We start from the raw sequence: 215,720 nt of genomic DNA, 5'->3' as shown, positions 1-215,720 counted from the left end.
CAATCAGTTCCTCAAACTTGCTTGCCTGCATTACCTGCAGCCAAGAGGCCCGAACCAGTGCGCTGGCGCCGGCTCAATCCACAGGGTTATGCACAGTCCGTGGATAATTGGCTACTGGGACACTCTAGGGGATGAAAAACCTAGAAGATAGCTAGGGTCTGTCCTGTGGATAATCACATGGCTGTAGTTCGAAATCGGGGGCCGTGACGCACTTCATCCACAGGCAGCAGCGGCAGTTAGCCACAGCTGGGGAAAGGTTGCGACGCATCCCTCAGTTTGACTCTGGAGGGCACTAACACCTAACGTTGTGAAGTCCCATGTGTACGCTTTTCGCCTCATCTGAATCTCTCCCGACGCCCCGCGTCTTGCGAGACCGAGGGAAGCGGAACATACAAAACTTAGCGTCGACCAGTTCTTCCCCCTTGATCGGGTGGGCGCACCTTTGATCCACTGGAGTAACTAACGTGAGCAAGCGGACTTTTCAGCCGAATAACCGCCGTCGAGCCAAGAAGCACGGCTTCCGCCTTCGTATGCGTACCCGTGCCGGCCGCGCCATCCTGGCAGCCCGTCGTGGCAAGGGTCGCACCGAACTGTCGGCCTAAATACTGACTCGTCGGTCCACCTCCCTGTGCGAGTTCAACGGTGCTAGCCACCCGAAACCGTCTAAGGACATCAACCGATTTTTCAACAACTGTACGTTCCGGTGTCCGCAATGGACGCCGGAACGTAGTGTTATATGCGGCAGCCCTGGCTGCCGACGAACCAAGCCGGATCGGATTCATCGTTTCCAAGAGTGTCGGGAACGCTGTCGTCAGGAACCTCGTTAAGAGGAGACTGAGAGAAGCCGGCGCCTTGTCGTTGCAGAAATACGGTAGCGGGTTCGCGATCGTGGTTCGGGCCCTGCCCGCCGCGGCCGGTGCCAGCTGGGACCAACTGCGCAACGACTATGACGCCGCTCTGGAGACAACCATGAAACGGCTGGGCAGCCGCCTTCCACAGGCTGCTTCTTCAGTTTCTAACGAGACAACACAGGAAGGGACACCGCGTGCGTAACTCAACTGCCGCCGTCGTCCCCGCTCCTATTTCGGGGATTAAGCCCGCGGCAGCCTGGCTTGGCCGCGCCGTGTGGAATTTGCCCCGCAATATCCTCATTCTGCTCCTGCTGGCGTACCGCAAGGTGGTCTCACCGCTGTACGGCCAGGTCTGCCGGTTCTTTCCCAGCTGTTCGGCCTACGCCCTTGAGGCGATCACGGTCCACGGCGCGGTTAAGGGCAGTTGGCTGGCGGCGCGGCGCCTGATGCGCTGTCATCCTTGGAATGCCGGTGGTGTGGACCACGTCCCCGCCGGCGATCGTGTTTGGCCCGAAGGCCGCACCCCCACAATTGTTGTACTGAACAATCCGGACAAGTACCTGGCTGCTCAGTCTGATGGAGAAGGCCGCCTTGCGGCCTAACGAATAGGGATATCGTATGGACTTCTTTGAAACACTCATGTTTCCGTTCAAGTGGCTGGTCTCGTTCATCATGGTCGCTTTCCATGATGGGCTGAGCACTATCGGCCTGCCGGCGGCCAACGGCTGGACCTGGACGCTGTCCATCATCGGGCTGGTGCTGGTGATCCGCGCCGCCCTGATCCCCGTGTTCGTGAAGCAGATCAAGGCCCAGCGCGGGATGCAGCTGCTGCAGCCCGACCTGAAGAAGCTGCAGGACAAGTACAAGGGCAAGACCGACCAGCTGTCCCGCCAGGCCATGGCGCAGGAACAGATGGCCATGTACAAGAAGCACGGCACCAACCCGTTCTCGGCCTGCCTGCCCATGCTGATCCAGATGCCGTTCTTCTTCGCCCTCTTCACGGTGCTCTCCGGCATTACGACGGCGGCTGCCAGCGGCAAGGGCATCGGCGCCATGAGCCACGACCAGGTGGTGCAGTTCGACGAATCGAGCATCTTCGGCGCACCGCTGTCCGCAACGCTGCTTCACGGCACGCCTGAGGGCGGCAATGTGGTGGCGGTATGGATCCTCTCGATCGTGATGATCCTTGCCATGACGGCATCGCAGTTCATCACGCAGAAGCAGATCATGGCCAAGAACATGTCCGAAGAGGCCATGGCCAGCCCGTTCATGCGCCAGCAGAAGATGATGCTCTACATCCTGCCGATCGTCTTCGGTGTGGGCGGCATTAACTTCCCCATCGGCGTCCTCATCTACTGGACCACCACCAACCTGTGGACCATGGCGCAGCAGTTCTTCGTGATCCGCCGCATGCCGACGCCGGGGTCCCCCGCCGCCAAGGCCCTCGCCGAGCGCCGCGCCGCCAAGGGTCTGCCGGCACTGCCGCTGACCGGCGCCAGGAAGGCCGACGCCGAAGCAGCCGAAGCCGCTGCGGTCGCCGCGATGCAGGCCAAGGCCCAGCGCGTTCAGCCACAACGTAAGAACAGGAAGAGGAAGTAATGTCCGCCGAGAGCACCGAACACGCTATTTCCGCCGAGGTCATGGAGGACCAGGACGAATCCCAACAGGATGTCTTGGATTCCGAGGGCAACCCGGAGAAGGGTGCGTCCGCCAGCCGTCTGGAAGAAGAAGGCGACGTCGCGGCGGACTACCTCGAGGAACTGCTGGACATTGCCGACATCGACGGCGACATCGACATTGAGGTCCGCAACGGCCGCACCTACATCTCCATCGTCACCGAAGAAGAATCGGCCGGTCTGGACAACCTGGTGGGCGCTGACGGCGAGGTCCTCGAAGCACTTCAGGAACTGACCCGGCTGGCCGTCCTTTCGGCCACGGAGAACCGGTCACGTCTCGTGCTCGACATCAATGGCTACCGTTCGGAGCGTGCCGGCGAGCTGCAAAAGATCGCGGAGGACGCCGTCACGTCCGTCAAGGAGTCCGGCGAGACCGTCGCACTGGCCCCGATGAGTGCCTATGAGCGCAAGATTGTGCATGACGCCGTGGCCGACTTGGGCCTCGTGAGCGAGTCCGAGGGCGAAGGTGCCGACCGGCACATTGTCGTCTCCGCAGACTGAATGCGCCGGATAGCTTGATGGTTGAAATTACCCCGGCCGAGCTTAAAGCCGCCGAGTCCATCTTTGGTGAGCGCCTGGAGCTGGCGAAGCGTTACGTTGAACACCTGGCTACTTCCGGTACCGAGCGCGGGCTGATTGGGCCACGGGAGGTGCCGCGGCTGTGGAGCCGGCATGTGCTGAACTGTGCAGTCATCGAAAGCCAGATCGCCCACGGCAGCCATGTGGCGGACGTTGGAAGCGGGGCCGGACTGCCGGGCCTCTGCCTTGCGATCGCCCGCCCGGACCTAGAACTTACTCTGATCGAGCCCCTCGAGCGGCGCGTTATCTGGCTCCAGGAAGTGGTGGATGATCTGGGGCTCGAAAATGTCACGATCATGCGTACCCGCGCGGAGCTCGCTGTCGGCATGGTCGACGCCGATGTAGTCACCGCACGTGCTGTTTCGGCGTTGACCAACCTTGCGGGACTGACCATTCCGCTGCTGGCCGGCAAGGGCGAGGTTGTTGCCATCAAGGGGCGCAGCGCTGGCGAGGAAATTGAGAAGGCTGCCAAGGTGATCCGCAAACTTGGCGGCACTCAGACGTCGGTTGTGCTGGTCGGTGAGGACGTCCTCGAGGAACCCACAACCGTAGTCCGGATCGTTGTGAATAAGCCTCAAAAGATTGCCTAGCATCCGCCCCGTCTCCAAGGAGTTCAAGGGGAAGAGGTTAGGCTAGTAACCGGCAGCAGACGCCGAATGAGAGTGAGTGTGTCACAGTGACAAGCAGCGAAACCTCCACACAGCGGATCCCCCCGTTCGTGTCCCTGGGGTCAGCACGGTCCTTTGTTGCGCCCGCTATCACCCACGGCTTGTCCGGGAATCACACGGCATCGGTTGCTAAGAGCGCCGGCAAGGCCAGCGTTTCACGTGAAACGGCCGTGTCCTCCGCTGGCAACGTGCTGGACTCGATCGATGACTCCAGCCCCATCGCTCGGGAGCTGGCGCACGAGAACAAGCGGCGCGAACGCCTTCTCGGCCGTGAACTGCCGAAGCCAGAGAAGACCCGGATCTTCACCGTGTCCAACCAGAAGGGCGGCGTCGGCAAAACGACCACTACGGTCAACATTGCTGCCGCCCTGGCCGCTGCAGGACTCAATGTCCTGGTGATTGACATCGACCCGCAGGGAAACGCTTCCACTGCCCTCGGCATCGAACACCACGCCGACATCGACAGCATCTATGACGTGCTGATCAACGACCTCCCCCTGCAGGACGTCGTGGCCCCTTGCCCGGACATCGCAAAGCTGATTTGCGCACCGGCCACCATCCACCTGGCCGGTGCAGAAATCGAACTGGTCAGCCTCGTGGCCCGCGAACAGCGGCTTCGACGGGCCATCGATGTGTATGCCAAGGAGCGAGCCAAGAACGGTGAGGAGCGCCTTGACTACATCTTCATTGACTGCCCGCCGAGTCTGGGGCTGCTGACGGTCAACGCATTCTGCGCCGCCAACGAAGTTCTGATCCCAATCCAGTGTGAGTACTACGCGCTCGAGGGCTTGAGCCAGCTGCTGAAAAACATTGAAATGATCCAGAAGCACTTGAATGCGGACTTGGTTGTTTCCACAATTCTGCTGACCATGTACGATGGCCGCACCAACCTTGCCGCCCAGGTGGCCGCTGAAGTGCGCGAGCACTTCCCGGACCAGGTCCTCGGGGCCGTCGTTCCCCGATCCGTCCGCATCTCCGAAGCGCCTAGCTACCAGCAGACCGTGATGACGTACGACCCGTCATCGACCGGTGCGCTGTCCTACCTGGAAGCCGCAGCGGAAATCGCTGAACGTTAGAATCACTTTCAAGAATTGCAATAATGAGAGCCCGGCGACGCCCGGCTCTTCCAATGGAGGGATGTAGCCATGAGCGATAAGCGACGCGGCCTTGGCCGTGGACTTGGGGCACTCATTCCCAGTTCCGCCTCGATGAGCGGTTCCGGAAACGGATCGGCCCCGTCCCGTCCCGTGGATCTATTCTTCCCCGAGCCCCGGAAGCGGAACGCTTCGGCCGAGATTCTTCTGGCAGACGAGCTTGAGGCCGAGCTGGCAGAGACCAGCGCAGAGTCGTCGATCCCTCCGGCCGGCAATGACGCCGCAGCCGAGAACGAGTCGGCGACCACTGCCTCGACCCGCAAAGCACCTGCACGTCAGGGCGCCGGAGGCAAGAGCGAGCCCGCCGCGGCCGGGACTGATGCACAGGCCGACGAGCCGGAGCCGAGTGAAAAGCCGGCAAGGCCGGACACGGCCCGCGAACGTGAGGCCGACTCCGGCGTCGAGCTGGTTGAGGTTCCGGGCGTGCGTTTTGCGGAAATCCCCGTTACCGACATCCATCCCAACCGCAAGCAGCCACGGTCCGTCTTCGATGAGGACGACATGGCGGAGCTCGTCCACTCCGTGCGGGAAATCGGTGTGCTCCAGCCAATTGTCGTCCGAACCTCAACCGAAAACGGTGGCGAACCGTACGAACTGGTCATGGGTGAGCGCCGCTGGCGGGCAGTGCAGGCCGCAGGGCTGGAAACCATCCCGGCGATCGTTCGCGATACCACCGACGACGACTTGCTTCGCGATGCTTTGCTGGAGAACCTGCACCGCAGCCAGCTGAACCCCCTCGAAGAGGCTGCCGCGTACCAGCAGCTCTTGGAGGACTTCGGCACCACTCATGAGCAGCTGGCGGACCGTATCGGACGTTCACGCCCCCAGGTCTCCAACACGCTGCGTCTGCTGAAGCTGCCCCCGCTTGTCCAGCGCCGCGTCGCAGCCGGTGTCATCTCTGCCGGCCACGCGCGTGCGCTCCTGGCGCTCCCGGACGCGGCGGCGATGGAGCGCATGGCGCAGAAGATCGTGTCCGAGGGGATGTCGGTGCGAGCCACCGAGGAGGCCGTCACCCTGTACCAGAGTCCGTCGACGAATTCCAAGAACAATATTCCCCGTCCCGGAGCCCGGCATGAGCGTCTGGACTACCTGGCGTCATCCTTGTCCGATCGCCTGGACACCAACGTCAAAATTTCCCTCGGTGCCCGGAAGGGACGCGTAAGCATTGAGTTTGCGAGCGTTGAGGATCTCAACCGCATCATGGATGTCCTTGCCCCTGGTCCGTCCAGCTAGGTTTCTCACTGTCGTACGCCAGGGACCCTGTTTCACGTGAAACAGGGTCCCTTCGTCTATACGCTTCTCCGCATTGAAGCGTTCAATGTCTGATCTCCGGGATTGTGTACCGTCTGACTACCGGCATATCGTGGGAGCGTTGCACGCAGGACATGGTGGCCGGCCCCCTACACACGGTGCGTCCATACGACGGTCGCTCAGCCTTCTCCTCTTAGACGTACTCCTCCCGTGCGTTCTCCTCCCCGGTCCCCTCGACAGACGCTCCTTTGGGCGCACGCTTTCGAGCAAAGGTGTTTGGCGGGCCTGCTAATGATCGATCTGACGAATACTGCTCGGCCGCGCGGCGCGGTCAGCGGCTTTCGCTTTCGGGCACGGCGTCCGGCAAGCTTAGGGGTGTGTGGGGTTTCACGTGAAACGCGAGAAGTCGAGGTGTGCGTCTGGATGGCGATGCGGGAACTGAAGTGGGTCCAAGCCAACTGAGTCATTTCGGCGGCCCCCTCCTTGTAAGGCCATGCGCGATGCTTCTGTTGCCCTTCTTTCAGCGAAAGATCACACAATGTTTCACGTGAAACGACTGGGTCCGGCGGACTGGCTGTGATCCCTGGGCTTCCTCGGATGGCGAACAGCGAGCCGCGCATCGCCTAAAGATTCGGTTCGGCCGCAGGATAGTCCATGGTCCCCGCAGCCGGCCCAAATGCGAAGCACGGGGCATGGTTTCACGTGGCACCAAACTGTCCTAAGAAACAGGCTCTCACTGTGCGCGCTGGCCTGCCGAGGAGCGGGACCGATGCAGCCGGGTCACCGGCCAACAGCATCTCCCACCTAGCGCGTTTCCGCGCCGGCGGCTGAGCGACGGGCATCGCGGGCGATCTTCGGGGTCACTGGGCTATCGTGAGACGGCGCTCGGCCCGCGCGATGCAGAAGCGCCCCGATCTCGCGCCGGTTTCGCTCTGGGACTATTGCCGTGTTCTAGGACTATGCCCACACGACGCCCTTAGGTTGATTTACGGTGACCGGGCGCAGCGCACATGGTCGGGCAAGCGCTTCACAAGCGTAAGGCCAGGATCGTGGTCAGCACTTTCAGAACCACGCCAGGTCGAGATCCTGTAGCTCCCCGGCACTCCGAGGCATCGAATGCGATGCCGGTCCGCTGCTCCGCGACCTCGTGTCAGGAGCTTCTCCCGGCACCGTCGGAACGTCGGGGGAACCCGCCGCTGCGCAACACGAGTGGTTTCGCTTAAGGGGCGGGCAGCGTATCGCGAATGTGGGAGGTCGGCCGGTGGCAGGCCCGTCCGACGGTATATACGAGCCGGAGACCGCCGCGGGGCATCGTCGCTCGCCCTGGCGGCACGCTCGGCCGGTTGTCCGGCCGCGCCACTCCCCTGCTGGCTCACGGATGATTTGCGCACTGTGTTGCTGCTTGTCCGGCCCTCCGTGGTCTTGGGTGGGGACTGTCTCTGTTCGCCGGCTTGCCGTTCCGCTGCGTGCCCTCCTTCGCGTCCTAGGGGTGTTAGAGACACCCTGGATCTTTCGCCCGGGGCCGCCAGTTGCAGTTTGGAGATCCGTCGGCAGAGGCTGTGGCTGAGTTCATTGGCCCTCCCGCCCGCTGCATGGCGAATCAGCGGGCGAATGCGCCGCCGGTGCGTGGCCAGTAAATTGGAGCCATACGGTGCCCGGTGGAAGCTACGTGACCGCTCCGGCCATACCTTCGAGCCGCCAATTCCTCTAAAGGGTGACGAGATGTTCGGAACAGAGGAATTCACCTGCCGGTCGCGAGGAGGCGCCGCAGGCGCGGAGCGATCTCCACGCTAGCGGAAATGGTCCCACCCCTCCGGGCGCGGGTGTCATCGTCAGAGTCGGACATCCAGTCGCTTGGAGGCCGCACGGATCCATTCACAGTCCTCAAGTAGACGGAAGCGAGCTCGCCAACCTCCTCCCGGGGCCGCCGTCATCTGTCCTTGCCTTCGGCTCCCGCTGCACGGCCGGATGCCGGAATGCCGGACGCCGTAATGCCGGACGGCGGAATGATGCAGTGCCATTCCTAGCGAGCTGACCGCGGCGGGCACATCGTTCAGCCCAATGGGCGACGCCGCAGTCCGCGCTGGGGCGGAGGGCTCCCACGTGGCCCGGGGGCCCGTTGCCATCAGGAATTCCGGTCTCCAATAGATGGCTTAGCACTTTCCAGCCTGTGTGGAACGCGGTGGATATCGCTGTGGATAACTTTGTGGACTAAGTGCCCCGCAACTCGCCGGATTGCTCCGGTCGTCCTAGGCTGCGGGCGTCGGGGGTCCTGAACCAGCCGACGGAACGACTCCCTGATTTCACCCGTTTCACGTGAAACATAGGGAGCGCTTGCGGGGTCTTACGTGGCGCATCCGCGGCAACCGAAGATATCGCCATATTCCGGTTAATTTACAGGGTATCAGCGGGCTTGTGCGGAGTCTTGAACGCTCTGTGAGCTGCAGCATTGCAGCGCAGAGCGAGGCTGGTCGGCTCCCTTTTGGCTTCCAGTCGAAACGTAACAGGCCTCACGTCGGGCTGTCCTTGTTTCCTTCAGCTCAGGTGGGGCTGTGAGAAATCACTCACCGGCTGTGGATAACAGTGTGCACAACTTCTGTGGAGAACTGGGGAGAACTGGCGATAGACCGACTCTGTACGGGGAAGGAGCCGTTCCGAGCGCCGGCTCGCCTCACCAGCTTGCCCGCCGCAGCCACGCAATTTGATCCCCTACGTGTGTCCTGGGAGCGTGGCCGCGTGAGCTGGAGCAGCGGGCCGTACTGAACAGTTCGCTCCTCGAATACCGCAGGCACGTCCGCATAGGGGCCAAGCGCTGCCGAAGGGTGTGGTCTCGCGCAACTCGGCCACTGGGAGGCTGGTAGTTGATCAGGCTGCCAATCCCCGAACGGTTCAGCTGCCGGTGCACCTGTCAGGCAGAAATGCTGCGGCTCATACAGAATGCTTCGGCCGACGATCGCGGTGGCCGGACAAGGGCCGATACCGGGAGGCGATAGGGAGTCGTCGCAGTAAAGAAAGCAAGACCGTTCCCGCATATCCGCAGCATCGAAGAACCGACACGGCGGGATCATAGCCATGCTGGATGCGAGCCCAAGTAGGCAGCGGCGGTGTTTCCGGGTGCTGACGCCGCCTACCCTAGGACTCCCCTGCGGGACGTAGTCGGCGCCGGCCGGGCCGGTCTAATCATGCCGCCCCGGCCGCCGGCCGGACCGGTCTAATCATGCCGCCCCGGGGCACTGCTGCAGTAGCTGCATCATGCGGTGATCATCGCTCTGCGGGGACCCTGCTCATGAACCTGGGCGATCCTGGTCGGCGACAGCATGGGAGGACGCGTGATGGCGGGTGGAATGGTCTCATGCTGCCGGGCCTCGGCGGCGCCGCCCTCGGGACATCCACGCCGCTCGGACTACTGCTGCATGGTTCCGACACCGGACGCTGTGGGTGACGTCTCGAGGAGGTTCGGTGGCCGAGCACCTGCCTGCAAAGATTTCCCGAAGAGATGTTCAACGACATTGGATGAGGCGGAATGGACCGCATTGTCAGCCGGATCGGGCCGCGAGGTCTAAAGAAGGATGGTCGATACGTTTCACGTGAAACCGCTGAGGGCACTTCTCGCACAGCCAAACAGCGCGCCCGGTCGGCACGTAGCCGTCGGGGATCTTCGCGTCGTCTCCAGCGGGGGTACCCATATCGAATCCGCCATTCCTCGGCGTCCCACCAATTTTGATCGCAAGCCTTGGACAGGTTGCGCACTTTCTGCGTAGCGGCTGGCATGCCAGGCAGGCAGGAGACAATTCACCCACGCCGGCGTGCTTCACTTCCGGATGCATGGGCGCGCCGTCCGGGCCCGATCGCTGCACTCGGCCCGCATAAATCTCCTCTGACACACGTCAATCCACATCGCCCAGAGGCTATGTGATAGCAGCGTATTAGTTCACTGCATGCCGCACTCTCATCGTCTTCGAAGTGATCTTCGATCTCGCTCACTTCGCGGGAAGCAGAGTCCCCCCGGGAGAGTCATGATGCGTAGGTTCTCTGACACTACTCGGTGGCAAGGGTTTCACGTGAAACAGCAGGGGTCGGACCAGACTAGTCGACACGTGGGTACCGCCGCCGATCCCTTGGTGGTTCTTTTTCTAGGGGGCTAGTGCAACTCCGTGTTTCACGTGAAACGCACTGACTTCCAAGAGCTTCGTCGTGTCGTAGCAGCTGCTTTGGTGAGGCTTCGGCCAGTTCCGTGCACCGGGACTTAGCTTGCGCCCGCCCGCGTTTTCGCTGTCTTGCCAGCAGAGCTCCGACGAACCAGTGAAATGGCATCGCACATTGCTCGCACAAATAGGGTTGGGGCACACCTTCGCGTAGCGTCCGTTTTCCGGAGGTCCGTCGAAAAACGCGTCGCCGCCGATCGGCGTCGTCACCCTGTTTCGCCTGCTCGTTTCACGTGAAACGTTGCTGGGGCCAAGCCATGGGAAGGGTCAAACGGGCAAAGCGCCAGAAACCAAGAGCTCAGAGGGTCGGGCTGCTTGTCGGTATCACCACCGGATACCGCCCTGCGAAAGCGGGCACGCCACGTTTCACGTGAAACACCCCGGTCTTGGTCCCCCAGAACTACGGCCCAACCCTTCTTTGGTGCGCCGCTCCACCGTCCACGGCGAGAGGAGCCGTTCTCGCAAAAGTCAGTCCGGATTCAACGCGTCCGGGTGCATATCTGATCAAGATTAGGTCGCACCCTTGCCCGATGAACCCTCATGAGCCGCGACCTGACCGTCGCCAACTCAGATCTCCAACCGAAACCCTCGGCCGGGAGCACGGAGACCAAAAAGGCCCCGCTTCCAGGAAGCGGGGCCTCAATGTTCAGCCGCAACATATCGCGGCCAACTCAGTGAACTAGGACAGTACGTCCGCAAATTCTTTCTCGAAGAACTGCTTGGGCCTGGCGCCGATTACCGTGCTCTTAACCTCGCCGTCCTTGAACAGGTACACGGCCGGGATAGACGTGATGCCGTATTCGGCAGCGATGGCCGGGTTGTCGTCAACGTTGACCTTGACGACGTTCACCTTCTCGCTGTACTCCACGGAGATCTCGTCGAGGATCGGTCCCAGCTTGCGGCAGGGGCCGCACCATTCCGCCCAAAAATCCACGATTACGGGCTTGTCTGCTGCCAGAACATCCGTGCTGAAACTGGCGTCGGTTACATCTTTAGCGTTGCTCATAACCTGTCTCTCTCTTCGGGTGGTTGCTGCGCGCCCTTAGGCGTGGAAGTCGGCCAAGTAATGTTCGACGTCGAGGGCGGCTACACAGCCGGACCCTGAAGCCGTGATGGCCTGGCGGTAGGTGGGGTCGATGACGTCGCCGGCGGCGAAAACACCCTTGAGGCTGGTCTTCGAGGTACGCCCCTCGACCGCAATGGTTCCCTCTGGGGTGAGATCCAACTTGCCTTTCACGAGGTCCGTGCGTGGGTCGTTGCCGATTGCCACGAAGACGCCGGTGACCGCCAATTCAGTTTCAGTACCGTCGACGAGGTTCTTCAACCGCAGTCCGGTGACTTTATCCTGGCCGATGACATCTTCAACGCCCGAGTTCCAGATGAACTTGATCTTGTCGTGGGCCAGGGCACGGTCCGCCATGATTTTGGAGGCCCGAAGTGTGTCACGGCGGTGCACAACTGTGACGGACTTTGCGAATTTGGTGAGGAACAGGGCTTCTTCCATGGCCGAATCACCGCCGCCGATGACCGCAATGTCCTGGTCCTTGAAAAAGAAACCGTCACAGGTTGCACACCAGCTGACACCGTGGCCTGAGAGGCGCTTCTCATTCGGCAAACCGAGCTCGCGGTAGGCCGAGCCGGTGGAAAGAATGATGGAGCGTGCCCGGAAGGTCTCCCCCGTGCCGATGGTTACCGTCTTGATGTCACCGTCGAGGTCGAGCTCGGTTACGTCCTCGAACTGAATTTCAGTGCCGAAGCGGGCGGCCTGCTTCTCGAAGTTCTCCATCAGGTCCGGGCCCATGATGCCATCGGGGAACCCGGGGTAGTTTTCGACGTCGGTGGTGTTCATCAGCTCGCCGCCAGCGGTCACTGATCCGGCCAGGAGCAGCGGCTTCAGGTTGGCACGTGCCGTGTACACCGCGGCGGTGTAGCCCGCGGGGCCGGAGCCGACGATGATGACATCACGTACTTCGGACGCGGTGTTTTCTGCGTTGCTCACTAAACGGTGAACCTCTTCCTTTGTCGATGCGCCCGCCTGGGGTGGCCGGCCACATGGCACAACTACTTCTCGGTGCTGAATATTCCGGTCGAACCGGGCATCACAACGGACGCCACGGTTCAGGGTACCGCCCCCGTCATGAAGTCGCGGTGACGCGGGAACGGTATGACGGGGCTGGCTACTGGACTTTGATCTCGGCGAGACGCAGGCCAAAACCGTAGCGCGTCTTGGGGGCTGCGAGCTTGGGAAGGGTCTTAATGGACACAATCACGTACTGCGCGGTAACCGGTTCCTGCAAGGAGATGGTGAGATCCGGAGACGTGAAACTGTTGCTTCCGACCTGCTTTGCTCCATCCAGGGACGGACGGTCGTTGGTGAGGACGCTGATGTTTCCGCCGGAGGCACCCAGCTGGCTCAAGGTCACCGACGAGACCTGTGAGGGGTCCTCGAGTTTGACCACCAACGGCACCTCGGTGGCCAACCCGCCCCAATTGTCGGTGGCGAATTCCATGTCGGACCAGTAGCTGGCGCCGTTTCCGTCGAACGTCTTGGCCAGATCGGCGTCATACGTTCCAGCGAAGTCGAAGTCGCCGGTACGGGTGACTGCCTCGATAGCTGGAGGTCCGGCGGCGGGCGCGGAACTGGCGGACGATGAAGGTGACCCCGAGCCGGCGGCCGGGGAGCTGGCGGGGGAAGTCCCGGCGGCGGGGGGCGGGCTGCTCTTGAACAGGCTTCCGAGGTTGGTCACGGCAAAAATCAGGCCTACGACCAGGACGGCTGCCAGCAATCCCCCGACGAGCCAGCGCATGGAGCGCGGTTCCCGGCCGGGCTCGTCGTTCTCCTTGTAGTCATCTTCATCCGCCTCGGCGTTCCGGGCGGCAACGGGAAAATTACGCGGCTTGCGGTCTTGCTCCGCAGGAAGCACGACTCCACCGGCAGCGTTCACGGCTGCAGGCTGGGCCCGCGGGGAGGAGTGCTCCTGTTCAGCGGATCCGTCATAGTTGTAGTCGTCCTCGGACCACAAGGAAACCTTCGGCTTGTCCGGCGTTGCTTCCGGGGCGGACGGTACACCCGGCTGCATCGTGGTCGGCTGGGAAGCGCCAACATTCTGAACCGGCTGGGGAGCCGTCGTCTGCGGCGTCGGCTTCTGGGGTGCGGCCTTCGGGGACTTCTTCGGCCCGCTCGCAGCGGCCATCCCGGCTGCTGCGGCTGCCGCCGCTCCGGCGGGAGGTGACAGGGGTGAAGTCGGTCGCGAGGGTTCGCGGGAAGGCTGGACCGGCGGCGACTTGGGCTCGGCGGCCGCCCGCTGCTGCTGTCCGTAGTCGATGTAACCGGCGTCGACTTCCTCATCGTCGTAGAGGCCGTCGTAGGTTTCGGGTTCTTTGGAGCGTGCTTGGCCGAAGATCTCGCTGCCCAGCGTGTCCGTGAAGAACGGTTCGACGTACGGCGGGTTAGAGGAGACCACCAGATCCAGCAGGTCGGCCGCGGAGGTGTGGTTGGTGATCAGATACGTGGTGAGGTCGCTGACGCCCAGATCGAGGATCTGCACGTGCCCGGGCCGCTCGCCTGTGGCCACTTCGCGGGCGCTTCTGGCCACCTGGTCGGCGTTGTCCGGGCCGGCCACCAGGATGCTCACGGCACGGTTGAGAACCTGATCGACGCCGTCCAGCACCAGATCCTGGTCATGCGAAGTCAGTACGGTGGCAGTGACCTTATAGCGGCCACCTAGTACTGATCCGACATCGATCGGGTGGGACACGGGCTCCTCCTAGACTGTCCGGGAACTGCCGGCCTGACCACTTCATCAGTGACCGCAAGCCCCCGGTAAAGCCGGTTGACCCCTGGTCTGCAACTCCCCTTGTTAGTTTTCGATCCTAGCCGATTCAGTGTCCCCGCCGCGGAAGCACGGCGTTGGAACACCGCCCGGTCCTTATTTTTTCTTCTTACGGCCGAATGGGAAATACGGATTGTGGCCCGCCGGCCCCTGGTAGGTCCGACGGCCGGGCAGTGGGACGTCGCCCCGACCCAGACCGCCCTCGGCCGAGCTGGGCAGGTCTTCGGCTGGCAGGTAGCCGCCCTCGGGCCCGGCGGGCCAGGTCGCGCGTTCCTCGGGTTCCCGGATGTCCGGGCCGGCGCGGAAGGACGAGGCGTCGAACTCACCGGAAATTCTGGGAATCAGGCCAGTGTCTACCGAGACCGTGGCCCGTTCAGGCCGGGTCGGGATGGCTCCGGCGCCCTCTGCGGGCCCGCCACCGCCACCGGCACCGTCGCCGACGCCAACGCCGGCCGGGCCGGGTGCCGCCTTTGAGCCGCGCCGGAGCCGGCCCAGCAGCGGCTGCAGCAGGTCCCGCAGTTCGGTAACGCGGAAGAGCTTCAACAAGACAAGATAGGCGGCCAGCATGATGGGACCGACGACGACGATCGTCACCAGGGCCGCAAGAGGGCTACTCCAGGCGAACCCGTCCGGGCTGTAACTGCCCAGCAGCCACAGGGCGAGGGCTCCGGCGAGAGCGGAGCCAAGGGCCGCATAGCCCATCCGGATGTAGGAGTTCGCGATCCGAGGACCGTCAAGATGGCCCAGGAACCGGCGCAGGAAGATGGCGCTGACTATTACGGACAGGATGTTCCCGCCGGTATAGAGGATGGCGATGGCGAAGATGATCTGATCAAACGGCAGGAACTGGATCAGGAAGGCTGCCACCACGTTGACGAGCGCCAGCACCAGCTGGATAAAGAACGGCGTCCGTGCGTCCTCGTTGGCGTAGAACACCCGGGACATCATGAAATTGGCGCTCATAAAGGGGGTGCTGAGGGCAAGGATCGTCAACGTTTGGGCCAGCATGACACCGTCCTGGCGTTCCCCTCCGGAGAAGAACATGCCGAGCGGTCCGGCGAGGGCGAACAGCGCCAGCGCGCCGAAGACCGTCGCGACTGCCATGGTCCGCAGCCCGTGGGACAGCGCATTGCGCAGTTCGTTGTGGTTTCCGTCCTGGGACGCCCGGGTCATGCGGTTGAAGAGCACGGTGGCAAGGGACAACGCGATGATCGAGTGTGGCAGCAGGTAAAGCTGGCTGGCCACTTCCAGCACGGCGTTGCCCGGCAGGGTGTCCGCCGCGGGGTCTCCGGCTTGTTCCAGCCGGAGGCGTTCGGCACCCGGGATGGTGGCGATGCGCATGACATAGAGGAAGGCCAACTGCCCGACGGCGGCCGTCGCCAGGGTCCAGACACTGAGCTTGGCGGCCTGCCCCAGTCCCACGCCCCGCCAGCCAAAGCGCGGCCGCAGCCCGAGCCGGAGCCGGAACACCGGGACCAGCAGAATGGCGGTCTGGGCGACCACCCCGATTGTGGAGAACCCGGCCACCAGGAAGGTCTGGAACGGGTCCCAGTTGTCAATCGTGTGGGGGTTGGCCGCGTTGGCACCCATGATTCCGATGAACATGCCCAGTCCGGCGATCGCCACGATATTGTTCAGGATCGGAGCCCACATTGCGGGCCCGAAGGCACCGTTGGCATTGAGTATCTGGGTGAGCAGGGCGTACAAGCCATAGAAGAAGATCTGCGGGAGACACCAGAACGCGAAGGTGACGGCAAGCGCCTTTTGTTCCGGCGAATAGTCCTGGGTGGTCAGTTCGATGACCCAGGGTGCCAACAGAGTGACAAGCAGCGTGAGGGTGAGCAGGACCAGCACGGCCAGGGTCAGGAGCCGGCTGACGTAGTCCGCACCCCGGTCCGGAGCCCTGCTGGCCTTGATGATCTGGGGTACCAGGACGGCGTTGAAGACGCCGCCAGCCACCAGCAGGAAGATTAGGTTCGGCAGGTTGTTCGCGTTGATGAAGGTGTCATTGACCGTGGAGCCAAGACCCAGGGCGGCCGCCAGCATCCAGGTCTTGCCGAAGCCCAGGAAACGCGAGACGAGGGTACCCGCGGCCATGATGGCGCTGGAGCGGGCTTCTCCGGTGTGGACAGCATTGGAATCGGCGGGACCGGAGGGCGAGGGAGTGGGTTTGGCTGATGACATCGTCTTCATCGTCTCACCCGGTCGTGGCTTTGTGCGCTATCCGCGGCCTGTCCCGGCCGCTCCCGCGCCCCTAGCGTTGTTCCGGGAGGACTTCCTTGGCGAGATCCGCGATGCGGCGCTCGTTCGGAAAGGATAGTTTTCGTGCCAGTTCCTGGATGGGAACCCAGGCGACGTCCACAGCTTCCTTGTCCGGATCGTTTTCGATCGTGAGCTCCCCGCCGGTGGCCTGCAGCAGGTAATGGTGGACGGTCTTGTGCACGCGGTGCCCGCTGACGGTAAACCAGTAATCGATACTTCCCAGCGGCGCGAGGATCTTGCCCTCGATCCCGGTTTCCTCGGCGATCTCACGCACGGCGGCTTCCTCGTTGCTTTCCCGGCCTTCCGGATGGCCTTTCGGCAGGCACCATTCCAGCCGGCCGCCCCGGTTGAGGCGGGCGATGATGGCAACGCGCAAAGCGGCGTCAGACGTGTCCACAACCACGCCGCCGGCGGAGATCTCCTCCACAGTCGGCAGGGAGGCCTGTCCCGAGTGCTGGACAGGCGCGACATGGGCACCGATTGCCGATGGCAACGGTGCGTTTGTCCTCCTGCCGGGAGCGCTGGGTACGGGATGAGCCATGAAGTCCACTCTAACGACTCTTGTCCGGAGTTGATGACCTCAACATGACAGGAAAGTGGACGGCAGGAAAAGTGGCTTCCGGCCCCACCGCGTCACCACGGGCCCGCAGGCAAGCCGGCTACGGTGCCGGGATAGGCCCGGATCGGTTTTCCACAGGGTCCGAGAAACTATGCTTAAGAAACTATGGCGCACGCACATCACAAGACTGACTCGCACACCGTTGACTTCCAGGTGGACCCCGTGGTCCTGGAGCTCGGGCAGCGGTTCGTGGACGCCGGCCACGAGCTCTCCCTCGTCGGCGGCCCCGTGCGTGACCTGTTCCTGGGCCGCGTCTCCCCCGACCTGGACTTCACCACGGATGCCACCCCGGACCAGACGGTGGCCCTGATCAAGAAGTGGGCGGATAACTACTGGGAGATCGGGCGGGCCTTCGGCACGATCGGGATGCGCAAAGCCGGATTCCAGATCGAAATCACAACGTATCGCGCCGAGGCCTACGATCCCGACTCCCGCAAACCGGTAGTGGCCTTCGGACATTCCCTGACCGATGACCTGCTCCGCCGGGATTTCACAATCAACGCGATGGCACTGCGCCTGCCTGAGCTGGAACTCGTGGACCCGTTCGGCGGCGTCCGTGACCTGCACGGCTCCGTCCTCGCCACGCCGGGTACGCCGGAGACCTCCTTCTCCGACGACCCGCTGCGGATGATGCGCGCGGCCCGGTTTGCCGCCCAGTTGGGCGTGGCGGTCCATGAAGACGTCCGCGCAGCCATGTCCCGGATGGCGGAACGGATCACCATGATCTCCGCCGAACGCGTGCGGGAGGAACTGGTCAAACTCATTTGCGCCGACCATCCCCGGGCCGGTGTGGACCTGCTGGTCGATACCGGGCTGGCCGAGTTCGTGCTGCCCGAGGTCGCCGCGCTCCGCCTGGAGGCGGATGAGCACCACCGCCACAAGGACGTGTACCAGCACTCGCTCCAGGTCCTGGAGCAGGCAGCCACCCTGGAGACCAATGCCGACGGCGCCGTTCCCGGGCCCGACTTCGTGCTGCGGTTCGCTGCCCTGATGCACGACGTCGGAAAGCCGGCCACACGCCGCTTCGAACCGGGCGGAGCGGTGAGTTTCCGGCATCACGACATGGTGGGCTCCAAGCTGACGGCAAAACGCATGAAGGCGCTCCGCTTCGACAATGACACGATCAAGGCGGTGGCCCGTCTTGTCGAGTTGCACATGCGGTTCTACGGCTATGGCGACGCCGGCTGGACCGACTCGGCCGTCCGCCGTTACGTCACCGACGCCGGACCCCTCCTGGAGCGGCTGCACCGGCTCACCCGCTCGGACGTGACCACCCGCAACCAGCGCAAGGCGGAGCGGCTGTCATTCGCCTATGACGACCTGGAATCCCGGATCGCGAGCCTGCGGGAGCAGGAATCCCTCGAGGCCGTCCGTCCCGATCTGGACGGCGGACAGATCATGGCGCTGCTTGGCCTAAAGCCCGGTCCCGTCGTCGGCCGGGCGTACAAGTTCCTGCTGGAGGAGCGGATGGAACACGGCCCGCTGGACCCGGACGTCGCTCTGGCCAAACTGCGCGAGTGGTGGGCCGCCCAGCCGGAGTCTGCCCCCGATGAAGTAGCCGGCACCAACCCCGCCGTCGAGCCGTCCACAACTGAGGAGTCCTAAGTGATTGCACCGACGAACGCCCCGCGCCCGCAGTTGTGGATCCTGCGGCACGGCGAAACCGAGTGGTCAAAGAGTGGGCAGTACACCGGTCTCACCGACCTTCCCCTGACGGTGGAAGGAGAGCAGCAGGCCGTCGAGGCCCGCAAGGCGCTCGACGCCGTCGACTTTGACCTCGTGCTGACCTCGCCCCTCCGGCGCGCGCGCCGGACGGCGGAACTGGCCGGCTACCCGGGTGCCCAGCTGGAGCCGCTGGCCGTCGAGTGGGATTACGGCGACTACGAGGGCATCAGCTCGGACCTCATCCGCAAGGACAACCCGGAATACCTGATCTGGACGCATGGCGTGCCGAACGGTGAATCGCTGGACGACGTCGCCGCGCGGGCGGACAAGATTGTGGCCCGCGTGCTCGAATCCGGCCTGGACAACGTCCTGATTGTGGCCCACGGCCACTTTTCCCGGATCCTCACCGCTCGTTGGCTGGGCCTGGATCCGCAAGAGGGCCGCCACTTCATCCTGGGAACCGCAAAGGTCTGCACTCTGGGTTGGGACAAAAAGACTCCTGCCGTCGTCCGCTGGGGCCTATAAACACCGTTTTAAAAAAGAAGTTCAAAAAAGTTTATGAATTCAGTGGTCAACTGCTGCATTCATCGTGTATTTTTGTTTTGAACCCAGGGCGATTTGCCGGGATCACGGCGCGCGTCGCCCGGCCCGTCAGCCGGAGCCGCGGCAGGACAGAAAAGGAGGTTGGGAAAATGATTACTTTGACTAGCGGATGGATGTCTATTCGTACCGCCACCCCGGCCTCTGTCGCTGTACCGCGCCCAAATTTCGGCCTGACTGTCTCCTGACCCCTCCGCCGCCGGCCTAGTGTCTTCGACCTAGGGCCCGGGGCCGAGACGTTACCGGACCTCCGTTCGCTGGAGGTCCGGTGACAGCCGGCTGAGCAGGTGGAACCACGCGGTTGCGCAGCCTCCCCATAGTTCGGAACCCAGCTTCTTGTTGGGGTTGCGGCGCCCACGCGTCAAGGGGCCATTCTTCGCTTCTGCGAATCCAATGAATTGCTTCGGGCATTTCCCTGCCTAATGAGGCCTTTTCTTCCTCCATTTACAGAGGCCTTATTTGGCGTGCCCAATTCCTTTCCATTTCCACACTAATACCCACGAAAGATTCATCATGACCATTGCCGGCACCACCCCAGCCCGTCCCCACGGCGCGAAGCCCCAGACCAGCAGCCAGCGCAGCACCAGGAACCGAAGGGAGGTGACCACCATGAGGCAAAAGCTCCGGGCACTCCTGTCCCTCGGCCAGAAGCGGGCTCCGCGGCAGACGACACTGTTCAACGGCGCACTCCTTGACCAGAAGCGCGAAGACGTATTCGTCGCTTTGCACCGGATGGGCAACCTCCGCTGACGGCAGGCACTTCCGATTCGCCGCCCGCAAGGATGCCGGACCACGGGCACGAAGGACCAGACCAGTCGAAGGAGGAACCGATGTGTGACATCGGAACTGATCCCGGGGAGCCCACGCTGCGCCGCGTGGGCTCCCCCTCATTAACGGCAGGTATGACAGCGAGGGGCCGCGTGTTCTCCCGGTACACGGCGGTAACGAGGCTCGGCGTCATCAAGTTGCGGTCCCGGTAAGCTCGAGGGCATGCAGGAGACAAAGCCGCCGGAGCACCGCAAGCGCGTCCGACTGGTCATTCCGAGCCGCAGCGACCTGTTCCTGCGGAACTTCACGGAACTCATCGGGGGTCCCATGGGCCACCGATCGGCGCCCGGCGTCGTCTCCCCAGGATTCTTCACCGTCGAACGCGTCCTGATTCTGCTTACTGTGCTGGCCGCCCTGCTCGGAATCCTCCTCAAGTCCTACTGCCGGACCAAGGGTTGGGAAACGCCGGGGCAGTTCTACTCGACCTGCTACTCGGACTTCCCCCAACTGTTCCGGAACCGCGGACTCGGTGACGGCGCCTTCCCGTTCGTGACTAAGGAAACATTCTTCGAGTATCCGGTGCTGATGGGCCTCATCGCCGGTGCCACGGCCCTCCTGGTGCCGGGTGATGGGCCGACAAGCGACCGCGTTCTGGCGTACTTCGATGTCAACGCCGCCCTGATCACCGCCGTCTGGATCGTCACCGTGCTGGCCACCGCGCGCATGGCCCGCCGGCGGCCGTGGGACGCGGCCATGGTGGCAGTCGCGCCCGGCATTGTGCTGGCGGGAACCATCAACTGGGACATGTGGGCAGTCGGGCTGCTGGCCCTGGGCATGTTTTTCTTTTCGCGGAACAAACTCGTGCTGGCGGGGATCTTCATCGGCCTCGGCACGGCCACCAAGCTCTACCCCATGCTGATCCTGGGTGCTGTTCTGCTGCTGGCCCTCCGGACGGGCCGGCTCCGGCCGTTGCTGGTGACGGCGGCGTCCGCCGCCGCGGCCTGGCTCGCCGTCAACCTGCCAGTGGCCGCCCTCAATCCGGAGGGCTGGAAGTACTTCTACGAATTCACCCAGGACCGGCCGGCCGGGTACAGCTCGCCCTGGTTTGCCTACAACCTCGTCGCCGGACGCCTTGGCTGGCTGCCCCTGGAGGCTGAAGCCATCAACACCCTGGCCCTGAACCTCTTCGTCCTGGCGTGCGCCCTGATCGCCGTACTGGCCCTGACCTCACCGCGGCGGCCCCGGCTTGCCCAGTTGGTCTTCCTGATCGTGGCTGCGTTCATCCTGACCAACAAGGTCTACTCACCGCAGTTCGTGCTCTGGCTCATTCCGCTGCTGGCCCTCGCCCGGCCGCGCTGGCGTGACTTCCTGATCTGGCAAACAATCGAGGGTCTGCATTGGGCCGCCATCTGGATGTATCTTGGGCAGGTGACGAGCGGTGGAGTGTCCCAGCACAATATCGACATGCCGTACTACGTCCTGGCTGTGGTGTTCCACATGCTGGCCACAGGGTACCTGATGGCACGCGTGGCGTGGGACATCTGGGATCCGGGCTACGACATCATCCGGCGCCACGACATGGATGACCCCCAGGGCGGACCCTTCGACCGGGCCCAGGACTGGCTGCGCATTGACCCCGCCCGGCCGTCGGCGTCGCTGTTGCCGTGGCGGAAAGCGACAGTCGATGCCTGACGTCGCCGTCGTCGGCTCCGGCCCCAATGGACTCGCCGCAGCGGTGACCCTCGCCCGTGCCGGGCTCAAAGTGCATGTCTATGAGGCGGCGGCGTCGCCCGGCGGCGGCGTGCGCACCACGGAGCTGATGGAACCCGGCCACGTTCACGACATCTGCTCGGCGGTGCACCCCATGGTCCTGGCCTCCCCGTTCTTCCGGGAGTTCGGGTTGTCCCGGCGGATCCGGCTGGAAGTGCCGGAGGTTTCCTACGGTTCACCGCTCGACGGCGGCCGGGCAGCCTTGGCCTACCGGTCGCTGGACAAGACCGCCGCCGGGCTGGGCCGGGACGGCGCCGCGTTCCGCAACCTCATGGGCCCACTCGTGGACCGCGTGGACGGGATCACGGACCTGACCCTCAACCAATTGCTCCGCGTGCCGCGGGACCCCGTGGCGGCCGGACTGTTCGGTCTCCGCACTTTGGAACAGGGATCCCGGCTCTGGGGGCTCAGATTTAGGGAAGACCTGGCGCCGGCCCTGCTGACCGGGGTCGCGGCGCACGCCGTCTCCCCGCTGCCCGCGCTGGCCGCCGCGGGAGCAGGACTCATGCTGGGGGCACTGGCACATGCCGACGGCTGGCCGGTGCCGCTGGGCGGCTCCGTCGCCATCGCCGAGGCCATGATCGCGGACCTCGAAGCCCACGGAGGCGTCGTGGAAACCGGGGCGCGGATCGGCTCGTTGGCGGAACTGCCCCCGGTCCGGGCCACCCTGCTGGACGTCGCTCCCCCCGGACTGCTCCGGATGGCGGATGGAAAGTTCCCCGACAGGTACCGCCGCACCCTCGAGTCGTTCCGCTTTGGAAACGGCGCCTGCAAGGTCGACTTCATCCTCTCCGGCCCGGTCCCCTGGGCTGCCCCGGGGCTTGCCGACGCCGGCACCGTGCACGTGGGCGGCACACGGGAGGAAATGGCCGAGGCGGAAAACCTGGTCGCCGCAGGCCGCCATCCGGAGCGGCCCTATGTGCTGGTTTCCCAGCCGTCACGCTTCGACGCCTCGCGCGCGCCGGCGGGACGGCATATCCTCTGGAGCTACTGCCACGTTCCCGCGGGTTCCACCGTGGACATGGGCGAGGCAGTGATTACCCAACTGGAGCGTTTCGCGCCGGGCTTCCGTGACGTCGTCGTGCGGTACAAGGTGACCACCGCCGCGGCGCTGGCGGACTACAACGAGAACTATGTCGGCGGGGATTTCAGTGCGGGCCTGATGGACCTGCGGGGCCTGGTCCAGCGCCCGGTCCTCGGCCCCGTCCCCTGGCGGACGCCGATCCCCGGGGTGTACCTCTGTTCCTCGTCGACGCCGCCGGGTCCCGGCGTGACCGGAATGCCGGGATTCCATGCCGCGAAATATGCCCTGAAAGACATATTCGGGCTCAGGGTCCCCACCCTCTCAGCTTAGGCTGCGGCCTTCGGAGGCTGCGCCCCGGCCGTGGGACCGAGGCTCCGACGGCCGCGCGTTCCGCGGGGGCACTGCTGCCAGGGCGCCGCTGCACTGCGTATCGCGGCGCCCGACGTTTTTGTGACTCGAGCATTGTCGGCGGCCCGGGGCATAATGGCGCGGTGGGGAACTCATCAAAATTTTCACTTGTCCTTGTCGGTCTGGTTCTCGGAGCCTCGCTGGTGGGCTGCGACGACGGCCGTGCCGGCGCGCAGGATGCCGCGAAACAGCTTGCCTCGGCCCTTGCCGCGCAAGACGTAAGTTCCGTCGCGTTCGACGGCACGGACTCTGGGGCCGCGAACGAGCAGCTCAATGACGTGTTCCAGGCCCTCAATCCGGATAAACCGTCGGTGGACGCGGGCGAGCTGAAGCTGGAGTCGGGCACGGCCACGGTTCCGCTGACTTACAGCTGGAACATCGGTCCCAAGGAATGGAAGTACACGGTCTCCGCCGAGTTGAAAAAGTCCGGTGACAAGTGGCTGACCGTCTGGAAGCCCGCCATGCTGGTGCCGGAGCTGGCTAACGGAGAAATCCTAAGCGTTGCTGCGGAGTCGCCGGAACGCGCGGCCATCCTCGGCGCAGGTGACGTCCCGCTGGTCACCTACCGCCCCGTGGTGAACGTCGGCATCGACAAACCACTGCTGGCCGGCGCCGATCCCACGGATTCCGCCTCCAAGCTCGCCCAGCTGGTGGGCGTGGACCCGGCGGCCTACGTGCAGCAGGTGGAGGCGACCGGAGCGGAGGCCTTCGTCGCCGCCATCACTCTTCGCGAGGACGGCCGCAGCATCACCGACGAGCAGATTGCCGCGATTCCCGGCGCCCGGGCCATCCCGGGCTCGCTCCCGCTGGCCCCGACACGGACTTTCGCCCGGGCCCTGCTCGGCACCGCCGCCCTGGCCAGCGCCGAGCAGATCGAAGCCTCCAACGGGACGCTGAAGCCCGGCGACACCACCGGCACCGGAGGTCTCCAGCAGCAATATGACGCCCAGCTCCGCGGCACTGATTCGACCGTGGTCCGGGCCCAGAAAGCCGGCCTCACCGCCGAGGAACTTCAGTCTTCTCCCGATCCGCGCAGGATCCTTTTCCAGGTGGAAGGGGCGCCTGGAACCCCGCTGAAGACCACCCTGGATCTGAACCTCCAGCAGCTCGCCGAGGGTGTGCTCGACAAGGTGGGTCCGGCGTCGGCGATCGTGGCCCTCCGCCCGTCCACCGGCGCCGTGCTCGCGGCCGCATCGGGTCCCGGCAGCAACGGCTATGACACGGCCCTGCTGGGGCAGTACGCCCCCGGCTCGATCTTCAAGATCGTGGATTCGCTGGCCATGATCCGTAACGGCATGACCCCCGATTCGAAGGTCGACTGCCCGGCGAGCCTCACCGTGGACGGCCGGACCTTCAAGAACGCCGAGGGCTATCCTGCTGCGTCGCTCGGTGCTGTCACGCTCCGTGACGCCTTCGCCCACTCCTGCAACACCGCCTTCATCAATGCCAGGGACGGCGTCAGCCAGGCCCAACTGGAAAGCGCCGCCACGTCACTGGGCGTCGCCGTCGAAGCCCCTGCCCTCGGCGCTGCGGCGTTCCTGGGTTCCGTCCCGGGCGAGGCCGAGGGCACCGAGCATGCGGCCTCGATGATCGGCCAGGGCAAAGTGCTCCTGTCCCCGCTGGCCGCCGCGGTAATGGCCGGCTCGGTCGGCAAAGGCGCGCCGGTGTCACCGCAGCTGGTACTGAACCCCGGTGCATCCTCCGCCGACCCGTCGGCTGCCGCGACGGCGTCCACGCCCGCACCGGTAGAGACACCGTCCGTGTCGGCCCCGGCCCCGGCGGAAACCTCGGGCACGCCGGTGACGGCAGCAGAGGCGGCCTCCCTGGCGGACATGATGCGCGCGGTGGTGACCTCCGGACACGCGGGCTTCCTGGCCACAGTGCCGGGTGCCCCGGTAGGCGCCAAGACCGGCACGGCAGAATTCGGCAGTGAGGATCCGCCCAAGACCCATGCCTGGATCGTGGCGGTACACGGCGACCTCGCCGTTGCCGTGTTTGTCGAGGACGGCGGCCTGGGTGCCACCACGTCAGGACCCCTGCTGAAGGAGTTCCTCACGGCCGCCGGCTGAGAACGCCGCGGCCGTTCCACCAACCCGTGCAGCGGTCCATGGGAAGATTGACTGCGTGGCTCATATTGACGTTTCCAACATCGATTACTTCCTTTCCGACGGCACGCAACTGCTCAACGGCGTGACCTTCAAGGTTCCGGACGGCACCAAGACGGCGCTGATCGGGCCCAACGGAACGGGAAAGACGACGCTGTTCCGGATTATCTCCGGCGACCTCGTCCCGGATGAAGGCGTGATTGGCCGTTCCGGAAATATGGGCATCATGCGCCAGTTCGTCGGCCAGGTCCGGGACGATTCCACGGTGCGCGACCTCCTGGTCTCCGCTGCGCCGCCGGCGCTGGCCGCTGCTGCCCGCACGGTTGATGAGGCCGAGTTGGCGATGCTGGAGCACGACGACGAACCCACGCAGATGGCGTACGCCCAGGCGATCGTGGACTGGGGCGACGCCGGCGGCTACGACGTCGAGACGGTCTGGGACGAGGTCTGCATGGCCGCACTGGGCTTGCCGTTCGACCGCGCTCAGCACCGACCGGCGTCGAGCCTCTCCGGCGGGGAGCAAAAGCGACTGGTCCTCGAGGCGCTTTTCGCGGGCCCGGACGAACTGCTGCTGCTCGATGAGCCCGACAACTACCTCGACGTGCCGGGCAAGCGCTGGCTGGAGGCCAAGCTGAACGAGTCGAAGAAGACAGTGTTCTTCATCAGCCACGACCGCGAGCTCCTCAACAACGCGGCCGGCCGCATCGTCACCCTCGAACCGGGCATCAACGGCGCAGGCGCCTGGGTGCACGGCGGCGGCTTCGGCTCCTATGTGGAGGCCCGGGCAGACCGGAATGCCCGCTTCGAGGAGTTGCGCAAACGCTGGGACGAGGAGCACGTCAAGCTCAAGGAACTCGTCAACATGTACAAGAACAAGGCCGCGTTCCGTTCCGACATGGCCAACCGCTACCACGCCGCACAGACCCGGCTGGCGAAGTTCCTCGAAGTGGGACCGCCCGAGGCGCTGCCGATCGAGCAGAACGTGCAGATGCGCCTCAAGGGCGGCCGCACCGCGAAGCGCGCCATCGTGGCCGAGAAGCTGGAACTGACCGGGCTCATGAAGGCGTTCTCCACTGAGGTGTGGTTCGGCGACCGGGTTGGTGTCCTCGGTTCCAACGGATCCGGGAAGAGCCACTTCCTGCGCCTGCTCGCCACCGGCGGCACCGACCCCGAACGCGAGCACCTGCCCGTGTCCGACGTCGAGATCGCCGAGGTCCCGCACGAAGGCACCGTCAAGCTCGGAGCCCGGATCCGCCCCGGATTCTTTGCGCAGACCCACGTCCGTCCGGACCTCTTGGGTAAGACCCTGCTGGAAATCCTGCACCGGGGCGACGAACACCGTTCCGGGCTGGGCCGCGAAGCCGCAGCCGGGGCGCTGGACGGGTACGGCCTGGCGGCGCAGTCGGAGCAGAAGTACGAATCGCTCTCCGGCGGCCAGCAGGCCCGGTTCCAGATCCTGCTGCTGCAGCTCTCCGGTGCCACGCTGCTGCTCCTCGATGAGCCGACGGACAACCTGGACCTGCACTCGGCCGAGGCACTCGAGCGGGCGATCGACCACTTCGAGGGCACCGTCCTCGCCGTCACCCACGACCGCTGGTTCGCCCGGACCTTCGACCGTTTCCTGGTCTTCGGCTCCGACGGCAAGGTCTATGAGTCGGCCGAGCCGGTCTGGGACGAAAAGCGCGTCGAACGGGTCCGCTAGGGCAAACCCAATCGCCGGTCTCACGGCCGACGTCGTATCTCCTCTGATTCATCAGCCCCACCCGTGCTGTGCCAGCAGTACCCCAGCCATGCCAAGAGACCACAAGTGCGCAAGAAATGATTACATGATCATAAAGCGCTAGTATTTGGGCATGAGCACTGCTGAACGTCACCGCCTGATCGGCGAACTGCTGCGCAGCCGCGAGCACGCGTCAGTGGAGGAACTGATGGCCGCGTGCGGGGCCTCCGGCGCCACCATCCGGCGCGATCTCGACGTCCTGGCTATGCATGGTGTGCTGCGGCGGGTCCACGGCGGAGCCAGGAGCCTGCTCTTCGGCGGCGAGAACCCGGAATATGGGCAACGCCAGCTGGAAGACCACGCCGTCAAGGTGCGGATCGCCGCAGGTGCGGCGGCACTCCTCAAGGACCGCGGGCACGTCTGGCTGGACAGCGGCACCACTGCCACGGAGATCGCCCGCCAGCTGCAACAGCGCGAGATGACGATCATGCCGATGTCCTTGCGGGCGGTCACGGCGCTGACCGCGGAGTCCCCCGCCGGCCGCCGCCCCGAGCTGTTGCTCCCGGGCGGCAGCCTGGTCCCCGGTGAGTTGTCGTTCCGCGGACCCATGGCGGAAGCCAACATCCGCTCGCTGCGCTTCGACACCGCCGTGGTTACGCCCTGCGCGGTAAACCTCCAGGACGGACTCCTGGCCCACGACATCGACGACGCCGCCGTGAAACGTGCAGGACTTGAATCCGCGGGGCGCGTGATCGTCGCGTGCTCCGCGGCAAAATGGAACGCCAGCGCCGTGGCACTCGTCGCGCCCCTCGGCGCCGTGGACACCATTGTCACGGACAAGGCCCTCACTCCCGAAGAACTTGCCCAACTCGCCCAACACTCGGTGGAAGCAGTGATCGTATGACCAAAACCGCAACCGGCCCTCAGCTCAAAGCCGCGGCGGCCGCCACATTCCTGATATTCGGCATCAACGGGCTCGTCTTCGCCAGCTGGGCCGCCCGCATCCCGGCGGTGACCGACACCCTGCAGATCACCTCGGGACAAATGGGAACACTGCTGCTGTGCGTCGCGGTCGGTTCACTCATCGCGCTGCCGACGGCAGGTCACGTCGTGGGCCGGATCGGTACGGCCAACACCATTCGCGCCGCAGGTCTCCTGGCCGCGGCCGCCGGCGTGGGGATCGCGCTGTCGCTGGCGGCCGAATCCATTCCGGGGACCGCAATCTCGCTGTTCTTCTTCGGCATCGGCATCGGGTTGTGGGACGTGTCCCAGAACATTGAAGGAGCCGACGTGGAGCACAAGCTCGGCCGCACCATCATGCCGCAGTTCCACGCGGCGTTCAGTGGCGGAGCCTTCGTCGGTGCGCTGATCGGCGCCGGCCTGTCCAGGCTCGGCGTCGGGCTTCCGGCCCACCTCCTCGTGATCGCCGCGGTGGTTGCGGCGGCTGCCCTGTGGGCTCCCCGGTACTTCCTTACGCACGTGCCGGCGGCTGCCCCGCTCGCCGGGGAGGCAACACCGCCCCGGGCCGGACGGGCCTGGCGGGATGGCCGGACCCTGCTGATCGGCGTCGTGGTTCTCGGCGCCACGCTCACCGAAGGAGCCGGCAACGACTGGATCGCCAAAGCAGCTGTGGACGGACTTGGCGCCACGGAGTCCACCGGCGCGTTGCTGTTTGCCGCCTTTGTCCTGGCCATGACCGCCATGCGGTTCTTCGGCGGCCGCGCGATCGATGCCTACGGCCGGGTGGCGGTGCTGCGGGCCAGCATGGCCGCGGCCGCACTCGGGCTGGGGCTTTTCGTTCTCGCCGGCGACATCTGGCTCGCAACCGCGGGCGCCGCACTGTGGGGTGTCGGGGCTGCCCTCGCATTCCCGGTGGGCATGTCCGCGGCGGCGGATGATCCCAAACACGCCGCCGCCCGGGTTTCGGTCGTGTCAACGGTGGGCTACATCGCCTTCCTCGCCGGCCCGCCGCTGCTGGGATACCTGGGCGACGTGACCGGGATCAGGATGGCCCTGCTGGCGATCGCGGTTCCGATTCTGGGGGCCCTGCTGCTGGCCGGCGCCGCGAAAACCCTGCGCACCAGCTAGCAGCCGGCCCCGGAGTCAAGTACGCCTGCCGCCCGCCTGCCGGGCACCGCCGCAGTATGGTGGTCCAATGCGAAGCGTGCTGAGGAAAGCGCCGGGACGGCTGGCGGGACTCGACCGGAAACTGGTGCGGGCCGTCTCGGCCTTCCCGGGCGGGGGCCATGACGACTTTTTCCGGCGGCTGTCGGCCGCGGCAACCAAGGGAAAGCTCTGGTTCGGCTTCGCCGCTCTGATGGCGCTGGTGCCCGGAAGGACCCGCCGGGCAGCGCTCCACGGGCTGATTGCGCAAGGGCTTGCGTCCGCCATCACCAACCTCGGCTTTAAGACGCTCCTGCCGCGGGCACGCCCTCTGCCGGAACACCTCCCGGCATTCCGCTTCGTCCATCCCCAGCCCACGAGCTCCTCCATGCCCTCGGGCCACTCCGCGTCGGCCGTCGCCTTTGCGCTTGGCGCGGGACTGGTCCGTCCGGCCGTCGGCGCCGCACTGGCCCCGATCGCGGCGGGCGTGGCCTACTCCCGCGTCCACACGGGAGCCCACTGGCCCTCGGATGTCCTCTTCGGCTCCGCGATCGGGGCCGGCGCCGCCCTCGTCACCCGCAAGTGGTGGCCCGTCCGGCCGCCCTTCCCCGACGTCCGGCGCAGTGCCGTCAAGGCCGCCGAGCTTCCCGACGGCGAGGGGCTTGGCATCGCCGTGAACACCCTTGGGGGATCGTACGCCGCAGAGACGGCCGCGGCGCTGCAAAAAGTATTCCCCAATGCGTATATTAAGGAGATCGCGCCCGCGGAGAGCGTGGCGGAGGCGATCTCCGGCGTCGCCGGGCGTCCAGGGATCCGCGCCCTGGGCATCTGGGGCGGGGACGGGACCGTGGGCACCGCCGCCGCGACCGCCGTCGAGCATGCCCTCCCACTCCTGGTCCTGCCCGGGGGGACCCTCAACCACTTCGCGCGCGACGCCGGCATCCCCAACCTGACCGCCGCCGTCGAGGCGGCGTCAAGCGGCCAAGCGGCCCGCGCGGACCTTGGCCTTGTGGCCGTGGAGCGCGGGCTTCCCGACAGCCCCGAACTGCTCCATCTGACCATGCTCAACACCGCGAGCATCGGCCTTTACCCGGACCTTGTCAGGCGCCGGGAACTGCTCCAGCCGGCCCTGGGAAAACCACTTGCCGGTGTGGTTGCAATGTTCCGGACCTTCGCCGTCGGAAAGCCGTCCACCTTGATCGTCGATGGCGTGCGGCACAAGTTGTGGATTCTGTACATCGGCCGCGGACGGTACTACCCCCGCGACCATGCCCCGCTGGTCCGCCCTGTCCTGGATGACGGCGTCTTCGACCTCAGGATGATTACGGCGGACGAGTCCTTTGCCCGGCTCCGGCTGCTGTGGTCCGTGGTGACCGGAACGGTTGCAACCTCCCGGATCACCCATCTGAGCGAAAGCAGGAGCATCCGGGTGGAGCCGGGGGACGCCACCATGGTCCTGGCGGTGGACGGAGAAGTGATGCCGGGCGTCCGCAGCGTCGACTTCTCCGTGCTGCCCGGTGCCCTTGCCTACTACTCGCCGTCTTGAGCAGTGCCGCCGTCATCCTCCCGGACTACCCTGATTCGACCCTGAATCATCCCTGAGACCGGCGAAATCGGCGCGCGGCCTCGGTAGCGTGGTGTCTGCACCAAGCCACCGCTATCAAAGGAACGCTTCCATGATCGAAGCACGAGGCCTGACAAAGGTTTATGGCGACAAGACTGCCGTCGCCGGCGTCAATTTCACTGTCGAAGCCGGCCGGGTCACCGGCTTCCTGGGACCGAACGGCGCCGGCAAATCCACCACCATGCGGATGATCATGGGACTGGACCGGCCGACGTCGGGCACCGTGACCGTCAACGGTGCCCCCTTCGCGCGGCATGCCGCACCGCTGCGCGACGTCGGCGCGCTCCTGGACGCCAAAGCCGTCCACACGAGCCGCTCCGCCTACAACCACCTCCTGGCGATGGCCGCCACGCACAGCATCGCCAAGAAACGCGTGCACGAGGTCATCGAAATGACCGGACTGGCCGACGTGGCCAGGAAGAAGGTCAAGGGCTTCTCGCTGGGCATGGGCCAGCGGCTGGGCATCGCCGCGGCGCTCCTCGGCGATCCCCAGACGATCATCCTGGACGAGCCGGTCAACGGCCTCGACCCGGAAGGTGTCCTCTGGGTCCGCAACCTGGTGAAGTACCTTGCCTCCGAGGGCCGCACCGTGTTCCTTTCCAGCCACCTGATGAGTGAGATGGCAGTAACAGCCGACCACCTGATCGTGATCGGGCGGGGCCGGATCATTGCCGACGCTCCGATCCAGGACATCATCAACGGCAAAGGCCAGAGCCGCACGCGCGTCCGCAGCGACCAGCCGGACCAGCTCATGAACCTGCTTGCCGGAGCCGGCGTCTCCGTGGAGCTGCAGGAGAACGAACTGCTCGAGGTCCAGGGCCTCGACCCGCGGCAGATTGCCCGGACCGCGCTAGATGGCCGCGTCCTGATCTACGAACTCACCCCGCTGCAGGCAAGCCTCGAGGAGGCTTACATGGAGCTGACCAAGGATGAGGTCGAATACCACTCGCTGATCACCACGGGCGCCGCCGCCCCCGTCCAATCCGGAGGCAACTAGCCATGAGCTCAACCACCCTCGACTCCAACCCCTCACCCCGCGGCGCCCACGCCGGACCCGGCGCCGGTGGCGCTTCTGCCGGCAGGTTGTCCGGCGACGGCACCAGTCCCGGGCCGGGACCGTCCTTCCTCCGGGTCCTGAACTCCGAATTCATCAAGTTCCGCACGCTCCTGTCCACCCTGGTCCTGCTGGGCTCCACGGTCCTGGTGGTGGTGGGCTTCGGCGCCCTCTCCGCGTGGGGCACCGGACAGTTCGCGGCGGCCGCCACGTCAGACCCCGAGGCGGCCGCCGCGTTTGCCGCCCAGGGCGGGGATCTCACCGTCGGCGTCCCCACGTCCGGCATCGCCTTCGCCCAGCTGATCCTTGGTTCGCTGGGCGTGCTGCTGATGAGCTCGGAATTCACCACCGGCATGGCCCGCTCCACCTTCGCCGCCGTGCCAAGGCGGCTTCCCGCGTTCGCCGCCAAGCTCCTTGTCGTCACGGTGACAGCCTTCGTGCTGACCGCCGCCTCCGTGCTCCTGGCGGGCCTGGTATCGCTGCCGATCCTGGACAACTACGACCTCAAACTCGACCTTGCCAGCTCCCAGTCGGTCAAACTGCTGCTGGTCAGCAGCCTCTACGTGGCAGCCGTGGCCGCGATCGGCATGTCCCTCGGTGCTCTGATCCGCAATTCCGCAGGCGGCATCATGAGCTTGGTGGGTCTGTTCTTCGTGGCACCGATCGCGTTCCAGCTGATCCCCGGGGACTTCTTCGTTGAGGCCCGGAAGTACCTCCCCGGCAACACCGTGGAACCACTGACCGCCGTCGAACACGTCCCTGACACGCTGGAAGCCTGGCAGGCGGCCCTGGTTTTGGGCGCCTGGGTGCTCATCCCTGTGCTCCTCGCCGCGTTCCTGCTGAAAAAGCGGGATGTCTAGGCCAGCGGGCCGGGCCACCGTCTAGGCTCGGGGAATGATCGATGCAGTTTCCGTGAAGGACGCACCGGCCAGCCAGGCCGAGGCGTCCTTTGCTGAAATCACCGCCCGACGGCGCGGGGGGCTCCGGCGCTACCTGTTCCAGCACCCGCGCGTCATGGACGCCGTCGTGGTGCTGTGCTATCTGATCCTCGTCACACCCACCGCGGTGGAGTCGGTGCTCGACGGCGCGTGGCCGGCCGCCGTGCTGCTCGCGGCGGCCGCCGGGGCCTTGGCCCTCCGGCGGTCCTACCCGGTGCCCGTGGTGGCCATAGTGGCGACGGTCGAAGTGGCGGTGACCCTGCTGCACCCCTGGGGATCCAACGTCTCTGCCGGACTATGGTTTTCGCTCTACGCCGTCGCCGTCGTGCGCACCCGGCGCTTCGCCATCATCACGCTCGCGGCCGCCACGGCTCCGCTGGCGTTCCTGTACTTCCTGCTGGCGGTCGGGCCGCTGGACGGCCGGCTGCCGGACACCGCGGTGCGCACGCCGGAGAACTTCCAGCTCATCACCAGCATCGCGGCGGGCATCAGCATCACGCTGTCCAACGTCATTGCCACCGGCATCGGCATCTCGGTCCGGCAGCGGCGGGAGCACGAGCACGAGATCGCGGCCTGGGCCGAGCGGTCCGCGCAGCTGGGCTCGGCCCGGGAGCGCAACAGGATCGCCCGGGAAATGCACGACGTCGTGGCGCACTCGCTCACCGTGATGATCAGCCTCTCGGACGGGGCCGCCGTCGTGGTCAAGAGGGACCCGGGACGGGCAGCCGAAGTGCTCGGCGAACTATCCCGTACCGGACGCACCGCGCTGGCGGACATGCGGCGCGTGCTGGGAGTGCTGCGGGACGACTCCGCCGGGTCTGCCCCGCGCGAACCGCTGGTGGCAGGGGACAACCTGGCCAAGCTGCTCGAGGGATTCCGCACGGCGGGCCTGCCGCTGCACTACACTCACACCGGCCCTTCCCTTCCCGAAGACGCGGCGTTCCAGCTCACCGTGTACCGGATCGTGCAGGAATCGCTGACGAACGTGCTGCGCTACGGCCGCGCTCTGGGGCGTGTGGAGGTGGACATTGTGCGCGACGGCAGCACCGTTGTGATTGACGTGTTCGACGACGGCAAAGGCACCATGGAGGCCGGCACCTTCGTTGGCACAGGCCAGGGCCTGGCCGGAATGCGCGAACGGGCCCGGTTTTACGCAGGCAGCGTGGAGGCCGGGCGCACCACCGACGGCGGATGGCGGGTGCATGCGGTGCTGAACTGCAGCGGGGGACACGGGAAATGACACAGGGGGAACTGATGAGCGAATCCGAACGGATCCGCGTGCTGCTGGTCGATGACCAGCCGCTGCTCCGGATGGGCTTCCGCCTGATCCTGGAGGGCGAGGACGACCTCGGCATTGTGGGCGAAGCGTCCGACGGCGCCGAAGCGGTACGCCAAGCCGGGGAGCTGAGCCCCGACGTCGTGCTCATGGACGTGCGGATGCCGGTCCTGGACGGGATCGAGGCGACACGCGCCATCACCGCCTCCGGATCCTGCGCGAAGGTCATCATCCTGACGACCTTCGACCTGGACGAGTACGCTTTCGCCGGGCTCCAGGCGGGCGCTTCTGCCTTCCTGCTCAAGGACGTGGCGCCAGCCGAACTCATCAGCGCGGTCCGGGTGGTGGCCAGCGGTGATGCCGTCGTGGCCCCGCGGATCACCCAGCGGCTCCTCGAGACCTACGTCCGGGGCGCGGGCCTCAACAGCAGAGCGGGCACGACCGCCCCGGCCGCTGGGGTCCTGAATGGCGATCCCGGCGGGGCTGAAACTGCCGGCGGGGCTGAAACTGCCGGCGGGGCTGGCAGTGCTGGCGCGGCTGGCAGGGCGGCCGAAGGTGCCGGCGGCCTTGCCGGCCCGGGAACAGGAGCGCGCGCGGCGAAAGACCCGCTCCTGGAAGACCTGACCCCGCGCGAGACGGAAATGCTCGGGGCCCTGGCCGAGGGCCTCTCGAATGCGGAGATTGCACATCGGTACTTCCTCTCGGAAGCTACCGTCAAGACGCATGTGCGGCGTATCCTGACCAAGCTGCACCTTCGCGACCGCGTGCAGGCCGTGGTCTACGCCTACGAAACCGGCCTTGTGGTGCCGAGCAACCCCGATTATTGAGGAGATGTGCCTGAAACAGTGGTTTCAGGCACATTACCAAATTGCCCGCAAGGCAACTTTGGTTGTCTGACGGTGCCTCCTCTTGGAGTTCCGCCCGGCTGGACGCCACGTCATTTGTGGCCCTGCACAGAACGGCAGGCAGACGCCCGGGTCTAGGGTGAAACGACACTGTGGTCCGCCGCACTTTCCGCCCGGCATCAGTACGTACCAAACATCCCCCACGAAGGACGGCGCTTAATGCAGGCTGACCAGCAACTTTCCAAATCGCTCAAACCCAGGCATCTCTCCATGATCGCGATCGCCGGGGTGATCGGCGCCGGTCTCTTTGTCGGCTCCGGCGCCGCAATCCAGCAGGCCGGTCCCGGCATCCTCCTGGCCTACATGGCGGCGGGCCTCGTGGTCATCCTGGTCATGCGAATGCTTGGCGAAATGGCCGCAGCCAACCCGGAAACCGGCTCCTTCTCAACCTACGCGGACAAGGCACTCGGCCGCTGGGCCGGCTTCAGCATCGGCTGGCTTTACGCCTGGTTCTGGATCATCGTGCTCGGCATCGAGGCCACGGCGGGAGCGGCGATCATGCACCGCTGGGTGCCCGGCATTGACCAGTGGGTCTGGGCTTTGATTCTCATGGTCCTGCTGACCCTGACCAACCTGGGCTCGGTGAAGTCCTTTGGTGAGTTCGAATTCTGGTTCGCCTCCATCAAGGTGACGGCGATCGTGCTGTTCCTGCTCTTCGGTGTGGCCGCCATCCTCGGCCTGGTTCCCGGTGTCCCCGCCCCGGGACTCAGCAACCTGGTCGAAAACGGCGGCTTCCTGCCCAACGGCCCAGGTGCGGTGCTGGCGGGCATCCTGGTGGTTGTCTTCTCCTTCTTCGGCGCCGAAATCGCCACCATCGCCGCCGGTGAATCGGAGAACCCGGTCGACGCCGTGAAGAAGGCCGTGAAGTCCACGGTCTGGCGCATCCTCGTCTTCTACATCGGCTCCATCGCGGTCGTGGTGACCTTGCTCCCGTGGAACTCCGCATCGGTGGCCAAGAGCCCCTACGTTGCCGTGATCGAACTCTTCGGCATCCCCGGCGCCGGCACCATCATGGACATCGTCGTGCTCACATCCGTGCTGTCCTGCCTGAACTCCGGCCTCTACACGGCCAGCCGGATGCTCTTCTCGCTCTCCCGCCGGGGCGACGCCCCCAAGTCCTGGATGAAAATCTCCAACCGCGGCGTCCCGGCCGCGGCAGTCCTGGCCTCCACGGTGGTCGGCTTCGTCACCGTGGGCCTGAACTACATCGCCCCGGACACGGTGTTCCTGTTCCTCGTCAACACCTCCGGTGCCATCGCGCTGTTTGTCTGGCTCGTCATCGCCTCATCCCAGTTAATCCTGCGCCGCCGGATGGGCGCGGCCGCCAAGGACCTGCAGCTGAAGATGTGGCTCTTCCCGTATCTGACGTGGCTGTCGATCGTCAGCATTGTGGCCCTGCTGATCGGCATGGTGATCCTGGATTCCACCCGGGAATCGCTCCTGCTATCACTCGCCCTCGCGGCCGTCGTCGTGGGCATCGGCCTGTGGCGCTACCGGAAGCAGGGCGGGACGTCCACGGGCGCGCCCACGGAGGCTCCGGCCGAAGAAGCCACCCTCGGAGCGGGAACGGCCTCCTAAGCTCGGCGCTGGCCCGGCCCTGGGCACCACCCTGGGCCCGGGCCCCGCGTGCCGCACCTTCCCGGACTCCGCACCGGACCTCCCCGGACTCCGCACCGCACCGGGCCCCGCAACGGACCGGCCTCCGGACATGTCCCACTCTCGTGCTGAACTGGTCCCCGAAAGTTGGACTGGTTGGTAGAGCCTAGGCTGCGAGGGCTTGAGAACGGTATTGCGCCGGGCTCAGGCCCTTGAGCTTTGTTGAGATTCTTTCGGTGTTGTACCAGTGGATGTACGTGTGCAACGCCGCTGCCAAGGCGTCGGTGCTGATGAACCGGACGTGGTGGAAGAGCTCTTCCTTGAGGTGGCCGAAGAAGTTCTCCATCACCGCGTTGTCGTAGCAGTTGCCCTTGCGGGACATCGATTGGACCGCGCCGGCACCCTCCAGAAGAACGCGCCAGGACACGTGCTGGTATTGGAAACCCTGGTCCGAATGCACGAGCGGTTTCTGCCCATCCTCGAGCGTGTTCAGGGCCCGGCGCAGCGAGGTGTTGGTCAGTTCCAGGGTCGGGGACGAGCTGATCGAATGGGAGATGATCTGCCGGTCGAAGAGGTCCATGACCGGTGAGAGGTAGAGCTTCCGGTCCCCGACGCTGAACTCGGTCACATCCGTCACCCACTTCTGGTTGGGTTCATCGGCCTCGAACCGGCGGTTCAGGACGTTCGGGGCAATCCTGCCCTGCTCGCCCTGGTAGGAGTTGTAGCGTTTCTTCCTTCGGACCTTGCAGACCAGCCGGAGCACACGCATGAGTTTCAGCACGGTCTTCTTCGCGACCGTCCACCCTTGCCTGGCCAGTTCAGTGTGGATGCGGCGATGCCCGTAGCGGCCATGGTTCTTCTCGAAGATCTCTGTGACCGCGGCTTTGATCGCCGCTTGCGGATCGGGGGCCTGGAGGCGGGCCTGGTGGTAGAAGAACGTGGACCGGGCCAGGCCGGCGGCCTGCAGCAGCACCGCAAGGGGGAAGTCCGCCTTGAGGGCGATGAGGGTCTGAACCTTCACCGTCGTTCCTGCGCCCTCAAGGCCCGCAATTTTCCCAGGTAGGCCACCTCCGCCCGGAGCCGTTCGTTCTCCCGGCGCAGCCGTTCCAGCTCGGGCAGCTCCGCCGACGGCGGGGAATCGGGTTCCCTGGGCCTGCTTTTAGGCTTCGGCCGCAAGGCGTCCGGGCCCTCGCGACGATAGGCAGCCGCCCAGTTTTTGAGTAACCCGGACGAGGACAGGCCAGCCTCCGCCGCGAGATCCTGGGCGGTCTCGCCCGCGATGAACCGTTCGACTAATGCGAGCTTGAGTTCGAACGAATACACCTGTTTCGTCGGCTTGGCCACCAGCGCTCCTCGACCATGGATCCTCCACCGCAGATAGAGAAGCTGGACCGGCGAGTGCGACACACCCAACAGCCGCGCAGCCGCTTTATCCGCGATGCCCTTCTCAAACCACGCTACAGCGGCCTCGCGCTGAACTTCGGATAACGGACTACGTACATGCATAAAACTGCTCCCCGGGAGTCGGAACTGAATTTCTCAGTCCAACTTCCGGGGAGCAGTTCATGCCCAGCGATGGACATAATGCCACTATGTCCATCCGCGGGCTCCAGGGGAGGGCATGTCCGGGGCAGGCCGGAGGACATGTCCAGTCGCGAGTGCGGGAGGAGAGCATGTCCCCAGCCCGGGCCGCCGTGTGCGGACGCCGCGCGATGGGACACAGGATTCTAACAGGAAAGGCCTAGTGCTGGCATAGCGGTCTGAGGTTCCATGGAGGCATGACCACGCCAGTCCAGCCCCCGCACGAGCCGCACCCCGACCACGACCGCGGCCTGGAATTCGACCTCTCGACCCTGCTGAGCCGCCGCCGCTCGCTGGGCATGTTCCTCGGGGCCGGCGCGGCTGCCGCGCTGGCGGCGTGCACGCCCGGCGGACCGACGGGCACCGCGGCAGCAACCGCGACGGCAACCTCGACGCCGACCGGCTCTGCAAGCGCCGCCACCAGCGCGGCCGCCGCGACGCCGTCGGCATCCGCATCGCCCACGCTGACCCGTGCGATCGCCGAATGTGGCGTCGAAATTCCCGAGGAAACCGCCGGACCGTTCCCGGGGGACGGGTCGAACGGACCCGACGCGCTGTCCGCTTCCGGCGTCGTCCGGCAGGACATCACCGCCAGCTTCGGAACGTCGACCTCCACAGCGGAGGGCGTGCCCCTCACCGTCACGCTGACCCTGCTCGACAACGCCAACGGCTGCACGCCGCTGGCCGGCGCCGCGGTCTACGCCTGGCACTGCGACCGCGAAGGCAGGTACTCCATGTACGATTCCGGCCTCAAGAACGAGAACTACCTCCGTGGCGTCCAGGAGGCCGACGCGAACGGCCAGGTCACCTTCACGACCATCTACCCCGGCGCGTACAGTGGACGCTGGCCGCACATCCACTTTGAGGTGTTTGAGTCCATGACCAACGCCACGACGGCGGGTCAGGTCCTCGCCGTGTCGCAGATCGCGCTGACGGACGCGGCCTGCAGGGAGGTCTACGCCTCGGCCGGGTACGAGGCCAGTGCGCGGAACTTCCCGCGCACCACGCTCAAATCCGACAATGTCTTCGGCGACGACGGCGGCATCTACCAGCTCGCCACGATGGCAGGCTCGGTGTCCGCCGGCTACACGGCCGCGCTCAACGTCACGGTGTAGCTCCCTGCAGCTTTACCGGGTGTCGGGCGGCCCGACCGGAAGGTGGACCCGGCCGCGGCGTTAGACTCGGTGCCATGTCCTCCCACGCCAGTGCCGCCGCCCACATCCAGGACCTCGGCGCGTACGTCTCTGCTTCGCCGTCCAGCTTCCATGCCGTCCACGAGGCAGCCCGGCGGCTGGACATCGCCGGTTTCACCCGACTGGAGGAGCTCGAGCCCTGGGATAGCGCGGCCGATCAAGCCGACAAGCACTACGTGATCCGCGACGGTGCCCTGATCGCCTGGGTGACGCCCGAAGGAGCCGGTCCCACCACTGGCTTCAACATCCTGGGCGCGCACACCGATTCGCCGTCATTCAAACTCAAGCCCAAAGCCACCACCGGAAAGTTCGGCTGGCTGCAGGCCGGCGTCGAGGTCTACGGCGGACCGCTGCTCAACTCCTGGCTGGACCGTGAACTGCAGCTCGCCGGGCGTCTCGTGATGCTCGATGGCACGCAGCACCTGACCGCCACGGGACCGCTGCTCCGCTTCCCCCAGCTGGCCATCCACCTTGACCGCACGGTCAATGACGGGCTGGCCCTGGACAAGCAGCAACACATGAACCCGGTCTTCGGGCTCGGGGATCCTGCCGGTGAAGACCTGCTGGCGCTGCTCGCAGGACGCGTGCGGGACGAAAACGTCGACCCGGCGAAGATCGGCGGCTACGACGTCGTGATCGCGGATACCCAAGCGCCCGCAGTCTTCGGAGCGAAGAATGAGTTCTTCGCCTCCGGCCGGCTGGATAACCTCTCCGCCACGCACGCCGGGATCGAGGCGCTGATCGCCCACGCAGACTCGCCTCTTCCGGCAGGCGCGCCGATCGCCGTCCTGGCGGCCTTCGACCATGAGGAGATCGGCTCCGCGTCGCGCTCCGGCGCGTGCGGACCCGTCCTCGAGGACGTTCTGGTGCGCATCTCGGACGGGCTCGGCGCCTCGGCGAGCCAGCGGCGGCAGGCGTTTGCGGCGTCGTTCTGTGTCTCCGCAGACGCCGGACACGCCGTGCACCCCAACTACCCCGAGCGGCACGACCCGGCCAACCGCCCGGCGCTCAACGGCGGCCCGCTGCTGAAGATCAACGCCAACCAGCGCTACGCCACGGACGCCCCGGGCGCCGCCCTCTGGGCGAGGCTGTGCACCGAAGCGGGTGTCCCGTACCAGGAGTTCGTCTCCAACAATGTGATGCCGTGCGGGTCCACGATCGGCCCGCTGACGGCCACGCGGCTCGGCATCCGGACGGTCGACGTCGGCGTGCCCCTGCTCTCGATGCACTCCGCCCGCGAACTCTGCGGCGTCGAGGACCCGTACCGGCTGGCCCGGGTGACGGAGCAGTTCTTCCGAACGGCGGCCTGAGCCCGCGGCCGCCGCCGGCGGGGCTAGGCGGCGAGCCCGATCACCAGGTTGATGGTGGCCGCCAGGATCACAGTGCCGAAGATGTAGGACAGCAGGCTGTGCTTGAGCGCCTCGGCACGGATGCCATGGTTCTGCAGGGCAGTGTCCGACACCTGATAGGTCATGCCGAGGCTCGTGGCCAGGTAGGCGAAGTCCGTGTACTGCGGGGGCCGCTTCTGGTTGAAGTCCACTCCGCCCACCTCTGAGCCGGCCTTCCGGCCGGTGCTGTAGTACAGCTGCGCGTAGCGCAGGGTGAAGAGCGTCTGGACCAGCAGCCACGACAACGCCACGGAGGCCAGGGCCAGCAGGCCCCCGCCCAGCCGGGCGGCGGCCTCGGAATTGTTGTGGGAGTCAGCGACGACGGCTGCCACCGCGGCCAGGCTGGCGACATTCGCGGCCAGGATCAGGAGGTCGGTGGTGCCCCGCGACGGATCCTCGGCCGTGGCATGGGAGCGTGTCTCCCCCGGATCCATGCGTCCGATCACCACCCAGACCCAGATCAGGTAGGTCAGCGCAGCGACGTCCCAGAAGATCGTGGGAGCCTGCACCCAGCGGCCGGCCAGGCCGGCGGCGATCGCTCCGGACAACCCGGCCAGCAGCATAACGGCGAAGCGGAGGCGGCTTCTGCGGACGGGCACGCTGCGTCGGGACGCGGATCCGGTGTTCATTCCCTGATCATGGCACGCCACCCGGCTCCCGCCGCCGTCCGTCCGCATCGCCGCCCGCCGCCCGCCGCCCGCCGCCCGCCCACCGCCCGCCCGCGGCACGTCCGGACCGGTTGTCCACATGGCGGCCAGCGCTCTTCCGGACCGGCCGGGCGGCCCGTACGGTGGGGGCACGGAATCGCCGAAACCGGCACGGATGCACTAAGCTATTGAAGTCTGTGCTGCGCCCTGCCTCCGTTCCGGGGGTGTTGCGAGGCGCATGGCACCGCAAATGAACCTCCTGTTACGGAAATGCCGTAACCGCTTAGCCCAAAGGAGGTGGGTTCACATATGCGTCCTTATGAATTGATGGTAATCATCGACCCCGAGGTCGAAGAGCGTACCGTTGAGCCAACGCTTCAGAAGTTCCTGAGTGTCATCACCAACGATGGTGGAACCATCGAAAAGGTTGACATCTGGGGCCGTCGTCGCCTGGCCTACGAAATCCAGAAGAAGTCTGAAGGTATCTACGCCGTGGTGAACTTCACCGCTGAGCCGGCTACCGCCAAGGAACTTGACCGCCAGCTGAGTCTCAATGAGACCATCATGCGCACCAAGATCACCCGCCCCGAAGTACAGAAGGTCGTTGCTGAGTAATTCAGCTCCCGATTTTCACTCTTCATCCCCGCAGGAACGCACAAGGAGGCAGTAGATGGCAGGCGAAACCACTATTACGGTCATCGGTAATCTCACCAATGACCCCGAACTGAGGTTCACACCGTCAGGTTCGGCAGTAGCGAATTTCACCATCGCTTCTACTCCCCGCACCTTCGATCGCCAGTCCAATGAGTGGAAGGACGGGGAAACCCTGTTCCTCCGCGCGTCGGTGTGGCGTGAAGCAGCCGAGAACGTCGCCGAATCCCTGACCAAGGGCATGCGCGTGATCGTTTCCGGTCGCCTGAAGAGCCGTTCCTACGAAACCAAGGAAGGCGAGAAGCGCACCGTTATCGAGCTGGAGGTCGACGAGATCGGCCCCAGCCTGCGCTACGCCAACGCCAAGGTCAACCGCACCCAGCGCTCCGGCGGTGGGGGTGCCGGAAACGGCGCCCAGGGCGGCTTCGGCGGCGGCAACAGCGGCGGTGGCTTCGGTGGCGGCTCTGGTGGAAACCAGGGCGGCAACTCCGGCGGAACCTGGGGCGGCAACCAGCCCGCACAGCAGGATGACCCCTGGGCCACGCCCGGTGTCAGCAATGCAGGCGGCGGCTGGGGCAACGGCCCGGATTCCGAACCTCCCTTCTAAACAACATTTAAGGTTCGACGCCGAACCTGACGGGCCGCCGCGAGGCGGACCCCTGCAGGCCGACGTCGGATCACCACCATCCCGTGGATCAATATCCACGGGCTCCATCGAATAGGAGCTCCACGATGGCTAAGGCTGAACTCCGTAAGCCCAAACCAAAGTCCAACCCCTTGAAGGCCGCTGACATCACTGTCATCGACTACAAGGACGTAGCATTGCTGCGCAAGTTCATCTCCGACCGCGGAAAGATCCGCGCCCGTCGCGTCACTGGCGTCACGGTGCAGGAACAGCGCAAGATCGCCCAGGCAATCAAGAACGCCCGCGAAGTTGCTCTGCTGCCTTACTCCGGCGCTGGCCGCGGCTAAGGAAGGGATTAACTAACATGGCAAAGCTCATTCTGACCCACGAAGTAACCGGTCTCGGTGCTGCTGGCGATGTTGTCGAGGTCAAGGACGGTTACGCACGTAACTTCCTGCTGCCCCGCGGCTTCGCTCTGACCTGGTCCAAGGGCGGCGAGAAGCAGGTTGAGTCCATCAAGGCTGCCCGCGTTGCTCGCGAGCACGCTTCCCTGGAAGACGCTCAGAAGCAGGCAGCTGCACTCTCCTCCAAGCCGGTCAAACTCGTCGTCAAGGCTGGCGAGACCGGACGCCTGTTCGGCACCGTCAAGCAGGCCGACGTAGCCGACGCGGTTGAGGCCGCTGGCCTTGGCAGCATCGACAAGCGCAAGGTTGAACTGCCGGCACACATCAAGTCGGTCGGTTCCTACCAGGCCAACGTCCGGCTGCACGCCGACGTTGCCGCTGTGATCGAACTCGACGTAGTCGCGGGCAAGTAGCCCCAACGGCTAGGCAGCCCTGAACTGCCGGAAGGCCCCCGCCTTCGATTCCCCAGAGGAACCGGACGCGGGGGCCTTCTGTCGTTAAGTCCTTAAGGCTCTGGCGTGGTGCAGGACCGTGGTCACGTGCCGGTAGCCGATGCGGATCAGCTCGGTGAGCACCGCCTCGTCGACGTCGTCTAGCTTGTTGATGTACAGGCAGCCTGCGCCGGTCTTATGCTTCCCCAGCCGCGCCAGCAGTCCGGCCGCCTCCGGACCGTACGTCAGTCCGTAGAGCGAGAGGCTCCCTTTCCGGGGTGAGAAGCCGATCGCCGCGGCATCGCCCTCGCGGCCGGTGTCGTACTTGTAGTGGTACCGGCCGAAGCCCACAATCGTCGGGCCCCACATCTGAGCCTGCTCCCCGCTGATGCCGGACATCAGGTCGAGCAGGCGGTACCCGTCGGCGCGGCGAACCGGATGCTCGACGTGGGCCAGGAACTCCTGCACGGACGCCGCCGTGGCCTGGGTCTTGTTCTGTGTGCTCTTTTCCGCCATGGGGGCAGTCTGGCAGAGCGCGGACGCCTTGTCAGCCATGGGGGCCGCTGGTGATAGCCTGCAGCCGTGAACCCGATTACCGCCCAGACCCAGCGACTCCGTCCCTTCGCCCAGGTGGACGTTTTCTCCGCCGAACCGTACCGGGGCAACCCGCTCGCCGTCGTGCTCGACGCAGAGGGCCTCACGACGGAGCGGATGCAGCGGTTCGCCAACTGGACCAACCTGTCGGAGACAACATTCCTGCTGCCGCCCACCTGCCCTGAGGCAGACTACCGCGTGCGGATTTTCACCGGCAGTGAAGAGTTCCCCTTTGCCGGTCACCCGACCCTGGGCTCGGCGCACGCCTGGCTTGAAGCTGGCGGCCTCCCCCGGCACGACGGGTTGCTGGTGCAGGAGTGCGCGGCCGGCCTGATCCGGGTGAAGCGCGACGGCGCCCGCCTGGCCTTCGCGGCTCCGCCACTGACCCGCTCGGGACCCGTTGCGGAGGAGGACCTGGGACGCATCGCGGCGGGCCTGGGACTGCCCCGGGAGGCGCTGCTGGACTCCTCCTGGCTGGTCAACGGGCCGGACTGGATCGGCGTGCTGCTCGAGTCGGCGGCGCAGGTACTTGCGGTCAGGCCTGACTACACGGCCATGAAGGGGCTCAAGGTCGGCGTGATCGGCCCCCACGCCCCGGGTGCAGGGGTTGACTTCGAGGTGCGCACCTTCATCCCTGGCGATGCCGCCGCGGAAGACCCCGTCACCGGAAGCTTCAACGCCGGAGCTGCCCAGTGGCTGACCCGCAGCGGGCGGGCGGCGGACTCCTACCTCGCGGCGCAGGGAACGGTGCTGGGCCGCGCCGGTCGCGTCCACATCGAGGCCAGCGGGGACGACATCTGGGTGGGCGGACAGTCGGTGAGCTGCATTGAAGGGTCTGTGCTGCTCTGAGGGACACCCCGGACCCGTTGCCCTTTCAGTTGCGGCTGCCATTTCCGTCCGTTTGGGCCCGAAAGTGATAGAGCAAACGGAGGGCGGGAATAAACGGCGTGGGCCGCCGCTTCTACAGGTAGATGCAAACGCATATAGTATGGCCGGACCGGCCAACGTCACCCAAGGAGCACCTGTGGAAACCCGCCGAATCACCGTTCTTTCCGCCGGACTCGGCGTTCCGTCGTCGAGCCGCCTCCTGGCGGACCAGCTGGCAGCCTCGGCGGAACGGCAGCTGGCGGCATCGGGCTATGCTGTCACTGTCGACGTCGTAGAACTCCGGGACCTCGCGGTCGACATCGCCAACAATTTCGTGACCGGATATGCGGCTCCCCGACTGGCCGAAGTGATCGCCGGCGTCGACGCCTCCGACGGGATCATCGCCGTCAGCCCGGTCTTCAGCGCCTCCTACAGCGGCCTGTTCAAGTCCTTCATTGACGTGCTGGATCCCAAGTCGCTGGAGGGCAAGGCCGTCCTGCTGGGCGCCACCGCCGGCACGGACCGGCACCAAATGGTCCTGGACTACGCCATGCGGCCGCTCTTCACGTATCTGCGGACCCGGGTCGCCCCCACCGCGGTCTTCGCGGGCCCGCAGGACTGGGGGAACAACGACGACGGCGGGTCGCCACTCTCGGCGCGGATCGAGCGTGCGGCGGGCGAGTTTGCCGCCCTGCTGCAGGGTGCCCAGCCCCAGCAGAAGCCTTCTCCGATGGCGTCGATGCCCTTCGAGCAACTGCTCGCCGGTATTTCCCGCGGACGGTAACGCCAGCGCCCCGGCGGGCGCGGCTGCGAACGATTCCGGCGGCCCGCTCGTTGTCCGGGACATGAAGTGTCCTGTGGATTCAATAGACCTGATCATGAGTGAACGAAGCGGCGTCGAAATCGACTACTGCCCGCAATGCCGGGGCGTGTGGCTGGACCGCGGTGAGCTCGACAAGATCATCGACCGCGCGGCGGACCTGATGGGCGCCTCGCCGGCCCCGGCAGCCTCACCCCAGTCGCCCCCGGCCGGGCATCTCCCGCCCCCGCTCTACAGCGTCGAACCGCGCCGGGATGACCGCCACTATGACGAGCGCCGGGACCGGCCCCGGTACGACCAGCCACGCTACGATGACCGCCGCCGGCCCAAGAAGAAGGAAGGCTGGCTGGGCGAGATGTTCGACTTCTAGCCTGCGAAAGCCGGCCGCGGAGCTCCTGCCGCCGAGGGCTCAATCGTCCAGCAGGGCGATGAACTCGAGGGCCTGCTTCATGGAAATGTCCGAGTGGCGGGTCAGCGCGGTGGCCGCCGCCTCCGTGTCGCCGCTCTTGGCGAGGGTGCGGATCCTGCCATAGATCTCGTCGTTGAGCATGTTGCTGCTGACCTCGCGAGTAACGTCGCCCTTGCTGGCGATTGCGCGGTAGCGGTACGGGAAGCGCTGTGGGGTATCGTCCTCGTCCTCACTGGGGGCCTGCTCTGCAGTGGGCGGCCGGAAGGGCTGGGGGTGGGCGGCCAGGGCCCCGACGGCGTCGCGGGAAGCGCGCAGCCCTTCTCCCGTGCTCTCGAAGTAGAGCTTGATGGCGGCCATTGCCTGACCTTGTGCGATGAGCGCGTAGAGACGCCGGTGCTGTTCCTGGTCCAGTTTGGCCGCTGCGGCGCGGGCCAGCTCAACGGAATCTCGACTGGGCGGCGGCGTAGAACCAGGCAGAACCTTGTTCCCTCGCCGGCCGATTGCCTTGGCTGCCAGCACTACGCCGGCCCCGACGAGTGCCAGAATCAGGACGGGGATGATCAGGGATTCCATGTACTACAGCCGATCTACGTATTTCTTGGCGGTCAAAAGATCTGAATGGGTCGCCTGCCGCAGCAGCTTGATGGCTTGGATCTTCTTGCCGTCGCGAGCCAGGGACTGCAGCTGGAGGGCGAACTGGGGGTTCAGCTGCCCGCCCGGCAAAACCGGGCCCTGATAGCCGTGCTGGCCCACGGCCGGCGCGGAGCCGACCTGGGCGCGCAGGGCCGCGCGGGCGTGATCGGCCTGCTGGGACTGCTGTTGCTCATTCTGGCTGGGACGGGTCACGGCGTCCACCCGGGCCCGCGCCGCAGTGGCAGCCTGGACCTGCGCCGCATAGTGCGCCTGCGAGCGGGCGGCCAGCTCGAGCTGATAGCGCTCCGCGTCCGACATGCCGAAATCGCGGGGTTTGAGGGCCGTGGCGAACGCCCAGAGGACTGCCGCCAGGATAAGGGCAGGGAGGATGACCAGCAAGACTTCGCCCATGCTTAGAGCTTATGCCAGATTGCGGTTGTCCACAGCATATTCTGGCGCTTGCATACAGGGCGCTAAAGGTGGCGTCAATTCCCGGTAAAGGCGTGACACCCCTCACCAAATGTGAATATTTCAGCCCTGATGTGCCACCCGAGACCCGGGCATATCCCCAGCCCGGGGCCTGGGCTGTGGATGAAAAATTCCGAAAATATTTTTGTGTCCACAAGGTAAAGACAGTGTTTCCGCAGGTCAGCGCGGTATTTCGGGGAGAACAATTTTTCTATCCACAGCTGTTCCCACAGGCTGTGCACAAGCATGGAGCGGTAGTGCACAGCTTATCCACAGGGGTGGTGTCCGGTCGTCTTGGTGCCTGCCCGGCTGGGGGATACCGTTGCTGGAGATCGGGCGGCGGATGCGGAAATCCGGTTCGCCTGGGTCCCTGCCCACGGAAGCCGCGGGGCCTCACGCCGGATCTGCGCCTTGGATCCCGGCATCGGGCGGCAGAACTGTCGGTGCCGACTGATAGGACTGGTCCCATCGGTACGCGCCGGGCTGGACGTCACTGGCACCAAGGCAGATGGCTTACGCGCCGCCGGCGAAGATTATCCGCCGCGGCACACAATGGAGGACGGCAGTTTTGTCAGTAACGCATCTGGACACGGTCGAGGGTACGCGAGGATCCGAAGGCAGCCGCAAGCCCCCGCAGGACATCCCGGCGGAGCAATCGGTGCTGGGCGGCATGATGCTGTCCAAGGACGCCATCGCCGACGTCGTCGAAATCCTGCGCGGCCAGGACTTCTACCGGCCGGCGCACGAGACGGTCTACGAGGCCATCATCGACCTTTACGGCCGCGGTGAACCTGCCGACGCCGTTACGGTCTCGGATGAACTGACAAAGCGCGGCGAGATCAACCGGATTGGCGGCCCTGCGTACCTGCACGAGCTGATCCAGACCGTCCCGACGGCAGCCAACGCCGGCTACTACGCCGAGATCGTCGCGGAGCGCGCAGTGCTGCGCCGGCTCGTGAACGCCGGGACGAAAATCGTGCAGCTCGGTTATGGCCAGGACGGTGAGGTTGAGGACCTGGTCAACCAGGCCCAGGCCGAGGTGTACGCCGTGGCGGAGCGCCGCACGGCCGAAGACTATGTGGTCCTGAAGGACGTGATGGAATCCACCGTCGACGAGATCGAGGCCTCGGGCCATCGCGGGGAGGGAATGACCGGCGTCCCCACTGGGTTCTATGAACTGGACGAACTTACCCACGGACTGCACCCCGGCCAGATGATCGTCATTGCCGCCCGTCCGGCCGTCGGTAAGTCCACCTTCGCCCTCGACTTCGCCCGCTCGGCCGCCATCAAGAACAACCTCGCCACCGTGATGTTCTCGCTGGAAATGGGCCGGAACGAGATCGCCATGCGCCTGCTGTCCGCCGAGGCGACCATCGGTCTCCAGGATCTCCGCAAGGGCACCATCAAGGACGAGCAATGGTCGAAGATCGCGACCACCATGGGCCGGATGAATGATGCGCCGCTGTTCATTGACGACAGCCCCAACATGTCGCTGATGGAAATCCGCGCCAAGTGCCGGCGCCTCAAGCAGCAGCACGACCTGAAACTCGTGATCCTGGACTACCTGCAGCTCATGAGCTCGGGCAAGAAAGTCGAGTCGCGCCAGCAGGAAGTGTCCGAATTTTCGCGTGCGCTGAAACTGCTCGCCAAGGAGCTGCAGGTCCCCGTGATCGCCCTCTCGCAGCTGAACCGCGGGTCCGAGCAGCGCCAGGACAAGCGGCCCATGGTCTCGGACCTGCGCGAGTCCGGCTCCATCGAGCAGGACGCCGACATGGTTATCCTCCTGCACCGCGAGGATGTCTATGACAAGGAATCCCCGCGCGCCGGTGAGGCGGACATCCTCATCGCCAAGCACCGTAACGGCCCGACCAAGGACATTGTGGTGGCCTTCCAGGGGCACTACTCGCGCTTTGCCAACATGGCGGCCGATGCGGGCGGCGGGGGCGGCTTCTAGGCTTCTAGGCGTCCGCTCCGGCCGGCCCGGCCGCTGAGCCGGGCCCGGCGGATGGCTGCGGACCGGCCGCCGGGAGCAGGTGGTTGGGCAGCCGGTTCCCCGGCGCGCGTCCGCGGATTTCGAGCAGCTCGCGGGCGTGGGCGTGCAGCCGCTTGTCCTCTTCGGACTGCGGACTCCATTGCGGGATGGGGACCGACGTGCCGGTTCTATCGCGGGCAACCATCACGGTCAGGCAGTACGTGGTGAGATTCAGCTCGCGTCCCTTGGGGTCGCCTGAGCGGACATGGACGGCAACATGCATGCCCTTGGTGCCCGTGTAGACCAGCCGGGCCTCGACTTCCACGACGTGGCCGATCAGCAGCGGCCGGTAGAAGCGCACGCCGCCGGAAAATACCGCCACGGTGTCCAGCCCGCAGTAGCGGGACGCGCACACGTAGGCCGCCTCGTCGATCCATTTCATCACGATGCCACCGTGGACTTTGCCGCCCCAGTTAACGTCCGTGGGGGCCGCCATGAACCGCAGGACCACGCGTTCGGCCGTACCGGCGTCGGTATATGCCTGTGCATTCATGGCCCGGACGATGTCCTCGCGGACCTTGATCCTGGCCACGGCGTGGTCGCGCTGTTCTATCTCCTCCGGCGTTGCAGGCTCGAAATGCGGTACGGAAACGGGCTTGCCGTCCTCGCCGACGGCCACGAAGATCACCATGCACTGGCTGCGCATCGTGGCAGGGCCGCCTTTGGGGTCGCCCGAGGACACCACGGTGCGGATGTGCATCGAGGACCGTCCCGTGTAGACGATGGTGGCCTCGACTTCCACCATGTCGCCGCTATTGACGGGGTCCGCGAAATGGATGTTCCCCACGTAGGCCGTCACGCAGTAGGACTTCGACCAGCCGACGGCGGCGGCGTAGGCGGCCTTGTCTACCCACTCCAGCACCGTGCCGGCGTCGACGGACCCGCTGTGGCCCAAGTCGGTGGGGGCTGCAAGGAAACGCAGGGTGACGGAATTGGCGGCTGTCTCACTCATGCTGGCAGTTTACTGATGCTCGTCTGAACCGGCCCGGGCCAGCGACACAAAGGCCACGCCGGCCGCCATAAGCAATCAGCAGCGACGCCATGACCACGTCCGGAGACGACGCCGGGCGGCCACCCATGGTGACCGCCCGACGTCGCGTGCTTGCGTTTGGAGCCGGAGCCTAGGCCAGGACGCTGAGCTTCGATCCGCTCCGGCCGAACAGCACCTTATCGACGGACACCTTGCCTGCTCCGACGAGGGCGACGGCCAGGGCTGCAGTAGCCAGCAGCAGTACCAGCTCATAGCCGCCGGTTGCGGCGAAGACTCCGGCCGGGGCGTGGACCAGGACCAGGGCGCCCAGCATGTTGAGGGTGAGGAGGACTGCGAACACCCGGGTGAGTACACCGAGTATCAGCGCAATGCCCCCGACCAGTTCCAGGGTGGCCACTACGGGGGCGGCCACTTCCGCAGCCGGCACGCCCATCTTCGCGAACGAGGCCTGGGTGCCGGCGACGGTGAATTCGTTGAATTTCTGCCAGCCGTGGGCGGCGAAGAGAAAGCCGGTGACGAGGCGCAGGATTGTGCGGGCCGAGGTGGTCAAGGTGGACTGGTTCATGGAATATACCGTTTCGTGAGGGGGAGCCGCGCGGGTCTTGTGGTGCCGCTCAGCGGTTGCGTTCACATTAAGTCTTCCTCCTGATTGGTTGAAATGTCAACTAATTACGATTTATGGACTGCCACAGGTGCGCCGCCCGCCCCGCGGTTAGGGTTGTTCCGTGCCCGCATCGTCCCTGCCCTCCGCCACGCTGCCGTCCCCGGGCAGCCGCCGCCACGAGATCTTCCGTCTTGCCGTCCCGGCCTTCGGCGCCTTGATCGCCGAACCGCTGTTCCTGCTTGCCGATTCTGCGATTGTCGGCCATCTGGGCGTGGCCCAGTTGGCGGGCGTCGGACTGGCTTCCGCGGTGCTGCATACGGCAGTCGGGCTGATGGTTTTTCTCGCATACTCCACGACGCCGGCGGTGGCCCGGGCGGTGGGCAGCGGGCAGTTGCCCAAGGCCCTTGCGGCCGGGCGCGACGGCGTCTGGCTGGCCTTGCTGCTCGGGACCCTTCTTGCCGCGGTGGGTTTCGTAGCCGCCGACCCGCTCCTGGAGCTCATGGGAGCCCGGGGTGAGGTGCGGATGTTCGCTGTGGACTACCTGCGCTGGTCGATGCCCGGACTCGTTGCGATGCTGCTGATCTTTGCGGGCACCGGTGTGCTGCGCGGCCTGCAGGACACCCGCACTCCGCTCATAGTCGCTGCTGCCGGGTTCACGCTGAACATCGTGCTGAACCTTTTCCTGGTCTACGGGCTGCACTGGTCCGTCACGGGCTCCGCGGTCGGCACCAGCATCGCGCAGTGGGCCATGGCCCTTGTTTATGTCGGAATGGTGCGACGCAACGCCCGCAGTTCCGGCGTGCCCCTGCTGCCGGACTGGCGGGGCATCCGGTCCATGACCAAGGTGGGCTCGTGGCTGATGCTGCGGACGCTGAGCCTGCGGATCGCCATCCTGGCCACGGTCGTCGTGGTCACCGCCCAGGGCCCGGTGAACCTCGCAGCGCACCAGCTTGCCATGACCGTGTTCACCTTCCTGGCCTTCGCGCTGGACGCTCTGGCCATTGCGGCGCAGGCCCTGATCGGCAAGGAGCTCGGCGCGGGCCATGCGGCGGCGGTGCGGGAGCTTACCGGGACGATGGTCCGGTGGGGCCTCGGCTTTGGCGTGCTGACCGGGATCCTGCTGGCTGCCGCCGCACCCTGGGCCGGCCTCCTGTTCACCTCCGATGCGGAGGTCCGCTCCGCACTCACGCTCGCCCTGTGGGTGCTCGCGGCGGGCCAGCCCGTTGCCGGGTACGTTTTCGTCCTGGACGGCGTGCTCATCGGGGCGGGGGACGCGAAGTACCTGGCGGTCGCAGGCGTCGTCAACCTGGCCCTCTACCTGCCGCTGTTGCTGGCGGTCCGCGTTTCCGGGGCCGACGGCGGCGCGGGGCTGCTTTGGTTATGGGCGGCCTTCTCGCTGGGCTACATGCTGGCCCGGGCCCTCACGCTGGGCCTCCGGGCGCGGACCGACCGGTGGATGGTGCTCGGCGTGCGGTAAGCGGTTGCCCCGACATGCGCCGCAGCTGCTTCGCACTAAACTGGACGGGTGACTCACCCCGCAAACCCTGACGCGTCCACCGCCCTGCCCGCCGACGCGGACCTCTGGAGGCCCGTGCTCGTCCGGGCCGCCGTCGCACTGGGCTTCGGTGCTCTGACCGTGTTCTGGGCCACCCCCTCCGAAGCCGGGATGGGCTGGGCGGGCGGACTCTACCTGCTGGCCACCGGAGCGGTGCTGGTCTGGAGCGTCAACAAATCGGGATTCCCCGGCGGCTCCCGATCCGGCAAGATCCTCTCCGCGGCAGGGTCGCTGCTCGCCGGAACCGGTGCCGCCGTCGGGCTGCTCTCCAGCAACCTCGTGTTCGGAGTCCTCGGGGCACTCGGGCTGGGCCTGGCTGCCGCCGCAGAACTGTACCTCGGTATCATCGGCCGCGGCCGGAGCGTGCTGGCGCGGGACTGGATCGCTTCGGGCGTGATCGGGCTCGGCACGGCGGCGGCGCTGCCGTTCTTCATCAACCTCGGACCGCACGCGCTCCTCGGGGTCGCCGGTGGCGGCGCCATCATCACCGGCGTGCTGTGGATGCTGGGGGGACTGACGCTGCGGCACGATGCGCGGCGCGATTCCATCGAGGCCGTAAACTAGTAGGGACAGGTTCTACCCTGCGTAGAACAATTGCGGTATCAAAACTGCCACGCCCCCGGGCGTCGGCTGCAGGAGGAAAGCACCTTGGCTCAGCAGAAACCCGGAGAACCGCGCAGCCTGCGGACCTCGGTCAAGGGACCACTCCTGTTCTCCGCATTCTGGGCTGTGCTCGCCTTCTTCGCCGTCCTGATCTTCGCCTCCGGCGGCAGCGCCAAGACGCCCCGGTTCGACCTTGCCTTCACCGGAGCCGGCATCGCGTTCATCGTGACCCTGGTCCTGGCCGCCATGCTTGCAATGAGCTACAAGGGCAACGACGAGCACCTGGGCAAGGGATCCGGCGTGAATCTCAGCTCCAGGAAGTCACCTTCCGGTTCCGGCGGCTACCCACCACGGCCCGATCCCGATGGCCCCGGCACCAACCCCGACGGCACGCCCCGGGACGAGCTCCGCTAGTTCGCTGGGGCGCAGCTTAACGGCGGGCCCGCCGTCCCGATCCCGCCGCGGTCAGGACGCCGCCTTGCGCGCCCGGTAGGCCGCCACATGCGCCCGGTTCGCGCAGTTTCCGGTGTCGCAGTAGCGCTTGGAGCGGTTGCGGCTGAGGTCCAGCACCACCGCGTCGCAGTCCTCCGCGGTGCAGACCAGCAGCCGGTCCATCTCCTTGCTGCGGATCACATCGACCAGGGCCATGGCGGCCTCCGTGCTCATCCGGTCGGCCAGCGGAGCCTCCGGGGTGGTGGCGTGCAGGTGCCAGTCCCAGCCATCGTGCTTGACGAGCTGGGGGAGCGCCCTGGCGTCCCGCAGCAGCCGGTTCAGGGTGTCCACGGCCGCAGCTTCTTCAGCGAGCCACAGTTCCGCCAACTCGCTCCGAAGGCGGTGCACACTGGCGAGTTCGGCCGCGTCCCCGGTCCGGGAGCCGGTGAAGCCTTCTGCCGCCAGGAAGCGGTCCAGGTCCGCCGTTGTGGCCAGCTCCTCATCGCCATTGGCCGCGGTGTTGATGAGGTTGACCACGGAGCGCAGGGCAACTTCCGTGTCAGGGGCAAAAACCATCTTGACTCCTTACCTGGGTCGGGCGTATTGTCAGGACCATAACCCCATCTTACTCCTGACAGGAGGCAGCCCGTGTCTGCCGCACGCCGCTCCGCCGATGCAACGGCCCGGAATCCCGCAACCCCGCTGGACGCCGCAATACCCGCCCCGGGGAAACGGGGGCCCCGCGCACAAGGCGCCGCCTCGGGTTTCCTGGCTTCGGGACTGGGAGTGGCCCTGCTGTCCTCCGCGGTGTTCGGTCTCTCCGGATCGTTCGCGAAGGCATTGCTGGAAACCGGCTGGACGCCGGGGGCGGCGGTCACGGCACGACTTACGGGAGCGGCGCTGATCCTGGCCGTCCCCGCCGTTCCGGCCCTGCGCGGGCGCTGGCATCAGCTCCGGAACAACTGGGTCACTGTTTTGCTCTTTGGGCTCATCGGCGTCGCGGCCTGCCAGCTCTTCTACTTCAACGCAGTGGAACGGCTCTCGGTGGGCGTTGCGCTGCTGCTGGAGTACCTCGCCCCCGTGCTCATTGTCCTCTGGCTCTGGGCTGCCAGCCGGAAGCGGCCGAACCCGCTGACCATCGCGGGCACCCTGCTGTCCCTGGGTGGCCTCGTCCTGGTCCTGGATCTCACGGGAGCCGTCAAGATCGATCTCATCGGCGTGCTGTGGGGGATCGCGGCCGCCGTGTGCCTCGCGATTTACTTCTTCATCACAGCCAGGGAGAACGACACGCTCCCACCGATCGTGCTGGCGTCCGGGGGACTCCTGGTGGGCGCGGTGGTCATGTGGCTGGCAGCAGCCACCGGCCTGCTGCCGATGGCGTTCAGCACCGCCGACACCCGTCTGGGTCCCTGGATCACCCCCTGGTGGGCGGCGCTGGGCGGCCTGGTGGTGCTCGCCACGGTGTTGGCCTACCTCACCGGCATTGTCGCCGCGCGGGCGCTCGGATCCAAAGTCGCCTCGTTCATTTCGCTCACCGAGGTGCTGTTCGCCGTGATCTGGGCGTGGCTCTTGCTCGGTGAACTGCCCGGCCCCATCCAGCTTCTGGGCGGTGTCCTGATTGTCGGCGGAGTGGTCCTGGTCCGGCTGGACGAGCTTCGCGGCGGAGCGGCGGCGGTACCCCTGCCGGCGTCGTCATCATCCCCGGCCGCGGGCCTCGATCGCACGGGATCCGGCGCTTAGCATAGAGCTATGTGCCGAAACATCCATACCCTGCATAACTTTGAGCCCCGCGCCACCACGGCCGAGGTGGAGGCCGCCGCGCTGCAGTATGTGCGCAAGATCAGCGGCAGCACCAAGCCGTCCAAGGCCAACGAGGAAGCCTTCAACCGGGCCGTCCACGAGATCGCGCACGCCACGCAGCACCTGCTCGATTCGCTGGTGACGCACGCTCCGGCTAAGGACCGGGACGAGGAGGCCGCCAAGTTGCGCGCCAAGGCGCAAGTCCGGTTCGGCGCAGCCTGAGGTCCGCCGCTGCCCTCGGCGCAGCCTGAGGTGGCGCTGCGTGATCAGGTGGCGCAGGGGCGGACTACTTCGCGAAGCTGCGCAGCCGCAGCGAGTTCGCCACCACCAGGACGGAGCTCGCGGCCATGGCCGCGCCCGCGATCATCGGATTGAGCAGTCCCAGGGCAGCCACCGGTATGCCGACGGCATTGTAGAAGAACGCCCAGAAGAGGTTGGTCCTGATGGTGGCCAGGGTCCGGCGGGACAGCTCGATGGCCAGTGCCACCTGCCCAAGATCATTTCCCATGACGGTCAGGTCCGCGGCCTCGATGGCGACGTCCGTGCCGGAGCCCATTGCAATGCCGAGATCGGCCTGTGCCAGCGCGGCGGCGTCGTTGACCCCGTCTCCGGCCATGGCCACGGTGGCTCCTCCGGCCTGCAGTTCGCGCACCGCCTCGACCTTGCCGGCCGGCAGGACGCCCGCAAAGACGTCGTCGGGGCCGATCCCGACGGCGGCGGCCACCTGCGCAGCCACTGCGGCGTTGTCGCCTGTCAGCAGGATCGGCCGGAGTCCGAGCCGCCGGAACCTGGCGATTGCCGCCGCGGAGCCTGGCTTGAGCGTGTCACGCAGGCTGATGATTCCGGCGGCCTTCCCGTCGACGGCCAGCCAGATGGCCGTGCCGCCGTTCTCCTCCGCCTCGCTGAGGAGAACCTGCTGCCCGGCAGTGATCGAGACCCCGTTTTCGTGCAGCCAGCCCGTCCGGCCGGCGGTGACCAGGCGGCCCTGGACGGTGCCCTGAACACCGCCGCCAGGGGCGGAACGGAAGCCGGCGACGGCGGGTAGCCGGCCGCCCTCGCCGCTCTGCCGCCCAGCCGCCAGGGCAGCTGCGGCGATGGCATGGGCGATGGGGTGCTCGGACGCGGCCTCGACGGCCCCTGCCAGCCGCAGGACTTCGGCGCCGCTGAACGGGGCGAACGCCTGCGTACCGTCGACGGCGAGGCGGCCCGTGGTCACGGTGCCGGTCTTGTCCAGGACGATGGTGTCCACCGTCCGGGTGTCCTCCAGCACCTGGGGCCCCTTGATGAGGATCCCCAGCTGGGCCCCGCGGCCGGTCCCGGCGAGGAGTCCAACCGGCGTCGCCAGCCCAAGCGCGCAAGGGCAGGCGATGACCAGTACGGCCACAGCAGCCGTGAAGGCGGCGCGGAGCTCGGCATCGCTGATGGCGGGTCCGGCGGCGAGCAGCCAGCCGGCAAACGTGAGCGCGCTGATGACCAGCACCACCGGGACGAAGACCGAACTGATCCGGTCCGCGAGGCGCGCGATCGGCGCCTTTCCGGTCTGCGCCAGGGAGACCAGGCGGCCCATCTGGGCGAGAGTGGTTTCCGATCCCACCCGGGTGGCGCGCACCAGGAGCCTGCCGGAGGTGTTGATGGTGGCACCCGTGACCGCGCTGTCCGGCCCGACTTCCACAGGCACCGACTCGCCGGTTACGAGGGAGGCGTCCACGGCGGACGAGCCGTCGATTACGATGCCGTCGGTAGCGATCTTCTCGCCGGGGCGGACCACGATCACCTCGCCCACCGCCAGCCGGTCCGCCGGAACCTTGTATTCCATACCCCCGCGGAGGACGGTGGCATCCTTGGCGCCCAGCTCCAGCAGGGCCCGCAGCGCGTTCCCGGCTTTCTGCTTGGCGTTGGCCTCCAAGTAGCGCCCGAGCAGCAGGAATGTGGTGACGACGGAGGCGACCTCGAAGTAGAGCCCGCCCGGACGCGTCTCCATGGCGTCCATGCCCTGCGCGTCCCCGGTCAGCCCGGGATTGGCCAGCAGCTGCCAGACGGAAAACAGGTAGGCAGCGACGACGCCGAGGGACACGAGGGTGTCCATCGTGGACGCGAAATGCCGGGCGTTGACTGCGGCCGCCCGGTGGAAGGGCCATGCCGCCCAGCTCACGACCGGCAGGGCCAGGACGCCGGCCGCCCAGCCCCAATTCGCGAACTGGAACGCCGGGAACATCGACATCAGGAGCACCGGGACCGTCAGGGCGGCTGCCGCCAGGAGCCGCGGGCGCAGCGTTGCCGCGGAGCCCCCGTGGGCCAGGTGGTCCTCGCCGGCGCCGTGCCGTTCCGCCTGCCCGTCGCCGGCGTAAGGGCCGACCGGCTCCTTGCCAGCGGTGGGGCGGATGGTGGCCTTGTAGCCCGCTGCCGCTACCGTGGCGGTGATTTGCTCGTCGGTGACGTCGATCGGGACGGTCACGTGCGCGGACTCGAGGGGAAGGTTGACCGAGGCTTCGACGCCGTCGAGTTTTGCGAGCTTGCGTTCGACCCGGCTGACGCAGGAAGCGCAGGTCATGCCCTCGATATCGAGCTCGATGGCCCGGCTTCCCGGCTGGTTCAGCAGATGCTCGTTAGTCACGGTTGCTTCCTTGTTCGGGTGGCGTGCTGTTGCGGCTGCGCCGGGTGTTCAGGCTTCGTTGGCCACCACAAGGTAGCCTGCCTCGGCAACCGCCTCGCCGATTTCGGCAGCGGACAGTGCCCCGGTGGAGGTGATAGTCACGCTGGAGACGCCGCCGGCGTTGAGGTCGACGTCGACCTGCTCGACGCCGGCCAGCGCCTCAATCTCTTCGCTGACAGAGGACACGCAGTGGCCGCAGGTCATCCCGGAAACGCTGACGGTGGTGGAAACGGTGCTCATGGCTTGCTCCTTGTTGGCGGACGGCTGGAGTTCAGCAGCCCGATTGTGTGCCAGGTGGTGGTGTTGCCGCTACCGCAGCAGGCGCCCGATGGCGTCGGTGGCTTCCTTGACCTTGACGTCGATGGCTTCGGCGCGGAGACCTGGATCAGGCTCGGACGCCGCCCCGACGACACAGTGGCCGATGTGTTCCTCCACCAGCCCCAGGCTTAATGCGTGCAACGCCTTGGTGGCGGCGGCGACCTGCGTGAGGATGTCGATGCAGTATTTGTCCTCGTCGACCATCCGGGCGATGCCACGGACCTGGCCTTCGATCCGCTTGAGCCGCCGCAGGTAGGCCTCCTTGTTGGAGGTATAGCCGTGTGGGGGCTGTTCGGCGTCGGTGGGGGCCATAATCGGGAGTTCGGACTCATCCATGGCCTCAACATATACCCCCTGGGGGTATCGCGCAAGTACCCCCTGCGGGTATCCCGAAGACCGGGCCTGCCGAAAAACGGTCCGGACATTAAAAAGGCTCCGGAGCGCGTTATTGGGGGATACGCACTCCGGAGCAGTTTTTGGGGTAGTCCCTTCAATGGGCTACGAAAACAAGCTTACTTGGGGAGATCCGGGGAAAGCCAGCACCGCGAATAACTACTTTCGCTTTACTTTCCTGCGGTAGATTTCCGCTGTTTACGGACCCGTCAGGAACCGCGGGACTTGCGGCCAGGACGCGGCGCGGGCACGATCAGGATCGGATGGTCCTGGTGATGGCTGAGCCACGCGGCTACAGATCCGTTGAGCGCTTCGGAAAGCCGGTGCCCCAAGCCCCGTTCCGGCGTACCGACGACAATCATGGCTGCCCCGGCTTCGGCGGCGAGCCTGCCGAGCGCCCGGGCCGGGTCGCCCGCGAGCGTCCGGAGGCTCCAGGCAACCCCGGGGCCGTCGCAGGCCGCCGCCACGACGGAACGCAGCTCCCGGGTCACCGCCCGTATTTCGGCGTCGTCCGCGTCGGGGTGGAGCGACAGCCGGTGCGCCGTGCGTGCCGGGTCCCACTCCACCAGATAGCTGGCCTCGTCCACGTAGGCGCAGATCAGGGGAGCGGACAGACCTGCGGCGAGCGATGCCGCCGTCCGCAGTACTTCCGGATACTGTCCCGGCACGACGCCGACCACCACGGGCAATGGGCGGGTGGAGGCGTCGTCGGACATACTCAATTGTTGCCCCACGGCGCAAGCCTGAACAGGGGCTTACTTCCCCGGATGTTGCTGCGGCAATTACCGTAGCGGCCGGCATGCGGGTACACTTCGACGTCGACGGCGACGACTTCTCCATCGGCTCGGGAATACCATACCCATGGTGGATGTTGCACTCCCGTCAGACACGAACGACAGAAAAGAGAACCACCTAAGTGGCAACCGATTACGACGAAGTACGCTCCGACGTCAAGGAGTCCCAGGACAGTTCCCTGGAAGCGCTGCAATCCGCAAATGCACCTGATGCCCGCAGCGTGGTCCGTGAACTGGATGAATCCGATGCGCTCGACGACACGATGACCCCGGGCGGTGAGTTCGTTGCCGAGGAGTTGGTCGTACAGGTCATCCCGCAGGCTGAAGACGAGTTCACCTGCTATTCCTGTTTCCTGGTCCGGCACCGCTCCCAGATCGCCCGCGAAAAGAACGGCCACAAGTTCTGCGTCGAATGTGAAGGCTAGGCCGCTGCAGGGCTAAGGGCCTGGAGGCCAGCACGTCTTCGGCCCGGGATTGCTGCCAGAGTCCACCGGCCCTTGAACACCCCCGGTCCGGGGCCTAACGTGGAAGAACGGAAGGAAGGGTGACCGCCGTGGAAATCTTCATGTGGTGGCTGGATCTGGATCTGGCGAGCAAGGAGTGGCTGCGGGAAAACCTGCGCGCCGATGAACTTCCCCTGCCGGTGCTGCAGGGGATTGCCGAGGCCGGCGGTCCCCGCCCGGAGGAGGTCTCCGCGGTCCTGACGACTGCGGACTGGGACTTCATCGAGACCCAGTCCGAATTCGTCGACTGACGGCCCCGCGCGCCAAATCAGGGGCGTAAAGCCATTGCGGCCTCCCGGTCTGGGTGGTTGCATGGGGGGCATGGCTACCGCAGAGAGTTATGTCCTGGCGATCGGCACTAAAAAGGGGCTCTGGCTGGCAAGCAGCCCGGACCGCAAGGATTGGTCCCTTTCGGGACCGCACTTCCTGATGAGCGAAGTTCCCAGCATCGCCATCGACACGCGCGACGGCCGGAGCCGGATCCTGGTCGGTGTTCGATCCGAGCACTGGGGCCCCACCGTCTTCCACTCCGATGACCTGGGCGCCACCTGGAACGAGCCCGAGCACGGCGCCATCCGCTTTCCGGAGGGTACCGACGCCGCCCTCGAACGCGTCTGGCAGATCCACCCGGATGCCGAGTCCCGCCCGGGAGTGGTCTGGGCCGGTTGCGAACCGATTTCCGTCTGGAAGTCCACCGACGGCGGCGAGCACTTCGAACTGAACCGGGGACTCTGGGACCATCCGCACCGCACCGAATGGGGAGCCGGCTACGGCGGCGCCGCCGCGCACTCGATCGTCCTCGACCACACGGGCGAGAAGGTCCATGTCGCCATGAGCACCGGCGGCGTCTACCGCTCGCTCGACGGCGGCACGTCCTGGGAGCCCCGCAACAGCGGGATATCGGCGTACTTCATGCCGGATCCTAACCCCGAGTTCGGCCAGTGCGTCCACAAGATTGCCGCCGATGCCGCCGTCGACGGCCGGCTCTACGCGCAGAACCATCACGGTGTCTACCGCACTGACGATGACGCCGAGCACTGGGAATCAATTGCGGAAGGGCTCCCCGCCGACTTCGGTTTTGTGATGCTCACCCATCCGCGCCGGGCCGGGACCGCGTGGGTGATCCCGCTGAAGGCCGATGGGGAAAGAATCCCGCCGGACGGCAAACTCGCCGTCCATCGGACCGGCGACGCCGGCTCCAGTTGGACACGGCTGGATGCTGGACTTCCGCAGGCCGAGTTCAATGCGGTGCTCCGGGACGCCGCGTGCGTCGATGCCGCGGAGCCGGCCGGCGTGTACTTCGGAACCCGCGGCGGCAGCGTGTATGCCAGTTCCGATGAGGGCGAAAGCTTCACGGAGGTGGCCTCCCACCTGCCCGACGTGCTGTGCGTGCGGGCCGCTGCCGTGTCCGTTGCAGGGGACCCTGGCGCCGTGCCGGACGTCGCCCTGAACGCGTAGGTACCGATGGCTGACATCAGCGTACTGCTCCCCAGTGTGCTCCAGCCGCTCGCCGGCGGACAGTCCATCCTGACTGCGCCCGCCGACGGGACGGTGACGGTAGCGGGGGTGCTGGATATGGTGACCGGGGCCTATCCGGCGCTCTCAAGGCGGCTGCGGGATGAAACCGGGAAAGTCCGACGCTACGTGAATATCTACGTCAACGGGAACGAGATCCGCCGGTTGCAGGGCCTGGCCACCGAGATTTCACCCGGCCAGGAACTGCTGATCATCCAGTCCGTCGCAGGAGGCTAGCGGCCTCAAGCGACCCGCCAGAGGCTGCACTCGTCCGTGTTGATGGCTCTGCGGGTACCTGACGCGCGGTCAAGGATCCAGACGACGCCGATTCCCGGCGCGGTCTCCTGGACGCTGCCGCGGCGGATCACGACGTCGTCGTAGCTCGGGCCGACCCTCAGGCGGGCCTCGATTTCATCGCCGCGATGCAGCTGATCCACGGCGCGGATACGGGTCACATGGGCGTTGGCTTCCTTCAACATGGCGGGGCCTCCCGGACTGGAGCTGGTGCCTGCTATTGCCGGCACCTCCAGTGTCCTTCGTCAATGTTGCCGCTGCATTTCTACCCGGTAAGCGCTTGGTTAGATCTGGACACGCTCTGATGGCTGTTAGATTTCCATTGCGTGCCATGCGTGCCATGCGTGCCACGTGGGTGTAGTACGCCGACGGACCTGGAATCAGCGCAGGTTGAGCCGCATCAACACCCGAGGAAATCCGTTGATCACGGAGTCGGTGTCCGCGGCCTTGGCGAACCCGGCTTGTTCGAAGAGCCCGCGGGTGCCTACATAGGCCATGGTCAGATCCACATGGCTGCCGCGGTTATCGACAGGGTAGCCCTCGATGGCCGGCGCACCGTAGCCGCGGGCAAAGTCGACGGCGCCCTGCAGCAGGTGATGCGAGATGCCCTCGCCGCGGCGGCCGGGCCGCACGCGAATGCACCACACCGACCACACGTCGAGGTCGTCGAGGTGGGGGATCTTGCGGTTGCGGGCAAAACTGGTGTCGGCGCGCGGATGGATGGCCGCCCAGCCCACCACCTCGTCGCCGTCGTACGCGATCACCCCCGGCGGCGGATCCTGCCCCACGAGCTGCTCCACCAACGCCCCGCGCTCTGTGCCGCGCAACTCCAGGTTCTGTTTGGAAGGGATGCGGTAGCTCAGGCACCAGCAAACGTTCGCGTCGGGACGCTTGGAGCCAACCATCGTTTTCACGTCGTCGAACTGCGTCGCCGGACGAATCTCGATCGCCATGCCGCAGGTCCTCTCGTAGCCGGCTTTGATCCTGAACTTCCACGCTAGGGGCTGTGGCGGTCCTCGGGGCGCCGGATCCGGAACCACCGGTAGCCGTAGCGGTCCAGCTGCAGCTCAAAGCTGCCGTCCTCCGCCAGCGGGACATCCTGTCCGTCCAGCAGGTCGCGCAGCACCGCGCCGGCGAAGTCCGGCTCCTGGTCCTCCCTGGACGTGACATTTGCGGTCACCGCTATCGGCTCCGCGCCGAAATTGTGGGCCAGGATGAGGGTTGATCCGGCGGAGCTGCAGCGGTGCAGCAGAACCTTCTCCGCTCTGTGCCTGATCAGCTCGAACTCGCCCCAGCCCAGTTCGGGGCTTTCCCGGTAGCGCTGGATGAGCGTGGCAACGAAGTTCCAAAGTGACTCCGGGTCCCGTTTTGCGGCGCCGGCGTTGATGTTTTTCGGGCCGAAGTAGCCCTCCACCACCGGGGCGACCAGATCCTTTGCCGGAGCCGTGGAGAAGCCGCCGTTCTCGGCGTCGTCCCACTGCATCGGGGAACGGACTGCGGAGCGGCCCTTGGCCCGCAGGTCCTCGCCCATCCCGATCTCTTCACCGTAGAACAGCACCGGCGTGCCGGGCAGCGAGAACATCAGCGAATACACCATCCGGATCCGGGCCGGGTCCCCTTTAAGCATGGTGGGCAGCCGGCGTCGCAGGCCGCGGCCGTACATCTGCATGTCCTCGTCCGGTCCGAAGGCGGCGAAGACCTCCTGGCGCTCGGCGTCGCTGAGTTTGTCCAGGGTCAGTTCGTCATGGTTCCGGACAAACATCGCCCACTGGTTGTCCGGGTGGATTTCCGGGCGGCTGCTAAGGCTCTTGGCCAGCGGCCGGGCGTCCTCCCGGGCCAGCGAAAGATACATGTTCTGCATAGACAGGAAGTCGAACTGCATGTTCAGCTCGTTGCCCGCGGGTCCGCCGAAGTATTTCAGTTGCTCCTTGTAGGGCAGGTTGACCTCGCCGAGCAGGACGGCGCTGCCGTTGCGGCGGTTCAGGAAGCTGCGCAGGGCGCTCAGGTACTCGTGCGGGTTGGTCCTGGCGGCCTCGTCCTTGGGCTCACCGCGCAGTTCCAGGAAGAACGGGACGGCGTCGAGGCGGAAACCGTCGAGGCCGAGCTGCAGCCAGAAGCCCATGGACTTGGCGATCTCGTCCCGGACTTTCGGGTTCGCCACGTTCAGGTCCGGCTGGTGCTTGGCGAACATGTGCAGGTACCACTCACCCGTGGCACTGTCCTGGGTCCAGATGGAGGTCTCCTCGCCGGGGAACACCACCTCGTCGGAGGTATCCGGGGGAGTGTCGTTACGCCAGACGTAGTAGTCGCGGAACGGGTTGTCGATGGACTTCCGGGACTCGACAAACCAGGGGTGCTTGTCCGAGGTGTGGTTGATGACAAAATCCGCGATCACCCGCATGCCCCGGTCCCTTGCCGTCCGGATGAACTCCACCACGTCACCCAGAGTGCCAAGCCGCGGATCGACGCCGTACATGTCGGTGACGTCATAACCGTCGTCCCGGTCCGGAGAGGGGTAGAACGGCATGAGCCAGATGCACGTCACGCCCAGTGCGGCCAGATAGTCCACGCGCTGGATCAGTCCGCCGAAATCCCCGGTGCCGTCGCCGTTGTCATCGAAGAACGTCTCCGGGTCCAGGCAGTAGATCACGGCGTTCTTCCACCACAGGTCGGAGGTTTCAGCGATTCTCACAGCAGCACCTCCCGGGTCCGGGCCGGGCGGTCCGATCCGCGCAGCTGGGGGAGCACATGCTCCGCAAAGGCGTCGATAAACGGCTCCTGCTCCTGGCCGACGAAATGCAGGTAAAGCTCCTCGAAGCCGAGTTCGAGGTACCCGGCGAGCCACTCGGCGTGCTGCGCGGTGTCAGCCGAGATGTTGACGGCGGTCCGGACCTGCTTCTCGCCCACCTCGGCGCTGACGTTGTCGAAGTGGGCCGCAGTGGGGAGGTCCCACGGGATCGGAGGGGCAAACACGTTGCTGCGCCACTGGTCAACGGCGATCGCGACGGCGTCCTCCTCCACGGGCGCCCAGGACAGGTGGACCTGCAGCGCAGCCGGGCCCCGGCCACCGGCATCGCGGTAGGCGGCGAGCATGTCCTTGAGCTTCGCCGGGGGCTGGTTTACTGTGACCAGCCCGTCCGCCCAGGCGGCTGAGCGCCGGGCGGTCTCCACGCTGACGGCCGGCGCGATCAGGGGCGGCTTGATTTCCGGAATGTCCCAGATTCGGGCCTGCTGGACTTTGAGCAGGCCGCTGCGGGTGACCTCCTGACCGTCGTGCAGTTCACGGATGATCTGCACGGCCTCCTCCAGGCGGCGCTGCCGGGTTTCCTTGTCCGGCCAGGCCTCTCCGGTGACGTGCTCGTTCATGTACTCACCGCTGCCGGTCGCCATCCAGAAGCGTCCCGGGAACATGTCCGCGAGCGTGGCCGAGGCGTGGGCGATTATAGCCGGGTGGTACCGCTGGCCCGGGGCCGTCACCACACCGAAGCGCAGCTTGGTGGTGGCCAGGGCGGCCCCCAGCCAGGACCAGGCGAAGCCGGAGTGGCCCTGCCGCGCGGACCAGGGCTCGATGTGGTCCGAACACATCGCGGCATCGAAGCCCGCCTGCTCCGCCAGCTGGACGTCCTTGAGGAGCTGGCCGGGACTGATTTGTTCATGGGATGCGTGGAAGCCGAGGGTCGCCATCGTTAATGTCTACCGTCGCCGTGGGCCTGTGTCGAGGAAAGCTCCGGACGGCGGGGCTGGCGGCTGGCGGAGCGCCGGGTAAGAATGGGCCGTATGCGACTGCCCCTGATGCCTCCCATCGCGCCCATGCTGGCCAAAGCTGTGCCTTCCCTTCCGGGAGGTCCCGGAAAAGCCGGGGACCCAGGGCCTGGATGGAGCTATGAGCCCAAGTGGGACGGCTTCCGGTCCATTATCTTTCGCGACGGCGAGGAGGTGGAGATCGGCAGCCGCAACGGCAAGCCGCTGACCCGCTATTTCCCCGAGCTGGTCGAGGCGCTGAAGGCGAACCTGCCGCCGCGCTGCGTGGTCGACGGCGAGATCATCCTGGTGGGCGCTTCCGGGGACCGGCTCGACTTTGACGCGCTCCAGCAGCGCATCCATCCGGCCGCGAGCAGGGTGAAGCTGCTGGCCGGGGAGACCCCGGCCAGCTTTGTCGCGTTTGATCTGCTGGTGCTCGACGACGAGGACCTCACCGGGCGGCCCCTTACGGAGCGGCGCGCTGCCTTGGAACAGGCCCTCGCCGGCAGTGCCGCGCCCATCCATCTGACGGCTGCGACCGACGACCGGGAGACCGCCGCTCAGTGGTTCACCCGGTTCGAAGGGGCCGGGCTGGACGGGATCGTGGCCAAGGCCCTGGACGGCACGTATCAGCCGGACAAACGCGTGATGTTCAAGATCAAGCACGAGCGCACCGCGGACTGCGTCGTCGCCGGTTACCGGGTGCACACCTCCGGCCCCGACCGCGTCGGGTCCCTGCTGCTGGGCCTGTACGACGACGACGGTGTCCTCGCGAACGTCGGCGTGGTCGGTGCCTTTCCGATGCAGCGCCGCAAGGAGCTCTTCGAGGAGCTCCAGCCGCTGGTGACCGACGCCGCCGACCACCCGTGGGCGCCCCCCCGGCAGGAGGAAGGCACCCGAACGCCGCGCAACGCCGAGGGCAGCCGGTGGAGCGGGGGCAAGGACCTGTCGTTCACGCCGCTCCGCCCGGAACGCGTCATCGAAGTGAAGTACGACCACATGGAAGGCGTCCGGTTCCGCCACACCGCGCAGTTCGTCCGCTGGCGCGAGGACCGTGACCCGCGCTCGTGCACCTACGAACAGCTCGAGGAGCCCGTCTCCTATGACCTGTCCGAGGTGCTGGAGACCGGCAGGCGGTAACGGGCGGTCCCACGCCGGGAAAACGCCGACGGCGGCCCGCCCCGGGAAGGGGCGGACCGCCGTCGGGCAGGTTGCCGGAGCTTAGCGCAGGCCGAGCTCCTTGGTGGGGACCTTGAAGGTCTCCTTGGCCGTCAGGGCCGAGACGGCCGAGATGACGCAGATGATGCCGGTGAAAATGCTGATCTGGACCCAGCCGCCGGGCTTGATGCCGCCCATGGCCGCCACGATCGCCGGGGCGAAGCCGGCCATCAGGAAGCCCAGCTGGGTGCCGATCGCCAGACCGGAGAAGCGGACCTTGGTGCTGAACATCTCGGCATAGAAGGAGGGCCAGACGGCGTTGGAGGCAGCGTACCCGAAGGAGAAGAAGCCGATCGCGGCGAGGAACATCAGCGGGATACTGCCGGACTCGAGGCTCAGCAGGAACACCGGCGTCAGGATGGCACTGGCCAGGGCGCCGTAGATGAAGACCGGCTTCCGGCCGATCCTGTCAGCGAGCATGCCGAAGAGCGGCTGCGTGCCCAGGGCCACCAGGTTGGCTCCGACAACGAGCCAGAGGGTGGTGGTGCCGTCCACGCCGGCGACGTTCTTGGCGTAGCTGATGGCCAGGGTGCCGAACACGGTGGAGACTGCGGCGATGAAGGCGCAGGCGACGACGCGGAGGACATCGCGCCAGTGGTGCTTGAGCAGGTCGGCGACGGGGAGCTTGGAGATCTGGGCGCTCTTCTGGGCTTCCTCGAAAGCCGGCGGTTCGTGCAGGGTCCGGCGGATGAAGAACGCGACCACTACGACGACGGCGCTGAGCCAGAACGGGATGCGCCAGCCGATGCCGTACTTGATCTCGTCGGGCAGGGCGAGGACCGGGATGAAGACGAGGGCGGCGAGGATCTGGCCGCCCTGGGTGCCGGTCAGCGTCCAGGAGGTGAAGAAGGAGCGGCGGTTGTCCGGGGCATGCTCCAGCGTCATGGAGGAGGCACCGGCCTGCTCACCCGCTGCGGAAAGGCCCTGGCAGAGGCGCGCCAGCACCAGCAGGGCCGGAGCCCACCAGCCCACGGTGTTGAAGTCGGGCAGGCAGCCGATCAGGAACGTGGAGGCCCCCATCAGCAGCAGCGTAAACATCAGGACCTTGCGTCGTCCCACCCGGTCACCGAAGTGGCCCAGGATGACGGCGCCGACGGGCCGGGCCACGTAGGCGAAGCCGAACGTCGCGAAGGACATGATCGCGGCATTGGCGTCAGCGTCCGGGAAGAAAACCTTGGGGAAGATCAGCGCGGCAGCGGAGCCGAAGATAAAGAAGTCATAGTACTCGACGGCGCTGCCCAGGAAGCTGGCAAGGGCTGCCTTTTTCGGGGTCCCGGCCGGTGCGTCAGTGCCCGGCGTCGTGGACGGGAGTGTCTGGCTCATGGTGTTCCTTTTGTGTGACGACATTGTCGCGGATGGATCAGGAAGGTCTCAGTCGCCGATGGCCTCTTAAGTGTGCGGCAGCCGGAGATTCGGAGAAAGACCCGGACTAGTAGCCACATGGTGGGAGCTACTTGTGCGATACAGCAAGCATGACTGTGAGGACAGTCACTTGTCAACAAAAATAATCACCATCTAGAAACAGCTCTCACGATGTGAGAGTATTGATCCATGAGTGTGAACCAAGACACAGAACTGGCCGACCCCTTTCCCGCCCCCGAAGCCCCTGCTGGCAAAGCTGCCAAGGCGCCCAGGGACGACACGCGCACGGACATGGTTGGCAAGGCCCTTGGCCTGCTCGTCCTGCTCGGCGACGAGCCGCGCGGCGCCAGCGCCGCTGACCTTTCCCGCCGGGCGGAGCTGCCCTTCAGCACCACCTACCGCCTGCTGGGGTCCCTGACCCGCGACGGCTTTGTTGACTATGAGCCGGATGGCCGCCGCTACCACCTCGGCCTGCGCGTCTTCCAGCTCGGCCAGCGGGTGTCCAACCACCACGGCTTCGCCGGAACGGCCCTGCCCATTCTGCGCCGCGTCACGGAGGAGTCGGGGGAGGCCACCATCCTGTCGGTGCGCGACGGGGTGCACCACCTCACCGTCAACAAGGTCGACGGCCCGCAGACCTTCCGCGTCACAAGCGACCCGGGCCACCTCGGCGCGCTGCACACCACGTCCGTGGGAAAGGCGCTCGTGGCCTTCGCCGATGACGCCACCCGCACCGAGCTTGTGGAGGGCCTGGAGCTGGAACCGCTGACGGAGTGCTCGATCACGGACCGCGAGGCCTTCCGGGCTGAAATCGACCTGGTCCGGCGCCGCGGCTACGCCACCATGGACGAGGAAAACGAGCTCGGCATGCGCGCCGTCGCGGTCCCGGTGTTCAACTCGCAAGGAGTGGCCTTCGCCTCGCTGGCCACGGCGGTTCCGGTGTTCCGGATGAGCATGGAAGCCCTTGTGGCCCTGGTGCCACTCCTGCAATCCGCCGCGGCAGAGCTGTCCGCGCGGCTTCCCCAGCAGTGACGCGGGGTGCACGCCCGGTGCAAATGTTCGCCATGAGAACAAGCGTGCATGATGTGAACAAGTACGGTAATGTAATCCCTATCACCCGGTCTGCCGGTGGCCCCTTGGGCGCCCCCGCCGGCCGAGTGCCGTTGTCAAAGGAGCTATACGGATGAGCAATCGAGCAGAGTCCTTTCTCGTGGGACTGGTGGGTGATGGCGTGATGCCGTCCCTCACTCCCCATATGCATGAACGGGAAGGCGATGTGCAGGGCCTCCGGTACCTCTACCGCCCCATCGACCTCCTTGAGCTGGAGCTCCCGGGCGAAGCCGTGGGCGAGCTCCTGACCGGCGCGCGGCGGCTCGGCTACAACGGCCTGAACATCACCCACCCGTGCAAGCAACTGGTCCTGGAATACCTGGACGAGGTCTCTCCCGATGCCCGGCGCCTGGGCGCGGTGAACACGGTGACCATCAGCGACGGCCGCTTCATCGGCCACAACACCGACTTTTCCGGATTCGCCGCCGCCCTGGCCTCAGGCCTTCCAGGAGCAAAGCTGGGCCGGGTGGTCCAGCTGGGCGCCGGCGGCGCCGGTTCCGCCGTCGCCTATGCCCTGCTGACCGCCGGAGTGCGCGAGCTCGTGCTGGTCGACACCGACGCCGCCCGCTGTGCGGCGCGCGCCGCGGAACTCGCCGCGTTCTTCCCGGACCAGTCGGTCACTGCCCGGACGACGGCGGAGCTGCCGCGGCTGATGCCCCAGGCCGACGGCCTGGTGCACTGCACTCCGGTGGGCATGGCCGCCCACCCGGGCGTTCCACTGGACATGTCCCTGGTGGAGCCCAGGCACTGGGTCGCGGACATCGTCTACCGCCCGATCGAAACCGAACTGGTCCGCGGGGCCCGCGCGAAGGGCTGCGAGGTACTTGACGGCGGACGGATGGCGGTCGGCCAGGCCGCGGATGCCTTCCGGATCTTCACCGGCCTCGAAGCCGACGCGGACCGCATGCGGGCCCATTTCCTGGAACTCGTCGCCGCGGAAGAGGTGGCCGCCTGATGCGCACCGGAATCGCCACTGTCTGCCTCTCCGGCACGCTCCGGGAAAAAATGCAGGCCTGCGCCGTGGCCGGCTTCGACGGGATCGAAATCTTCGAGCAGGACCTCGTCACGTCCCCGCTGAGCCCCGAAGACGTCCGGGGGATGGCCGCGGACCTGGGCCTCAGCCTGGACCTCTACCAGCCGTTCCGCGACTTCGACAGCGTCCCGGAGGAGCTCCTCGCTGCCAATCTCCGCCGCGCCGAGGCCAAGTTCCGGCTGATGTCCCGCCTTGGCATGGACACCATCCTGGTCTGCTCCAACGTAGCCACCGCAAGCATCGACGACGACGGACTCCGCGCCGAGCAGCTGTCACGGCTGGCCGCGCTCGCCGCGGACCACGGCGTCAAGCTCGCCTACGAGGCGCTCGCCTGGGGCAAGTACGTCAATGACTACGAGCATGCGCACCGGCTGGTGCAAACGGTGGACCACCCCAACCTCGGCACCTGCCTGGATTCCTTCCACATCCTCTCCCGCGATTGGGACACCGCGGCGATCGAACGCTTCGACCCGGACAAGATCTTCTTCATCCAGGTGGCCGACGCGCCGAAGCTTTCCCTGGACGTGCTGTCCTGGAGCCGGCACTACCGCGTGTTCCCCGGCGAGGGGCAGTTCGAACTCGCCAAGTTCCTGGGACACGCCGTCCGCGCCGGCTACGCCGGACCGGTCTCCCTCGAGGTCTTCAACGACGTCTTCCGCCAGTCCGACGTCGAACGCACCGCCGTGGACGCGATGCGGTCGCTGATCTGGCTCGAAGAACAAACCGCCAAGTGGCTCGCGGCCAACCCTGCCGCCGGGGGCCCCGAGGCCGGGACCGCCGCCGGCGGCGCGGCCACCCGCCGCCGGTATCCGATGGAACTCGCCACGCTTCCGCAGGTGGCCGAACCCGCAGGCTTTAACTTCGCGGAGGTCCGGGCCGCGGACGCCGGCGCGCTGGAAACCCTGCTCAGCCAGCTTGGCTTCGCGTCCAACGGACGGCACCGGACCAAGAACGTGCAATTGTGGACCATGGGCCACGCCCGCGTCATCATCAACGAGGATTCTGCCGGCGCCGAAAGCGCCGAGACAGCGATCGCGGCGCTCGGCTTCGATGTCGCTTCCCCGGTGATCGCCGCCGCCCGCGCCCAGCAACTCAAGGCCCCGGCCGTGCCGCGCAAGAGCCAGGCCGACGAGGAGATTTTCCAGGGCTTCGCCGCCCCGGACTCCACCGAGATCTTCCTCTGCCAGGGCAGCCCGGACGGCACCGCCGCGTGGACCCGCGAGTTCGGCGAGGGGCTGGAAGCGCCCGCCGCGGGCCGGCCCGGGGACCTGAGCGCCGTGATCGACCACGTCAACCTCGCGCAGCCGTGGCAGCATTTCGACGAAGCCGTGCTTTTCTACACCAGTGCCCTCGCCCTGGAGCCCCAGCCCTACGCGGAGGTCGCCAGCCCCACCGGGCTGGTCCGCTCCCAGGTAATGCTGACCGGGGACCGGGGCGTCCGCCTGGTCCTGAACCTGGCCCCGCTCCTCCAGCAGGAGGGGACCGCGCCGGGCCCGGCAGGGACCGGCGGCACAGGCCAGCGCCGGAGCTACCAGGAGCACATCGCCGTCGCGGTGGACGACCTCGTTGGTGCCGCCCGTGCCGCCCGGGCCCGGGGACTGGAGTTCCTGCAGATCCCGGAAAACTACTACGAGGACCTCGACGCGCGGTTCGGCCTGGAGCCCCGTTTCCTGGCGACGCTCCGGGAGCTCAACCTGCTCTACGACCGCGATGCCGACGGCGAGTTCCTGCACTTCTACACCGCCACCGTGGGAAGCGTGTTCTTCGAAATGGTGGAACGCCGCGGCGCCTACGACGGCTACGGCGCCCCCAATGCCCCGGTGCGGCACGCCGTCCAGTACGACCACCTGCACCAGCTGAAGCTGACCCCCTGAGCCAATTGCCCTGAGCCAATCAATTTGGCCGAACCGTCCAGTACCAATTCCCACTGAAAGGAGGCTGCTGTGCCTGAAGAGATCAACGTTGAGATCTACAACGCGGACCCGCTCACCGAGGACACGTCCGATCGAGCCACCGAGGCCGCACCGAGGACGCACGCCATTGCTGTCCCTGCCTTGGACGCCGCCGCGGAGTCCCAGGCGGACCTAAGCGCCGAAATGAAGGCCCTCGCCGACGCGTACGCGCAGGCCGTCAGGAACGGCGCCCCGGCCGAGGTGCAGCCCCGGCTGGACTACGCGCCCTACCGCAGCAGCGTCCTGCGGCACCCGACGAAGGACCTGCACCACGCGGACCCGGAGACCATCGAGCTGCACTCGCCGGCCTTCGGGCACATGGATGTGCACGCCCTGGAATCGGACCTCACCATCGCGCACAACGGGGAACCCCTGGGTGAGCGCATCGTCGTCTCCGGCCGGGTGCTCGACGGCGACGGCAGGCCCGTGGCCGGGCAGCTCGTTGAGATCTGGCAGGCCAACTCCTCCGGCCGCTACATCCACAAACGGGACCAGCACCCCGCCCCGATCGACCCCAACTTCACCGGCGTCGGCCGCTGCATCACCGGTGCGGACGGTTCGTACAGCTTCACCACGATCAAGCCCGGTGCCTACCCGTGGAAGAACCACCTCAACGCCTGGCGCCCGGCCCACATCCACTTCTCCCTGTTCGGCCAGGAATTCACCCAGCGGATCGTCACCCAGATGTACTTCCCCGGGGACCAGCTCTTCCCGCTGGACCCGATCTACCAGTCGATCGTGGACCAGGACGCGCGGGACCGGCTCGTGGCGACCTACAACCACGAGCAGACCAAGCCGGAATGGGCGCTGGCGTACAACTGGGACATCGTCCTGACCGGGTCCAAGCGAACCTGGACAGAGAACGAGGCACTCGGCGCAGAAGGAGACGACGATGAGTAAACTCACCCCCACCCCCGGCCAGACCGTCGGGCCGTTCTACGGCTACGCCCTGCCCTACGCCAAGGACCGCGAGCTGCTGGCCCCCGGCGCGCCAGGCTCCATCCGGCTGCAGGGCACCGTCTACGACGGCGCCGGACATCCGATCCCGGACGCCATCCTGGAAATCTGGCAGGCGGACGCGGACGGACGGGTTCCGCAGCGCACCGGCTCCCTCGTCCGGGACGGCTACACGTTCACCGGCTTCGGCCGCAGCGCGGTGGGCAACACCGGCGCCTTCACCTTCACGACGGTGAACCCGGGCCCCACGGAGGAGGGCGCGGCGCCGTTCATCGCCGTTGCCGTCTTCGCCCGCGGCCTGATGAACCGGCTCTTCACCCGGATCTACCTGCCGGAAAACGAGGAGGCGCTGGCCGCGGATCCGCTGCTGTCCGCCCTCGAGCCGGACCGCCGCAGGACCCTGATCGCCCGCCGCGACGCCGACGGCGGCCTCACCTGGGACCTCCGGCTCCAGGGCGAGGACGAGACCGTGTTCCTCGACTTCGAGGGCGCCGCCAAGTGACCTCCTTTGAAACCAGCGACGCCGGCCTGCAGGGGGACTTTGGCCTGCTGAGTCCCGTGTCGGCGTCGCCCGAGGTAGCGGCGCTGACCGGGGACCGGGCGGTGCTCGCCGCCATTCTCCGGGTCGAGGCCGCCTGGGCCGCGGTCCTGGACGAGGCGGGCCTCGTGCCGGCCGGTTCAGCCGCGGTGGTTGCGGAGGCGGCGGACGCAGGCCGCTATGACCTCGCGGGCATCGCGGTGCGCGCCCAGGGTGGCGCCAATCCGGTGATCCCGCTGCTCGCTGATCTCCGCGCGCAGGTCAAGGCCCTGGACACGGCCGGAATCGGCGCCGTCCGCGCCGTCCACACGTCCTTGACCAGCCAGGATGTGCTTGACTCTGCCCTCATGCTGCTGGCCCGGGACGCCATCCGCCGGCTGCTCGGCGAGCTCACCGCAACGTCGGCGGCGCTGTCCGGCCTCGCGGAACAGCACGCGGAGACGCTGTGCGTGGGCCGCAGCCTGACCCAGCACTCGCTGCCCTTCACCTTCGGGCTAAAGGCCGCGCAGTGGTTCGCCGGACTGGCCGCCGCCGGGCGCCGGCTGGAAACTCTCGAACTGCCCGTGCAGACCGGCGGAGCCGCCGGCACCCTGGCTGCCGGCACCGTCCTGACCGCCGGCAGCTCAGTGACGCCCTTTGACCTTTCGGACCGGCTGGCCGCCGGACTGGGCCTTGCGCCCGTCCCCGCGCCGTGGCACACGAACCGGCTCGCCGTCACCGCGCTGGGCGATGGCCTCGCCGCCGTGACCGACGCCGCCGGCAAGATCGCCGTCGACGTGCTGTTCCTGAGCCGCCCCGAAGTCGCCGAGGTCGCCGAGCCGCGCGCCGCCGGCCGGGGAGGATCCTCGGCGATGCCGCAGAAACAGAACCCGGTGCTCTCGGTGCTCATCCGTAGCGCCGCCCTGCAGGCCCCCGGGCAGGCAGCCCAGCTGCACCTCGCCGCCGCCAACTTCAACGACGAACGCCCCGACGGTGCCTGGCACAGCGAATGGCCGGCGCTCCGCCAGCTGCTCCGGCTCGCCCTGGGCGCCGCCGGGCAGCTCCGCGAACTCACCGAGGGCCTCCGGGTCTTCCCGGACGCCATGCGCCGCAACCTGGACCTCGCCGGCCCGCTGCTGCTCAGCGAAGCCGTCACGGCCGCCCTTGCGCCACTCCTGCCTGGCAACGGCGCGGGCAAGAACGGCGCCGACGGGAAGCAGCGGCTGCAGGCCGTGGTGGACCAGACGCTCCAGGCCCCTGCCCGGGAGCAGGCCGCCACATACCGCCGGCTGCTCCGCGCCGCAGTCCCGCCGGAGCAGCTCTCCGACGCCCGGCTGGAGGAGCTGCTGGACCCGGCAAACTACCTCGGCCAAGCCGCCGAGATCTCCCGCCGCCTCCTAGCGGCCTATCCCGAGTACGCCCGCGCCGCAGCCGGAACGGCCGACGCCCCACCGACCCCCGACCTGAACGGAGCTTTCCGTGGCTAGACCAACAGTCAAGGCAGTCCTGCTGTCGCCCCCGCGCCCCCTCGGGGACAAGCCACTCCTGGTAGTGGGCCCGTCGCTGGGGACCTCCACGTTCCTGTGGACCCAGGCGGGAGGGCTGCTGGGGGCCGAGCTCGACGTCGTCGCCTGGGACCTGCCCGGCCACGGGATCTCACCGGCCGCCGTGGAACCCTTCAGCGTCGCGGAACTGGCCGACGCCGTCGTCGAGCTGGTCGATTCGATCGCGCCGGGCGCGCGTTTCCACTACGCCGGCGTCTCCCTCGGCGGGGCCACGGGACTGCAACTGGGTATCAAGCACGGCGAACGGCTCAAGAGCCTGTCCGTGCAGTGCTCCGGGGCAAAGCTCGGCACCCCGGAGGGCTGGCTGGAGCGCGCCGAAACTGTGCGCACCCAGGGCACCCCGGTGATGATCCAGGGCTCGGCGCAGCGCTGGTTCGGCCCGGGCTACATGGAACGCGAGCCGGAGCGCAGCAGCCGCCTGCTGCACGCGCTGCGCGACGCCGACCGCTTCAGCTACGCCTTCTGCTGCGAAGCGCTGGCGGACTTCGACGTCCGGGACGAACTCGGCAGCATCCGGGTCCCCACCCAGGCCGTGGCCGGCGCGGAGGACATAGTGGCACCGCCGTCGTTCGCCGAGGAGATCGCGGCGCGCATCACCGCCGGCGGCGGCACCGCGAATGCCGTCACCCTCGGGGGCGTGGCACACCTGGCTCCGTTCGAGGCACCCGCCCACGCAGCCGAGCTGCTGCGGAGCCTCATCACCTGGACCGAGTCCCGGGGAGCCGACAAGTGACCGGCCCGGAAAGGAACGGCGTGGTCCAGCCCGATGCGACCAGCAAGGAAATCTACGACGGCGGCATGGTGGTCCGCCGCGAGGTGCTCGGCGCCGCGCACGTGGACCGCGCCAACGCCGCCAAGGACGACTTCACCGAGGACTTCCAGGACATGATCACCCGGATCGCCTGGGGCGGGATCTGGACCCGGCCCGGCCTGACCCGGCAGATGCGCTCCGCCGTCACCATCACCGCCATGGTGGCCCACGGGCACTGGGAAGAACTGGCCATGCATATCCGCGCCGCCACCACCAACGGCCTGAGCAGGGACGAGATCAAGGAAATCCTGCTGCAGACCGCCATCTACTGCGGGGTCCCCTCCGCCAACACCGCCTTCAAGACCGCCCAGGAGGTGTTCCGCGCCATGGACAACGACGCAAGGGGCGCCGACGCAACGGACTCCTCAGAAAAGGACAGCACGCCATGAACCAGGCTTACCTTTACGATGCCGTGCGGACCCCGTTCGGCAAGTTCGGCGGCGGCCTCGCGGCCGTCCGCCCGGATGATCTTGCCGCGCATGTGATCGGTGCGATCGTGCAGCGCGCCCCGAAGCTCGACGCCGAGCGGGTCGACGAGGTGGTGTTCGGCAACGCCAACGGAGCCGGCGAGGAAAACCGCAACGTCGCCCGGATGGGCACGCTGCTCGCGGGCCTGCCGGTCTCCATCCCCGGCACCACCGTCAACCGGCTCTGCGGATCCTCCCTGGACGCCGCGATCATCGCCTCCCGCCAGATCAACACCGGCGACGCCGAGCTCATGCTGGTCGGCGGGGCCGAATCCATGTCCCGGGCGCCCTGGGTGCTGCCCAAGACCGAGAAGCCCTACCCGGCCGGGGACCTGACGCTGGCCTCGACCACGCTGGGCTGGCGGCTGGTGAACAAGGCCATGCGCCCGGAGTGGACCATCTCCCTGGGCGAGGCCACCGAGCGGCTCCGCGAAAAGTACGGGGTGACCCGCGAGGCGCAGGACGAGTTCTCCGCCAACTCGCACAACCTCGCCGCCGCGGCCTGGGACGAGGGTTTCTACGACAACCTCGTCACCGTGGTCCCCGGGACGGACCTCACCCGGGACGAGGGCATCCGCGCCGGGTCCTCGGCCGAGAAGCTTGCCGGGCTCAAGACCGTGTTCCGGACCGAGAACGGCACCGTCACCGCCGGGAACGCCTCCCCGCTCTCCGACGGCGCTTCAGCGGCCTGGCTCGGATCCGAGAACGCCGCCGGGCTGCTGGGAATGGAACCGCTGGCCCGGATCGCGGGCCGCGGCGCGCACGCCAACGATCCCCAGTTCTTTGGCTACGCCCCGGTGGAGGCCGCGAACAAGGCCCTCGCCAAGGCGGGCATCGGCTGGGACCAGGTGGGCGCCGTCGAGCTCAACGAGGCCTTCGCCGCGCAGTCGCTGGCCTGCATCAACGCCTGGGGGATCGACCCCTCCATCGTGAACCGGCACGGCGGCGCGATCGCGATGGGCCACCCGCTGGGCGCCTCGGGCGGCCGGATCCTCGGCACCCTGGCCCGCAGCCTGCAGGCCTCCGGTCAGCGCTGGGGCGTCGCGGCAATCTGCATCGGCGTGGGGCAGGGCCTGGCCGTGGTCCTTGAGAACGTCACCGCATCATCCACCACAGGAAAGGGCTAGGACATGCTGAATTTTGTTGAGAGCGTCGGCGAGGCCGTCGCCGGCATCAAGGACGGCTCCACCGTGATGATCGGCGGCTTCGGCAACGCCGGCCAGCCGTTCGAACTCATCGATGCCCTGATGGACTGCGGCGCGACGGACCTGACCGTGGTCAACAACAACGCCGGGCAGGGCGACCAGGGCCTGGCGCTGCTGATCAAGGAGGGCCGGGTGAAGAAGATGATCTGCTCCTTCCCGCGGCAGTCCGACTCCTGGCACTTCGATGCCAGGTACAAGGCAGGCGAGATCGAGCTCGAACTCGTCCCGCAGGGCAACCTGGCGGAGCGGATCCGTGCCGCCGGCGCCGGGATCGGCGGGTTCTTCACGCCCACCGGCTACGGGACCATGCTGGCCGAGGGCAAGGAAACCCGGATCCTGGACGGCCGCGGCCAGGTCTTCGAGACCCCCATCCACGCCGACGTCGCCCTGATCAAGGCGCTCAGGGCCGACGGCAAGGGAAACCTCGTCTACCGCAAGACCGCCCGGAACTTCGGTCCGATCATGGCCGCAGCCGCTAAACACACCGTGGTCCAGGTGTCCGAGATTGTCCCCACCGGCAGCCTCGACCCGGAGAACATCGTGACCCCCGGAATCTACGTCAACAGCATTGTGAAGGTGGCCTGAGATGAGCATCCAGACAGCATCGATCCAGACCAGCGCGGCGCCGCTGGGCCGCGACGACCTCGCCCGCCTCGTGGCCCGGGACATCACGCCAGGCTCGTTCGTGAACCTCGGGATCGGCCAGCCCACCCTGGTCTCCAACTACCTCGAGCCGGAGCAGAACATCACGCTCCACACCGAAAACGGCATGCTCGGCATGGGCCCGGAAGCCGCCGGGGAGCAGATCGACGGCGACCTCATCAACGCCGGCAAGATCCCGGTGACGGAACTGCCAGGGGCGTCCTACTTCCATCACGCCGACTCCTTCGCGATCATGCGCGGCGGGCACCTGGACATCTGCGTCCTCGGCGCCTTCCAGGTCTCCGCCACCGGCGACCTCGCCAACTGGCACACCGGAGCGCCGGATGCCATCCCGGCAGTGGGTGGCGCCATGGACCTGGCCACCGGAGCCAAGGACGTGTTCGTGATGATGACGCTGCTGACCCGCGAGGGCGCGTCCAAGATCGTAGAGGCCTGCACCTACCCGCTGACCGGGATCGGCTGCGTGACCCGCGTGTACACGGACAAAGCGGTGTTCCTTACCGGGCCCGACGGCGTCGAGGTCCGCGAAACGTTCGGCTGCACCCTCGAGGAGCTGCAGGCGATGGTGCCAATCCCGCTCAAGGCCGCCGCCGCCGTCGGAAGCACCGCTGGAAGCTGAACACACGACTGTCCCGCGGATAGAGTGTTGCGAGACCATGAGGGGCAGAAATGATTGAGGCAGCAAGCGGAGCCCGGCGCGGCGCCGCCCCCGCGGCCAGCGACCAGTATGTGCAGTCGCTGGCGCGCGGGCTGGCGGTGATCCGGGCCTTTGACACGGACCATCCGAAAATGACCCTCACAGAGGTGGCGGCCCGGACGGATCTGACCCGGGCCACCGCCCGGCGATTCCTGTACACCCTCGTTGAACTTGGGTACGTCCGCACCGACGGGAAGATCTTCGCGCTGACGGCCAAGGTGCTGCAACTGGGCTACGCCTACCTCTCCGGGCTGTCCCTGCCGCAACTCGCGCAGCCGCACCTTGAGGAATTATCGCTTCAGCTCGGCGAGTCAACGTCTGCCGCAGTGCTGGAGGGGACGGACATCGCGTATGTCGCCCGCGTCTCGACCCGTCGGATCATGACGGTCGGCATCACCGTGGGAACCCGGTTCCCGGCCTACGCGACCTCAATGGGCCGCGTCCTGCTCGCGGCCCTTCCGGCCGCCGAGCTGGAGCAATACCTCGCCGTCGCCGAAATCCGCCCGCTGACCCCGCGGGCCATCGGGACCCGCGCGGAGCTGCTGGCGGAGCTGGCAGCAGTCCGTGCGCAGGGCTGGTGCCTGCTGAACCAGGAACTCGAGTTGGGCCTGATGTCCGTCGCGGCTCCGGTCCACGACGGACCGAAGGTGGTCGCCGCGATCAACGTCTCGCTCCAGGCCCAGTCAGTGGCCGCGCAGCCGGACCCGGACGCCTACCTGGAGTCGGTGCGGAGGGCCGCCGTGGCGACGGCGGAACTCATCTCCGCGGACCTCACCGGCGGGCGCTGACCGTCAGTCCTCCCGGTCTTTGACGGGCGCGGTGGACACGGTGATGGTGACTCCCGAGTCGTCGTCCCGGATCTTGAGGTGCAGGTCCTTTCCCACGAGCGAGGCATGGATGTCCTCGCTGTCCTCAGGTGCCAGCTGCTCAGCCAGCCGGGTGACTGCCAGCGCCATCGCCCGTCCCCAGTCGTGTGGGTCCGTGCTGGACGCCTCTGCCTCGGCTGAGTAGTTTTCCTGTGGTTCGGTCATATGCCCCCGCTTCCCGTGTCCGGAGCGCAGCCTGTCCGGCTGATCCGGTCAGGCTCCGGCCGGCTATCCGAAAAAGCCCGGCACGCTCCAGTACATAAACATGGCCAGTTTAGTGAGGCGGGCGCGCGAACGTCCATGATCGGCGGCCCCGCTGCCTAAGTTACGCAGGCATCTCCGGCTAGGATTTCAATTCGGGATAGTATCCGCCCACCCGCCCTTGAAGGACACCATGACAGTGAACAACCCCGCGCCCGACAGTCAAACACCGTCCAGGCGCGCCGCCGTGGTCATCAATCCGGCCAAGTCTGTCGGTCCGGCGCTGCAGGGGGCCATCTACCGCCTCTGCGAAACCCAGGGCTGGGCCGAACCGCTGTGGCTGGAGACCACCGTGGAGGACCCCGGTACAGGGCAGGCCCGCGAGGCGCTGGAGCAGGGGGTCGACGTCGTCATCGCCGCCGGCGGCGACGGCACGGTCCGTTGTGTTGCCGAGGTCCTCGCCGGCACCGGAACGCCGATGGGCATGGTGCCGCTGGGCACCGGCAACCTGCTGGCCCGCAACCTCGGTGTCAACATCGCCGACCCGGTATCCGCCTGCTTCGACGTCCTGAACGGCACCGACAGGTCCATCGACGTCGTGAAAGCGACGCTGGACGGGTCGGACGACGAGCAGGTGTTCCTGGTGATGGCCGGCCTCGGATATGACGCCGCCATCATGGCCGACACCGTGGACGTGCTCAAGGACCGGATGGGCTGGCTTGCCTACGTGGAGGCGGGCATCCGCAAGCTCCCCGGCAAGCCGGTGAAGGCACGGATCAGCATGGACGGCGGCGAGCCCGTCCGCCGCCGGATCCGCAGTGTCATGGTCGGCAACTGCGGCCGGATCATGGGCGGGATCGAAATTTTCCCCGACGCAAAAGTGGACGACGGCGTGCTTGACCTCTTGGTTCTGTCTCCCCGCGGGCGGCTCGGCTGGCTCGGTGTGATCGCCGGTATTTTCGGCCGGAACAAGGAAGAGACCGAGTCCGTGGATTACTTCCAGGGGAAAACTGCCGAGATCACGCTGGAACACGAACAGGAGTTCCAGCTCGACGGCGACCACCTCGGTACCGGGAAGCACCTGACCGTGACGGTGGAGCCGGACGCGCTCAAGGTCAGGATGGCTGCCGTCTAGGCGGGATCCGCATCAGCTGGCACCGCCCGGAGGGATTCCGGCGCGAGGTCACGGTGGGCCAGGATCTCCGCGAGCTCGGCCAGGCGGTGGGCGCGTGCGGACTCCGCCGGAGTGAACGGTTCGCCGGGCCGGGAAAAGGTGATGGGGCCGTGCCAGGCGGTCGGGATCCTCAGGAACGTGCTGTCAGTCGCCACGCCTTCCCGCGGCGCTCCCTTCGCTGCGCGGCCGCGGCCCACCTGCGCGGAGTCCGCGTCCGGCGCCGGCTCGATCCGTGCGTGCAGCAGTTCCGCCACCGCCAGCGGCAGCTCCTCCGGGTTCCCCGCGATCCGGGCAGCCAGGCTCAGCGCGCCGGTCTGCCCGTCCGCCATGGCCAGCGCCGTGGTGGGCCAGACCTGGGGGTCGCGGCCCCCGGCGTCGCGCAGCGCCCGGAGTAGCTCTTCTTCGCGCAGCTCACCTGGCGCGGAGAGCACAAACTCGTCGAGCACTCCGTCGGCCACCGGGTGGACGTGGATACTCAGGATGTTCGTGTCCAGCCGGTCCAGCGCGCGCGTCACCTTGCGCAGTGAACCCGGCGTGTCGACCAGGACTGTCCGCGCCCGCCAGAGCGCCGGCGCCGCCCGGAGCGTTTTGCGGTGGCGCAGCGCCGGGGCGTGAAGCCAGCTTCGCAGCATCCGGGCCGCAGAGGGTTCCGCAACCCAGATCACCAGGATTGTGGCGGTCAGCGTAAGGACCAGGACCTTGGCCACGTAGGGCAGGTGGGTTTCCACCACCGCGGCGTGCACCAGCAGTTCGATGGGCAGCATCACCGCAATATTGGCCAACGTCAGCCGGGCCTTGGTGGGCTCGGGCATCAGGCCGCACACTTCGCAGCTCAGCTCCGCAGTTTCCGGGGCGGGGGTTCCGGCGTTCGTTTTTGGCTTCATGGTTTCCATGATGTCCGCCGGCTGTTTCGGCAGGGTTGCGGCACGGTGAAGTTGCCGAGAAGTCTCGCACGCGGGCCGCGGCCGCTCCGGCCCGGAACCGCCCCTAGCGGACGTGTTGGCGGGAGGTTTCGGCCCGGTGGTCGGACCCGGTGGCCTGGTCCTCGGCGGCATGCTGCCCCTGGTGCTGCGCGCCCGTGCCTGCCGTCCCTGCGGCGCCTGCCAGCTGGGCCAGCAGGTCCCGGATTTCCGCGAGCAGTGCGGTGTCCGCCGGCAGCGGGGCCTCCTCCGGCTCCGCAGGTGACACGCGCTTTTTAACCATCGTGTTGATCCGGTTCATGGGTGCCACAAAAATGAAGTAGACCACGGCAGCGGTGATCAGGAAGGTGACGAAGGCGGTGACCACGGCACCGAAGTTCACAAAGGTCTTCTCGTTCCCGGGCCAGATGGGGAACCCCAAGCCTTCCGTCTCGACGCCCCCTGCCGCCGCGATGATGGGATTGACGATGTTGGACGTGAACGCACCCACGAGCGCGGTGAAGGCGGTGCCGACCACGACGGCGATCGACAATTCGATCACGTTGCCGCGCAGAATGAAATTCTTGAATCCTTTGAACATGGCTGGTCCTCCGTGGGGATTGCGGTGCGGGCGTCTCCAGTGACTCCGCCAAGGGAATCAACCGCTAGACGCTATCACTTCCCGGCCTTGTTCCCGGCACAGGCGCGGATTCCGTCCAACGGAGTTTGGTTCGGCTCTCGCCGGGCTTCGCGCGTACGATCCTGTCTGGATGCCAGCGCCGCCGTCGTAGACAATTTGACCGCTTGAAAGGCCCATTCCACCCGTGAAGCTGCTCGTTGAGATGTTCACCATGGCACCTGGTAACAAGGACCACCAAGTAGCCATCCGCTGCGCCGTCGGCGTGTTCGTCCCGCTGATCACGCTGGTGCTGCTGGACCGCCTGGACTTGGCGATCTTCGCCACCTTTGGCGCCTTCACCGGAATCTACGGCCGAAACGAACCGCACGGCAAACGATTTGATCTCCAGCTCCGGGCCGGCCTGCTAATGCTCGTGGTGATGTTCCTGGCCGCCCTGACAGCTCGCGCAGGCACCGCCCTGGCGCTCCCCGCGTCGGGCGCCATGTGGATGCAGGTCCTGGCCACTACCCTCGTCGCCGGCGGCTGCTCGTTCCTCGTCGCGTGGTGGCGGCTCCGTCCGGCGGGATCGCTGTTCCACATATTCGCTTTCGCGGCCATCGCCTCGATCCCCAGCCAGCCGCCACTCTGGCAGGCCATGCTCGTGGCCTTGCTGACCATGGCGTTCTCCCTGCTGGTTGGCATGTCCTCGCGGGCATTGAAGAGCCGCCGGACTCCGTGGGTGCGGGCCCGGCCGGCCCGTCTGACGGCGGCGGAGAAGCGGGCAGCCCGGCTCGAAAGCCTGGGTTACCTGGTGGCGGCAGGGCTCGCCGGTACTCTCGCGACAGTGGCCGGTGCTGAGCTTGGCCTTGGTCACAATTACTGGGCGATGGTGGCCGCCGTCGTCCCGCTCGTGGGCCACACTACCCGGCACCGGGTGAGCCGCGGGGTGCAGCGGATCGTCGGGACCGCCCTGGGCCTGGTCCTGCTGGCCGGGATCCTTTTGCTGCAGCCAGCCCCGTGGCAGACCGTGCTGGTGATTGCAGCCTGCCAGTTCGGCGCCGAGATGTTCATCGCCCGGCAGTATGTGCTCGCCCAGGTCTTCGTGACTCCGCTGGCCCTGATTTCCACGCTGCTGGTGGCACCCTCAGCACCCGGGCTGCTCCTGCGGGACCGCATCGTGGAGACCATCATCGGTGCCGCCGTCGGCATCGCGGTGGTGCTGGCCCCGACCGTCTGGCGGCGGTTGAGGGCCGGCCGGGCCACCCCGCACGCCGCCGCCTGACGGACTAGTTTTCCGCGGGTGCCCTGGTTGCCCCGGGGGAAACCAGGGGCTCGGCGTGCGAGATCCGTTGCGGCACGATCGCCAGTGCGGCCACGGCTATCACGGCTGCTGCGGCGAACACGTAGAAACCCCACGGGTAGGCGATGCCGGCGGCCACCAGGGTGCCGGTCACGGCCGGACCCAGGATGGCGCCCAGCCGGCCGACGCCCGCGGAGTAGCCGAGGGCGGTGGCCCGCAGCCGGCTGGGGAAGAGCTGGCTCACCCAGGCGTAGACGAGGACCTGTGAGCTGAAGACGAAGACTCCGGTGACGAAGACGGCCGCGTTGAGGAGCAGTTCATTCTGCAGCTTGATGCTCAGCACGGCGAGGAGAACGGCCGACAGCCCGAACCACAGCAGGACTACCCTCTTCGCGCCGTGCTTGTCCGCGAGGATCCCCGCAGCGACGAGCCCGACGACGGCGCCGACGTTGAGGACCAAAAGCTGGCCGATGCCTGCTGCAATGGAGTAACCGGCGGACGCCATCAGTTGCGGAAGCCACGTGTTCAGCCCGTATACGAGCAAAAGCCCCATGAAGGATGCGATCCCGACTCCGACGGCGACCACGGGGTAGGGCTTCTTGGCAAGGTCCCGGAAGCTGGCAGCCTGCACCGGTTCAGCGGCCTGGCGGACCGGCGGCAGGGACTCGGGCAGCTTGAACCACAGGAACGGCAGCAGGGCCAGCCCTGCCAGGCCGCCGATGACGAACATCATCCGCCAGTTCGGAATTAGCAGGAGTGCCAGCAGGGCGGTGAGTACCGCGCCGACGTGGTAACCGGTCATGGTCCTGGTGGTGGACCGCCCGGCGGACCCCGCCTTGGTGGCGTAGTCGTTCATGTAGGCCAGGGCCGCGGGCAGGCAAGCGCCGAGGCCCAGTCCGGCCAGGAGCCGGAAGATGCTGAAGACCAGGACGTTGGGGGCGATCACGATGGCGAGCGTGAACAGGGAGAACCAGGCGACGCAGGCGATCAGCAGGCGCCGGCGGCCGAGCCGGTCCGAGAGCGGGGCGATGAACAGGGCGCCCAGGCCGACGCCGACGAGGGAAATCGTGGCTGCCAGGGTGGCTCCGACGGCATCGAATCCCAGTTCTTGGGTCTTGATCAGGGTCGGAATGACGGTGCCCAGCACCACCAGATCGAAGCCGTCAAGCACCATGGCCAGCCAGCAAAGCCAGACAGGCCATCGGGAAGAGCGGTCAGCGGACGTCATTGGCATAGCAACCTCGAAGATCGGGCTCGGCGTTGAGTGGATGTGAAGCTGGATGTCGGTGCGCGTCCGGTGCGCGGCAAGGGGCGCCTCCGGGGAATCCGACCTGAGATTTCTATCACCGTTGCGTGTATCGTGGAACACTCTATGCCATTCAATGGAATCAATGTGTCCGACTCGGAAAGAAGGTTACGTGGCTAACTCCGTTTCCGGGGATTCGGTCGTGGACCGTGTGGTGCGTGTTATTGCGGCCTTTCCCGAGGGCGTCCTCGTTCTGCCGCTCTCTGAGCTGGCAGCCAGGGCGCAGCTGCCGCTGACCACGGCGCACCGCCTGGTGCGGCAACTGGCCAGCCATGGGCTGCTCGAACTGGGCGCCGGTGGCTCGGTCCGGCTGGGCCTGCGGCTGTGGGAGTTGGTGAACCGGAATTCCCCGACGCTGGCTCTGCGCGATGCGGCTATGCCGTTCATGGAGGACATCCAGCAGGTGCTCAACCAGAACGTGAACCTCGCGGTGCTGGACGGCTGGGACGCCCTCTTCGTCGAACGGCTCCACCGCCGCGGCTCGGTAACCAACCGGGCCCAGATCGCAGGCCGGATGCCGGTCCATGTGTCCTCGGCCGGGTTAGCGCTGATGGCCGGCCAGCCGGCGGATGTTCAGGTGGAGTACCTGCGGCAGTTTAGCGACCCTGCCGGGAAGCTGGCTCCGGAGGATCTCCGGGCCCTGCTGCAGGACTCCGCCGAACAGGGTTTTGCCGCGCTCGCCGGGGTAGTGGACCCCGACACCTGGGCGATTGCCGTGCCCGTCCGGGATGCCAAAAACCGTACCGTCGCGGCCCTCGGCGTCGTGGTGCCTCCTCGCGAAATGCGCCTTCACGCGCTGGTTCCGGCCCTCCAGACGGCGGCCCGCGGAATCGGACGGCAGCTCCATGAGGAGAGAAACCCGACTCAATTCCATTCACCGGAATTCCTGTAACGTCCGTCACCGGTCCGGCCGCACACTGGAGCCAGAGATTCCACCGAGCCGCGATGAAGCGAGGAACCATTGGCAAACCGTAAAGTTCTCACCACCCAGGTCGCCATCCTGGGCGCCGGCCCGGCCGGGCTCATGCTGTCTCACCTGCTGGCCAAGGCCGGCATCGAGTCCACCGTGATCGAGATCCGCAGCCACCAGGAAATCGGCCAGACCGTGCGCGCAGGCATCCTCGAACACGGGTCCGTGAACCTGCTCGTGGACAGCGGGGTCTCGGACCGCGTGCTTCGGGAGGGAGACCGGCACGACGGGATCGAGCTGCGCTTTAACGGTGAAAGCCACCGCATCGATTTCCAGGACCTCGTCGGCGAATCCGTCTGGCTCTACCCGCAGACCGACGTCTTCCTCGACCTCGCAGCCCGCCGCGAGGCCGACGGCGGCGATGTCCGGTACAGCGTCACGGACACGTCCATCCGGGCCATCGAATCCAACCCCAAGGTCTGGTTCACCGGCGCTGACAGCGTGGACTATGAACTCCAGGCGGACTTCATCATCGGGGCGGACGGTTCACGCAGCCAGACCCGCTCCGAGATCCCGGAAGCAAGGCGCAAACGGTACCTCCACGAATACCCCTTCGCCTGGTTCGGCATCCTGGCCGAGGCGCCGCGCAGCTCAGACGAACTGATCTACGCCAACTCGCCGACCGGCTTCGCCCTGATCAGCCAGCGGACCGAGACCGTCCAGCGGATGTACTTCCAGTGCGACCCGAACGAGGACGTCCAGAACTGGAGTGATGACCGGATCTGGGAGACCTTCCGCAGCCGTGTCAACGGCAACGGCTTCGAACTCAAGGAAGGGCCCGTTCTCGACAAGACGGTCCTGAAATTCCGCAGTTCGGTCCTGACCCCGATGCGGCACGGCAATCTGTTCCTCGCCGGCGACGCCGCCCACACCGTTCCGCCTACAGGTGCGAAGGGCCTGAACCTGGCGCTGCACGACGTCAAGGTGCTGTTCGAGGGCCTGGACAGCTTCTACCGGACCGGCCATACGGGGCTTCTCGACGCTTACAGTGACCACGCCCTGGACCGGGTGTGGAAGGCGCAGCAGTTTTCCTACTGGATGACGTCCATGCTCCACACTCCTGCCAACGCGGACGGCTTTTCCAGCGCCCGGCAGCTCGGTGAGCTCAACTCGGTGGTCTCATCCCGCCACGGCCGCGCCTACCTCGCCGAGGCCTACACGGGCTGGCCAGGTTCCCGCTAGGGGACCCGCGCCGGTGTGTCGGGAACCGCCGCCGCCAGATCCGCCGTCGTGCTGTCTTTGCCGCCCGCTGCAGGGCTGACCGTTCGCCCGGCTTTCCGACCGGACCGGCCGTAAACGAGGTACATGGTCACGCCCGTGATGATCATGAGCAGAACCGTGTAGACGAAGGTGTTGGACACCCCATCGACGCCCTCGGCACCGTCCGTGTTCGCCTTGATCACCAGGCCAAGGGGCTGGAACAGGGGATGGGCCAGGAAAATCGCGGTGTCATAGTCATCCAGCATGCTGTTGAAATTCAGTGCCGTGACGGCCGCGGCCGACGGCAGCACGATCGGCAGCAGGATGCGGCGGAAGATGTACAAGGTCTTCGCCCCCATGATGCCGGCCGCCTCCTCCAGCGAGGAGTTGACCGAAGCGAAAGATGCCTTCAGCATCCGCAGGGTGAAAGGGATCTTCACCGTGACGAACGCGATCAGCAGGATGACGGTGGTGCCTGTCAGTACGGCCCCGCCTACCAGGGGATTCGGGTGGTCGTAGCTGAGGATCAGGCCCAGGGCCAGGAGTGCCGAGGGCAGGATCCACGGAATGTGGAGCAGATACTCCACGACACTCGTGACCCAGTTGCGGTACTTCTGGAGCAGCCTGGCCACGAACAGGAGCCCGCCGACGACGATGGCGGCGGCCAGCGCGCTGTAGGCGATGCTGATGATGAACGGACGCAGCCCCGCTGGCTGGGTGAGCACCCGGACGTAGTTGTCCAGGGTCAGGCTGCCCGGGGAGAGCTGTCCGGTCTGGATTGCGGCGCCGTCGGCGAAGGAGTACAGCACGATCAGGACCACGGGCAGGGTGTACACCGCGAACAGCAGGTATGCGACGGCGTGCACGACGGCGTTCGCCACCGGGTTGCTGATCCGCTGCTTCTGCAGCCCGGCGGAGACCTTGGAGACTGAGAAGTAGGTTCCGCCCTTTTCCAGCCGCGTCATGACCGCCAGCATGAGCATGGTGGCCAGGCCCAGGATGACCGCCAGCAGCGCCGCCAGGTCGCGGGAAGTCGGGCTGTTGGTGAAGGTGAGGATCATCGGGGTGATGGTCTGGAAGTCCCGGCCGCCGAGCACCTGCGGCGCGGACAGGGCACCCAGGCCCGTCAGGAAGGAAAGGACCGTGACGGCGAACAGGGTCGGTTTCAGCATGGGCAGGACGATGCGCCGCAGGATGGTCCAGTCGGAGGCTCCCATGTTCCTGGCCGCTTCGATCGTCTGGAAGTCCACGCCTTTGAGGGCGTTTGTGACAAAGAGCATGTGGTTGGTGGTGGTGGCGAACGTCATGACCACCAGGACGGCGAAGAACCCGGAGAACCAGCCCGGATCCATCCCGGGAAACAGGGACAGCAGGTACGCGGTGACGATGCCCTTGTCGCCGTAGATGAACTTGTAGCCGGCGGCCAGCACGATGCCGCCGTAGATGAACGTGGTGGCGTAGCCGAGGAACAGGATCCTCGAGCCACGAATCCTAAAGTACTGGGTGACCAGCACGATGAAGATCCCCACCACATTGACCGTGATGGACAGGGCCACGGCCAGTAGGAAGCTGTTGCCCAGCGATTTCATGGCCCGCTGCGAGGAGAAAAGCCGCTCGGCGGCACGGCCGGAGAAGCTGCCGTCCGGGAAGAACGTCTGGATCAGGACATTGGCATTGGGCCAGACCAGGAAGGCCGCGATGAACCAGGTAAGGGCGACACCGACGATCAGGACAGCGGGCGAGCGGAGCATGGTCCGGACGCTGGTGCCGGTTGAGCGGCCCTCGCTGCTCACGGGCGGGCCGCTTCCGGCTGCCTGCTGCGGAGCGACGCTCCGGTTTCGGGGTCGTACTGGAGCACGTGGGAGGGCTGGACGTACACCGTCGCCTGGCTGCCCGTGTCCGGATGGACCCCACCGTCCTCCTTGACCAGGAGCCGTACCTCGGAGCCGTGGCAGCGCACGATATAGCGGCTGTGCAGCCCGTGATAGGTCTTCGAGACCACTGTTCCCTCGACCGGGACGGCGGAACCGTTGCCGCCGAAAGGTTCGAGCGAGGCCTTCTCCACGCGCAAGTAGGAGTTGGCCGCGGGATCGAGGCCGAAATTCGAGAGCCGGTTCAGTTCGGCGACGAACGAGGCGCTCAGCCGGGAGCTGTCCCCGATGAAGTTGCAGACAAATTCGGTTGCCGATTCGTCGTAGATGCCCTGTGGGGTGCCGACCTGTTCCACCAAGCCCTTGTTGAACACCGCAACCCGGTCGCTCATGGCCAGCGCCTCGTCCTGGTCGTGAGTGACGTACACCGTCGTGATGCCGAACTCGCTTTGGAGATCCTTGAGCTGTTGCCGCAGCTGGTGCCGGAGCTTGGCGTCCAGATTGGACAGCGGTTCATCGAGCAGCAGGATTTTGGGCTGCAGGACCAGTGCCCGGGCGACGGCCACGCGCTGCTGCTGTCCGCCGGAGAGCTCGGCGACGTTCTTGCGGAGCTGGTCCTCGGAGAGGTCGACGCGCTTGGCGATATCCCGGACCAGCCTGTCGCTCTCCGCGGGCTTCTCCTTGCGTACCCGCAGGCCGAACGCGATGTTCTCCGCCACGCTCATGCTGGGGAACAGGGCGTAGTTCTGGAACACCATCCCCACCTGACGCTTGTCGCTCGGGAGCCGGGTAACCGCCTTGCCGTCGACATAGACGTCCCCGGCGGACGGCTCGATGAACCCGGCCAGCGTGCGCAGCGCCGTCGTCTTCCCGCAGCCGGAGGGCCCGAGGAGCGTGAAGAACTCGCCGGGCTTCACCTCCAGGTTGAGCCCGGGGATGGCGGTGAAATCACCGAAGGTGACCTCGATGTTCTCGAAACGGATCATGGCAAGTTGTCTTTCTGGCAGCGGGTTGCGGCGGACGGCAGCGGCTAGCGGGAACGGCCGGTTGCAGCCCGCATCACTGCCGGCTGCAACCACGCCGTACTCAGCTCATGTATTCCAGTTCGATCTTTTCAACCCATTTGCCCATGTTTTCCTGGACGAAATTCCAGTCGATGTCCTGCTGCTTGAGCGAGTTGAAGAACTCGACCACCTCGGGCTTTGCCTTGGCAACTGCCGCCGTGTTGACCGGCATCGAATTGAACTGCTGCGCCCACTCGCCCTGGGTCGACGCACTGCCGAACCAGTCGATGAACTTCAGCGCCTCGTCCTTTTTGTCCGTTCCCTTGACCAGGGACACCTGCTCAATGGCCAGCGGGACACCCACCGACGGCAGGACGGTCTCGACGTCGACCTTGAACGACTTCTCGCGTTCGGTGATGATCGAGGACGGCATCTGTCCCATATCCGTGTCGCCCGAGGCGATGCGGGCGAACAGATCGGTCTTGGCCACCGCGGGGGTGCCGTTCTTGAAGTACTCCTCGATCTGCTTCCACCCCTCGTCGGAGATGCCAAGATCGCCGGCGTCATCCTTGTACCGCGTCAGGATGCTGGCAAACACCAGCTGCGCGGTGGCGGTGCCGAGGCCTGTGACGCGCTCGTAGCGGGACTTGAATTTGTCCTGCGTCCACAGGTCGGTCCAGTCCTTGGGTGCCTCGTCCTTGGAGAACTTTGCGGTGTTGTAGCCGAGGAGGATCGCCTGCTGGACCAGGGGCCAATACGCCTTGCTGTCGCCCTTGTCGCCCTTGGCGGTGTCGACCTCCCCGGACCAGGAGGGCGTGAAGGGCTCGATCGCGCCGGCTGCCTTGATCTGCTCGAAGTACATGTTGTTCAGGCCGAATGCGACGTCGGCAATCGGGTTGTTCTTCTCGGCAATCAGCTTGTTGGTGGCGTCTGCGCCGCCGGCACCCACGATTTCAATCTTGAAACCGGCCGCAGCGGCTTTCTGCGTCAGCCATTCCCCGCGGCCTTCGCCGTTGGAATTGGTGTAGACGATGAGTGTCTCGCCTGAGGGCGGGCCGGCCGGGGCGACGGCGGCGGGGCCGGCAGTGGTTCCGGTGGGGGCGGGGGCAGCGGCACCGCCTCCGCAACCGGCGAGCAGGGTGACGGCGACGACGGCGGCAGCCAGGGTTTTCAGTGTTCGCACGGGTGAGACTCATTTCTGCATGGGACCAGCGGGCGTTGTCCGGACAGCCTATAGCTGCCGATGCCGGAACGGGCCCATTATTGCTATCGATTGTATGAATTCGCCGGGCCGCGGCACTTCAGTTTGTTGTGGCTCGCGGAACGGAAGGCGCCTCTGGCCTTAACCCCGCATGAACATCGGGGTTGCCGCACGCGGAAGCCCGCTTCGTCGGATCCGCCCGCGAGGGGTCCGGTTCTAGAATCTGAAGATGGACGCTGTATCGGTCGTCGGCGGCGGCATCGCAGGCCTGGCACTTGCCGCGCGACTTGACCCCCGACGCTTCCGGGTGACGATCCACGAGCGCCGGGAAGAACTGCCGCCGGTGGAGACATCGCTGGCCATGTGGCCTGAGGCCCAGCAGGCACTGGATGCGCTGGGTATCCTTCCGGACGTCCGGACGGCCGGTTCGCGCTTCGGCGGCGTGGCCCTCAGGGACGGATCGGGCCGTGTATTCCTGCGGGGCCAAGCGCCGGACGTGATCGGGGTTTCGCGTGCCGATCTGCTCCGCCTGCTGGAGACCGCCGTGCCTGCGTCGGCTGCCCGGGCATACGGTCCGGTGCGATCACTGCCGGAATCGGACCTGGTGGTCGGCGCCGACGGCGTGCACAGCAGAGTGCGCCGCGCCGTCTGGGGCGAACGGTCCCGGGCGCGACTGAGCCCGTACCTTGCCCTGCGAGGCATCCTCGACGTCCCTGTGCCGCCGGATGCCGGCGGTGAATACTGGGGCCGCGGGCAGCTGTTCGGCATCACGCCCGCATCCCGGGGCCGGACCTACTGGTACGCGTCCTACCGCTCAGACCTGGGGCCGGACGGCATTGACGTCGGCGAGGCCCTGGCGTTGACGCGGGAGCGGTTCTCCGGCCCGGCGGCCGGCATCGCGCGTGTGTTGGCGTCGGCGGCGCCGGGGCAGACGCTGGCGCAGAGAATCTGGACGGCCCCTCCGCTGAGGCGGTATGCCACAGAGGGGGCGGTGCTGGTGGGGGATGCGGCGCACGGCATGACGCCCAATCTGGGGCGTGGCGCCTGTGAGGCGCTGATCGACGCCGTCACGCTCGCCGACCTGCTGAACTCCCGCCCGCTCCGGAATGCCCTGCAGACGTACAGCAGGCGCAGGTTGTTGCGCACGCAGGCCTTGCGGGCGGCCTCGTCCGCCATGACCCGGCTGGCGCTCGCCGACCGGGCCCAGCCGTTGCGCGACGGGCTGTTCAGGCTGGCCGGGCATGCCGGCCGCTAGGCCATGGCGGTGTGCGCGGCGCTGTGCGAGTCGATGGTCTTCGAGTAGCAGAAGGAGTGCTCCGCCCCGATGTAGGGTCCGAAGTTGGGCACCGGCTCGAAGCCCGAAGTCTCGTAAAAATGGCGGCCGTCGGGCTGGGCCGAGCCGGCCTCCGCCGTGATGGACGTGATGCCGAGAGCATGTGCGTGGGCTTCCAGGGCCGCCAGGATGGAACTGGCCACCCCGGAGCCGCGCGTGTACGGCAGCACGTACAGCCGCTTGATTTCGGCGGTGTGCTGGTCGAGGATCCGAAGCCCTCCGCAGCCGACGGGCTGGCCGGAGGCCTTGTCGTGAGCGACCAGGAACACGGCGGTGTCAGCTTCCGACGGCGGCGGGCCGGGTTCGTGGTCCGTGGTCCCGAACCGGGCGTCCAGTTCCGCCTGCTGGGCCGCGCGCAGGTCCGCGCCCACGGGGTTGGCCCAGGTCACCTGCCTGATGTTGAGCCGCGGATTGGTCTGCATCGCTGCCTCGATTCGCCGAAGGGTTATGCAAATCAAGGCTAAGCGGCGCCCGTTTCGGCCGTGTTTCCTGCGCGTAAGGCTTCGGAGAACTCGGCTACAGCGAGCGGCCGGTGGGGTCCTCCGCCGTCGGGTCCGCGAGAGCCAGTCCACCCACGGGACTGTCGTCCCAGTGGATGAGCCGCCAGCCGCCGTCGGGATCTCCCTCAAGAGCCACGATGCCGGTGTTGGCCAGCACGTGCCGGGCCGCGAAGCCCGGTTCCACATTGGCGGCGCGCAGCCCCGCCCAGACCCGGATCGCTGCGCCGTGGCTGACCACGGCCACCGTCGCTGCGCTGCCGGCTTCTTCGGCGGCGGCGGCGATCTGTCCGATCGAGGCGTCGTAGCGGTCGAAGAAGTCGTGCCCGTCGGGGCCAGCCGGCATCCGGCGGTCCAGCTCGCCGGACGCCCAGGAAAACACCGTCCCGAGGTAGCGAAGGTGCGATTCCCGGTCGGTGAGCTTTTCCAGCGACCCCGCTTCGATCTCCCGCAGCCCTGTCAGCACCTCGACCCCCAGGCCCCGCTCGGCCGCCAGCGGCGCGGCGGTGATCTGGGTGCGGATCAGGGTGGAGGCATAGAGGAGGTCGATCTGCTCATTCGCCAGCGACCGCGCCAGGGCGGCGGCCTGCCGCTCCCCGAGCTCGGTCAGCCCGGGTCCCGGATGTGCGGTATCCAGCTGGCCCAGGACGTTGCCGGGCGTCTGGCCGTGGCGGATGAGCAGCAGCCTCACTTGAGGTGGTCCACCAGCTCGTCCGCGATCCCGGTGTACTTGCCGGGGGTGAGCGCCAGCAGCCGGGCTTCGGCGGCGGGTGAGAGCCCGAGGCTCTGGACGAACTCCTGCATCCGGGCGGCGTCGACGCGCTGGCCGCGGGTGAGGTCCTTGAGCCGCTCGTAGGGGTTCTCCATGCCCTCGACACCGGCGATGGACTCGGCCCGCATCACCATCTGGATGGCCTCGCCGAGGACTTCCCAGTTGGTGTCCAGGTCCCCGGCCAGCACGTCCTCGGCGACGTCGAGACGGTCCAGGCCCTTGGCGACATTGGAGATGGCCAGCAGCGAGTGCCCAAAGGCGACACCGATGTTGCGCTGTGAGGAGGAATCGGTGAGATCGCGCTGCCAGCGGGAGGTGACCAGGGTGGAGCCGAGGACATCCAGCAGCCCGGAGGAGATCTCCAGGTTGGCCTCGGCGTTTTCAAAGCGGATCGGGTTGACCTTGTGCGGCATGGTCGAGGAGCCGGTGGCGCCAGCCACCGGGATCTGCGCGAAGTAGCCGATCGAGATGTAGCTCCAGATATCGGTGCAGACGTTGTGCAGGATGCGGTTGAAGCGTGCGACGTCGGCGTACAGTTCGGCCTGCCAGTCGTGGCTTTCGATCTGCGTGGTCAGCGGGTTCCAGCTCAGTCCCAGACCCTCGACGAAGGACTTGGCGACCTGCTGCCAGTCGGCGCCCGGTGCGGAGGCGACGTGGGCCGCGTAGGTGCCCGTGGCGCCGTTGATCTTGCCGAGGTATTCGGTCCGGGCGACGCGGTCCAGCTGGCGGGTCAGCCGGTGCGCGAAGACGGCCAGTTCCTTGCCCAGGGTGGTGGGGGTGGCTGGCTGGCCATGGGTACGGGAGAGCATCGGCACGGCGCGGTTGTCCGTGGCCATGGCGCTGATCTGCGCCACGAGGTTCCGGGCGGCCGGCAGCCAGACGTCCTCGACCGCGCCCTTGATCCCCAGCGCGTAGGAGAGGTTGTTGATGTCCTCCGAGGTGCAGCCGAAATGCACCAGGGCGGTCAGGTGTTCGATGCCGATACCGGCCAAGCGGCGGCCGATGTAGTACTCGACGGCTTTCACGTCGTGCACCGTGACGGCTTCGATGTCGGCAAGTTCGCGCACCGAGTCGGCGTCGAATTCGGTGACGATGGCGCGCAGCTTCTCCTGCTGCTCCGCGGTCAGGGGTCCGGCACCGGGCAGGACGTTGTTGCTGGTCAGGTGGATGAGCCATTCCACTTCGACAGCCACCCGGTCACGGTTCAGGGCCGCTTCGGACAGGTAGTCGACCAGCGGCGCGACGGCGGACTGGTACCGGCCGTCGAGCGGGCCGAGCGCGATCTGGGGTGAGGACGCGGCGAGGGCCAGGCGTCCGGACGGCGTGCGGGTATCAGCTGTGGCGGCAGTTTCAGGCATGACCCGATTCTTTCACGAAGTGGCACCGCGCATTAAGTGCGCTGATTCGTGTGACCTAGAGGGGCCGGCCGGCGGTCAGGCCAAGGTTGTCCACATAGCCGCGCGGGCAGCTTCAGCGCCTCACCCGGGCGTCATAACGTCGGTGCTATGACCATGGGAATGACCGGTGCAGCTACTGGCATGGTGACCGGAGCAGTGACGGGCATGGTGGCCGGCGATCTGACGGCTGCCGCTGCCGAGGCATGTGCCTCGCGCAGCTACGAAGTCCAGCTGCTCGCCGCCCGGCTGGCGGCCTGCGCAGACGAGACGGAGGCCGTGCTGTCCCAGCTGTCCCGGCTCGAGCTGCAGGGCTGGCAGTCACCCGCCGGGCGCGCCTACCGGACCGCGTTATCGCTGCAGGCGGCAGCGCTGCGCCGCAGCCGGGATGCCCTGCAGGACGCTGTCGCGATCGTGCTCCGGCACTCCCGGAACGTGGCGCTCTCCTCCGGCGGGCCGGGCTCCTGATGGCCGAGTCCGCCCCGGCCGGTTCAGGTGCAGCGCCCCGGCCCTCGGCCCCGGCAGACGACGGGATGCTGCGGATCCGCGGTGGACTCGGCGGGCTCACTTTCCAGTTCGAGGAGGTGCTGGCCGGAGCCGCTGCCCTCGACGGGCTGGTGCGGCAGCTGGCCGCCGTGGAGGCCGAGGCCGATGCGGTGCGAACGGACCTGTTCCCCTTCCAGGCCGATTCCTACACCAGCGGAAGCAACGCCATCATCGCCGCCGGGGAAGGATCCCGCGCCCTCGGGCGGGTCCGGGAAGAGCTGGGGAAACTCTGCAGCGAGGTCAGGGCGAGCCACCGGGAGTACGAGTTCACCGAAACACGGAACAGCCTGCTCCTGCGGATCGGTCGGTTCGGCCCCGGCTACGGGCCGCTGTGGGGCCTGTTCGGAATGCCGGCCATGACCACCCGGGACGTGGTGGAGGATGAGGCGGCCCTGGCGTCCGGCAGGCTCGCCCTTCTGCTGGGCCTGCCGGCCGGCCTCGTCCGGGGGACGGCGACGCCCGGCGGTCCTCCCGGGGTCAGGGAAGTCGTCCGGGGAGTGGCGGCCGCGACGGGACGGGCCGGGCTGCTGCCGCGACCGGTCCGGATCACTGGGGCGGAAACGCGGCAGGAGCAGGTGGACGTTTCCCCGGCTGGGTTGCTGTCCCGGGCTGGCGCGGTGGGCGGCACCAACGGCCAGATCGAGGTCCTGAGGCTCGATGCAGGAGGCCGGCCGGCCTGGGTGGTGGTGATCCCTGGGACGCAACTGGACGGATTGCCCGCCGGCACCAACCCCTTCGACGCCGGCGGCATTGCCGAGGGTCTGGGATACGGATCGGCGGAGACCACCGCGGCCATCCGGCAGGCCCTGCGCGCGGCCGGGGCAGAAGCGGGCCAGCCCCTCGCCGCCGTGGGCTACAGCCAGGGCGGGATCCACGCTATGAACCTGAGCCAGGACAGGGATTTCCTGGCCGAATTCGATCTGAAATTCGTCTTGACGGCGGGTTCGCCCGTGGGTGGCATCACCCCGGAGCCAGGGATCAGCAGCCTGCATCTGGAGCACGAGCAGGACTGGGTGCCGGGGGCGGACGGGCTCGCCAGTCCCGACACCAAGGAGCGGGTGACTGTGACGCTGACCAACGCGCTGGAAGTTCCACCGTTGGCTGACTTCGGCCTGGGCCCCGGGCACCAACTCGGCAACTACGCTGCCGGAGCGGACGCGGTTGCCGCGAGCCGGGACCTGTCCCTGCGAACCTCTGCTGCCGCCCTCGCGGCCGTGGTGGGCAGCGGCGGTGCGGCCACGATCACCAGGTTTTCGCTCCGGCGGGAGGCCCTGCCGGCGCAACCCGGCAACCCCCGCGCGGACGCGCCCGGTCCCAAGCCGGATAGTAAACCCGAGAGGAAACGGGAGAGGAAACGGGACGGGAGCCTTGGCGGGAACACGGCGGGCACCCCGCCCCGCAAGGCCCCGGTCTGACATGGCTTCGCTCAGCGCCTCCCGGCGCCCGCCATCCGGCCGGCCACCAGGGAGATCACCGTGATAATGATGGCTGCCAGCACGGCCGTCCAGAAGAACGAGTCGATGGTGAAGTGCACAGGGGTGTAGCTGCTCAGCCACGACGTCAGGTAGAGCATCGCCGCATTGATGACAATCGTGAACAGGCCCAGCGTCAGGATGGTGAGCGGCAGCGACAGCAGGCTGACGACCGGCTTGACGAGCGCGTTGACCACACCGAAAATCAGGGCGATGAACAGGTAGGCAAGGACGACGCCGATGGTGTCCGTGCCCTGCGTGACACCGCTGTTCCCGACCGCGGCAGTGGTGGCCGAGGTGGAGATATCCAAGCCGGGAAGGAGCCAACTCGCGATTCCCAGGGCCAGCCCGTTGATGATGACCCGAACGATGAATGAGCGCATGGCCCCATGCTGTCATATCGCCACCGGCGGCGGCAGGACGCGAAGTAGGCTAGTTGGCATGACTTCATCAGAGAAAACGGGGGGCGTCCGGCCCCGCCCGGTGGTAGACCTGCTTCCCCGCTACGCGGCCGGCAAACCGCCCGTGCCGGTCGAAGGCCTGGCCAGCTACAAGCTTTCCTCCAACGAAAACCCGCTGCCTCCGATCCCTGCAGTGCAGCAGGCCATCGCGGCGCAGACCGACTTCAACCGCTACCCGGATCCGCTGAGCAGCAAGCTGCGCGGCGCGCTCGCGGGGTTCCTGGACGTTCCTGCGGAGGACATCGTCACCGGCGCCGGAAGCCTCGGGGCGCTGAACCAGCTCCTGGCGACTTTTGCCGGCCAGAACGACGACGGCAAACCCGACGAGGTCATTTATGCCTGGCGGTCCTTCGAGGCGTATCCGATCTGCGTCGGCCTCGCGGGGGCGGAAAGCGTCCGGATCCCGCTCACGATGGACGGGCGGCATGATCTGGAGGCCATGGCGGCGGCGGTGACTGCCCGTACCAGGGTGATTCTGCTCTGCACGCCGAACAACCCCACGGGGCCGGTGCTGACGTCCACGGAGACGGAGCGCTTCATCCAGACCGTGCCCTCTGACGTCGTCGTGGTCATCGACGAGGCCTACCAGGAGTTCGTCCGCGCCGATGACGCCGTTGACGGCCTCGAGATGTACCGCAAGTACCCGAATGTCGTTGTGCTCCGGACCTTCTCCAAGGCCCACGGCCTGGCCGGCCTGCGGGTGGGCTACAGCGTGTCCAACCCTGACCTCACCCAGCACCTGCGCGTCAGTGCCACTCCCTTCGCAGTCTCCCAGATCGCGGAGATCGCGGCGGTGACCTCCCTGCAGCATTTCGACGAGGTTGTAGAAAGGGTACAAAGCCTGGTGGACGAACGCGACCGCGTCACGGCCGGACTCCGCGAGCTGGGGTGGTTCGTTCCCGAGGCGCAGGGAAACTTTGTCTGGCTCAATCTCGGCTCCAACAGTGCGGAATTCGCTGCCCTCGCGGGGGAGCGGGCGCTGTCGGTACGCGCCTTTGGGAACGAGGGGGTCCGGGTCAGCATCGGCGAGGTCGAGGCCAACACCCGCTTCCTGGAACTCTGTGCGATCTATACAAAACCGCCACAGCGTTCCTAGCGCTTAACATGACGCCCGCGGGGAAGGCCCTGCGGATAAAGTAGGGACGAGTAAGCCAAAATATATGCCGGATCAGGAATGTATTCCAGACGGGGCATATATCCCAGCGATTGCGGCGCCTCCGGGGGCGGCAAGCAAGGAGACGGTATGGGCGCCACACACCTGCCCGCTACCGAGTTCGACGGAACCGGCCTGGATGACCAGCGCGAGGCGGAGGCGGAGGCCCGACTGGGTAGCCCGGCCGAGCCCATGGTGCAGCTGCTGGCGCCGGACGGGACGCTGGGCACAGACCCGGTTTTCTCGGAGTACGCGGAGCGGCTGGACCCGGACAAGCTGCGGGGCTTCTATGCCGACATGGCAAAGATCCGCCGCTTTGATGTGGAAGCCACCGCCCTCCAGCGCCAGGGCCAGCTTGCCCTCTGGGTCCCGTTGACCGGCCAGGAGGCGGCGCAGATCGGTTCCGGCCGGGCAAGCCAGCCCCAGGACTATATCTTCCCCACGTACCGTGAGCACGGTGTGGCGCTGACCCGCAACGTCGACCTCGCCGAACTGCTGCGCCAGTTCCGCGGCGTCTCCAACGGCGGCTGGAACCCGAAGGACACCAACTTCCACCTCTACACGCTGGTCCTCGCTGCGCAGACCCCGCACGCGGTCGGCTACGCGATGGGCATCCAGCGCGACCAGAAGCTCGCTGCCGCGCAGCCGGATGGGACCGCGGGCCAGCCGACCGAGCCGAAGGCCGCCGTCGTGGTCTACTTCGGGGACGGTGCCAGCTCGGAGGGGGACGTCCATGAATCCATGGTGTTCGCCTCCTCCTACAATGCACCCGTCGTATTCTTCTGCCAGAACAACCACTGGGCCATCTCGGTGCCCAGCTCGGTGCAGACGCGGATTCCGCTGTCCAACCGTGCCAAGGGGTACGGCTTCCCCGGCATTCGGGTCGACGGCAACGACGTGATCGCGGTGCACGCGGTGACGGAGTGGGCACTCGAGCGCGCCCGGGAGGGCAAGGGTCCCGTGCTGATCGAGGCGTTCACCTACCGCGTCGGGGCGCACACCACGGCGGATGACCCGACCAAGTACCGGGAGTCGGCCGAGGAAAGCCTCTGGAGGGCGAAGGACCCGCTCGACCGGCTGGAGAAGTATCTCAGGGCAGAAGGACTCGCGGACGACGCGTTCTTTGCCCAGGTCAAGGCGGACGGCGACGACCTCGCCGCTTACGTCCGCAAGACCACCCACGACCTGGAAACCCCGGACATCCGGACCGCCTTCGCCAACACCTACGTGGAGGCGCACCCGCTGGTGGCCGAGGAGCTGGCCTGGTTCGAGGAGTACAGCGCAGGGTTCGCCGACGAGGCGGAACCTGCCGACGCAGAAACAGGGGCGGCCAACTGATGACCACCATGACCATAGCCAAGGCCATCAATGAGGGCCTCCGCGCCACGTTGGGCAGCAACCCCCGGTCGCTGCTGATGGGTGAGGACATCGGAGCCCTGGGCGGTGTCTACCGGGTCACCGACGGTCTCCTCGCCGAGTTCGGCGCGGACCGCGTCGTGGACACGCCGCTGGCGGAGTCCGGCATCATCGGCACCGCCATCGGCCTGGCCCTGCGCGGCTACCTGCCCGTCTGCGAGATCCAGTTCGACGGCTTCGTCTTCCCCGGCTTCAACCAGATCACCACGCAGCTGGCCAAGATGCATTCGCGCAGCAACGGCAACCTGACCGTGCCGGTGGTCATCCGGATCCCTTACGGCGGCGGCATCGGCTCCATTGAGCACCACTCGGAGTCACCGGAGGCGCTATTCGCCCACACCGCGGGCCTGCGCATCATCACCCCGTCCAACCCGCACGACGCGTATTGGATGATCCAGCAGGCCGTCGACTGCCAGGACCCCGTGATCGTCTTCGAACCCAAGCGCCGCTACTGGCTCAAGGGCGAGGTGGACACCGAATCCCCCGGAACCTCCGAGGACCCGTTCAAGGCGCATGTGCTGCGCGAGGGAACGGATGCCACGGTGGTGGTCTACGGCCCGCTGGTGCCCGTGGCCCTCGCCGCGGCCAATGCCGCCGCCGAGGATGGCCACAGCGTCGAGGTAATCGACCTGCGCTCCATCTCGCCGATCGACTTCGACACCGTCACGGCTTCCGTCCACAAGACCGGCCGGCTGATCGTGGCCCACGAGGCTCCTACTTTCGGCGGCATCGGCGGGGAGATCGCGGCACGCATCAGCGAGCGGGCCTTCCACTCGCTGGAGGCGCCGGTCATCCGCGTGGGGGGCTTCCACATGCCCTACCCCGTGGCCAAGGTGGAGGAAGACTACCTGCCGGACATCGACCGCATCCTTGAGGCACTCGAGCGAGCCCTTTCCTACTGAAACGCATTCCGAACCGCCTGACTGACCCTGCGCCATCTCCAACCAAGGACACCATGACTCTTCACAAGTTCAACCTCCCCGACGTGGGCGAAGGGCTGACCGAGGCCGAAATCGTCTCCTGGAAGGTCAAGGCCGGCGACACCGTGGCCGTCAATGACGTCATCTGCGAGATCGAGACCGCCAAGTCGCTCGTCGAGCTGCCCTCCCCGTTTGCCGGCATGGTCGCCGAACTGCTGGTCCCGGAGGGGGTGACGGTCGACGTCGGAACCCCGATTATCAGCGTCAACGACGCGGCAGCTGCCGACGCCGGGACCGCCCCTGCCGCCCCGGCGGCGGCGCCTGTTGTTGACCAGCCCCTGTACGGGAAGTTGGAAGAAGACGCCCCCGATGCCGGCGAGCCGGCCGGGCGCCCGGCCGGCGGGCCCCTGGTGGGGTCCGGACCGAAGGCCGACGCCGCGAAGCGCCGCCGCCGGGTGTCCTCGACGCCGGCGCCCAAGCCTCCGGCTCCGGCACCCGCAACGGCCGGATCCGGTCCTGCGGCCGCGCCCGTCAGCCCGGCCCAACTCGCCGTTCCGGCCGAGGGCATCGACCCGCGGCCCACCCTCGGCGGTGCCATCACCGGCCTCGTCAACCGGGTCCTCGCCAAGCCGCCCGTCCGCAAGATCGCCCGCGATCTGGGCATCGACCTGTCCGATGTGGTCCCCACCGGCGCCCGCGGCGAGGTTACCCGCGAGGACCTGGTCAGCTACCAGGCCCAGCGCGACGCCGAAGTGGACAAGGCCGACAGTTTCTGGGGCAAGACCGGCCGCCCGCAGGATCAGCGGATTGAGCGGATCCCGGTCAAGGGCGTCCGCAAGGCCACAGCCAAGGCCATGGTCGAGTCTGCCTTTTCCGCCCCGCATGTGAGCATTTTCGTGGACGTCGACGCGAGCCGCACGATGGAATTCGTGAAGCGGCTGAAGGCCTCGCGGGACTTCGAGGGCATCAAGGTCTCGCCGCTACTGATTCTCGCCAAGGCGGTTATCTGGGCAGCGGCCCGCAACCCCAGCGTCAATGCCACCTGGGTGGACAACCCGGAAGGCAGCGATTCGGCCGAGATCCAGGTCAAGCACTTCATGAACCTCGGCATCGCCGCCGCCACGCCCCGCGGCCTCATGGTGCCGAACATCAAGAACGCCCAGGACCTCTCGCTCAAGGAACTGGCCCTGGCGCTGAACGAACTGGCCACCACCGCCCGCGCCGGCAAGACCCAGCCGGCCCAGATGCAGGGCGGAACCCTCACCGTCACCAATATCGGGGCGCTGGGAATCGACACCGGCACCCCTATCATCAACCCCGGCGAGGTCGCGATCGTGGCCTTCGGCACCATCAAGCAGAAGCCCTGGGTCCTGGATGGCGAGGTGATTCCGCGCTGGATCACCACCCTTGGCGGTTCCTTCGACCACCGTGTCGTGGACGGCGACCTCTCAGCCCGCTTCATGGCCGACGTCGCGTCCATCCTGGAAGAACCCGCGCTGCTGCTGGACTGACGCCGGGAGCCATTCGGACCGAAATCGTCCGAATGGCTTTAAAATAAGTATTTCCCCTTACTAATGGGGGATCCTAAGCTGATTGGAGCAGGCACCCCGCCTGCTCCGATCCGCCGGGGGCAAAATGGAGACGCGGCACCTCAAGTACTTCATCGCGGTGGCCGAAGAACGACACTTTGGCCGCGCGGCCCTCCGCCTGCATATGGCCCAGCCGCCGCTGTCCCAGCAGATCCGCCAGTTGGAGGAGCAGCTCGGCACTCCGCTCCTGATCCGCACCACCCGCAAGGTGGAGCTCACCCCGGCGGGGCAGGTCCTGCTGGACCGTGGCAGGGTGCTTCTGCAGGAGCTTGGCGCGCTCGAGGAGGACGTCCAGCAGGTCGGCGCCGGTGCCACCGGTGTCCTCCGGGTGGGGTTCACCGGAACCGCCACCTATCGACTGATGCCAAGCATCGTCCAAGCGGCCCGTCGCACCCTTCCGGGGCTGCGCATCACTGTCCAGGGCGAGATGCTGACACCCCAAATGGAGGCGGCGCTCGAGGACGGCAGGCTCGACGTCGCCGTCCTCCGCCCGCCGGTGCGCTCCGGCGCAGTGGCCCTTAAGCTGCTCGAGCAGGACCAGCTGGTGGCGGCCCTCCCGGCCGATTCAGCCCTTGCGGAGAAGGGCAGCCTGGAACTGTCAGAGCTTGCCGGGCAGGACTTCATCGGCTATCCCAGTTACTCCGCCGTCAGCACCATCTCCCTGGATGCCTGCCGCAAAGCCGGCTTCCAGCCGCATCTTGTCCAGGAAGCCAGGGAAACCTCGACCCTGCTCTCGCTCGTCGCGGCGGGGATGGGCATCGCCCTGGTCCCGATGACGTCCCGAATGTTTTCCTTCCAAGGCGTCGTCTTCCGGCCGCTGCGCAACCCGCCACCGGTCGACCTCGCCGTCGCTTGGAACCGGAACAGCGAGACGAAGCTGCTCCTCAACTTCCTTCGGCTCTTCGACACCCTGCCCGCCTCCCAGGCGGATCAGCCGGACGTGCAGCAGCCCATTATTCCTCCAGAGACACCATCACCGCCAGTAGCCGCAGCAGTTAAGGAAACACCCCGTGAAGATTGAACGCATTGAGGCCATCCCCTATGCCATTCCCTATGCGCGTCCCCTGAAATTCGCCAGCGGGGAGGTCACCTCAGCGGAGCACGTCCTGATCAGGATCCACACGGACACCGGGATCTGCGGTGTGGCGGACACGCCCCCTCGGCCCTATACCTACGGCGAAACCCAGGACTCCATCGTCTCTGTCGTGACCAAGGTCTTTGCCCCGCAACTGATCGGCCTTGACCCGCTGGACCGCTCTAAAGTCCAGCGGCTGCTCCGCCGCACTATCCACAACGCCACAGCGAAAGGCGCCCTGGACATCGCCCTCTGGGACCTCATCGGGATCTCCCTGGGCACCCCGGTGCATAAACTGCTCGGCGGCTTCACGGACAGCATGCGGGTGTCCCACATGCTCGGGTTCAAACCCGCCGCCGACCTGTTGGATGAGGCGCTGCGGTTCCGCGAGACCTACGGGATTAACACCTTCAAACTCAAGACAGGCCGGCGGCCGCTGTCCCTCGACGTCGAAGCCTGCCATGTGCTGCGCGAGGGCTTGGGCGAGGACGCTGAAATCTACCTCGATGCCAACCGCGGCTGGACGGCAAACGAGGCCATGGAAGTGCTCCGCCGCACCGAGGGGCTTGGCCTGTCCATGCTGGAGGAGCCGTGCGAGGCCGGCGAGGCCATGGGCCGACGCAGGCTGGTCCAGCATTCAAGCATTCCGATCGTCGGCGACGAAAGCGTGCCCACCCTTGGCGACGTCTCCCGGGAGTTGCTCTCAGGCGGCAGCAACGCCATCTGCATCAAGACGGCCCGCAGCGGTTTCACGGAGGCAGCCCAGATCCTCGGACTCTGCGAAGGCCTGGGCGTGGACGTCACCATGGGCAACCAGATCGACACGCAGGTGGGCAGCCTCGCCACCGTGACCTTTGGCGCGGCGTTCGAAGCCAGCTCCCGCCGGGCCGGGGAGCTCTCCAACTACCTCGACATGACGGACGACCTGCTGGCCGAGCCGCTCCAAATCACCAACGGCGCCATCCGCGTCCGCGAGGTCCCCGGCGTCGGTGCAGCTATCGACGCCGACAAACTCCGGACCTACCGCCAGGACTAACCTGGGCCGCACCGGCCCCTGACCCAAACCAGGAGAATTGCATGCTGTATCTGGTCCGTATGGACGTCAACATTCCGCTGGACATGCCCAAAGAAAGCGCCGATGCCATCAAGGCCGAGGAACGCGAATACTCCCAGCAGCTCCAGCGCGACGGCCGCTGGGCGCATTTGTGGCGGGTGGTGGGGGAGTATTCCAATTACTCGGTCTTCGACGTCGCGGACAACGACGAGCTGCACAGCCTGCTTTCCGGCCTGCCGCTCTTCCCGTACATGGACATCAAGGTCACGCCCCTAGCCAAGCACCCGTCCGCCGTCGAGTAGCGCGACGCCGGCCCCGTCCCGTCATTCAGACGTAAAAGCTTTCAATCAGGCGGAAATAGGTATTTCCCCTCGATGAATTCCGGTCCTACCGTTGAAAGCAACAGCCGGTGTGATGCGAGCTACAGGCCCCAGAGCGGACCGCAGCAGAGCAGCCCGGAAACCAGCAGCCATTCTTTGACAAAGGAGTCACCATGACGACGGAAACCCAAGCCACCGCAGCCGCTTCCGGCGCAGGGGCCACCGCCCGTTTCCGGGAGAACAAGCACCGCGCGGCCGGTACGAGCCAGGAACGGGTAAGCGCCCTCGCCGGACGGCTCGTCAAGGCGGTCAATGACATCGTCCTGGACGAGAAGGTCACCTACGACGAATACAACGCGTTCAAGGCCTGGCTCATCAGTGTCGGTGAGACCGGCGAATGGCCGCTCTTCCTGGACGTCTGGGTGGAGCACTCCGTCGAGGAGGTCGCCAACTCCAACCGGCACGGCTCCAAAGGCAGCATTGAAGGGCCGTACTACATTCCGGACGCTCCCTCGCAGAACACCCCGGCCACCCTGCCGATGCGCGACGACGAACCCGGTACACCGCTGCTGTTCCAGGGCCAGGTCAAGAATGTCGACGGCCAGCCGCTCGCCGGGGCGCTGATCGAACTGTGGCACGCCGACGATCTCGGATTCTACTCCCAGTTCGCCCCCGGCCTGCCGGAATGGAACCTCCGCGGCTCCATCATCGCCGACGCCCAGGGCAACTTCCAGATCAACACCATCCAGCCTGCGCCCTACCAGATCCCAACCGACGGTGCCTGCGGCGCCCTGATCGCAGCCGCCGGCTGGCACGCCTGGCGTCCTGCCCACCTGCACCTGAAGGTTTCGGCCCCCGGCCACCAGCTCATCACCACCCAGCTCTACTTCGAAGGCGACGAGCACGTCTCCGATGACATCGCCTCGGCCGTAAAGCCCGAGCTCGTCCTCGCCCCCACCGAGCGCGCCGACGGCAAGGGCCGTGAAGTCACCTACGACTTCACCCTCGATCCCGAGGACTAACCCCGACGCCGCGTCCAGGCGGCCGAATTCCGTGCGCAGCGCAGGCCGCCGTGCCCCCGGCGCGGGGCAGCGGCCGCCTATGGCCATGCGCCGGGCCAACACCATCACCCCACCGCCGTGATGGCGCGCTGCCAACATCAGGCCGCCGCGCACGCACGCACCCCGGGACCCACCGGGCCAGAACATCATTCGAAAGTGAGTAACCGGTGACTAAGCTCGCCTACAACGTCCAGGACGTTATCGACAACACGCCCATGGGATTCAGGCGATGGTCCATCGTCGTCCTCTGTTTCGTGATCGCACTGCTGGACGGATTCGACACCCAGTCCATTGCGTTCATCGGACCGGCAATAGCTGAAGACTTCGGCCTGCAGGCCACCGATATGACCTGGGTGATCACGGCCAGCACCGTCGGCATGTGCGTGGGCGCAATGTCCCTGGGCACCTTCGGGGACAGGATTGGCCGCAAGAAGACCATCCTGCTTGCCCTGACCCTCTTCGGCGTTTTTTCGCTCGCCGGTGGCTTCGCGCAGTCGCTGGAGCAGATTGTCGTACTGCGCTTCCTGATCGGTCTCGGCATGGGCGGCGCCACCCCGGCGCTGCTGGCCCTGACGGCGGAGTTCAGCCCCAAATCCCGCCGCGGCACGTTCATGACATTGGTGCTGCTGGGCCTTCCCGGCGGCGCGCTACTCGGCGGGCTCGTGGCCGCGGCATGGCTGCCCGTTATGGGCTGGCGCGGAATCTTCCTCATTGGGGGCGTGCTGCCGCTGGCCATGGTGCTGGTCTGCATCAAGATGCTTTCTGAATCACCGGTTTTCCTCGCCACCAAGGGCACTCCCGCAGCCGACGCGCAGGCACGCCAGATCATGGCGGCCGTCTCGGGCAGCCCGGTCAGCCCGGATGTTGTGATGGTGACCCATGACAAGAAGGAAGGCCGCGGCTCGGTCGCTGCACTGTTCTCCGCCAAATACCGGATGGTGACCATCGCGGTCTTTGCCACCTACCTGCTCAATTGGATTGCCTGGTACCTGCTGCTGCTGTGGATGCCAACGGCTCTCAAGACGCTGGGGCTCGCAGGCCCTCAGGCGGCGATGGGTACCGTGACCGTCAACGGCGCGTTCATCCTCTTCGCCATCCCGCTGTCTATCATCCTGCCGAAGGTCAACCCCAGGAAACTGCTGCTGGTCATGTTCGGGGCAGGGATTGTCATCGCGCTGGGCCTGGGGCTGGCCGGTTCCAACTTTGCTCTGGTCTTCATCCTTATCGGCCTGGCCGGCTTCGGCATTGGCGGCCAGCAGCTGGCACTGAATTACCTGATCGCCAACGCCTACCCCACCCAACTCCGCGCCACGGCTACCGGCTGGGGTATCGGAATCGGCCGCCTGGGCTCCATCGTGGGATCTGCACTCGGCGGCATCATCCTCACCGGATTTGGTGCCTCCGGCTACTTCATGACACTTGCCGTGCCGCTGGTCCTCGCGGGTCTGGCCACCCTGATGGTGCGAAGTACCGCCCCCAAAGCCGAGATCCAACCGACCACCGCGGCGTCTCTGGAACGGGAAGCCGCCAGCTGACGAAGACCAAAGACACCAAGGCCAACAGATCCCAGCAAGAAAGGAGGCAGCACAGTGCGTTTTACTGACAAGGTTGTAGTGGTGACGGGCGCCGCCCAAGGGATTGGCGCCGTCGTGGCCCAAAAGATTGCCGCCGAGGGCGGCACCGTAGTGCTGGCGGACCGGTCCGAGCTGGTCAGAGAAGTGTGCGCCGAGCTCACCGCCGGCGGTGTGCAGGCCCGGTACTTCCTCTGTGACCTGGAAACCCATGCCGGCGCCTCAGGCCTGATGGCCTATGCCGTGGCGGAGTTCGGGCGGATCGACATACTGATCAACAATGTGGGCGGGACAATCTGGGTCAAGCCTTTCGAGCACTACCAGGTCGAGGAGATCGAGGCTGAAGTGCGGCGCTCTCTTTTCCCCACGCTTTGGTGTTGCCACGCTGTGCTCCCGTACATGGCGGAGCGCCAGGCAGGGGTCATCGTGAACGTTTCCTCGATTGCCACCCGCAGCATAAACCGCGTGCCGTACGCCGCGTCCAAGGGTGGCGTCAACGCCCTCACCGCGTCGCTGGCGTTCGAAGCTGCTTCCAAAGGGATCCGTGTAGTGGCCACCGCACCGGGAGGCACCGAGGCTCCGCCGCGGAAAGTCGCTCGCAACCCCAACGCGCAGTCCGCCCAGGAAAAGGTGTGGTACCAGCAGATAGTGGACCAGACCACCGAAAGCACGCTGCTCAAACGCTATGGCACGCTGGAAGAGCAGGCCGCTCCTATCCTCTTCATGGCCTCTGACGATGCCAGCTACATCACCGGCGTGGTGTTGCCGGTAGGCGGGGGAGACCAGGGGTAATCGCCCCGGATCAGCCCCATGCAAAAGAGCTGCCGTTAGCCGCGTACATTGCCCCACGAACTGCCCCCGGAAGGACACCCGATGACTCGGAAGGCTGTAAGGGGGGCCCGTGATACCCGCGAACTGAGCCTTGCCTTTGGTGCGTTCGTCACGGCAGTCGCGGTGGTCACAACCCGGACCGACGATGGCGTGCCGCACGGGGCCGCCACCGCTTTCACCGCGGTGTCGTTGGATCCCCCGCTCGCCCAGATCACTCTGTCCCGAACCTCACGGTCCGCCCGTTACCTGACGGATGCCCCGTTCGCCATCAATATCCTGTCGTTCGAACAGATGGACGTGGCCCTGCACTTCAACGGCGAGATGCTGGACGAAGAGCCCGAGTGGATTCTTGAAGGCAACGTCCCGGTGCTCACCAGGAATGCTGCGACCTTGGAGTGCCGGCCCTGGAACATCTATGACGGTGGTGACCACATCATCGTCGTTGGCGAAGTCATCGCAATGGAGATTACTGAGCGCGAGCCGTTTGTGTTCCTGGGCGGCCATTTCCAGAAGATCGGACGTCTGCCCGAGGGCGCCCCGCAGCGTCACCACGGCGGGGATCCCCGATCCGGCTGGTTCGCCGGTTCCAGCTCCTTCAGGCCCCTTAGCGACCCGAACCCGCAGTAGTCGGCCCCATCCCGCATCGCCTGGCGTCCTCCACCCATTTTCGGCGGGTGTGCAAGTAGACGGGCGTTGGCCCCGGGCGCTTAGTTGCCCGCGTACGTCAGCATCTGGGTCAGTGCCGGGTCGTCGGCCAGGGCCGCGAGGGCGACGGCGGCCGCCGTCAGGGCGCCCGCGAAGCCGGCGGTGCAGGCCGTCGCAACGGCAAGGAACTTCCAGTCCTCGCGCAGGATACTGCGCAGGGTTTCCGGCATCCGGAGCCCCGGCGAGATCATATTCGGTGCGCTGTCGATCGAGCCGTCGTCCAGGAGCGCGATGACGCGGCCGGCGGTGCGGTCCACGCGCATAGCGCTGATGTGGTTGCCGTGCCGGGCCAGGAGGATGTCGTGGCCTACGAGTTGGCGTCGCTGAAGGGTGCGCAAGGGGTCTCCCGGATCGGTGCTGGTCGGATGTCCGCACCATCGGGGGCACCTCCGATTTTACCGGCCGCGGCCCGGCGGGCGGGGGCGTTTGGCCGGTGAGACTGCCCACCAGGGGGAGTGATGCGGGTCAAGTACGCGCATTCCTGTCCCGGCCGCTGCGGGTGGCATTAGAGTGGCACCAGCCGCCGCCGTCAGGGCGGACGCGGATCAAAGGAGATGTTGCGTGTTTTCGAGCCCGTTCCCCGATGTGGACATTCCCAACGTCAGCATCTACGAGTACCTCTTCGGCGGCCTCCAGGAGGAGGACCTGGACCGGATCGCCGTCGTCGACGGCTTGAGCGGCGCGGAGACCACCTACCGCGCCCTGCTCGGGCAGATCGATGCCCTGGCCGGGGCGGTCGCGGCGCAGGGACTCGGCGTTGGCGGGGTGGCGGCCATCCTGTGCCCCAACGTGCCGGTCTTTGCCGCCGTGTTCCACGGACTGCTGCGGGCCGGGGCAACATTGACCACCGTGAACTCGCTCTATACCGCCGACGAAATCACGTTGCAGCTCGACGACGCCGGAGCCCAGTGGCTGTTCACGGTCTCGGCGCTGCTGCCCGGTGCCCGGGAGGCGGCCGCGAGGGCCGGGATCCCCGCCGAGCGGCTCGTGGTGCTCGACGGCGCCGAGGGCCACCCTTCGCTGCCGGACCTGCTGGGCGCGGGGGCGCCGGTACCCGAGGTCAGCTTCGATCCCGCGACGCACATAGCCGTGCTGCCCTACTCCTCCGGCACCACCGGCCGGCCCAAGGGTGTGATGCTCAGCCACCGGAACCTCGTGGCGAACACCGAACAGTCACGCGGACTGCTCAACGTCTCTGCCGAGGACCGGCTGTTGGCCCTGCTGCCCTTCTTCCACATCTACGGCCTGACGGTGCTGCTGAACCTGGCGCTGCGGCAGCGCGCCCGGCTGGTCACCATGCCCAAGTTCGAGCTGTCGGAGTTCCTGCGGATTATCCAGGACCATAAGTGCAGCTATCTATTCATTGCCCCTCCCGTCGCTGTCGCGCTGTCCAAGCACCCGCTGGTCACCGACTATGATCTGCGCTCCGTGCACACCACCCTGTCCGGTGCTGCCCCGCTCGACGGCGAACTCGGTGCCAGTCTCGGCAGGCGGCTGGATTGCCGGGTGCTGCAGGGGTACGGAATGACCGAGATGAGCCCCGTCTCGCACCTGATTCCGGTCGATGCAACGGGCGTGCCGGTCAGCTCGGTGGGCTACACCGTGCCCAACATGGACTGCCGGCTCGTGGACCCGGCCACGGGGGAGGAAATCGGCGTCCCCGCCGAGGGCACCAGTGCGCCGGGACACCTGCTGTGCCGGGGGCCGAACATCATGCTCGGCTATCTGAACCGGCCCGAGGAAACGGCGGACACCCTCGACGCCGATGGTTTCCTGCGCACGGGGGACATCGCGACGGTGCGGTCCGACGGCGTCGTGACGATTGTGGATCGGCTCAAGGAGCTCATCAAGTACAAGGGATACCAAATTGCCCCCGCGGAGCTGGAGGCGCTGCTGCTCACACACCCTGGCATCGCCGATGCCGCCGTGATCGGATCGGTCGACGCCGACGGCCAGGAGGTGCCAGCGGCCTTTGTGGTCCGCCAGCCCGGAGCGGCCGGCGACGGACTGGACGAGGCTGCCGTGATGGACTTCGTGGCCGCCAAAGTGGCCCCGTTCAAGAAGATCCGCCGGGTGGACTTCATCGCCGCCGTGCCGAAGTCCTCCTCGGGAAAAATCCTGCGTCGGATGCTGAAGAAGACCGAGCCGGCCGGCACGGGAAATGCCTGAGGTGACGGCCTTCTAGTCGGCGACGTCGGTCTTCGCGATATAGACGTCGCAGGGGGCGTTGTGGGCCACGCTGTTCGCAACGCTCCCGAGCACCCTGCCGATCCCGCGCATCCGCCGGTTCCCGACCACGATCATCCGGGCATCGGAACGCTCGGCCTCCTTGATCAGCGCTTCGGCGGGCTTGCCGCGGGCCGCCGAGTAGGTCACCTTGATCTCCGGGGTGCGGAGGCTCTCGGCGACGCTCCTGGCGACCTTCTCCGCCTCGCCGGCGTCGGAGACAATCCACTGGTCACTGCCGCTGCCGAAAACCTCGGTCCGGTCGCTGTCAAAGGCGCTGACCACGTGCAGGGTGGCGCCGAGCGTGGCGGCCAGGTCCTTCGCGGTGCGCGCAGCCCGCAGGGCTGTTTCGCTGCCATCGACGCCGACAACAATAATTCCGGTCATGAAAAGCTCCTTGGGTTAACGATCGTCTTCGGTCCTGCGCCAGTGATGCTTCAGGCTACAACGCCTCGACGGCTTCCCGCAGGACCGGAGCCAGCCGGCGGACACCCTCGCGGATGGATTCCGGCGGAACGGCACTGAACGCCAGGCGGATCTTGTTGGACGGGTCATCAGAATGCGTAAATGCCGCTCCGGGAATGAACACCACGCCGGCGTCGATGGCCTTCTTCAGCAGGGGGTAGGTGTCCACACCCTCGGGCAGGGTCACCCAGACGAAGAACCCGCCCTCCGGTCGGGTCCAGCTCAAGCCTGCCGGCATGAATTCCTCGAGGGCCGCGAGCATCGCGTCACAGCGTTCCCTGTAGAGCCCCCGGTACGTTTCAATCTGGCTCCGCCAGTCATAGTCCCGCAGATAGGCGGAAACGAGCATCTGGTTCAGCGTGGGCGGGCAGAGCGTGACGGCTTCCGAGGCCAAGTAGTACCGGCGCTGGAGATGGGCGGGCACCAGCGCCCAGCCGATCCGCAGCCCGGGGGCGAAGATCTTGGAGAAGGACCCCATGTAAATCACGTCGTCGGGGTTGGCGGCGCGCAGCGGCGTCAACGGCCTGCCGTCGAAGCGGAGCAGGCCGTAGGGGTTGTCCTCCAGCACCAAAATATTGGCGTTCCGGCAGATCTCCACGACCTGCTGCCGGCGGGACTCGGACAACGTAATTCCCGAGGGGTTGTTGAAGCTCGGAATCGTGTAGAGGAACTTGATGTTTTTGCCGGCCGTCTGCAGCGCGGCGATTCTGGCCTCGAGCACATCCGGAATGATGCCGTCCTGGTCCATCGGCACGGTGGCGACTTCCACCTGGTAGGCCTCGAAGGTGTTCAAGGCGCCGACGTAGGTGGGATCCTCGACAAGGACCACGTCCCCCGGGTTGCAGAACACCTTGGTTGCGACGTCCTGGGCGGACTGCGAGCCCGCGGTGATGACGACATTCTCGGGCCTGGCATCCAAAATGCCCTCGGCCGCCATGACCTCGCAGATCTGAGTCCGGAGTTCCTCGGTACCCTGGCCCCCGCCGTACTGCAGGGCGGTCATGCCCTGCTCGGCGATGATCTTCGCGGCGGTCTGTCCCAGCCGCTCCAGCGGGAGCGACTGCAGGTAAGGGCTCCCGCCCGCCAGCGAGACGAGTCCGGGGCGCAGGGAGAGGTCGAAGACATCCCGGACCGCCGATTGCTTGATGTTTGCTGCGCGCTCCGAGAAAAGCTGCTCGTGGCGGTGGGCGGACGTAGCCGCACGTTCGATTGCGTCAATTGCCTCGGCCGGAAGGACTGCTGCGGCGGCATCCAATGTTTCGTGGGTCACGCCGCCCAGAATACAGCCCATGTTGCTGACAAGTAAACGTTTGTTCACTGATTCCGTTGGAGGAGGGAAAAAACAACCGCCCCGGCAGCCTGGGGCTGCCGGGGGCGGGTTGCTGACTTTCCTGACGGACTAGGCCGCGGAGGCCGTGCGCGAAACTTCCAGCGCGTCGAAGACGCCCTTGATCTGCTCCACAACCTCGGCGTCGTCCTTCGGGTGCACCTCGGCGAAGCGGACCATGGAGCCCGGAACGGCGAGCTTTACGTCCTCGAGGACCTGGGCGCCGGCGATGCCGACCGCCTTGCGGGCTTCATCCTGGGCCCACACGCCGCCGAACTGGCCGAAGGCGGTGCCGACGACGGCCGTCGGCTTGCCGCTGAGGGCGCCGGCGCCGAACGGGCGGGACAGCCAGTCGATCGCGTTCTTGAGCGAGGCGGGCACGGTGCCGTTGTGCTCCGGGGTGACGAGGAGCAGGGTGTCGGCCTCGTTGGCGGCAGCGCGCAGCGCGGCGGCAGCGGCGGGGACCTGGCCCTCAACGTCGATGTCCTCGTTGTAGAACGGGATGTTGCCGAGGCTGTCGTGGATGAGAACCTCAACGTGCTCCGGGGCGTTCAGCTGGATGGCCTCGGCGAGCTTCTGGTTGGTGGAATCGGCGCGGAGGCTGCCGACCAGGGTAAGGACTGTGTTCTTGGACATGTGAACTCCTAGGTGTCACGCCGCGATCTTCCTGCGGCTGGCTGATCTTGGAGGCTGGGGGCCTTCACTGTTCTAAACGGACCGGGGTCCGTTTAATATTCCCCGGGGCTACAATGAGCCTTGTGAGCTTAATCCCATTGCGGTCCGGCGCCGGCACCGGCGTGCTCCCGGTCGCGGATTCCGGACGGCGCGACGCTGCCCGGAACCGTGAGCTGCTCCTGCAGGCGGCCCGGGAACTGATTGAGACGTGCGGCGTCGACGCGTTAACCATGGCAACGCTCGCGCAGCGCGCCGGCGTCGGCAAGGGCACGGTGTTCCGGCGCTTCGGCAGCCGGGCCGGCCTCATGATGACTCTGCTCAGTGACGCCGAGGCGGGATTTCAGGGCCGGTTCATGTTCGGCCCGCCCCCGCTGGGTCCGGGCGCTCCGCCGCTGGAGCGGCTGGTGGCCTGCGGCCTTGAACGCATCGCCTGGGTGCTGGAGTACGGCGAGCTGGCGCGGGCCGCCGATGTCTCCGCCTACAACCGCTTTGACGTCCCGGCCGCCGTCCTCTGGCACCGGCATCTCGAAATGCTGCTGCGCGAAGCAGGGGTAACCGCCGACCCGTGGCTCATGGCGACCTCGCTGAGCGCGACCCTTGAGCCGGAACGCCTCCTGCACGCGGTGAGGGTCCACGGAATAGCCCCGGAGCGCCTCACGGCGTCCTGGCGGGAACTGGTTTCGCGGTTGCTCGGAAGGGCGTAAAATAGCTCAGATTTCCCGGTATTGCCAGTCAAATCCACTGCAGTGAATGATTCATAACGATCTGGTGGTAGACCTGCCGTTCTGCCGCCAATGGGCCCGAAGCGGAACCCTCCATGTGGTAGTTTCCTCTGGAATGTGACCCGCAACATAGTTCACCAGGACTAGCCGAAAGGCATGCGGGCCGGCCAGACACCCGCTGGCCATGATCCCGGATCAGCAGCGGAAAACCCCCTGCTGGAGGGGAACTACGGAAGGATCGACGTTGTGAGACTCGCTACGAATCCCGCGCGCAGGCAGGCCCTGCCGGCCCGCCCGGCAGCCTCCAGTCCTGCACAGACAACGGCGACTCGGAACTAGAGGCTAAATGCTCCGGTACTTGGCAAAGCGTGCCGCCACCTACGTTTTCATGATTTTCCTGACCACGTCGGCCGGGTACTTCCTGGCGGTCAGCACGTTGCAGCCGGCACTGCTGGAGCAGGAACGCATCCCCCGCCCCACGCCGGAACAGGTGATCAATTCCTTCCGGCTCAAGGGCCTCGACCCGACCCTCAGCCCCTGGGAACGGTACGTGGACTGGCTGACCGGGATCGTCACCCGCTGGGACTGGGGACGTAGCCCCAATGGCGCCTTCATTAACGCCGAGTTCGGTGACCGGGTCTGGATCTCGACCCGGCTCTTCCTCGCCTCCATCATCCTGACCCTGATCATCGGCGTCGCCCTCGGGGTGTACACAGCGGCTCGGCAGTACAAGTTTTCGGACCGTGTCATCACCTCCTACAGCTACCTTGTGTACATCGTGCCGGCGCCGATCGCGTACTTCCTGGTCCAATTGGGCGCGATCAACATCAACGAGACCGTGGGCGAGCGGATATTCTTCGTCACCGGCATCTCCACTCCGGGCCTGGCCGGTGACGGCTGGCTCCAGTTCCTCGACATGCTCGCCCACTATGCGGTGCCGACCTTCGCCATCACGATCGTCGGCTGGGGCACTTACCAGATAGCCCAGCGCCAGTACCTGCTGGACAACGTCAACGCCGACTTTGTCCGCACGGCCCGGGCCAAAGGCCTGACGCGGAACCAGGCCATCACCCGCCACGCCCTGCGGGTGTCCTTCATCCCCGTGGCACAGAGCATTGCGTTCACCATCCCGGCCATCTTCGCCGGCGGCTTCTTTGCGGAGAAGATTTTCGCCTGGCACGGCGTCGGCTCCTGGTCCATCGACTCCATTGCCCTGCAGGATGTCAACGCGGCCACGGCAACCCTCGCCTACGGTTCCGTGATCTTCGCGATCGGCGCCATCCTGGCTGACTTCGCGACCACGCTCGTCGACCCGAGAGTGCGGGTGCAGTAACCCATGACGAACCTGAATGCCATCGATCCGGCCGCAGCTGCAGCCGAGGCGAAAATCGAGAACAACGATGTGGTGATCGGCAAGGCCACCATCATCCTGCGGCGCTTCCTGCGCAACAAGACAGCAGTCGCCGGTCTCGTGATCTTTCTGGCACTGACTCTCTTTTCCTTCATCGGCGGTTTCTTCACCAGCTGGGACAAGGAAACGATCGACCCGTTCAACATCGGCATGCCGCCGTCCGCGGAGCACCTGCTGGGCACCTCACAGGCCGGAATCGACCTCTACGCCCTGACCGTGGAAGGCACCCGGATCTCGATCCTCATCGGTCTCGTCGTGGGCCTCGTCTCGGTCCTGATCGCCGCTGTCTACGGCTGCACCATGGCCTACTTCGGCGGAAAAATCGACAAGGTCATGCTGTTCGTCCTCGAAGCCCTCATCATGATGCCGGCCCTGCTGGTGGTCGCCGTGGCTACGAGCGGCGGCGGCAACGGCCTCCAGCGGAACCTTCCTAGCTGGCTGTTGCTGATCATCGTGCTGCTGATCTTCAGCTGGATGGGCACCGCCCGCCTGATCCGGTCCCTCTCGATGTCCCTGATGCAGCGCGACTTCGTCAAGGCCGCCCAATACATGGGCATCCCGCCGCGCCGCATCGTCTGGCGCCACCTCGTCCCCAACATCGGCTCGCTGCTGGTCCTGGACATCACCCGCGGGGTGACCGGAGCCATCCTGGCGGAGGTGGCGTTCTCCTTCATCGGCATCGGCATCAAGGTTCCGGACGTCAGCCTTGGCGTGCTGATCGGCCAAGCCACCTCCCAGGTCTCCACGTTCCCGTGGATGTTCTGGGTGCCGCTGGTGGTGATGTTCCTGCTGACCGGATCACTGGCCATGATGAACGACGGCCTCCGGGACGCCTTCGACCCCAGCTCCAGCTCAAGTGGCAGCGCCAAACAGAAGACCGCAAAGAAGAACAGCAAATGAGCTTCGAAATCACCGCCAACTCCGAATCGAACGTTTTGAACCCCGCCGAGCGACTGCATGTGGCGGGGCTGCATGCCCCCACGGACGCCGTCCTGTCCGTCCGGGACCTGAACGTCCGCTTCAACACCGAAAACGGCGTGGTGCACGCGGTCCGCGGCGTCGACTTCGACCTCCTGCCCGGAAAAACACTTGGAATAGTAGGCGAGTCCGGGTCCGGAAAATCCGTAACGTCCATGGCCATCATGGGCCTGCTGCCCCCGACGGCGCAGATCACCGGCTCGGTCCGGCTCAAGGGCAAGGAACTGCTGGGGCTCAGCGACAAGGCCATGTGCGCCTTCCGCGGCAACGACATCGCCATGGTCTTCCAGGATCCGCTGTCCTCCCTGACCCCGGTCTACACGGTCGGGACCCAGATCATCGAGGCGCTCACGGTCCACAACCCCACCATGAGCAAGCAGGCCAAGGAGGCCCGCGCCGTCGAGCTGCTCGCGATGGTGGGCATCCCCAGCCCGAAGGACCGGCTGAAGGCCTTCCCGCACGAATTCTCCGGCGGTATGCGCCAGCGCGTCATGATCGCGATCGCGATCGCCAACAATCCGCGGGTGCTCATCGCCGATGAACCGACCACCGCACTCGACGTCACCATCCAGGCGCAGGTGCTGGAAGTGCTGCACACGGCGCAGGAGGAAACCGGCGCCGCCGTCGTGATGATCACCCACGACCTCGGCGTGGTCGCAGGCATGGCGGACGACATCATGGTCATGTACGCGGGCAAACCGGTGGAAACCGGCACCGTGGACGACATCTACTACAACCCGCGGATGCCCTACACCATGGGTCTGCTGGGTGCGGTGCCGCGCGTGGACATGGCGGAGAAGTCGTCGCTGGTGCCGATCGAGGGCATTCCGCCCAATCTGATCCACGCTCCCACCGGCTGCTCGTTTGCCCCGCGGTGCCCCTTGGCCAGCGACGCCTGCCTAAAGGGCGAGCCGGAGCTCTGGCCGGTAGCCGGAACGGGCGGGACCGGCGGCATGGAACACAAGGCCGCCTGCATCAAGTCGGATTCGCTCGGCGCCGACGTGAACGTTCACGAGATCTTCCGGGCCCCGGCCGTTCCGGTCTCGCGCTTTGACGCCATTCCCCGCGCAGAGCGCAAGGCGGTCCTCGAGCTCAAGGACGTCAAGAAGCATTTCCCGCTGATGAAGGGCGCCCTGATCAAGCGCCGGATCGGCACCGTGAAGGCCGTGGACGGCTTGAGCTTCGACATCCGCGAGGGCGAGTGCTTCTCCATCGTCGGCGAATCCGGCTGCGGAAAAACCACCACGCTGCTGGAAATCATGGAATTCCACAAGGACCAGGACGGTGAGGTCAGGATCGGCGGGCTGAGCAACAAGGAAGCCTCCGATTCCCGGACCCGCAGCGCCATGCGCAAGGAACTCCAGATGGTGTTCCAGGACCCCACCGGCGCCCTCGACCCGCGCTTCACGGTCTACGAGGTGCTGGCCGAACCGCTGGAAAACGCCGGGATGGCCAAGCCCGCCATCCGGAAGCGGATCCTGGAGCTGATGGAACTCGTGGGTCTTCAGCCGGACCACGTCAACCGTTTTCCCAACCAGTTCTCCGGCGGCCAGCGGCAGCGCATCGGCATCGCCCGGGCCCTAGCCGTGAATCCAAAGCTCGTGGTGCTTGACGAGCCGGTGTCCGCCCTCGACGTGTCCGTGCAGGCCGGCGTCATCAACCTCCTGGACCAGCTCCGCGCCGAGCTCGGGCTGAGCTACCTGATGGTGGCGCACGACCTGTCCGTGGTGCGCCACATCTCCAACCGCGTCGCCGTGATGTACCTGGGCAAGATCGTGGAGATCGGGGAGGTCACCAGCGTCTTCGACAACCCGCGCCACCCCTATACGCGCGCACTGCTCTCGGCGATCCCGGTCCCGGACCCGCAGCTGGAGCGCACCCGCGAACGCATCATCCTGCAGGGGGACCTGCCGTCGCCGCTCGATGCGCCCAAGGGCTGCAACTTCGCCACCCGGTGCCCGGTCTTCGCAGCGCTGCCGCCCGCGAAGCAGGAGAAATGCCTGACCATTGAGCCGCGGCTGGAATCCGCAGCCGCCCCGGCGGCCACCACCGCCGGCCCCACAGACCAGCAATTCGCCTGCTTCTACCCCGACGGCGAACTGGACGCGGACATGCTCGTAGTCCACGAACCCACCTGACTTACCGAACCACCCACGCATCACAACTCGCACCAGGAAATGAAGGGAACACCATGAAGAATCTGACCAAGATCGGCGGAGTTACCGCCCTCGTGGCAGCGCTCGCGCTGACCGCTTGCGGTGGCGGTGGCGGCGGCACCCAGGGGCCGGAGGCCGGCAAGGGCCAGGATGCTGGCAGTGATCTGACCAAGCTCGTCAGCATCAACGCCAAGGACGTCAAGGACCTGCAGCCGGGCGGCACGGTCACGCTGCCGCTGGGCAACATCGGGCCGGACTTCAACGGGTTCTCCAACAACGGCAACAGCGCGGACAACACCGCCCTGATGGTCCCGGTAAACCCGGTCGCCGTGAACGGCGGCGGCATCGGCGGCTGCTGGAAGCTCGACTTCGTGGGCAAGGCCACCCCGAACAAAGACTTCTGCGAGTCGGTGGACAGCAAGATCACGGATGGCAAGCAGACCATCACCATCAAGATCAATGACAAAGCCAGCTACAACGACGGCACGCCGATCGACGTGAAGGCGTTCCAAAACACCTGGAATGTGCTCAAGGGCGAAAACAAGGACTACGACGTCGTCAGCTCCGGAGCCTACGAGTTTGTTGAGTCCGTTGAGGCCGGCAGCAGCGACAAAGAAGTCATCGTCAAGACCACCCAGCCGGTCTACCCGCTGGAATCCCTCTTCTTCGGCCTGGTTCACCCGGCCGTGAACACCCCCGAGATCTTCAACACCGGATTCACCGGCGAGATGCACCCGGAGTGGATGGCCGGCCCGTTCAAGGTCGACCAGTACGACAGCGCCGCCAAGACCGTCACGCTCGTCCAGAACGAGAAGTGGTGGGGCACCAAGCCCGTCCTGGAGAAGGTGGTCTTCCGCCAGCTGGAGAGCAGCGCCGCCATCGCCGCCTTCAAGAACGGTGAGATCGACGGCGTTTCCGCCAACACCATCACGCCGTACAAGCAGCTCGACGGCACCAAGGATTCGGAAATCCGCCGCGGCCAGCGTCTCTTCGCCGGCGGCCTGAACATCAACGCCCAGAAGGCGCCGATGACCGACGTCGCCATCCGCAAGGCCATCTTCACGGCCGTCGACCGCGAGGCCCTCCGCAAGGTCCGGTTCAACGGCCTGAACTGGGAAGAGCCCAGCTCCGGATCGATGATGCTGCTGCCTTTCTCCGAGTACTACCAGGACAACTACCCCGTGACCGAGACCGGCGGCGACGCCGCCAAGAAGGTCCTGACCGACGCCGGCTACACGGCCAACGCCGCAGGCATCATGGAGAAGGACGGCGTCCCGGCTGCGTTCAAGATCAGCAACTTCGGCGACGACCCCACCACCCTGGCCTTTGCCCAGACGCTGCAGAACCAGCTCAAGGCCGGCGGCATGGACGTCGGAATCGACCAGCGTGCCTCTGCCGACTTCGGCAAGGTCCTCGGCAGCCGCGACTTCTTCCTGAGCATCTCCGGCTACACGGTCGGCTCTGACGCCACGGACGCGGTCAAGCAGTTCTACGATTCCAAGACCAACGAAAACGAGCTCGGCGACGCCGAACTCGACGCTGAGATCGCCAAGCTGGCCTCGATCGAGGACAACGCCGAGCGGAACAAGGCGGCCATGGAAGTAGAGAAGAAGCACATGGAGAAGTACTTCTCGATGGGTGTCGTGATGAACGGCCCGCAGATCTCCTTCGCCCGCACCGGACTGGCCAACTACGGCCCGTCCCTGTTCCAGAGCCTGTCCCAGGTTCCGGACTGGACCACCCTCGGCTGGGTCAAGAAGTAACCCTTCCGACGCTCTCTCACCTTTAGCAGCTTTTCAGGCGACGCTCCCTCAACTTCCGGGGGAGCGTCGCCTGACTTGTTGCGAAATCTGAGGGAGCATCGGGTGGGCGTCCAGGGGTAGCGTATGAGCCATGACAACAGATTCCTCCCGGCCCATTCGTGTCGCCGTTGCCGGCTTCGGCCTCTCCGGCAGCGTCTTCCACGCGCCGCTGATCGCGGCCGTCCCCGCCTTTTCCCTCGACGTCATCTCCACGTCCGACGCCGGCCGGAAGGCCGCGGCGTCCGCAAGCTATCCCGCGGCCAGAATCGTCGACAGTCCGGCGGACATCCTGGAACTGGCCGGTGAACTGGACTTGCTGGTGCTCGGCACGCCGCCGGCCACTCACTACCCGCTAGCGAAGGCCGCGCTGGAAGCCGGGCTCGACGTCGTCGTCGACAAGCCCTTCACGGTGCACAGCGCGGAAGGGGAGGAACTGATTGCCTTGGCCGAACGGCTGGGCCGGGTCCTCACGGTCTTCCAGAACCGGCGCTGGGACGGGGACTTCCTCACCGTCCGCGGCCTGCTGGACAGCGGCGGGCTTGGCGTCGTCTCGCGGTTCGAATCACGCTTTGAGCGCTGGTCACCCGATGTCGCCAAAGCCTGGAAGGCGTCCGCCACAGCCGATGACGGCGGCGGCGTGCTGTTCGACCTCGGCACGCACCTGCTGGACCAGGCGCTTGAACTCTTCGGACCGGCCACGGTGGTCCACGCGGAACTCCAGGCGCGGCGCCCGGGGGAGAAGGTCGACGACGACGTATTCCTGGCTCTGCGGCACGAATCCGGCGTCCTCAGCCATCTGTGGATGAACATGCTCTGCGCCCAGCAGGCGCCCCGCTTCCGGCTGCTGGGCAGCGAGGGCGCCTACACCAAACACGGCATCGACCCGCAGGAACCGTACATTGTGGCCGGCGGCAGCCCCTTGGACGAGGAATACGGCGTCGAGGACCCGGACTGGGCCGGATTGCTTGGCCGGGACGGGCACCTGGACCGGCTGCCCACCGAGCGGGGCGGCTACCCGGAGTTCTACCGGATCCTGGCGGAGAAGATCAGCGACGGCGGTGCTGCCTCCGCGCGGCCTGTCCCGGTGGATCCGGCGGGCCCGGTTGAAGTCCTGCGGCTGATCGAGCAGGCCCGGGCGCTGGCCTAAACAGCGATCGACTGCTCCGCTACCGGCCCCCTCGCTTCGCAAGGTCGGCCAGGGAACCCTGCCGGCCCGGGCGCTGGCTTAACAGCGATCGACTGCTCCGCTACCGCCGTTTTGGGGGTCCAGAAGGGCGGTTACGGAGCAGTCGATGCTGCCGGTTGAGCGGAGACCAGCTGGTTACGCGGAGACCAGCTGGTTACGCGGAGACCAGCTGGTGCCAGTCGGCCACGAGGGGCAGGTTGTGCGCCTCGGAGACGGAGCGGTGCGCCACCTTGCCGCCGGCGATGTTGAGGCCAGCCGCCAGGGCGGGGTCCCGCTCGAAGGCCGCCTTGACGCCCAGGTTGGCCAGTGCGACCGCGTAGCGGAGCGTGACGTTGGTCAGCGCGTAGGTGGAGGTGTTCGGCACGGCGCCGGGCATGTTGGCTACGCAGTAGAAGATCGTGTTGTGGACCTTGTACGTCGGCTCCTGGTGCGTGGTGGGGTGCGTGTCCTCGAAGCAGCCGCCCTGGTCGACGGCGATGTCCACCAGCACGGAGCCGGGCTTCATCCGCGAGACAAGCTCGTTCGTGACCAGCTTGGGTGCCTTGGCGCCCGGGATCAGCACGGATCCGATCACGAGGTCGGCGTCAACCACGGACTTCTCGATCTCATAGGCGTTGGAGGCGACAGTCTTCAGGCGCCCCTGGTACTGGGCATCGAGTTCGCGCAGGCGGTTGATGTTGATGTCCAGGATGGTGACATCGGCGCCGAGGCCCAGCGCCATCGCGGCGGCGTTGGTACCGGCAACGCCGGCGCCCAGGACAACCACCTTGGCCGGGCGGACGCCGGGGACGCCGCCGAGCAGCACTCCCTTGCCGCCGGCAGGAGCCATCAGCGAAGTCGCGCCGACCTGGACGGACAGGCGCCCGGCGACCTCCGACATCGGGGCCAGCAGCGGGAGGGTTCGGCCCTCCTGGACGGTCTCGTAGGCGATGGCGGTGACGCCGGCGTTGAGGAGCTGCTGCGTCAGTTCCGGCTCGGCGGCCAAGTGCAGGTAGGTGAAGAGGATCAGGCCTTTGCGGAAGCGGTGGTACTCGGCTTTGATCGGCTCCTTGACCTTCATCACCATGTCGGCGCGGGCCCAGACGTCGTCGGCTTCAGCCACGATCTCGGCGCCGGCGATGGCGTATTCCTCGTCCGTGATGCCGGAGCCCAGGCCTGCACCGCGCTCCACCAGGACCGAGTGGCCGTGCGTGCGGAACTCGTGGACGCCGGCAGCGGTGATGGCGACGCGGAATTCGTTGTTCTTGATCTCTTTGGGAACACCGATGATCATTTTTGTTGGCTCCAGTGCTGGTGGCCTTGTGGGCCGGGGTGTGCGGGATGTCGTAGTTCCAGAATAAATCCCGCTGTGAGGCAGGCGACAAGGACAGACAGGCGGCATCGCGGGCGTTCCGCGGATTTGCGCGGTTTCTGCGAACGGGCAATAGACAACTGTCGAGTCCGGGGACGTCAGGTGTCGCCTGCTGTCCGTTCTCCCCAGTAGTCTGGCAGGATGCAGCAGCAGGACGTGGAACAGCTCGTGGAGCAGGTGGCGCTGAAGCTGGGCCGGGGCCTCTCGCTCGAGGACCTAGACGGGCTCCTGCTCGCCTACAGTTCCAACCAGTCGCATGCGGACCGGGTCAGGGTGAACTTCCTGCTCAGCAAGCGGGTGCCGGTGGATGTCAGCGCCTGGCAGCTCTCGCACGGGATCGCGACGGCGGTGCGCCCCGTCGTCGTTCCGGCGAACGAGGAGCTGGGAATGCTCGGCCGGGTCTGCGTGCCGCTGCTGGTGCGTGGTTTCCGGGTGGGTTACCTGTGGGTCCAGCTCGACGCCGAGGAGCCCAGTGCTACTTCGGTGCTGACCCACCTCCCTGACGTTGCCCGGGAGGTGGAGCAGCTCTCCGCCTTGCTGCTGGATTCCAACACTGCGGAGTCGGAGTTCCGTCGACGCCGCGAGCAGGAATTCCTCGCCGCCTGCCGGGGTGAGTCCAACGCGGTCGCTGCCGTGGCCGGTTGGAAGGAAGTGCAGGGACGCGGGCCCTGGCAGCTTGTGACCGTACTCGACGCCGACGGCTGGGCCGAGGGATCGGACCCCATCGCCTCCACCCTGATCCACCGCTCCGCCGCGCTGCAGGCCACGATCGGCGTGGACGCGGCCCTGTTCAGCGCCGGCACCGAAACCCACGCCGTTGTCTTGTTCCAGGAATCCACCGGCCGGGCGAACCACGCCCAGGTCCTCGTCCACTACCAGCTGGAGCTCGCCAAACGCTCCGGACGGCCCGTCCGCCGGATCATCCTCGGCACGTCCGAGGGCTTCACCAAGCCACGGGACCTCCCCGAGGCGTACCGCGAGTCCCGGCAGGCGGCGCAGGCCGCGGCGGTGGACCCCCAGCTGGGCGAACTGGTCGACTCCCGCGCCACCGGGCTCTACCAGCTGCTGGCCTCAGCCGGGGGCGGTGCAGGGGCCTGGGCGGATTCGGGCTCGGTCTACTTCCGCCTCCTGGAGGACCAGGACCGGAACGGGGAACTCCTGCCCGTGCTCGAGCTGTTCTATGACAACGACGGCTCGGTCCAGGAAGTGGCCGACAAACTGCATCTGCACCGGAGCAGCATCTACAACCGGCTCGGCCGGATCCGGCAGCTTCTGGGCGTGGATCCGCTCAAGGGAATGGTGCGGCTGGAACTCCACGCGGCGCTCAAGGCGCGGCGCTGGGCGGAACGGCCCAGAATCTAGCGGGCGGACGCTAGCCGCCGTGGCCGTCCCGTTTGGGGCTGTCGGCGTCTAGGGTAAGGTCCGTCGCGGACCGGCGTCCGGGCCCGCCGGCGGCGTCCGGGCGCGCCGTTTCCCGCGCCGTCTCCTCGCGCGCCGTTTCCCGCCTGCGGCGAGCAATCCTGCTGTCCATCCACATGGAGACCGCCACGAAGGCGACACAGCTGGACATGAAAGTGGCCGTGTTGTTCAGGCCCATCGCGGTTCCGAGGATGCCGGTGAGCACCATGGCGGCTATGCCAGCCACGATGTGCCACCCTCTGAACTTACCCACGATTCAAGCGTAACCCCGGCCTTCTCCGCGTTTCCGCGCCGGGCCGGGATCGTTGCTTGATCCTTATCACGGCTTCACGAACCATCCGGGGCACCGTCATGCTCGGCTCCCCTGGCGCCGTCGGCAGTACTGTTCTTCTTCTGCGTTTCAAGCCAGGCCATGATGTCCGCCAGCCTGATGCGGCGGTGCGTGCCCCGGTATTCCACCGGGATTTCGCCCCGGTCCGTCATATTCCGCAGGTAGGTATGCGAGATACCGGCCAGCTCCGCGGCCTTCGAGGTGGTGAGCATCTCCTCGACGCTGCTGACCGTGACCGCCTCGCCGCGGCTGAACCGGCTGAGCAGATCGACGACGGCGTCCCGCGCCTGCGGCGGCAGCCGATGCACCGTGCCGTCCACGAAAACAGTGATGTCGTCGCTGCCGTTCAGGGCGTACTTGAGTTTCTGCGCGTCCTCGGCTGGAAGGCCGGCCGTCACCCGGGGAGCTATCAGTGCCATGGAGTGCATCCTAGCGCCCCGGGTGGAGGCTTACGCCGCCGAACTGCCGCGCTACAGCCCGAGCTCCTCAAGCACCGGCAGCTTCTCCCGGACCCATGCCCGCGCCTCCGTCGCGCTGGGCGCGGAGAGTGCCAGCTTGGCAAGCTCCTGCGCCTCGGCGAGGGTGACGGTCTTGAGCACGGCGGACACGGCCGCGATCGATCGCGCCGTCATGGACAGTGTGGTGACGCCCAGCCCGGTGAGGACGACGGCGAGGGCAGGGTCCGCTGCGGCCTCGCCGCAGACACCCACCGGCTTGTTGTGGCCCTCCGCGGCGGAGCCCTCGACCGTCAGGCCGACCAGCCGGAGCACGGCGGGCTGCCACGGGGTGTTCAGGGCCGCGAGCGGGCCGAGCTGGCGGTCCGCCGCCATGGCGTACTGCGTGAGGTCGTTGGTGCCCAGGCTGGCGAAGCCGACCTCGCGGAGGATGGCCTCGGCGGTCAGGGCCGCGGAGGGTACCTCCACCATGACACCGGGGGTTTTGATCCCGGCCGCGGTGCACATCCCGGCGAACCGGGCGGCTTCCTCGGCCGTGGAAATCATCGGCGCCATGACCCAAACGTCCGCTTCGGATTCCTGCTCCGCCCGGGCGATGGCCTGCAGCTGGCGTTCCAGTACACCTGGCGTGGTGAAGTCGGTCCGGTAGCCGCGGACGCCGAGGGCCGGGTTGGGCTCGGTGGCGTCGGTCAGGAAGGGCAGGGGCTTGTCAGCTCCCGCGTCGAGGGTCCGGAGCACCACCTTTTTCCCTGGGAAGGCGTCGAAGACGCCCTTGTAGGCGGCGGCCTGCTCGTCCACAGTGGGTTCGGTGTCTCGTTCCAGGAAGCAGAACTCGGTGCGGAAGAGGCCCACTCCCTGGGCGTTCAGCGCGGCGGCTGCCACGGCGTCCTTGGCTCCGCCGACGTTGGCCAGGAGCGGCACCAGGTGACCGTCCGCCGTCGCGCCCGTGCCGTCAAAGTCGGCCAGCAGCGAGGCGGTGGCCGCCCAGTGGGCTGCGGCCGCGCGCTCGGATTCGCCCGGGTCCACCGTGATCAAACCGGCGGCGCCGTCCACGTACACCTCGGTCCCGTCGGGGAGCTCGTCGACGCCGGCCGCGGCCACGACGGCGGGCAGGCCCAGGGACCGGGCAATGATGGCGGTGTGCGACTGCGGCCCACCGCCGGCCGTGAGCAGCGCCAGGACCTTCTCCGGGTCCAGGGTCGCGGTGTCGGCGGGTGCGAGGTCCTCGGCGATGAGGATGAACGGCGTGGCGGACGTGGGGATGCCGGGGGCGGGCACGCCCCGCAGTTCGGCCACGATCCGGGCGCGGACGTCCAGGACGTCGGTAGCGCGCTCGGCCATGTAGCCGCCCAGGTTGTGCAGCATCTCCGAGACGGAGGCGCCGGCTTCCCAGATGGCCCGCTGGTTGGAGGCCCCGCGGCCGATCAGCTTGGCGGCGCTCTTCAGGAGCATGGTGTCCGTGGCCATGAGTGCCGTGGCCTCCAGGACTGCCTTCCCGTCCCCGCTGACAGTCTCGGACCGGGCCTTGAGCTCGTCGTGGACTGCCCTGGCGGCCGCTTTCAGCGCCGCCGTGGCTTCCTCCGCCGTGCCGCCGGCCGGCAGTTGTTCGCCCGCCGGGGGTTCGCTGATCGGTTTGGGCATCTGGCGGATGGTGCCGATGATGCGGCCGGGGCTGACGCCTACGCCTGGGAAGTTCTGCACTGAAGGTCCTCATTCTCTGCCGTGGCCGGGGCCGGTTCAGGCGCCGCCGCTGATCCGCTAGACCATGTCTGCACCCGGCTGACGGCTACGTCAGCCGGGGGATCGCGGCACCTGAAAAAATTGTATGTGATGCACTTCATATAGCGTTGCTATAGGTGCTAGGGTAGCGGTTATGAGTTTCGATGGCCAGCTTCCGCCCAAAATGCGGCTGCTCCGTGCAGCCGCCGAGTTGCTGGCCAACTCAGCCGGGGCCGCCGTTTCCACCCGCCAGATCACCAAACTGGCGGGGGTGACTGCCCCCACCCTTTACCACCACTTCGGTGACAAGGAAGGGCTGTTCGACGCGGTCGTCGCGGCAGGTTTTGAGGAGTACGTGGCGGACGAACGCGACTTCGCGCCGTCCGGGCAGCCGCTGGAAGATATCCGCCGGATGTGGGACAAGCACGTGCAGTTCGGCCTCAAGCAACCGGAACTGTATTTGGTCATGTTCGGAAATATCCGTCCGGAGAGCCGCCCCGTCATCGTCGCCGATGCCGAGGCGCTCATGGAGGAGCTCCTGAACAAGGCCGCCGTCGCAGGCCAACTCAACGTCCCGCCCCGGGAAGCGGCCAGGAGCATCCTGGCGGCCAACGTGGGCGTGACGCTCATGCTGATCGCGGAAAAGGCGCCGGAGCGGAACCTCGAGCTGTCCGCCATGACCCGTGATGCCATGATCTTCGCCGTTTCCACGGAGCAGGCCCGGGACCACGGGGCTGATAATTCCGGGAAATCCTCGGTGGTCGTCGCGGCCATCGCCTTGAACGCGGCTCTCCAGGCGTCGCACTCGGACCAACTCTCCAGCTCGGAACTCAAGCTGTTCCTCGAATGGCTCCACCGAATCTCTACCAGCTCCACCAGCTAGCTCGTCGAAATCATCGGATCGTCCTGCGGAGCAGCAGGAATCACGGTTAGGAAATCACATGGCAACAGAGACAGTTGCGAAACCCCGTACCAGCGTGCGGGTGGGCGTCCAGAAGTTCGGGACGTTCCTGTCCGGAATGATCATGCCCAACATCGGGGCGTTCATCGCCTGGGGCCTCATCACCGCCCTCTTCATCGAGAAGGGGTGGATCCCCGTACCGGCCCTGGGCGGCTTCGGCACCAACGCCGAGGGCGCGCCGAACGTGGGCCTCGTCGGCCCGATGATCACCTACCTGCTGCCCCTCCTGATTGCCTACACCGGCGGCAAGATGGTGTACGGCCACAGAGGCGGCGTCGTTGGCGCCATCGGCACCATGGGGGTCATTGTCGGCGCCGGTATCCCGATGTTCATCGGTGCCATGATTATGGGCCCCCTCGGCGGCTGGACCATGAAGAAGATCGACGCCATCTGGGACGGGAAAATCCGCCCCGGCTTTGAAATGCTGGTGAACAACTTCTCCGCAGGCATCTGGGGCGCCCTGCTGGCCATGCTCGGGTTCTACGGAATTTCCCCGCTGGTCACGGCTTTCAGCACGGGAGCAGGAAACGTGGTCCAGTTCCTGGTCAATAACGGACTCCTGCCGCTGACCAGCATTTTCATTGAGCCCGCCAAGGTGCTGTTCCTGAACAACGCCATCAACCACGGCGTGCTGACCCCGCTCGGCATCCAGCAGTCCCTGGAGCAGGGCAAGTCCATCCTGTTCCTGCTGGAGGCCAACCCCGGCCCCGGAATCGGCATCCTGCTCGCCTACATGTTCTTCGGCCGCGGCGCTGCCAAGGCGTCGGCGCCGGGCGCAGCGATTATCCAGTTCTTCGGCGGCATCCACGAGATTTACTTCCCCTACGTGCTGATGAAGCCGATCCTGATCCTCGCCGCGATCGGTGGCGGCATGACGGGTATCGCAACACTGTCCATCACGAACGCCGGCCTCGTGGCGCCGGCCGCACCAGGGTCCATCTTCGCGGTGCTCGCCCAGACTTCCCGTGACAGCTACCTAGGCGTGATCCTTGCGGTGGTACTGGCTGCCGCTGTCTCCTTCCTGATCGCCTCAGTAATCCTGAAGTCCAGCAAGACCCCGGTGGGTGACACCGAGGAGGACAGCCTGAACGCGGCCACTTCCCGCATGGAAGAGATGAAAGGCAAGAAGAGTTCCATCTCCTCCGCCCTGACGGGCGCGGGCGCCGGTGGTGCAACCACCGCGGTGCTGGCCGGCCCGGTCAAGAACATCGTCTTCGCCTGCGACGCAGGCATGGGCTCCAGCGCGATGGGCGCCTCGGTGCTCCGGAACAAGATCAAGGCGGCCGGCTACCCGGACGTCAAGGTCACAAATTCCGCGATCGCCAACCTCGACGACACGTACGACGTCGTCATCACGCACCAGGACCTGACCGAACGGGCAAAGCCCGCCACGGCCAGCGCCGTCCATGTGTCGGTGGACAACTTCATGAACAGCCCGCGGTACGACGAGATCGTGGAACTGGTTCGGAGCAGCAACGCCGAGCCGGCGGGCGCGGGCCAGGGCACGCACCTTGCGGAAACCCCCGCAACGGACACCGGTACAGCCCCGGCGGCGGATACCGGCGCGGAAGCCGGGGCCGGCCCTGCAGGCATCCTGGTGGCCGACAGCGTTGTCCTCAACGGCACGGCAACCACGCGGGACGCCGCGATTGACGAGGCGGGCCGGCTGCTGCTGGAGCGCGGCGCCGTCGACTCCGGCTACATTGACGCCATGCACGAGCGAGAGGAGTCCGTGTCCACCTACATGGGCAGCTACCTCGCCATCCCGCACGGTACCAACGCCGCCAAGGACCACATTCTGAAGTCCGCGGTCTCCGTGGTCCGCTACCCCGACGGCATCGACTGGAACGGCAAGGAAGTGAAGTTCGTCGTCGGCGTCGCCGGCATCAACAACGAACACCTCCACATCCTCTCCTCGATCGCGAAGGTCTTCACCAATAAGGCGCAGGTGGCGCAGCTTGAGGCCGCCACGACTGTCGATGAAGTGCTGGACCTGTTCGGAAAGGTCAACTCATAGTGAAGGCTGTTCATTTCGGAGCCGGAAACATCGGGCGCGGATTCGTTGGCCTGCTGCTGCACGAGGCGGGGTACGAGGTGGTGTTCGCGGACGTCGCGGATGCCCTGATCACCCAGCTGGCCGCCGCGGACAGCTACCAGGTCCACGAGGTGGGGGAGGACCCCACCGTCCGCACCGTCACGAACTACCGCGCGCTGAACTCCAGTAGCCAGGAAGCGGACGTCATCGCGGAGATCGCGACGGCGGACATCGTCACCACGGCGGTGGGTCCGCACATCCTGAAGTTCGTGGCCCCGGTGATCGCCAGGGGAATCGCGGCGCGGGCTACGGGGCTGGCGCCGCTGCAGGTGATGGCATGTGAAAACGCCATCAACGCCACGGACATCCTTCGGGACGAAGTGGCGGCCCAATGGGATCCGGCCGCCGGCTCCCTCGATGATGCCGCTGTGTTCGCGAACACAGCGGTGGACCGGATAGTGCCCAACCAGGAGGCGGGCCAGGGCCTGGATGTCACGGTCGAGACGTTCTACGAGTGGGTCATCGACCGCACGCCCTTCGCGGGCAAGGAGCCGGTGATTCCGGGGGCCACCTTCGTGGACAACCTGGAACCTTACATCGAGCGGAAACTGTTCACGGTGAACACCGGCCACGCCGCGGCCGCCTACTTCGGCTTCGAGGCCGGTCTGGAGAAAATCTCCGAGGCCATGGCCGATCAGGACGTGGCGGCGGACGTCAGCGCCGTCCTGGACGAGACCAAGGAACTGCTGGTGGCCAAGCACGGGTTCAACCGCGAGGAGCAGGAAGCCTATGTGCAGAAGATTCTGGGCCGCTTCTCCAACCCGCATCTGCCGGACACCGTGAACCGGGTGGGCCGGGCGCCGTTGCGCAAGCTCAGCCGGCACGAGCGCTTCATTGGCCCGGCGGCGGAACTCGCCGAACGCGGGATCGTCCCGGAAGCCCTGCTCGGTGCGATCGCTGCCGCGCTGCGTTTCAATGATCCGGCCGACGCCGAGGCCGTGGAACTGGCGAAGCTGCTCGCCGCCTCCGCGCCGGATGAGGCAACGGAAAAGATCACTGGCCTTGAGCGGAACCACCCGCTGTTCCAGGCCGTTTCCGCCCTGGTCGAAGAAGCGAAGGCTGTCGTCTGATCAACGCCCTAGCTGGGCCGGCGCCGGAACTCACGCGAGTTCCGGCGTCGGCGTTTATTGCCGTTGCGCTATCACCTACGGCTGCTATCCGCCGGTTTTAGCAACCCAGAGTGACAGGGCAACTCGGCTTCCTTGACCATTAGGCCGCCTGACTGTGACAGGGCAGCCCTCGCGGCCGTCCTCCCGGTGATCGGGAAGATCAACCAGACGCTGCACTCGCCCCAGGGCGCCCCGGCCGATACTCCACCGGGCCCGCCGAGATGACAGAAAACGCCCATGCTCCGCGGGAACATGGGCGTTAACTGTCTCCTCGGCGAAGTGCCGGAGCGTCAGGACGTAGCGGAGCCCTTCGGGACGAACAGGGTATCGGCCTGCTCCAGGGACATTCCGTTGGTCTCCGGCACCTTGAACATCACGAAGAAGAACGACGCCGCCGCGAACAGCGCGTACATGGCGTACGTCAGCGGCAGGGAGGCCGCGGCCATCACAGGGAAGCTCAGGGTGATGGCGAAGTTAGCGACCCACTGGGCAGCAGCGGCGAGGCCCAGGGCACGTGCCCGGATCCGCGACGGGAAGATTTCACCCAGCAGCACCCAGACCAGCGGGCCCCAGGACGCGCCGAAGCTGATGACGAAGACGTTGGCCGCGACGAGGGCCGCGGGACCCCAGGCGCCGGGCAGGGAGATCGCATCGCCTTCGCCGGTGGCCGAGCTGAAGGCCAGCGCCATGGTGCCGAGGGACAGGGCCATGCCGATGGAGCCCGCCAGCAGAATGGGACGGCGGCCGATCCGGTCCACCAGGGCGATTGCCACGAGGGTGACCAGGATGTTCGTGATGGCGGTGGCTACGGAGATCGTGAGCGAGTCCTTCTCCTGGAAGCCCACGGCCTTCCACAGCGTGGTGGAGTAGTAGAAGATCACGTTGATGCCGACGAACTGTTGCAGCACCGACAGGATGATGCCGATCCAGACCACCGGCTGCAGCCCGAGGACCTTGCCCCGCAGGGATCCCTTCTGGCCCGCGAGCCTGTCCTCGTCGATGGCGTTCTTGATGTCGCGCAGATGGCGGTCCGAGTCCTCGTCCGGCGCGATCGACTTGAAGACCTTCAGGGCCTCCGCGTCCTTGCCCTGAAAGACCAGGAACCGCGGGGATTCGGGCAGGGTGTAGGCAATCCAGCCGTACACGATGGCAGGAACGGCCGCGGCCATGAACATCCAGCGCCACGCTTCCAGACCGAACCAGAGGGTCTGGTCCGCTCCGCCCGCCGAGGTCGCGAACAGGGCGTCGGAGAGCAGTGCGGCGAAGATGCCGGTGGTGATCGCCAACTGCTGCAGCGAGGCCAGGCGGCCCCGGACGTGGCGGGGCGAGATCTCGGAAATGTAGGCCGGGGCGATCACGGAGGCCAGGCCGATGCCGAGCCCGCCCACCAGGCGCCAGAAGATCAGGTCCCAGACGCCGAACGCGAAGCCCGTGCCGATGGCGCTGACGAGGAACAGCAGCGCGCCGATCTTCATCGCGGGAATGCGGCCGTAGCGGTCGGCGACCTTGCCGGCGAGGTAGGCGCCGGCCGCACAGCCGAGGAGGGCCACGGCCACCGCGAAGCCGGTCACGGCCTCGCTGAGCGCGAACTCGTCCTTGATGGCGTCGACGGCGCCGTTGACGACGGAGGAGTCGAAGCCGAAGAGGAAGCCGCCGACGGCGCCCGCCACGGCCAGCCAAATGACCCGTTTCGGGATCTTGGTGGCGGTCTGGTCCTGGGTGGTGGTCATGCAGCTCCTCGGCAAGTCGGTCCACGGCCTGCGCCGCAGCTACCAAGTCTTACACCCGACCCGGCGTGCCGCCTGTCACATGGGCAAAAGAGTGAGACGAAACATACACTTTGCTCCTCCCGCAGACGACGACGGCAGGCAGTCCCAAAGACTGCCTGCCGTGTTCGTCTTCCAGCCGTCGCGACCCCCTAGTGCGCTGCGGCTGCGGCCCCTTCCCTGGCGGCCACCTTCGGGTCCGTGAGCTTCTTGTTCGGGAGGGCGAAGCTGATCAGGAAGGCGATGCCGGTCAGTACGGCGGCTGTGAGCATGACCGCGTCGATGGATTGGGCGAAGCCTTCGGTGATGGGGCGGGTGAGCGTCGAGTTGGCCGTGTGCAGCCAGCTGGTGTCGTTCAGTGAATCGTTGCTGGCGCCGTTTTTGAAGAACTCGTAGAGCTTGGCGTTGGCGGGGTCGGCAGCCACGGCCGGATCCTTGAGTACCTTGAGGTAGTCCGCGTTCTGCGCGGCGTCCTTCATGCCCGTGGCGATCTTGTCGGCGGCCATGCTGAACAGCATCGAGATGAACACGGCCGTTCCCACGGCGCCGCCCATTGAGCGGAAGAACGCTGCCGAGGACGTCCCTACGCCCATATCCTTGGCAGGCACCGAGACCTGCATGGCCAGGGTGAGCGGCTGCATGCAGAAGCCGAGGCCCAGGCCGAAGAACACGGCGATGGCCCCGGGGACCCACAGCGGGGTGTCCACCCCGAGGGAGAGGCCCATGACGAGGGCGGCCGCCGTCAGGACGGCCGTGCCCAGGATCGGGAAGATCCGGTAGGTGCCCGACGACGAGATGGTCCGGCCCGCGGTGATGGAGCCGGTGAGGATGCCCACGGTGAAAGTGATCATCATCAGGCCTGCCTCGGTGGGGGTAAGGCCCTTGACCAGTTGCAGGTACATCGGGAGCATCGCGATGGCACCGAACATGCCGATGCCGATGATGAAGTTCAGCAGCGAGGACAGACCGAAGGTGGCGTTGCGGAAGAGCCGGAGCGGGATCAGGGCATAGTCGCCGGCACGCTTCTCTGCCAGCAGAAACGTCACAATGCCCACTATGCCGAGCCCGATGCAGAGCAGGGAACTCGTGGAGGTCCAGCCCCAGCTGCGGCCCTGTTCAGCCACGAGCAGCAGAGGAACGATCGCGAGGGTGATGGCCGCGGCCCCCCAGTAGTCGATCTTCTGCTTCACGTGCTTGGCCGGCAGGTGCAGGTAGAGGAACACGACCGCGAGGGCGGCGAGCCCGATCGGCAGGTTGATGAAGAATACCCAGCGCCACCCGTCGAAACCCAGGATGCTCTCGGAGCCCGCGAATGCCCCGCCAACCACCGGGCCCAGCACCGAGGAGATGCCGAACACGGACATGAAGTAACCCTGGAATTTGGCGCGGTCCTTGAGGGCCACTATGTCGCCGATAATGGTGAGGGCGAGGGCCAGCAGGCCACCGGCACCCAGGCCCTGGACGCCGCGCGCGATGGCGAGTTCGGTCATCGAGTGGACGGATCCGGCGTACAGCGAGCCGGCCAGGAAGATCACGATCGCCGCGAGATACAAGGGACGCCGGCCGAAAATGTCACTGAGCTTGCCGTACAGCGGGGTGCTCACCGTGGACGTGATGAGGTACGCCGTCGTCGCCCAGGCCTGTAGCGAGAGCCCGTCGAGGTCATTGGCAATGGTGTAAATGGATGTCGACACGATTGTCTGGTCCAGCGAGGACAGGAACATGCCGAGCATGAGGCCCACCATGACGGTAATGGTCTGACGGTGGGTCAGGACCTCTCCGGCCGCGCGCACAGAGCTGGTTTTGGACATGGGTGCTCCAGGGGAAAGTTTAGGGATCAAGCACGAAAGTTGCTTTCAGTAACTATCTTACGTGCTGGGTTATTCCCCTAGCCACCCCTCGAGCCGGTGCCGCCCGGTTCCAGCTTCCTTTCAGCGCTGGACGAGGATCCCATCAGGGTCGCACCAGATCATGGCCCCGGGCCGGATGGTGACGCCGTCGATCACCAACTCCACGTCGACCTCCCCAGCACCTGCCTTCGCACTCTTGCGCGGGTTGCTGCCCAGTGCCTTAACCCCCAGCGGAAGCTCAGCGATGGCGGTACGGTCACGGATGGCGCCATTGACGACGACGCCGGCCCACCCGTTGCTGACGGCGCTCGCCGCGATCAGGTCCCCCATTAGGGCGGTCCGGAGCGAGCCGCTGCCGTCAACCACCAGGACGGCGCCGTCGCCCGGTGTCGACAGGGTCGACTTGACGAGTGCATTGTCCTCGAAGCAGCGGACCGTCCGGACCGGTCCGCTGAAGTGCGACTGGCCGCCGATCGACTGGAACTGCAGTGCAAGGGAATCGAGCTCCTCGCCCCGTTCGTCGTAGAGGTCGGCGGTGTTGACGGTCGTTGCGGTCATTGGTGCTCCTTTGACGAGAAATAGGATGCGGATCGTGGTCCCCACGATAGTCTGGCCCCAGACCGTCCATCAGCCTGAGCCACCAGTCCCGGGAGAACAACCATGAGCCTGTCCGAAACGCCGGGAGCGGCTCCGGATCCTGCCGTCGCAGCTCCTGGCGGGGCGATGGCAGTGTCCCTCGCGGAGCCGGAGCGGCGCGTCCGCCCGGTCTGGACCGCGGGCGTGGTTCTTGTAAACCTCGGCATCAATGCGGCGTTCTTCGGCCCGCTCCAGGTTCTGCTCGCACAGCAGGCGGCCGCGTTCAGTGAAGAAGACAAGGAAGCCATCCTTGCACTCGTGACCGGCGCGGGCGCCGCCGTATCGCTCGTGGCCAATCCCTTGTTCGGAGCCTTCAGCGACCGCACCACGTCCCGGTTGGGCCGCCGCGTGCCGTGGGTGGTCTTTGGGGCGGTGCTCGGCGCCGCAGCCTTGATCGCGCTTGCCGGGGCGCCCAACGTCGCTGTCATGACGCTGCTGTGGTGCTTTGTCCAGGTCGGTTGCAACGGCGCCTATGCCGCCATTACCGCCGCAATCCCGGACCGGGTGCCGGTCCGGCAGCGCGGCACGGTGGGCGGGCTGGCCGCCATGGGCCAGACCGTCGGGATCCTGATCGGTGCCGTGATCGCTGCCGCCGTCACGGGAAACTTTGCCGCCGGGTACTTCATCTGCGCGGCGGCGCTGCTCGCCGGCGTCGTGCTCTATTTCTTCAAGAACGACGACGTCCCGCTGCCCTCGGAGGTCCGTCCGGCGTTCAGCCTGGCCGGCTTCGCTAAAAGCTTCTGGGTCTCCCCGGTGCTGTACCCGGACTTTGCCTGGGCATGGCTGACGCGCTTGCTGGTCAACATCGGCAACCATATGGTCACGCTCTACCTGCTGTTCTTCCTCAAGGACGCCGTCCATGTGAAGGAGACCCAGGGCATCGAACCGGAGTTCGGCGTGCTGGTCCTTACCGGGTTGTACGCGCTCATGGTCATCATTACCAGCGTGGTCGGCGGGCGGCTGAGCGACCGGATGGGCAAACGGAAGCCGCTGGTCATTATCTCTTCGGGCATCATCGCCGCGGCCTCGCTCATCCTGGCCGTCGCCCCGACCTGGACCGGTGCCCTGATCGGCGCCTCCGTACTCGGGATCGGCTTCGGCTGCTACCTTGCAGTGGACTTCGCGTTGATAACCGAGGTGTTGCCCAGGGCGCTGAGCCGCGGCAAGGACCTCGGTGTGCTCAACATCGCGAACTCGCTGCCTCAGGTGCTCGCACCGCTGATCGCGTTTCCATTCGTTGCTCTGTGGGGCGGCTATGTTTCGCTCTACGTGGCGGCTGCCGTGATCGGACTTCTGGGCGCAGTTTTCGTCGTCAAAATCAAGGGCGTTGACTGAGCGCGCGATCCCCTAGCTGTGCTCCGCCGGGTCCCGCGCTGATGCGCCGGGGGCCTGCGGCGGTACCGTATAGTGGTCGGGAATTGCCGCGGCAGCGCTGCGGAGGAACCCCCCGGCTGCCGAGAATACCGACCCCCGGAACGTTGCTGATGCCTGAAAACCACTCAGATCTTCCACCGATGGCGCCTCCCCCCACCCTGCCCAGGCAGCGGCTGCGATACACCCGGATCCTCGACGTGGCCGCCGGATACGCCCGCAAGGGCCTGGACTCCGTGATCCTCTCCGAAGTTGCGGCCCAGGCCGATGTTCCACTGGGGACCCTCTACCGGTACTTTCCCTCGCCCACCCAGCTGGTCCTCGCGCTGTACCGCAAGCAGCTGGCAGAGTTACACGCCCCGGAGGAGGCGCGCGCAGCCGCGTCGGCGCGGACCCGGGCTGGCACCCGTGCGCGTATTCCCGCCGGGGACTCCCCGGCCGGCCCGCGGCCCGCGGACCACCCGGCTGCCGCCGGACCAATCGGTCCGGCCCGGACGCACGCCCTGGTCGCGGTGGCGATGGAGATCTTCCACATGCGCCTCATGCAGCCGGCCGTTGAGCAGTGTCTCAGCAAAGCTGTCTACGTGAAGGGCTCGGACACCACCCGGCTGCTGCGCGAGATCGACTCACTGGCGGAACAGGCTGTCACGGCCGTCAGCGGCAGCGCCGGCACCTCCCGGGTGCTGCTGCTGACCGTCACCGGACTGGTGCAGTCCGTCCGTTCCCGCCGCCTCTCCTTGTTCGAGGCGGAGGAAGACCTGAAACAAGCGTGCGCCCTCCTCTCAGGCCCGCGCGGAGGCGCGTAACCGGTCTAGACCAGCAGGGGGAAATCGTTCCCCTTTTCGGTGAGCTAGCTCACTTGAATGTGCGAAGAAACGTTTCACCACGAGCCTACGTCTGGTTATTGAGACCAGCGTGGGCGGCTGCTTGTTTTACCATGGCAGAACCGGAGCGGCCCCGCCGCCAGCACTTCACGGAGAGCTTCACTGCCGGCCCGCCATCCCTGGGCCGCAGCCCGACCCTCCCAGCCCAACTTGAGCATTCTTATGCTTGAGCTTCCCTGAGCCGTGCGCCCACGGTGAGCCCCAGGAGACAACGACGTGTCCATTGAAACGATCATTCCCGATTCGACTTCCCCCGCTGAGCCGGTAGCTCCGCTCAGCGACGAGGAGATCTTCGCGTCCCACCAGGGTGGCAAGCTCTCGATTTCCAGCACCGTCCCGCTGTCCAGCAAGCGCGACCTATCGATTGCCTACACGCCGGGCGTCGCGCAGGTCAGCCGCGCCATTGCGGCCGACCCGGAGCTGGCCAAGACCCTCACCTGGGCCCAGCGGCTCGTCGTCGTGGTCAGTGACGGCACGGCCGTCCTGGGCCTCGGAGACATCGGTGCCAGCGCGTCACTTCCCGTGATGGAAGGCAAGTCCGCCCTGTTCAAGGCCTTCGGCGAACTGGACTCCATCCCGCTGGTGCTCAACACCACCAACGTGGACGAGATCGTAGAGACGCTGGTCCGGCTGCGCCCGAGCTTCGGGGCCGTAAACCTCGAGGACGTCTCGGCGCCGCGCTGCTTCGAGCTGGAGGAAAAGCTCATCGAGGCCCTCGACTGCCCGGTCATGCACGATGACCAGCACGGCACCGCCGTCGTGGTGCTCGCAGCCCTGACCGGCGCCGCAAAGGTGACCGGACGGGAGCTGGAAAGCCTCCGCGTGGTTATTTCCGGTGCCGGGGCGGCCGGAATCGCGGTCGCCGAGATCCTGCTCACCGCCGGCGTGGACGACGTCGTCCTGCTGGACTCGCGCGGCGTGATCAACAAGGTCCGGGCCGACATCGCCGCGGATCCGGGCAGCAAGAAGGCCCAGCTCGCCGGGCGCAGCAATCCCCGCGGCGTCGACGGCGGCCCGGCTGAGGCGCTGCTGGGGGCGGATGTCTTCATCGGCGTCTCCTCCTCGAAGCTCGCCGAAGAGCACCTGAAACTCATGAACCACAGCTCCATCGTCTTCGCCCTGTCCAACCCGGATCCCGAAGTCCTGCCGGAAGTTGCGAGCAGGTACGCGGCGGTCGTTGCCACCGGCCGTAGCGACTTCCCGAACCAGATCAACAATGTCCTGGCGTTCCCCGGAATCTTCCGGGGAGCACTCGATGCCGGCGCCCGCCGGATCACCCCGGCGATGAAGTTGGCCGCGGCCCGCGCCATCGCCGCCCTCGCCGAGGATGGACTCTCCGCGGACTACATCGTGCCGAGCCCGCTGGATCCGCGCGTGGCCCCGGCCGTCTCGGCCGCCGTTGCCGCTGCCGTCGAGGCAGAGTAACCCCCGCAGCACAAGGCCTCCGGAAACCGGACGACGACGGCGACGCTTCCCCTGTTCCGCGGGGGCGGCGTCGCCGTCCTCGTTCGAGCCTGCGGCGGCAGCCCCGCCCGCCTCAGACCGCCATAGACTGGGGCGATGAACCCCGAGACTGTCGTGACGATCCTCTGCGGGCTGGCCATCCTCGTGGGCGTTGCCGGCACCATTATTCCCGTGCTTCCCGGCGGCTTCCTGATCGGCCTCAGCCTGCTGGCCTGGGCGATCTGGGGCGGCGCCGGAACCACGGGATGGGTGGTGTTCGGCGTCGGCATCGTGTTCGTCCTGGCCGGAATGGCGGCCAGCGCCGTCCTGACCGGCCGGAAGCTCAAACAGCACAGCATTCCCAGCCGTTCGGTCGTGGCCGGTCTGGTCCTGGGCGTGGTGGGGATGTTCATCATCCCCGTGGTGGGGCTGTTCGTGGGCTTCGCCGCCGGGCTTCTGTTCAGCGAACTGCACCGCACGCGCGTTTTCGGTACCGCCGTCGCCTCCAGCTGGGCGGCCCTGAAGGCCACCGGCCTCGGAATGATTGTCGAGTTTGGCCTGGCCTGCCTCGCCGCGAGCACTTGGGTAATCGGCCTCTGGGTGGCCGCGTCAGCCTAGGCGAAGCGGACCTCAGACTCCACCGGGCCCCGGAATTCCCGGAGCCTACTAGCATGGGTGCATGAGTCCCGGACCCGGAGAATCCGCCCCCCAGCAGCCTCCCCTGTTCCACGACGCCCGCGACCTGACGCCGTTCCGCAAGGCGCTGATCCGCACGCCGGTGCGCGGTCTGGCCGGTGGCGTGGGTGGCCTGGTCTCGGACGTCCTGGCCGGGAGGGCCCGAGGCACGCTGCCCGTGGAGGGCGGGGTTCCGCGGCTTGGCAAAGTCACCGGCAGGCCGGCCGGGAAGGCATCGAAGGCCGTCCATCCCGCTGTTTTCGGTAGCACTGACCCGGACCGGCTGATCGGACTGGCCCGGGAGTTCCCGGGCTGGGCCGGACTCTGCTATCTGATGGCCGGGCTGCTGGCGTATTCGCACGGCGGGTACCTGCGCGCCTCCGAACTGCTCCAGCGCGGCCTTTCCGTCCGGAACGACGACGCCGCGAACGTCTTTGCCTCCGAGTACCTCGCCGGGGTGCTCACCCGGGTTGCGGTTGCCGAGCGGATCGAGGTGCCGGTGCTGTTCAGCGAGGAAGCCGTATTCCTCGCACTGTCCCACTCGCTCCGGGAGACCGGCCAGACTGAGGCCGCGCTGGCCGCCCTTGCAGGACTGCCGCCATCGCTGCCGATGGCCTTGGCCCGATGCTCCCTCGAGGCGGGTCTGGGGCGGGACGCGGAGGTGGCCGCAGACACCGACGGCCTGCTCAACGGCGACGACCTCTCGGCGGCCCTGCTGCTGGTCCGGGCCCGCTCGCTGCGGAGGCTCGGCGATTACGGTGCGGCACGGGAGGCGCTGCAGGAGGTACTGCGCCGGCGGAAGACGGACTTCACGCTGCGCAGCGATGCCCTGACCGACCGGGCCCTGCTGCTGCTGGACAACGGCCGGAAATCGCTGAGCCCGAGGGAGTGGCAACGCCGGAAGCCCGCCCAGCTGGAGGCCGTAAGGGCGATCCGGAAGGATGCCGAGATGCATGAACTCTGGGACCGCGAGTACGGCCGGGCGGCCGACGGCGACGGCGGCTGACCCGGCGCCACTGTGCTTCCGTCCCAGCTCAGACGGCATGTCCCGGTAGCCCCGCCCTTGCGGGCCCCGGCATCAGGGAGTACAAACGAGGCATGAGAGATGCCGCCGCCCGCTGGATACAGCACTACATCACGGCCTGGAGCTCGAATGAGCCGGACGACATCCGCGCGTTGTTCACAGAGGATGCCGTCTACTTCACAAGCCCGCACGAGGCGGAGCCGTGGCGCGGGCGGGAGCGGATCGTTGAGGGCTGGCTTGCCGCGCGGGACGAACCCGGTGACTGGTTGTTCGAATGGAAACTGTTGGGCGTCGACGGCGGCCGGGCGTTCGTGCAGGGCCTCACCACCTACCAAAGCGACCACCGCAGCTATGACAACCTCTGGGTCATCCAGCTCACCGCGGACGGCCGGGCCTCGTCCTTCACCGAGTGGTACATGCCGCGCAAGTGAGCCCCGCCCGACACGGGGCCGCTCAGCCGCGCGGTAGCTTAGCGCAGCAGTTCAGCCGCGCAGCAGGACGGGGCCCAGCACCGGTCCGAGCTGCTCGGCGAGCAGCACGAGGCCCAATACCACCATGATGATTCCGCTGGCGAGTGTCACGCGCCGGGCCGCCGCCGGCCGGGAATGCAGGAGCTTCCGTGCCAGCAGTGCCACGCAGCTGTAGACCACGGCCACCAACAGCACGAACGTCAGGCCCAGCAGCCCGGACTGCACCGGCACCGGCAGGGACGCCTCGGGGCTGACGAACTGCGGGACGAGAGCCACGTAGAACAGCAGGCCCTTCGGGTTGATGCCGCTGGTGCCCATGCCCTGGACGAAGGTCCGGAACTGGTTCGCCGCCGCCGGCGCATCGGCCGGACTGCCGCCGAAGCTCGCCCCGCGCCAGGACCGGATGGTGGTGCCACCAAGCCAGAGCAGGTACGCGGCGCCGGCCACGGTCAGCCAGCCCAGCACCCCCGGGATCCCGGTGAGCAGGGCGGCAAGTCCCGCCACGAGGAGGACCGTATGCAGCACATAGCCGCCGCAGAGCCCCGCGATGGCGGGAACAAAGCTGCGCTGCCTCAGCCCCGCCGTGATCGAATACGCCCAGTCCACCCCGGGGGTGCAGGCAAGGGCTCCGGCGACGACCAGAAAGGCGAGGAAAAGCTGGGGATTCATGCAGAGCTCCTTGGACGTGGTTACAGGAGAAACTCTAAGCAAATTCGCCCCAGAAGTGTTCGCTCTTTTCGCCGAAAAACCCGTCCTCTTGGTAAAATACTTGCGTGATTGACCACATTGACAGGAATATTTTGCGTCACCTCAAAGAGGACGGACGCATGACTGCCACTGCGCTCGCCGGAGAAGTGGGTTTGACTGTTGCGCCATGCCACCGAAGGCTCCGTGACCTGGAGGCATCAGGAGTGATCCGAGGCTACCGGGCGGACATCGACCCGGCCGCCCTCGGGCTGGGCTTCGAGGCGATCGTGTTCGTGACGCTGCGGCAGGTTGACCGCGCCACGATGGAGATTTTCGAAAACCGCGTGGCGGCCAATCCCACCATTGTGGAGGCGCAGAGGCTGTTCGGCTCGCCCGACTACCTGCTGAAGGTGATCGCCGAGGACCTGCCCGCCTACCAGCGCTTCTACGACGCTGAACTGACGTCGCTGCCCGGCGTCGAACGGTTGACCTCCACGCTGGTGATGAAGAACCTCAAGACCAATACCGGCCCCCCGGTTTAAGCCGGACGCCCCGCGGCCGGATCAGCCGCCCAGGAGGCCCGTGGTCCGGTAGGGGATGACTTCGCGCAGGAACATGCTCGTGGACGTCCTTAGGATCCCGGGGCAGAGCCGGATCTCTTCGGACACCCGGTACAGGTCGTCCGGGCTCCGTGCCACCACCCGGATCAGCAAGTCCGTGTCACCGGCCGGGGCGTGGCACTCCAGCACCTCCGGGATGTTCCGCAGCGCGGCGATCGCCTCGTTCAGGTGGCTCTGGTCCAGCTCGGCGCTCACCGAAGCCGCGACACCCCTACCCAAGGCGGACGGTAGGACTCGGCTGCTGTTCGGCCGGAGGGCCCCCGACGCCGTCATCCGTTCCAGGCGGGATTGGACCGTTCCGCGCGCCAACCCCAGTTTCTGGGCCAGCACCATGATCGGCACCCGCGGATCATCATCGAGGGCGGCCAGAATCCGGCGGTCCGTGGCGTCGAGCTCCTGCAAAATGATCACTCCCTGGTGGCCGCCTGCCCACGGATTGATCAGATTGACTACTTCCGGCGGCGCTTGTTGCACCAACTGTAGGGCTTCTGGTGAAGTAGTGACAACACAAGGGACAAGGCCACCGCCGGATCCCGAAAGGCTACGGGCACACCGGTACACCACCCGGACCCCCGACCAGGCTTCCCGCAAGGAACCCGCCGCTGATTGACACTTGTTCACGCATCGTCTCTCCGCATCCGCAGTGCCATGGCCCGGAGCAACGCCCCGGGCCCGGCACGGCAAGAGCCCCTGAGCCACCGACGTCGGATTCTCCGAAGTCTTCGGTAGCTGAGGGGCTCTTGTGTTGCTCCGCATAGGCTGGTCCCATGACGTCTGCCGGCCGCTTCGCCCCCAGCCCCTCCGGCGAACTGCATGTGGGCAATCTCCGGACCGCCATCCTGGCCTGGCTGTTCGCCCGCTCTACCGGCAGGCGCTTCCTGATGCGGGTGGAGGACCTGGACCGGGCACGGGCAGGCGCCGAGGCCGGACAGCTCCGCGATCTGGCCGCCATCGGCGTGAGCTGGGACGGCGGAGTCGTCCGCCAGACCGAGCGCGGTCCCCGCTACTCGGCCGCAATCGCCCGGCTCAGCAGGGAGGGACTCACCTATGAATGCTTCTGCACGCGGCGGGAGATCCAGGAGGCCCCGTCTGCGCCGCATGCCCCGCAGGGTGCCTACCCGGGAACGTGCCGGAATCTGACAGGGGCCGAGCGCGAGCAGAAACGGGCCGTCCGGCCGGCGGCGGTCCGGCTGCGTTCCGCCGTCACGGAAGCGACGGTCCAGGATGTGCTGCACGGTAGTTATACCGGAGTGGTGGATGATTTCGTGCTTCGGCGCAACGACGGCGTGACCGCCTACAACCTGGCCGTAGTGGTGGACGACGCCGGCCAGGGCATCGACCAGGTGGTGCGGGGCGATGATCTCCTTCCGTCCACACCCCGTCAGGCATACCTCGCCTCCCTGTTGAATATGCCCTCACCCGAATATGCCCATGTGCCCCTCGTGGTGAACGCCGACGGCGCCCGGCTCGCCAAGCGCGACGGCGCCGTCACCCTGGCTGACCTGGCCCTGCTCGGCCTTACAGCGGACCAGGTCCGGAACATGCTGCTTAATTCCCTGGGGCTGCCGGCCGGACCGCTCGAACAGGTGCTCGCCGCCTTCGATCCCGCGACGCTGCCCCGGGAGCCCTGGGTGTGGCCGGGAGTGAGGCCACGCGGCGCGTAGTCTTGCCCTGCTCCGCGGCGCGTAGGCTTGAACCATGTCAGAATCCGTGGTTCCCCGATTTACCGTTGAGACGGCCAAAGTTCTTGCCGAAGTCGCACATAACCGCCAGAAGGACAAGCTCAAGCGTCCGTATCGGGAGCACGTTTTGGCCGTCGGGGACGCGCTGGCGGATTTCGACGACGACATCCGGATCGCCGGATACCTGCATGACATTGCGGAGGACACCCCAATGACGCGTCAGGCGCTGCTGGACATGGGCGTCTCGGAGCGGGCCGCAGACATTGTTGAGCGCGTCACGAAGCGCCTGCACGAGAACCCGGATGACTACCAGGCCGGCATCCGGTACATAGCCGAAGACCACGACGCCACCTTGGTGAAAATCGCGGACAACGCCCACAATTCCCTACCCGAGCGGGTCAGGGCGCTGGCTGAAAAGTGGCCGGACAAGCCGCCGGTCACCCGCTACGATGAGGCCCGGCCGGTGCTGTACGCCGCCGTCCCCGTGGAGGAAACCCGGAAGATCCTGGCCCGCATCAACCCATTTCTGCTCGCGGAACTGGATGACATGCTCGACGAGGCGGACGACACCGACTACGAGAACCTCTCCTACGACGCCCCGGAAGAGGTGAGGGCCGTTGTGTCCGGCGACGATCCTGCCGCGGAAACCGGGTCCGCCCGGGACTAGGAATGCTTGCCTACGTCCTCACGCGCTACGGCGGACCTGACGCCCTGGAGATCCGGGACTTTCAGGCACCCCAACCCGGCCCGGGCGATGTCCGGATCAAGGTCGCCGCGGCACGTTGAACGCCGTGGACTACAAGCGGCCACGTGCAGCCGGTCATCGACAGCACTTATCCGTTCGCTGAGATGGCCGAGGCCTTCGCTGCGCTCGAACGGGCCGCGCCAAGGGCAAGATCGTCGTCACCTTCTAGGGCTCATCCGCAGGGACCGCCACAGCAGCCCGATATAGGCCAGATCCAGGACGCTGCAGAGAATCCCCACGCCCAGGATCAGCCGGGAGCTGCCGTACCAGCCGAAGGCGATGGTCGGCGCGAGGGTGCCGATCCATTTCGCCACGGCGATCAGCAGGGTCTGGCCCCGGGGCCCGCCGCGGGCAACGAACATCGCGATGAACAGCCCGGACATCAACAGGTTCTGTAGGAAGGCCGCATAGCGCGACGCGTCGTCCCAGCCGAACTCGGCGACGAACAGCAGCTGCACGGCGAAGGACGTGACGCCCAGAACGACCGCCCATCCGATGAACAGCCGCCGCGTCACCCAGCCCGGCAGCTCGGAGCGGCCGAACTTCAGGAAGGTGTACACGATCACGACGTCGGCCAGTCCCCACGCGATGTTGAAGACCCCCTGGACGGTAATTCCGGTCGCGCTGGAGCGGGCGGCGTAGATGGCCTCCCAGGTGAAGTTGAGGCCGAGCGCCGCGGCCGGAATCGCGTAGGTCCTGTCCCTGAAGCCGACCCGGATGGCATCGATGTAGACCACAGTCCAGGCCAGGCCGCTCACGATCGCTAGAATAAGGGTCACGGTCCCCTCCCCACACACCAGGCGCCAACACGTGCTGACACAGCGAGCATAGCGATGGCTGGCACTTGCCGCTCAGCCAGCGCCAGGGAGCAGCTGACAGCCGCGTTGCAGCGTGCCCGCAACCTATGAAGTTCTAGGCTTGCGGCCAGGACGAAGACGTCTGTTTTCCATGAGGAGTAACCATGACTGTTTATGTCCAGCCCGGCCAAGAAGGATCCAAGGTCCAGTTCAAGGACCGCTACGAAAACTGGATTGGCGGCGATTGGGTGGCTCCTACCACCGGCCAGTACATCGAAAACGTCTCCCCGGTGACCGGCAAGCAGTTCACCGAGGTGGCCCGGGGCGCAGCGGCTGACGTTGAGCTGGCGCTGGATGCCGCTCATAAAGCCGCACCGTCCTGGGGCAAGGCCTCGGCCACCGAGCGCGCCGCCGTCCTGAACAAGATCGCCGACCGCATCGATGCGAACCTCGAGATGCTGGCCGTCGCCGAATCCTGGGACAACGGCAAGCCGATCCGCGAAACCCTCAACGCGGACATCCCGCTCGCGGCGGATCACTTCCGCTACTTCGCCTCCGCCATCCGGGCTCAGGAGGGCCGGTTGTCCCAGCTCGACGACGACACCACCGCTTACCACTTCCACGAGCCGCTCGGCGTCGTAGGGCAGATCATCCCCTGGAACTTCCCCATTCTCATGGCGGTCTGGAAAATGGCTCCGGCCCTGGCCGCCGGCAACGCCGTCGTCCTCAAGCCCGCGTCCAACACCCCGGCCTCCATCATGGTGCTGGCCGAGCTCATCGCGGACCTGCTGCCCGCCGGCCTGCTGAACATCGTCAACGGCTTCGGCTCGGAGGTCGGCAAGCCGCTTGCCTCCAGCCCGCGTATCCGGAAGATCGCGTTCACCGGAGAAACCTCCACGGGCCGGCTGATCAGCCAGTACGCCAGCGCCAACCTGATCCCGGTCACGCTGGAGCTAGGCGGCAAGAGCCCCAACATCTTCTTCAATGATGTTGCGGACTCCAACGATGCCTTCTACGACAAGGCATTGGAGGGCTTCACCCTGTATGCCTTTAACCAGGGCGAAGTCTGCAGCAGCCCGTCACGTGCCCTGGTCCAGGACGGCATCTACGACTCCTTCATGGCCGACGCCGTGGCCCGGACGCAGCAGATCATCCAGGGCAACCCGCTGGACACCACCACGCAGATCGGGGCACAGGCGTCCGTGGGCCAGATGGAGAAGATCCTCTCCTACATCGACATCGGAAAGCAGGAGGGCGCCAAGATCCTGGCCGGCGGGAACCAGACGGAGCTCGACGGCGATCTGGCCGGTGGCTTCTACGTCCAGCCGACGATCTTCGAGGGCAACAACAAGATGCGGATCTTCCAGGAGGAGATCTTCGGCCCTGTTGTTTCCGTGACCCGCTTCAGCGACTACAACGACGCCATGGGCATCGCCAACGACACCCTGTACGGCCTGGGTGCCGGCGTCTGGTCCCGCAACGGCAACGTCGCCTACCGCGCCGGGCGGGAAATCCAGGCCGGCCGGGTGTGGGTCAACAACTACCACGCCTACCCGGCAGGGGCCGCGTTCGGCGGGTACAAATCCTCCGGCATCGGCCGCGAGAACCACTCGATGATGCTGGACCACTACCAGCAGACCAAGAACCTCCTGGTCAGCCACTCAGAAAACAAGCTCGGCTTCTTCTAAAGCCGATCAAGGGCCCGCTGCCAGGCAGCGGGCCCTTTACACACCATTTCAACAACGGCAGCATGAAGGACTCACAAATGACGAAAATGCTGATTATTGGCCCGCCCGGATCCGGCAAAGGCACCCAGGCGGAACGGATTTCCGAGCGCCTCGGCGTCGTTGCGATCTCCACCGGCGACATCTTCCGAGCCAACGTCAAAGGCGGAACACCACTGGGGCTGGAAGCAAAGAAGTACATCGACAACGGCGACTTCGTCCCGGACAGCCTGACCAACAAGATGGTGCGGGACAGGCTGCTGCAGGAAGACGCCACGTCGGGCTTCCTGCTGGACGGCTACCCGCGCACCACGTGCCAGGTTGACGAGCTGGACGACATCCTCGCGTCCGGAAACGAGGTCCTTGACGTCGTCCTGCAGCTGACTGCCGACGACGAGGAACTGGTCTCCCGACTCCTGCACCGCGCCACGGAAACCGGGCGGAGCGACGACAACGAGGCCGTGGTCCGCCACCGGCTGGACCTGTACCACGGCCAGACGGAAGCTGTGGTGGCGAAGTATGCCGAGCGCGGCATACTGACCCGGGTTGACGGGCTGGGCAGGATCGATGACGTCACGGACAGAGTGATGCGCAGCCTGGAACAGGCCGCCACTGCTTCCGCGGCCAGCGGAGGGTAGTGCGGCCCCGGCCGCCAGCAACGGCCGGATATGACGACGGCACCGCCCACTGGTTTGGGCGGTGCCGTCGTTCGGGTTGGTGGCCTATTTTTTTAAGTGATTGGGCGATCTGGGCCATGACGGTGTTGTCGGCGAGGGTGGTCGCGTCGCCGACTTCGCGGCCTTCGGCGACGTCCTTGAGCAGGCGGCGCATGATCTTGCCGGAGCGGGTCTTGGGCAGTTCGGGCACCACGAGGATGGTCTTGGGCTTGGCGATCGGACCGATTTCCTTGCCGACGTGGTTGCGGAGTTCCTGGACGATTTTGTCGCCGGAGTCCACCGCATCCCCGCGAAGGATCACGAAGGCGACGACAGCCTGGCCGGTGGTCTCATCCGCTGCCCCGACGACGGCGGCCTCGGCTACCGCGGGGTGGCTGACGAGGGCGGATTCAATTTCGGTGGTGGAGAGCCGGTGGCCGGAAATGTTCATCACGTCATCCACCCGGCCCAGCAGCCAGATGTCGCCGTCCTCGTCCTTCTTCGCGCCGTCGCCGGCGAAGTACATCGTCTCGAAGCGGGACCAGTAGGTGTCCTTGAACCGTTCCGGGTCGCCCCAGATGCCGCGCAGCATGGCCGGCCACGGTTCGCGGATCACCAGGAATCCGCCGTGGCCGTTGGGAACGGACTCGCCGAGCTCATCCACGACGTCCACGGCGATGCCGGGGAGCGGTACCTGGGCGGAGCCGGGCTTGGTGGCCGTCACGCCCGGCAGCGGGGCGATCATCTGCGCCCCGGTTTCGGTCTGCCACCAGGTGTCCACGATCGGCGCGGGGGTGTCTTTCCGTTCGCCGTTCTTGCCCGCGTTGGCGCCGATGACCTCGCGGTACCACATCCAGGCTTCCGGGTTGATGGGTTCGCCGACCGATCCGAGGACGCGGATCGAGGAGAGGTCATACCGGGCCGGGATCTCCTTGCCCCACTTCATGAAGGTGCGGATGGCCGTCGGGGCGGTGTAGAGGATGGAGACCTTGTACTTCTCCACGATTTCCCACCAGCGGCCCTGGTGCGGGGAGTCCGGGGTGCCCTCGTACATGACCTGGGTGGCGCCGTTGAGGAGCGGGGCGTAGGCGACGTAGGAGTGCCCGGTGACCCAGCCGACGTCGGCGGTGCACCAGTAGACGTCTGTCTCCGGGTGCAGGTCGAAGACCGCCTTGTGCGTGTAGGCGGTCTGGGTGAGGTAGCCGCCGGTGGTGTGCAGGATGCCCTTGGGCTTGCCCGTGGTGCCGGAGGTGTAGAGGATGAAGAGCGGGTGCTCGGAGTCGTGCCCCACAGCGGTGTGCTCCGGGGAGGCCATCCCCACGGTGTCCGCCCACCAGTGGTCGCGGCCCTCGTGCCAGTCCACGTCCTGGCCGTTGCGCTTGACGACGACGACGTTCTGGACGGTATGGCCGTTGTGGGCCAGGGCCTCATCGACGGCCGGCTTTAGGGCGCTGGGCTTGCCCCGGCGGTAGGTGCCGTCCGCGGTGACCACGAGCTTGGCCTCGGCGTCGTCGATTCGGGAGCGCAGGGCGTCGGCGGAGAAACCGCCGAAGACCACGGAGTGGATGGCGCCGATCCGGGCGCAGGCCAGCAGCGTGATCACGGCCTCGGGAATCATAGGCAGGTACACGGCGACACGGTCACCTTTGGCCACGCCCAGGGATTCGAACCCGTTCGCGGCCTTCTTCACCTCTTCTGTGAGCTGCGCGTAGGTGTAAGTCCGGGTATCACCGGGCTCGCCCTCGAAATAGATTGCGACCCTGTCTCCGTGGCCGGCTTCGACGTGGCGGTCCAGGGCGTTGTAGGCGGCGTTGACCTCTCCGCCGATGAACCATTTGGCGAAGGGAGGCGTGGACCAGTCCAGCGTCCGGGTGAAGTCTTTGTTCCAGCTCAGGAGGTCGCGGGCCTGCTTCGCCCAGAATGCGGGACGGTCCGCGTTTGCGTCCGCGTAGTCGGCTTCGGTGACCACGGCATTGCCGGCGAACTCGGCCGAGGGCGCAAACTTGCGGTTCTCGTGCGACAAGTTTTCGAACGCGTTGCCTGCCTGGATGGGGCTGGATGATGACGCGGTTAGGGCGTTGGACATGGGTAACCCCTGTTCTTTACATATTCTGCGGTGAAAAAATGCGTGCGTGCGCCGGCAGCCGGGGTGCCGCTCAGGGCGCTGCCCTGGACCGGACAGGATCCCAGCAGCGGCGGCGTATCCCTAAGCGCACTAGGGATACGCCGCCGCAGGCAGTCGGGATTGATCAGTACTTGATGACCACGCGGCCGTCGATCTTGGCGTGCTTCATCTCGTCGAGGACGGCGTTGACCTCGGAGAGCTCCCTCGTGGACACCGTGGGGTGGATCTTTCCCTGGGCGTAGAAGTTGAGTGCTTCCTCCAGGTCCTGCCGGGTTCCGACGATGGAGCCGCGGACCGTCAGGCCCTTGAGCACAATCTCGAAAATCGGCGCCGGGAAGTCCCCCGGCGGCAGCCCATTGAATACAATCGTTCCGCCGCGCCGGGCCATCCCGATGGCCTGACCGAACGCAGACGGGTGCACTGCCGTGACCAGGACTCCATGGCATCCTCCGGTTTCGCGCTGGATAACTTCGGCGGGGTCTTCGTGCAGGGCGTTGACCGCCAACTCCGCACCGTGCTTCTTGGCCAAGGCGAGCTTGTCGTCGGCGATGTCCACTGCCGCGACCCGCAGCCCCATGGCGACGGCGTACTGGACAGCGATGTGCCCGAGTCCGCCGATCCCGGAGATGGTGACCCACTGGCCCGGCTTGGCCTCGGTCATCTTCAGGCCCTTGTAAACCGTCACGCCAGCGCAGAGCACAGGTGCGACTTCCACCGGGTCAGATCCGGCCGGAATGCGGGCGGCAAAGCGGCTGTCGACCAGCATGTATTCGCCGAAGGAACCGTCGACGCTGTAGCCGGCGTTCTGCTGGGCCTCGCACAGGGTTTCCCAGCCGGTGCGGCAGTACTGGCAGTCGCCGCAGGCTGACCAGAGCCAGGCGTTGCCGACCAAATCGCCGACGGCCAGATCGGTTACGCCCTCACCGAGGGCGACGACCTCGCCGACGCCTTCGTGGCCGGGAATGAACGGCGGTGACGGCTTGACCGGCCAGTCCCCCTCCGCGGCGTGCAGGTCGGTGTGGCATACGCCGGTGGTGAGGACCTTGACCAGCGCCTCTCCGCGTCCCGGGGTAGGGACAGGAAGGTCCTGGATCTGAAGATCCTTGCCGAATTCGGTAACTACAGCTGCTCGCATCGTCGTCATTGTCGATATTCCTTCGTCGTTTTGTCGCCGCGGCAAATGATGCGCAGGCATGAATTGAACATCGGGCCAGAAGCGGGGCGTGATGCCCGTGATCCGTCGCAAGCCTCGCCGGGGGTGTACGGGGGCGGCCCGCGGATTGTCAGGTATTGCTGGCATTTGTGCCGAGCAGGATGATGGCCGACGTCTAAAGCCTAGGGAGGGGAGGGTTGCGACGGGGTTGCAGCGTTGTGAGTCAGGTCACCCGGGCGGGGGTGTTCCGAGTTCGGATTCCAGGAGCTCCAGGTCGGCCACCACCGCGGCCCTCTTGGGTGAGCGGGGCGGCAGCAGCTTCAGCGCCGCCATGCGGACGGCAATGTCATCGCTCGCTTCGGGGAGTTCCGCATACTGGAGCAGGGCGTCCGCGCTGCCGTCCGTCAGAACCGCCTCCCGAAGGAGCGTGGAGACGCGCCTCCGCAGCGTCACCACACCGGGGGCCTCGGAGCGAGGCAACACCGGGCCGCGATAAATATCTAGGGCGACCCTGTGCGCCCCGCGCTGGAGGCAACTGAGAACCTGTCCGGCGTCCGGCAGCACGTCCACCGTGAGTCTGTAGGGCCGGGATTCCGGCACGACGGCAGGATTGAACTGCTGCAGGACTTTCCTCAACCGGACCATCTCCGCCCGGAGGGTCATGGCTGAGACTTCCCCGAACAGCATGCTGCCCAGCTCTTCGCCACTGAGACCATCCGGATGGATGCTCAGGAGGGCCAGCATCTCACTGTGCCGTGGGGACAGCGATACCGTTTTTCCTTCGACACTGAGCAGCGCATGGTCGCGGCCGAGCAGCTGCAGGCTGTTCCGATAGAGGCTTCGGACCGGGCTGCCGGGAACCGTTCCGGTCCGGGCGGCGGAAGCAGGTTTTCGCCGCCGGGCGAGCCGGTCGCGCTTCGCGGCGTCCAGCAGAAGACGCTCCACGCGCAGCTGCGCCTGTGCGGCCGCAACCGCAGCCTCTACCAGGGAAAGGGTATGCGGGGCGACTGCTATCTCGGTCCCGGTGATATCCAGGACGCCGATCACGGCACCGGTGTCGGGATCTCGGAACGGCACCGCTGTGCAGCTCCACGCGTGAACAGCCCGGTTGAAATGTTCGGGCCCGGAGACCTGGATGCTGCGGCCCAGTGCCAGGGCGGTTCCAGGAGCGCTAGTGCCCACGCTGGCCTCGGACCAGTCCGCGCCCTCAACGAACAGCATGCCCTCGGCGCGCCGGCGCAGGGAAGCATCCCCGTCGACCCACAGGAGTCTGCCCAGTTCATCCCCGACCGCCACCAGCAACCCCTGTTCGGAACTGGGCTGGATCAGCAGTTTGTTGATCACCGGCATGATTGACGCCAGCGGATGGCCGCGGCGGTACTCCTCAAGTGCCTCACCATCGAGGAGTACCGAGGATGGCGGCATGTCAGGGTTAGCCTGCAGTCGCAGCGAACGCTGCCAGGACTCTTCAATGATTCTGCGCAGCGGCCCCTGCCCGGACCGGATGCCGGGCTGCTTCGACGCTGTGAAGCGCCTGGCAGCAGACGGCGCCGGGTCCTTCGCCGGGCTTGGAAATAGCGACCGGGGACTACGCACGGTGGCTCCCTTGTCGACAAGCAGAAGTGCGGCCAAAGTGGCCCCAGTCACAAGAATACCGCCGCTGTGGGTGGTGATCGCGGCTTGGCCCCGTCACCGGCTGCTGACGCAGTCCATCTACACGCGGCCCAGGGCGTCGATGTCCTCGAGGAACTGCTCGTGGACTTCCTCGCTGACCGTGGTCCGGGTATCCGCAATCGCGTCGAGGTAGTCCTGGGTGGCCGGACCCTTCCGGACCGCCTCCCGGAGAGCCACACTGCCCCCGGAGGCAACGCCGCCGTCGTCGTAGACGGCCTTTTCCAGGGCCCGCTGGGAGGCGCTCCGCGCCGCGTACTCGATGTCCGCGGGGGAGAACCCCTCGGTGCGGTCCACCAGCAGCTCGACGTCGACGTCGTCCACCACGGTGGCGGGGATGAAGCGCTGCCACATGGCCTCGCGCGCCTGCCGGTCCGGCAGGCCGATCGGGATGACGTAGTCGAAGCGGCCGTGGCGCAGGAACGCGGAGTCCAGGGCGCGGATGAAGTTGGTGGCGCAGACCAGCAGGCGGCCGGGCTGTTCGCGGAACGCCGGGATGATCTTGAGCAGCTCGTTGGTGACGCCCTGCAGCGGCGACGGCGGTTCGCCCGAACGCTGGGAGGCGATCTCCTCCACCTCGTCGATGAACACGACGGCGTGCTCCAGCTCCGCGATCTCCAGGAACGTCTCACGGAGCGCACCGGCCAGCCCCTTCGGATCGGACGCGAGCCGCGAGGGGAAGACCTCCACGAACGGCCACTCCAGCCGGGACGCGATCGCCTTCGCAAAGGTCGTCTTGCCGGTGCCCGGCGGGCCGAAAAGAACGACGGCGCGCGGCGGCACCACGCCGTATTCGTCGGCGAGATCGGCCTCGGCGAGGGGGAGGACCAGACGGCGCTCCAGCAGTTCCTTCTCATTGCGCATGCCGGCCACGTTCTCCCACAGGTCACGGGCGAGGATCCGGCCGCCCAGCAGGCTGAGGGGCTCGAGCTCCTGGCGCTGGACCGGGATCTTCCGCTCGAAGTAGCGCAGGTTCTGCTTCAGGACGAAGCCGCGGCCCAGGAAGGCCTCCACCCGGGTCTCGGCTTCGGGCATCAGCGCGGAGAGCTTGTTCAGCCCGTGCGGGGCCATCCGGTTTTCGACGGCGGCGAGCAGCGAGGTTCCGATCCCGCGGCCGCGGTATTCCGGCAGGGTGGCCAGGAAGACGATCCAGCCCTGATCGTGCGCGGCGCGCCCGACGGCGGCGCCCACCACCTGGTCGCCCTGCACCGCCACGACCGCGTGATCCTTTTCGCAGGAGGCCAGCACCTCGGAGAGCGCGTACACCGGCTCGACGTCGTCGGTGGCCTTAAGGGACTCCCAGAGATGCAGGATCCCGTCCAGATCGGCTGAATGGAAATCCCTGATCCGCCAGTTGGTCATGAGGTGTCTCCCGGGTGGTTCGTCGCTGAGCCAAGTTGAGCCTGTCCGCCGAGCATATGCGAACCCGGTGCGCGAGAGGTTGCGGGGACGTTGCGTTACGCCGGGAGCCGCGCGGGAAAACGCGCGAAGACCGGGATCCGGGAGTCTGCCTAGAGGTGCTGGATGCCTGCCCGCTGCATGGCGTCCTTGTAGACTTCGACGTTCTTGCTCAGGAGTTCTTCCTGCTTGACCGCCGAGACGGCAAAGGCGCGGCCGCCGAGGGCGGTGGCCTTGTAGATCTTGACGCCGCGGTTCTTCAGTGACGAGTGGTAGGTCTTTTCAAAGAGCGTCAGGAAGGCGTGGGCGTCGGCACCGTGGGCGATGACGGCCGAAACGCGCTTGTTGATTTTCAGGAACTGGCGGAAGGGCCGCAGGCCGTCTGTTTTCTCCTGGACGTTCAGCGCGGAGGGAAGCTCGGGGTCCCGGACCCACGGGTAGGCATTCCACGGCATCACGTAACGGGGGTCCAGTTCGACCGCCTCGTAGATGGAGGTGGCGCGGCGCGCTGCTTCGTCGTCGTTGAAGTGGGAGACGAAGCCGGACTCGGTGCCCTTGCCGGGGGCAATGTGCAGGCTGACGATCCGGCATTCGTCCTCGTCATGGACTGGATCGATGTAGGGGACGACCGACCCCGGCTTCTTTTCCATGAGTTCGTCGCAAAGCTGCGTTACCGCCGCGATGTTCGGTTCCTGCAGCAGGGTCTTCTTTTCGTCCCAGTCAATCGTCACGATTTCTCCCTCAGCGCTCGGCGTCCAGAATCAGGCGTCTTCTCCCACTCTACGCTTCCGCTGAAGACGGCGTTTTTGAGAACTCCCGCGGCGTCATTTTGGCCGGCTCTGGTGACCCTTGCCCCCTAGTGCCTGACGTTTGCCCGGCGTAGGCTTAAAGCGCCTGCAGGTAGCCATCAGAGTTAGTTGGGCCGTTCAGGACATTTAAGTGTCCGAGCCATCTCATAGCGAGATCGCGAAGGCACCTGCAGGCCTCACATGTAAGCCGCTAAAGCGCCCGGTACACAGGCGCGATGCGCCGTCAAAGCGGCAGCTGGACCCGCCTCCTCGTCGACGTCGCCGACACTTTTGCGCCAGTCTGGCATTCACGCTTCTGCAAACCGACGGCACCGCTCCGCGAACCTTCGGACCAGGCGAACTGGGAAGCGCGCGGCACTTTCCCAGGCGCCGGCACGGGTCCATCATGAAGGTGGAAGTCAGCGCGACGGGCTCCCTCGCGGGCCAAGGGTGAGCGCGCTGGCCGTAACCGAGGAGGCCGCCGTGACCCGGACCGTGACCAGGATCAGCTCCGCTGCGCCGGACCGCCGTTCGCTTCTCAAAGCGATGGGGATCGGTGCCACTGGAATCGCGGGCGCTCCGCTGCTGGCCGCCTGCACTTCCCAAGGCGAGCCCCGCGGCGATCCCGGCCAGCCGAGCCCGCAGGCGTCGCTGCTCCCGGCACCGGAACCGCAGGTCAAACCCTTGCTGGACCAGCAGAAGGTCGACAACGCCTTGGCCAAGCTCGACGGGATCATCCAGGGCGCCATGGAGAGCACCGGCGTTCCCGGGATCGCGGCGGCCGTGGTCTACCGGGACCAGGCGGTGTACACGAAGGGCTTCGGCGTACGGGAGTCCGGCAAGACGGAGACGGTCGACGCCGACACGATCTTCCAGCTCGCGTCCGTGTCCAAACCGCTTGCCTCGACGGTAGCCGCCGGGGCCGTGGGCCGAAACGCCGTCCAATGGACGGACCCGGTGATCAGCCACAGCCCGGACTTCGCCTTGAAAGACCCGTTCGTCACCCGGAATGCGACCGTCGCGGACCTGCTGTCGCACCAGGGCGGCCTGCGGACCGGCTCGGGCGACCTGCTCGAAGACCTCGGATTCGACCAGTCATACATCCTCAGCCACCTCAACCAGCAGCCGCTCGACTCGTTCCGGTCCAGCTACAACTACAGCAACTTCGGCTACACGGCGGGCGCCAAGGCGGTCGCCGACGCCATGAAGATGTCCTGGGAAGACCTGGCCGACGAGATACTTTTCAAGCCGCTCGATATGACCGCCACCAGCTACCGCCACGCGGACTACGAAAAGGCGGCGAACCGGGCACTCATCCATGTTCCTGCCGGGAACAGGACCTGGGTGGTCAAGTACACGCGCGACGCCGATGCGGAGGCCCCCGCCGGCGGCGCCAGCTCCTCCGTGCGGGATCTTGCCCGCTGGCTCCGGTTGCAGCTCGCCAACGGCAGCTACGACGGCAAGCAGATCATCGACGCGGACGCCCTAGGGGTCACACATGTCCCCCATGCTGTTTCGGGACCGCCCGCCACCCCGGGAGCCCGCACCCGGTTCTATGGCTTGGGATGGAACGTCTCCTATGACGATCACGCCCGCCTCCAGCTCGGGCACTCCGGAGCATTCAACCTCGGTGCCGCGACCGCCGTCTCCATGCTCCCGGGAGAGCAACTGGGGATCGTGGTCCTGACGAACGGCCGCCCGCAGGGCATTCCCGAGGCCATCTGCGCAGGATTCATGGACGTGGCGCAGAATGGAGCGCCCACCGTCGACTGGCTAAGCTTCACCGCCGGAGCATTCCAGCAGATCTACGAGGCGGAGAAACCGAAAGTCGACTACTCCAAGGCCCCGGAAAAGGCGCAGCCGGCGCAGAGCAACACGTTCTACACCGGCAGCTACACCAATTCCTACTATGGGCCGCTGACTGTCGCCGAGGAGGGCGGCGCTCTGGATCTGAAGATGGGTCCGGCCGGCAAGACCACAACATTCCGTCTTGCCCACTTTGACGGCGACACCTTCAGCTTTAACTCGATCGGAGAGAACGGCAATGGTCTGGCAGGGGCCATTTTCTCCCCAGGCGCGGGCACAGCCGCCAGCGTCAAACTCGACTTCTACGATGAGACCGGGCTGGGCACCTTCACCCGCCGTTGAGGCCGGTATGTCCGTAAGCTTCAAGGTAACCACTACCCGTCCGACCCGAGGAACCGATTGCCGCTCAACAGACAAACCCTCAAGGCCGACGGGTTCACCGGGTTCAGAACCCTTGCGGACCTGGAAATCAACCGCATCCCGCAGAAAACCGGGATATTCGCCGTACTGGGGCCCGAGGGTTTCCGGCCACAGTACCTCGCCAAGAGCACGGCGGGAGTCTTCAAGAAGAAGGATCCCACCCTGCCGACGAATGCGCTCGCCGCCGAATGGGTCGACGGCGCCGAGGTCCTCTACGTCGGGAAGGCCGGCCCCGGCAGCAAAGGCAACCGCGGGCTGCGCCGGCAGATCCAGGAGTTCATCGACTTCGGGAAGGGCAAGCCACCCGGCCACTGGGACGGCCGCCTGATCTGGCAGCTCGCCGGCGCGGGATCCCTGATCATCGCGTGGAAGGAGCTGCCTGGCGAGCAGCTGACCGCGGCCGAAGCCGCATACCACGCCGGGTTCCGCGACGAGTACGGCCGGCTGCCGTTCGCCAACTTGGTGCAGTCCCGGGTCAAGGGCGGTTAGGCAAAGGCGGTTACAAGCCGCCGCGGTGCGTGAACCGCCCCGCCACCAGCGTGGCCGCCACCGGCATCGCCGCGAAAGCCGCCTCGGAAACGGCAAACGGGTCGCCGTCAAGCACCGCAAGGTCTGCCGGGTCGCCCACCCGGACGGTTCCCCGTCCCCTGGTCGAGGCCGTCAGGGCTTCCCTCCGGGTGAGGGCCTGCTCCGGGTGCCACGGCGCGCGGCCGTCCCGGCCGTTCCGGGTGGTGGCCGCGGACATCGCAAGCCAGGGCTCAAGTGGTGCCACGGGGGCATCGGAACCGAGCGCCAGGGTCGCACCGGCGGCCAGAAGGGACCGGAGGGGGAAAGCCCGGTCCGTGCGGCCGGCCCAGTTCGAATCGGCCGCATCCCGGTCGTCAAGGGCATGCGCTGGCTGAACGCTCGCGGTCACGCCCAGCGCTCCGAAGCGTGGCAAGTCCTCGGTCCGGACAAACTGGGCATGCTCAATCCGCCCGCCGATTGCGGCGGCCTGGAACGCGTTCAAAGCCACCTCGTTGGCGCCGTCGCCGATCGCATGGACCGCCGGAACGAAGCCGGCGTCCCGGGCACGGACCAGCAACGCCAGCAGCTCCCCTTCGCTCACGGTCAGCAACCCGCGGCCGCCGTGCGGGTACGGGTCCACGCAGTACGCCGTCCGGGTGTTCAGCGCGCCATCGATGAGCACCTTCAACGGGCCCACCCGCAGCAGGCCCGCCCCGCCGTCGAGCAGTTGCCCGGTCCGCATGCCGTCCGCGACCGCGCGGTCCAGGTCCTGCGGGTAGACGCCGGCGTCCACGCGGAGGGAATCAAAGCCCCCGGCGATGCGCCGAAGCCACACCGGCCGGTTCCAGGTCATTTCAAAATCGACCACCCCCACGACGCCGCGCGCGGCCGCCGTCTGGGCCGCCTCCCGCACCCAGCCGTCCACCACCGCATCGGGGAGTTGGCCCAGCATGCGGGTCAACTCGAAGGCCGGCTCCTCACGCACCAGTCCGGTCGCGTCCACCGGCACGCCGTAGCGTGCAGACGCCGCGCTGTTGAGCCAGACACAGTGCAGGTCGTGGCTGAGCAGCGCCGTCGGAAGCCCGCGGGTAGCGCCGTCCAGGAGTTCCAGAGTCGGAACGTCGCCCCACACAGCGTCCCGGAAGCCCACGCCCACCACCGGCATGCCGTCGTCGGCGTGCTGTGCCGCGAAGGACCGGACGACGTCGGCAGCCGACTGCGCCGAGGCGGCACCGGACAGGTCGATCCGGTGGGCGGCGAGAGCCCACTGGGTCATGTGGACATGCTCATCCCACAGCCCCGGGATGACATACCGCCCGTCGAGGTCCAGCACGGGGACGCCGGGGGGCAAGCCGGCGGCGTCCCCGGCGGGAGCGATCCGGGAAACCAGGCCGCCGCGGAGGTGGACGTTGCGCAACGCGGTCGTACCGGCGAACCGGACGCTGGCGAGGACGAGGTCGGAAGCCGCAGTACCGGCACGGGTCTCGGGCATAGTGATCAGGCTATTGGTCCGGCCATCGGGACGGCAAACGCGCCACCCCAGCCAGCGAGAGGCCCTCCAGGACGGCAGCCAGCCGGGGCCGCGTGGGCGCCGTGTACCCCACGCCCGCGGCGGCCCGAAAGGCCAATCCGGGACTTTCGCCCCTTACCGGGCAGTCGGGCCCCGACCATGCTGGATGTTGGGGCGGTTCCTGCACGGACATTGGGGGGTGAACCGCTCTGCAGTACCGGTCTCGCTAGAACCTTGGGGAAGGAAACGGCAATTGCACTTTCCAGCTTCAGCAGGAAAGGCAGGAGTCCACATCCAGATGATCATTGATTCCGAGCCCGGCGAGGCTCGTTCAATTCTCCAGCGGTGGAGGGGCTCTGAGGCTCCGTGAGCCATGCTCATCATCGCTCCAGCGCGTACCACGCCCACCCCTCCCACGGGGATCCGCGCATCAAAGTGCTGGTCCGCATCGACGCCGTCGAAGAGTTGGCGAAGGTTGAGGTCCGGGGCCTGGTAACGCAGGCCAATATCCGGGCGCTTTATGTCGTCTGCCGTCGCGTCGTCTCCAAGCTCCCCGGGTACGAACTCGTTGTTGATCTCGCTCACGCCCGGGTGACGGCCGCTGCCTTCGATGAACTCCAAGAGCACGCCCGCCAGGCCATTGTGTCCTCTGGCATCGACTCCTCGGTAACTCCTTGCCGGCTGCGGATTGTGGAGCCGCCGGTCATTCTCAGGACCAAGGAGCACGTTTGAAGGCTTCCGACCCCTCGGGTCCGCGGAAACGCAGGCTCCGCAGGCGTGACCACCTCCTGAATAGGGAACTGTGAAAGGACGGCGGTCATGCGACCAGGCCGGATTGTCCTGCTCGTGCTGGGCGCGCTCAGCGCACTCCTCGGACTCGGATTGCTGGCAGGCGCCGGTGTCGCGGGGTGGGCCAATTACCAGCAGCGCGACAACGGGTACTTCACGACGCCGTCGGGGCGCTTCGCCGCGGACTCCTACGCCCTGACTTCCCCCCGCCTCGGAGCTCCGGCCCAGGACCGCTTCTCGGACACGGCACCGGTGAACGTGCCGGGCAGCATAGTCATCCGGGGCTCAGCCGCGGACCCCACCAGGCAGATCTTCATCGGCATCGCGCCCCAGGCCGCGGTGGCTGACTACCTCGCCGACGTCAAACACTCCGAGGTCACCGACGTCAGACTCTCACCCTTCCGGGCACAGTACCTTGCTGTCCCGGGCTCCAGAACCCCGCCGCAGCCGGCCGGACAGGGTTTCTGGACGGCCTCCGCCACGGGTCCCGGGGCCCAGGAACTGAAATGGGACCTTCAGTCCGGCAACTGGGCGCTCGTGATCATGAATGCCGACGCCAGCACGCCCGTTGCCGTGGATCTCCAAGCCGGGGTCCGTTCCGACGTGCTTTGGCCTATCTTTGTCGGCCTGCTCATCGGCGGACTACTGCTGCTGGCTGTTGGCGTGCCCCTGATAGTGGCCGGTGCCGCCGGGCTGGGGCGCGGCCTGCCGAGCCCGGCGGGGTCGCCGCCATCGCCGTCAACCCTCCCGAGGCGGCCCGGGCAGGGCTACGGAGTGCAGGAACCCTGGACACACAGCGCCGGACAACCAGTAGCTGCTGCCCGGCCAGGGGCCCCGCCGTACTCCGTCCAGCCGTATGCCGTCCGTCCGTATCCCGTCCCGCCGTATCCGGCCCCGCCGGATGCGCATGCCGCCCCGCCGGGCGCGGGCGGCGTGGTGTATCCGGCGCGGCTCAGTGGTTACCCGGATCCAAACTTGTCCCGCTGGCTGTGGCTGGTGAAGTGGCTGCTGGCAATCCCGCACTTCATCATCCTGTTCTTCCTCTGGTTCGCCCTCATCGTGGTCACGGTCGCGGCCTGGTTCGCGATCCTGTTCACGGCCCGCTACCCGCGCTCGCTGTTCAACTTCAGCGTCGGGGTGGTCCGCTGGCACTGGCGCGTGTCCTTCTATGCCTACGGTGCATTGGGCACGGACCGGTACCCGCCCTTCACTCTCGCCCGCACCGATTACCCTGCCGACTTCGACGTCGACTATCCCGAACGGCTGTCCCGGGGTCTGGTATTGGTCAAGTCCTGGCTGCTGGCCATTCCCCAGCTTCTCATCGTCGCCGTGCTGACGGGGACGGCACGGACGTGGACAGTGCGCGACGGCGCTTGGGTGCAGGAGGGCGTCAGCATCTCGCTGCTTGGTCTGCTGGTGTTTATCGCCGGGGTCATCCTGCTCTTCACCGGGCAATATTGGCGGGGCCTCTTTGACTTGGTGCTTGGGCTGAACCGCTGGATCTATCGGGTGATCACCTACGTGGCGCTGATGCGGGACGAATATCCGCCATTCCGCCTGGATCTGGGGCCAATGGATCCGGGCGACGCCCGGAGGGTTCCCGACGCCGTGCCTCCGGCCGGGCCCGCGGCGGCCCTCCGCCCGGAGGCTCAAAACCCGGCGGCTCAAAACCCGGAGGCTCCGGACACTGTGGATCGCCCAGCAACAGGTGGTCCTGGTGAACCGGACGGCGCCCCTCAGCCTGGGCCCGCCGTCCCGCCGCGTCCCTAGCATCTTCGCCCTCTTGCCTCCGCGCCCCGGCAAGAACATAGTTGAGGGAATTTACCACTCCGCGGCAGGAGGGCGGGCGACGATGCTGAACAACGAGGCGCCGGGTGACGGTCTGCTGCACGGCAAGGTTGCCGTGATCTATGGAGCGGGAGGCGCCATCGGCGGGGCCGTGGCCCGCGCCTTCGCGGCCGAGGGCGCTTTCGTTTACCTCGCCGGGCGCACGGAGTCGCGGCTGCAAAAAGTAGCCCAACAGATCCTCGAGGACGGCGGGCTCGCGGAGACCGCCGTCGTCGACGCCCTGAACGAGGAACAGGTGGAGGAGTTCGTGGCCCGGGCGGCCAGGAAGAGCAGGCGGATCGACATATCCTTCAACGTCATCTCCTTCGGCGACATCCAGCAGCCGCTCATGGAGATCGACGTGGAAGATTTCACCCAGCCGGTGACCCTCGCAACGCGGACCCACTTCCTCACCACCCGTGCCGCGGCCGCACACATGATCAAGCAGCGCTCCGGCGTCGTGCTGATGTTCGGCGGTTCCGGTCCGCAGACCCTGCCGGGCCTGGGCGGCTTCAAGGTTGCCCTCGACGCTATGGAGGGACTGCGGCGGCAGTGGGCCATTGAGCTGGGAACCTATGGCATCCGGGTAGTCACCATGGTGACCGGCGGCATCATCGAAACAATCCCCTGGCAGGCCGAAGGGCGCGAGGAGATCCTCGCCGACATTGCGAAGGCCGCCCACCTCAATCGAACGGCCACGCTGGCCGACGTCGGAAACGTGGCCTGCTTCATTGCCTCGGACAAAGCCGGGGCCATCACGGATGCCACGGTGAACATCTCCGCGGGCGCGATCGTCGACTACTGAACGCCCCTGTAAGGCGCCCCGGGGGAGCGTAGGCGCCCCGGAGGAACGGGCGCCCCCCGGCTGGCCTGCGGGGATTTCGGGGCGGGGGCGGCTACTCGACAGTCACCTTGATCCGCTGCACGGCGTTGTTGCCCATCCCCTGGTAGTTCCACACCTGTTCCAGGGGTTGCCTCGCGCCGCTGGAATCCGTGGCGCGGCAGGACAGCTCGTGTTCGCCCCGGTCGGCCACCCACGGTATGGACCAGGCGCACCAGGCAAAGGGTGCCGCCGGATGCTGCAGCTGGGCCGGTGCCCACTTGCCGTCGATCCCCACTTCGACGCGCTCCACGGCGCCGTGCCCGGACCAGGCACGGCCGGTCAGCATCACAGGGCCCGCGGGAAGGACCCTGCCCCGGGTGAAGAAGTCCGGAACCCCCGGCGGGACCATCAGCGCGCGGACCCGGATCCAGGTGACCGGGGTGCCGGGATCGTCCGCGTCATGCTGGTAGCGGTAGGCCACCTGCTGCTGGAACCCGTCGAAAGGCTTGGTCAGCACCTTGATCGAAGACAGCCACTTGACGCTCGCCATGCCGTACCAGCCGGGCACCACCAGGCGGAGCGGGTAGCCATGCTGCGGGGGCAGTTCCATTCCGTTCATCCGGTACGCCAGGACGACGTCCGGCCGCAGCGCTTCGCCGATCGGGAGGCTCCGGGCGAACTGCTGCCGGATCCCACCCTGGATCCCGGCGTCAGCACCGGTGAACACGACCTCCACGGCGTCGTCCTGCACGCCGGCCTGGGTCAACAGATACGCCAGCGGGACGCCGGTCCAGACGGCCGTGCCCACGCCTTCGAGCCGCCAAGGCTGGCTCAGTGGGCGGGGCCGCAGGAGGGAGCGACCGTTCCCGGCGCATTCGAGTGTCACCGGGATGCTGATCCTCGGCGCCCGGCGGAGCGCTTTGAGGTTCAGCTCCACGGCACGCTCCACGGCCCCGCCGATCCGCAGATGCCAGTGCTCGGCATCAATGAACGGGATGTCGAAGTGGTTCAGCAGGTAGTGCAGCCCGGGCGGGGTAAGGTCATTCCGCAGCGCTTCCAGGGGCATCGAGTGATTCCGGACGGCGAGCTGGAGTTCCTCGGCCGTCAGCGGCCCGTGGCTCGGTTCGCCGGGATGCGGCGCGAGCCTCTCGGCCGGCCGGCGTGTCGTCAAGGAGGAGTGTCGGGACATCTGCTTCGGCATGGCGTGCTGCGATTCTGATCCGGACCAGCCCGGTTTTGGCCGGTGCCACCTGCATTCAGGTCTACGCCGCGGCCCCGAGGCCGTCAAGACTGGGCTGGTCCGGCAGGCCCGTCGGTCCCCTGGTCCGGCAGGCCGCGGCCTAGATGGTGTGGGACTCGGCCAGGAACTGTGCCAGGCTCAATGGTTCCCGCCCTGTGAGTTCGTGCACGGCCGACGTCGGCCCGGCGAGGTCTCCGGCGGCGATAGCGGTATAGGTGCTCACCCAGGCGTCCACCTGCCACGGCGGCGCACCGAACGAGGCCCGGGAGGAGTAGGCCTCCTCAAGCGTCTCGTTCCGGAAGGTGATGGTCCTGCCGGTTCCTGCTGTCAGGAGTTCCGCGGCCCGCGCCAACGAGAGGTCTTCCGGGCCGGTGAGGTCGTAGGTGCGGCCTACGTGCAGGGCTGGGTCCCGGAGCACCGTAACCGCGGAGCGGGCGACGTCGGCCCGCGCGACGGCGGCCACCACGCCGTCCCCGGCGGGTCCGCGGATGACGCCGTCTTCCCCGGCCAAAAGCGGCAGGAAATCCAGATAGAAGTTGTCCCGCAGGAAGGTGTAGTCCATGCCGGACGCCTTGATGCGTTCCTCCGTGGCGTAGTGGTCCCGGCCAAGGGTGAAAACCGAGTCGGGCGCCGCCCCAAAGAAGGAGGTGTACACAATGTGCCGCACGCCTGCGCCGGCGGCCGCGTCCACAAACGTATAGTGCTGCTGCAGACGGTCTTCGGCTTCAGCGGCGGAGACCATGAAGAGGGTCTTGACGCCCTGCAGGACGGCCTTTGCCCGGACCGGGTCGGCGTAGGTGAAGACCAGTGGAACCGCACCCTCCAGCTCCGGTGCGCGGCCCGGGTCGCGCACCAGCAACCGCTGCGGGCTGCCGGCGGCGGCCAATTCCCGGGCCACCAGCCCGCCCAGGTACCCGGTGGAACCGGTGACGGCGAGTTCAGGAGAAGATGCCACGGTCCTAGGCCTCCCGTGAGGCGGGCGACTTGGTCTGGGCCGGGTCGCGCTCGGCCAGAGAGCCGATGGCGGCGTCGATCTTGTCTATGATTACCGCGTCCAGCTTCACACCCGCGGCGGCGACGTTCTTTTCGATCTGCTCGGGGCGCGAGGCCCCCATGATGGCGGAGGCCACGTTCTTGTTCTGCAGCACCCAGGCGATGCTCAGCTGGGCCATCGTCAGCCCGGCCTCCTCGGCGATGGGCTTCAGCTGCTGCACGCCGGTGAGGACCTCGTTCGACATCCAGCGCTCGATCATCTTCGAGCCGCCCCTGGTGTCGGTGGCACGGCTGCCTTCAGGGGCTGGCTTGCCCGGATGGTACTTGCCGCTCAGAACGCCCTGCGCTATCGGGGACCAGACGATCTGGGAGATGCCCAGCTCCTGGGAGGCGGGAACCACTTCAGCCTCGATGACGCGCCACAGCATCGAGTACTGCGGCTGGTTGGAGATCAACTGGAAGCCCAGGTCCTTCGCCAGGGCATGGCCGGCGCGGAGCTGGCTGGACGTCCACTCGCTGACGCCGATGTAGAGCGCCTTGCCCTGCCGCACGATGTCGGCGAAGGCCTGCATGGTCTCCTCCAGTGGTGTCTCGTGGTCGTAACGGTGGGCCTGATACAGATCCACGTAGTCGGTCTGCAGCCTGGTCAGCGAGCCGTCGATGGACTCCATGATGTGTTTTCGGGACAGGCCCAGGTCGTTGTGGCCCTTGGGCCCGGTGGGGCCGAAGACCTTTGTGAAGATCTCCAGCGACTGACGCCTTTCGTCCTTGAGCGCTTTGCCCAGGACGGTCTCCGCCGCGGTGTTGGCGTAAACGTCAGCGGTGTCAAAAGTACTGATACCGGCGTCGAGGGCTGCCCGGACGCATTGGGTGGCGACGTCATTCTCCACTTGGGAACCGTGCGTGAGCCAGTTGCCGAAGGTGATTTCCGAAATCTTGAAGCCGCTGTTCCCGAGGTATCTGAATTCCATGGACCTCACGCTAGCTGACTTGCCATCCGCGGGTAAGGGCTCAGCCGGCTTTGTGATTCCTGGCCGGGGCCTGTCGCTTTGCGGTTACCGTCGGCGGCCGGCCAGGAACCGGTGCGGGCGGGTCGGCGTCCAAAAGGGACCACGCGGCAGGCCCGGTTGGCTTCTTGGCGACGGGCGCCGCCGGCTTCTCAAAGGCGTGCGGGACGGCGCTGCGCCCGCCATTCCGGTCCGTGGCCGACTCCACGAGCGGAGCCACTTCCGAAATCTCCTGCACGGGCGCCGTGGGGCTGGGCAGGTCGCGGACGGACACTTTGACAGCCGGGGCGGCTTCCGCCTTTGCCCGGGCGGCCGCGCGGGCGTCCTCCCGTGCGACGGCGGCGGCCCAGTCGGCCGACAGCTGCGGCGGTTCCCTCCGGCCGGTCGTGTCCGGCGTGGGACGCATGGACGGCCGGGAGACAGGTGAAGGGGCGTCAGCCGGCCCCGCTGGTGAGGCTGGTGAGGCGGTCCGGATGGATGCGGAGGCTGTTCCGACAACGCGCGCCACACCGCCGGCGAGGGCCCACACGGTGACGGCCGCCAGACGCCCTATGCCGGCAATCACCAGGGTGGCGACGAAGACGGCGAAGAGGCCGAGGAACATAACGAGTGCCACCCCGAGGGTCCCGAAGAAGGTCAGGTTTAAGGCGATGGTCGTCGGATCTTCCACTTCACCTCTCCAATCTGGCCTGCAGCATCGTGCCCACCGGAAAGTTCGCGGCGGGCAACGGCACTTCTTAACCATACGGACTTTTTTGGACCGGCACACAGGGATCACCGGTGCCCGCCAAGACGTGTCAAAGCTGTTATGGACCGGCGGCCGGATCTGTGGGCGGGGCTTGCGTCTATAGTCGGAGACAAGCCCCGCCGGCACAGCCCGGCCCAGCGTTAGGACATCTGTGACCCACGCCGCTTCGCCCACGCCCGGTCCGGCCGTCCCCCCGGACCGCGCGCCGTTTGAGGGGAACTGCCCGTGCCTTTCGGGGGAGCAGTACGGCGATTGCTGCGGCCGGTTCCACCGTGGCGAGGCCCAGGCTCCGACGGCGGAACAGCTCATGCGTTCTAGATACAGTGCCTTCGTCGTGTTGGACGCCGCGTATCTGCTGCGGACCTGGCATCCGGACACCCGTCCGGCCGAGCTCACGCTGGACGAGGGGATACAGTGGCGTCGGCTGGACATCGTCTCCACCAGCCGCGGGGGCCCGATGGACCGGGAAGGAACCGTGGAGTTCAAGGCCCATTTCCGGCACGACGGCGTACGCGACGTCCACTCCGAAGCAAGCCGTTTCCTGCGGGTGGACCGCCGCTGGTACTACCTCGAGGCCCTCTGGGTAGCCTGACTTTACGGCACCCGGTGCTCGCCGGGCCGGGAATCAGCGCGGGGCGGCGTGCCCGGTGTCGCGGCACCTTCGCTTAGGCCGCCTAGTGGTCCGTGGCCGTGTCCGCCGGAGTGAAGCCCGCCCGGTCCACCTTGCGGTGGAAGTGCATGCCGGCCAGTCCGCCCAGCACGGCACCGATCAGGGCCACCACGGCAACCACGACGGCGGCGACGATGCTCATGGTGTTGAGTTGGCCCTCGTTGACCGGGATCCTGGGGAAGCTGTTCAGATTGGCCAGGATGTTGAATTGCTGGCCTGCCACGAGACCGAGAATCGCCACAATGACGGCGGCGATGATGGCCCAGCCCCAGACCATGAAGCCCTGCTTGGCGCCGTTGAAGCGCGCCATCCGCCCGGCGACGTAACCGCCGCAGTAGTAGGCCACGAACAGGATGACCAGCAGGGCTATGACGCCGACAAGCCCGACAGTCTGGTTGCCGTTGCTAACCGCTTCGTTGACATCGGTATTGGTGGCGAGCCCGACGGCCGTTCCGGCCGCGGCGACGAGTGCTGTCAACAGCACGGCCATCCCGGTGGCGGCGAGCCACCCAAAGAACGCCGCGCCGATTTGGATGCCGCCGAACTGCTCCTTCTGGCGGGCCACCACGCTCTGCCGGGTGGGAATCTCCTCGGCGACAACACCCGGCCGTGAACTGTGGTCCCGGCCCCAGCGCGACGCCTTCTTACCGCGGACGGGGGTGTCCATCCGGGATGTTGGGGCGCCGGCCGCCGGGGTGGCGGGGAAGGCGCGGGTGTCGTCCGTGCGGCCGCTGCGGGCGGGTTCATCCCTGATGGGCTCGCTGCTGACGGCGTCCTGCCGCGCAGTGTCCTGCCGCTCGGCGGACTCGCGTGCGTCGTGAATCCTGGAGTCGGAGGAGGGCGTCCCGTCCTCGCCGCGGCGTGGCGTTCGATCTTCGGGGCCTACTGTGCTGCTCATGGGGACTGCTCGCTTTCACTGACTGACCCGGATTCATGGTCTGAACCGGCACCGCAAGGCGGAGACCGGTGTAGAAGTCTCACTTCTACCTAACCACGGTGAAAAGCTGGTTAGCAAGGGTGCTTACCATCCGGTTGGCCGGGAGTGCGGCTCCCTGCTGCCGGCCATCAGCGGTAGTTCCGGTGCAGGTTCTCCTTGTCGGAGGCGCGCGGGCCGGCGTCGGCAATCCACGGCCCGGTCCCCTCGGACTGGTCCAGTACGCCGGCCTCGAGCCAGGTGTAGTCGCCGTTGAGCACCTTACGGGAGAGGATGTGGTCGACGTCGTCCGTGTTCCGCCACAGCTGGTCAAAGTACTCGTCCACCCGCACGCGGGCCTGCTCGCAGTAGGCCTCCGCGAGCTCGAAGGCTGACGCTGCCCGTTCCGGCGCGGTGCGCAACAGCATCTCCGCCCGTGAGCAGCACGCAGCCATCGCAAACAGCTCGGCCCCGATATCCACGATCCGGCCCAGGAACGCCTGCTTGTGCTCGAGCCCGGCCTGCCAGCAGCCCATGCCGTAGAAGGTCTGCCGGGCCAGCCGGCGGGAGGACCGCTCAACGAAGCGCAGCTGCTTCGCCAGCCGGCCGAAGTCGCTGTAGGACCGCGGATCCATGCCCGCCCCGGCCACAAGCTTGGGCAGCCACTTTGCATAGAACCCGGAGGCGCCGACGGCGGCCCTTGCCTTGTCCGACAGGGTCGCATCGGCCGAAGCGAGGTCGCCTGCCGCCGCGAGGTGCGCGTCCACGGCTTCACGCGCGATCAGCAGCCTCATGATTTCCGAGGACCCCTCAAAGATCCTGTTGATCCGCAGGTCCCGGACCTGCTGTTCGGCAGGGACGGCGCGCTCGCCGCGGGCTTCGAGCGAGTCAGCCGTCTCGAAGCCGCGCCCACCGCGGATCTGCACCAGTTCATCTGCGACCCGGCAGCTGATTTCGGTGCACCACAACTTGGCAAGGGCAGCCTCGATCCGGACGTCCTTCTGCCCGGCGTCGGCCATCTCGGCGCACAGTTCGAACACGGCGTCCAGGGCGAAGGCGCTGGCGGCGATAAACGCGATCTTTTTGCCCACCGCCTCGTGCTGGCCGACCGGCCGGCCCCACTGGGTGCGGGCGTTGGACCATTCCCGGGCGATCTTCAGGCTCCACCGTCCGGAGGCAACGCACAGGGCAGGAATCGAGAGCCTGCCGGTATTCAACGTGGTCAGGGCAATCTTCAACCCCTGGCCCTCGCGTCCCAACCGGTTGGCCGCCGGGACGCGGACCTGATGGAACCGCGTCACGCCGTTCTCGATGCCCCGCAGCCCCATGAAGGCGTTGCGGTTTTCCACGGTGATGCCGGGAGAATCCATCTCCACCACAAAGGCGCTGATGCCGCCCTTGTGAGCCGTGCCGTCGGCGTCGGTGTGGGCCGGAACGACCGCCATGACGACGACGAGCTCGGCGATTACGCCGTTTGTGGTCCACAGTTTCACGCCGTTCAGCAGATACGACTCGCCGTCGTCCGAGGGGAGGGCCGTGCTGCCCATCCGGGCCGGATCGCTGCCGACGTCGGGTTCGGTCAGCAGGAATGCGGTGATGGCGCCGGAGGCGCAGCGCGGCAGGTACTTCGCCTTCTGTTCGGGCGTGCCGAAGACCTTCACTGGCTCCGGGACGCCGATGGACTGGTGGGCGGAGAGCAGGGCGCCAAGACTGGGATGCACCGAGCCCAGCAACGCCAGCGCACGGCCGTAGTAGACCAGCGAGAGGCCCAGGCCGCCGTAGTCGCGGGGGATTTTCATGCCAAAGACGCCCAGCTCCGCGAGGCCTTTGAGATACTCGTCGGGGATCAGCGCATTACGCTCGATTTTACGGCCGGACATGGTCCGGCAGTAGGCCGTCAGGCGGGCCAGGAACGCCTCGCCGCGTTCGACGTCGTCCGCGGGCGCTTCCGGCCACGGGTGGATCAGGCTCAGATCAAAGCTGCCGAGGTAGAGTCCCTTGGCGAAGCTGGGCCTGTCCCAGCTGGTCTCACGGGCGGCTTCGGTGATGGCCCGCGCCTCGGCCGCGGTGGCCTCCGACCCGATCGCAGCCGCGGGGACCGGCACCTCAGCGGCGGGACTGTCGGTAGCGGGGCCCTGGCGGGGAAGTTCAGTTGAAGGGTTTTCAGCGGCTGAATTTTCGACGGCGGAGCTCATCGGGCATCTCCTCTAACCGGCTAACCGGCTCGAGCCCTGGATCCGCCGCGGGTGGAGGACCCTTCAGCTGTCCCGCAATACTACCCGCGGGTAAGTCCCCGTACTAGGGGCCGATTGCCCTATGAAGTCAGCAGCGAAGTCGCCGGCCAGCTCCCCGGGCAACTCCACCGTGGATGCGTGGTGGACCAGCCGGTCCCACGTGTGGTTGAGGCCTCGGACGAGTCCCAGCAGGAGGGTTGCCAGAATGAGCCAGACGAGGCGCCCGACGCCGGTAAGCACCAGGGCGACCAGTGCCGCCGTCGTCATGAACAGTGTGATCACCAGGGCAAACACGAGCGTTCCAATGAACACCATGGTTGCGGTTTCCACTGCGCTTAGGTCGAACTGCATTCTTCCTCCTGCACCATTGCTTCGGCTGAATCAGTAGCCTGAGCGTAGGGTGCAGGAGGTGCGTCAACCAGAGTCCCGAGGGGATGTCGGGGCTCTTGATATGGGATTGAAATGCTACCGGGGCGTAGGTCACGGAGCGGTTGCGAAGGCGCACCGGTAACGAGCTGCGACCTGTGCGGCGGGTCAGTCGTCGTCGAATTCGGGGGCGTCCTGGCGCAGGACCTGGAAGTCCGCGCCGACCTCCACCTCAACCTGGGAACCGTCCGGAAGCCGGACCTCCACCTCGTAGGCGGCGCCCCCCTCGTTCTCCCGTTCCACTTCGCTCACGGTGCCCTGCCCTACTCTGGCGAGGGCGGCGTTCGCGGCCTGGTCCCGGTCAGCGGCGCTGAGGGCAGGCAGGTTGGAATCGTCGTCGTCGGCTCCGTCGACCGTTGCCACCTGGAAGGAACGGTCCACTTCGACCTCCACCTTGGTGCCATCCGGGCGCTGGACGTCAACCTCATAGGCGCCGTCGTCGGTCTCCGCTTTGAGTACAGTTCCACCGCCGGCTTTCGCGAGAGCGGCATCGCTGGCCTGCTGCAATTCGGTCCCGCTCAGAGCCTGGTCATCAGTGGCCAGGGAGTTCGCAGCGACCGCCACCGTCGCCCCGCCCAGGATTACGGCGGCCGCCGCCGCCCCGGTGAGCAGCATGGTTTTCTTGCGCATGAAAATCTCCTCTCATGTGGTGTACATAGTGTGCTCCTGAACCGAAAAGCAGACAATGCAAAATGCAAAGCCGGGGCCTGCGTTAACCTTGTAGCTGGCAGTTTTCGAATCCGCTGCCCTTCCCCCACCCCCGAGGCAGCTGAAGGAGAGTGCGTGTTCCGCTCCGCCCTGTCGTCGGCCGACGCGATCAGCGCCCGCCTCCGCGACCTCGAGCTCCTCACCAAGGGTCCTGCCTGGGCGCTTACCCGCTCCGCTCCCTGGGTGATTGCCGTGCTGCAGGCCTCCTTCTCGCGCACCCGCCCCCAGCTTCCGCTCGAGCAGTTCCATGCCGACGTCGACGCCTTCCTCGAACAGCTCCGCCGGCAGGCGCCCGGAGCGGGGGAGCAGCTGGGCGGATCCGCCAGCGGTGCGCTGTCCGGAAAAAAATATGCCGACGAATGGACCCGGAAGAACTTCCTGACCCGGCGCAACCAGTCCGGGCAGATCGTTTACGAAGTCACCGAGCCCGCGGCCCGCGTCCTCGCTTTCCTGGACAGCCTCTCCAGTGAGCGTTCCACCCTCAACGGGTCCCGGCTCGGGACGCTCCTGGGTGACGTGGAAAAGCTCGCCAATGAGACGAACCCGGACCAGAGCGCCCGGTTGGAGTCCCTCGAGGAGGAGATCGGCGAACGGCGTCAGCTCATCGAGGACATCAGCTCCGGGGACTTCGACGGCGTGCTCGACGACGACGAGGCCGTGGAGGCAGCCGGCAACATCCTGGACCTCGCGGCCAGCCTTCCGGCCGACTACAAGAAAATGCGCGACCGGATCGAAGAGCTGGTCGGCGAGCTCCGCAACCAGATCATCGAGGAGTCGCTGAGCAAGGGCGCCACCATGGCTCAAGTGCTGGACGCGGACAAGCGGCTCCGGCAAAGCCCCGAGGGGCGGACGTTCCGGTCCTTCACCGCGTTCCTTGAGGACCCGCAGCAGCAGTTGCGTTTCCGCTCGGCGATCGGCGAGGTGCTCAGCCGGCAGTTTGCCGATGATCTCAGTCAGGAGGAACGCGAGACGCTGAAAAACCTCGTGGCCGAACTCCGCAGCCAACACAGCCAGATCCAGCGCATTTACGGCAAGCTCAGCGAAAGCCTCAATACCTACGTCCAGAGCGATGACTTCCGCCAGTCGGTCCGGCTCCGGAAGGTCCTGCGCGAAGCTGAGCAGGCCATCCGCTCCCTGCCCTACGAACGCGAACGCCCGGGCCTGGTCCGCGGCCCGGTGCTGTTCAACGCCGGTTTCGAATCCCTGTCCATGGTCAAGCTCTTCGACCCGGATGAGTTCGCGGCCCCGCCGAAACTCGCGGACCCCATCGCGTTCAGCGACTCGGACCGGGTGCGGTCGCCCAGAACCGGAAAAGCCGATCCTGCGGCAATCCGGGCCGCGTTTGCCGGGGCCTCGTCCCTGGCCGAGGCCTGGGCCCAGCTGCCGGACGAAGAACAGCACATCAACTCCATCCGCGCGCTGCTCTCGCACGCGCTCCATGCGGGCGCCGGCTTCGACCGCGAGGCCTGGGACACCCTCGACTTCGAACAGATCGACGGATCCATGCGCACTGCGTACCTGCCCGTGGTCACGCTCAAGAAGGACTGAAGATGACTGACGACATCACGGCGACGGCGGCGGTCGCGCCCGACGAGACCTCCGGCGATCACCTCCACACCGATCCCTTCACCGTCGCCCCGCGGGACACCTTCGTGGACGGCGCCGCCCTGTTCCCCGGCGACACCGGTGTGCTCCCGATGAAGGTCCGCCAAGCCCTCGTGAAACTCCTCAAAGGCCCGTACGTCGACGGCGGCCGGGACGAAAAACTGTGGACCACGCTGTTGGACAACCAGCTGATCCTCCGCAGCCGCCTGTCCGAACTGTTCCTCACCCTGCAGCTGGATCACGAACGGAAGGTCGCCGTGCTCCGACCGGTGGACCCGGAGGCCATCGGCGGCGGCACCCGCTCCAGCATCCTGCGCCAGCAACGCGCCCTGAGCCGGATCGAAACAATCGTGCTGCTCCGCCTCCGCCTGCTGCTGGACCGCCACGTCACCGCCCAGACGGATCCCACGATCACGCGCGAGGAAATCGCCGAACTCGTGGCCCACTACCAGCCCTCTGGCCAGCAGGACGCCCTGCGGGATTCCGACGTCGTCAACCGCGCCATCACCAAGCTCCTGGCCCGCCAGCTCCTCCTCACCACCGGCCTGGACGAGGTCTACACCATCTCCAACGCCCTCCCCCTGGCCCTCCCCTTCGAAAACATCGGCGACATTCCCGCCCAAATCGAAGCCCTTATCGCGGCCAGCACCGACCAGGCAGGAACAGAACCCCTGCTGGAGTTCGATGCCGACAAGCCCGCCGAGGACGACACGGAGGACGACGACGACGGCGAGACGGCCGAAGGCGAGGATGACAACGAGGCAGCAGCCGCTACGGATGCCGAAGGTGAGCTGACCAGCGACGACGACGGCGATGCCGCCCCGGGAGTGGCATCTAAGGGACCGGACGAGGGCCCCGATGCGAGCTTGCGAACATTGGGAAGTCCGGGGCCGCTGTCGGAGCCGGCAGCGTCGTCCGCAGGACGAATGCTGTCCGGCGAAGGGACGGGGGCGGCATCGCCGTCGTCGTCACCCAGCCACACCGACGAAGCAGAGGCAGCCAGATGAGCATCGCAACCATGCTGCCGATGGGCGAGCTGACGAACCCGGGCCAGATGCGCCTCGCCCTCGTGCAGGTAGTCAATTGGGGCACATTCCATGGCGCGCACACGATGCACGTGGACCGCAACGGCACGCTGTTGACCGGCAATTCCGGCGTCGGCAAGTCCACGCTGTTCGACGCGATGCTCCGGGTCTTTGACGCCCGTCCCCGCTCCAACGAGGCGGCGGCGCAGCGGGCCGGAGGCGCTGTCGAGGACAAGCGGACCACCTTCACGTACATGCGCGGCAAGGTGGGGGACAAGGCGGTCGGCGAGGGCTCGGCGAGTGCCTTCCAGCGTCCCGGCGCCACCTGGTCGGCCGTGGCGCTGACCTTCGATAACGCCGCCGGCACCCGGGTGACGGTTTCGGCGCTGTTCGACCTGCCGAAGAACGGCACGGAGTCCAGCGTCGGGCGGTACTACCTGATCGACAACAAGCCGTTGGATCTCACCGCGATCGAGGGCGTTGCGGAGAAGCGGTTCACCAAGTCGGTCCTGGACGCCATCTTCCCGGATGCCCAGGTCTTCGACGTGCACAAGGCCTTCGCGGAGCGCTTCCGCCGGTTGCTGGGCATCAATTCGGACCAGGCCCTGCCGCTGCTGCGCGTCATCCAGGCCGGCAAGGGCCTGGGCGGCAGCGTCAACACCTTCTTCCGCGACCAGGTCCTGGATGCCCCCGCCACGCTGTCCGCCGCGGACGACGTCGTCGAGGAATTCAGCAACCTGATGTCCATCCGGCAGCGCCTTGAGGACGTCCGGCAGCAGCGGGACCAGCTGGCCCCGGTGCCCGCTCTGAACAAGGAGTACGCCCAGTCCCTGCTGGATGCCAACCGGCTGCGGGACCTTGCCGGGGAGGAATTCGAGGCCTACAAGCAGCAGCTGGCCGTCACCGTGCATGAGAAGACGCTCGCCCGGCTCAAGGACCTGGCCCAGGCGAAGGCAAAGGAGCTGGGGGCCGAACGGGGCATCCGGGACGGCCTGGCCAAGGAGCTCCGCCAGCTCGAAACCGACTACAACAACCAGGGCGGCAACGCGATCTCCGCGATCGAGCAGTCGCTGGAGAACGCGCGGGTGGGGCTCAAACTCCGCCAGCAGGTGGAGGAATCGGCGCGCCAGGCGCTCTCCGACGCCGGCCTGGAACTGGAGTGGACGGCAGCCGGCTGGGAGCAGGCGCACGCACACGCGGCCGCCCGCTCGGCTGAGCTGGCCGACGACTCGGAAGCGCTCAAGGAGCTGCGTTTTGAGGCCTTCGACGGCCACGCCACCAAAAAACGTGAGTTGGCAGCAGCCCAGCAGGAGCTCGTCTCGCTGAAGACGCGCAAGTCCCTGCTGCCGCCGTCGAGCATCGAGAACCGCAGCGCCATCGCGGCCGCCACGGGGATTGCCGAAGAAAACATGCCCTTCGGCGGCGAGCTGATCGATCTTGCCGAGGGGCAGGATCGGTGGCGGCCTGCCGCCGAGCGCGCGCTGCGCAGCCTCGCCACCACGCTGCTGGTCCCGGGCGAGCACTTCGCCGCGGTCACCCGGTATCTCAACGACCATTCGGTCCGGGGCGCCCTGCGCGCGGTGGACGTCTCGAAGCCGCTCGCCGGGGGCGCGCTGGCCGTCGAGGACGCGGCGGACACGGATCTTCTGCGCAAGTTGGACATCCTCACCACGGGACCGGCGGGGGAGGCCGGCGAGTGGATCCGCGAACGGATCGCCCTGGACTTTGCCTACCCGTGTGTCGAGGACCCGGATGAGCTCTCCCGCCTGGACAAGGGCCTGAGCCTGGGCGGTGTGGTCAAGCGCAACCGCCACACCGTGGAAAAGGATGACCGCTTCACGTCCCGCCAGGACTATGTCCTCGGCTTCGACAACGCCTCCAAACTTGATCTGGTGGCCGGACAGGTCGAGGACCTGCAGCAGGACCTGGCCAAGGCCGCCGAGTTGGCGCAGAGCCGGGAGGAATCGCATCAGGGGATGACCCGGCAGCTCGAAGCCCTCCGCCGGGTGGCCGAGGACCACCGGCCGTGGGAGCAGGTCTCGGCCGCCGTGGCCGCGGAGGACCTCGCCCGGATCGAGCAGCGGCTCAGGGATGCCCTCGCAGCGCAGGCCGACCTGGAGCCCCTGCGCGGAAATATCGAAGCCGCGCGGCACAAACACCAGTCCAGCACCGAGGCCGCGGCTGTGCTGCAGAGCGAGTACAAGGCGCTCGATTCGCGGCTCACGGCTGCAGACGCGCTGTTGGACGCCGCGCGCGGCCGGCTGGCACAGTCGCCGCCGTCGGACGCCACCGTGGCCGCGCTGGAACCGTACTTCGCCGGCTTCGGCGACGTCCTGGAGATGCATGAACTGGACAATCTCGCCAACCAGGTCCGGACCCGGCTCCTTGCCGAACTGCACACGGCGGAGTCCGGCGGACAGGCCACCTCGGAGCGGCTCACCCGCATCTTTGAGGGCTTCGTCCGCGAATGGGGAACCGCGATTTCGGCGGACCACGGAACGTCCATCGGGGCCGCAGGGGAGTTCGAGTCCCGCTACCACGCCATTGTCAGCGACGGGCTGCCGGCGCAAGAGCTCGAGTTCCGCGCGTTCTTCAACCAACGTACGCACGAGTCCTTCAGCACCCTGCTGCATCTGCTGGACGAGGAGCGCCGCTCCATCACCACCCGCATCCTCCCGCTCAACGGCATCCTGTCCGAGGTGAACTTCCACGAGGGCAGCTTCCTGGAACTCGACATCAAGCAGACCCTTCCCGCCACGGCCAAGCAGTTCAAGGACGCCATCCAGAACGCGCTCAAAATCCGGCACACGCGCCCCGTCAAGGCCGGCACTGCGGAGACTGACGACGACGCCGAGCTCACCAGCCGTTACAAATCGCTCGAAACGCTGGTCAAGCGGCTGAGCTCGCAGACGCCGGAGGACCGCCGGTGGCGTGCGGAAGTGCTGGACGTCCGCGGACACCTGTTCATCCAGTGCAAGGAGCACCGCGAGGTGGAGGGCACCGGCGCCAAGGGTGCAGGAAAGGGCTCCAAGAAGACCGAGGTGTTCATGCACGCGGATACCGGTTCCATGTCCGGCGGCGAGCGGCAGCGGTTCACCGCGTTCATCATGGCGGCAGCGTTGAGCTACCAGCTGGGCATTGCCGAACAGGGCTTCACCACTTACGGGACCGTGATGATGGACGAGGCGTTCGTCCTCGCGTCGGAGGAATTTGCCGGTGCCGGTATCAAGGCGCTGCATGAGTTTGGGTTCCAGTTGCTGCTGGCCGCCCCGGAGAACGTGATCGACCTGTCCCGGCATCTGGGCTCGGTCACGGAGATCCTGCGGGACAAACGCACCAACCGCTCCGGGGTGCTGACCGCTCCCGTGATCGGTCCGCGCGCCGGGATCGAGGGAAGCTGGCGTTCCGAGGCCAACCCGGTGGACATCGTCCTGCGCTGAGCCCTCGGATCAAGCGCGGCGAGTGTTATCGGCTTTATCGCGGATAAATATAACAAATCGATGGATTTATTACTGTGACTCTGGTGCCGCGCCTGAGTGGCGTGCGACTCTTTTGAGCATCAACTCCTCGCCCGCTCCACCCGGGGGCATCGCGGAACTCTCCGTCCGCGGTGCGCAAGCCTTTTCACCCCCGCCGAGCTTGAGGGCGCCCTCAAGAAAGGCATCACCATGCGCTCTTCGCATCGCGCACCCTTCGTCGCCGCCGTCGCAACCGCTGCAACCCTTGCCCTGACCGGCTGCGGTGCCGGAACTTCGGGCGGAAATGCGTCGCCCGGGGCCGTTGCCAACCCGTCGGGATCTGCGAGTGCCGTGTCGGCCCCGGGCACAGCCGCTCCCGCCACCTCGAGTCCCGAGCCGACCAGCCCGACGACGGCGGCCAGCGAACCGCCGTCGTCCGCTCCCGCGCCGGCAGGCCTGGCGACGTACACCTTCCCGGACGGCCACGTATCCTTCAAACACCCGGTTGACTGGCGGGTGGAGCTCTTCAGTGTGGGAGGCTCGCCGTTCGTGGGAACGGCCACCGTTTACGACGCGGCCGGCACCAAGCAGGCCACGGTGTACTCCGGGCAGATCGCCGATGGGGTGACGAGCCCGGTGACCAGGACGGTCTTCGAATCCGTACCCGTTCCGGGACTGCGGGGCCAGCCTGCGCCGGCGGCGCAGTACTCGTTCTACGTGGACCGAGTGAATGAGATTGCGACGTACCGCATGCACTTGACGGCGGGCGCCCCGATCCCCGGCGCGGAGATGGCGCTTGATGGCATCATCCGGACCGCGCAGGGCGTGCTGGTGGCCGAAGTCCACTTCATCGAAAAGCCCTTCGCCAGCGATGAGGCGGCCAAGTCGTGGCTGGCAGGTGCCGAGGGGCAGGCCCTCAGGGCACTGCTGTTGAGCCTCTCCTACAGCTGACCGCCGCCGGCCGGACTTGTCGAATCCGGGTTCGACAAGTCCGGCCCGTCAGCTTGCCGGCCCTGAGCGCGCTCCAGGAAGTGGGACGTGCGAGTGGCCAGGCCTTCGATCTGTCGGGGGCGTGCTTATTCTGCCTGAAATTGCCAAAAGCACGCAGCCGTACAATTACGTTACGAGAACGTTCCCTAATGCACAGAAGGATAGGCTAGCCTTACTTAGGTTCGCATCATTGACCTAAGGACCTTCATGACTCCCCCTGTTTCTCTGGCGCTGCCGGCTGCCTCTGCCCGCCCCGGCCTATTCGGCAAGGCTCGAATGAGTGCAGCCGCCGCAAGGACGGCAGCCGTGCTGGCCGTAGCCGTCCTTACGCTGAGCGCCTGCTCCACCGGCCCAGCCGCCTCCGCGCCGGCCGACTCCGCAGCTCAGACCGCCAGCTCGGACTTCCCGGTCACCATCAAGCACGCCTTCGGCGAAACCACCGTCCCGGAACAGCCCAGGCGCGTCGTCACCGTGTCCTGGGTCAACGACGACGTTGCGATCGCCCTCGGCGTGGTCCCGGTTGGCCTCCCGAAGAACGAGTGGGGCGGCAATGATCTTGGTTCCACGCCGTGGAAGGATGCCGCGCTGGAAAAGCTCGGCGCGGGCTTCGGCTCAGACGCGGCTCCGGTTCAGTTCTCCGAGGCGGACGGCGTCAACTTCACCGAAATCGCCAAGCTCGACCCCGATGTCATCCTGGGCGCTTACTCCGGCCTGAAAGAAGAGGATTACAAGAAGCTCAGCGAAATCGCCCCCGTGGTCGCCTATCCGGACATCGCGTACGGCACTCCCTGGCAGGAAACGACCAGCATGATCGGCACCGCCCTCGGCAAGGAAGCGGAGGCCACGAAACTGATCGCCGACACCGAAGCCACCATCAAGGACAAGGTGTCCAAGTACCCGCAGCTGGCCGGCAAGACCTACATCTACGGCAATCTGGAGCCCGCCAAGAGCGACGGCGTCAATGTCTACACCGCCAACGACAACCGGCCCCGCTTCCTCGACTCGCTCGGCATGAAGCTGGCCCCCGTGGTTGAAGAGAATTCCAAGGGCTCCGAGGAGTTCTTCATCCCATGGTCCGCCGAAAAGGCCAATGAACTGGACTCGGACATCTTCGTGACCTGGGTACCTGACGCTGCCACCACAGGGTCGATCACCGCGGACCCGCTGCTCGGCCAGATTCCCGCCGTCAAGAGCGGCGCACTCGTGGCGGACTCGGACAACACGCTCACGCTCTCCATCTCCGCCTCCTCGCCCCTGAGCCTGCCCTGGTCCCTGGATACCTTCCTCCCGCAGCTGGCCAGCGCGGCAGATAAAGCAGCGAAGTAGCCAGCACCCATGAATCCAGTAACGACGACGGCGGTCCCGCCCGCCCGCGCAACTTCCGCTGTTGACGGGCCGGGTCAGCCGGCCCCCGCCCGCCGCGGCCGTCCCGCGTGGCTGCTGGCCGCCGTCGTCGTACTGGTACTCGTGACCGCCGCGTCCCTGGCGATCGGAGCCCGCGGCCTGGCGCCGGACATTCTGTGGCAGGCGCTGACGCGGTTCGACCCGGCCAACGGCGACCACGCCGTGGTGCACGCTCGCATCCCACGAACCGTCCTGGGCCTGCTCGCCGGGGCTGCGCTGGGGCTGGCGGGAGCCGCCATGCAGGGCGTCGCACGGAACCCCCTCGCAGATCCGGGCATCATGGGCGTCAACGCCGGCGCCGCGCTGGCCGTCGTCACCGGAATCTACGTGTTCGGGATTTCCTCGTTGACCGGCTACATCTGGTTCGCGTTCATCGGCGCCGCGGCCGCGGCCGCCGTCGTCTATCTGATCGCCTCGCTGGGCCGGGACGGCGCGACGCCGGTCAAGCTCGCCCTCGCCGGCGCCGCCCTGAGCGCGGGACTCTTCTCGCTGATGAACGTCATCCTGGTTTCCAGCCAGGACACGCTGGACCGCTTCCGGTTCTGGCAGGTGGGGGGCATCGCGGGCCGTGACTGGTCCGTAGTGCTCCCGGGCGTGCCGTTCCTGGTGCTCGGCGCGGGAATTGTGCTCGCCACCGGGCGGATCCTGAACGGCCTGGCCCTCGGCGACGATATTGCCCGCGGCCTGGGCCAGCGCGTGGGCGTCGTCCGCGGGGTCACCGCGCTGGGGATTGTCCTGCTGTGCGGTTCGGCGACCGCACTGGCGGGGCCCATCGGGTTCGTGGGCCTCGTCATTCCGCACGCTGTACGTTTCATGACCGGCCCGGACTACCGCTGGATCCTGCCGCTGTCGATGATCCTGGCCCCGGCGCTGCTGCTGGCGGCCGACGTGGCCGGCCGTGTCATCCTGCTTCCGGGCGAGGTTCCCGCCGGGATCATGACCGCCCTTGTGGGCGCGCCCGTGTTCGTGTGGCTGGTCCGGCGCGGGAAGGGGGCCGGGCTGTGAAACTCGCCGAAGCAAAAACCCCCGTTGCGCTATCACTTCCCGTCGCTAAAACCGCGGCTGAGCGACCAAAACTGAAAGCGCAACACTGGCGCACGGCCGTGCTGGCGCTTGCCGTCGTGGTCCTCTTCGCCGCGGGTGTGCTGCTGGGCAGCTACACCGTCACAATCCCGGACTTCTTCCGGATCCTGACAGCCCACTTCACCGGCGGTCCGAAGATCGCCGGCGCAAGCTTCATCGTGATGGAGAACAAGCTGCCGCGGGCGGTGATCGGGGCGCTAATCGGCGCTGCTTTCGGGCTCTCCGGCGGGCTGTTCCAGACCATGCTGCGCAATCCGCTGGCCAGCCCCGACGTGATCGGGATCAGTTACGGGGCAAGCGCGGCAGCCGTCACCGCAATCGTGGTTTTCGGGGCTTCGGGTGCCGCCGTGTCCGGCGCGGCCCTGGCCGGTGCGCTCTGCGTCGCCGCACTCATCTACGCCATCTCGCGCGGCGGGCCGTTGGGCTCCGGGGTGTCATCCGGAGGCCGGGGCGATGCTGCCGGCAACCGCCTGATCCTCGCCGGGATCGGAATCGCCGCCGCGCTCCAGGCCGTGGTCAGCTTCCTGATGACCCGCGCGGACATCCGCACCGCCGCTGACGCCCTCGTCTGGCTCAACGGCTCGCTGAACTCCGCAAGCTGGGACCGGGCCGGGGTGCTCGGCCTTGCGTTGCTCGTCCTGGTCCCGGCCGTCATCTTCCTGGTCGGGCGCCTGCGCATCCTCGAACTGGGCGACGATGCCGCAGCGGGACTCGGTGTAAGGGTCGGGAACACGCGCCTGGCGGTGGTGGTCACCGCCGTCGCCCTCGCTGCTGCCGCAACGGCGGCGGCCGGCCCGGTCGCCTTTGTGGCCTTCCTCGCCGGTCCGATCGCCCGTCGATTCGTCCGCAAGGCGAGCCTCCCGGCTTCGGCCCTGGCCGGCGCGCTGATCGTCCTCGCGGCGGATTACCTTGCGGCGAACATCGCCCCGCTGCTGCTTGACGGAACCGTCCTGCCCGTCGGCGTGGTCACCGGGGCGCTCGGCGGGCCCTTCCTGCTCTGGCTGCTGGTCAGCTCCAACCGAAAGGACGCCTGAAATGGCAGTCTTGAACACCGCCGGCCTGACACTCACCTACGGCCAGCGCACGGTCATCGAGGGGCTGACTGCTCAGATTCCGCCGGGAAAAATCACCATGATCGTCGGCGCCAACGCCTGCGGGAAATCCACGTTGCTCCGCGGCCTGTCCCGGCTGCTTAAGCCTGCCTTCGGCATGGTCACGCTGGACGGCACCGACATCCACGCCCGGCCCGCCCGCCAGCTCGCACGCAGCCTGGGGCTACTCCCACAGCATCCGACGGCGCCGGACGGCATCACGGTCCGCGACCTCGTGGGCCGCGGCCGCTACCCGCACCAAGGGTTCTTCCGGTCCTGGTGTGCCGACGACGAGCGGGCTGTACAGGAGGCGCTCACCGCGACGAACACTCTGGAGCTCGCCGACCGGAACGTGGACGAGCTCTCTGGCGGGCAGCGCCAGCGCGTATGGATCGCGATGGCCCTCGCCCAGGAAACCGACGTGCTGCTCCTCGATGAGCCGACCACCTATCTGGACCTCGCCCACCAGGTGGAGGTCCTGGACCTCATCACCGACCTCAACCGTCAGCGCGGCACCACCGTGGTGATCGTGCTGCACGACCTCAACCTTGCGGCCCGGTACGCGGACCACGTCATCGCCATGAAGGGAGGACGGATCGTGGCCGAAGGCGCCGCCCGGGACGTGGTCACAGAAAACATGGTGAAGGACGTCTTCGGCCTGGACTGCCGGGTAGCTCCGGACCCGGTTTCCGGAGCGCCATTGATCATCCCGCTTGGCCGCCACCACGCCCATTCCGCCGCCACAACCACCCTGGAGCTGATCCCATGACCGCAGCCAACAGCACCTTCCGCACCGACCATGCCCGGCAATCCGCCGCGGAACCGATGACCATGGCGTTCGAAGTCCAGGTCACGGCCGTCCAGCAACTCACGCCGACTTTCCGCCGGATCACGTTCGGCGGCTACTCGCTGCGGGACTTCGGCGTGCACGGCAACACCCTCGACCTGCGGATCAAGCTCATGATCCCGTCCCTGGGCGACGACGGCAGCACGCTCCCGCTGCCCGAACTCCGGACCGAACAGACGGGTTGGTACCAGGATTGGCTCGCCCGGGACCCGGCCACCCGGGGCTCCATGCGGACCTACACAGTGCGCCGGGAACGCCTCGACGCCGTCTACCCCGAGATCGACGTCGACTTCGTGCTGCACGTTGACGACGCCGGCCACGGCGGCCCGGCGGCGCACTGGGCACTGGGTGCCAAACCGGGGGATGCGATCACCCTGATCGGGCCCAACAACAGGGCAGCACACTGCGTCACGGCAGGACACTACTCGGGCATCGAATGGCGGCCCGGCCTGGCCCAGCGCGTGCTGCTGGCCGGCGACGAGACGGCGGTTCCCGCCATCAGCGCCATCCTCGAGAGCCTCCCGGACTATATGAGTGGGCACGCCATCCTGGAGGTCCCCGAAATAAGCGACTTTCAAAAGCTGGGGACAGCGGCGGACGTCGACATCACTTGGCTTGCGCGTGGTGCTGCGGCAAGCCCGGTTCCGCACGGCCAGCTCCTGCAGGAAGCGGTCCGCGCTGCAGTGCCGCTCCCGGGCTGGGTAGGCATCAGGGCTCCGGAGCGGGCAGCCGGGCCCGAGCCCGAGGATGTCAACGTGGATAAGGAAATCCTCTGGGAGACTCCGGCCCGGATGGACGCCGCGGCCATCGGCGCTGGCAGGAACCCGGACACCCCCGCCGGTGCGCTGCCGTTTTATGCCTGGCTTGCCGGTGAAGCGGGCGCCATCAAGGACATGCGGCGCTATCTGGTCCGGGACGTGGGTATTGACCGGAAACAGGTGGCGTTCATGGGCTACTGGCGGCAGGGGAAGGCCGAACTCTGACCCGGCGTTCCCTCACGAGCGGTGGGGAACGGCGAATGGTAAGGGAACGGCAGTCAGGAAACGGCCGGAGATTGAGGGGACGCCGAGGACGCCAGCCGATGACGCTAGCCGTCCAGGAGGTTCTCGTAGCCGGGAGCCACCCGGTTGGCGTGGAACTCCATGACCTCGAACTCGGCCACGCCGTTGATGTAGAACGGATCCTTGGCCAGCGCGGCGTCCAGGGCTCCCCGGTCGGTGTTGGAGAGCAGCAGCCCGCCGGTGCGGGGAATCTTCCGCCCGGCAACCAGAAAAACGCCCTCGTCGAAGGCCGCCTGCAGCCACGTCACGTGCGCGGGGAGATGAAATTCAACGATCTCTTCGGGGACCTTATAGGTCAGGGAGACGACGTACATACGGTCAGCCTACCGCCTGCCTCGCCGCACGCCCCGGGACCGATCCACGGGGTCAGGTCCTCGGTTGAACGGTCAAGCTTCAAGACTCCTAGAATGGACCCATGACCGAACCGCGCTGGCTCAACGCCGACGAACGCCGGGCCTGGCTGGCCCAGCTGAGCATCAATACGCTGCTGCCAGCGGCCCTGGACACCCAGCTTCACGGTGCCGGGAAGCTCTCCCTTTTCGACTACAACGTGCTGGCGATGCTCTCCGAGGCGGAGGATCGGTTCTTGCCCATGAGCGAACTCGCCGCACGCACCAGCGCCTCCCTCTCCCGGCTTTCACATGTGGTCACCAAGCTGCAAAACCGTGGCTGGTTGGAACGCCGTCAGCATCCGGGAGATGCCAGGGTCACCACGGCCCACCTCACGGACGCCGGCATGGATACCATCGAACAGCTCGCTCCCGGGCACGTCGAGGCCGTCCGGTCCCTGTTCCTTGATGCCCTCAGCGAGGACGACGTCGCCGACCTGGCCCGGATCGGTGAGAAGATCGTGGCCCGCCTCGACGACGACCACTGGATCCTGCGCGAAAGCCAGTAACAGCCTGTCGCACACGATGGTGCACCGGAACCATCGTGCGGCCCGCATGCTTTGTTTGCTCGGGGCAACTGCTGGCAGACTGGCTCCATGGATTTCACCTCCCGCTACGTAGCCCTCGGAGACTCCTTCACCGAAGGCGTCGGCGACGAAGACCCCACCCGGCCCAACAATGTCCGGGGCTGGGCGGACCGCGTGGCAGAACAGCTCGGTGCCGCGGATCCGGGCTTCGGGTATGCGAACCTGGCTATCCGCGGCCGGAAGCTCCGCCAGATTATGGCCGAACAGGTGGACGCCGCCGTCGCCCTTAAGCCCACGTTGGTGAGCATTTACGCCGGTGCCAACGACATCCTGCGGCCCAAGATCGACATCGATGACCTGCTGGTGGACTACGACGCCGGCATCCGCAAGCTCAAGGCCACGGGTGCCACCATTGTCATGTTCACCGGATTCGACTCCCGCGGCTCCAAGATTTTCGGCACCACGCGCGGCCGCACCGCCATCTACAACGAACTGGTCCGCGGAATCGCGGGCGACCACGGCGCGCTCCTGGTGGATTACTGGCGCTTCAGCGAGTACTACGACTGGGGCATGTGGGACACCGACCGGATGCACATGTCCGCGGCCGGACACGCGAATATGGCCAAACGCGTCCTGACCGTGCTGGAGCACGACCATTCGATCGACGTCCCGCCCATGACGCCGGTGCCGGAACTGAGCCGGACCGAGACGATCCGCGCTAACGCACGCTGGGTCCGCGAATTCGCCGCGCCGTGGGTGGTCCGCCGCGTCACCGGGAAGTCCTCCGGCGACGGCCTGGCGCCGCGGTACGGCCAGCTCACTCATCTATAGGAATCGTCGAATATAGGGATCGTCGAGCCCGGGACCAGGCATCGGCCCTAGCTGGCTGGCACACTGTGTGGACTACTACTCAACTGGTTTTCGAAATCACGCAAGGAGCAGTTCAACGATGAGCACCACGCCACTCGAATTTCCAGAAGGCTTTCTCTGGGGCGCGGCGACGGCCGCGTACCAGATCGAGGGGGCCGCGCACGAAGACGGCCGGCAGGACTCCATCTGGGATGCCTTCGCGCGCAAGCCCGGGGCCGTTGCCGATGCCCATAACGGCGAGGTGGCCTGCGACCATTACCACCGCTCGGCGCAGGATGTTGCCCTGATGGGGGAATTGAACCTGTCGGCCTACCGCTTCTCCACGTCGTGGGCGCGGTGCATGCCGGACGGTGGGACGCCCAACCCGGACGGCATCCGGTTCTACTCCAGGCTGGTCGACGAGCTGCTCGCTGCCGGCATCACGCCGTGGCTGACCCTCTACCACTGGGACCTGCCGCAGGCCCTGGAGGACGAGGGCGGCTGGGCCAACCGGGAAACCGCGGAACGCTTCGCTGACTATGCGGCGGTGATGCACGAGGCCCTGGGCGGCCGTGTCCGCATCTGGACCACCCTGAACGAGCCATGGTGCTCCGCGTTCCTGGGCTACGCCGAAGGAGTCCACGCACCGGGCCGCACGGAACCTGCCGCGGCGCTCGCCGCCGCCCACCACCTGTTGCTGGGCCACGGCCTCGCCACGCAGCGGTTGCGCGCCCGGGACCCGGAGGCGAAACTCGGGATCACGCTCAACCTCAACGTTTTCGACCCGGTCGACCCCGCGGACGAGGGGGACCGCGACGCCGCGCGCCGCCTCGACGGCCAGTTCAACCGGATCTTCCTGGACCCGCTGTTCCGCGGCGAGTACCCCGCCGATCTGCTGGCGGACGTGTCCCACCTCGGTCTGGCCGACGTCATCCGCGCGGGCGACCTGGAAGTCATCGCCGAGCCGATCGACCTGCTCGGAGTGAACTACTACCACGGCGAAGCCGTCACGAAGTCGCCCCCAACGGCCACGGCGCAGCCGTCGCCCTTTGTTGCCGCCGACGGCGCACATTCCGTGCCGCGGGGCCTGCCGGTCACCGGGATGGGGTGGGAAGTCCAGCCCGACGGACTCCGGCGGCTGCTGAACCGGGTGCAACAGGAATACACGGGACCGGCCGGCATTCCGATCTACATCACCGAGAACGGGGCTGCCTACGAGGACGTCCCCGATGCCGACGGCTTCGTCGACGACCAGGACCGCCTCACCTTCTTCGACGCCCACCTTCGAGCCCTCCACGCGGCGGTGGCCGACGGGGTGGACGTGCGCGGATACCTGGCGTGGTCCCTGATGGACAACTTCGAATGGGCCTACGGCTACCACCAGCGTTTTGGGCTGGTGCGGGTGGACTACGAATCGCAGCAACGCATCCCCAAAGCCAGCGGCCGCTGGTATGCCGGCGTCGCCGCGCAAAACGCGTTGCCGCCTGCACCGTGACTGCAACCCGACTAACGCGACATCGCTAACTCGACGCCCGAAACCCCGGTGTCCCCAGCAGCCCGCCGTCGGGCAGCGTGGCGAGCACTTCGACCTCCCACTCGTCCGTTGCCCGGTCCAGCATCGGACGGCCGCCGGCCACAATCGCTGTCGCCAGTACGTCGGCGGTGACAATGTCCAGGGCGACCACCGACACCTGGACGAAGTCGGCCAGGCCCGCGCCGGCCGTCCAGATATGGTCTCCACGCTCCGCTGAGCCGGACGTTGCCAGGGCGGTAAAGCGGCCGGCACCGCCCAGCGGGACAGCCGTGGCGAGTCTTCTTCGGTCGGCCGGATCGACTATCCCTGCCTGCCACGGCACCCCCGAACCCGGCTCGGGCGAGCCGCTCACCAGCACGTCACCGCCGGCATTCAGGCACCAATCCTCCAGCCCAACGCCCCGGAGGGCGGCGCCCGACCGCCGGATGGCGTAGCCCTTGATGGTCCCCGACAGGTCGAGCACACCGTCGGCCAGCCACAACGCCACTGCGCCGGCCACGGACGGTGCGAGCACTGTCAGCAGGTCGGCTCGGAACAACCGCCGCCGGGACTGCGACCGGAACGCGTCTGGCGCGCCGTGAGGGCGGTCCGTGTCGCCGGCCTGTCGGCGCGTCCCCGCTGCAGCAGCGGACTGGAGTCGTGGATTCATGACACCAGCGTCCGCCCCGCCCCTATTATTTCGCTGTGAGAGGCCTACGGTGCAGATATGTCTTGGCGGAACTCTTGTCGCTGGCCCTTATACACCCCACGGTGGTGGATTGGTCTTTAATTCGCCAAGCTCGTAGACTTGGTAGGCGCTAGGTGGCGCGGAGCGTGTGCAATTGCTCCGGTTGGCGGGATTTGTCTGCAGCAACGACAGTCCTGATGGCCGGTAGTTAGGGGCTCAAGTTGCGTGCACTCCTGTATTCGCCCAGTATCCCGGTACTCTGCAGCGGCTTTCCGAAAGGTATCCGCCGCCCGTGACCGTGGCCCACTATCTTCGCCGCAGTGAGGACAACAGCCGGTTTGCGCCGACTGCCTGAACGTTGCGTCGACAAAATGATGTGGGGGCTGGATGCGGACGCTGCCTGTCGCACGGTTAGGCGGGAACTCCGCCAACTGTTTCATTTATTTTAGGAGAGTCGTCATGGCAGCACACTGCCAGGTGACCGGAGCCGAGCCGGGCTTTGGACACAGCATTTCGCACTCGCACCGTCGCAACAAGCGCCGGTTCGACCCGAACATCCAGAAGAAGCGCTACTGGGTTCCGTCCCTGCGCCGTAATGTCACCCTGCAGGTCTCTGCACGTGGCATCAAGACCATCGACGTGCGTGGCATCGACGTAGTCGTAGCCGCCATCCTGGCACGAGGAGTGAAGCTCTAGTGGCAAAGGACAAGGACGTACGTCCGATCATCAAGCTCAAGTCGACCGCGGGCACGGGTTACACCTACGTGACGCGCAAGAACCGTCGTAACGATCCGGACCGCATGGTTCTGAAGAAGTACGACCCCAAAATCCGCCAGCACGTCGAATTCCGAGAGGAGCGCTAAACACATGGCTAAGAAGTCAATGATCGCTAAGAACGAACAGCGTAAAGTCATCGTCGAGCGTTACGCTGCAAAGCGCCTCGAACTGAAGAAGGCTCTGGTTGATCCCAACTCAACCGACGAAGCGCGCGAAGCTGCTCGCCTCGGCCTGCAGAAGCTGCCCCGCAACGCTTCTCCGGTACGTCTGCGTAACCGCGACATCATCGATGGCCGCCCGCGCGGTACCTTCCAGAAGTTCGGCATCTCCCGTGTTCGCTTCCGCGACATGGCTCACCGCGGTGAGCTCCCGGGCATCACGAAGTCTTCCTGGTAATTCAGCACGCTTGATGCCAGTGGCTTGAGAAGGGCCGGCAACCGTTTGGTTGCCGGCCCTTCTTGCGTTTAAGCCAGCTGCCTTGCTTTTGTGCCGACTGGCCGCCGTGGTGACCCGCGGTGACCGAGGCCATGTCGGGTGGAGTTGCGGTGGGGGTTGGGTGGGTGTATTGTTTTCTAAGTCGCCGAGAGGGAGACCAGCGGGAATGCTGGGAACCGGAGGCGGCCAATCCCCTAAAATTTTCAAGGCCAGGATCTGGTTGGCGTTTCGTGCGCTGCGGGTTCGGGTGGGGTTGGTTTGGTTGCTGGTGTGGTCCTGGAAGCGGGATTTGCATCGGGGGCTGGAACCGGGTAAGTTTGAAAAGTTGCTCCGGAGCGATCCACGGCTGAGATGTTGTGGTGGTGCCGGGTGTGTCTGTTGTTTGAGAACTCAATAGTGTGCCAAGTTTGTTGATACCAATTTATTACTAATTGGTTGAATTGACTGGATTGTGCCACCCCGTGGTGTGGTCTGGTTTTTACAGCTGGTTTCAAATTTTGTGCGGCCATTTTCTCCCGTTTTCCCGGGGGTGGTGGTTGTGTCTGTTTTTGTTTTACTTCAACGGAGAGTTTGATCCTGGCTCAGGATGAACGCTGGCGGCGTGCTTAACACATGCAAGTCGAACGATGAACCTCACTTGTGGGGGGATTAGTGGCGAACGGGTGAGTAACACGTGAGTAACCTGCCCTTAACTCTGGGATAAGCCTGGGAAACTGGGTCTAATACCGGATATGACTCCTCATCGCATGGTGGGGGGTGGAAAGCTTTATTGTGGTTTTGGATGGACTCGCGGCCTATCAGCTTGTTGGTGAGGTAATGGCTCACCAAGGCGACGACGGGTAGCCGGCCTGAGAGGGTGACCGGCCACACTGGGACTGAGACACGGCCCAGACTCCTACGGGAGGCAGCAGTGGGGAATATTGCACAATGGGCGCAAGCCTGATGCAGCGACGCCGCGTGAGGGATGACGGCCTTCGGGTTGTAAACCTCTTTCAGTAGGGAAGAAGCGAAAGTGACGGTACCTGCAGAAGAAGCGCCGGCTAACTACGTGCCAGCAGCCGCGGTAATACGTAGGGCGCAAGCGTTATCCGGAATTATTGGGCGTAAAGAGCTCGTAGGCGGTTTGTCGCGTCTGCCGTGAAAGTCCGGGGCTCAACTCCGGATCTGCGGTGGGTACGGGCAGACTAGAGTGATGTAGGGGAGACTGGAATTCCTGGTGTAGCGGTGAAATGCGCAGATATCAGGAGGAACACCGATGGCGAAGGCAGGTCTCTGGGCATTAACTGACGCTGAGGAGCGAAAGCATGGGGAGCGAACAGGATTAGATACCCTGGTAGTCCATGCCGTAAACGTTGGGCACTAGGTGTGGGGGACATTCCACGTTTTCCGCGCCGTAGCTAACGCATTAAGTGCCCCGCCTGGGGAGTACGGCCGCAAGGCTAAAACTCAAAGGAATTGACGGGGGCCCGCACAAGCGGCGGAGCATGCGGATTAATTCGATGCAACGCGAAGAACCTTACCAAGGCTTGACATGAACCGGAAACGCCTGGAAACAGGTGCCCCGCTTGCGGTCGGTTTACAGGTGGTGCATGGTTGTCGTCAGCTCGTGTCGTGAGATGTTGGGTTAAGTCCCGCAACGAGCGCAACCCTCGTTCTATGTTGCCAGCGCGTTATGGCGGGGACTCATAGGAGACTGCCGGGGTCAACTCGGAGGAAGGTGGGGACGACGTCAAATCATCATGCCCCTTATGTCTTGGGCTTCACGCATGCTACAATGGCCGGTACAAAGGGTTGCGATACTGTGAGGTGGAGCTAATCCCAAAAAGCCGGTCTCAGTTCGGATTGGGGTCTGCAACTCGACCCCATGAAGTCGGAGTCGCTAGTAATCGCAGATCAGCAACGCTGCGGTGAATACGTTCCCGGGCCTTGTACACACCGCCCGTCAAGTCACGAAAGTTGGTAACACCCGAAGCCGGTGGCCTAACCCCTTGTGGGAGGGAGCTGTCGAAGGTGGGACTGGCGATTGGGACTAAGTCGTAACAAGGTAGCCGTACCGGAAGGTGCGGCTGGATCACCTCCTTTCTAAGGAGCACCTACAACCACCCTGCCGGGCGCATGCCCGTGTGGTGGGGTTGTCAGGAGTACGCCCGTTGCGCAGACGTTTGTTCTGCGGCGGGTGCTCACGGGTGGAATATCAACGAATAGCGGCCGTCGGTTCTTTCCCGGCACCCAGTACGGATCCCCTCTTGAGGGTGTCCTGGAACGGTGCGGGGGCGGGTACGGGCGGTTTAGTGTTTGGCACACTGTTGGGTCCTGAGACAACAGGACCGGGAGGTAACTTCCGGGACTGGTTTGTTTCTGGTTTCCTGGCTGCACCGAGCGCACGGTTTGGCCCTCCTTTTGTGGGGGTTCGTGTGGGGTGTGTGGTACGGGGTTGTTGTTTGAGAACTACATAGTGGACGCGAGCATCTTTTATAAGAAGCAATTTCCAAGAATATGAACCTGGATCTGTCCGGGTACTGCGTGCTGTGGCCCTTTTGGGTTGTGGTGGTGGTGTCCGGGTGGTTTTCGTGGTTCTCTCGAAATAGCGTTTTTGATCTTTTGTGGTCAAGTTTTTAAGAGCACACGGTGGATGCCTTGGCATTAGGAGCCGAAGAAGGACGTAGGAATCTGCGATAAGCCTGGGGGAGTCGATAACCGGACTGTGATCCCAGGGTGTCCGAATGGGGAAACCCCGCCAGGGGCGCGAGCTGCCTGGTGACCCGCATCTGAACACATAGGGTGCGTGGAGGGAACGCGGGGAAGTGAAACATCTCAGTACCCGCAGGAAGAGAAAACAATAGTGATTCCGTCAGTAGTGGCGAGCGAACGCGGATCAGGCTAAACCGTTCCATGTGTGATAGCCGGCGGGCGTTGCATGGTCGGGGTTGTGGGACTTCCCATTCTGTCTCTGCCGGGACAGTGGGGTGAGTAGTACAGGCATAGGTGAACGGTCTTGAAAGGCCGGCCAGAGAGGGTGTGAGCCCCGTAACCGAAATGTTGTGTACCGCCTGGTGAAGTATCCCAAGTAGCACGGGGCCCGAGAAATCCCGTGCGAATCTGTCAGGACCACCTGATAAGCCTAAATACTCCCTAATGACCGATAGCGGACCAGTACCGTGAGGGAAAGGTGAAAAGTACCCCGGGAGGGGAGTGAAACAGTACCTGAAACCGTGTGCTTACAATCCGTCGGAGCAACCTTGTAGTTGTGACGGCGTGCCTTTTGAAGAATGAGCCTGCGAGTTAGTGTTACGTCGCGAGGTTAACCCGTGTGGGGAAGCCGTAGCGAAAGCGAGTCTGAATAGGGCGTTGCAGTGGCGTGATCTAGACCCGAAGCGAAGTGATCTACCCATGGCCAGGTTGAAGCGACGGTAAGACGTCGTGGAGGACCGAACCCACTTCAGTTGAAAATGGAGGGGATGAGCTGTGGGTAGGGGTGAAAGGCCAATCAAACTTCGTGATAGCTGGTTCTCCCCGAAATGCATTTAGGTGCAGCGTTGCGTGTTTCTTACCGGAGGTAGAGCTACTGGATGGCTAATGGGCCCTACAAGGTTACTGACGTCAGCCAAACTCCGAATGCCGGTAAGTGAGAGCGCAGCAGTGAGACTGTGGGGGATAAGCTTCATAGTCGAGAGGGAAACAGCCCAGACCACCAACTAAGGCCCCTAAGCGTGTGCTAAGTGGGAAAGGATGTGGAGTTGCGAAGACAACCAGGAGGTTGGCTTAGAAGCAGCCATCCTTAAAAGAGTGCGTAATAGCTCACTGGTCAAGTGATTCCGCGCCGACAATGTAGCGGGGCTCAAGTACACCGCCGAAGTTGTGGATTTCAGACATGTGCCTAGCCTTCGTGGTTCAGGCGTCTGGAGTGGTAGGGGAGCGTCGTGTGGGCAGTGAAGTCGCGGTGTAAACCAGCGGTGGAGCCTACACGAGTGAGAATGCAGGCATGAGTAGCGAAAGACGGGTGAGAAACCCGTCCGCCGAATGATCAAGGGTTCCAGGGTCAAGCTAATCTGCCCTGGGTAAGTCGGGACCTAAGGCGAGGCCGACAGGCGTAGTCGATGGACAACGGGTTGATATTCCCGTACCGGCGAAAAACCGCCCATGCTGAACAGGGGATACTAACCGCCCGAGACCTGCCCGACCGCCCTTGTGGTGGAAGGGTTTTGGTGGAGCGCGGGACCTGATCCTGGGAGGCAAGCGTATTAACAGGTGTGACGCAGGAAGGTAGCCAAGCCGGGCGATGGTTGTCCCGGTCTAAGGATGTAGGGCGAACGGTAGGCAAATCCGCCGTTCATGATGCCTGAGACCCGATGGGACCCCCGTATGGGGGGATTTGGTGATCCTATGCTGCCGAGAAAAGCATCGACGCGAGGTTTTAGCCGCCCGTACCCCAAACCGACACAGGTGATCAGGTAGAGAATACTAAGGCGATCGAGAGAATTATGGTTAAGGAACTCGGCAAAATGCCCCCGTAACTTCGGGAGAAGGGGGGCCCCCATCGTGATGGACACAAGCTGTCCGGAGCGTGCAGGGGCCGCAGAGACCAGGGGGAAGCGACTGTTTACTAAAAACACAGGTCCGTGCGAAGTCGCAAGACGATGTATACGGACTGACTCCTGCCCGGTGCTGGAAGGTTAAGAGGACCGGTTAGCCGCAAGGCGAAGCTGAGAATTCAAGCCCCAGTAAACGGCGGTGGTAACTATAACCATCCTAAGGTAGCGAAATTCCTTGTCGGGTAAGTTCCGACCTGCACGAATGGAGTAACGACTTCCCCGCTGTCTCAACCATAAACTCGGCGAAATTGCAGTACGAGTAAAGATGCTCGTTACGCGCAGCAGGACGGAAAGACCCCGAGACCTTTACTATAGTTTGGTATTGGTGTTCGGAGTGGCTTGTGTAGGATAGGTGGGAGACGTTGAAGCCCGGACGCCAGTTCGGGTGGAGTCATCGTTGAAATACCACTCTGGTCACTTTGGACATCTAACTTCGGCCCGTAATCCGGGTCAGGGACAGTGCCTGATGGGTAGTTTAACTGGGGCGGTTGCCTCCTAAAAAGTAACGGAGGCGCCCAAAGGTTCCCTCAGCCTGGTTGGCAATCAGGTGTCGAGTGTAAGTGCACAAGGGAGCTTGACTGTGAGAGAGACATCTCGAGCAGGGACGAAAGTCGGGACTAGTGATCCGGCGGTACATTGTGGAATGGCCGTCGCTCAACGGATAAAAGGTACCTCGGGGATAACAGGCTGATCTTGCCCAAGAGTCCATATCGACGGCATGGTTTGGCACCTCGATGTCGGCTCGTCGCATCCTGGGGCTGGAGTAGGTCCCAAGGGTTGGGCTGTTCGCCCATTAAAGCGGTACGCGAGCTGGGTTTAGAACGTCGTGAGACAGTTCGGTCCCTATCCGCTGCGCGCGCAGGAAATTTGAGAAGGGCTGTCCTTAGTACGAGAGGACCGGGACGGACGAACCTCTGGTGTGTCAGTTGTACTGCCAAGTGCACCGCTGATTAGCTACGTTCGGATGGGATAACCGCTGAAAGCATCTAAGCGGGAAGCTCGCTTCGAGATGAGATTTCCATACACCTTGTGTGTGAGAGGCCCCCAGCCAGACCACTGGGTTGATAGGCCGGATGTGGAAGCGAGGACTAACGACTCGTGAAGCTGACCGGTACTAATAGGCCGATAACTTACACCACACACCACCCCGCGAACCCGTTCAAAAGGGGTTCGCACCCAGGGGTGGTACAAAGAAACAAGACTGCTTGCGTCCACTATGTGGTTCCCAACCAACAAACCCGGTCCCGCCGGCTTTGTTGCCACGGGAACAAAACCACAACTGAATAACAACACCACCCCCGCCCCCAAAGGGCGGGGAGCACATGTTGTAACCACAGATTTCCCACCCCCGACGCCCAGGCGCCCGGGGGACGGGTAACAGGGTTACGGCGGTCATAGCGTGGGGGAAACGCCCGGTCCCATCCCGAACCCGGAAGCTAAGACCCACAGCGCCGATGGTACTGCACCCGGGAGGGTGTGGGAGAGTAGGTCACCGCCGGACATAAATTACGGTCGAGAGCCTCCAGACACCGTCTGGAGGCTCTCCCGCATTTAACCCCCCACCACCAAACAACCCGCCACAACCGCCGGGCAGAGCCCGTCCCCGCCCCGGCCCGTGGCCGCCCCGTCCCGTCCCCGCCTCCGGGCGCCCACCACCGGCCCCTGCGAGAGAGGCGGCGGCGGGACCTCCGCAGACGACATCCCGCCGGACTCCAGTGAGCATGTTGCTCCCAGCAGCACGAGGCAGAACATATCGATCGGATACGGTACACGCGAACAGGCCGACGCTTCGGACTGTTCTTCCAGCTAGTGCCCTCACGCTATGAACACGCCTCGCTGATCTTGGCCTCGAACCGGAGTTTGGCCCGCGGGGGCGATGTCTTCGGAGACCAAGTCGTCGCCTCCGTGATGATCGACCGCATCGTCCACCACGCAGAGGTCGTCACCCCTAAAGGCTCCAGTTGCGGGCTTAGGAACCGCCGGATCGAATCGCTGCCCTCGACAAGACCCGAAAATACGGCAGAATAATTTGGTCAACGTGGATCAGTTTGGCTCAGTTTTCACCCCGTGAATCGGCTCACTTTTCGACCGGCGCTGATACGACGGCCGAAACCCGGAGTCTCCCGATGACCGACTCAGGACTATCCGACGCAACAGGGCCACGGGTCCTCTGCGCCCAAAGGCGCGGATCCGAATTCGACAGTACCCAGGGAGAGTCGGATTGCTCTTCCCTGGCCGGTGTGCGGACTCCGCGGCGGTTCCGAGAGGACCATCCCACTGCCTCCACGGCTTGCTACTCAACCCGAGGGAAGAACGAGACGGTCGGACCGAGGGCGGGCAGCCATAGGTGGGCCGGCGGCCCACGCGTCGGGTAACGCGGCCTCCGCGGTGGCCGAACCGAAGCTGGCCCAGGCCCGGTCGAATCAGGTTCCACAGTCCTGGTCTATTCGTCCCGCGAAGTCCACCTCACGAAGGGCCCCACCGGGCCACACGGGTTGCGTCGCTTCGCAGGTCCTTCCCGCCAGGCAACGCCCGGCGTGTCAGGGCCAACCCCGGATCCACCGTTATTCAGACACTCCCAGATTCCCTGGCGGCTCTGGCTTCGCGTCGCCTCCGCAGATGTGCCCGGAGGCGTCCACGGGTCAGCGGTAGGCGGGATCGCTACGTCGACAACACGAAGCGGGCAGCGGTGAACTGATCGCAGGCGACCTGGCGCAGGGCCAGGTGTGACCACTTCTAAGGCACGTCGTACGGCGCCGTATGGAGCCGGTTGGCAATTGAGCGGCGATGACCGTGTCTTCGGGATCACCGAAGTGGTACGGGCACTTACCGAAGGACCGGGCCGAGGCTGCAACTGGTTTCCGCTCGGGAGGAGCGGTCGCAGTGACCGCGAGTCTCCGCGTGGCCCCTGAACGCCGGCCAGTGATTACGTAGCGAGCTGGACGGCGGTGCCACTCGAGTGTCGGCCCATCATGGCGGGACGCAGGGCCCGCCGGGGTGACTCAACGCACAGAATGTGTTTGTATCCGCGGGGCTCGTTCGGAGGGCTTGAGGGGCCATCGCGGCCAGTGCTGGCGCGGATTTAGCGGGGTAGCGAGGCCATGTCGGGTGGAGTTGCGGTGGGGGTTGGGTGGGTGTATTGTTTTCTAAGTCGCCGAGAGGGAGACCAGCGGGAATGCTGGGAACCGGAGGCGGCCAATCCCCTAAAATTTTCAAGGCCAGGATCTGGTTGGCGTTTTGTGCGCTGCGGGTTCGGGTGGGGTTGGTTTGGTTGCTGGTGTGGGTCCTGGAAGCGGGATTTGCGTCGGGGGCTGGAACCGGGTAAGTTTGAAAAGTTGCTCCGGAGCGATCCACGGCTGAGATGTTGTGGTGGTGCCGGGTGTGTCTGTTGTTTGAGAACTCAATAGTGTGCCAAGTTTGTTGATACCAATTTATTATTAATTGGTTGAATTGACTGGATTATGCCACCCCGTGGTGTGGTCTGGTTTTTACAGCTGGTTTCAAATTTTGTGCGGCCATTTTCTCCCGTTTTCCCGGGGGTGGTGGTTGTGTCTGTTTTTGTTTTACTTCAACGGAGAGTTTGATCCTGGCTCAGGATGAACGCTGGCGGCGTGCTTAACACATGCAAGTCGAACGATGAACCTCACTTGTGGGGGGATTAGTGGCGAACGGGTGAGTAACACGTGAGTAACCTGCCCTTAACTCTGGGATAAGCCTGGGAAACTGGGTCTAATACCGGATATGACTCCTCATCGCATGGTGGGGGGTGGAAAGCTTTATTGTGGTTTTGGATGGACTCGCGGCCTATCAGCTTGTTGGTGAGGTAATGGCTCACCAAGGCGACGACGGGTAGCCGGCCTGAGAGGGTGACCGGCCACACTGGGACTGAGACACGGCCCAGACTCCTACGGGAGGCAGCAGTGGGGAATATTGCACAATGGGCGCAAGCCTGATGCAGCGACGCCGCGTGAGGGATGACGGCCTTCGGGTTGTAAACCTCTTTCAGTAGGGAAGAAGCGAAAGTGACGGTACCTGCAGAAGAAGCGCCGGCTAACTACGTGCCAGCAGCCGCGGTAATACGTAGGGCGCAAGCGTTATCCGGAATTATTGGGCGTAAAGAGCTCGTAGGCGGTTTGTCGCGTCTGCCGTGAAAGTCCGGGGCTCAACTCCGGATCTGCGGTGGGTACGGGCAGACTAGAGTGATGTAGGGGAGACTGGAATTCCTGGTGTAGCGGTGAAATGCGCAGATATCAGGAGGAACACCGATGGCGAAGGCAGGTCTCTGGGCATTAACTGACGCTGAGGAGCGAAAGCATGGGGAGCGAACAGGATTAGATACCCTGGTAGTCCATGCCGTAAACGTTGGGCACTAGGTGTGGGGGACATTCCACGTTTTCCGCGCCGTAGCTAACGCATTAAGTGCCCCGCCTGGGGAGTACGGCCGCAAGGCTAAAACTCAAAGGAATTGACGGGGGCCCGCACAAGCGGCGGAGCATGCGGATTAATTCGATGCAACGCGAAGAACCTTACCAAGGCTTGACATGAACCGGAAACGCCTGGAAACAGGTGCCCCGCTTGCGGTCGGTTTACAGGTGGTGCATGGTTGTCGTCAGCTCGTGTCGTGAGATGTTGGGTTAAGTCCCGCAACGAGCGCAACCCTCGTTCTATGTTGCCAGCGCGTTATGGCGGGGACTCATAGGAGACTGCCGGGGTCAACTCGGAGGAAGGTGGGGACGACGTCAAATCATCATGCCCCTTATGTCTTGGGCTTCACGCATGCTACAATGGCCGGTACAAAGGGTTGCGATACTGTGAGGTGGAGCTAATCCCAAAAAGCCGGTCTCAGTTCGGATTGGGGTCTGCAACTCGACCCCATGAAGTCGGAGTCGCTAGTAATCGCAGATCAGCAACGCTGCGGTGAATACGTTCCCGGGCCTTGTACACACCGCCCGTCAAGTCACGAAAGTTGGTAACACCCGAAGCCGGTGGCCTAACCCCTTGTGGGAGGGAGCTGTCGAAGGTGGGACTGGCGATTGGGACTAAGTCGTAACAAGGTAGCCGTACCGGAAGGTGCGGCTGGATCACCTCCTTTCTAAGGAGCACCTACAACCACCCTGCCGGGCGCATGCCCGTGTGGTGGGGTTGTCAGGAGTACGCCCGTTGCGCAGACGTTTGTTCTGCGGCGGGTGCTCACGGGTGGAATATCAACGAATAGCGGCCGTCGGTTCTTTCCCGGCACCCAGTACGGATCCCCTCTTGAGGGTGTCCTGGAACGGTGCGGGGGCGGGTACGGGCGGTTTAGTGTTTGGCACACTGTTGGGTCCTGAGACAACAGGACCGGGAGGTAACTTCCGGGACTGGTTTGTTTCTGGTTTCCTGGCTGCACCGAGCGCACGGTTTGGCCCTCCTTTTGTGGGGGTTCGTGTGGGGTGTGTGGTACGGGGTTGTTGTTTGAGAACTACATAGTGGACGCGAGCATCTTTTATAAGAAGCAATTTCCAAGAATATGAACCTGGATCTGTCCGGGTACTGCGTGCTGTGGCCCTTTTGGGTTGTGGTGGTGGTGTCCGGGTGGTTTTCGTGGTTCTCTCGAAATAGCGTTTTTGATCTTTTGTGGTCAAGTTTTTAAGAGCACACGGTGGATGCCTTGGCATTAGGAGCCGAAGAAGGACGTAGGAATCTGCGATAAGCCTGGGGGAGTCGATAACCGGACTGTGATCCCAGGGTGTCCGAATGGGGAAACCCCGCCAGGGGCGCGAGCTGCCTGGTGACCCGCATCTGAACACATAGGGTGCGTGGAGGGAACGCGGGGAAGTGAAACATCTCAGTACCCGCAGGAAGAGAAAACAATAGTGATTCCGTCAGTAGTGGCGAGCGAACGCGGATCAGGCTAAACCGTTCCATGTGTGATAGCCGGCGGGCGTTGCATGGTCGGGGTTGTGGGACTTCCCATTCTGTCTCTGCCGGGACAGTGGGGTGAGTAGTACAGGCATAGGTGAACGGTCTTGAAAGGCCGGCCAGAGAGGGTGTGAGCCCCGTAACCGAAATGTTGTGTACCGCCTGGTGAAGTATCCCAAGTAGCACGGGGCCCGAGAAATCCCGTGCGAATCTGTCAGGACCACCTGATAAGCCTAAATACTCCCTAATGACCGATAGCGGACCAGTACCGTGAGGGAAAGGTGAAAAGTACCCCGGGAGGGGAGTGAAACAGTACCTGAAACCGTGTGCTTACAATCCGTCGGAGCAACCTTGTAGTTGTGACGGCGTGCCTTTTGAAGAATGAGCCTGCGAGTTAGTGTTACGTCGCGAGGTTAACCCGTGTGGGGAAGCCGTAGCGAAAGCGAGTCTGAATAGGGCGTTGCAGTGGCGTGATCTAGACCCGAAGCGAAGTGATCTACCCATGGCCAGGTTGAAGCGACGGTAAGACGTCGTGGAGGACCGAACCCACTTCAGTTGAAAATGGAGGGGATGAGCTGTGGGTAGGGGTGAAAGGCCAATCAAACTTCGTGATAGCTGGTTCTCCCCGAAATGCATTTAGGTGCAGCGTTGCGTGTTTCTTACCGGAGGTAGAGCTACTGGATGGCTAATGGGCCCTACAAGGTTACTGACGTCAGCCAAACTCCGAATGCCGGTAAGTGAGAGCGCAGCAGTGAGACTGTGGGGGATAAGCTTCATAGTCGAGAGGGAAACAGCCCAGACCACCAACTAAGGCCCCTAAGCGTGTGCTAAGTGGGAAAGGATGTGGAGTTGCGAAGACAACCAGGAGGTTGGCTTAGAAGCAGCCATCCTTAAAAGAGTGCGTAATAGCTCACTGGTCAAGTGATTCCGCGCCGACAATGTAGCGGGGCTCAAGTACACCGCCGAAGTTGTGGATTTCAGACATGTGCCTAGCCTTCGTGGTTCAGGCGTCTGGAGTGGTAGGGGAGCGTCGTGTGGGCAGTGAAGTCGCGGTGTAAACCAGCGGTGGAGCCTACACGAGTGAGAATGCAGGCATGAGTAGCGAAAGACGGGTGAGAAACCCGTCCGCCGAATGATCAAGGGTTCCAGGGTCAAGCTAATCTGCCCTGGGTAAGTCGGGACCTAAGGCGAGGCCGACAGGCGTAGTCGATGGACAACGGGTTGATATTCCCGTACCGGCGAAAAACCGCCCATGCTGAACAGGGGATACTAACCGCCCGAGACCTGCCCGACCGCCCTTGTGGTGGAAGGGTTTTGGTGGAGCGCGGGACCTGATCCTGGGAGGCAAGCGTATTAACAGGTGTGACGCAGGAAGGTAGCCAAGCCGGGCGATGGTTGTCCCGGTCTAAGGATGTAGGGCGAACGGTAGGCAAATCCGCCGTTCATGATGCCTGAGACCCGATGGGACCCCCGTATGGGGGGATTTGGTGATCCTATGCTGCCGAGAAAAGCATCGACGCGAGGTTTTAGCCGCCCGTACCCCAAACCGACACAGGTGATCAGGTAGAGAATACTAAGGCGATCGAGAGAATTATGGTTAAGGAACTCGGCAAAATGCCCCCGTAACTTCGGGAGAAGGGGGGCCCCCATCGTGATGGACACAAGCTGTCCGGAGCGTGCAGGGGCCGCAGAGACCAGGGGGAAGCGACTGTTTACTAAAAACACAGGTCCGTGCGAAGTCGCAAGACGATGTATACGGACTGACTCCTGCCCGGTGCTGGAAGGTTAAGAGGACCGGTTAGCCGCAAGGCGAAGCTGAGAATTCAAGCCCCAGTAAACGGCGGTGGTAACTATAACCATCCTAAGGTAGCGAAATTCCTTGTCGGGTAAGTTCCGACCTGCACGAATGGAGTAACGACTTCCCCGCTGTCTCAACCATAAACTCGGCGAAATTGCAGTACGAGTAAAGATGCTCGTTACGCGCAGCAGGACGGAAAGACCCCGAGACCTTTACTATAGTTTGGTATTGGTGTTCGGAGTGGCTTGTGTAGGATAGGTGGGAGACGTTGAAGCCCGGACGCCAGTTCGGGTGGAGTCATCGTTGAAATACCACTCTGGTCACTTTGGACATCTAACTTCGGCCCGTAATCCGGGTCAGGGACAGTGCCTGATGGGTAGTTTAACTGGGGCGGTTGCCTCCTAAAAAGTAACGGAGGCGCCCAAAGGTTCCCTCAGCCTGGTTGGCAATCAGGTGTCGAGTGTAAGTGCACAAGGGAGCTTGACTGTGAGAGAGACATCTCGAGCAGGGACGAAAGTCGGGACTAGTGATCCGGCGGTACATTGTGGAATGGCCGTCGCTCAACGGATAAAAGGTACCTCGGGGATAACAGGCTGATCTTGCCCAAGAGTCCATATCGACGGCATGGTTTGGCACCTCGATGTCGGCTCGTCGCATCCTGGGGCTGGAGTAGGTCCCAAGGGTTGGGCTGTTCGCCCATTAAAGCGGTACGCGAGCTGGGTTTAGAACGTCGTGAGACAGTTCGGTCCCTATCCGCTGCGCGCGCAGGAAATTTGAGAAGGGCTGTCCTTAGTACGAGAGGACCGGGACGGACGAACCTCTGGTGTGTCAGTTGTACTGCCAAGTGCACCGCTGATTAGCTACGTTCGGATGGGATAACCGCTGAAAGCATCTAAGCGGGAAGCTCGCTTCGAGATGAGATTTCCATACACCTTGTGTGTGAGAGGCCCCCAGCCAGACCACTGGGTTGATAGGCCGGATGTGGAAGCGAGGACTAACGACTCGTGAAGCTGACCGGTACTAATAGGCCGATAACTTACACCACACACCACCCCGCGAACCCGTTCAAAAGGGGTTCGCACCCAGGGGTGGTACAAAGAAACAAGACTGCTTGCGTCCACTATGTGGTTCCCAACCAACAAACCCGGTCCCGCCGGCTTTGTTGCCACGGGAACAAAACCACAACTGAATAACAACACCACCCCCGCCCCCAAAGGGCGGGAGCACATGTTGTAACCACAGATTTCCCACCCCCGACGCCCAGGCGCCCGGGGGACGGGTAACAGGGTTACGGCGGTCATAGCGTGGGGGAAACGCCCGGTCCCATCCCGAACCCGGAAGCTAAGACCCACAGCGCCGATGGTACTGCACCCGGGAGGGTGTGGGAGAGTAGGTCACCGCCGGACATAAATTACGGTCGAGAGCCTCCAGACACCGTCTGGAGGCTCTCCCGCATTTAACCCCCCACCACCAAACAACCCGCCACAACCGCCGGGCAGAGCCCGTCCCCGCCCCGGCCCGTGGCCGCCCCGTCCCGTCCCCGCCTCCGGGCGCCCACCACCGGCCCCTGCGAGAAGCGCCGGCGGGACCTCCGCAGACGACATCCCGCCGGACTCCAGTACCCCCACCCATCATCGGAGCCGCCCAGCAGGAAAGGGAGCGCCCCCCGACAACCCACCGCCCGCCGGCGCGGCTGCCCCCGGTGCCGGACGACGCGGCCGCTCGCGGCGTGGCTGTTCCCCGTGACGCCGCCTCCCTCGGGGACTGGGCGGACCAGGGACCCCGTCCGCTATCGGCGAAATATGCCCTCCAAAGCGGCGGATTCCGGCGATTTTCCCCGGAAAACGCTGAAAACACGCGGAATTTGTCACCTCGGCGGCGGCAAGCTGGTAAGTTTTCGAACAGTGGCTTGTACGCACACCGTGTGCAGGCTCCCGAAATCATGAGCGTCCAGGAGGACATAAATGGCTAAGAACCGTAGTGAACTTGTTGCAGAGGTAGCAGGCAAGGCCGGCACCAGCCAGGCAGCTGTCAACTCCGTGCTCGATGCACTGTTCGAGGTTTTCGAGACCTCTGTCGCCTCGGGCGAAAAGATCACCATCCCGGGCTGGCTCTCCGTTGAGCGCACCGACCGTGCAGCTCGCACCGGCCGCAACCCGCAGACCGGCGAGACCATCCAGATCGCCGCTGGCCACAGCGTCAAGCTGTCTGCTGGCTCCAAGCTGAAGGCTGCAGTCGCCAAGAAGAAGTAGTCTTCAAGACTCAAAGGAGCGGCAACCCCCGGGTTGCCGCTCCTTTTGCGTTAAGGCGAGCTGCAGGTCCGTTCGCAACGACCGGACCCGGTCCCGGCCCGTCCCGGTCCGCCCTCAAACGGCCCCAACCGGTCCGCCGGCACGTCACTCCTCCCGATTGGGCGACCGGCCGGGGCGTAGCGGACAATGGAGGTGTGCCTTCCGCCGCTAATTCCCGTGCCACAGCCGCTCCGCCAAACTCCTCCGGGGGAGCGCGAGGCCCAGCTGGTCTTCCGGGCGGCGTAGCCCCGTCCTGGCAGCTGGTAGGCCTAGTAGCGCTCTTTGCGGGCCTGGCAGCTGCGCTGCTGTTCACAGGCGCCGCCGCGGCCCGTCAGGTCTCGGACCCCGGGGCCCTGGTCCGCTGGGGTCTGCCTGTCAGCAAGGCCCTTCACAACGTCTCCCTCGCCACCGTGATCGGCGGTCTCATCTTCGCCGTCGGGATCCTGCCGCGCAGCCTCGGAGGCTCCCGGTCCAAAGAAGCGGATGCGACCGAACATCCAGCCTTTACCCGTGCTCTGTCGGTCGCCGCAAGCGCAGGTGCCGTCTGGACCCTTTCTGCGATCGCCGTACTCGTGCTGGGCTACGCGGACGTGGCGGGCCAAGGGCTCTCCGGCGACCCGGAATTCACCCGCTCCCTGGTCTACTTCATGACGGATATCGAAACCGGACGGGCCTGGCTGGCCGTGGTCATCATCGCCGCCGTTGTCACCACCGCGCTGTTCGGAGTCCGGTCCCTGGGCGGCCTGGCGGCCACCCTGGTGCTCGCGTTGGCGGGCTTGGTGCCGTCAGCGTTGATTGGCCACTCCTCCAGTTCAGATGACCACGAAGGCGCCATCAACTCGCTTGGCCTGCACCTGGTGGGTGTGTCGGCGTGGGTAGGCGGAATCATCATGCTGGTGTTTCTTTCCGGCATTCTCGCCGCCGGGGGCCGCGGCGCCGCCGGGGCTTCGGGCAAGGCCGGCGCGAGGCAGGACATCACCGAGCCGACGCTCCGCCGCTTCTCGGCCCTGGCCGGGTTCGCCTTCGTCCTGGTTCTTGCCTCCGGCGTGGTCAATGCCAGCATCCGCGTGACCAGCTGGGCCGACCTCTTCGGCTCCTCCTATGGACAGCTCATCGTGGCTAAGACCGCAGCAACCCTTGTGCTCGGCGGCGTCGGGCTGATGCATCGCAGCTGGGTCATCCCGCAGCTGGGCAGTCAGGGCGTTGGCATGTCCGCCCGGCGCGTGCTCTGGCAGCTTGTCGTGGTGGAGCTGATCATCATGGGGGCGACGTCGGGCGTCGCCGTCGCCCTCGGCCGTTCCGCGCCGCCGGCGCCGACCACCTATGCCCCGGACGCATCCCCGGCCTTCATTCTCTCGGGCTACGACCTTCCGCCCGAACTCACGCCGGAACGCTGGTTGACCGAATGGCGGTTTGACTGGCTGTGGGTCGCCGTCGCGGTCTTCGGTTTGGTGTCCTACTTCCTCGGAGTATGGAAAGTGGCGCGGCGCGGTGACTCCTGGTCCTTGTTCCGGTCCGTGAACTGGGTGATCGGACTGGTGGTACTGACGTACGTTACGTCCGGCCCGCCGTCGGTCTACGGCCGGATCCTGTTCTCGGCTCACATGGTGGACCACATGGCACTGACCATGGTGGCGCCGATCTTCCTGGTCCTCGGCGCACCCGTGACGCTGGCCCTCCGGGCCTTGGCACCGCGGCGGGACGGTTCGCGGGGGCCGCGCGAATGGCTGCTGATCCTCCTGCACTCGAAGTTCTCCCAGCTGGTGACCCACCCGCTGTTCGCCGCCGCCAACTTCGCCGGCTCGATCGTCCTGTTCTACTACTCGGACGCGTTCGGTTACGCCATGCGGGACCACGTGGGCCACGAGCTCATGAACCTGCACTTCGCCCTGACCGGCTACATCTTCGTGCTGACGATGATCGGCACCGACCCCCTGCCGCGGCGGGCGCCCTATCCCATGCGGCTGTTGCTCCTGCTGGCCACGATGGGCTTCCACGCCTTCTTCGGCGTCGCGATCATGGGGGGTACGGGTCTGCTGGCCGCGGACTACTTCGGCAATCTCGGCCGCACCTGGGGTCCCTCGGCACTGCTGGACCAGCAAATGGGCGGCGCCGTGGCCTGGGGCATTGGCGAAGTGCCCACTTTGCTGGTCGCGATCGGCGTCGCGGTCCAATGGTCCCGCTCCGACGCCCGCGAGTCCAAGCGCACCGACAGGGCAGCCGACAGGAATAACGACGCCGATCTCACTGCTTACAACGATATGTTTGCCAAGCTGGCCGAACGCGATGCCAAGCTGGCCGAACGCAACTCAAAGCTGGAAGGACGCTGATGAGCGAAACCGTACGCACCCACCTCCGGGTCCGCGCTTCCGAACTGGTGGGCCGTAACTGGCTGAACACCGGCGGCAAGTCCTTGGACCTGGAATCCCTCCGCGGCAAGATTGTGCTGCTGGATTTCTGGACGTTCTGCTGCATCAACTGCCTGCACGTCCTGGACGAACTCCGCCCCCTCGAGCAGCAGTACTCCGATGTCCTGGTAACGGTCGGCGTGCACTCGCCCAAGTTCGAGCACGAGGCTGACCCGGTGGCTTTGGCCGCGGCCGTTGAGCGTTACGAGATCCGCCACCCGGTACTGGACGACCCGGAGCTGGACACCTGGAAGGCCTACACCGCCCGCGCCTGGCCCACCCTGGTGGTCATCGACCCCGAGGGCTACATCGTGGCGCACCTCTCCGGCGAAGGCCACGCGGACGGCCTCTCCGTGCTCCTTCCTGAACTGATCGCCGAGCACGAGGCCAAAGGCACCCTGCACCGCGGCGACGGCCCCTACGTGGCGCCCGAACCGACGTCGGGCACGCTGCGCTTCCCCGGTAAGGCCTTGTACCTCCCGGCCGGACGCGGCGCCTCAGCCGAAGGCTCCCCTGCCGGGGAAGCCGACGCCGGGTCCTGGCTGGTCACGGACACCGGACACCACCGACTGGTAGAGCTCTCCACCGATTTCGAGTCGGTGCGGGGCACCTACGGTTCCGGGGAAAAGGGCCACGCCGACGGCGGTCCCGAGGACTCCCGCTACAACGAGCCGCAGGGCCTGGTCCTGCTCCCGGAAGACGTCGCCGCGAAGGTCGGCTACGACGTCGTGGTTGCCGACACGGTCAACCATCGGCTCCGGGGGCTGTCGCTTGCCGACGGGAAGGTCATTACCATCGCCGGCAACGGCGTGCAGCGCCTGCTCGAAACGGGCCCGGCCCGCGTGGACGAGGAAGGCGCCGCCTACGGTGCCCGGCTCGAGGCGGACCCGCTGCGGGTCTCCCTGAGCTCCCCGTGGGACGTAGTGTGGTCTGCCAAGCTGAACGCCGTCGTCGTGGCGATGGCCGGCGTGCACCAGATCTTCAGCTTCGACCCGCTCACCGGAGCTGTGTCCATCATCGCTGGCAACGGACTCGAAGGCCTGCTGGACGGCCCGGCGCCGGAAGCCTGGTTCGCCCAGTCATCCGGCCTCGCCGAAGACGCCGACGGGAACATCTGGGTGGCGGATTCCGAAACCTCGGCCCTGCGGAAGCTGGTCATCGGAACGGACGCGAGCATCACGGTTGAATCCGCCGTCGGCCAGGGTTTGTTCGACTTCGGCTTCCGCGACGGCGACGCCTCCCAAGCCCGGCTGCAGCACCCCCTCGGTGTCACCGTACTGCCGGACGGATCGGTGGCGATCGCCGACACCTACAACGGCGCGGTCCGGCGCTACGACCCCGCATCCGGGACCGTGTCCACGCTGGCGCGCGGGCTCTCCGAGCCCTCCGACGTCATTGTTGACCACACACACGTGGCCGGCGCGGAGCCGCTCCTGGTGGTGGTCGAGGCCAACAAACACCAGCTGGTGTACGTGCCCATCCCGAAGGAAGCCCAGCAGGTGGACGAGGGCGCCGCCCAGACCCACCGGCCGAAGACCCCGGTTGCCCCCGGGCTGCTACAGCTGACCGTCCGGTTCACCGCCCCCACAGGCCAGAAGCTGGATGACCGCTGGGGCGATCCCACGCAGCTGAAGATCTCCTCGACCCCGCCGGAGCTGCTGCTGTCCGGCGGCGGGACCTCCGTGGGCCTGCTTCGGACGCTGGAACTCGCATCTGACATCGCTGAGGGCGTGCTGCACATCACTGCCCGCGCCGCGGCCTGTGACGGCCCGGAAGACGCCGACGGCGAGATCCCCGACCACGCCGCATGCCACCTGTACCAGCAGGATTGGGGGATCCCGGTGCTCCTGCAGGCTGACGGCGACTCCGAGCTGGTGCTGGACCTCCGCGGAATGGACTAGCCGACCACCGAAGTAGCCCGGTTTTGGCCGCCACCTCCCTGCGGTGGCCGTGGCGGTTGAGCCTGAGGACTGCCAATGATGGGCCAGCCCGGGGGGAACGTCGTCCACATAGCGTCCGGGCCGTCTGTTTGGTCTGTCCGGGCCGCTGCACAGTTAGTGACATGGATCCTGTGCAGATACTCCGCTCCGTTGGCGGCGTGGCCCTGACCCGGGCCGTTGTCGCGAGGGGCGCCGGTGAAACCGCCATCCGGAGTGCCGTCCGAAGCGGTGCCGTGGTTCGGCTGGAGCGGGGGCTGCTGGCGCTCCCCGGCGCGGACCCGGAACTGGTGGCCGCAAAGCGGTCCCGGGCGTTGCTGACCTGCCTGTCCGCGGCGCCGAGGTTCAGGTTGTGGATGCTGCGCCCTGCGGCGGTGCCCCACTACTGGCACAGCAACGGCAAGCGGACGCACTCCTGCGTTAGCCACCGGACGGCCCTGACCCAGCCCAACGTCGGGGGAGCGGTGGCCGCCCTGCCGGATGTCCTCCTTCACGCACTCCTTTGCCTGCCGCCGCTGGAGTCCTTGGTCATGGTCGAGAGCGCCTACAACCGGGGAGACATCGACCTGAGGTACCTGCTCCGGCACCTTGTGGGGAACCGGTGCGGGAAAGCGCGGAATGTGGTCGCGAGGGTTGAGCGTGGTGCGGATTCCCTCCTAGAGACCCTCGCCCGGATCCTGTTCAGGGAGGCAGGGATTTCCACCGAAACCCAGGTGTGGATCGAGGGCATAGGCCGGGTGGATTTCCTGCTTGAAGGCTTCCTGATCGTCGAAATCGACGGGCTGGCGTTCCACCTAGACTCACGCCAGTTCAAGAAGGATCGCCGCCGGGACAATTCGGCGGTGGTTCACGGGCTTCCGGTGCTGCGTTTTTTCTACGATGACGTCGTCTTTGCGCCGGAAGTCGTCCTGGCCCAAGTGCGTGACGTGCTGGCGCGGGGTTCCCTGCGGTGGCCGCAACCGAAGCGGCCCGGTTTTGCGGCCGTCGAGCCCCGTACCTGGCGCTAAAGCGGCGGCGCGCAGCTCAAAACCGGGCCGGTTCGGCAGCCGGCGGCTCAGTAGCTTAGGAGCGGCGTCAGCTTTACGGTGTCCGCGTCGATCTCCAGGCGGGTGGTGAAGCTGAAATCGTGGACCTCGCTGATCTCGCCGGGGGCACCGGTGAACAGGTCCACCTGACGGGCCGTGATCCGGGCCTTGCCGTCCAGCGGCGCCACCACCCAGCGGCCGCCGAAGGGCTCAATGCTGACGGCCGGATAATCGGTGATGCTCCAGTCGATGGTTCCGTCGACGACGCGGTTGTTGGTCGCGTGGTAGAACGGGCAGTCCGGCTGCAGCTGCTGCTGCTTGTCCGCCTCGTCGGCGCAGCCGTCCAGGAACTCCTTGACCTTGGCGCTCACGGCGTCTTTGAGGGCGTCGGTGGCCTGGGTCAGCAGGTTCAGTGGAGCGGCCGGAACGTCCCGTCCGGAGAGGGTGGCACGCGTCGGCGGCGCCGAGAAATACTGGCCGTTCAGCGTGGCCTCGTACTCCCCGGGATAGAAGACCGCGAATGAGTTACGGCCGCCTGGCATGTTCACCGGCACGCCGTTGAGTGTGGCCTCGTTCGAGTTCACGACAGTGACGTCGAGGACCGGGAGAGCCGACGGGACGAAGGACCACTGGTGGAAGAACAGCCACTCCGTTCCCGACCTTTCGAGCAGGAACTCCGTGCGCAGCCCGGACCCGTCAATGGTGTACTCGATCGGCACCATGACCTGGTTGCCGCCGCGGTCCTCCGCTTCGCCGAACTTGACGTCGCTGATCCGGGCTGCGGCGGTCTGGAGCGCTGACCCGTCGAGCATGGCTGCGTTGCTCTGCGGAACCGAGGCACGCAGAAGGCCCAGCGCCTTTTCGCCTTCGCCCTTCTGCAGGGCGTCGAGGTACTCACGGACGGGTTGCTGCGGGCCCGCGATGGTGTCGTTGACCACGGTCACCGTCACGATGGCTCCGGCCACGGCGAGCATCAGGCCCAGCAGCCATCCGGCTGCGATCCTGACTAACGCCTGACTCATTTGCACGTACCTTACGTTACCTGCACGCCACGGTAATGCTTTCCCGTGTGACATGCGTCATCCCGGGCCGGGCGAACAGGGCTCAACCGGCCCCGCCCCGGGGGCGCCGTGGCTAACGGCGCCGGCGCTTGGGTGCGGTCCCGAAGACGCCTCGGAGCAGCTCGCGGCCCAGTTGCGTTCCGAGCGAGCGGGCCATGCTCTTGAGGCCGCCGCCCAGCGCCCCGCCCAGCGCCCCGGCGAGATCGCCGGCCATGCCCCCCGTCCCCTGCGGCGCCTGCCGGGTCTGGCGTTCGGGTGCCTGGGCGCGTTCCGGCGCCGGCGCGGGCCGGCTGCTGGGTCGGCCCAGGATCTCTTCCTCGATCCGCCGGGCCTCGGCGTCGACGCCGGACCCCGGAGCGCCTGCCACGTCCGCTACCTTCTCCGGGGACGACCCTCCGGCGCCCGCTGCCCGGCCGTCCGTGCCCGGCTTGCCGGTGATCTTCTCGTAGGCGGAGACGTTGTCCACCGCCGTGCCGTACTTGGCGAGCAGGGCCGAGCCGGCCACGGTGCTCGCAATCAGGGCATCGCTGCTCGGACCCATCACGGATTCGGGCGCCCGAAGGCGGGTCAATGCCACGGGAGTCGGGGCGCCCTTCTCGTTCATGACCGTGATGACGGCTTCGCCGATGCCCGCCGAGGTAAGCGTCTCTTCCAGGTCGTAATCGCTCATCGGGAAGGTGGAGACGGTCGCCTTGAGTGCCTTGGCGTCTTCGGGCGTGTAGGCCCGCAGGGCGTGCTGCACGCGGTTGGCCAGCTGCCCCAGCACCTCGGCCGGAACGTCCTTCGGCGTCTGGGTGACGAAGAAGATCCCGACGCCCTTGGAGCGGATCAGCCGCACGGTGGTGGTGATGGCGTCCAGGAAAGCTTTCGAGGCGTCGTTGAACAGCAGGTGTGCCTCATCCAGGAAGAACACGAGTTTAGGTTTGTCCAGATCGCCGGCCTCGGGCAGTTCCTCGAAGAGATCCGCCAGCAGCCACATCAGGAAGGTGGAGAAGAGCATCGGCTTCGTCTGCAGCGTGGGCAACTCCAGGCAGCTGACGACGCCGCGGCCGTCCGGGGCGGTGCGCAGCAGCTCGGCGGTGTCGAACTCGGGTTCGCCGAAGAACTTTTCCATGCCCTGCGCCTCGAGCGTGATGAGTTCACGGAGGATGACCCCGGCGGTGGCCTTGGAAAGTCCGCCGAGTTCCTTGAGTTCGTCCTTGCCCTCGTCCGAGGTGAGGAACTGGATGACGGCGCGCAGGTCCTTCAGGTCGATCAGCTCGAGGTTGTTCTTGTCCGCGAAGTGGAAGACCAGTTGGAGGCTGGATTCCTGCGTGTCGTTGAGTTCCATGATGCGGGAGAGCAGGATGGGGCCGAAGGACGTGACGGTGGCGCGGACCGGGATCCCGGTGCCGTCTCCGCCGAGGGCCAGGAACTCCACCGGGAACGTCTTGCCGGACCAGGGCTGCCCGATGCTCTCGGTGCGGGCCATGAGCTTCTCGGTGCCGGTGGCGGCGGTGGCCAGCCCGGAGAGGTCGCCCTTGATGTCGGCGAGGAACACGGGCACGCCGGCGGCGGAGAGCTGCTCTGCCATCATGTGCAAGGTGACGGTCTTGCCCGTGCCGGTGGCGCCGGCCACCAGACCGTGCCGGTTCATCATAGAGAGCGGCAGGCGGACGGGAGCGTCCTTGTGGAGTTCGCCGTCGACGATCGCCGCGCCAAGCTCGATCGTGGGCCCCTCGAGGGCATAGCCCTTTTGGATCGTGGCGACTTTATCTGCAGTGGATTTGATGGCCATGCCGTTAGCTTAGCCGGGTCCGGCAGCCCGGTCCGGGCGTATTCGGCTAGCGCCGTGAGCCCTGGGGTCAGCAAACCGGCGTCGTATGTCTGGTGGCTGGACATGGAAACGGAAACAGCTGGCAGAACTTCTCGTGCAGCCGAGGTACTGACGTGCGGGGCGTCGTTCGAGGGAAATGGTCCGCAGCAGAAATAACCGGGGTCCCGCCGTCGTTGTGGTTGCTGTGCGTGTGCCGGAAACCGGCGGCGCCTGACAACGCTTCACTACGAAAGGCCGGCTTTTTCCGTGACTGTTCCGCTTTCCATTCTTGACCTGGCAACCATCGGCAAGGGCCAGACGGCGGCAGAAAGCTTCGCGGGTAGCGTGGCCATGGCGCAACTCGCCGAGAAGCTGGGCTACCGGCGGATCTGGTATGCCGAGCACCACAACATGTCGTCCATCGCATCTTCCGCCACCAGCGTGCTGATCGCCCACATCGCCGCCCACACCGAAACCATCCGCCTCGGCGCTGGTGGCATCATGCTGCCCAACCACTCCCCGCTGACCATCGCCGAGCAGTTCGGCACACTGGAGACCTTGCACCCGGGACGGATCGACCTGGGTCTTGGCCGGGCGCCGGGCAGCGATCAGAACACCCTCCGGGCCCTGCGCCGGGACCCGATGTCCTCCGACAGCTTCCCGCAGGACGTGCTGGAACTCCAGGGCTACCTCAACGGCCCCACCCGCATCGAGGGTGTCGAGGCAACACCCGGCAAGGGCACCAACGTGCCGCTGTACATCCTGGGATCCTCGCTCTTCGGCGCCAGGCTGGCCGCCCAGCTGGGCCTGCCGTACGCCTTTGCCTCCCACTTCGCACCCAACGCCCTGCAGGACGCGGTCGCCATCTACCGCCGCGAGTTCAAACCCTCGGCACAGCTGGACGCTCCGTACGTGATCGCCGGCGTTAACGTCATCGCGGCGGACTCCGCCGCGGAGGCGCAGGCCATGCACCGCGACACCCTGCGGGCCCGCGTCTCGCTGTTCTTTGGCAACGGCCGCGTGTTCAGCGACGATGAGGCCGACATGGTCCTGGACTCGCCGCAGGGCCAGCACGTGTCGCAAATGATGACGTACTCAGCCGTCGGAACGCCGGACGCCGTGGTGGAGTACCTCGACGAGTTCACGGCCCACTCCGACGCCGACGAACTGATCGTTGCCCACCAGAGCACGGGAACCGAAGGGCGGTTGCGCTCCGTTGAACTGCTCGCCCAGACCGCGGGCCTCGTCAGGGCCTAAGCGGTCAGGGCCTATGCGCCCCCCAGGGTTCCCGCGGAGGCCGGAAACGCCCGGCGCACGGAACGCACGGTGCCGGGCGAGCCGTTGACTTCGGCAGGGCGCGATCCTACGGTTAAGCCCTCTAGGCTGCCGGCTCCGTCGGGTGCCTACTCGTTATACGCCGCCGTCGCTAAACCAGCTGTCGTTACACCCGCATTCCGGGATAGCTTAGAAAAATCCAGGGGCAATCTTGAAGATCAAGGCCACCGCTGCAGCCACTGTGATGACCCTGTTAGTCATGGCCGGCCTGATCCAGGGCGCCTCGTCCCCAGCACCGGTCTCGGGTCCGGGAGCGGCCGCCGGACAGTCCACGGCGCCGCCGGACAGCCAGTCCCCGGTCCTCGGAAAAAAGTACTACGTCAGTGATGCCGGTGACGACAGCAATGTTGGGACCTCCGTTGACGCCCCCTGGAAGTCGCTCTCGCAGGTCAACAACACCGTGCTGGAACCCGGTGATTCCGTCAGCCTGCGCCGCGGTGACACCTGGAACGGCGGTATTGTCATCGACGAAAGCGGAACGGCCCGGGCGGCCATCACGCTCAACAGCTACGGAAGCGGCAATCCGCCGACAATCGTGGTGGGGGAGACAGGAAGCTGCGTCAGGGTTAATGGCGACTACGTCACGGTGGACGGAGTGCGCGCCGAGGGGTGCGGCTACTCGGGATTCAGTATTTACGGCGACCACGGCGTCGTCACGAACGCCGATGCGGTCAACAACGCGGCAGGCATCCAGGTGGGCAAGGGCTCCGATTTCGGCAACTATACGAATAAC

The 215,720-nt window shown here is 66.1% G+C and carries 187 protein-coding genes, 6 rRNA genes and 2 pseudogenes (1 of these 195 running past the window's edge); 129 read left to right on the top strand and 66 right to left on the bottom strand.

Annotated features, from left to right (window positions below):
- The first annotated feature begins 464 nt into the window (after positions 1 to 464).
- From rpmH to OM977_RS19585, 8 genes are all read left to right on the top strand, one after another.
- Positions 465 to 602, top strand: a complete 138-nt coding sequence (gene rpmH, locus OM977_RS19620) for a 50S ribosomal protein L34 (RefSeq protein ID WP_003800212.1) — start codon at positions 465 to 467, stop codon at positions 600 to 602.
- Positions 603 to 642: 40 nt separating this feature from the next.
- The gene (gene rnpA, locus OM977_RS19615; RefSeq protein ID WP_264355526.1) at positions 643 to 1,053 is read left to right on the top strand and encodes a ribonuclease P protein component; all 411 of its coding nucleotides are present in this window, start codon (positions 643 to 645) and stop codon (positions 1,051 to 1,053) included.
- The gene (gene yidD / locus OM977_RS19610; RefSeq protein WP_264355525.1) at positions 1,046 to 1,453 is read left to right on the top strand and encodes a membrane protein insertion efficiency factor YidD; all 408 of its coding nucleotides are present in this window, start codon (positions 1,046 to 1,048) and stop codon (positions 1,451 to 1,453) included. The genes rnpA and yidD overlap by 8 nt, the downstream gene beginning before the upstream one ends.
- A 16-nt stretch (positions 1,454 to 1,469) precedes the next feature.
- The gene (yidC, locus tag OM977_RS19605; RefSeq protein WP_264355524.1) at positions 1,470 to 2,450 is read left to right on the top strand and encodes a membrane protein insertase YidC; all 981 of its coding nucleotides are present in this window, start codon (positions 1,470 to 1,472) and stop codon (positions 2,448 to 2,450) included.
- Positions 2,450 to 3,028, top strand: coding sequence for a Jag family protein (locus tag OM977_RS19600; RefSeq protein ID WP_264355523.1), 579 nt, complete (start codon positions 2,450 to 2,452; stop codon positions 3,026 to 3,028). Before yidC ends, OM977_RS19600 begins: the two co-directional genes overlap by 1 nt.
- A gap of 17 nt (positions 3,029 to 3,045) precedes the next feature.
- Positions 3,046 to 3,696, top strand: coding sequence for a 16S rRNA (guanine(527)-N(7))-methyltransferase RsmG (rsmG, locus tag OM977_RS19595; RefSeq protein ID WP_264355522.1), 651 nt, complete (start codon positions 3,046 to 3,048; stop codon positions 3,694 to 3,696).
- A gap of 86 nt (positions 3,697 to 3,782) precedes the next feature.
- Positions 3,783 to 4,850 carry a ParA family protein gene (locus OM977_RS19590; RefSeq protein WP_270103054.1) on the top strand — a complete coding sequence of 356 codons (1,068 nt, stop codon included), beginning with the start codon at positions 3,783 to 3,785 and terminating at the stop codon, positions 4,848 to 4,850.
- A 69-nt stretch (positions 4,851 to 4,919) separates the two neighbouring features.
- Entirely contained in the window at positions 4,920 to 6,161 is a 1,242-nt protein-coding gene (locus OM977_RS19585) for a ParB/RepB/Spo0J family partition protein (RefSeq protein WP_264355521.1), read from the top strand.
- 4,902 nt (positions 6,162 to 11,063) lie between these two features.
- On the opposite strand, the gene trxA is transcribed toward OM977_RS19585, so the two are convergent.
- The 5 genes from trxA to OM977_RS19560 form a co-directional block, all read right to left on the bottom strand.
- Positions 11,064 to 11,390, bottom strand: a complete 327-nt coding sequence (trxA, locus tag OM977_RS19580; protein WP_264355520.1) for a thioredoxin — start codon at positions 11,388 to 11,390, stop codon at positions 11,064 to 11,066.
- A gap of 36 nt (positions 11,391 to 11,426) precedes the next feature.
- Positions 11,427 to 12,383, bottom strand: coding sequence for a thioredoxin-disulfide reductase (trxB, locus tag OM977_RS19575; RefSeq protein ID WP_264355519.1), 957 nt, complete (start codon positions 12,381 to 12,383; stop codon positions 11,427 to 11,429).
- Positions 12,384 to 12,561: 178 nt separating this feature from the next.
- A complete protein-coding gene (locus tag OM977_RS19570; RefSeq protein WP_264355518.1) occupies positions 12,562 to 14,142 on the bottom strand; it encodes an ABC transporter substrate-binding protein in 1,581 nt (526 codons plus the stop codon).
- Between the two features lie 171 nt (positions 14,143 to 14,313).
- A complete protein-coding gene (gene murJ / locus OM977_RS19565; RefSeq protein WP_264355517.1) occupies positions 14,314 to 16,401 on the bottom strand; it encodes a murein biosynthesis integral membrane protein MurJ in 2,088 nt (695 codons plus the stop codon).
- Between the two features lie 70 nt (positions 16,402 to 16,471).
- On the bottom strand, positions 16,472 to 17,020 hold the full coding sequence (locus OM977_RS19560; RefSeq protein WP_442960673.1) for an NUDIX hydrolase: 549 nt from the start codon (positions 17,018 to 17,020) through the stop codon (positions 16,472 to 16,474).
- Positions 17,021 to 17,203: 183 nt separating this feature from the next.
- On the opposite strand from OM977_RS19560, the gene OM977_RS19555 reads away from it, so the two are divergent.
- The 15 genes from OM977_RS19555 to OM977_RS19485 all read left to right on the top strand — a co-directional run bounded on the left by OM977_RS19555 (position 17,204) and on the right by OM977_RS19485 (position 36,636).
- Positions 17,204 to 18,703, top strand: coding sequence for a CCA tRNA nucleotidyltransferase (locus OM977_RS19555; protein WP_264355516.1), 1,500 nt, complete (start codon positions 17,204 to 17,206; stop codon positions 18,701 to 18,703).
- Positions 18,704 to 19,288, top strand: a complete 585-nt coding sequence (locus OM977_RS19550) for a histidine phosphatase family protein (protein ID WP_264355515.1) — start codon at positions 18,704 to 18,706, stop codon at positions 19,286 to 19,288.
- Positions 19,289 to 19,876: 588 nt separating this feature from the next.
- Positions 19,877 to 20,113 (top strand): hypothetical protein, encoded by a 237-nt coding sequence (locus OM977_RS19545; protein WP_264355514.1) that lies wholly within the window; start codon positions 19,877 to 19,879, stop codon positions 20,111 to 20,113.
- 240 nt (positions 20,114 to 20,353) lie between these two features.
- Entirely contained in the window at positions 20,354 to 21,823 is a 1,470-nt protein-coding gene (locus OM977_RS19540) for a glycosyltransferase family 87 protein (RefSeq protein WP_264355513.1), read from the top strand.
- Entirely contained in the window at positions 21,816 to 23,255 is a 1,440-nt protein-coding gene (locus OM977_RS19535; protein ID WP_264355512.1) for a phytoene desaturase family protein, read from the top strand. The genes OM977_RS19540 and OM977_RS19535 overlap by 8 nt, the downstream gene beginning before the upstream one ends.
- 161 nt (positions 23,256 to 23,416) lie before the next feature.
- Entirely contained in the window at positions 23,417 to 25,402 is a 1,986-nt protein-coding gene (locus OM977_RS19530) for a penicillin-binding transpeptidase domain-containing protein (protein WP_264355511.1), read from the top strand.
- Between the two features lie 55 nt (positions 25,403 to 25,457).
- The gene (locus tag OM977_RS19525) at positions 25,458 to 27,140 is read left to right on the top strand and encodes an ABC-F family ATP-binding cassette domain-containing protein (protein WP_264355510.1); all 1,683 of its coding nucleotides are present in this window, start codon (positions 25,458 to 25,460) and stop codon (positions 27,138 to 27,140) included.
- Between the two features lie 151 nt (positions 27,141 to 27,291).
- The gene (locus tag OM977_RS19520; RefSeq protein WP_264355509.1) at positions 27,292 to 28,062 is read left to right on the top strand and encodes a DeoR/GlpR family DNA-binding transcription regulator; all 771 of its coding nucleotides are present in this window, start codon (positions 27,292 to 27,294) and stop codon (positions 28,060 to 28,062) included.
- A complete protein-coding gene (locus OM977_RS19515; RefSeq protein WP_264355508.1) occupies positions 28,059 to 29,246 on the top strand; it encodes an MFS transporter in 1,188 nt (395 codons plus the stop codon). Before OM977_RS19520 ends, OM977_RS19515 begins: the two co-directional genes overlap by 4 nt.
- A gap of 67 nt (positions 29,247 to 29,313) precedes the next feature.
- Positions 29,314 to 30,807, top strand: a complete 1,494-nt coding sequence (locus tag OM977_RS19510) for a bifunctional phosphatase PAP2/diacylglycerol kinase family protein (RefSeq protein ID WP_264355507.1) — start codon at positions 29,314 to 29,316, stop codon at positions 30,805 to 30,807.
- A gap of 130 nt (positions 30,808 to 30,937) precedes the next feature.
- Positions 30,938 to 31,882, top strand: coding sequence for an ABC transporter ATP-binding protein (locus OM977_RS19505; RefSeq protein WP_264355506.1), 945 nt, complete (start codon positions 30,938 to 30,940; stop codon positions 31,880 to 31,882).
- Positions 31,883 to 31,884: 2 nt separating this feature from the next.
- A complete protein-coding gene (locus tag OM977_RS19500) occupies positions 31,885 to 32,799 on the top strand; it encodes an ABC transporter permease (RefSeq protein ID WP_264355505.1) in 915 nt (304 codons plus the stop codon).
- 34 nt (positions 32,800 to 32,833) lie between these two features.
- On the top strand, positions 32,834 to 34,117 hold the full coding sequence (locus tag OM977_RS19495) for a sensor histidine kinase (protein ID WP_264355504.1): 1,284 nt from the start codon (positions 32,834 to 32,836) through the stop codon (positions 34,115 to 34,117).
- Positions 34,118 to 34,131: 14 nt separating this feature from the next.
- The gene (locus OM977_RS19490; RefSeq protein WP_264355503.1) at positions 34,132 to 34,980 is read left to right on the top strand and encodes a response regulator; all 849 of its coding nucleotides are present in this window, start codon (positions 34,132 to 34,134) and stop codon (positions 34,978 to 34,980) included.
- Between the two features lie 237 nt (positions 34,981 to 35,217).
- Positions 35,218 to 36,636, top strand: coding sequence for an amino acid permease (locus OM977_RS19485; RefSeq protein ID WP_264355502.1), 1,419 nt, complete (start codon positions 35,218 to 35,220; stop codon positions 36,634 to 36,636).
- Between the two features lie 184 nt (positions 36,637 to 36,820).
- Here OM977_RS19485 and OM977_RS19480 read toward each other — a convergent pair whose 3' ends face one another.
- Both OM977_RS19480 and OM977_RS19475 read right to left on the bottom strand, forming a co-directional pair.
- Positions 36,821 to 37,675, bottom strand: a complete 855-nt coding sequence (locus OM977_RS19480) for an IS3 family transposase (RefSeq protein ID WP_264355501.1) — start codon at positions 37,673 to 37,675, stop codon at positions 36,821 to 36,823.
- Positions 37,672 to 37,998: a helix-turn-helix domain-containing protein gene (locus OM977_RS19475; protein ID WP_264355500.1), complete on the bottom strand. Its 327-nt coding sequence runs from the start codon at positions 37,996 to 37,998 to the stop codon at positions 37,672 to 37,674. The genes OM977_RS19480 and OM977_RS19475 overlap by 4 nt, the downstream gene beginning before the upstream one ends.
- Before the next feature lie 434 nt (positions 37,999 to 38,432).
- Between OM977_RS19475 and OM977_RS19470 the strand changes: the two genes are divergently transcribed.
- Positions 38,433 to 39,350, top strand: a complete 918-nt coding sequence (locus OM977_RS19470; protein WP_264355499.1) for an intradiol ring-cleavage dioxygenase — start codon at positions 38,433 to 38,435, stop codon at positions 39,348 to 39,350.
- Between the two features lie 74 nt (positions 39,351 to 39,424).
- A complete protein-coding gene (locus tag OM977_RS19465) occupies positions 39,425 to 40,738 on the top strand; it encodes a M18 family aminopeptidase (protein WP_264355498.1) in 1,314 nt (437 codons plus the stop codon).
- Between the two features lie 23 nt (positions 40,739 to 40,761).
- Here the strand turns inward: OM977_RS19465 and OM977_RS19460 are convergent, their stop codons facing one another.
- Positions 40,762 to 41,445, bottom strand: coding sequence for a DUF1345 domain-containing protein (locus tag OM977_RS19460; RefSeq protein WP_264355497.1), 684 nt, complete (start codon positions 41,443 to 41,445; stop codon positions 40,762 to 40,764).
- A 327-nt stretch (positions 41,446 to 41,772) separates the two neighbouring features.
- On the opposite strand from OM977_RS19460, the gene rpsF reads away from it, so the two are divergent.
- From rpsF to rplI, 4 genes are all read left to right on the top strand, one after another.
- On the top strand, positions 41,773 to 42,078 hold the full coding sequence (rpsF, locus tag OM977_RS19455) for a 30S ribosomal protein S6 (protein ID WP_232084085.1): 306 nt from the start codon (positions 41,773 to 41,775) through the stop codon (positions 42,076 to 42,078).
- 55 nt (positions 42,079 to 42,133) lie between these two features.
- On the top strand, positions 42,134 to 42,721 hold the full coding sequence (locus OM977_RS19450; protein ID WP_264355496.1) for a single-stranded DNA-binding protein: 588 nt from the start codon (positions 42,134 to 42,136) through the stop codon (positions 42,719 to 42,721).
- A gap of 125 nt (positions 42,722 to 42,846) precedes the next feature.
- The gene (rpsR, locus tag OM977_RS19445) at positions 42,847 to 43,086 is read left to right on the top strand and encodes a 30S ribosomal protein S18 (protein WP_003800144.1); all 240 of its coding nucleotides are present in this window, start codon (positions 42,847 to 42,849) and stop codon (positions 43,084 to 43,086) included.
- A 17-nt stretch (positions 43,087 to 43,103) separates the two neighbouring features.
- On the top strand, positions 43,104 to 43,556 hold the full coding sequence (gene rplI / locus OM977_RS19440) for a 50S ribosomal protein L9 (RefSeq protein WP_264355495.1): 453 nt from the start codon (positions 43,104 to 43,106) through the stop codon (positions 43,554 to 43,556).
- Positions 43,557 to 43,640: 84 nt separating this feature from the next.
- Here rplI and OM977_RS19435 read toward each other — a convergent pair whose 3' ends face one another.
- Complete coding sequence (locus tag OM977_RS19435) at positions 43,641 to 44,090, bottom strand: DUF1801 domain-containing protein (protein ID WP_264355494.1); 450 nt, start codon at positions 44,088 to 44,090, stop codon at positions 43,641 to 43,643.
- A 66-nt stretch (positions 44,091 to 44,156) separates the two neighbouring features.
- Here OM977_RS19435 and OM977_RS19430 point away from each other — a divergent pair, with 66 nt between their 5' ends.
- The 3 genes from OM977_RS19430 (at position 44,157) to OM977_RS19420 (ending at position 46,225) form a co-directional block, all read left to right on the top strand.
- Positions 44,157 to 45,017, top strand: coding sequence for a PhzF family phenazine biosynthesis protein (locus OM977_RS19430; protein WP_442960672.1), 861 nt, complete (start codon positions 44,157 to 44,159; stop codon positions 45,015 to 45,017).
- 175 nt (positions 45,018 to 45,192) lie between these two features.
- Entirely contained in the window at positions 45,193 to 45,819 is a 627-nt protein-coding gene (locus OM977_RS19425; protein ID WP_264355493.1) for an FMN reductase, read from the top strand.
- Positions 45,820 to 45,880: 61 nt separating this feature from the next.
- Positions 45,881 to 46,225 carry a TFIIB-type zinc ribbon-containing protein gene (locus tag OM977_RS19420; RefSeq protein WP_264355492.1) on the top strand — a complete coding sequence of 115 codons (345 nt, stop codon included), beginning with the start codon at positions 45,881 to 45,883 and terminating at the stop codon, positions 46,223 to 46,225.
- Positions 46,226 to 46,264: 39 nt separating this feature from the next.
- Here OM977_RS19420 and OM977_RS19415 read toward each other — a convergent pair whose 3' ends face one another.
- On the bottom strand, positions 46,265 to 46,837 hold the full coding sequence (locus tag OM977_RS19415) for a hypothetical protein (protein WP_264355491.1): 573 nt from the start codon (positions 46,835 to 46,837) through the stop codon (positions 46,265 to 46,267).
- 3 nt (positions 46,838 to 46,840) lie between these two features.
- Positions 46,841 to 47,308 carry a hypothetical protein gene (locus OM977_RS19410; protein ID WP_264355490.1) on the bottom strand — a complete coding sequence of 156 codons (468 nt, stop codon included), beginning with the start codon at positions 47,306 to 47,308 and terminating at the stop codon, positions 46,841 to 46,843.
- A gap of 625 nt (positions 47,309 to 47,933) precedes the next feature.
- Between OM977_RS19410 and dnaB the strand changes: the two genes are divergently transcribed.
- Complete coding sequence (gene dnaB / locus OM977_RS19405) at positions 47,934 to 49,319, top strand: replicative DNA helicase (RefSeq protein WP_264355489.1); 1,386 nt, start codon at positions 47,934 to 47,936, stop codon at positions 49,317 to 49,319.
- Positions 49,320 to 49,323: 4 nt separating this feature from the next.
- Here dnaB and OM977_RS19400 read toward each other — a convergent pair whose 3' ends face one another.
- Both OM977_RS19400 and OM977_RS19395 read right to left on the bottom strand, forming a co-directional pair.
- Positions 49,324 to 50,349, bottom strand: a complete 1,026-nt coding sequence (locus OM977_RS19400; RefSeq protein WP_264355488.1) for an acyl-CoA thioesterase — start codon at positions 50,347 to 50,349, stop codon at positions 49,324 to 49,326.
- A 169-nt stretch (positions 50,350 to 50,518) separates the two neighbouring features.
- Positions 50,519 to 50,953: a DoxX family protein gene (locus tag OM977_RS19395; protein WP_264357491.1), complete on the bottom strand. Its 435-nt coding sequence runs from the start codon at positions 50,951 to 50,953 to the stop codon at positions 50,519 to 50,521.
- Between the two features lie 160 nt (positions 50,954 to 51,113).
- Between OM977_RS19395 and OM977_RS19390 the strand changes: the two genes are divergently transcribed.
- The 3 genes from OM977_RS19390 to OM977_RS19380 all read left to right on the top strand — a co-directional run bounded on the left by OM977_RS19390 (position 51,114) and on the right by OM977_RS19380 (position 53,564).
- Positions 51,114 to 52,469 (top strand): MATE family efflux transporter, encoded by a 1,356-nt coding sequence (locus OM977_RS19390; RefSeq protein WP_264355487.1) that lies wholly within the window; start codon positions 51,114 to 51,116, stop codon positions 52,467 to 52,469.
- A 48-nt stretch (positions 52,470 to 52,517) separates the two neighbouring features.
- The gene (locus OM977_RS19385; RefSeq protein WP_264355486.1) at positions 52,518 to 53,111 is read left to right on the top strand and encodes a hypothetical protein; all 594 of its coding nucleotides are present in this window, start codon (positions 52,518 to 52,520) and stop codon (positions 53,109 to 53,111) included.
- 84 nt (positions 53,112 to 53,195) lie between these two features.
- A complete protein-coding gene (locus tag OM977_RS19380; RefSeq protein ID WP_264355485.1) occupies positions 53,196 to 53,564 on the top strand; it encodes a hypothetical protein in 369 nt (122 codons plus the stop codon).
- A gap of 51 nt (positions 53,565 to 53,615) precedes the next feature.
- Here OM977_RS19380 and OM977_RS19375 read toward each other — a convergent pair whose 3' ends face one another.
- On the bottom strand, positions 53,616 to 54,158 hold the full coding sequence (locus OM977_RS19375; protein WP_264355484.1) for a CGNR zinc finger domain-containing protein: 543 nt from the start codon (positions 54,156 to 54,158) through the stop codon (positions 53,616 to 53,618).
- Positions 54,159 to 54,296: 138 nt separating this feature from the next.
- Between OM977_RS19375 and OM977_RS19370 the strand changes: the two genes are divergently transcribed.
- Positions 54,297 to 55,322, top strand: coding sequence for an EamA family transporter (locus tag OM977_RS19370; protein ID WP_264357490.1), 1,026 nt, complete (start codon positions 54,297 to 54,299; stop codon positions 55,320 to 55,322).
- 9 nt (positions 55,323 to 55,331) lie between these two features.
- Complete coding sequence (locus OM977_RS19365) at positions 55,332 to 55,604, top strand: DUF2277 domain-containing protein (RefSeq protein WP_264355483.1); 273 nt, start codon at positions 55,332 to 55,334, stop codon at positions 55,602 to 55,604.
- 64 nt (positions 55,605 to 55,668) lie between these two features.
- On the opposite strand, the gene OM977_RS19360 is transcribed toward OM977_RS19365, so the two are convergent.
- The 4 genes from OM977_RS19360 to OM977_RS19345 all read right to left on the bottom strand — a co-directional run bounded on the left by OM977_RS19360 (position 55,669) and on the right by OM977_RS19345 (position 59,462).
- Complete coding sequence (locus OM977_RS19360; RefSeq protein WP_264355482.1) at positions 55,669 to 57,996, bottom strand: heavy metal translocating P-type ATPase; 2,328 nt, start codon at positions 57,994 to 57,996, stop codon at positions 55,669 to 55,671.
- A gap of 48 nt (positions 57,997 to 58,044) precedes the next feature.
- Positions 58,045 to 58,275, bottom strand: a complete 231-nt coding sequence (locus tag OM977_RS19355) for a heavy-metal-associated domain-containing protein (protein ID WP_264355481.1) — start codon at positions 58,273 to 58,275, stop codon at positions 58,045 to 58,047.
- 69 nt (positions 58,276 to 58,344) lie between these two features.
- Positions 58,345 to 58,689 carry a metal-sensitive transcriptional regulator gene (locus OM977_RS19350; RefSeq protein WP_264355480.1) on the bottom strand — a complete coding sequence of 115 codons (345 nt, stop codon included), beginning with the start codon at positions 58,687 to 58,689 and terminating at the stop codon, positions 58,345 to 58,347.
- A 266-nt stretch (positions 58,690 to 58,955) separates the two neighbouring features.
- A complete protein-coding gene (locus OM977_RS19345) occupies positions 58,956 to 59,462 on the bottom strand; it encodes a universal stress protein (protein WP_264355479.1) in 507 nt (168 codons plus the stop codon).
- A gap of 200 nt (positions 59,463 to 59,662) precedes the next feature.
- On the opposite strand from OM977_RS19345, the gene OM977_RS19340 reads away from it, so the two are divergent.
- The 4 genes from OM977_RS19340 (at position 59,663) to OM977_RS19325 (ending at position 61,795) form a co-directional block, all read left to right on the top strand.
- Complete coding sequence (locus OM977_RS19340) at positions 59,663 to 59,965, top strand: DUF4193 domain-containing protein (RefSeq protein WP_264355478.1); 303 nt, start codon at positions 59,663 to 59,665, stop codon at positions 59,963 to 59,965.
- A 128-nt stretch (positions 59,966 to 60,093) separates the two neighbouring features.
- Complete coding sequence (locus tag OM977_RS19335) at positions 60,094 to 60,294, top strand: hypothetical protein (protein WP_264357489.1); 201 nt, start codon at positions 60,094 to 60,096, stop codon at positions 60,292 to 60,294.
- A gap of 61 nt (positions 60,295 to 60,355) precedes the next feature.
- Entirely contained in the window at positions 60,356 to 61,501 is a 1,146-nt protein-coding gene (locus OM977_RS19330) for a WD40/YVTN/BNR-like repeat-containing protein (RefSeq protein ID WP_264355477.1), read from the top strand.
- Between the two features lie 6 nt (positions 61,502 to 61,507).
- Positions 61,508 to 61,795, top strand: coding sequence for a MoaD/ThiS family protein (locus tag OM977_RS19325; RefSeq protein ID WP_264355476.1), 288 nt, complete (start codon positions 61,508 to 61,510; stop codon positions 61,793 to 61,795).
- A gap of 5 nt (positions 61,796 to 61,800) precedes the next feature.
- On the opposite strand, the gene OM977_RS19320 is transcribed toward OM977_RS19325, so the two are convergent.
- The 4 genes from OM977_RS19320 to OM977_RS19305 form a co-directional block, all read right to left on the bottom strand.
- Positions 61,801 to 62,037: a hypothetical protein gene (locus OM977_RS19320; RefSeq protein ID WP_333474022.1), complete on the bottom strand. Its 237-nt coding sequence runs from the start codon at positions 62,035 to 62,037 to the stop codon at positions 61,801 to 61,803.
- Positions 62,038 to 62,232: 195 nt separating this feature from the next.
- On the bottom strand, positions 62,233 to 62,805 hold the full coding sequence (locus OM977_RS19315; RefSeq protein WP_264355474.1) for a GNAT family N-acetyltransferase: 573 nt from the start codon (positions 62,803 to 62,805) through the stop codon (positions 62,233 to 62,235).
- Positions 62,806 to 62,849: 44 nt separating this feature from the next.
- A complete protein-coding gene (locus tag OM977_RS19310; RefSeq protein ID WP_264355473.1) occupies positions 62,850 to 64,544 on the bottom strand; it encodes an alpha-amylase family protein in 1,695 nt (564 codons plus the stop codon).
- A complete protein-coding gene (locus OM977_RS19305; protein WP_264355472.1) occupies positions 64,541 to 65,536 on the bottom strand; it encodes a TIGR03885 family FMN-dependent LLM class oxidoreductase in 996 nt (331 codons plus the stop codon). Before OM977_RS19305 ends, OM977_RS19310 begins: the two co-directional genes overlap by 4 nt.
- 93 nt (positions 65,537 to 65,629) lie before the next feature.
- Here OM977_RS19305 and OM977_RS19300 point away from each other — a divergent pair, with 93 nt between their 5' ends.
- Positions 65,630 to 66,733, top strand: a complete 1,104-nt coding sequence (locus tag OM977_RS19300; RefSeq protein ID WP_264355471.1) for an ATP-dependent DNA ligase — start codon at positions 65,630 to 65,632, stop codon at positions 66,731 to 66,733.
- Positions 66,734 to 66,814: 81 nt separating this feature from the next.
- On the opposite strand, the gene OM977_RS19295 is transcribed toward OM977_RS19300, so the two are convergent.
- Entirely contained in the window at positions 66,815 to 68,134 is a 1,320-nt protein-coding gene (locus OM977_RS19295) for an MFS transporter (RefSeq protein WP_264355470.1), read from the bottom strand.
- A gap of 228 nt (positions 68,135 to 68,362) precedes the next feature.
- Here OM977_RS19295 and OM977_RS19290 point away from each other — a divergent pair, with 228 nt between their 5' ends.
- The 12 genes from OM977_RS19290 to OM977_RS19235 all read left to right on the top strand — a co-directional run bounded on the left by OM977_RS19290 (position 68,363) and on the right by OM977_RS19235 (position 79,938).
- Complete coding sequence (locus OM977_RS19290; RefSeq protein WP_264355469.1) at positions 68,363 to 69,205, top strand: IclR family transcriptional regulator; 843 nt, start codon at positions 68,363 to 68,365, stop codon at positions 69,203 to 69,205.
- 151 nt (positions 69,206 to 69,356) lie between these two features.
- Positions 69,357 to 70,238, top strand: coding sequence for a shikimate dehydrogenase (locus OM977_RS19285; protein ID WP_264355468.1), 882 nt, complete (start codon positions 69,357 to 69,359; stop codon positions 70,236 to 70,238).
- On the top strand, positions 70,238 to 72,190 hold the full coding sequence (locus OM977_RS19280) for a sugar phosphate isomerase/epimerase and 4-hydroxyphenylpyruvate domain-containing protein (RefSeq protein WP_264355467.1): 1,953 nt from the start codon (positions 70,238 to 70,240) through the stop codon (positions 72,188 to 72,190). The genes OM977_RS19285 and OM977_RS19280 overlap by 1 nt, the downstream gene beginning before the upstream one ends.
- A gap of 69 nt (positions 72,191 to 72,259) precedes the next feature.
- On the top strand, positions 72,260 to 73,168 hold the full coding sequence (gene pcaH, locus OM977_RS19275) for a protocatechuate 3,4-dioxygenase subunit beta (RefSeq protein ID WP_442960671.1): 909 nt from the start codon (positions 72,260 to 72,262) through the stop codon (positions 73,166 to 73,168).
- A complete protein-coding gene (pcaG, locus tag OM977_RS19270; RefSeq protein ID WP_264355466.1) occupies positions 73,161 to 73,727 on the top strand; it encodes a protocatechuate 3,4-dioxygenase subunit alpha in 567 nt (188 codons plus the stop codon). The genes pcaH and pcaG overlap by 8 nt, the downstream gene beginning before the upstream one ends.
- Complete coding sequence (locus OM977_RS19265; RefSeq protein WP_264355465.1) at positions 73,724 to 75,229, top strand: lyase family protein; 1,506 nt, start codon at positions 73,724 to 73,726, stop codon at positions 75,227 to 75,229. Before pcaG ends, OM977_RS19265 begins: the two co-directional genes overlap by 4 nt.
- Positions 75,222 to 76,040, top strand: a complete 819-nt coding sequence (locus tag OM977_RS19260) for an alpha/beta hydrolase (protein WP_264355464.1) — start codon at positions 75,222 to 75,224, stop codon at positions 76,038 to 76,040. Before OM977_RS19265 ends, OM977_RS19260 begins: the two co-directional genes overlap by 8 nt.
- The gene (gene pcaC / locus OM977_RS19255; protein ID WP_264355463.1) at positions 76,037 to 76,507 is read left to right on the top strand and encodes a 4-carboxymuconolactone decarboxylase; all 471 of its coding nucleotides are present in this window, start codon (positions 76,037 to 76,039) and stop codon (positions 76,505 to 76,507) included. The genes OM977_RS19260 and pcaC overlap by 4 nt, the downstream gene beginning before the upstream one ends.
- Positions 76,504 to 77,712, top strand: a complete 1,209-nt coding sequence (locus OM977_RS19250) for a thiolase family protein (RefSeq protein ID WP_264355462.1) — start codon at positions 76,504 to 76,506, stop codon at positions 77,710 to 77,712. Before pcaC ends, OM977_RS19250 begins: the two co-directional genes overlap by 4 nt.
- Positions 77,713 to 77,715: 3 nt before the next feature.
- Positions 77,716 to 78,375, top strand: coding sequence for a 3-oxoacid CoA-transferase subunit A (locus OM977_RS19245; protein WP_264355461.1), 660 nt, complete (start codon positions 77,716 to 77,718; stop codon positions 78,373 to 78,375).
- 1 nt (position 78,376) lies between these two features.
- Positions 78,377 to 79,072, top strand: coding sequence for a 3-oxoacid CoA-transferase subunit B (locus OM977_RS19240; protein ID WP_264355460.1), 696 nt, complete (start codon positions 78,377 to 78,379; stop codon positions 79,070 to 79,072).
- Positions 79,073 to 79,122: 50 nt separating this feature from the next.
- Positions 79,123 to 79,938 carry an IclR family transcriptional regulator domain-containing protein gene (locus OM977_RS19235; RefSeq protein WP_264355459.1) on the top strand — a complete coding sequence of 272 codons (816 nt, stop codon included), beginning with the start codon at positions 79,123 to 79,125 and terminating at the stop codon, positions 79,936 to 79,938.
- A 3-nt stretch (positions 79,939 to 79,941) separates the two neighbouring features.
- Here OM977_RS19235 and OM977_RS19230 read toward each other — a convergent pair whose 3' ends face one another.
- Entirely contained in the window at positions 79,942 to 80,181 is a 240-nt protein-coding gene (locus tag OM977_RS19230; RefSeq protein WP_264355458.1) for a hypothetical protein, read from the bottom strand.
- A 229-nt stretch (positions 80,182 to 80,410) separates the two neighbouring features.
- Here OM977_RS19230 and OM977_RS19225 point away from each other — a divergent pair, with 229 nt between their 5' ends.
- Positions 80,411 to 81,352 carry a diacylglycerol/lipid kinase family protein gene (locus OM977_RS19225; RefSeq protein WP_264355457.1) on the top strand — a complete coding sequence of 314 codons (942 nt, stop codon included), beginning with the start codon at positions 80,411 to 80,413 and terminating at the stop codon, positions 81,350 to 81,352.
- On the opposite strand, the gene OM977_RS19220 is transcribed toward OM977_RS19225, so the two are convergent.
- Positions 81,349 to 82,275, bottom strand: coding sequence for an ACT domain-containing protein (locus OM977_RS19220; RefSeq protein WP_264355456.1), 927 nt, complete (start codon positions 82,273 to 82,275; stop codon positions 81,349 to 81,351). The two genes, OM977_RS19225 and OM977_RS19220, sit on opposite strands and share 4 nt — an antisense overlap.
- Positions 82,276 to 82,378: 103 nt before the next feature.
- Entirely contained in the window at positions 82,379 to 82,891 is a 513-nt protein-coding gene (gene mscL / locus OM977_RS19215; RefSeq protein ID WP_264355455.1) for a large conductance mechanosensitive channel protein MscL, read from the bottom strand.
- Between the two features lie 223 nt (positions 82,892 to 83,114).
- Between mscL and OM977_RS19210 the strand changes: the two genes are divergently transcribed.
- Positions 83,115 to 84,191, top strand: coding sequence for an FUSC family protein (locus OM977_RS19210; protein ID WP_264355454.1), 1,077 nt, complete (start codon positions 83,115 to 83,117; stop codon positions 84,189 to 84,191).
- A gap of 4 nt (positions 84,192 to 84,195) precedes the next feature.
- On the opposite strand, the gene OM977_RS19205 is transcribed toward OM977_RS19210, so the two are convergent.
- Positions 84,196 to 85,437 (bottom strand): MFS transporter, encoded by a 1,242-nt coding sequence (locus tag OM977_RS19205; protein ID WP_264355453.1) that lies wholly within the window; start codon positions 85,435 to 85,437, stop codon positions 84,196 to 84,198.
- 190 nt (positions 85,438 to 85,627) lie between these two features.
- Here OM977_RS19205 and OM977_RS19200 point away from each other — a divergent pair, with 190 nt between their 5' ends.
- Positions 85,628 to 86,407, top strand: coding sequence for an IclR family transcriptional regulator (locus OM977_RS19200; RefSeq protein WP_264355452.1), 780 nt, complete (start codon positions 85,628 to 85,630; stop codon positions 86,405 to 86,407).
- Between the two features lie 132 nt (positions 86,408 to 86,539).
- Complete coding sequence (locus OM977_RS19195; protein ID WP_264357487.1) at positions 86,540 to 87,667, top strand: 4-hydroxybenzoate 3-monooxygenase; 1,128 nt, start codon at positions 86,540 to 86,542, stop codon at positions 87,665 to 87,667.
- Here the strand turns inward: OM977_RS19195 and OM977_RS19190 are convergent.
- The 3 genes from OM977_RS19190 to OM977_RS19180 form a co-directional block, all read right to left on the bottom strand.
- On the bottom strand, positions 87,664 to 89,436 hold the full coding sequence (locus OM977_RS19190; RefSeq protein ID WP_264357486.1) for an ABC transporter permease: 1,773 nt from the start codon (positions 89,434 to 89,436) through the stop codon (positions 87,664 to 87,666). The two genes, OM977_RS19195 and OM977_RS19190, sit on opposite strands and share 4 nt — an antisense overlap.
- 38 nt (positions 89,437 to 89,474) lie before the next feature.
- A complete protein-coding gene (locus OM977_RS19185) occupies positions 89,475 to 90,542 on the bottom strand; it encodes an ABC transporter ATP-binding protein (protein WP_264355451.1) in 1,068 nt (355 codons plus the stop codon).
- 100 nt (positions 90,543 to 90,642) lie between these two features.
- The gene (locus OM977_RS19180) at positions 90,643 to 91,743 is read right to left on the bottom strand and encodes an extracellular solute-binding protein (RefSeq protein ID WP_264355450.1); all 1,101 of its coding nucleotides are present in this window, start codon (positions 91,741 to 91,743) and stop codon (positions 90,643 to 90,645) included.
- 247 nt (positions 91,744 to 91,990) lie between these two features.
- On the opposite strand from OM977_RS19180, the gene OM977_RS19175 reads away from it, so the two are divergent.
- Complete coding sequence (locus tag OM977_RS19175) at positions 91,991 to 93,016, top strand: FAD-dependent monooxygenase (protein WP_264355449.1); 1,026 nt, start codon at positions 91,991 to 91,993, stop codon at positions 93,014 to 93,016.
- On the opposite strand, the gene OM977_RS19170 is transcribed toward OM977_RS19175, so the two are convergent.
- The 3 genes from OM977_RS19170 to purB form a co-directional block, all read right to left on the bottom strand.
- Complete coding sequence (locus OM977_RS19170; protein ID WP_264355448.1) at positions 93,013 to 93,516, bottom strand: GNAT family N-acetyltransferase; 504 nt, start codon at positions 93,514 to 93,516, stop codon at positions 93,013 to 93,015. The two genes, OM977_RS19175 and OM977_RS19170, sit on opposite strands and share 4 nt — an antisense overlap.
- Positions 93,517 to 93,610: 94 nt before the next feature.
- Positions 93,611 to 94,282 carry a histidine phosphatase family protein gene (locus tag OM977_RS19165; protein WP_264355447.1) on the bottom strand — a complete coding sequence of 224 codons (672 nt, stop codon included), beginning with the start codon at positions 94,280 to 94,282 and terminating at the stop codon, positions 93,611 to 93,613.
- Positions 94,279 to 95,721: an adenylosuccinate lyase gene (purB, locus tag OM977_RS19160; RefSeq protein ID WP_264355446.1), complete on the bottom strand. Its 1,443-nt coding sequence runs from the start codon at positions 95,719 to 95,721 to the stop codon at positions 94,279 to 94,281. Before purB ends, OM977_RS19165 begins: the two co-directional genes overlap by 4 nt.
- 147 nt (positions 95,722 to 95,868) lie before the next feature.
- Between purB and OM977_RS19155 the strand changes: the two genes are divergently transcribed.
- Both OM977_RS19155 and OM977_RS19150 read left to right on the top strand, forming a co-directional pair.
- Entirely contained in the window at positions 95,869 to 96,225 is a 357-nt protein-coding gene (locus tag OM977_RS19155) for a hypothetical protein (protein WP_264355445.1), read from the top strand.
- Positions 96,225 to 97,718: a PE-PPE domain-containing protein gene (locus OM977_RS19150; protein WP_264355444.1), complete on the top strand. Its 1,494-nt coding sequence runs from the start codon at positions 96,225 to 96,227 to the stop codon at positions 97,716 to 97,718. Before OM977_RS19155 ends, OM977_RS19150 begins: the two co-directional genes overlap by 1 nt.
- An 11-nt stretch (positions 97,719 to 97,729) precedes the next feature.
- Here OM977_RS19150 and OM977_RS19145 read toward each other — a convergent pair whose 3' ends face one another.
- Positions 97,730 to 98,158: a phage holin family protein gene (locus OM977_RS19145; RefSeq protein ID WP_264355443.1), complete on the bottom strand. Its 429-nt coding sequence runs from the start codon at positions 98,156 to 98,158 to the stop codon at positions 97,730 to 97,732.
- A gap of 58 nt (positions 98,159 to 98,216) precedes the next feature.
- Here OM977_RS19145 and OM977_RS19140 point away from each other — a divergent pair, with 58 nt between their 5' ends.
- From OM977_RS19140 to OM977_RS19090, 11 genes are all read left to right on the top strand, one after another.
- Entirely contained in the window at positions 98,217 to 99,332 is a 1,116-nt protein-coding gene (locus OM977_RS19140; protein ID WP_264355442.1) for a histidinol-phosphate transaminase, read from the top strand.
- A 147-nt stretch (positions 99,333 to 99,479) separates the two neighbouring features.
- Positions 99,480 to 100,727, top strand: a complete 1,248-nt coding sequence (gene pdhA / locus OM977_RS19135; RefSeq protein ID WP_264355441.1) for a pyruvate dehydrogenase (acetyl-transferring) E1 component subunit alpha — start codon at positions 99,480 to 99,482, stop codon at positions 100,725 to 100,727.
- Positions 100,727 to 101,707 (top strand): alpha-ketoacid dehydrogenase subunit beta, encoded by a 981-nt coding sequence (locus OM977_RS19130; protein WP_264355440.1) that lies wholly within the window; start codon positions 100,727 to 100,729, stop codon positions 101,705 to 101,707. Before pdhA ends, OM977_RS19130 begins: the two co-directional genes overlap by 1 nt.
- Before the next feature lie 53 nt (positions 101,708 to 101,760).
- Complete coding sequence (locus OM977_RS19125) at positions 101,761 to 103,236, top strand: dihydrolipoamide acetyltransferase family protein (RefSeq protein ID WP_264355439.1); 1,476 nt, start codon at positions 101,761 to 101,763, stop codon at positions 103,234 to 103,236.
- A gap of 124 nt (positions 103,237 to 103,360) precedes the next feature.
- Positions 103,361 to 104,335 carry a LysR substrate-binding domain-containing protein gene (locus OM977_RS19120; RefSeq protein ID WP_264355438.1) on the top strand — a complete coding sequence of 325 codons (975 nt, stop codon included), beginning with the start codon at positions 103,361 to 103,363 and terminating at the stop codon, positions 104,333 to 104,335.
- Positions 104,325 to 105,425, top strand: a complete 1,101-nt coding sequence (locus tag OM977_RS19115) for a mandelate racemase/muconate lactonizing enzyme family protein (RefSeq protein ID WP_264355437.1) — start codon at positions 104,325 to 104,327, stop codon at positions 105,423 to 105,425. The genes OM977_RS19120 and OM977_RS19115 overlap by 11 nt, the downstream gene beginning before the upstream one ends.
- Before the next feature lie 41 nt (positions 105,426 to 105,466).
- Positions 105,467 to 105,745: a muconolactone Delta-isomerase gene (gene catC, locus OM977_RS19110; protein ID WP_264355436.1), complete on the top strand. Its 279-nt coding sequence runs from the start codon at positions 105,467 to 105,469 to the stop codon at positions 105,743 to 105,745.
- A 191-nt stretch (positions 105,746 to 105,936) separates the two neighbouring features.
- The gene (catA, locus tag OM977_RS19105) at positions 105,937 to 106,785 is read left to right on the top strand and encodes a catechol 1,2-dioxygenase (RefSeq protein ID WP_264355435.1); all 849 of its coding nucleotides are present in this window, start codon (positions 105,937 to 105,939) and stop codon (positions 106,783 to 106,785) included.
- Between the two features lie 206 nt (positions 106,786 to 106,991).
- On the top strand, positions 106,992 to 108,359 hold the full coding sequence (locus tag OM977_RS19100) for an MFS transporter (RefSeq protein WP_264355434.1): 1,368 nt from the start codon (positions 106,992 to 106,994) through the stop codon (positions 108,357 to 108,359).
- Positions 108,360 to 108,413: 54 nt separating this feature from the next.
- Positions 108,414 to 109,187, top strand: coding sequence for a 1,6-dihydroxycyclohexa-2,4-diene-1-carboxylate dehydrogenase (locus tag OM977_RS19095; protein ID WP_264355433.1), 774 nt, complete (start codon positions 108,414 to 108,416; stop codon positions 109,185 to 109,187).
- Between the two features lie 81 nt (positions 109,188 to 109,268).
- A complete protein-coding gene (locus OM977_RS19090) occupies positions 109,269 to 109,853 on the top strand; it encodes a flavin reductase family protein (RefSeq protein WP_264355432.1) in 585 nt (194 codons plus the stop codon).
- An 80-nt stretch (positions 109,854 to 109,933) separates the two neighbouring features.
- Here the strand turns inward: OM977_RS19090 and OM977_RS19085 are convergent, their stop codons facing one another.
- Positions 109,934 to 110,269, bottom strand: coding sequence for a hypothetical protein (locus OM977_RS19085; protein ID WP_264355431.1), 336 nt, complete (start codon positions 110,267 to 110,269; stop codon positions 109,934 to 109,936).
- A gap of 223 nt (positions 110,270 to 110,492) precedes the next feature.
- Between OM977_RS19085 and OM977_RS19080 the strand changes: the two genes are divergently transcribed.
- Complete coding sequence (locus OM977_RS19080; RefSeq protein WP_264355430.1) at positions 110,493 to 112,100, top strand: AMP-binding protein; 1,608 nt, start codon at positions 110,493 to 110,495, stop codon at positions 112,098 to 112,100.
- Between the two features lie 12 nt (positions 112,101 to 112,112).
- Here the strand turns inward: OM977_RS19080 and OM977_RS19075 are convergent, their stop codons facing one another.
- The 3 genes from OM977_RS19075 to OM977_RS19065 form a co-directional block, all read right to left on the bottom strand.
- Complete coding sequence (locus tag OM977_RS19075) at positions 112,113 to 112,544, bottom strand: universal stress protein (protein WP_264355429.1); 432 nt, start codon at positions 112,542 to 112,544, stop codon at positions 112,113 to 112,115.
- 55 nt (positions 112,545 to 112,599) lie between these two features.
- Positions 112,600 to 113,892 carry an aminotransferase-like domain-containing protein gene (locus tag OM977_RS19070; RefSeq protein ID WP_264355428.1) on the bottom strand — a complete coding sequence of 431 codons (1,293 nt, stop codon included), beginning with the start codon at positions 113,890 to 113,892 and terminating at the stop codon, positions 112,600 to 112,602.
- A gap of 129 nt (positions 113,893 to 114,021) precedes the next feature.
- Entirely contained in the window at positions 114,022 to 114,585 is a 564-nt protein-coding gene (locus OM977_RS19065; protein WP_264355427.1) for an NAD(P)H-dependent oxidoreductase, read from the bottom strand.
- A gap of 122 nt (positions 114,586 to 114,707) precedes the next feature.
- Here OM977_RS19065 and OM977_RS19060 point away from each other — a divergent pair, with 122 nt between their 5' ends.
- The 6 genes from OM977_RS19060 (at position 114,708) to OM977_RS19035 (ending at position 122,840) form a co-directional block, all read left to right on the top strand.
- Entirely contained in the window at positions 114,708 to 115,328 is a 621-nt protein-coding gene (locus OM977_RS19060) for a TetR/AcrR family transcriptional regulator (RefSeq protein ID WP_442960670.1), read from the top strand.
- A 364-nt stretch (positions 115,329 to 115,692) separates the two neighbouring features.
- Positions 115,693 to 116,679, top strand: a complete 987-nt coding sequence (locus OM977_RS19055) for an ABC transporter permease (protein ID WP_264355425.1) — start codon at positions 115,693 to 115,695, stop codon at positions 116,677 to 116,679.
- A 3-nt stretch (positions 116,680 to 116,682) separates the two neighbouring features.
- Entirely contained in the window at positions 116,683 to 117,657 is a 975-nt protein-coding gene (locus OM977_RS19050) for an ABC transporter permease (RefSeq protein WP_264355424.1), read from the top strand.
- Positions 117,654 to 119,873: a dipeptide ABC transporter ATP-binding protein gene (locus OM977_RS19045; RefSeq protein WP_264355423.1), complete on the top strand. Its 2,220-nt coding sequence runs from the start codon at positions 117,654 to 117,656 to the stop codon at positions 119,871 to 119,873. The genes OM977_RS19050 and OM977_RS19045 overlap by 4 nt, the downstream gene beginning before the upstream one ends.
- Before the next feature lie 53 nt (positions 119,874 to 119,926).
- Positions 119,927 to 121,654, top strand: a complete 1,728-nt coding sequence (locus OM977_RS19040; protein WP_264355422.1) for an ABC transporter family substrate-binding protein — start codon at positions 119,927 to 119,929, stop codon at positions 121,652 to 121,654.
- 130 nt (positions 121,655 to 121,784) lie between these two features.
- On the top strand, positions 121,785 to 122,840 hold the full coding sequence (locus OM977_RS19035) for a Gfo/Idh/MocA family protein (protein ID WP_264355421.1): 1,056 nt from the start codon (positions 121,785 to 121,787) through the stop codon (positions 122,838 to 122,840).
- Between the two features lie 193 nt (positions 122,841 to 123,033).
- On the opposite strand, the gene ald is transcribed toward OM977_RS19035, so the two are convergent.
- Positions 123,034 to 124,152, bottom strand: a complete 1,119-nt coding sequence (gene ald, locus OM977_RS19030; RefSeq protein ID WP_264355420.1) for an alanine dehydrogenase — start codon at positions 124,150 to 124,152, stop codon at positions 123,034 to 123,036.
- Positions 124,153 to 124,371: 219 nt separating this feature from the next.
- On the opposite strand from ald, the gene OM977_RS19025 reads away from it, so the two are divergent.
- On the top strand, positions 124,372 to 125,592 hold the full coding sequence (locus OM977_RS19025) for a PucR family transcriptional regulator (RefSeq protein WP_264355419.1): 1,221 nt from the start codon (positions 124,372 to 124,374) through the stop codon (positions 125,590 to 125,592).
- A gap of 10 nt (positions 125,593 to 125,602) precedes the next feature.
- Here the strand turns inward: OM977_RS19025 and OM977_RS19020 are convergent, their stop codons facing one another.
- The 3 genes from OM977_RS19020 to ptsP form a co-directional block, all read right to left on the bottom strand.
- Positions 125,603 to 125,902, bottom strand: a complete 300-nt coding sequence (locus tag OM977_RS19020) for a hypothetical protein (RefSeq protein WP_264355418.1) — start codon at positions 125,900 to 125,902, stop codon at positions 125,603 to 125,605.
- Between the two features lie 74 nt (positions 125,903 to 125,976).
- A complete protein-coding gene (locus OM977_RS19015) occupies positions 125,977 to 126,399 on the bottom strand; it encodes a helix-turn-helix domain-containing protein (RefSeq protein WP_264355417.1) in 423 nt (140 codons plus the stop codon).
- A 51-nt stretch (positions 126,400 to 126,450) separates the two neighbouring features.
- A complete protein-coding gene (gene ptsP / locus OM977_RS19010) occupies positions 126,451 to 128,136 on the bottom strand; it encodes a phosphoenolpyruvate--protein phosphotransferase (RefSeq protein WP_264355416.1) in 1,686 nt (561 codons plus the stop codon).
- Positions 128,137 to 128,308: 172 nt separating this feature from the next.
- On the opposite strand from ptsP, the gene OM977_RS19005 reads away from it, so the two are divergent.
- Genes OM977_RS19005 through OM977_RS18995 form a run of 3 tightly spaced genes read left to right on the top strand, consistent with a single transcriptional unit; the run spans position 128,309 to position 132,280 of the window.
- Positions 128,309 to 129,037, top strand: coding sequence for a TetR/AcrR family transcriptional regulator (locus OM977_RS19005; RefSeq protein WP_264355415.1), 729 nt, complete (start codon positions 128,309 to 128,311; stop codon positions 129,035 to 129,037).
- A gap of 58 nt (positions 129,038 to 129,095) precedes the next feature.
- The gene (locus OM977_RS19000) at positions 129,096 to 131,132 is read left to right on the top strand and encodes a PTS mannitol transporter subunit IICBA (RefSeq protein WP_264355414.1); all 2,037 of its coding nucleotides are present in this window, start codon (positions 129,096 to 129,098) and stop codon (positions 131,130 to 131,132) included.
- Positions 131,132 to 132,280, top strand: coding sequence for a mannitol-1-phosphate 5-dehydrogenase (locus OM977_RS18995; protein WP_264355413.1), 1,149 nt, complete (start codon positions 131,132 to 131,134; stop codon positions 132,278 to 132,280). The genes OM977_RS19000 and OM977_RS18995 overlap by 1 nt, the downstream gene beginning before the upstream one ends.
- Before the next feature lie 329 nt (positions 132,281 to 132,609).
- On the opposite strand, the gene OM977_RS18990 is transcribed toward OM977_RS18995, so the two are convergent.
- From OM977_RS18990 to rraA, 3 genes are all read right to left on the bottom strand, one after another.
- Positions 132,610 to 134,049, bottom strand: a complete 1,440-nt coding sequence (locus OM977_RS18990) for a sugar porter family MFS transporter (protein WP_264355412.1) — start codon at positions 134,047 to 134,049, stop codon at positions 132,610 to 132,612.
- A gap of 188 nt (positions 134,050 to 134,237) precedes the next feature.
- Positions 134,238 to 135,896: an MDR family MFS transporter gene (locus OM977_RS18985; RefSeq protein ID WP_264355411.1), complete on the bottom strand. Its 1,659-nt coding sequence runs from the start codon at positions 135,894 to 135,896 to the stop codon at positions 134,238 to 134,240.
- Between the two features lie 120 nt (positions 135,897 to 136,016).
- Positions 136,017 to 136,493, bottom strand: a complete 477-nt coding sequence (gene rraA, locus OM977_RS18980) for a ribonuclease E activity regulator RraA (protein WP_264355410.1) — start codon at positions 136,491 to 136,493, stop codon at positions 136,017 to 136,019.
- A 102-nt stretch (positions 136,494 to 136,595) separates the two neighbouring features.
- Here rraA and OM977_RS18975 point away from each other — a divergent pair, with 102 nt between their 5' ends.
- The 6 genes from OM977_RS18975 (at position 136,596) to OM977_RS18950 (ending at position 142,399) form a co-directional block, all read left to right on the top strand.
- The gene (locus tag OM977_RS18975; RefSeq protein ID WP_264355409.1) at positions 136,596 to 137,906 is read left to right on the top strand and encodes an MFS transporter; all 1,311 of its coding nucleotides are present in this window, start codon (positions 136,596 to 136,598) and stop codon (positions 137,904 to 137,906) included.
- A 149-nt stretch (positions 137,907 to 138,055) separates the two neighbouring features.
- Positions 138,056 to 138,748, top strand: coding sequence for a helix-turn-helix domain-containing protein (locus OM977_RS18970; protein ID WP_264355408.1), 693 nt, complete (start codon positions 138,056 to 138,058; stop codon positions 138,746 to 138,748).
- 294 nt (positions 138,749 to 139,042) lie between these two features.
- Positions 139,043 to 140,251, top strand: a complete 1,209-nt coding sequence (locus tag OM977_RS18965) for an NAD(P)-dependent malic enzyme (protein WP_264355407.1) — start codon at positions 139,043 to 139,045, stop codon at positions 140,249 to 140,251.
- Positions 140,252 to 140,386: 135 nt separating this feature from the next.
- Positions 140,387 to 140,887 (top strand): DUF456 domain-containing protein, encoded by a 501-nt coding sequence (locus tag OM977_RS18960; RefSeq protein WP_264355406.1) that lies wholly within the window; start codon positions 140,387 to 140,389, stop codon positions 140,885 to 140,887.
- A gap of 61 nt (positions 140,888 to 140,948) precedes the next feature.
- Complete coding sequence (locus OM977_RS18955) at positions 140,949 to 141,950, top strand: hypothetical protein (protein WP_264355405.1); 1,002 nt, start codon at positions 140,949 to 140,951, stop codon at positions 141,948 to 141,950.
- A 92-nt stretch (positions 141,951 to 142,042) separates the two neighbouring features.
- On the top strand, positions 142,043 to 142,399 hold the full coding sequence (locus tag OM977_RS18950; protein WP_264355404.1) for a nuclear transport factor 2 family protein: 357 nt from the start codon (positions 142,043 to 142,045) through the stop codon (positions 142,397 to 142,399).
- 51 nt (positions 142,400 to 142,450) lie between these two features.
- Here the strand turns inward: OM977_RS18950 and OM977_RS18945 are convergent, their stop codons facing one another.
- A complete protein-coding gene (locus OM977_RS18945) occupies positions 142,451 to 143,107 on the bottom strand; it encodes a LysE family translocator (protein ID WP_264355403.1) in 657 nt (218 codons plus the stop codon).
- A 104-nt stretch (positions 143,108 to 143,211) separates the two neighbouring features.
- Here OM977_RS18945 and OM977_RS18940 point away from each other — a divergent pair, with 104 nt between their 5' ends.
- Positions 143,212 to 143,667, top strand: a complete 456-nt coding sequence (locus tag OM977_RS18940) for an Lrp/AsnC family transcriptional regulator (protein ID WP_264355402.1) — start codon at positions 143,212 to 143,214, stop codon at positions 143,665 to 143,667.
- 21 nt (positions 143,668 to 143,688) lie between these two features.
- On the opposite strand, the gene OM977_RS18935 is transcribed toward OM977_RS18940, so the two are convergent.
- Positions 143,689 to 144,147 carry an Lrp/AsnC family transcriptional regulator gene (locus tag OM977_RS18935; RefSeq protein WP_264357485.1) on the bottom strand — a complete coding sequence of 153 codons (459 nt, stop codon included), beginning with the start codon at positions 144,145 to 144,147 and terminating at the stop codon, positions 143,689 to 143,691.
- Between the two features lie 365 nt (positions 144,148 to 144,512).
- Between OM977_RS18935 and gluQRS the strand changes: the two genes are divergently transcribed.
- Both gluQRS and OM977_RS18925 read left to right on the top strand, forming a co-directional pair.
- Positions 144,513 to 145,409, top strand: a complete 897-nt coding sequence (gluQRS, locus tag OM977_RS18930) for a tRNA glutamyl-Q(34) synthetase GluQRS (protein ID WP_264355401.1) — start codon at positions 144,513 to 144,515, stop codon at positions 145,407 to 145,409.
- Between the two features lie 34 nt (positions 145,410 to 145,443).
- A complete protein-coding gene (locus OM977_RS18925; protein WP_264355400.1) occupies positions 145,444 to 146,094 on the top strand; it encodes an HD domain-containing protein in 651 nt (216 codons plus the stop codon).
- Between the two features lie 236 nt (positions 146,095 to 146,330).
- On the opposite strand, the gene OM977_RS18920 is transcribed toward OM977_RS18925, so the two are convergent.
- The gene (locus OM977_RS18920; RefSeq protein WP_264355399.1) at positions 146,331 to 146,951 is read right to left on the bottom strand and encodes a transmembrane-type terpene cyclase; all 621 of its coding nucleotides are present in this window, start codon (positions 146,949 to 146,951) and stop codon (positions 146,331 to 146,333) included.
- Positions 146,952 to 147,133: 182 nt separating this feature from the next.
- Between OM977_RS18920 and exaC the strand changes: the two genes are divergently transcribed.
- Positions 147,134 to 148,657 (top strand): acetaldehyde dehydrogenase ExaC, encoded by a 1,524-nt coding sequence (exaC, locus tag OM977_RS18915; RefSeq protein ID WP_264355398.1) that lies wholly within the window; start codon positions 147,134 to 147,136, stop codon positions 148,655 to 148,657.
- Positions 148,658 to 148,743: 86 nt separating this feature from the next.
- Positions 148,744 to 149,331, top strand: a complete 588-nt coding sequence (locus tag OM977_RS18910; protein ID WP_264357484.1) for an adenylate kinase — start codon at positions 148,744 to 148,746, stop codon at positions 149,329 to 149,331.
- Here OM977_RS18910 and acs read toward each other — a convergent pair.
- The 5 genes from acs to OM977_RS18885 all read right to left on the bottom strand — a co-directional run bounded on the left by acs (position 149,267) and on the right by OM977_RS18885 (position 156,427).
- Positions 149,267 to 151,435 carry an acetate--CoA ligase gene (gene acs, locus OM977_RS18905; RefSeq protein WP_264355397.1) on the bottom strand — a complete coding sequence of 723 codons (2,169 nt, stop codon included), beginning with the start codon at positions 151,433 to 151,435 and terminating at the stop codon, positions 149,267 to 149,269. The genes OM977_RS18910 and acs overlap by 65 nt on opposite strands.
- Positions 151,436 to 151,598: 163 nt before the next feature.
- Positions 151,599 to 152,609, bottom strand: a complete 1,011-nt coding sequence (gene adhP, locus OM977_RS18900) for an alcohol dehydrogenase AdhP (RefSeq protein WP_264357483.1) — start codon at positions 152,607 to 152,609, stop codon at positions 151,599 to 151,601.
- Positions 152,610 to 152,855: 246 nt separating this feature from the next.
- Positions 152,856 to 154,133 carry a GAF domain-containing protein gene (locus OM977_RS18895; protein ID WP_264357482.1) on the bottom strand — a complete coding sequence of 426 codons (1,278 nt, stop codon included), beginning with the start codon at positions 154,131 to 154,133 and terminating at the stop codon, positions 152,856 to 152,858.
- A gap of 207 nt (positions 154,134 to 154,340) precedes the next feature.
- Positions 154,341 to 155,660 (bottom strand): ATP-binding protein, encoded by a 1,320-nt coding sequence (locus OM977_RS18890; RefSeq protein WP_264355396.1) that lies wholly within the window; start codon positions 155,658 to 155,660, stop codon positions 154,341 to 154,343.
- A gap of 149 nt (positions 155,661 to 155,809) precedes the next feature.
- Positions 155,810 to 156,427: a uracil-DNA glycosylase gene (locus OM977_RS18885; protein WP_264355395.1), complete on the bottom strand. Its 618-nt coding sequence runs from the start codon at positions 156,425 to 156,427 to the stop codon at positions 155,810 to 155,812.
- Positions 156,428 to 156,967: 540 nt separating this feature from the next.
- On the opposite strand from OM977_RS18885, the gene OM977_RS18880 reads away from it, so the two are divergent.
- A complete protein-coding gene (locus OM977_RS18880; protein WP_264355394.1) occupies positions 156,968 to 158,632 on the top strand; it encodes a serine hydrolase in 1,665 nt (554 codons plus the stop codon).
- A 57-nt stretch (positions 158,633 to 158,689) separates the two neighbouring features.
- On the top strand, positions 158,690 to 159,199 hold the full coding sequence (locus OM977_RS18875) for a hypothetical protein (protein ID WP_264355393.1): 510 nt from the start codon (positions 158,690 to 158,692) through the stop codon (positions 159,197 to 159,199).
- Between the two features lie 10 nt (positions 159,200 to 159,209).
- Here the strand turns inward: OM977_RS18875 and OM977_RS18870 are convergent, their stop codons facing one another.
- A complete protein-coding gene (locus OM977_RS18870) occupies positions 159,210 to 160,709 on the bottom strand; it encodes an amidohydrolase (protein ID WP_264355392.1) in 1,500 nt (499 codons plus the stop codon).
- A 384-nt stretch (positions 160,710 to 161,093) separates the two neighbouring features.
- Between OM977_RS18870 and OM977_RS18865 the strand changes: the two genes are divergently transcribed.
- The 3 genes from OM977_RS18865 (at position 161,094) to OM977_RS18855 (ending at position 164,148) form a co-directional block, all read left to right on the top strand.
- On the top strand, positions 161,094 to 161,459 hold the full coding sequence (locus OM977_RS18865) for a hypothetical protein (protein WP_264355391.1): 366 nt from the start codon (positions 161,094 to 161,096) through the stop codon (positions 161,457 to 161,459).
- A gap of 87 nt (positions 161,460 to 161,546) precedes the next feature.
- Positions 161,547 to 163,286 (top strand): DUF4389 domain-containing protein, encoded by a 1,740-nt coding sequence (locus OM977_RS18860; protein WP_264355390.1) that lies wholly within the window; start codon positions 161,547 to 161,549, stop codon positions 163,284 to 163,286.
- Between the two features lie 82 nt (positions 163,287 to 163,368).
- Complete coding sequence (locus tag OM977_RS18855) at positions 163,369 to 164,148, top strand: SDR family NAD(P)-dependent oxidoreductase (RefSeq protein ID WP_264355389.1); 780 nt, start codon at positions 163,369 to 163,371, stop codon at positions 164,146 to 164,148.
- Between the two features lie 91 nt (positions 164,149 to 164,239).
- Here OM977_RS18855 and OM977_RS18850 read toward each other — a convergent pair whose 3' ends face one another.
- The 4 genes from OM977_RS18850 to OM977_RS18835 form a co-directional block, all read right to left on the bottom strand.
- The gene (locus OM977_RS18850) at positions 164,240 to 165,355 is read right to left on the bottom strand and encodes a sulfite oxidase (protein ID WP_264357481.1); all 1,116 of its coding nucleotides are present in this window, start codon (positions 165,353 to 165,355) and stop codon (positions 164,240 to 164,242) included.
- 151 nt (positions 165,356 to 165,506) lie between these two features.
- Positions 165,507 to 166,361: an SDR family oxidoreductase gene (locus OM977_RS18845; RefSeq protein ID WP_264355388.1), complete on the bottom strand. Its 855-nt coding sequence runs from the start codon at positions 166,359 to 166,361 to the stop codon at positions 165,507 to 165,509.
- A gap of 4 nt (positions 166,362 to 166,365) precedes the next feature.
- Positions 166,366 to 167,370 carry an aldo/keto reductase family protein gene (locus OM977_RS18840; protein WP_264355387.1) on the bottom strand — a complete coding sequence of 335 codons (1,005 nt, stop codon included), beginning with the start codon at positions 167,368 to 167,370 and terminating at the stop codon, positions 166,366 to 166,368.
- Positions 167,371 to 167,410: 40 nt separating this feature from the next.
- The gene (locus OM977_RS18835) at positions 167,411 to 168,076 is read right to left on the bottom strand and encodes a hypothetical protein (RefSeq protein ID WP_264355386.1); all 666 of its coding nucleotides are present in this window, start codon (positions 168,074 to 168,076) and stop codon (positions 167,411 to 167,413) included.
- A 229-nt stretch (positions 168,077 to 168,305) separates the two neighbouring features.
- On the opposite strand from OM977_RS18835, the gene OM977_RS18830 reads away from it, so the two are divergent.
- Positions 168,306 to 168,746: a YchJ family protein gene (locus OM977_RS18830; protein WP_264355385.1), complete on the top strand. Its 441-nt coding sequence runs from the start codon at positions 168,306 to 168,308 to the stop codon at positions 168,744 to 168,746.
- An 82-nt stretch (positions 168,747 to 168,828) separates the two neighbouring features.
- On the opposite strand, the gene OM977_RS18825 is transcribed toward OM977_RS18830, so the two are convergent.
- The 4 genes from OM977_RS18825 to OM977_RS18810 form a co-directional block, all read right to left on the bottom strand.
- Positions 168,829 to 169,722: a TIGR04086 family membrane protein gene (locus tag OM977_RS18825; protein WP_264355384.1), complete on the bottom strand. Its 894-nt coding sequence runs from the start codon at positions 169,720 to 169,722 to the stop codon at positions 168,829 to 168,831.
- Between the two features lie 167 nt (positions 169,723 to 169,889).
- Entirely contained in the window at positions 169,890 to 171,932 is a 2,043-nt protein-coding gene (locus tag OM977_RS18820; RefSeq protein ID WP_264355383.1) for an acyl-CoA dehydrogenase family protein, read from the bottom strand.
- A gap of 63 nt (positions 171,933 to 171,995) precedes the next feature.
- Complete coding sequence (locus OM977_RS18815) at positions 171,996 to 172,322, bottom strand: hypothetical protein (protein ID WP_264355382.1); 327 nt, start codon at positions 172,320 to 172,322, stop codon at positions 171,996 to 171,998.
- Positions 172,323 to 172,505: 183 nt separating this feature from the next.
- On the bottom strand, positions 172,506 to 173,027 hold the full coding sequence (locus OM977_RS18810) for a PepSY domain-containing protein (RefSeq protein ID WP_264355381.1): 522 nt from the start codon (positions 173,025 to 173,027) through the stop codon (positions 172,506 to 172,508).
- Positions 173,028 to 173,180: 153 nt separating this feature from the next.
- Here OM977_RS18810 and OM977_RS18805 point away from each other — a divergent pair, with 153 nt between their 5' ends.
- From OM977_RS18805 to OM977_RS18765, 9 genes and pseudogenes are all read left to right on the top strand, one after another.
- Entirely contained in the window at positions 173,181 to 174,653 is a 1,473-nt protein-coding gene (locus OM977_RS18805; protein ID WP_264355380.1) for a DUF3375 domain-containing protein, read from the top strand.
- Positions 174,654 to 174,655: 2 nt separating this feature from the next.
- Positions 174,656 to 175,459 (top strand): annotated as a pseudogene (locus OM977_RS18800) (DUF4194 domain-containing protein); the annotation flags it as partial.
- Positions 175,460 to 175,713: 254 nt separating this feature from the next.
- A complete protein-coding gene (locus OM977_RS18795; RefSeq protein WP_264355379.1) occupies positions 175,714 to 179,175 on the top strand; it encodes an ATP-binding protein in 3,462 nt (1,153 codons plus the stop codon).
- 228 nt (positions 179,176 to 179,403) lie between these two features.
- Positions 179,404 to 180,144, top strand: a complete 741-nt coding sequence (locus tag OM977_RS18790) for a hypothetical protein (protein WP_264355378.1) — start codon at positions 179,404 to 179,406, stop codon at positions 180,142 to 180,144.
- 315 nt (positions 180,145 to 180,459) lie between these two features.
- Positions 180,460 to 181,509 carry an iron-siderophore ABC transporter substrate-binding protein gene (locus OM977_RS18785; protein ID WP_264357480.1) on the top strand — a complete coding sequence of 350 codons (1,050 nt, stop codon included), beginning with the start codon at positions 180,460 to 180,462 and terminating at the stop codon, positions 181,507 to 181,509.
- 9 nt (positions 181,510 to 181,518) lie between these two features.
- On the top strand, positions 181,519 to 182,592 hold the full coding sequence (locus OM977_RS18780; RefSeq protein WP_264355377.1) for a FecCD family ABC transporter permease: 1,074 nt from the start codon (positions 181,519 to 181,521) through the stop codon (positions 182,590 to 182,592).
- 71 nt (positions 182,593 to 182,663) lie between these two features.
- Positions 182,664 to 183,704, top strand: a complete 1,041-nt coding sequence (locus OM977_RS18775; RefSeq protein ID WP_264357479.1) for a FecCD family ABC transporter permease — start codon at positions 182,664 to 182,666, stop codon at positions 183,702 to 183,704.
- A 1-nt stretch (position 183,705) separates the two neighbouring features.
- A complete protein-coding gene (locus tag OM977_RS18770) occupies positions 183,706 to 184,530 on the top strand; it encodes an ABC transporter ATP-binding protein (RefSeq protein WP_264355376.1) in 825 nt (274 codons plus the stop codon).
- The gene (locus OM977_RS18765) at positions 184,527 to 185,591 is read left to right on the top strand and encodes a siderophore-interacting protein (RefSeq protein WP_264355375.1); all 1,065 of its coding nucleotides are present in this window, start codon (positions 184,527 to 184,529) and stop codon (positions 185,589 to 185,591) included. The genes OM977_RS18770 and OM977_RS18765 overlap by 4 nt, the downstream gene beginning before the upstream one ends.
- 104 nt (positions 185,592 to 185,695) lie before the next feature.
- On the opposite strand, the gene OM977_RS18760 is transcribed toward OM977_RS18765, so the two are convergent.
- Positions 185,696 to 185,983 carry a YciI family protein gene (locus tag OM977_RS18760; protein ID WP_264355374.1) on the bottom strand — a complete coding sequence of 96 codons (288 nt, stop codon included), beginning with the start codon at positions 185,981 to 185,983 and terminating at the stop codon, positions 185,696 to 185,698.
- 101 nt (positions 185,984 to 186,084) lie between these two features.
- On the opposite strand from OM977_RS18760, the gene OM977_RS18755 reads away from it, so the two are divergent.
- The 3 genes from OM977_RS18755 to OM977_RS18745 all read left to right on the top strand — a co-directional run bounded on the left by OM977_RS18755 (position 186,085) and on the right by OM977_RS18745 (position 188,929).
- The gene (locus OM977_RS18755) at positions 186,085 to 186,567 is read left to right on the top strand and encodes a MarR family winged helix-turn-helix transcriptional regulator (protein WP_264355373.1); all 483 of its coding nucleotides are present in this window, start codon (positions 186,085 to 186,087) and stop codon (positions 186,565 to 186,567) included.
- A gap of 87 nt (positions 186,568 to 186,654) precedes the next feature.
- The gene (locus tag OM977_RS18750; protein WP_264355372.1) at positions 186,655 to 187,416 is read left to right on the top strand and encodes an SGNH/GDSL hydrolase family protein; all 762 of its coding nucleotides are present in this window, start codon (positions 186,655 to 186,657) and stop codon (positions 187,414 to 187,416) included.
- 118 nt (positions 187,417 to 187,534) lie between these two features.
- Positions 187,535 to 188,929, top strand: coding sequence for a GH1 family beta-glucosidase (locus OM977_RS18745; RefSeq protein ID WP_264355371.1), 1,395 nt, complete (start codon positions 187,535 to 187,537; stop codon positions 188,927 to 188,929).
- Positions 188,930 to 188,954: 25 nt separating this feature from the next.
- On the opposite strand, the gene OM977_RS18740 is transcribed toward OM977_RS18745, so the two are convergent.
- Positions 188,955 to 189,617: an FAD:protein FMN transferase gene (locus tag OM977_RS18740; protein ID WP_264355370.1), complete on the bottom strand. Its 663-nt coding sequence runs from the start codon at positions 189,615 to 189,617 to the stop codon at positions 188,955 to 188,957.
- 477 nt (positions 189,618 to 190,094) lie between these two features.
- Here OM977_RS18740 and rpmB point away from each other — a divergent pair, with 477 nt between their 5' ends.
- The 14 genes and pseudogenes from rpmB to OM977_RS18670 all read left to right on the top strand — a co-directional run bounded on the left by rpmB (position 190,095) and on the right by OM977_RS18670 (position 210,778).
- Positions 190,095 to 190,331: a 50S ribosomal protein L28 gene (rpmB, locus tag OM977_RS18735; protein ID WP_011693744.1), complete on the top strand. Its 237-nt coding sequence runs from the start codon at positions 190,095 to 190,097 to the stop codon at positions 190,329 to 190,331.
- Complete coding sequence (gene rpmG / locus OM977_RS18730) at positions 190,331 to 190,498, top strand: 50S ribosomal protein L33 (RefSeq protein WP_013602737.1); 168 nt, start codon at positions 190,331 to 190,333, stop codon at positions 190,496 to 190,498. The genes rpmB and rpmG overlap by 1 nt, the downstream gene beginning before the upstream one ends.
- A gap of 4 nt (positions 190,499 to 190,502) precedes the next feature.
- On the top strand, positions 190,503 to 190,808 hold the full coding sequence (gene rpsN / locus OM977_RS18725; RefSeq protein ID WP_043485315.1) for a 30S ribosomal protein S14: 306 nt from the start codon (positions 190,503 to 190,505) through the stop codon (positions 190,806 to 190,808).
- A 597-nt stretch (positions 190,809 to 191,405) separates the two neighbouring features.
- Positions 191,406 to 192,929: ribosomal RNA gene (locus OM977_RS18720) — 16S ribosomal RNA — on the top strand.
- Positions 192,930 to 193,452: 523 nt separating this feature from the next.
- Positions 193,453 to 196,578, top strand: a 23S ribosomal RNA gene (locus tag OM977_RS18715).
- A 245-nt stretch (positions 196,579 to 196,823) separates the two neighbouring features.
- A 5S ribosomal RNA gene (rrf, locus tag OM977_RS18710) occupies positions 196,824 to 196,940 on the top strand.
- Together the 16S, 23S and 5S rRNA genes form the textbook arrangement of a ribosomal RNA operon.
- Positions 196,941 to 197,233: 293 nt before the next feature.
- A pseudogene (locus OM977_RS18705) lies at positions 197,234 to 197,467 on the top strand (ATP-binding protein); the annotation flags it as partial.
- A gap of 1,540 nt (positions 197,468 to 199,007) precedes the next feature.
- Positions 199,008 to 200,531: ribosomal RNA gene (locus OM977_RS18700) — 16S ribosomal RNA — on the top strand.
- A gap of 523 nt (positions 200,532 to 201,054) precedes the next feature.
- Positions 201,055 to 204,180: ribosomal RNA gene (locus OM977_RS18695) — 23S ribosomal RNA — on the top strand.
- A 244-nt stretch (positions 204,181 to 204,424) separates the two neighbouring features.
- Positions 204,425 to 204,541 (top strand): 5S ribosomal RNA (rrf, locus tag OM977_RS18690).
- Between the two features lie 558 nt (positions 204,542 to 205,099).
- Entirely contained in the window at positions 205,100 to 205,387 is a 288-nt protein-coding gene (locus OM977_RS18685; RefSeq protein WP_264355369.1) for an HU family DNA-binding protein, read from the top strand.
- Positions 205,388 to 205,581: 194 nt separating this feature from the next.
- A complete protein-coding gene (locus OM977_RS18680; RefSeq protein WP_264355368.1) occupies positions 205,582 to 207,756 on the top strand; it encodes a cytochrome c oxidase assembly protein in 2,175 nt (724 codons plus the stop codon).
- On the top strand, positions 207,756 to 209,735 hold the full coding sequence (locus tag OM977_RS18675; RefSeq protein WP_264355367.1) for an NHL domain-containing thioredoxin family protein: 1,980 nt from the start codon (positions 207,756 to 207,758) through the stop codon (positions 209,733 to 209,735). The genes OM977_RS18680 and OM977_RS18675 overlap by 1 nt, the downstream gene beginning before the upstream one ends.
- 161 nt (positions 209,736 to 209,896) lie before the next feature.
- Positions 209,897 to 210,778 carry a DUF559 domain-containing protein gene (locus OM977_RS18670; RefSeq protein ID WP_264355366.1) on the top strand — a complete coding sequence of 294 codons (882 nt, stop codon included), beginning with the start codon at positions 209,897 to 209,899 and terminating at the stop codon, positions 210,776 to 210,778.
- A gap of 47 nt (positions 210,779 to 210,825) precedes the next feature.
- Here OM977_RS18670 and OM977_RS18665 read toward each other — a convergent pair whose 3' ends face one another.
- Together OM977_RS18665 and OM977_RS18660 are read right to left on the bottom strand one after the other, a co-directional pair.
- A complete protein-coding gene (locus OM977_RS18665; protein WP_264355365.1) occupies positions 210,826 to 211,818 on the bottom strand; it encodes a hypothetical protein in 993 nt (330 codons plus the stop codon).
- A 112-nt stretch (positions 211,819 to 211,930) separates the two neighbouring features.
- On the bottom strand, positions 211,931 to 213,634 hold the full coding sequence (locus OM977_RS18660; RefSeq protein WP_264355364.1) for a DUF853 domain-containing protein: 1,704 nt from the start codon (positions 213,632 to 213,634) through the stop codon (positions 211,931 to 211,933).
- A 285-nt stretch (positions 213,635 to 213,919) separates the two neighbouring features.
- Between OM977_RS18660 and OM977_RS18655 the strand changes: the two genes are divergently transcribed.
- Together OM977_RS18655 and OM977_RS18650 are read left to right on the top strand one after the other, a co-directional pair.
- Positions 213,920 to 214,909 carry an LLM class flavin-dependent oxidoreductase gene (locus tag OM977_RS18655; RefSeq protein WP_264355363.1) on the top strand — a complete coding sequence of 330 codons (990 nt, stop codon included), beginning with the start codon at positions 213,920 to 213,922 and terminating at the stop codon, positions 214,907 to 214,909.
- A 229-nt stretch (positions 214,910 to 215,138) separates the two neighbouring features.
- On the top strand, positions 215,139 to 215,720 hold the beginning of the coding sequence (locus OM977_RS18650; protein ID WP_264355362.1) for a right-handed parallel beta-helix repeat-containing protein. The gene runs 798 nt beyond the window's last position; 582 of the gene's 1,380 nt are visible here — the first part of the coding sequence; the start codon lies at positions 215,139 to 215,141; the stop codon falls past the right edge of the window.

The organism is Pseudarthrobacter sp. MM222, assembly GCF_947090775.1.
GTDB lineage: Bacteria > Actinomycetota > Actinomycetes > Actinomycetales > Micrococcaceae > Arthrobacter.
Note: the sequence above shows the minus strand (reverse complement) of the source record. Positions and strands in the feature narration are given on the sequence as shown.

Excerpts from the sequence above, each read along its gene's own strand:
- OM977_RS19470 (WP_264355499.1), top strand. The coding sequence starts at position 38,433 with ATGACCACGCCAGTCCAGCCCCCGCACGAGCCGCACCCCGACCACGAC.
- OM977_RS19395 (WP_264357491.1), bottom strand. The coding sequence starts at position 50,953 with ATGAACCAGTCCACCTTGACCACCTCGGCCCGCACAATCCTGCGCCTC.
- pdhA (WP_264355441.1), top strand. The coding sequence starts at position 99,480 with ATGGGCGCCACACACCTGCCCGCTACCGAGTTCGACGGAACCGGCCTG.
- OM977_RS19510 (WP_264355507.1), top strand. The coding sequence starts at position 29,314 with ATGCGAAGCGTGCTGAGGAAAGCGCCGGGACGGCTGGCGGGACTCGAC.
- OM977_RS18855 (WP_264355389.1), top strand. The coding sequence starts at position 163,369 with ATGCTGAACAACGAGGCGCCGGGTGACGGTCTGCTGCACGGCAAGGTT.
- OM977_RS19600 (WP_264355523.1), top strand. The coding sequence starts at position 2,450 with ATGTCCGCCGAGAGCACCGAACACGCTATTTCCGCCGAGGTCATGGAG.
- OM977_RS19545 (WP_264355514.1), top strand. The coding sequence starts at position 19,877 with ATGACCATTGCCGGCACCACCCCAGCCCGTCCCCACGGCGCGAAGCCC.
- OM977_RS18870 (WP_264355392.1), bottom strand. The coding sequence starts at position 160,709 with ATGCCCGAGACCCGTGCCGGTACTGCGGCTTCCGACCTCGTCCTCGCC.
- OM977_RS19280 (WP_264355467.1), top strand. The coding sequence starts at position 70,238 with ATGCGCACCGGAATCGCCACTGTCTGCCTCTCCGGCACGCTCCGGGAA.
- OM977_RS19290 (WP_264355469.1), top strand. The coding sequence starts at position 68,363 with ATGAGTGTGAACCAAGACACAGAACTGGCCGACCCCTTTCCCGCCCCC.
- OM977_RS19350 (WP_264355480.1), bottom strand. The coding sequence starts at position 58,689 with ATGGATGAGTCCGAACTCCCGATTATGGCCCCCACCGACGCCGAACAG.
- OM977_RS19050 (WP_264355424.1), top strand. The coding sequence starts at position 116,683 with ATGACGAACCTGAATGCCATCGATCCGGCCGCAGCTGCAGCCGAGGCG.
- OM977_RS19465 (WP_264355498.1), top strand. The coding sequence starts at position 39,425 with ATGTCCTCCCACGCCAGTGCCGCCGCCCACATCCAGGACCTCGGCGCG.
- OM977_RS19435 (WP_264355494.1), bottom strand. The coding sequence starts at position 44,090 with ATGGCGGAAAAGAGCACACAGAACAAGACCCAGGCCACGGCGGCGTCC.
- rpsF (WP_232084085.1), top strand. The coding sequence starts at position 41,773 with ATGCGTCCTTATGAATTGATGGTAATCATCGACCCCGAGGTCGAAGAG.
- OM977_RS19410 (WP_264355490.1), bottom strand. The coding sequence starts at position 47,308 with ATGGGCGAAGTCTTGCTGGTCATCCTCCCTGCCCTTATCCTGGCGGCA.
- OM977_RS19235 (WP_264355459.1), top strand. The coding sequence starts at position 79,123 with ATGATTGAGGCAGCAAGCGGAGCCCGGCGCGGCGCCGCCCCCGCGGCC.
- OM977_RS19055 (WP_264355425.1), top strand. The coding sequence starts at position 115,693 with ATGCTCCGGTACTTGGCAAAGCGTGCCGCCACCTACGTTTTCATGATT.
- catC (WP_264355436.1), top strand. The coding sequence starts at position 105,467 with ATGCTGTATCTGGTCCGTATGGACGTCAACATTCCGCTGGACATGCCC.
- OM977_RS19460 (WP_264355497.1), bottom strand. The coding sequence starts at position 41,445 with ATGAACACCGGATCCGCGTCCCGACGCAGCGTGCCCGTCCGCAGAAGC.
- OM977_RS19305 (WP_264355472.1), bottom strand. The coding sequence starts at position 65,536 with ATGGCGACCCTCGGCTTCCACGCATCCCATGAACAAATCAGTCCCGGC.
- OM977_RS19120 (WP_264355438.1), top strand. The coding sequence starts at position 103,361 with ATGGAGACGCGGCACCTCAAGTACTTCATCGCGGTGGCCGAAGAACGA.
- OM977_RS19005 (WP_264355415.1), top strand. The coding sequence starts at position 128,309 with ATGAGTTTCGATGGCCAGCTTCCGCCCAAAATGCGGCTGCTCCGTGCA.
- trxA (WP_264355520.1), bottom strand. The coding sequence starts at position 11,390 with ATGAGCAACGCTAAAGATGTAACCGACGCCAGTTTCAGCACGGATGTT.
- OM977_RS19420 (WP_264355492.1), top strand. The coding sequence starts at position 45,881 with ATGAAGTGTCCTGTGGATTCAATAGACCTGATCATGAGTGAACGAAGC.
- OM977_RS18975 (WP_264355409.1), top strand. The coding sequence starts at position 136,596 with ATGAGCCTGTCCGAAACGCCGGGAGCGGCTCCGGATCCTGCCGTCGCA.
- OM977_RS18925 (WP_264355400.1), top strand. The coding sequence starts at position 145,444 with ATGTCAGAATCCGTGGTTCCCCGATTTACCGTTGAGACGGCCAAAGTT.
- OM977_RS19245 (WP_264355461.1), top strand. The coding sequence starts at position 77,716 with ATGCTGAATTTTGTTGAGAGCGTCGGCGAGGCCGTCGCCGGCATCAAG.
- OM977_RS19250 (WP_264355462.1), top strand. The coding sequence starts at position 76,504 with ATGAACCAGGCTTACCTTTACGATGCCGTGCGGACCCCGTTCGGCAAG.
- OM977_RS18760 (WP_264355374.1), bottom strand. The coding sequence starts at position 185,983 with ATGTACGTCGTCTCCCTGACCTATAAGGTCCCCGAAGAGATCGTTGAA.
- OM977_RS19000 (WP_264355414.1), top strand. The coding sequence starts at position 129,096 with ATGGCAACAGAGACAGTTGCGAAACCCCGTACCAGCGTGCGGGTGGGC.
- OM977_RS18985 (WP_264355411.1), bottom strand. The coding sequence starts at position 135,896 with ATGTCCAAAACCAGCTCTGTGCGCGCGGCCGGAGAGGTCCTGACCCAC.
- OM977_RS19535 (WP_264355512.1), top strand. The coding sequence starts at position 21,816 with ATGCCTGACGTCGCCGTCGTCGGCTCCGGCCCCAATGGACTCGCCGCA.
- OM977_RS19295 (WP_264355470.1), bottom strand. The coding sequence starts at position 68,134 with ATGAGCCAGACACTCCCGTCCACGACGCCGGGCACTGACGCACCGGCC.
- OM977_RS19175 (WP_264355449.1), top strand. The coding sequence starts at position 91,991 with ATGGACGCTGTATCGGTCGTCGGCGGCGGCATCGCAGGCCTGGCACTT.
- OM977_RS19195 (WP_264357487.1), top strand. The coding sequence starts at position 86,540 with ATGCTGTCTCACCTGCTGGCCAAGGCCGGCATCGAGTCCACCGTGATC.
- OM977_RS19090 (WP_264355432.1), top strand. The coding sequence starts at position 109,269 with ATGACTCGGAAGGCTGTAAGGGGGGCCCGTGATACCCGCGAACTGAGC.
- ald (WP_264355420.1), bottom strand. The coding sequence starts at position 124,152 with ATGATCATCGGTGTTCCCAAAGAGATCAAGAACAACGAATTCCGCGTC.
- OM977_RS19045 (WP_264355423.1), top strand. The coding sequence starts at position 117,654 with ATGAGCTTCGAAATCACCGCCAACTCCGAATCGAACGTTTTGAACCCC.
- OM977_RS18860 (WP_264355390.1), top strand. The coding sequence starts at position 161,547 with ATGCGACCAGGCCGGATTGTCCTGCTCGTGCTGGGCGCGCTCAGCGCA.
- OM977_RS19170 (WP_264355448.1), bottom strand. The coding sequence starts at position 93,516 with ATGCAGACCAATCCGCGGCTCAACATCAGGCAGGTGACCTGGGCCAAC.
- OM977_RS18765 (WP_264355375.1), top strand. The coding sequence starts at position 184,527 with ATGACCGCAGCCAACAGCACCTTCCGCACCGACCATGCCCGGCAATCC.
- OM977_RS18670 (WP_264355366.1), top strand. The coding sequence starts at position 209,897 with ATGGATCCTGTGCAGATACTCCGCTCCGTTGGCGGCGTGGCCCTGACC.
- OM977_RS19190 (WP_264357486.1), bottom strand. The coding sequence starts at position 89,436 with ATGCTCCGCTCGCCCGCTGTCCTGATCGTCGGTGTCGCCCTTACCTGG.
- OM977_RS19315 (WP_264355474.1), bottom strand. The coding sequence starts at position 62,805 with ATGGCGATCGAGATTCGTCCGGCGACGCAGTTCGACGACGTGAAAACG.
- OM977_RS19240 (WP_264355460.1), top strand. The coding sequence starts at position 78,377 with ATGAGCATCCAGACAGCATCGATCCAGACCAGCGCGGCGCCGCTGGGC.
- OM977_RS18780 (WP_264355377.1), top strand. The coding sequence starts at position 181,519 with ATGAATCCAGTAACGACGACGGCGGTCCCGCCCGCCCGCGCAACTTCC.
- OM977_RS18755 (WP_264355373.1), top strand. The coding sequence starts at position 186,085 with ATGACCGAACCGCGCTGGCTCAACGCCGACGAACGCCGGGCCTGGCTG.
- OM977_RS18745 (WP_264355371.1), top strand. The coding sequence starts at position 187,535 with ATGAGCACCACGCCACTCGAATTTCCAGAAGGCTTTCTCTGGGGCGCG.
- OM977_RS19065 (WP_264355427.1), bottom strand. The coding sequence starts at position 114,585 with ATGTCCAAGAACACAGTCCTTACCCTGGTCGGCAGCCTCCGCGCCGAT.
- OM977_RS19035 (WP_264355421.1), top strand. The coding sequence starts at position 121,785 with ATGACAACAGATTCCTCCCGGCCCATTCGTGTCGCCGTTGCCGGCTTC.
- OM977_RS19375 (WP_264355484.1), bottom strand. The coding sequence starts at position 54,158 with ATGGTTTTTGCCCCTGACACGGAAGTTGCCCTGCGCTCCGTGGTCAAC.
- OM977_RS19225 (WP_264355457.1), top strand. The coding sequence starts at position 80,411 with ATGACAGTGAACAACCCCGCGCCCGACAGTCAAACACCGTCCAGGCGC.
- OM977_RS19185 (WP_264355451.1), bottom strand. The coding sequence starts at position 90,542 with ATGATCCGTTTCGAGAACATCGAGGTCACCTTCGGTGATTTCACCGCC.
- OM977_RS18675 (WP_264355367.1), top strand. The coding sequence starts at position 207,756 with ATGAGCGAAACCGTACGCACCCACCTCCGGGTCCGCGCTTCCGAACTG.
- OM977_RS19205 (WP_264355453.1), bottom strand. The coding sequence starts at position 85,437 with ATGACGTCCGCTGACCGCTCTTCCCGATGGCCTGTCTGGCTTTGCTGG.
- OM977_RS19485 (WP_264355502.1), top strand. The coding sequence starts at position 35,218 with ATGCAGGCTGACCAGCAACTTTCCAAATCGCTCAAACCCAGGCATCTC.
- OM977_RS18910 (WP_264357484.1), top strand. The coding sequence starts at position 148,744 with ATGCTGATTATTGGCCCGCCCGGATCCGGCAAAGGCACCCAGGCGGAA.
- OM977_RS19325 (WP_264355476.1), top strand. The coding sequence starts at position 61,508 with ATGGCTGACATCAGCGTACTGCTCCCCAGTGTGCTCCAGCCGCTCGCC.
- catA (WP_264355435.1), top strand. The coding sequence starts at position 105,937 with ATGACGACGGAAACCCAAGCCACCGCAGCCGCTTCCGGCGCAGGGGCC.
- OM977_RS18945 (WP_264355403.1), bottom strand. The coding sequence starts at position 143,107 with ATGAATCCCCAGCTTTTCCTCGCCTTTCTGGTCGTCGCCGGAGCCCTT.
- OM977_RS19285 (WP_264355468.1), top strand. The coding sequence starts at position 69,357 with ATGAGCAATCGAGCAGAGTCCTTTCTCGTGGGACTGGTGGGTGATGGC.
- rraA (WP_264355410.1), bottom strand. The coding sequence starts at position 136,493 with ATGACCGCAACGACCGTCAACACCGCCGACCTCTACGACGAACGGGGC.
- OM977_RS19400 (WP_264355488.1), bottom strand. The coding sequence starts at position 50,349 with ATGAGTGAGACAGCCGCCAATTCCGTCACCCTGCGTTTCCTTGCAGCC.
- yidC (WP_264355524.1), top strand. The coding sequence starts at position 1,470 with ATGGACTTCTTTGAAACACTCATGTTTCCGTTCAAGTGGCTGGTCTCG.
- OM977_RS19355 (WP_264355481.1), bottom strand. The coding sequence starts at position 58,275 with ATGAGCACCGTTTCCACCACCGTCAGCGTTTCCGGGATGACCTGCGGC.
- OM977_RS19365 (WP_264355483.1), top strand. The coding sequence starts at position 55,332 with ATGTGCCGAAACATCCATACCCTGCATAACTTTGAGCCCCGCGCCACC.
- OM977_RS18840 (WP_264355387.1), bottom strand. The coding sequence starts at position 167,370 with ATGGAATTCAGATACCTCGGGAACAGCGGCTTCAAGATTTCGGAAATC.
- OM977_RS19320 (WP_333474022.1), bottom strand. The coding sequence starts at position 62,037 with ATGTTGAAGGAAGCCAACGCCCATGTGACCCGTATCCGCGCCGTGGAT.
- OM977_RS18685 (WP_264355369.1), top strand. The coding sequence starts at position 205,100 with ATGGCTAAGAACCGTAGTGAACTTGTTGCAGAGGTAGCAGGCAAGGCC.
- rplI (WP_264355495.1), top strand. The coding sequence starts at position 43,104 with ATGGCAAAGCTCATTCTGACCCACGAAGTAACCGGTCTCGGTGCTGCT.
- OM977_RS19495 (WP_264355504.1), top strand. The coding sequence starts at position 32,834 with ATGATCGATGCAGTTTCCGTGAAGGACGCACCGGCCAGCCAGGCCGAG.
- OM977_RS19140 (WP_264355442.1), top strand. The coding sequence starts at position 98,217 with ATGACTTCATCAGAGAAAACGGGGGGCGTCCGGCCCCGCCCGGTGGTA.
- OM977_RS18770 (WP_264355376.1), top strand. The coding sequence starts at position 183,706 with ATGGCAGTCTTGAACACCGCCGGCCTGACACTCACCTACGGCCAGCGC.
- exaC (WP_264355398.1), top strand. The coding sequence starts at position 147,134 with ATGACTGTTTATGTCCAGCCCGGCCAAGAAGGATCCAAGGTCCAGTTC.
- OM977_RS19520 (WP_264355509.1), top strand. The coding sequence starts at position 27,292 with ATGAGCACTGCTGAACGTCACCGCCTGATCGGCGAACTGCTGCGCAGC.
- OM977_RS19415 (WP_264355491.1), bottom strand. The coding sequence starts at position 46,837 with ATGGAATCCCTGATCATCCCCGTCCTGATTCTGGCACTCGTCGGGGCC.
- rpmB (WP_011693744.1), top strand. The coding sequence starts at position 190,095 with ATGGCAGCACACTGCCAGGTGACCGGAGCCGAGCCGGGCTTTGGACAC.
- OM977_RS18960 (WP_264355406.1), top strand. The coding sequence starts at position 140,387 with ATGAACCCCGAGACTGTCGTGACGATCCTCTGCGGGCTGGCCATCCTC.
- OM977_RS19125 (WP_264355439.1), top strand. The coding sequence starts at position 101,761 with ATGACTCTTCACAAGTTCAACCTCCCCGACGTGGGCGAAGGGCTGACC.
- OM977_RS19345 (WP_264355479.1), bottom strand. The coding sequence starts at position 59,462 with ATGTCCGACGACGCCTCCACCCGCCCATTGCCCGTGGTGGTCGGCGTC.
- rpsR (WP_003800144.1), top strand. The coding sequence starts at position 42,847 with ATGGCTAAGGCTGAACTCCGTAAGCCCAAACCAAAGTCCAACCCCTTG.
- OM977_RS18950 (WP_264355404.1), top strand. The coding sequence starts at position 142,043 with ATGAGAGATGCCGCCGCCCGCTGGATACAGCACTACATCACGGCCTGG.
- OM977_RS18815 (WP_264355382.1), bottom strand. The coding sequence starts at position 172,322 with ATGCAGTTCGACCTAAGCGCAGTGGAAACCGCAACCATGGTGTTCATT.
- OM977_RS18955 (WP_264355405.1), top strand. The coding sequence starts at position 140,949 with ATGAGTCCCGGACCCGGAGAATCCGCCCCCCAGCAGCCTCCCCTGTTC.
- OM977_RS18795 (WP_264355379.1), top strand. The coding sequence starts at position 175,714 with ATGAGCATCGCAACCATGCTGCCGATGGGCGAGCTGACGAACCCGGGC.
- murJ (WP_264355517.1), bottom strand. The coding sequence starts at position 16,401 with ATGTCATCAGCCAAACCCACTCCCTCGCCCTCCGGTCCCGCCGATTCC.
- rsmG (WP_264355522.1), top strand. The coding sequence starts at position 3,046 with ATGGTTGAAATTACCCCGGCCGAGCTTAAAGCCGCCGAGTCCATCTTT.
- OM977_RS19230 (WP_264355458.1), bottom strand. The coding sequence starts at position 80,181 with ATGACCGAACCACAGGAAAACTACTCAGCCGAGGCAGAGGCGTCCAGC.
- OM977_RS18790 (WP_264355378.1), top strand. The coding sequence starts at position 179,404 with ATGCGCTCTTCGCATCGCGCACCCTTCGTCGCCGCCGTCGCAACCGCT.
- OM977_RS18750 (WP_264355372.1), top strand. The coding sequence starts at position 186,655 with ATGGATTTCACCTCCCGCTACGTAGCCCTCGGAGACTCCTTCACCGAA.
- OM977_RS18970 (WP_264355408.1), top strand. The coding sequence starts at position 138,056 with ATGCCTGAAAACCACTCAGATCTTCCACCGATGGCGCCTCCCCCCACC.
- OM977_RS19330 (WP_264355477.1), top strand. The coding sequence starts at position 60,356 with ATGGGGGGCATGGCTACCGCAGAGAGTTATGTCCTGGCGATCGGCACT.
- OM977_RS19075 (WP_264355429.1), bottom strand. The coding sequence starts at position 112,544 with ATGACCGGAATTATTGTTGTCGGCGTCGATGGCAGCGAAACAGCCCTG.
- OM977_RS19560 (WP_442960673.1), bottom strand. The coding sequence starts at position 17,020 with ATGGCTCATCCCGTACCCAGCGCTCCCGGCAGGAGGACAAACGCACCG.
- OM977_RS19585 (WP_264355521.1), top strand. The coding sequence starts at position 4,920 with ATGAGCGATAAGCGACGCGGCCTTGGCCGTGGACTTGGGGCACTCATT.
- acs (WP_264355397.1), bottom strand. The coding sequence starts at position 151,435 with ATGTCCAACGCCCTAACCGCGTCATCATCCAGCCCCATCCAGGCAGGC.
- OM977_RS19490 (WP_264355503.1), top strand. The coding sequence starts at position 34,132 with ATGAGCGAATCCGAACGGATCCGCGTGCTGCTGGTCGATGACCAGCCG.
- OM977_RS18990 (WP_264355412.1), bottom strand. The coding sequence starts at position 134,049 with ATGACCACCACCCAGGACCAGACCGCCACCAAGATCCCGAAACGGGTC.
- OM977_RS19145 (WP_264355443.1), bottom strand. The coding sequence starts at position 98,158 with ATGCGCTCATTCATCGTTCGGGTCATCATCAACGGGCTGGCCCTGGGA.
- OM977_RS19500 (WP_264355505.1), top strand. The coding sequence starts at position 31,885 with ATGAGCTCAACCACCCTCGACTCCAACCCCTCACCCCGCGGCGCCCAC.
- OM977_RS19540 (WP_264355513.1), top strand. The coding sequence starts at position 20,354 with ATGCAGGAGACAAAGCCGCCGGAGCACCGCAAGCGCGTCCGACTGGTC.
- OM977_RS18820 (WP_264355383.1), bottom strand. The coding sequence starts at position 171,932 with ATGAGCTCCGCCGTCGAAAATTCAGCCGCTGAAAACCCTTCAACTGAA.
- OM977_RS18850 (WP_264357481.1), bottom strand. The coding sequence starts at position 165,355 with ATGTCCCGACACTCCTCCTTGACGACACGCCGGCCGGCCGAGAGGCTC.
- OM977_RS18825 (WP_264355384.1), bottom strand. The coding sequence starts at position 169,722 with ATGAGCAGCACAGTAGGCCCCGAAGATCGAACGCCACGCCGCGGCGAG.
- OM977_RS18890 (WP_264355396.1), bottom strand. The coding sequence starts at position 155,660 with ATGACCAACTGGCGGATCAGGGATTTCCATTCAGCCGATCTGGACGGG.
- OM977_RS19150 (WP_264355444.1), top strand. The coding sequence starts at position 96,225 with ATGGCCGAGTCCGCCCCGGCCGGTTCAGGTGCAGCGCCCCGGCCCTCG.
- OM977_RS19505 (WP_264355506.1), top strand. The coding sequence starts at position 30,938 with ATGATCGAAGCACGAGGCCTGACAAAGGTTTATGGCGACAAGACTGCC.
- OM977_RS19300 (WP_264355471.1), top strand. The coding sequence starts at position 65,630 with ATGCGACTGCCCCTGATGCCTCCCATCGCGCCCATGCTGGCCAAAGCT.
- OM977_RS19130 (WP_264355440.1), top strand. The coding sequence starts at position 100,727 with ATGACCACCATGACCATAGCCAAGGCCATCAATGAGGGCCTCCGCGCC.
- OM977_RS19155 (WP_264355445.1), top strand. The coding sequence starts at position 95,869 with ATGACCATGGGAATGACCGGTGCAGCTACTGGCATGGTGACCGGAGCA.
- OM977_RS19015 (WP_264355417.1), bottom strand. The coding sequence starts at position 126,399 with ATGGCACTGATAGCTCCCCGGGTGACGGCCGGCCTTCCAGCCGAGGAC.
- OM977_RS19450 (WP_264355496.1), top strand. The coding sequence starts at position 42,134 with ATGGCAGGCGAAACCACTATTACGGTCATCGGTAATCTCACCAATGAC.
- mscL (WP_264355455.1), bottom strand. The coding sequence starts at position 82,891 with ATGTTCAAAGGATTCAAGAATTTCATTCTGCGCGGCAACGTGATCGAA.
- OM977_RS19515 (WP_264355508.1), top strand. The coding sequence starts at position 28,059 with ATGACCAAAACCGCAACCGGCCCTCAGCTCAAAGCCGCGGCGGCCGCC.
- OM977_RS19555 (WP_264355516.1), top strand. The coding sequence starts at position 17,204 with ATGGCGCACGCACATCACAAGACTGACTCGCACACCGTTGACTTCCAG.
- OM977_RS19040 (WP_264355422.1), top strand. The coding sequence starts at position 119,927 with ATGAAGAATCTGACCAAGATCGGCGGAGTTACCGCCCTCGTGGCAGCG.
- gluQRS (WP_264355401.1), top strand. The coding sequence starts at position 144,513 with ATGACGTCTGCCGGCCGCTTCGCCCCCAGCCCCTCCGGCGAACTGCAT.
- OM977_RS18740 (WP_264355370.1), bottom strand. The coding sequence starts at position 189,617 with ATGAATCCACGACTCCAGTCCGCTGCTGCAGCGGGGACGCGCCGACAG.
- pcaG (WP_264355466.1), top strand. The coding sequence starts at position 73,161 with ATGAGTAAACTCACCCCCACCCCCGGCCAGACCGTCGGGCCGTTCTAC.
- purB (WP_264355446.1), bottom strand. The coding sequence starts at position 95,721 with ATGCCTGAAACTGCCGCCACAGCTGATACCCGCACGCCGTCCGGACGC.
- OM977_RS19220 (WP_264355456.1), bottom strand. The coding sequence starts at position 82,275 with ATGAAGCCAAAAACGAACGCCGGAACCCCCGCCCCGGAAACTGCGGAG.
- OM977_RS18665 (WP_264355365.1), bottom strand. The coding sequence starts at position 211,818 with ATGAGTCAGGCGTTAGTCAGGATCGCAGCCGGATGGCTGCTGGGCCTG.
- OM977_RS19025 (WP_264355419.1), top strand. The coding sequence starts at position 124,372 with ATGCAGCAGCAGGACGTGGAACAGCTCGTGGAGCAGGTGGCGCTGAAG.
- rpsN (WP_043485315.1), top strand. The coding sequence starts at position 190,503 with ATGGCTAAGAAGTCAATGATCGCTAAGAACGAACAGCGTAAAGTCATC.
- adhP (WP_264357483.1), bottom strand. The coding sequence starts at position 152,609 with ATGCGAGCAGCTGTAGTTACCGAATTCGGCAAGGATCTTCAGATCCAG.
- OM977_RS18660 (WP_264355364.1), bottom strand. The coding sequence starts at position 213,634 with ATGGCCATCAAATCCACTGCAGATAAAGTCGCCACGATCCAAAAGGGC.
- OM977_RS18810 (WP_264355381.1), bottom strand. The coding sequence starts at position 173,027 with ATGCGCAAGAAAACCATGCTGCTCACCGGGGCGGCGGCGGCCGCCGTA.
- OM977_RS18785 (WP_264357480.1), top strand. The coding sequence starts at position 180,460 with ATGAGTGCAGCCGCCGCAAGGACGGCAGCCGTGCTGGCCGTAGCCGTC.